Origin of the sequence: Flavobacterium psychraquaticum, assembly GCF_034497725.1 — a bacterium.
GTDB lineage: Bacteria > Bacteroidota > Bacteroidia > Flavobacteriales > Flavobacteriaceae > Flavobacterium > Flavobacterium psychraquaticum.
In genome coordinates, this window is record NZ_JAXKVR010000027.1 from 1 (window position 1) to 218,502 (window position 218,502).

The following is a 218,502-nucleotide window of genomic DNA, read 5'->3' on the forward strand; positions in this document are numbered from 1 at the left end:
CCAAAACTCTTGTCTGACAATGGTTCATGTTACATTGCAAGCGAATTAAAATCATATTTAAAAGACAATTATCAAATGCAACAAGTGCATGGCAGACCCAATCATCCGCAAACACAAGGAAAAATTGAACGCTATCACAGAACCATGAAAAATGTTGTGAAACTTGATAATTACTTCGCTCCAGAAGAATTAGAAGCTGCTTTAGAAAAATTTGTATATGGGTATAACAATGAACGCTATCATGAATCATTAAACAACTTAACTCCTGCAGATGTCTATTTTGGGAGAGGTGAATTGATTTTAAAAGAAAGAGAAAAACTAAAGAAAATTACAATTTTAAACCGAAGAAATGAGTACCAAAAATCAAAATTAACAACAAATCAAAAAAATCTTTTATCTTTGAATTATTAACTAAATACTCTCTTAGCAAAAGTCCAATTTAGTTTGAAGACGTACACTACTGAAAATAGGATGGGTAGCGATTTGGATGTTCCAGGTTCAGAATTAGATGATCAGCAAGAAAGTGTGGGAAGTGAAGATGAAGAAAATAATTACTATAGTCTTGGCGGTGATAACCACAATGATTTAGAAGAAGATAAAGGATAAAATTTAAAAAGAGCAAGAATTGATTAGTTTTTGCTCATTCTTTTGAGAGTTAATTTCAAATTAATGCGAAAACTTAAATACTACATTAATTGTTAAATACTTTTTCCTCAACTTTTAATTTTGTAATTTTACTTTTTATCATAAAAAATAATGAATAATCTTATTTCATTCCGTAAAAATAACACCGATGGTCTTTCTATATCTTTGGTTTATTTACACGATGATTCTTTTTTAAAATGCTCGAAAGAGTTCGTATATTAATCCCTGTCGAGCCCAAGACAGGGAAATCTTCTGATTCCTTACACATAAAAATTTAATAATCAAGAGCTAATTGATGTCTTCTTGTCTTATCTACTATTTTCAAAAGAGAAAGTTAGTTGTAGGATTTGGGCATTTTTATAAAAAGCATCTTAGCATTGGTACAACATAATGAAAAATGACTCAAGAAATCATATTAACAACAGGAATATACGACTTAATTAAAGATCTTATTAGAAGAAAAAAACTAACACTCCAAGAAGAAGAACGGCTAATAGTGCAACTTAAAAATGCAAAACAAGTTGTTCGTAAAAGTTTACCATTAGATGTCGTGACTGTTGATGTTAAAGTAACGGTTAAAAACTTAATAGAGAAAAAAGACGAAGTTTATACTTTCGTAGCACCAGCAAAAGCAAAACGCAGAAACAATACGGAATCAATTATTGGTTCAATGGGATTAGCATTAGTTGGATGCAAAACTGGAGATATTGTAAAATGGCATTTTGGCGAAGAAGAAAAAGAATTCGAAATTACAAATGTAGAACGATTTGCTTAATTTTTTGAAAAAAGCCAGGGATCAAGAGAAAGATTTCTGGCTTTTTTTTTAGGATTGTTATAAAACACTTTTTAAATAATATTAAAAAATTTAATTATTCAATTTTTTTTACGCTTACAAAAAAGTGGTTGTCATAAATTTTAATTTTTTTATTCTTTAAATTTTTAATCTTTATTTTTTGATTTTCAGTTGTCGGATTGATACGTATTTTTTCATCATTAATTTGAATAGCAATAGGCATATCAAAATTATCATTCACATTTGCCCAATAATAATATAAATTATCACCTTTGATTTTGTAGACTAATTGAGGAACCTGATTAGTATACAAGTATTGTCTAAAAATAGGGGAAAGATTCAAACCTGAGGCCTTGTTGAAATAATCAATTACAGTGTCAGAAGTGATAATTTTTTTCTTAAAAGTTTCTGAGTAATCATAAAGTATTTTCCACCATTTTTCATCGTCATTAACAACGTGTCTTAATGTATTTAATAGCAAAGCTCCTTTGTAATACATATCGCCAGATCCCTCATTATTTACACCATATTGACCAATAATTGGCTTATCATTTTTTACATTTTTCCCCTGACCATTGATATATTTCATTGCTGCATCATATCCTTTAATACATTCCACAAAAACAGATTCTGAATAAGTTGTAAAACCTTCGTGAATCCACATATCGGCAATGTCAGTACTAGTAATACTGTTACCAAACCATTCGTGAGCTGTTTCGTGGATGGTAATATAATCAAAAAACATACCTACACCAGTTCCAGATAAATCATAACCCATGTAACCTTTTTTATATTTATTTCCATAAGCAACAGCACTCTGGTGTTCCATACCTAAGTAAGGAGTTTCAATTAATTTATAACCATCTTCCCAAAATGGATAGCGTCCAAATTTAGATTGATAACATTCCATCATTGGCTTTACTTCCATAAAATGTTCTCGTGCTTTTGCTTCATTTTCTTTTAAAACATAATAATCAAGATCTAAATTTGGCATTTTGTCTTGAATATGAGCATAATCAGCAATGTTAACCGTAATAGAATACGTATTGATAGGATTTTTCACTTCCCAATCCCAACGTGTGTAGCCATTTTTTAAATCTTTTGAACCCATAAAACGCCCATTAGAAACATTCATAACACCATTTGGAACAGCTACTTTTATTGTAGCGCCATAATCTGGTTCGTCACTCTGAGAGTCTTTTACAGGATACCACAAACTTGCGCCAGTTCCTTGAACAGCAACTGCAATAAAATCCTTACCAGCTTTATCTTTAGAAAATACAAACCCACCATCCCATGGTGCATTTCTTGCAACTTTTGGATTACCTGAATAATAGAATTTGATTTTATGATTTGATTTTTGAACTAATTTTTCTGGAAAATCTACAAAAATAGCATCATTGTCACGTCTATAATTTAAATTTTTAGAATTGTACACGATTGAATCCACTTTCATATTTTCAAATAGATCCAATTGAATAGTTTTTGTAGCTGTTAGAATATCAAAAGAAATTTCGTTGAAACCTTTAATACTCTTCTGTTCCGGATTGATTGTAATATTAAGATCATATCTTTTTACATCAAAAGAGGTACGCTCCTTGCTTAATCCGCCTTGTAAAGAATCTCTTCGAGTAAATTCTTGTGCAATTGTTTCTTGAAGACCAATTGTAATAAGAATTAATAAAAGTAGTTTTTTCATAAATGTATTATGTTTTGTTTTTTGAGTCAATTTTAAAAAAGTAAATATACATAATTTAAAAATCGGCACTAGTAGAAACTGTTATAATTTCCTTAGTACTGGGATGCGAAAATATTAATTGCTCAGCGTGAAGATGTAGTCGATTTGCTTTTGTACCATATAAATCATCACCAACGATTGGAGTTTTTAAACCCATTTCGTGTGAAGCATGGACTCGCAACTGATGCGTTCTACCCGAAATAGGATAAAAATAGACGCGCGTTTGGTTGTTTTTCACTTCTATAACTTCCCAATTAGTTTGGGCTTGTTTTCCGTGTTCGTAACAAACCAATTGTCTAGGTCTATCGTCTAAATCTACTCGAAGTGGTAAATCTATAAATCCTTCCTTTTCTTTTAAAACACCATCTAAAAGCGCCACATAACGTTTTTTTATAGTCCGTTTGATGAATTGACTTTGTAATTTCACATAAGTCTCTTCATCTTTTGCAATTAAAAGTAATCCGGAAGTCGACATATCTAAGCGATGCACAATTAACGGACCAGTTGCTTCCGGATACATATCTTTTATACGTTGATAAACCGAATCTTGAATCCTTTTACCAGGAACCGACAGAAATTCCGAAGGTTTGTTTATTACTAAAAGGACATCATCTTCGTAAACGATTGTAATTTCTTTTCCTTCCGCCGGATTGGCTTCAAACGGATTAGCTTCCATATCCAAACCTTGCAACATATGCGTCATTAAAATGGGTTCACATTTACTTTTACAAGCCGGATAAAATTGTTTATGTTTTCTGATTTCTGAATTTGGCGCTTTTCCCCACCAAAATTCTGCCATTGCAATCGGTTTCAACTTATTTTCAAAGGCATAATGCAATAATTTTGGGGCAGCACATTCTCCAGCACCAGCAGGCGGATTGTTATTAAATATTTCACCAATGCTTTTTCGTTCGCCAAACTGGTTTAAAAACGAATAAGCATCAAATAATCTTTGTTGTAGAGCGCTCGATTTTTGTTTGCGCAGTTCTTTTAAAGCTGTAATTTCAGCAATGAGTTTATGTAATTCATTTCTAGCATTTTCTTTCTGAAAATTCCAGTATTTGGTCATCTGTTTTAACAAAATACTTTCTTGCTTACTAGCTTCACTTAATTCTTTTTGTACCGATTTATATGATTCAAAATCCAAAGTTTGTTCGGCAATTATTCGTTTTTCATCGCGATTAGCTTTTTCCGATTTGATTCTTTCTTTTTGATTTTGAATATCTTTCTCCGCTTGAAGATTTATAGTTTTAACGTTTTCAATAGCTTTTAGATAATTTTCAGATTGTTCTAAACGCTCAATTTCTCGATTGATTACATTTACGGTTTCTTCTTCGATTTTATAAAAACCATCTTTTTGCAACATATCAAAAATGGTAGGTACAAAATAATCGTGGCGATTTCTATTAGCTAATTTTCCTGAAAAAGCCCATAAATAGCCTAATTCGCCATTTGAATTTTGACAAACCAAAACACCAAACATTTTTCCAATAACCAAACCTTCTTGATTTTCGCGCAACCCAAAATTATGTTCAAAATTGGTTTGTGTTTCTAAATACGATTGCAATTCATGGGAAGCAAGAATACTCAATTCGTGCGGTTCATAATAAAAAGGAAACGTGAATTTTTCGGGTAATGAAATTCCTGAAATATCACTTTTGAAAGGTTGGAAAATGTTTTTTGACATGATGCAAAGATAATAGAATTGAAATAATTTCTATATTTGATAAAAAAAGTTTCACGATGCATATTGAATCCCACAGAAAAAGCATCATTCATAGGATTTTGGATGTGCAGAACGAGCAAATATTAGATAAAATTGATCAACTTCTAAATGAAGAGGGTTACATCTATGATGTTTCAGGAAAATTATTGTCAGTTGAGGCTTATAAAAAAGAGGTAGAAGATATTCTTAAAGCATCAGAAGAGGATGAAGTATATAACTCAGATGTGATTAGAAATAAAATTTTCAAAAAATGAAATCAGTAGTTTGGTTTAAAAACTCATTGGATTCACTTCAATCAATTTATAATTATATTTACGAAAATAGTCCTCAAAATGCTAAAAAAAGTTGTCGTTACTTTATTGGATTTAGGTGATGGATTAGCGATTTTTCCTGAAAGGAACTCAAAAGAACCTTTATTTAATGATGATACGATTTGATATTTTCCTAAATGGAATTTTAAAGTAGTTTATAGGATAGAAAAAGATAGAATTTTAATTATCAACATTTATTCAACTCAAATGAATTGGTAATTACTTAAGACTCTTTTTTAAGCAAAAAAAATCCCGAAACAAGTTCGGGATAATTTATTTGTAATTGTGTTCTTAAACTTGAAGAACGCCCATATTAAATTTTCTTTCGATAGGAGCGTGGTTCGCTGCTTCAATTCCCATAGAAATCCAAGTTCTGGTTTCTAACGGATCAATAATAGCGTCTGTCCAAATTCTCGAAGCCGCGTAATAAGGCGAAACTTGTTCGTCATAACGTGCTTTAATTTTATCAAACAATTCTTTTTCTTTTTCTTCATCAATTACTTCTCCTTTAGCTTTTAAAGAAGAAGCTTCAATTTGTGCTAATACTTTTGCAGCTTGCGTTCCGCCCATAACAGCAAGTTCGGCACTTGGCCAAGCAAAAATTAATCTTGGATCATAGGCTTTTCCACACATTGCATAATTTCCTGCTCCATAAGAATTCCCTATAATTACTGTGAATTTTGGTACGACCGAATTGGCCATTGCATTTACCATTTTAGCTCCATCTTTGATGATGCCGCCGTGTTCTGATTTGCTTCCTACCATAAAACCTGTAACATCTTGTACAAATACTAATGGGATTTTCTTTTGGTTGCAATTCGCAATAAAACGAGTGGCTTTATCAGCAGAATCGGAATAAATGGCACCGCCAAACTGCATTTCGCCTTTAGCGTTTTTTACAATTTTACGTTGGTTGGCAATAACTCCGACTGCCCAACCGTCAATTCTAGCGTAAGCGGTGATTAATGTTTTTCCGTAATCGCCTTTATATTCATCAAATTCAGAATTATCAACTAAACGTTTGATAATTTCATACATATCATATTGTTCAGATCTAGATTTTGGCATAATCCCATATATATCTTTTGGATCTAAAGCAGGTTTTTCTGATTTTACACGATTGTATCCCGCTTTATCAAAATCACCAATTTTCCCAACGATACTTTTAATACGATTCAAAGCATCTTTGTCGTCTTTTGCTTTATAATCGGTTACACCTGAAATTTCACAATGTGTTGTAGCACCTCCAAGTGTTTCATTATCAATAGTTTCACCAATTGCAGCTTTCACTAAATAACTTCCTGCTAAGAAAATACTTCCAGTTTTATCTACAATCATAGCTTCGTCGCTCATAATTGGTAAATAGGCACCACCAGCAACGCAACTTCCCATAACGGCAGCAATTTGGGTAATTCCCATGCTGCTCATCATTGCGTTATTTCTAAAAATTCGACCAAAATGTTCTTTATCAGGAAAAATTTCATCTTGTAACGGCAAATAAACTCCAGCAGAATCTACTAAATAGATAATTGGTAATCTATTTTCCATAGCAATTTCTTGGGCTCTAAGGTTCTTTTTTCCGGTAATAGGAAACCAAGCTCCGGCTTTCACAGTAGCGTCATTTGCCACAACGATGCATTGTTTTCCAGAAACATAACCGATTTTAACTACTACACCACCAGACGGACAACCGCCGTGTTCAGCATACATTCCTTCGCCTGCAAATGCAGCGATTTCAATACTTTTTGATTTTTCATCTAGTAAATAATCGATACGTTCTCTGGCAGTCATTTTGCCTTCGCCGTGTAATTTATCGATTCTTTTTTGACCGCCACCTAATTTTACTTGCGTGAAACGTCTTTTTAAATTTGATAATAATAATTTATTGTGGTCTTCGTTTTTGTTGAAATTTAAATCCATTCTATGACAATTGTGTTATTGGTTGGCTAAAATACAAAATCCATCTGAAAAATAAATTTTTTAGATGGATTTACTATAGTTTTAACGTATGTTAATTATGATTCTGGTGTATTCGAAATATGATTAAGACTATCTCTTGTATTTTTCTGCACGGTAATGGCACCAAAAATAGATAATAAGAAAGAGAAAGCATAAAAACCTTTTTCACTTGGTAATATAGCTGCGTTTACAAGTCCAATAGTTAGTAATGTAATTGAAAGTAATGTCGCAAACCAACAAATGCCGTAATATAAATCTGTAACTGGAATATTTTCTAAACGGTCTCTAACACTTTTTTGTAAAGAGATTACGCCGAAAAGTCCAAACATTAAGACTGTAAAATAATATCCTTTTTCATTTAGTAACATTTCTGCTCTAAATAATCCGACTAAATAGCCGATAACGCCTGCTCCTAATGCAATCCAAGAGGCTCCAACGAATGCTGTTGATGGTTTTTGATACATATAATTCGATATTTATTAACTACAATAATAGGTTATTTTTTTGAATCGTTCACTAATCTTTTTAAAATTGCCCATTGTCTTAATGCATCTCGTGCATCAATGGCCGGATAACCAAGCATCGTTTTCCCTGCAGGAACATCTGCGGCAACTCCTGAACCCGCACCAATAATAGCTCCATCACCAATTGTAGTGTGGTCTTTTATCGAAGCACTTCCGCCAATAATTACTCCATTTCCAAGCGTAACTGAACCCGCAAGTCCGCTGTTTCCTGCCATAATACAGAACATTCCAAGCTTACTATTGTGCCCGATTTGCACTAAATTATCAATTTTACAACCATCGCCTAGGACTGTTGAGCTAAATTTACCGCGATCTACACTTGAATTGGCTCCAATTTCTACATTGTTTCCAATGATTACATTTCCAATTTGTGGAATTTTCACCAAACCTCTTTGAGGATCTGGTCGAAAACCAAAACCATCAGCTCCAATAGTTGCATTGGGATGAATGATGCAATCGTTTCCAATATGGCAACGTTCTCTAACTACAGCTCCTGGCCAAAGTGTTGTATTTTTTCCAATTGTACACTCATCTAAAACGGTTACATTTGGATATAAAGTCGAATTTTCTCCTATAACTACATTTGGACCAACATAACAGTTAGCACCGATTTTTACACCTTCACTAATTTGAGCAGTTTCATCAATAGTTGCGGTAGGATGAATATTCACTTTAAAAATAGGAGCAGGCGGTGTAAACAAATCTAAAACCTGACACATAGCTAAATCAGCATTTTTCACTTTGATGAACGCTCTGTTTTCTCCTGGTTCTATTGAAATATCTTCGTTTACAACTGCGACACAAGCTTTTGATGCGGCCCAAAGTTTTTCATATTTTTTATTTCCGATGAAAGAAATCTCTGTTCCGTTTGCAACTTCTAATTGTTCGGGAGCAGTTATTTTTGTTGTGATAGCACCAACGATAGTTCCTTTAAGAACTGCATTGATTTCTTCAATTGTAATTTGTTTCATTGGTTGGTTAATTGGTTTAGTTTTGCCGAATATATAATTATTTTTAATTCTTTTAGAAAATAAGATAAAAAAATCCGGATTTCTCAATTGAAATCCGGATTTTGAGCTTACTATTAAACCAAATTTGAAATTTAATCTATTAATCTTCTTTTTGTCCCATCATCATTAGAAAGCCTTTTAGAAATTTATCGATTTCGCCATTCATAACTGCATCAACATCGCTGGTTTCAACTCCGGTTCTAACGTCTTTTACTAATTTATAAGGTTGCATTACGTAATTACGAATTTGCGATCCCCATTCAATTTTCATTTTTCCAGCTTCGATGTCGCTTCTTTGAGCTTGTTGTTTTTTAAGCTCAATTTCATACAATTGTGATTTCAACATTTGCATTGCTCGCTGGCGGTTGTCGTGTTGTGAACGCGTTTCAGAACATTGAATCTGAATTCCGGTGGGTTTGTGAACTAATTGTACTTTAGTTTCCACTTTATTCACATTTTGACCTCCAGCACCACTAGAACGAGCGGTTGTGATTTCAATATCGGCCGGATTAATTTCAATTTCAATCGTATCATCTACTAAAGGATACACATAAACCGAAGCAAATGAAGTATGACGTTTGGCATTACTGTCAAAGGGAGAAATACGAACCAAACGATGGACACCATTTTCACCTTTTAAATAGCCGAATGCAAAATCACCTTCAAATTCTAAGGTTACGGTTTTTATTCCTGCAACTTCGCCTTCTTGAAAGTTTAATTCTTTGATTTTATAGCCTTGTTTTTCGCCCCACATTAAATACATACGCATTAACATAGAAGCCCAATCACAACTTTCGGTACCACCAGCACCGGCTGTAATTTGCAAGACTGCACTCATATTGTCGCCTTCATCAGAAAGCATATTTCTGAATTCTAAATCTTCAATATGATTGATGGTGTTTTGGTAATGAGCCTCAACTTCTTCCGCTGAAATGTCGCCTTCTTTGTAGAAATCCATCATAATCTGAAGTTCTTCGGCTTGTTCCATACCTTTATTATATTCGTCTACCCATTTCTTTTTTGAACGTAGGTTTCGGACGATGATTTCGGCTTCGCGTGCGTTGTTCCAGAAATCGGGAGCAAAGGTTTTTTCTTCTTCGTTAGCTATCTCAATCGTTTTGGCATCAACGTCAAAGATACCTCCTTAACGCACCAAGGCGATCAATAATATCTCTGACTTGTTCTGTATGTATCATAAATATTGTAGTTTTGTTTTAAATTCTGAGGCCCTAGCCCCGATAGTAGTGGAAATCCTTTGTGTTTTTTCTTTAAAAACGCAAAGATTGCAACGAATAGCGGGAGAAAGCTTCAAATAATTTGACCAAAATTAAGCTATCTAATCGATATATGGAAATAAATTTAGTGAGTGATACGGTGACAAAACCTGCTGTGGAAATGTTGCAATTTATGTTTAACGCGAAAGTGGGGGATGATGTGTATAAGCAAGATCCAACGGTGATTGAGTTAGAGGAAACTTTAGCGAATATTTTTGGGATGGAAGCGGCTTTGTTTTTTCCGAGTGGGACGATGGCAAATCAGACGGCAATTAAATTACATACACAACCTGGCGAGCAAATAATTTGCGATAAGTATTCTCATATATATCATTATGAAGGCGGTGGTGCTTCTTTTAATAGTGGCGTTTCGTGCTGTTTAGTAGATGGAAAAAGAGGAATGATTACAGCAGATTTAGTGCGAAATGCAATAAATGATCCTGAATTTTATCACGCTCCTTTGACTTCTTTAGTGAGTATTGAAAATACAACCAACAAAGGTGGTGGTGCTTGTTATGACATTCAGACTTTACAAGAAATTAAGCAAGTTTGTGTCGAAAATAATTTAAAATATCATTTAGATGGTGCCCGATTATGGAATGCTTTAGTGGCAAAAAAACAACATCCGAAGCAGTTTGGTGAATTGTTTGATACGATTTCGGTTTGTTTGTCGAAGGGTTTAGGTGCGCCAATTGGTTCGGTTTTGCTAGGTTCGGCTGCCGATATGAAACGAGCTTTACGAATTAGAAAGATTTTTGGAGGAAATATGCGTCAGTCGGGATATTTGGCTGCAGCAGGATTATTTGCATTGCAACACAACATCAGTAGATTAGAATCGGACCACAGAAGAGCGAAGGAATTAGGCGATTTATTGAGAAAAATGACTTGGGTGGCGAATGTGGAACCTGTGGAAACCAATATTTTGATTTTTGGCTTGCAAGCTAATGTAGATGAAAAGGTTTTTGTGGAGCGAATTAAGCAAAAAGGAATTGCAATTAGCTCGATGGGACACGGAAAATTAAGAATCGTGACCCATTTAGATTACAAAGAAGTGATGCACGAATATGTGCTTGAAGTATTTCAGAAGTTTGAAATTTAACTTCCAAAGTAAAATAAAAAACTCCAAATTCCGAAAAATACAATTGGAATTTGGAGTTTTTTTATTGGAATTTATTTAAACATATCCATTCCCGGGATGTTTGGCATTCCGTCTTTTGCAACGGCTGCTAATTCGGCTTCGTTAACGTCAGTTGCTTTTTCAATCGCTTTATTTAATACGTTAACTAAATAATCTTCAAGCATTTCCTTATCTTGAAGTAATTCATCACTTAAAGTGATATTTTTGATTTTTCGGTTGGCCGTAATTGTTACAGTTAGAAGTCCATCCGTACTTTTTTCATCAATTAAAACGTGGTCTAAGCGTTTTTTAGTTTCTTCTACTTTTTGTTGGGTTTCTTTTAATTTTCCCATCAGACCCATCATATCTCCAAACATAATATTAATTTTTTTATTACAGCAAAAATAGTAAATTAGCGGTTAATAATTATTGTAAAACTTCATGAAAAAAATCACGTACTTTTTGTTAGGTTGTGTTATTTTTGCTCCAGTTTATAGTCAAAATAAAACAAAAAAAATGTCTAGTAAAATACAACCACCAGTTGCTAAAATTATTCCTAAAAATTTAGAAAAGCATGGTGAGAAAAGAATTGATAATTATTACTGGTTAAACGACAGAGAAAACCCAGAAGTTATTGATTATCTGAACAAAGAAAACGAATACTACCAAAAATCTACAGCACATACCAAACAATTTCAAGAAGACTTGTTCTTGGAAATGAAAGCTAGAATCAAGGAAGATGATAGTTCAGTTCCTTATTTATATAACGGTTATTACTATATTACGCGCTTTGAAACAGGAAAAGATTATCCAATTCATTCGCGTAAAAAAGGAAGTTTAGATGCTAAAGAAGAAATTATGTTTGATTGCAATGAAATGGCAAAAGGACAATCTTACTTCAGTTTATCGGGAATAAATATTTCGGAAGATAACAAATGGGCTGCTTTTGGCTTGGATTTAGTTTCAAGACGTCAATATGTTATTCAGATTAAAAACCTTGAAACAGGGGAAATTCTTCCGGTGAAATTAGAAAATACTACAGGAGGTTCAACTTGGGCAAGTGATAACAAAACTTTGTTTTACACGCGAAAAGACGAAAAAACATTGCGTTCTGATAAAATTTATAAACATTTATTAGGAACAGAAGCTTCGGCAGATCAAATGATTTTCAACGAAAAAGATGATACTTTTAACACATTCGTCTATAAAGAAAAATCAAAAAAATATTTGGTAATTGGTTCTTCGAGCACCTTAACTTCGGAATATCAGATTTTAGAAGCGAATAATCCGAATGGAGCATTTAGAATATTTCAAAAAAGAACTAGAGGTTTAGAATATGGAATTGCACATTATGGTGATAGTTTTTATATTGTAACTAATAAAGACAAAGCAACTAACTTTAAGTTGATGAAAACGCCAGAAACGGCAACTTCGGCTGAAAATTGGAAAGATTTACTTGGACATAGAAAAGACGTTTTATTAGAAGGAATTGAAATTTTCAAGGATTATTTAGTGGTTGAAGAGCGTTCTAATGGTTTAAATCGAATCAGAATTATGCCTTGGAGTGGAAAGGGCGAATATTATTTACCATTTACAAGTGAAACTTATACGGCTTACACTACAACAAATGTTGATTTTGACACTGAAATCTTGCGTTATGGTTATCAATCAATGGCAACACCAGCTTCTGTAATTGATTTCAATATGAAAACTCAGGAGAAAAAAGTCTTGAAGGAATTAGAAGTTTTAGGTGGAAAATTCGATAAGAACAATTATATCGAAGAAAGAGTTTGGGCTACAGCCAAAGACGGAACCAAAGTGCCAATTTCTATGGTGTATAGAAAAGGGATGAAAAAAGATGGTAAAAATCCATTACTATTATATGCTTATGGTTCGTATGGTGCAACAATGGATCCTTATTTTTCATCAACTCGTTTGAGTCTGTTAGATAGAGGTTTTATTTATGCGATTGCACATATTAGAGGAGGAGAAGATTTAGGAAGAGAATGGTATGAAGACGGAAAGCTTTTAAAGAAAATGAATACGTTCACTGATTTTATCGATTGTTCCAAATTTGTGATTGCTGAAAAATATACATCAGCAGAGCATTTATATGCTGAAGGCGGTTCTGCCGGAGGTTTATTAATGGGCGCAATTGTAAATATTGCACCTGAATTATATAATGGTGTAATTGCACAAGTTCCATTTGTGGATGTTGTAACCACGATGTTAGATGATACTATTCCATTAACGACAGGAGAATATGACGAATGGGGAAATCCAAACGAAAAAGAATCGTATGATTATATGATGTCTTATTCACCTTACGATCAAGTAAAAGCACAAGCTTATCCTAATATGTATGTGTCAACAGGACTTCACGATTCTCAAGTTCAGTACTATGAACCTGCAAAATGGATAGCAAAATTGAGAGTTTTAAAAACGAATGATAAGCAATTATTCTTAGACACTAATATGGAAGCTGGACACGGAGGTGCTTCTGGAAGGTTTGAAGCTTTGAAGGAATTAGCAAAGGAATTTACCTTTTTATTAGATTTAGAGAAAATTAAGAAATAGTTTCACTTTTTTTAGTTAAATTTGCAAGGTTTTAAAAGTTAGAAAATCTACTTTAAGACACAAAAAAATCAAGTATAAAATACTTAAATGCTAGTAATGCATAGTATTTTGGAAACATTAAAAAAACAAGATCTTCCTATGAAAGAAGAAATAAAAGCCTATAATAGTGTATTAGAATTGATTGGAAATACACCATTGATCAAATTGAATAAAATTTCAGCTGGTTTAAAAGGTAATTTCTACGCAAAAGTTGAAGCCTTTAATCCAGGCCACTCTACAAAAGACCGTATCGCTTTATATATTATTGAAGAAGCAGAAAAAAGAGGTATTTTAAAACCAGGCGATACGATTATCGAAACTACTTCGGGTAATACGGGATTTAGCTTAGCAATGGTTAGTATTATAAAAGGATATGAATGTATTTTAGCAGTAAGTTCAAAATCATCATTAGACAAAATAGATATGTTGCGTTCAATGGGTGCAAAAGTATATGTTTGTCCAGCAAACGTTTCTGCTGATGATGATCGTTCTTATTATAATGTAGCAAAAAGATTACACGAAGAAACTAAAGGTTCGGTTTATATTAATCAATATTTCAATGAATTGAATGTTGACGCCCATTATAAATCGACAGGTCCTGAAATTTGGGAACAAACAAACGGATTAATTACACATTTAGTAGCTTGTAGTGGAACAGGAGGAACAATTTCTGGAACGGCACGTTTCTTAAAAGAAAAAAATCCAGCTGTTAAAGTATTAGGAGTTGATGCTTTTGGTTCGGTGTTGAAGAAATTCCACGAAACAAAAGAATTTGATAATGATGAAATTTATCCTTACCGTATTGAAGGTTTAGGGAAAAATTTAATTCCATCGGCTACTGATTTTGATATTATTGATAAATTTATCAAAGTGTCAGATGAGCAAAGTGCTCATACTACTAGAGAATTAGCTAAAGTTGAAGGATTATTCGTAGGATATACTTCTGGAGCTGCTTTTCAGGCGGTGAAACAATATGCTGAAGAAGGAGAATTTGATGAAAACAGTAATGTTATTATTATTTTTCCAGACCACGGTTCGCGTTATATGAGTAAAGTATTTAGCGATGAATGGATGAGCGAACAAGGTTTTTTTGACTCAGTAAATAGGGAAGAAGCTTTGAAAATCGAAATTATTAAATAAATAATATACAAATTAATCAATCCTGAGTCAATCGCTCAGGATTTTTTATTGGTACGAACTTCCAAACCCAAATCTATGTTTAAAATAGTTAACATTACTTCCAGTAATTAAAAGAAATGAGCACTTTTGAAATCATAAAACAAACGGCGATTATGCAAATTAAAAGTTTTCTAGTAGTAAAGAATAACAAACGTTCTTGGCATATTCCGTTTTTAGCTGCGCTTTGTGTTGGAATTCCACTTTTTATTGGTTTGTATTTTAATCAGTTGCCTTTGGGATTGTCTGCAAGTATTGGAGGTTTGGTAATTTTATATTATCAACCAGCAATTTCCTTTGGAAGCAGAATGTTGACTTTATTAGTTTGTTCTTTTGGATTTTCTTTGTCCTTAGCCATTGGATTGGGGTTTAGTTTCAATCCCTATATTTCTGCTGTAGTTCTTGGTTTTTTTGCGATGGGAATTAATTGGGTGACCACTTTTTTCAAAACAAAACCACCAGGTAATTTTTTCTTTATAATGATAGCTTCAATGGCAAGTTGTCAACCCTTTCATTTAGAATTAATTCCTGAAAAAATAGGATTTATTTTTCTAGGAACGATGTTAGCTTGTTTTTTGGCATTGTGTCACGGATTATTAACTTTAAAAAAGCAACAAAGCGCAGAAGTTTTAGCTATTCATATCAAAAAAGGTCAATTTGTTTCATTAATTGATTCCGTAGTTATTGGAGTTTTTATTTCGATTTCTTTAATTATTGGTCATTTTTTTGAAATGCAAAACCCTTATTGGATTCCTATTTCTTGTTTGGCAATTTTGCAAGGTATTTCAAGAAATCACGTTTGGGAACGAATGGTCCATCGAATTGTTGGTACGTTTATAGGTATTGGACTTTGCTGGATAATCTTGCAAATTAGCGATACACCTTTAACTATTTGTTTCAGTATTTTTGTATTGCTCTATATTGCAGAAACACTTATTATTAAAAATTATGCTTTAGCTGTGATTTTTATAACACCGATGACTATTTTATTAGCAGAAGTAGGAACTTCGTTTACTTCGAATACGGAAATTATTGTGCCAGCTCGATTTTTAGATATTACCATCGGAAGTGTTTTAGGAGCTATTGGCGGATGGATTATTTATAATCAACGATTTAAAAATAGTGCAGTTAAGCAATTACGAAAAACTAGAATTGTAATTCGTAAAAAATTGTAGTTTGATGGAATAAAAAATCCTCACAAGAAAACTTGGAGGACTTAGTTTTTGAAATAAAGAGCATATTACTCTCCACTTTCTTGCATAGTATGATAAACGTTCATTACGTCATCGTCTTCTTCAATTTTTTCTAATAATTTTTCAACATCAGCTACTTGTTCTGGTGTTAATTCTTTCGTTATTTGCGGAATTCTCTCAAAACCAGAAGATAAAATTTCTAATCCTCTTGATTCCAATTCTTTTTGAATTGTACCGAAACTTTCAAATGGACCATACATTAATATTCCATCATCGTCAGCGAAAATTTCTTCTACACCAAAGTCAATCAATTCTAATTCTAATTCTTCTACATCTTGCCCTTCAGCAGGAATTCTAAAATTACACGTATGATCAAACATAAATTCAACAGAACCTTGTGTTCCAAATGTTCCATTACATTTATTGAAGTAACTTCTAATATTCGCAACAGTTCTGTTGTTGTTGTCTGTTGCTGTTTCCACTAAAATTGCAATTCCGTGCGGTGCATAACCTTCAAATAGTACTTCTTTATAATTAGCAGTATCTTTATCAATTGCTTTTTTAATTGCACGTTCTACATTTTCTTTTGGCATATTTGCTGCCTTAGAATTTTGTATTACTGCTCTTAAACGGGAGTTAGCCTCTGGATTTGGACCACCTTCCTTAACGGCCATAACAATATCTTTTCCAATACGAGTAAACGTTTTTGCCATTGCAGCCCAACGTTTCATTTTTCGTCCTTTTCTAAACTCAAATGCTCTTCCCATTTCTAATTTTATATTTAAAGTTCAAAAAAACAAAAATAAGTTTAAAACTTAGTCTTATTTTTCGAATTGTAATTGAACTTGTTCTTATTATTATTTCTTGTAAAACGGTGTTTTTACTACTTTAGCTTTAACGTCTTTATTTCTAATTCTGATGTAAATTTCAGAATCTGGAGTTGCTAATTCTAATGGAACATATCCCATTCCAATAGCAATTCCTAAAGATGGCGATTGTGTTCCTGAAGTTACAATTCCAACTACGTTTCCGGCTGCATCTGCAATTTCATAATCGTGACGAGGAATTCCTCTCTCTACCATTTCAAAACCTACTAATTTACGTGTAACGCCTGCTTCTTTTTGTTTTTTAAGGTTTTCAGAATTAGTAAATTCTTTCTCAAATTTTGTAATCCAACCTAAACCTGCTTCTAACGGCGACGTTGTATCTGTAATATCATTTCCGTATAAACTGAATCCCATTTCTAGACGTAATGTATCACGAGCTGCTAATCCAATTGGTTTTATGCCAAAAGATGCACCAGCTTCAAAAACTTTATTCCAAATTTCTTCGGCATCTTCGTTTTTGAAGTAAATTTCAAATCCACCAGAACCAGTATAACCCGTAGCCGAAACAATAACGTCATTTTTACCAGCAAATTCTCCAATTTGGAATGTGTAGTAAGGCATATTCGTCAAATCGATAGTGGTCAGAGATTGCATAGCTTCTGCAGCCTTTGGACCTTGAATTGCTAATAAAGAATAGTCTTCAGAAGCATTGATCATCTCCACGCCTAAATCATTATGTTTTGAAATCCAATTCCAATCTTTTTCAATGTTTGAAGCATTAACGACCAACATATAATTGTTGTCAGCGATTTTATAAATGATTAAATCATCTACAATTCCACCTTCATTGTTAGGTAAACAAGAATATTGTGCTTTTCCATCGACTAATTTTGAAGCATCGTTAGAAGCTACTTTTTGGATTAAGGCCAAAGCATTTTCGCCTTTTAAGAAAAATTCTCCCATATGAGAAACATCAAAAACACCAACACCAGTTCTAACAACTTCGTGTTCGATATTTACTCCTTCATATTGTACTGGCATATTGTATCCAGCAAATGGAACCAGTTTTGCTCCTAAACTTTCGTGAATGTGCGTTAACGCTGTATTTTTCATATCAAATGATTGTATTATTTAAAGATGCTAATTTATTGAAAATTCTTAAAATTAGCCCTAGATTTTATCTAAATTTTAAAGTATATTAAATTTGTAATAATATTACTGATAAACCTTGCATTATTCTAATTGTTTGCGGAATTTTGAAGCTTAAATAAGTTGAAATGGAAACTACACATTATATAAGTTCAGAATTATTATCGATTGAAGCAATTAGCGAAGTTATTTACCAAGGAAAAAAATTGGCATTATCAGAAGAAGCTATTGTAAATATTGAAAAATGTAGAAAATATTTAGATGATAAAATGAAATCGAACAGCGGTCCTATTTATGGAATAAATACTGGATTTGGTTCGTTGTGTAATGTGAAAATTTCGAATGAAAACTTATCTAAACTTCAAGAAAATTTAGTAAAATCACATGCTTGTGGAACAGGAGAAGAAGTACCTCATGAAATTGTAAAAATCATGTTATTGCTTAAAATCCAATCTTTAAGTTACGGACATTCTGGTGTTCAATTACTTACTGTGCAGCGTTTGATTGATTTCTATAATAATGATATTTTACCGGTAATATATACTCAAGGATCTTTAGGAGCATCGGGAGATTTAGCTCCCTTAGCACATTTATCATTACCATTATTAGGAGAAGGCGAAGTGTATTATGACGGATTTAGACAACCTACCTCTAAGATTTTAGAAAAAATGGGTTGGACACCAATTATAATGCAATCCAAAGAAGGATTAGCGTTGTTAAATGGAACTCAGTTTATGAGTGCTTATGGTGTTTACTGTTTGATTAAAGCTGATAAATTATCTTATTTTGCAGATGTAATTGGAGCGATTTCGTTAGAAGGTTTCGACGGAAGATTAGAACCCTTTACCGATTTGATTCACTTAGTTCGCCCACATAAAGGACAAATTCAAACGGCAGAACGTTTTAGAGATATTTTAGAAGATAGTGAAATCATAGCACAAGCAAAAGCACACGTTCAAGATCCTTATTCGTTTAGATGTATTCCACAAGTGCACGGTGCGTCGAAAGATGCGATTGAATATGCGAAGAAAGTATTCAAAACAGAGATTAATTCGGTAACAGATAACCCCAATATTTTTGTAGGTGAAGATTTAATAATATCAGGCGGAAATTTCCACGGACAACCTTTAGCTTTAGCTTTAGATTTCTTAGGAATTGCTTTATCGGAATTGGGAAGTATTTCGGAAAGAAGAACGTATCAATTAATTTCAGGATTAAGAGGTTTACCAGCTTTCTTAGTAAATGATCCAGGATTAAATTCGGGTTTTATGATTCCACAATATACGGCGGCAAGTATTGCTAGTCAGAACAAACAATTGGCAACTCCAGCAAGTGTTGACAGTATAGTTTCTTCGAACGGGCAAGAAGATCATGTGAGTATGGGTGCTAACGCAGCTACGAAAACCTTACGAATTGTTGAAAATATTGAACGTATTTTAGCAATTGAATTATTAAATGGCTCGCAAGCTTTAGAATTTAGAAGACCTTTAAAATCAAGTGATTTCATTGAAAGTTTTGTAAAATCATATAGAGAAGACGTTTCTTTTGTAACAGAAGACAGAATTTTTCATTACGACATTGAAAAATCTATTGGTTTCTTAAACAGTTTTCAGATGGATTTAGAGAATTAATAATAGTAATAAATAAAGAAATAGGCGAGTAAATTATACTCGCCTATTTCTTTGTTCAAATAAGTTTCTATTCTTCAATCAAAATATAAAGTAAGAAAAATTCTGCTATTTTATATTTTTGATACCATTCAGCCACATTAATATTTCCTTTAGAAACCTCGCAATAGCCTAAATTCCCTTTGCTCGAATCAATATTAGGTGGTGTAATTAATCCGATTTGTGTTTCATTTCCAATTGTAAAATTAACTTTATCGTTTTCAGATCCACAAACATCACGAAGTAAAAAGGAACCATCTTTATATTTTTTATTTACATCGAAAATTTGTTTGTTGCTAAAATTTGAGAAGAAAAATGCTATTTTTTGGTTGTTTAAAAGTTGTTGCGAAAGGATTGAAAATTTAAAATCTTTTCCGATTGTTGGAAGTCCCTCTAATTTTGTATCAATTACTACTTTTTCAATTTCAATTTTTCCTTTTTTGTATTTTCGGATTATAATTTTAAAATTTTTTCCAATTAATTTTTGAGCGTTTGTAAAACTTATATCTAATTTATCGATTCCTTGAAAACTCTCTAAAGCCCATTTGTTAGAACCTAATTCAGCAGAATCAAATTTAGAAATCATTTCAACTTTATGATCTTGAGCATGTGCTGTTAAAGTGAAAAATGTAAGTATATAAAAAAATAAATTTCATATTTTTAAAAGATAAATTTGATAAATATTTAAAAGTATTAAAAAACTCATTATTTCATGTTCTTTAACACATAAGTAATTAATAAAATTAAGGCTAAAGCTTCTGCCAACATGCCAATAATCAAAGCGATATTACCACCTGGAAAATGCATTATTTTAAATAAAGCACCTGAAATAGTTATAACCATTCCGACAAGAAATAAAACTAAAGGAATTCTTAACTGCTTTTTCATAAAATGTTAATTTTGAACACGGAACTATTTCCACTTAAAGTTTTTCTCAATTGCCTTAATCATTTCACCTGCAATATCTTTATTTGTTGCGCCTTCAATTCCTTCTAATCCTGGCGAAGAGTTCACTTCTAACAATAATGGACCTTTTGATGAACGAATAATATCAACTCCAGCCACTTTTAAATTCATCGCTTTTGCGGCTTTTATTGCAATTCTCTTTTCTTCGGCAGTAACTTTAACTACGGAAGCAGTACCACCCAAATGAATATTTGCTCGGAATTCGCCTGGTAAGGCTTCGCGTTGCATAGCCGCAACAACTTTTCCGTCGACAACGAACAAACGTAAATCTTTACCATTCGCTTCTTTGATGAATTCTTGTACTAAAATGTTTGCATTCAAACTTTTGAAAGCATTAATTACCGATTCGGCTGCTTTTTTAGTTTCTGCCAAAACGACACCTTTACCTTGTGTTCCTTCTAATAATTTCACAATTAGAGGCGAACCACCTACCATTTTAATTAAATCATCGGTATCTAAGGGCGAATTTGCAAATCCGGTTGTTGGAATATCAACACCATGATTTAATAATAATTGTAAAGAGTATAATTTATCTCTCGATTGTGTAATTGCTGAAGAATTATTCAATGCAAAAACCTTTAAGGCTTCAAATTGACGCGTTAAAGCACAACCATAGTAAGTCATACTTGGACGAATTCTTGGAATAACCGCATCAAAATCATTTAAAATTTTTCCGCCACGGTAATGAATTTCGGGTTTGGTAGCGTCTAATTTCATATAACAGTATTTTAGATTTAAGAAGTGCATTTCATGACCTCTTAATTCTCCTGCTTCTATGATTCTTTTATTACTATATAACTCAGGATTACTGGCTAGAACTCCAATTTTTAATCCTTTTTTTACCTCGTTTGGATGATAATAGTATTCTTTAAGTTTTTCATTTGTAGGCTGACCAAGCAAATAACTCTTTTCGGGATCTACCAAAACTCTACCAGACATCGCTTCACGACCAAGTAACATTCGGAATCCCATTGAATCTCTATTAGTTAGAGTAACCTCTATGTCCCAAGTTTTTCCACCAATTTCTAATTTTACTTTAATTACATAGCGTTGTTCTCTAAATCCACTTGAACTTTTTACTACGCGCTTATCCACAAGAGGCGCTTCACAATGAATCACTGCTTTTGCATTATTCTGAATAGGATTGATGTCAAATTTGACCCAATTTTCAGCATTTTTTTCAAAAGTAATAATATTAATTGCATGTAATGCCGAAGTTTTAGCTCCAGAATCTACTCTTGCTTTAATTGTTGGAATCCCCAAAGTAGGGAAGGAACACCATTCTTCACTACCTACAATAACTTTATCTAACATTTTTGACTTTATAAATTCTTATCGAAATTACTATTTTTTTTAATAAGAAGGCTATTTTTTTGAATAAAATAAAAAACGATTTACAGCACCGTATAACTATTATTATAAGAGTTTTATTCGAACTATTTTAACGTAAATTCTAAGAAATTTATTTAAGTAACCAATTTTTAAAGTCATAGAAATTTTGTGGTGCTACACCGTGACCAATTGGATATTCATTATAAGTGACATCCAATCCTAAAGCTTCCAATGCTGGTTTTGCTTTTCTTGCCCAGTCTACAGGAATTACCTGATCTACAGTTCCGTGTGAAATAAAGAATTTCAAGTGAGCAATGGATTTTTTGTCAATATTTTCAGGAATAATATCTAAATTCAAATAACCACTTAAAGCTACAACTTTAGCAATTTTTTCAGGATAGGTTAGGGCAGTAGCATAACTTAAAATTGCACCTTGACTAAAGCCAATTAAATTAATATTGTCCTTGTCGATTGGATATTTAGCGGTAATTTCATCAATAAAACTTGCAATTAACTGTACGGATTCTTTAGCTTCATCATTGTCTGAAAACTTATTCTCGTCGGCATCAAAATGAATGGCATACCAAGCGTGACCGTAAGGTTGTAAATCAAAAGGAGCACGAACAGAAATTACATAATATTCTTTAGGCAATTCTGGTGCAAAAGAAAATAAATCTTCTTCATTACTACCATAACCGTGTAATAATACGATTAACGGATTTTTTTCCAACTTATCTGCTGGTTCTTGAATTAGATACTGTAAGTTCATTATTATATATTTTTAAAAAATTTCTGAAAAAATGGACCTAAAAAAGGTACGATTTTAGTTTCACCATTTAAACAACTGATGAAACCATAAAACCATAAAACGAAAATAAAAACCCAAAAAGAAGCAGTAACCATCCAATTGTCAAAATATCCAATAGGATATCCCAATATAAAGAAGGTTAAAAAGATTCCTAAGGCTTGTCTAATATGGAAACTTGCAAAATTAGTCCGGTTTTCTTCCTGATTCATAAAAATTGCAATTACAGAACCAATTATGGTTATATAACTTATTATTGCAACGTTTTTCCCTTTTTCTATATCGTTCATTTTTTTCTTTTTTACTGCTATTAATTGTTAAGTACCAATTGTCCATTGTTATAAATTCCAATGACTTTTCCTTTCATATTTTGTCCAAGAAAGGCCGAATTTTTAGATTTTGATTGGATTGATTTTTTTGTGAAAGTCCAATCTTCGTCTGTGTTGAATAGCGATATATCAGCTTTATTACCAACAGCAATTGCATTTGATTTTAAGTTGAATACCAGTTTAGTAGCCGTTAATTTCTCAACTACAACTTCAAGTGGTAAAACGGTTAGTAATGCTCCAAAAGCACTTTCTAAGCCAATGGTTCCGTCTTTTGCTAAATCAAATTCCAACTTTTTATGTTCGATGTCAAGCGGATTATGGTCGGAAGTGATGCAATCAATTGTTCCGTCTAAAACCGCTTCGATTAATGCTTTTCGAGTAGCTTCTTCACGTAAAGGAGGTGAAACTTTGTAACGCGTATCAAATCCTGTTAAAACTTCGTCGTTTAAAACAAGATTATGAACGGTAACGCTACAACTTACCTCTAAACCTTTGGCTTTAGCTTCTTTAATTAATTGAATACTTCCTTGTGTGGAAATGGTTGGAATGTGTAATTTTCCACCCGTATATTCTAATAAAAATAGATTTCTCGCTACGTGTAATTCTTCCGCCAAAGCTGGAATTCCTTTTAAGCCTAATCTAGTACTAATAATTCCTTCGTTTGCAATTCCGGAACCTTTTAAAGTACTATCTTGACAAAAAGCAATTACTAATCCGTCAAAATCTTGCACATATTGTAAGGCTATTTTTTGCAGATTTGCATTTTGTAACGCTTTTTTGTAATCACCAAAAGCAATTGCTCCAGCGTTTTTCATATCGAATAATTCAGCCAAATCAATGCCTTCACTTCCACGAGTTAAAGCACCAATAGGATACAAATTTGTCGCTTGATTTCTAGCTTTATCCATTACAAATCGGATTTGCGATTGATTGTCTAGCACTGGATTTGAATTGGGTTGCAAAGCTACAGCTGTAAAACCACTTTTTGAAGCCACTTTTAGACCATTTTCTATGGTTTCGCGTTCTTCATAACCTGGTTCGCCGAAAGAAACCGAAGGATCCATCCAACCTTGTGAAAGATGAAGATTTGGAACTTCAACCAATTCAAAATCAGTCGTATTTATAATTTCTTTTTCTATTGCTGTAATCGTGCCGTTTTCAATTTTTAAATCCATTGTTTGCAAGTGAAATGGACTTGATGGATCGATTATTTTAGCTTGTTTTAAAATAACATTTGTCATTTTATAAATTTTTGGATTAGTAGTTCAATGAGTAAAAATAGTAGTGTTGCTAGAATAAAACCTTTCCAAATTTCATTACTTGTGCGTTCGGAAGCAATATCATTTAAAACGGTTGTTATGTTATTTACTTTGGTGAATTTTTCAAATGTAGCCGAAGTTTCTTGCTGTAAATCACTCTCAGTTCTTGGATAATTAAAACTAATTTTTTTCAAAAGCTCACTTCCTTTTGTTACCTCAAAATTTCCGGCTTGTTCGGGATAGTCGCCAAATGATAATTTACATTTCGTATTCAAAATTTGTTGCATTGGTATGAAACTATAGCCTTCTTTTCCTACAGAAATCACTTCTTCTTTGGCTAAAATAGTTTCTAAGATAAGGTTTTCATTTTCTCCGATTGTGAAAGCGTTAATTCCTGTTTTACCTTGGTTTTGTCCCATTTTATAAAAAGTAGGTACAATTAATGGTGCGTTTTGAAAATTACTGTTCTGTTTGTTAATTGGCGCCGAAAAAGCGTAAAAAGATCCTAATCTGTTGGTTGTTGAGCCTAAAAACAAAGAATTATCTTCAAACTGCAACACAGCAATTAATCCAGATAAACCGAAGCTTTCTTTCGTTTTTGGATACTGGAAATTTGTGACTTTTTTCTCAAAAACAGTTTGATAAACAGGATGACTAAAGTTGATTTTTGTGATTTGCTTTTCAGTGTTTACTAAATTTGAATATTGAAGTCCGCCAAAATTCTTAGCAAATGTATTTAGAGTTATAGTTGAATTTTTAGCACTTGGAATTAAAATTACATTACCGCCTTTTTCGTAAAACGATTTTAAAGTAGTTCCCAAAGCAATTGGCAAATCTTCCAATTCATTCAAAATAATAGCTTCCTGATTTTCGATTTGATTATAATCTAAAGTGCTTACCTCCGAACTTGTAAAATTGAATTCATCCGAAGTGAAAATACGACTTAAGAAATTGTTTTTTTCCAAAGTTCCAATGGCTAAAACATTGCCTTTTTTAGGTTTTGAAATGCTCATATAAAAGTCATTGTCATAACTTAAACTGTTGTCTTCAATGCTAATTTTACCGTGAAAATCTTGTTTTGGAATGGTAATAGTGATTTCAGCTTCATTTTTCTCAAATTTGGCTATCGTCTTTGCAATTGCTTTTTCTTCATTAAACACGGATAATGGAATTTCATTTTTTAGATCTCCAAATGCTTTTAAAGTGATTTTTAATTCATAAAACTGATCTAAAACCTGCGAAATGATTACTTTGTCAATACTAACGTTATTTTTATTTACGGCTTTAGGCTGAATGAAATAAACCACATTATTATCGGATAAATTTTCCGCTTTTTTACTGTTAGATTGAATGGCATCTGTAATGATGACGTAATCTTTTTTAGTGTTTTTCTTTTTGGTTTCTACTTGATTAATCAAATAATCCAATTGAAAAGGCATCGCCGAATAATTTAGATTTTGAATTTCTTTTTGAATGGATTTAATATCGGTGTCCCAAAAAACTTCGGAATTCGACAATAACGAAAACTGTTGGTTTTCAGGTAATTCTTCTAATAATTCTTGGATAATTCTTTTCAGTAATTCGCCTTTTGCACCTTTGGCTTGCATTGAAAACGAATTGTCTAATAAAATGATTAGTTCATTTCCTTTGTTTGTCGTGTCTTTTGCTTTGAAAAAAGGTTGGGCAAAGGCTAAAATCAAACAAGCCAACAATAATAATCGGGTTGCTAACAAAAGCCATTTTTTGATTTTAGAACTTTTTCGGGTTTGCGTTTGAAGTTCTTTCAGCAGTTTTACATTGGTAAAATACTCTTTTTTAAATCGGCGTAATTGAAATAAATGCACCAAAATTGGTATCACCAACAGAAAAAGAAAGTAGAGTATTTCCGGATGTTTAAACTGCATTTAATTTTAGAATTTGTCAAAAATACGAAATACAAATGATAATTCAGAATTTAGAATTTACAAATTGTCACTTCCTTTTGAATAGTATTATATTTTGCAAAACTGACCAATGAAAATGGCTCACCGCTGACTATTTCTTCTTTCTCTTTTCGTCTCTTTTACGTTCGATATTTCTATTTCTAGATTCGGTTTTTCTAGGTTTACGTTTTCCAGGACCACCAAGATTGACCTTTGCGTTTTTTTCTTTTTTCTTATGAAAAGCTTCTCCACCTTCTTTTTTAGGGGTTTTCAACAAGAATTTCATTTTCTTTTTTTCCTTTTCGAAATCCAAATAGCGTTCTTCTATTTTTACTTCTTCAGGTAAAGGAACTTCTTTGATTTCGGTATTCATCAAAAGTTCCACTTCAATTTTAATTTCTTCTTCACTTGGCGAAACTAAACTGATTGCAATACCTGTTTTGTCAGCACGACCGGTTCTACCGATTCTGTGCATGTATTTTTCAGGTTCTGTAGTAAATTGTAAGTTGATAACGTGCGTAATATCAGAAATATCTAATCCACGCGCCATGATATCAGTAGTTACCAAACCTCGTAATTCTCCTCTTTGGAAAGAAGCCATCGTATTTAAACGATAATTTTGTGATTTATTTGAGTGAATAACGCCAAATTCTCCCGGAAATGCTTCTTCAAGCGTATCAGAAACCAATTCTACTATACGTTTGTTGTTCACGAAAATCAGCACACGTTCCATAGTTTCGGTCGTAGCGATAATGTGTTTTAAAGCATTTAATTTGGTAAGGAAATTCGGAACTTTATAGATTAATTGTTCAATTTGCTCTAATGGTGTTCCACTTGCAGCTAAGGAAACTTCTTCTGGGAATTCAAAATATTCATCTAACATGGCATCTACTTCTTCGGTCATTGTTGCCGAGAATAAGATGTTCTGTTTTTTGCCTCGCATCATCGATAAAATAGAGGTCAATTGAGTTCTAAATCCTAAGTTTAATATTTCATCAAACTCATCAATTACTAATTTCTGTAAGCAATCAAATCGTAAAACACCATCTAAACCTAAATCCATTACACGACCAGGAGTTCCGACTAAAATATCGACACCCATTGCTAAATTTTTACGTTGCGTGTTGATGTTCACACCACCATAAATTCCAAGCGTTTTCACACTCATATATTTGGTTAGTTTCTCCACTTCTGCAGCAACTTGAACTACTAATTCACGCGTTGGAACTAAAATAACAACTCTTGGCGATTCGTTATCTTGGAATTTCCATTGTTTTAAAAGAGGTAGTAAATAAGCTAAGGTTTTACCGGTTCCGGTTTGTGCAATTCCCATCATATCTCTACCGGAAAGGATTACGGAATGCGATTTTTCTTGAATAGGAGTAGGATGAACAAATCCTAATTCGTCTAATGCTTTTTGTAATGATTTTGGTAAATCGAATTCGAGAAAGGTTTTCATTGAAATTTTATTTTGCGCAAATGTACGTATTAATTATTTAGGGATGTGATGTAAGTAGCGAGTTTCGAATGATTTTAGATCTTTTTGACTTCAATTTAGCAAAGGTTTTTTATTATTAATTTTCGAAAACTTATTGAATTAACCTTATAAAACTGAATTCTTGTACTTATATTTGACAATGGAATTAGCAGAAAAAATTTCAAAAGCATTAGGTTTGCTGTTTATCAATCTAAATGAACTTGGAGGAAATGTTTGCTTTGTAAACAATAATGATGAATTACGCCCTGAATTTAAAGAAATTTTCACGACAAAAGATTTATTAAATTATGAATATGCTCTTTTATATTCAGAGAATTACAGAGCAGATTTAATTGATGAAGTGCTACCAAAAGATCCAGTAACTTTTTGGAAGTTAGTGGCATTAGGTAGTATTTTGAAAGCTACTAGGTAAGAGAAATTTCGCAGTTTTTATAATTTTTTTTTAAAACGATCTAAAATTACACTAAATTTGACTTTCTTGAGTTAATAGGACATATGAATTTTAAAATTGTATTGTTGTCGGTTTTTCTTAGCTGTTTTTTCGCTTCGTCCGCAACGGCTCAAGTGAAAGAACCGCAGAAGGATAGCACCGCTATTTATAAGGAGATTCAAACTTACGCTAAAACTAGTAAATTCAAGAAATTTGTTTATAAATTGATCTTTCGGTCTTCGGCTTTAGAAACAAAAAAAAAAGCAGCTGAGAAACCAGAAAAATCGGTTATCACAAAAAAAACAAATGGGAAAATAGTGCGAAATATCATTATTGAAACTCTTGATCCTATTGGGTATTCTGTGAATGATATAAAAAGAGTACCTAGAAATAGATTTGAACGATTTGGGAATAGTATGCACAACAAAACCAAAGCGTTTGTGATTAAAAAATTATTATTGGTTGAAGAAAATGGTATTTGCGATTCTATATTACTGAAAGAATCTGAACGTTTGATAAGAAGTCAACGATTTGTTAGAGAAGTTTCTGTAACGCCTATTTATTTAGATTCAAAAAACGATTCAATTGATATAAAAATTAGAGTTTTAGATTCTTGGAGTTTAGTTCCAGATGGTACTATTTCCAATACTAAGAGTAGAATAAAAATTATTGAACGTAATATTTTTGGTTTCGGACATCAGTTGAGTGGTGAAGTGGGCAACAAATTTTCACCAAGTGAGCATGATTATAATTTCAAATATTCAGTTCCTAATATCATTAACACTTATATCCGTTTCGATTTAGAATATGAAAAAGAATTTAATGACGATAGCAAGCGTAAAGTGAGTTTAAACCGTCCCTTTTATTCAGTTTTCACCAAAGATGCTGGAGGAATTAGTTTTGAAAATACTGTTTATAGTGAAGCAATTCCTATTCTAGACTCTTTAGTAAATTCTGTAACCAAATATGAAATTCAAGATTATTGGTATGGACATGCTTTCAAAATTACCAATCCGAGTTGGGGAGAAACAAAATATATTAATTTGGTTGCAGCGGTTTCTTTTAATCGAAAAGCGTATTTGACATCGCCAGGTGCAATTTTAGATCCGACTAATTTTTTTGCTTCCGAGAAAAATTCAATTGGTTATATTGGTCTTTCTCGACAAAAATATTACCAAGATAATTATATTTTTAATTTCAACATTACTGAGGACGTCCCTTACGGTGAAAAAATTTCTTTAGTTTTTGGTCATCAACAAAAAAATAGTGGCTCACGATTTTATTCTGGGATCACCCTTGCGCAAGGGAAAAGATATTCCTTTGGTTATTTAAGAGCCTTTACAGAATGGGGAAGTTTTTATAACCACGGCATAACAGAACAAACGGCATTTAAAGTAGGAGCGAGTTATTATAGTCCGTTAAGACATATGGGCACTTGGCGTGTTAGACATTTTATCAAGCCAACTTATATATGGGGGAATAACAGAGATGAATCCTTTAAAGATCAATTGCGATTGAATGACTATTATGGAATTGAGGGTTTTGATAGTCAAGCTTACGGTACTCAAAAATGGGTTGTATCGTTACAAACGCAATCCTATATGCCCGGAAATTGGAATGGATTTCGTTTCAGTCCTTATATAAACATTACTGCAGGTTCTTTAGCCGCTAGAAATGCATTTTTTGATAGTAAAGTATATTCAAAATTTACGTTGGGTATTCAGATTAACAACGACTATTTAGTTTTTAGTAGTTTCCAAATTTCATTTTCATATTATCCAACAATTCCTTTTGAAGGAGATAATATCTTTAAAACTAATAATTTTTCTAATGACGATTTTATCATAGAAGATTATATGTTAGGTAAACCACAGTATATTCGGTACGAATAAAATAAAATTAAAAACACACTTTTCAGAATTAACTCAATAGCGTGTTTGGAAGTATGAAAAGCACATTTAATTAGATTGTCATTGAAAATAACTTTGTTTCTGGCGCTTTTCTGATTAATCTTAAATCAAAGGCCATACAAATATTTCTTACGAATGGCTTTCCTTTTTCGGTTACTGTGATGCCATCCGATATAAACGATAGTAAACCATCGACTTCCATTTCTTTTAAGCTTTTATGAATTTCATTTAGTTCTGTAAATTTCATAGCTTCATCTTTCCAAGAAGTAGTAAATTTACACATTAAGTTAAGAATATGTTTTCTGATTACTAAATCTTCCGAATTTAATAAATGGCCTTTAAAAACAGGTAATTCTTTAGCTTCCAATCTTGCATAATAATCTTCAATAGATTTTTCATTTTGAGCAAAGCTATACCAACTATCACTAATGGATGAAACGCCTAAACCAATCATTAATTTTGTCTTTGAAGCAGTATATCCCATAAAATTCCGATGTAAATTTCCTTCTTTAAAAGATTCAAACATGCTATCATTTTCTAGGGCAAAATGATCCATTCCTATTTCTAAATAACCGTTTTGAGCTAATCGTTTTTTACCCTCTTCATACAATTTTCTCTTTTCATCGTCTTTTGGTAGATCTTCATCCTTAAAACCACGTTGTCCATTTCCTTTAATCCACGGCACGTGCGCATAACTATAAAAAGCCAATCGATCTGGTTGTAATGATTTTGTTTTATCAATAGTATCTTGAACATCTTGTAAAGTTTGAAATGGTAATCCAAAAATTAAATCGTGTCCAATAGAAGTGAAACCAATTTCTTTTGCCCAGAAAGTAACTTTTGCCACATTATGAAAAGGCTGAATTCTATGTATTGCAAGTTGTACTTTATCTGAATAATCTTGCACGCCAAAACTGACTCTTCTAAATCCTAAATCATACAAAGTTTGTAAATGATCGCGCGTAGTATTGTTAGGATGTCCTTCAAAACTAAATTCATAACCTATTGCTCTGTCTGCCGATTTAAAAATTCCGTCGATAAGAAATTTTAAATTTTCTGGTGAGAAAAAAGTTGGTGTGCCGCCACCTAAATGAATTTCTTTAATGTTGGGTTTCGTCGGTAATAAATCGCAATATATTTTCCATTCATTTAAAACCGCAAGAATGTATGGATCTTCAACTTCGTGCCGTTTTGTAATTCGTTTATTGCAACCGCAAAAGGTGCACAAGCTCTCACAAAAAGGCAAATGAATATATAAACTAATACCTTCTGAAGTATTAGATTCTTCAAAGGATTGCAATAGGGTGCGCTTCCAATCTTCTACATGAAATAAATCTTCTTCCCAATAGGGAACGGTAGGATAGCTCGTATATCGAGGTCCTGGAACATTATATTTTTGAACAAGTGAGAGTTGCATAAGGAATACTTTTTTTCGAATAACAAATGTAGTGTAAGGTATAAAAATAAAAAATGATAATTATCATATCAAACTTATGTAACATTTATTACAAAAAACAGCTAATGAAATTTATATCTTTGACTTGTAAAACAGTAAAATATGAATGCAAAATTTAATGAAATTATACAATCGAACCAACTGGTTTTGATTGACTTTTTTGCCGATTGGTGTGGTCCTTGCAAAATGATGTCCCCGGTTTTACAAGAAGTAAAAGGAATTCTCAGGGATGATGTTAAAATTATTAAAATTAATGTGGACCAACATCAAGATTTGGCTAGCGAATTTATGGTTAGAGGTGTTCCTACATTAATTTTATTTAAATCAGGCAAAATGTTATGGCGTCAATCGGGTGTTTTAAGTGTTAAAGATTTGGTTTCGATTGTTCAAAACCATCTAAATTAATATTTTTTCGTATATTTATAATTCTTAAAATAATAGAAGATGAAAAAAATGATAGGTTTAATGGTTATATTTTTAAGTTTAAACTCTTGTATTAAAAAACCAGTCGAAGGAGTTAGAGTTGTTGATGTTACTACTTATGAAACACAATTGAAACAGCCAAACATTCAACTAATTGATGTAAGAACTCCGGCGGAATATGCAGAAGGTCATATTGCAAATTCTAAAAATATTAATATAACTGGTGAAGATTTTGATGAACAAGTTGCTTTATTAAACAAATCTAAACCTGTAATGCTGTATTGCAAATCAGGAATGAGAAGTGCCAAAGCATCTTTACGTTTAAAAGAACTTGGTTTTGAAAATATCACTGATTTAGAAGGCGGATTCAACAATTGGAGCGAATCTGGTAAACCAATTCAAGAATAACTATAATATGATTTCTTGGCACGATTTTGAAAAAGTAGAAATGCGCGTTGGAACAATTATAGCTGTTGCTAATTTTCCAAAAGCGCATAAACCAGCTTACCAATTGACCATCGATTTTGGACCAGAAGTGGGAATAAAAAAGACTTCAGCTCAGATTACAAAACAATATAAGAAGGAAGAGTTGCTTCAGAAACAAATTGTAGCGGTAGTAAATTTTCCCAAAAAGCAAATTGCGGATTTTATAAGCGAATGCTTAATTTTGGGTAGCCTTGGTGATGAAAATAATATTGTATTACTATCTTCAGATAAACCCGTTTCAAATGGTTTACGAGTTGGATAGAAAATCCCAAATTCATTAAGAATTTGGGATTTTTTTTATCTTAATTTCTTTTATTAAATATCTTCAAATTCGATATTTGTAAAGCTTTCAGTTGACTTTATTTCTTCAATATCTGATGGATATGTTTCTCTCTTGAAATCTTTTTGATGTCTTTCAGAAATTACTTCTTCGCCTTTTTGATCTAGAACAAAATCAGTCATTTCGTCTAAAATTTCTTTAAAAGCAGCAAAATCTTCTTTGTATAAATAGATTTTATGCTTTTTAAAATGGAATGAACCATCCTCCTCTGTGAATTTTTTACTTTCAGTAATTGTGATATAGTAATCATCCGCTTTAGTTGATCTAATATCAAAGAAATACGTTCTTCTTCCCGCTCGCAATACTTTAGAAAAAATCTCTTCTTTTTCTAACATTTCATTTTCTCTCATAATCCCTACTATCAAATTAATTAGTTATAGCATTTCAAAAATCTAAAAAATAAATGGATTAAACAAAAGTTTAGCTAGTTTCTTTTTCAGAAAGTTGTTTGAGGTATAATTCTTTATAATAGCCATTTTGTTCTAACAGTTGACTGTGAGTACCTTGTTCAATGATTTCCCCTTCTTCAAGAATTAAAATATGGTCTGCGTTTTTAGCTGAAGATACTCTGTGACTTACAATAATTGTTGTTTTATCTTTGCAATAAGCTAATAAATTGTTCAAAATTGTTTCTTCGGTTTCGGTATCAACAGCACTTAAACAATCATCTAAAAGTAAGATTGGTGCATTTTTGATTAAGGCTCTTGCAATAGAAACGCGTTGTTTTTGTCCTCCAGAAAGTGTAATGCCTCGTTCACCTAAAACGGTTTCATATTTCTCTTTAAAAGTTATAATATTTTCGTGAACTACTGCTTTTTTAGCCGCTGCAATTACTTGTTCATCTGTTGCATTTTCATTTCCAAATTTAATATTATTCTTAATACTGTCGGAAAACAAAAAAGAATCTTGAGGCACAACGCTAATTTGATTTCTTAAATCATATAAATTCAAAGAAGTAATATCTTTGTTATCGATTGTAATTTCTCCATCAGTTGTATCGTATAATCTACTAATTAAAGTTAAAATTGTTGATTTTCCAGAACCGGTTTTTCCAAATATTGCAAGTGTTTTTCCTTTCTTAATTTCGAATGAAATATTATTCAGCGCTTTAATTTGTGTGTCTTCATATATGAATGAAACATTTTTAAAAGCAATATTACCTTCAATAATAGAATTTCCAACTGCAGTATTTTTGATTTTTGGCTCTTCTTTCAAGAATTCATTAATACGTTCTTGCGAGGCTTCGGCCTCTTGTACTAACGAAGAAACCCATCCTAAAGAAGCAACTGGCCAAGTTAACATATTGATATATAGGATAAATTGTGCAATCACACCAATACTGCTAATTTCAGGATCATTATTCATGTACATTGAACCACCAACAAAAACCACTACCAAATTACTCAAGCCTATTAATAAAATCATTAATGGACCAAATAGCGAGTTCATTTTTGCCAAATCCATAGCTTTTTTCTTACTTTCGCTCGTTAAATCAAGGAATTCTTTTTCTTTTTTGTCCTCAATTGCGTAGGCTTTAATTACACGAATTCCTGAGAAAATTTCTTGCGTAATTGAAAACAAATTCGATAAGTTTTTTTGAAAAGCACTACTTCTTTTATGAATCTCTGAACTAATTTTAAAAATACTATACGATAATAATGGTAATGGTAGTAAAGAATATAGCGTTAATTTTGGTGAAATGTTATACATATATATCACTACAATCGTAAATCGCATAAAAGTATTTAAAGAATACATAACGGCAGGACCAACATACATTCTAACTTTTCCCACATCTTCACTAATCCTATTCATTAAATCTCCAGTACGGTTTCGTTTATAAAAATCTTGTGAAAGATTTTGATAATGATTAAAGATTTCATTTTTCAAATCAAACTCCACGTAACGAGACATCACTATTAATGTTTGACGCATTAAAAAAGTAAAAAATCCAGCTATTATTGTGGTAGCTAGAATGTAAAATATATTTTTTAATAGCGTAGCTTTAAGAAGTGAAATATCTTTTGAAGATGATTTTACGAATTCCTCTATAACCTTTATTGAATTTCCAATTAGTTCCGGAGTGAACAAAGAAAAAACTTGTGCGATTATAGTTATAAATAAGCCTAACAGGAAGCGATATTTATATTTGATAAAGTATTTGTTTAAATATTGTAATTCTTTCATAGTATTTATAAATGTTGTGTTTTTTTCGTATTTATTTCGTCAATTTTTTCATTTATTGACAATAAGGTATTACGAATTATTACTACATTTCTTTGCTAAATTATTAAAAAAAATATAATTCAATGAATCATTTTAAAATTATTCGTAATATTGTCGTTAAATATTGAATAATTTTTTTAAATTAATACCTAGTAACATGACAGCAGATTTATTAAAAGCGAATGAGCTTCATAAAGTAGACCCGGTTTTCGGACAAGTTTCTTTTGATGGTCATGAACAAGTTGTATTTTGTCACGACAAAGATACAGGATTAAAAGCAATTATAGGAGTTCATAACACAGTTTTAGGACCAGCCTTAGGTGGAACAAGAATGTGGAATTATACAAATGAGTGGGAAGCGCTTAACGATGTGTTGCGTTTATCTCGCGGAATGACTTTTAAAAATTCACTTTCAGGATTAAATTTAGGTGGTGGTAAAGCAGTAATTATCGGCGATGCTAAGACTTTAAAAACACCTGAATTAATGACTAGATTTGGTCAATTTGTCGATTCATTATCAGGAAAATATATTACTGCGGAAGATGTGGGAATGGAAACTAAAGATATGGATATCGTAAATAAGGTAACTAAATATGTTGCTGGAATTTCTGTTGAAAACGGAGGTTCTGGAAATCCATCGCCTATTACTGCTTATGGTGTTTTTATGGGAATGAAAGCAGCAGCCAAATATAAATTTGGTACAGATAATTTAGAAGGCAAAAAAGTTTTAGTGCAAGGAATTGGTCACGTGGGAGAAGTTTTAGTAGAGCATTTAACAAAAAGTGGTGCTATTGTTACTATTACAGACATCAACGAAGAAAGAGTACACCAAATAGGCGCAAAATACGGAGCTAAAATTTTCACAGGAGACGATTTATATGCTGCTGATGTTGATATTTACGCACCTTGTGCTTTAGGAGCAACTATTAATGATGAAACAATTAACAAATTCAAAGCGAAAGTAATTGCTGGAGCAGCGAATAACCAATTAGCAAATGAAGCTGTTCACGGTAAATTATTAAAAGAAAAAGGTATTTTGTATGCGCCTGATTTTTTAATCAATGCTGGTGGAGTAATCAATGTTTATTCAGAAATTGTACACTGGTCAAAAGAACAAGTAATTGAAAAAACGGAAAATATATACAATACAGCTTTAGATATTTTCAATTTGGCAGATGCTAATAATATTACAACCCATCAAGCGGCCTTTACAATGGCACAAAAACGTATTGATGACACAAAAAACGCTTTAAACAAGTAATTTGTTTTAAATAATATTGTATTTTTGCAGAGCGAAAGGAGATATTCTTTCGCTCTCTTAATTTTATAAAGTTCTTAATTAGTATGTTAAACAGAAGACATATCCGTGTAAAAGTGATGCAAAGTATTTATGCAATGCACCAACATCAATCTGATAATTTAGAAAAACAAGAAAAATTCCTTTTTCAAAGTATCGAAAACACCCAAGATTTGTATTTATTATTGCTTTCGGCATTAATTGAAATCAAAAATATCGAAGAAGAATACATTGCATTGGCTTCAAAAAAACATTTAGCAACTAAAGAAGAAAGCGATCCAAATCTAAAGTTCATCCAAAATAAAGTATTAGTTTTATTGTCGGAATCTAATGCATTAGCGACTGCTCTTGATGAAAATTTGATTACGAATTGGAAACGAAATAATGATATTATTTTGATGTTGCTAGAAGCAATCAAAGCAAGCGACATTTATAAAAACTACATGGAGAAACCTCTTGGCAGTTTTGAGGATGAGAAATATTTTATTGCTGATTTATTCACAGAAATAATTGCGCCAAGCGACAAATTGTATGAATATTTAGAAGATTATAAATTGACATGGGTTGATGATTTGCCAGGAATTAATACATTGATTTTAAAGCAAATTAAACAACTTAAATCAGCAGATGACACATTGCTTTTGCCGAAAGTATATAAGGACTCTGATGATAAAGATTTTGTTAAAAGCTTGTTTAGAAAAACGGTTTTAAATGAAGTAGAGCTTTCTAAAGAATATATCGACAAAACGCCAAACTGGGATGTAGAACGTATTGCAGAAATTGATACGATTATTTTAAAAATGGCAATTTGTGAATTACTGAAATTTCCATCCATTCCAGCAAAAGTAACAATTAACGAATATTTAGAAATTGCTAAGGAATATTCTACACCAAAAAGTAGTATTTTTATCAACGGAATTTTAGATAATTTAGTTAAAGAATTTGAAAAAAATGATCGATTAGTAAAATCGGGTAGAGGATTATTATAAAAATTTATATTATGATTAAGAAAACAATCGGGTTTTTAACCCTTTCATTAATTTTTGCAATTACTTCTTTTAAGCAAGAAAGTGTAGCAGGAAAAATTACGGATGCTGATATGAAAACAGTTGAAGCAGAAAAAGCTTTAGTTGGTGATTTGCCAAAAGTTAAATTAGACAAAGAAATTCATGATTTCGGTACAATTGCTGAAGGCGACGTTGTAGAAACAGAGTTTATTGTGACTAATATTGGCGCAAGTGATTTGTTAATTGTAGATGCAAAAGGAAGTTGTGGCTGTACTGTGCCAGAACCACCAAAAGATCCTATAAAACCGGGTGAATCTGCGCCAATAAAAGTATCGTTCGATTCGAAAGGAAAACCAGGAAACCAAGAAAAAACAGTAACATTAACTACCAATACAGAAAATGGTCGTGAAATGTTCAAAATTAAAGCAACCGTAACACCGAAGGCTAAATAGTTCAGCCACAAATAAATAATTATTATGACTCCAGAATTAGGAATTCAATTAGTATTGATGATTGCTGTGTTTTATTTTTTATTAATAAGACCAAATCAGCAAAGAGCCAAAAAAGAAAAAGCATTTGAAGCTTCTATAAAAGTAGGAGATAAAATTATCACAAAATCAGGAATTCATGGAAAAATTGCTGAAATGAGTGAAGAAACGATTGTTATTGAAACTATGGCAGGAAAAATTAAAATGGAAAAATCTGCAATTTCGTCTGATATGACGGCTAAATTAAAAGCATAATTTCAATTTAGAACTATATTAAAAAGGCCGAATTTCATTGAAATTCGGCCTTTTTGTGCTATACAAATAACGATTTAGTTTTTTGGTAAAGCAGTAAGTTCTGCAATCTTTACAATAACTTCCGTTGCTTTTACCATACTTTCTACCGGTACGTATTCATATTTTCCGTGAAAATTATGCCCACCAGCGAAAATATTTGGACAAGGCAACCCCATATATGATAATTGACAACCATCAGTTCCACCACGAATTGGTTTAATTAGTGGTTTTATACCCAATTCTATCATTGCTTTTTCGGCAATTTCAATAATATGGAAAACAGGTTTCACCTTTTCTTTCATATTATAATATTGATCTTTCACTTCAGCAATCGCAATATCGCCGCCAAATTGAGCTTGCCATTTCTTATTGAACTTTTTAGTTAATTTGTGAATGAATTCTTTTCTTTTCTTGAATTTCATTTCATTGTGATCACGAATTATTAGTTCAACAACCGTTTCTTCTATAGTTCCTGTGATTCCAACAACATGAAAGAAGCCTTCATATCCTTTAGTTTTTTCTGGAATTTCGTCTTTTGGTAATTTTGAAATGAATTTACTTGCTAAAAGCATTGAATTAATCATTTTGCCTTTTGCATATCCTGGATGAACGCTTTTGCCGCTAAAAGTTATTTTTGCACCAGCTGCATTAAAATTTTCGTACTCTAATTCACCGATTTGACTTCCGTCCATAGTGTAAGCCCATTCGCAGCCAAATTTTTCGACATCAAATTTGTGTGCGCCACGTCCAATTTCTTCATCAGGCGTGAACCCAACTCTAATTTTTCCGTGTTTAATCTCTGGGTTTTTAATTAGATGCTCCATTGCTGACATAATTTCGGTAATACCCGCTTTGTCATCCGCTCCTAAAAGAGTAGTTCCGTCAGTCGTAATTAAGGTTTGGCCTTTATATTGAAGCAAATCTTTAAAATATCCTGGAGATAAAACGATGTTTTGATCCTTGTTAAGAATAATATCACCACCATCATAGTTCTTTATGATTTGTGGTTTTACATTCGCTCCTGTGAAGTCTGGTGTGGTGTCATAATGCGATACAAATCCAATAACTGGGACTTCATGTGTAACGTTACTTTCTAACGTAGCCATTACGTAACCATTTTCATCAATGGTAACATCAAACATTCCCATTTCTTTTAATTCTTTCACTAAAAGATTAGCTAGAACTAATTGTTTTTTTGTACTTGGAGTAGTGTCAGAACTTGCGTCAGATTCTGTATCTATAATAACGTAGCTAATAAAGCGATCTATAATATGTTGCATATATATTTTAATTTTAAACAAATATAAGAAATCGAATACGCATTAAAAAAAAATAGCTGTTATAATATGGAAGGATTTTGTTAAATAAAAAAAGCACTTCGATTGAAGTGCTTTAGTGGGGAGAGCAGGATTCGAACCTGCGAAGATGTAATCAGCGGATTTACAGTCCGCCCTCGTTGGCCGCTTGAGTATCTCCCCAAGCCATCTTGCTTATCTTCTAAGCGGTGCAAATATAGGATTGTTTTTTATTTATACAAAGTTATTTTTAACTATTTTTCGTACTTTTTTATAATGCTCTGTAAATGAAAAGTATAAAAAAATCTTCCGAAGAAGATTTTTTGAATTTGTATGTTAATAGTTTTATTTAACAGCTAAAAGTTCTTTTATTTTCGCTTTTAATTCATCACCTCTTAAGTCTTTTGCAACTATATTTCCATCAGCATCTAAAATAAACGTAGCTGGAATCGATTCAACACCATATAATTTAGCAATAGGCTCATCCCAAAATTTAAGATTTGATACGTGTGTCCAAGTTAAACCATCCTTTGCAATTGCATCCTTCCATTTAGTTGCATCTTTATCTAGGGAAACACCTATGATATTTAATCCTTTTTCGTGAAATTCGTTGTAGATAGCCACAACATTAGGGTTTTCCATTCGACATGGTCCACACCATGAAGCCCAGAAATCAATGATAGTAACTTTTCCTAACGATTCTTTTAAAGAAATTATTTTTCCTTCTGGAGAAGGCGCTGAAAATTCTTGAGCTGCATTGTTTGCAGTTGTTCCAATACTTGCGTCGATTCCTTTTTTAACGTTTTTAGCACTTTTTGTATTCAATAAGCTTTTGTCTAATTTTTCGTAATATGCTTTAATTTCTTCAACAGGTAAGTATTCTCTCATTAGAAAATTTTCTAAAAGCAGTACAGATAAATAAGCGTTGCTGTTTTCCTTAATGAATTTAACAGAAGACACATTCATTTCATCTTGAAAACCTTTAAATCTCTCCATCATTTTGTTAATGGCTGCGGTGTCATTAGCAGCTCTTGCTACTTGATATTGTTTGTCGTTATCTTTTTGATATTTAATTATCTTTTTCGCTATTACTTTTGATTCTTCATTAAAAGTTTGAAATTTATCATTGTTAAAAGTTCCACCAATTTTTGAGTTTTGAATAGAGTCTTTTACCATTACGACATTAATTTTGCCTTTTTCTAATATAACTGGTAAACTGGTTTTTTCGTTTTCGATACGAATAAATCCTAAATCAACTTCTTCACTAATTCCTTTTAATTCAAATTTTCCGTTTTCGATTACTGCGGTATCTTTAGCTACCATTCCAGTTGAGTCTTGAACTTCAACAAAAACTTTTGTACCGTTTTCAACACCTTCTGCTTGGCCACTTATTAAAAATTCGTTGTCTTTTAAATTATTACAAGCAAAAGCGACAAACGCAGTTGCTATAATTAATGCTGTTTTTTTCATATTATATTTAATTTGTGCAAATGTATTTAAAATAACTCATTTTAAAAACATAAATAAATGTTAGAATTGTAAGTAAAAAGGATTGTTTAATGTTTTGTATATCAAAAATATAGTTGTAATTTTGCACACCTTTTGGTCGAGAAGAGTTTCCTTTAGGTATCAATCATTTATGTAAAACACTGCTGTTGTTTTCTATCACATCAAGAAACTCAAGAAACACAGTATACAAATTTTTAATCAGCATGTCTGAAATTAACAAAACACAAGAAGAGTTTTTAGCAAATTTTAACTGGCATAACTTCCAAGAAGGAATTGACCCAGTTGATGAAAAAAACTTACAAGAATTTGAAGAATTAGTAACTAAAACATTTATTTCTACTAGCGACGAAGAAGTTGTAGAAGGTGTTGTTGTAAGAATTACTGATAGAGACGTTATCGTTGATATCAATGCTAAATCTGAGGGTGTTATTTCTTTAAACGAATTCCGCTACAATCCTAGCTTAAAAGTTGGTGATAAAGTAGAAGTATTAATTGACGTTCGTGAGGATAAAACAGGTCAATTAGTATTATCGCACAGAAAAGCAAGAACTATCAAAGCATGGGATAGAGTTATTTCTGCAAACGAAACAGGAGAAATCGTTAACGGTTTCGTAAAATGTAGAACTAAAGGTGGTATGATTGTAGATGTTTTCGGAATTGAAGCATTCTTACCAGGTTCACAAATTGATGTAAAACCTATCCGCGATTACGATCAATATGTAAACAAAACTATGGAATTTAAAGTTGTGAAAATCAACCACGAATTCAAAAATGTAGTAGTATCTCATAAAGCGCTTATTGAAGCAGATATTGAAGTACAGAAAAAAGAAATCATTGGTCAATTAGAAAAAGGACAAGTATTAGAAGGTGTTGTTAAAAACATTACTTCTTATGGTGTGTTTATTGATTTAGGTGGTGTAGATGGATTAATCCATATTACAGACTTATCTTGGTCAAGAATCAATCACCCAAGCGAAGTTCTTGAATTAGATCAAAAATTAAACGTTGTTATCCTTGATTTCGATGATGAGAAAACAAGAATCCAATTAGGTTTAAAACAATTAAATGCTCATCCTTGGGATGCTTTAGGAACCGAATTAAAAGTTGGTGATAAAGTGAAAGGAAAAGTTGTTGTTTTAGCTGATTACGGTGCTTTCATCGAAGTTGCTGAAGGTGTAGAAGGTTTAATCCACGTTTCTGAAATGTCTTGGTCTACTCACTTAAGAAGTGCTCAAGATTTTATGAAAATTGGTGATGTAGTTGAAGCAGTTGTTTTAACTTTAGACAGAGAAGAAAGAAAAATGTCTTTAGGTATCAAACAAATGACACAAGATCCTTGGACTGATATTACTTCTAAATATCCAGTAGGTTCTAAACACACTGGAATCGTTAGAAACTTTACTAACTTCGGAATTTTCGTAGAGTTAGAAGAAGGTATCGACGGTTTAGTATATATCTCTGATTTATCTTGGACTAAGAAAATCAAACATCCATCTGAATTTGTGAACGTAGGTGAAAACTTAGACGTTGTAGTATTAGAATTAGATGTTGACGGACGTAAATTATCTTTAGGTCATAAACAAACTACTGCTAATCCTTGGGATAAATATGAAGACGGATTCGCTGTTGGAACTATCCACAACGGAACTATCTCGGAAATCGTTGACAAAGGTGCTACTGTAGAATTTGGTGAAGACATCGTTGCTTTCATCCCTACACGTCACTTAGAAAAAGAAGACGGGAAAAAATTGAAAAAAGGTGATGCTGCTGACTTCAAAGTTATTGAATTCAACAAAGAATTCAAAAGAGTAGTAGCTTCTCATACAGCTATCTTCAGAGAAGAAGAAGAGAAAAACGTTAAAACTGCCGTAGATACTTCATCTGCATCAACTGCAGCTCAAACATCTACTTTAGGTGATAACAACGATATTCTTGCTGAATTAAAAGCTAAAATGGAAAAAGGAGGTAACTAATCTCTGTTTTTTTAATATTTTAAAAGCCCTAATTTTGTTAGGGCTTTTTTTATTGCTTAATTTTGAAGTTGCCTTTTTCTCTATCGTTATATAAATCAAAATTAGTAATTTTAAACTTTCACTAGAAGAGATAAAAAAAGTAAAAAATAGTATGGAAAATAATAAAGTTGCGCATTGGGAAAATGTTTTTGCTACAAAAGCAGTAAATGACGTAAGTTGGTTTCAAGAAAAACCAGAATCATCCATTCAGTTGATTCAATCGTGTAAGGTTGCTAAAGACGCCAAAATCATTGATGTTGGAGGTGGAGATAGTTATTTGATTGATAATTTAATTGCTTTAGGGTATACGAACTTAACACTGTTGGATATTTCAGAAAATGCAATTGAAAAAGCAAAAAATCGATTGGCGGAACATTCCGATAAAGTAACATTTGTTGTTTCAAATAGTTTGGATTTTTGTAATAAAGACGCTTTTTCTATTTGGCATGATCGCGCTTCTTTTCATTTTTTAACAGATGAAAATGAAGTTCAAAAATACAAATCTAATGTTTTAGAATCTTTGAAAGCTAATGGAAATTTAATTTTAGCTACTTTTTCAGAAGAAGGACCAGAAAAATGCAGTGGTTTAGAGATTACACAATATTCATTAGAGAAACTTGAAGCTATATTTGGAGAAGAATTTGAATTAGAAAATTGCTTCACAGAGGAACACACTACACCATTTGATACGGTACAAGATTTTATATTTTGCAATTATAAAAAAATATAATCAAAAAAAAGCTCTCAGTTTTTGAGAGCTTTTTTTTATTGTTTCACAATCTTAATTGTTTTTTGTTGGGAATCGTTTTCTAGTACTACTAAATATAGACCACTTTCTAAATTAGATAAATCTAAAGTATTTGAATTAGCATTTTCCAATGATCTTACTTCTATTAATTGACCTAAAATGCTATATAAACTGACTTTTGTTAAAGATATATTATCTAAATGTAACAAATCTTTAACTGGATTAGGATAATAGGTAAAAGAATTAAAACCATAAGCATCAGCACTTAAAGTGGTAGTGATATTAAATTGATACGGTGTTTGATAATTTGTATTTGTTGGGTTGGTACTTGTTAATTTTAAATAATAATCTCCAGGACTTAATATTCTAGTAAAACTTAATGTGTTGCCACTATTGTTTTGCGAAGCGCCAACTGCAGTTCCGTCAGAGTTTAAAATAGTTCCATTCATTGATGATGTCACAATACTAGTAACAGAAACTGCGGCATTTATGTTTTCTGCGACAGAAAATTTAAAAAAATCATTATCAATTGCAATTGGATTTTGAATAGTTGTGTAACCTATATAATTTTTATTTGTAGTTATTCCATAAGCTAATTCTTTCACATTTGGCTCGTCTAAACCTTGCATCATTTGGTAAGGATAGCCTGGTAATTCAGTATGGTTTTCAATTAAATCAAATCCCGAATTAAAGAAATAAAGTTTCGCAGGATATGTCAAACTTGGATAATAATGATTGAAATTAGAGGATGGTTCTACAACTACTCCATCTGTTGTACCACCGGTAATTCTGCCTATTACGCACGAAAAATCTATCAACTGATCAATTGGCCTTTGGTTTAAACCTAAAATTGTTTCGCCAAGGATTTCATTGCAATTGATATCTACATTATAAAAGTCGGGTGTTGAATTATTATCATTCATATTGGTATCGTTTTGAATTTCTACACCACCAAATAAAAACCGACTTCCTTCACCACTATAATAATAAGTAGTTTTTAAGTCTCTAATTGCTTCAGAACGAACATTTGTTCCTGTTAAAAATGCCAAGGAATTATCACTAGCATTACTTCCTCCATGTGGAGTTCCTAATGTTAGAATTTTAGCAACATGATGTTTGTTGTCTACTTGCCAGTTAGATTCATTTTGAACATATTCTCTTGCCGCTAAACCGCCCATACTGTGACCCACAAGGATGACTTTGTCTTTTCCGGTAATGGTTAGAATCCGTTCAACTGTTTTTTTAAGAGCTGCACCTTGTTTAGCAACTGCAGATTGATTGCTTAATACATTAGTTCCAACGGCTCCATTCGGATTCACGTTGAAATTCACATAATAATAATCACCATTTATCACTAATGATTCAAAAGCTGCAATATCAGCTCCAGGTGTGGGATAAAATTTTTTGTTAGTAGTTATGTTGTTTCCGTCCGCATTTAGACAAAAATCAAAGCGTCCACCAAAAGTAAATCCGTATTGAGAATCGTAATAATCAGATGAAGTATTCCATGTTTCTGAACTAGAATTTAAGCCGTGAATAAAAATAATGGGGTAGGGTAGTTTACTTTCAAAAACAAGCTTACTTTCAGTGCTCATTGTAACACTTTTTAAAGGAAATATGCTGTCATTACGATATTCAAAATTTTCATATTCAATTGGTCTAGTTTTATATTCAAATTTTTCATTTTGAGCGAAACCAAATGAACCAATTAAGAAAAAACCTAATAAAGAAATAAGTGTAATTTTATTCATACTTGTAAATTTTTATTAAAGATATGCTGCAATATATAAATAAAATGTTAAAATACTATGAATGCATATGAAATTTTAAAATTTGTATATTTCATAAAAAAAGCTTTATGTTTTGAACATAAAGCTTTTATATAGTTTTGTCGTAAGTATTATTTGTCAATTGAACCTAGAACACGTTTCATAAAGTCATTTAAAGCTGATTTTTTGTCTTTCCCTTCTTTAACCATTTTATGGACTTCAAGGGCGCCATACATATTTGAAATTAATTCGGCAATTACATCTAATTCTTCATCTTTTAAAGAAGAAACTTCGCAAAGGTTTTCTAAAACTTCAATTGTTTCAACCAAATAATCTTGATCGTTATCTTCAATAAATTGAGTTAACTGTTTTATTACGGGTAATTTCATTTTTATGGGTTATAAGTTAATGCGTTTAAACGGTTAAAAGGTAGTGAACTAAAAGTGCAGACTTTTAAACTCATAACCTTGTGAACTTTCAACCGTTTTTTTAAATTACTTCATTCACTAATTCAGCTAAAACATCCGCTTTATTAGTTTGTGTTTGATTAACTAATTTTCCATTTTTGAAAGTAGCAAAAGTAGGTAAATTATCTACGTTAGCTAGTTTTCTTGATTCTGGAAATTTTTCAGCATCAACTACTAAGAAAGGAATTGCTTCATTTTGAGAAGCCATCATTTTGAATTTTGGTTTCATAATGCGACAATTTCCACACCAAGATGCTGAAAATTGAACTACAACAGTTTCATTGTTCGCAACTACTTCTGATAAATTATCTTGTTCTATTTCTGAAAACATATTTTTTTTAAATTTTCAATTTCAACAGCAATGTAAAATTACAATTTCACATTTTTACATTGCCATTTTCATTGTGATTGCTATTGATTAGTGAGAAGCTAAGTATGAAGCAGTACTATTTCTATCAGCACTCATTGCTTCTTTTCCTTCTTCCCAGTTTGCAGGACAAACTTCACCTTTAGTTTGAACGTGTGTGTAAGCGTCAACTAATCGTAGATATTCGTTAACATTTCTACCTAATGGCATATCATTTACACTTTCGTGGAAAATTTTTCCGTCTTCGTCAATTAAATAAGTAGCTCTGAACGTTACGTTTGAACCTTCTAATATTTCGTCGTTTAAAGCTTCATTATAAACCCATTCTGCATCTAAAATATCTAAAGCTGCTGATAAGTTTCTCGTTGTATCTGCAATTAAAGGATAAGTTACACCTTCAATTCCACCGTTATCTTTTGCTGTGTTTAACCAAGCGAAGTGAACTTCGTTAGTGTCACAAGAAGCACCAATGACCATTGTATTTCTTTTTTCAAATTCTTGTAAAGCTGCTTGAAAAGCGTGTAATTCTGTTGGACAAACAAAAGTAAAATCTTTTGGATACCAAAACAACAATACTTTTTTCTTGTTTTCAATTGCTTCTTCTAAAACATTGATTCTTAAGTTATCTCCCATAAAAGAGATTGCGTCAACTGTAATGTTTGGGAATTTTTTTCCTACTAATGCCATGATTTTTTATTTAAAAGTTACTATTAATTTTCTTTTACAAATTTACGAAATATATTAAGCAATACTCCATTTGTTCAATGGTTAATTTTTATAAGAAAATAGATTATATCTATAATGATCTTATTCCTTCATAATTTATACTAATCCTTGCTTACAATTGAGTAAAAGAAAATTTGAAGTTTATTTTTGTACTTAATTCACGATTTTGATACTTTTATTTTAGATCAAATCGATCTAACTCCATTATTTTTGACCAAGTTTTGATAAAATCTTTGACAAACTTTTCTTTATTGTCATCTTGTGCATAAACTTCCGCATAAGATCTTAGCACTGAATTTGATCCAAAAACCAAATCTACTCTAGTTGCTGTCCATTTAGTGGCTCCTGTTTTTCGATCTACAATATTGTAAAGATTTTCACCAACGGATTTCCAACTGTAATTCATATCTGTAAGATTTACAAAGAAATCATTAGTTAAAACGCCTTCATTACTTGTGAAAACCCCGTGCTTAGTTCCGCCAAAGTTGGTTCCAAGTACGCGCATTCCACCTAATAAAACAGTCATTTCTGCAGCGGTTAATCCTAATAATTGAGCTTTATCGAGCATTAATTCTTCTGGTTGCACAACATATTCTTTTTTAACAAAATTTCGAAAGGCATCATTTGTAGGTTCTAAAACTTCAAACGATTCCACATCTGTCATTTCTGCAGTTGCATCACCTCTTCCGGCTTTGAAAGGAACTTTTACATCATAACCTGCTTCTTGAGCTGCTTTTTCTACTGCGGCACTTCCACCGAGGACAATTAAATCGGCTAAGCTTACTTTTTTAGCTAATCCTTCTTGAATTTCACTAAGTTTATTCAATACTTTTTTTAATCTTTCTGGTTCGTTTCCAACCCACTCTTTTTGGGGCGCTAAAGCGATTCGTGCTCCATTTGCGCCACCTCTAAAGTCTGAACCTCTAAATGTTCTGGCACTGTCCCAAGCCGTATTGATTAATTCTATTCTTGTTAAACCGCTTGATAGTAATTTTGATTTTAGTTCTTCAATTTCAAGTTCTGATAAAGTATAAGCAACTGTAGGAATTGGATCTTGCCAAATCAAAACTTCTTGAGGAGCATCCGCACCTAAATATCGGTTTTTTGGACCTAAATCTCTGTGGGTTAATTTGAACCACGCTCTTGCAAAAACATCTTCAAAATAAGCAGAATCTTTGTGGAAACGTTCTGATATTTCTCTATAAATTGGATCCATTTTCATCGCCATATCGGCATCAGTCATAATTGGATTATTTCTTTTCGTTGGGTCGAAAGCATCAAAAGGTTTGTCTTCCTCTTCAATATTTATTGGTTCCCATTGCCAAGCTCCAGCTGGACTTTTTTTCAATTCCCAATCATATTTAAATAACAAATGAAAATATTCGTTATCCCATAGCGTTGGATTTGTGGTCCAAGATCCTTCTAAACCACTAGTAACGGTATTTTCGGCATTTCCACTTGGGTTCAGCCATCCAAAACCTTGATCTTCTAATTCGCCTCCTTCGGGTTCTTTTCCTAATTTTGAGGCATCTCCGTTTCCGTGTGCTTTTCCGACCGTATGACCTCCAGCAGTAAGTGCAACTGTTTCTTCATCGTTCATTGCCATTCTTTTGAAGGTAATGCGAACGTCGTGTGCCGTTTTTAAAGGATCTGGTTTTCCATCAACGCCTTCTGGGTTTACATAAATTAGTCCCATCATCACAGCAGCCAATGGATTTTCTAAATCTCTTTCTCCTGAATATCTGCTGCCTTCGCTACCACTTACGGCTAACCATTCTTTTTCAGCTCCCCAATACACATCTTTTTCGGGATGCCAAATGTCTTCACGACCACCAGCAAATCCAAAGGTTTTGAATCCCATTGATTCATAGGCCATATTTCCAGCTAATACGATTAAATCGGCCCAAGAAATTTTATTTCCGTATTTCTTTTTTAGTGGCCATAATAATCTTCTGGCTTTGTCCAAATTTCCATTATCAGGCCAACTGTTTAAAGGTGCAAATCGTTGACTTCCTGTTCCACTTCCGCCACGACCATCAGATATACGATATGTTCCAGCAGAATGCCAAGCCAAACGAATCATTAAACCACCATAATGTCCCCAATCGGCTGGCCACCAATCTTGACTTTCAGTCATTAGATTTTTTAAATCGCTTTTTAAAGCTTCCAAATCTAATTTTTTAAATTCTTCCGCATAATTAAAATTTTCACCTAATGGGTTTGTTTTTAAATCGTGTTGGTGTAAAATATCTAAATCAAGAGCTTTTGGCCACCAATCTTTATTAGATAAATTTGCTTTAAAATTATTATCCTTTTGATGAAAAGGACATTTACTAATGTCTCCTAAATTTTCCATAATTTCAATTAATTATTTAAGTTTTGTTTATTTTTAATGATAAATATCACATATTTGAATTTGAACTTTGACAAATTTATAAATAAAAAAAACCACTACTTGATTAAAGTAATGGTTAGTTTTTATATTGTGATAGTTTATATCTATGGTTTCTTATTTTTCGATAATTGAAACCAATTGTTTTATTTTAATATTAAAGGCAGCAAATAATAATGTCATCACTGGACTTAAATAATTAAAAACAGCATAAGGTAAGTAATCAAAAGTTGAAACGCCTAATGCTCCCGATTGATAAGCACCACAAGTATTCCAAGGAATTAAAACGGAAGTGACGGTTCCAGAATCTTCTAAAGTTCTGCTTAAGTTTTCTGGCGCTAAGCCTTTATCTTTATAAGCTTTTGCAAACATTTTCCCAGGAACCACAATTGCTAAATATTGGTCGGAAGCGGTAATGTTTAAAGCTAAACAACTTCCAACAGTTGAAGCAAATAATCCGAATGTAGTATGTGCTAATTTCAATAAAAAGGCACTAATTCTTGCTAAAGCACCAATGGCTTCCATAATTCCACCGAAAACCATCGCACATAAAATTAGCCAGATGGTTCCTAGCATTTTTTCCATTCCACCTGCTTGAAATAAATCAGTTAAAGTGTCATTTGCTGTTGGAATTATAGTTTTAGTAGTAATTGCGTTCATAACGCCTTTATAACCATTTGCAAAAGACATTTCGGTTCCGCCTGAAAGCATTAAAACTATGTTTGGTTGAAATATTAACGCAAAAATGCCACCTAACAATGTTCCGATTAACAAAGCGATTAACGGCTCGGTTTTCTTTACAATTAGCCCAATTACAATAACGGGAACTAAAAATAACCAAGGTGAAATGTTAAAGGATTTTTGAATATCTGCTAATAAAACATCGGTATTAGCAATTCCTGAAGTTTCCACTGTTAATCCTAAAACTATAAATACAATTAGTGTAATAATATAAGTAGGAATTGTTGTCAATGTCATGTACCTAATGTGCGTAAACAAATCTGTTCCCGCCATAGCAGGAGCAAGGTTTGTTGTATCAGACATTGGCGAAAGTTTGTCTCCAAAATAAGCTCCTGAAATTACTGCTCCAGCCACCATTCCTAAATCAAAACCTAAAGCACCACCAATTCCGATTAAAGCAATACCAACTGTGGCAGAAGTTGTCCATGAACTTCCGGTTGCAATGGAAATTACTGAACAAATAATTAAAGTTGCTGGTAAGAATATAGTTGGATTTAATATTTGTAAACCATAATAAATCATTGAAGGAATTACACCGCTAATTAACCAAGTACCTGCCAGCGAACCAACCATTAGCAAGATTAAAATGGCTCCAGAAGTAGATTTTATGTTTTCAGCCACTTCATCTAGCATTGTTTTGAAAGAAACTTTGTTGAAAAAACCCATAACTGCCGCAACAGCCGCACCTATTAATAATACAAACTGATTACTGCCGCTTAATGCTTCATCTCCGTAGATATAAACATTATAAGCTAACATTGTAATTAATGCTATAACGGGAACTAAGGCTTCGAATATATTGAGTTCTTTGTTTCTTATTATTTTTGTATCCATTTATTTTTATTTGAGACTGCAATATAGAAAAATGCTTTTTATTACGAAAACATATACCAAAAAAGAAATCCGCTGTCTTGTACAGCGGATTTCTTTTTTATTTATTATTTTTCAAATGAATGTCAAAATAATCAGCGATTTTAGCATACATATGAATTCGGTCTTTTCCACCCACATTGTGTTCGTGATTTGGATATAAGAAATAATCTACTTGTTTACCTGCTTTGATGCACGCTTCCACAAAATTCATACTGTGTTGTTGCACCACTACTGGATCTTGTGCTCCGTGAATAATTAATAAACGTCCTTTTAAATCGTTTGCTTTATTTAATAAAGATGTTTTGTCATACCCTTCCTGATTTTCCTGTGGCATATCCATATAACGTTCACCGTACATAATTTCGTAATATTTCCAGTCCATTACAGGTCCGCCAGCAACACCAACTTTAAACGTTTCATTGTGTTTTGTCATTAGGCTTGTCGTCATAAATCCACCATAACTCCATCCAAAAACGCCAATTTTATCAGCATCTACAAAATCTTTTGATTTTAGGAATTCAATTCCTTTCATTTGGTCTTCCATTTCGTTTACGCCCAAATTTCTATGGGTCACTTCGCAGAATTTTTTTCCACGAGCGTCACTTCCTCTGTTGTCTAATGTGAAAACTACATAACCTTGTTGTGCCATATATAAATCGAAATAACCCGCACCGCCTAACCAACGATTGGTCACTAATTGTGCGTGAGAACCTCCATAAACATAAAGCATAACCGGATATTTTTTGGTAGCATCAAAGTTTGTAGGATAAATAATTCTTCCGTTTAATGGCGTTGTTCCGTCTGGCGAAGTTAAAGTTACGAATTCAATTTTTGGCAAATCAATTTTTCCGGTAAAAGGGTTTTCAGCTTTTACTAATGGAATATTAGCCATTTTATTTTTAAAGTTTAGGATCGAAATTTCATTTGGTGTATTCAAATTACTGAATTGATCTAAAATCATCGTTCCATCTGAAGAAAGTGAAGCATTATGCATTCCTGGAACAGTTGTTAATTGAATCGTTTTGCCCGATTTTAAATCAACTTGAAACAATTGACGATCCAAACCATTATTAGTAGTTCCGATGTAATTTATTTTGGAGTTTTTTGCGTCAAAACCTAACATATTAGAAACAATGACATCTTTAAAACCTAAGTTTTTCAATAGTTTTCCATCCGTATTGTATAAATACATTTGATTGTATCCGTTAAAATCGGTTTGGTAAATAAATTGTTTTGGATTGTTAGGCACAAATGTCAACGCGTGTTGTGGTTCCACCCAAGTTGTAGCTTTTTCTTCAAATAATGTCTTTACGAATTTACCCGTTTTAGCTTCATATTTATTGAATTTCAGATGATTTTGTTCTCTGTTCAAAATTCCAATATAAATATGATTTCCAGTTGGATCCCAAGAAACCATTGTTAAAAATTGTTCAACAGGCTCTCCAGTTTGAATAGTTGTTTTATTTCCTGAAGCCACATCATAAACTACCAAAGTCACGTTTTCACTAGTCATTCCAGCCATTGGATATTTGATGTCTTTGTTAGTTGCTTCGCGGTCGTTCCAATTGGTAAGTGGATAATTTCCAACCATTGATTCGTCTTTTCTATAGTAAGCTAATTGCGTTCCTGCTTCATTCCACCACATGCCGCGGTCAATTCCAAATTCTTGGCGATGCGTATTGCTTGAACCATTTATAATTGCTTTATTTTCGTCTGAAGTAACTTCAATAATTTTTCCATCGGACGAAGAAATTCTGATGTTATTCCCTTCTAACCAAGCAATGTTGTTGTTTGATGCAAACTTTGCTTCTGCACCTTCATTTGAATAACTTATTGCCGAAGTAATTTGCTTTGAAACCACATCATAAACTACTTTATAGTTGTTTTTCTTCCCAGCAACGTCTGTTTCAAAAGTATTTGTAGTTTTCCACTCAATTGCAAATGGAAACATTCGCAAAGTAAATTCATCCGAAGTTATTTTTGATTTCAAAGCCGCTTCAAATTCTGATTTTGATGCTAAAGTGGTTTCTGTCCAATTGTTTTGAGCACTTTTTTCAATTAACTGCGAATAATCAGTGCTTAAATAAGTAATTGCTTTGGAATCGGCACGCCATTGTTGCGCAACTAGCGATGTAGGTGCATATTTTCTGGGACCAAAAACCGTTTCATCTATTGTCAAATTTTGTGCTACCGCAAAACTTCCGACCAATAAAAAGCTTAAAATGTATTTTTTCATTACAACTATAAATTTATTCTGTATTAGTTTTCAAATATACGGAATTGTTACAAAAAAATCCGATTCAGTAACGAATCGGATTATTATAAAGATATATTTTAGGTTGAATTATAAAATTCCTAATTCAACCATACATTGTTTCATCATTTGATACGTTCTTTCGATGTCGTTATCTAAACCAATAGAAATACGAACTAAACCATCGGTTAATCCCATTTCTTTTTGTTCGTCTAACGGAATTTCAGAAGAAGTTGACGTTCCTGGAGCTGAAAATAACGTTTTGTAAAATCCTAAACTTACCGCTAAATAACCTAAATTTCTATTTTGCATTAATTCCATCAACGCATTGGCTTTATCCAAAGTCCCCACATCAATTGTCATCATTCCTCCAAAACCATATTCTGGATTAATCATCGTTTTATAGATTTCGTGACTTGGATGACTTTTTAATCCTGGATAAACTGTTTTAATCCCGTCTTTTTCAAAACGCTCTGCTAAATAAGCCGCATTATGACTGTGTTGTTTGATACGTAAATGTAAAGTTCTCAAGTTTTTCATCACAGATGCCGAACGTAAACTGTCCATTGTTGGACCTAGAAGCATACTTGCTCCCGAATTTACATTCTTCAAGTCATTAATAAACTCTTGTGAAGCACAAGTTACACCACCAACAGTATCACTACTTCCGTTGATGTATTTTGTTAACGAATGAATTACAATATCAGCTCCTAATTTAATTGGAGAAACCGATAAAGGTGAAAAAGTATTGTCAACAACTAATTTCAGGTTGTGTTTTTTAGCGATTTTTGCCAAAGATGCAATATCAGCCACTTCTAATAAAGGATTACTTACGGTTTCGCAATATAAAACTTTTGTATTTTTAGTAATCGCAGCTTCTACAACGTCTAATTTTGTGATATCTACAAATGAAGTTGAAATTCCCATTCTCGGAACAAAGTTCTTTAAGAAGGCATAAGTTCCGCCATAAATGGTTCTACTTGAAACAATATGATCGCCATTTCCACACAATTGTAATAGCGTAGGAGTAATTGCTCCCATTCCAGAAGCAGAAACATTTGCAGATTCTGTTCCTTCCATTGCAGCTAAAGCTCGATCCAAGTACAAATTAGTTGGCGAAGAATGACGAGAATAGAGGTAACAACCCTCTGCATTTCCTTCAAAAGTGTCGAACATTGTCTTCGCTGAAAGAAAAGTATAAGTAGAACTATCTGATATTGAAGGGTTAACACCTCCGAATTCGCCAAAATATTGTAAATCTTGAATATTGTCTGCTGGATTGAATTTTTCCATAACTTTTAAATTTAGTTGGTTAATAGATTTCAAATGTGCGAAATAGTAATTTATTTTTCAACAGATTAGCTAAAAATTAGTTTTTTTAATTAGTAAACTATATTTTTGTAGATAATAAAACTAATAAACTATATTTTTGATTGTTTTTACACTAATTCAAATCATTTAAACTATTCCTTTTATGGATGCTATTGACAAAAAATTACTAGGATTACTTCAAAACGACACAAAAAAAACAACAAAAGAGCTGTCGATGGTTTTAAATCTTTCGGTAACTGCTGTTTATGAGCGTATTAAAAAACTAGAACGCGAAGGTGTAATTAAAAAATATGTTGCACTTTTAGATCGAAACAAAGTCGAAAAAGCGTTTGTGGTGTTTTGTCACATTAAGTTAATTCAACATACGAAAGATTTAATTCACACTTTTGAAAGTGAAGTGGTGAAACTGGAAGAAGTTTCAGAATGCTTTCACGTAAGTGGTGATTACGATTATATACTGAAGGTAAATGTGAAGGATATGGAGGAATTCCGCGAATTTATGGTTACAAAACTAACAGGTTTACAACATATTGGAAGTACGCACAGTTCATTTATGATTGGTGAAGTTAAAAATAGTACCGCTTTTACGTTGTAATCAATGTTACAATAATTTACCAAGAAACTAACAATAAATTAATACAAAAAGGCTTACTTTTGTACTCGAATTTAAGTCAAACAACAAACTTTATATAAAATTATGAGTCAATTTGATGTAACCATTATAGGTTCTGGTCCTGGAGGATATGTTGCCGCAATTCGTTGTGCACAATTAGGATTAAAAACAGCAATTATTGAAAAATATTCAACTTTAGGAGGAACTTGTTTAAATGTTGGATGTATTCCATCAAAAGCAATGTTAGCTTCTTCGCATCATTATGCTGAAATAAAACATTTTGCAGAGCACGGAATTGAAGTTTCGGGAGAAGTAAAAGTGAATCTTCAGAAAATGGTGGATAGAAAACAAGCTGTAGTTGATCAAACTTCGGGTGGTGTTAAATTTTTAATGGATAAAAATAACATTACTGTTTTTGAAGGATTAGGTTCTTTTGAAAGTGCAACTACAGTAAAAGTAACAAAAGCAGATGGTTCTTCAGAAATTATCGAATCTAAAAATATAATTATTGCTACAGGTTCTAAACCTTCAAACTTACCTTTTATTACTTTAGATAAAGAAAGAATTATTACTTCTACGGAAGCTTTAAAATTACCAGAAGTTCCGAAACATTTAGTAATTATTGGTGGTGGTGTTATTGGAATTGAATTAGGTCAAGTTTATTTACGATTAGGAGCACAAGTTTCGGTTGTAGAATATATGGATCGAATTATTCCTGGAATGGATGCTTCATTGTCGAAAGAATTGACAAAAGTGTTGAAAAAACAAGGGATGAAATTCTATACTTCTCACAAGGTACAATCTGTGGAAAGAAGCGGAAACGAGGTAACAGTAAAAGCTGAAAACGCTAAAGGAGAAATTATTTCTTTAGAAGGTGATTATGCTTTAGTTTCTGTAGGTCGTCGTCCTTATACAGCTGGCTTAAATGCTGATAAAGCAGGAGTTAAAATTACCGAAAGAGGAATGGTTGATGTAAACGATCATTTACAAACAAATATTCCAAATATTTATGCTATTGGTGATGTTGTTCGTGGTGCCATGTTAGCCCACAAAGCAGAAGAAGAAGGAACTATGGTTGCTGAAATTTTAGCCGGACAAAAACCACATATCGATTATAATTTAATCCCAGGAGTAGTTTACACTTGGCCAGAAGTTGCTGCTGTCGGAAAAACAGAAGAGCAATTAAAAGCAGATGGTGTTGCTTACAAAGCAGGAAGTTTTCCTTTCAAAGCGTTAGGAAGAGCAAGAGCTGGTGGCGATTTAGACGGATTTGTAAAAATCTTAGCTGATGCAAAAACTGATGAAGTTTTAGGAGTTCATATGATTGGTGCTCGTTGTGCCGATTTAATTGCTGAAGCTGTTACAGCAATGGAATTTAGAGCAAGTGCAGAAGATATTTCAAGAATGTCTCACGCACATCCTACGTTTGCCGAAGCAATTAAAGAAGCGGCTTTAGCGGCGACCGATAACAGAGCTTTACACGTATAGTAGTAAAAGTTTTAAAATATAAAATCCCAAATTCCAGTATTTATTGGAATTTGGGATTTTTTTACTTGAAATTATCTTTTGCTATTCCACTCTTTTTCAAAATGGTCAATATACTGATTGAATTGAGAGTCCTTTTCAGTGTAACTTCTAGTAATTTTTGCCCATTTGTCAAATTTCGCTTTATTTTTTATTGTGAAATAACCTTGCGTCATATTTATTGCCATTTCGGCTTTTTCTGAATTGTTTCCAGGCATCTTTATTCCCTTTTCATATGTTTTTTCTGCCATATCTAGATTTTTTTGTTGCAAGTATGCAAACCCAAGCTCTTTGAAAAAGTAGTAATTACTCGCGTCATTTTTTATAGCTTTTTCCAAAATTGGAATTGATTTTTCAAACTGACCTAAATGATTATAAGCGTAAGAAATTTCAAATTCTAATCCTTTATAATGAGGTTCTTTTTGATAAGCCTTAGTTAAATAAACCAATGCTTTTTCACATGCACCAACATGATTGTAGTGATAGCCTAACTGTTTCAAATTTTCGACTGAATCTTCAGAAAATTTATAAACTGTTAACCAATCAGGTTCTTTTTTTAAGTTCAGTTCCTTTAATTTATTATCGTCTAAAACTGACATTTTTACAATATTTGGATTGTCTAATCTAGTTTTCATCATTAGAGATTCTGTACTTGGATTTCCAATATATTTTTTATTTTTATCAATAGAAAAAGTTCCACCTGAATCAAATGTAATTCCTGCGTATCTATCGATATAAATAAACCCATAATTATAAGTTGAATCAGTTGCTTTTTTAGGCAAAACGACCCATTTATTTACAGCGTCATAAAAATTAGTTTCAAATTTTAGCTCATTATTCTCTTGTGCGTTTAGATTTATAAAAGATAAAAAACATAAGGAAATTATAAAAAAGTGTTTCATAAATAATATATTAGGATTTCAAATATATAAAAAATCTTGTGTTTTCTAAATATTTGCTACTTTTTAATAAACTTCTTATATCCAAAAAACCCAAAAACACCAATTAAAAATAAAGGCCAAAGCAATACTATAGTTGCAATTATGCTTTCAAACATAAACCAACCTGTTTTTAAACTGTCTAAAATTTGTAAACCAATATTTGGACGATACGAATTGATACTTTTTTCATTAGCAATCATTTTTTGTTTGATGCTTTCGTCTTGATAAATGTTTAAAGTGATTGTGCTAAAATTCACCTGATCATTTAAAGATAGATTTTGAATTTTAGAAGCATCGTTTTGTTCTTTTTTAAGATCCAAATTTTCTTCAGCGTCTACAATTTGATTTAATTTTTTTCCATTCGAATCAATTGCCTTTTCCAAACGTTTTTCGGAAGAATTACTTCTTTTCTGAGCCATTTCGTTCGATAACATTTGCAAGGAAACATCATCAGCCTTGATAATTCGATAATCTAAAAAATCAATTTGTTTGGCAATCGTCTTAATTACAGTATCTAGTTTAGTATTCGGAACTCTAATTGTAATGTTATTCTCGACTTTGTATTTTGTAGTAACTAAAGTACTATCCTGACTTACTTTAGTTTTATCTTCTTCATAAATAGTACTTTGCAAGTTGGTATAAGTCACAAATCCACCAAATTTTGAAGTCGCATCTTCAATTGCATAAGTCGACATAGCAACATTTTTGACTTTAAATTTTACATCGGCTGTTCGGATGAATTTTCTAGTGCTGTTTTTATCGACCACAGCAGCGGAAGATGAAATAGCAGAATCCATTACTGTGCTTTCTGTATTTTCGTAAGCTGATTCGTCACGATTTGACGCCTGTTTACAAGATAAGACTAAGCCAAATGCAAGCAAAGTCATTACGATTTTGGTTTTTGTTTTCATAAAGTTCATTTTTAATGTATTGATGGATAATTGTTTGTTTGTGTAGTTTTAAAATCAATAGCAAATGAATTTTATGGATTAATAGTATTTTACTTATAATAAAAATCGTGCCAAGATTTAACGAACGGTCTGTTTTCAAAACTATTTATTTGTTGTACTTTTGAAAGTAAAATTTTTAAGAATTGAGAACAACTATTTCAAAAGATATAACCCATTTTCCGAATTTTAAAAAACAACTTCTCCATTGGGCCAACCAATTTCGAGAAGTTGTTTTTTTAGATTCTAACAACTACAGCCAAAAGTATTCGAGTTATGATTTAGTTTTGGCGGTGGATGCTTTTACTTCGATTAAAACCGATTCAGAAAATGCTTTTCAAGATTTATATCAATACCAAAGCCAAACGAAAGATTGGTTATTTGGTTATTTGTCCTACGATTTAAAAAACGATACCGAAGCTTTACAATCGCATAATTTCGACGGCTTAGATTTTCCAGATTTGTTTTTCTTTCAACCAAAAAAACTCTTTTTAGTCAAAGACAATCAGGTTGAAATTCAGTATTTACGAATGTGTGACGATGAAATAGATTCTGATTTTAACGAAATTACAATTTCCCAATCTGAAGAACTTACAACATACAACCTTGAACATTTTTCTATTCAACAACGCATTTCGAAAGAAAATTACCTTTCTAAAGTCGGTAAAATGCTAGAACATATTCATCGTGGCGACATTTACGAAGCTAATTTCTGTATGGAATTCTTCGCGAATGATGCTAAAATAGAACCTTTAGCAATTTATCAAAAATTAAACGAAATTTCGGAACCTCCATTTGCGGTTTATTTCAAAAATAATGCGCAATATTTACTTTCAGCTTCTCCAGAACGCTACTTGCGAAAAGAAGGCACAAAAGTAATTTCGCAACCTATAAAAGGAACGGCAAAAAGAAGTGTTGATGCAAGTGAAGACGAACAATCTAAAATAGATTTGGTACATAATGAAAAAGAACGTTCGGAAAATATAATGATTGTGGATTTGGTTCGAAACGATTTATCGCAAACCGCTACAAAAGGAAGCGTTCAAGTCGAAGAATTGTGTCAACCTTATACTTTTAAACAAGTCCATCAAATGATTTCTACAGTTGTTTCTGAAGTGGAACTTACGACTTCACCCATCGAAATTTTAAGAACTACTTTCCCAATGGGAAGTATGACGGGAGCTCCAAAGATTTCGGCAATGCAAATTATCGAAGAATTAGAAGAAACCAAACGCAGCTTATATAGTGGTGCTGTGGGATATTTCACGCCAACGAATGATTTTGATTTCAATGTGGTAATTCGAAGCATTTTGTATAATGCAACTAATAACTATTTATCATTTTCGGTCGGAAGTGCTATTACTTCTTTGTCAGATCCACAAATGGAATATGAGGAATGCTTGTTGAAAGCAAAAGCGATGTTTGAGGTGCTTCAATCCAAATAAATCAGTATTTTTGACGATGCTTATTAAATTTAAAAAACATATTCAGACTAACTTCCCATCTTTAAAAGATCAAAAACTTCTTTTAGCCATAAGCGGTGGCATTGATAGTATGGTTTTGTTGCATTTATTTCACGAATTGGATTTTGATATTTCGATTGCTCATTGCAATTTTATGCTTCGCGATGAAGCAAGTAATAAAGATGAAGATTTTGTTAGAGCGGCTTGTGAATCCTTACATATTCCAACTTACATCCAAAGATTTGATACCAATCAATTGGCTTTGGATCATAAACTTTCGATTCAATTAGCGGCTCGAAAGTTGAGGTACGAATGGTTTTCTGAACTTTTAACTACTGAAAATTTAGATTTTGTTTTGACGGCACATCATTTGGATGATGAAATTGAAACGTTTTTAATCAATTTAACTAGAGGAACCGGATTAGAAGGATTAACAGGAATTCCGGAAATAAATGGGAATATAATTCGACCTTTATTGCCTTTTACTAGAGAAGAAATTGAGAACTACGCCAAAGAAAATAATATCAAATGGCGAGAAGATGCAAGTAATGCTTCGAATAAATATATGCGAAATAAATTGCGTCACGATGTAATTCCAATTTTAAAAGAATTGAATCCTAGTTTTTTGGACACTTTTAAAAAGACACTTGACCATTTAAAAGACGCACAATCGATTGTTAATGATGGAGAATATATTATTTTTAAAGAAGTGGTCACTGAAAAAGAAGATGGAACCGTTTTTTTTGATTTGAAAAAGTTACTTCAAATACCCAATTATGGAGCGTATTTGTATCAATGGCTAAAAGAGTTTGGATTCACGGCTTGGGACGATATTTATGCGCTAGTGAATGCCCAATCAGGAAAACAAATTTTTTCGGAAAATTATTTGATTTTAAAACACCGCGATTTTTTAATTCTTTCCACCAAGAATCAGGAAGAAGAGGAAACTACGTTCAATATAAAAAAAGGTGTTAAAGAAGTTAAATATCCCTTAAAATTGGCACTTTACGTCGTTGAAAAGATTTCAAATAATTCAAATACTGCTATATTTGTCGATGAAGAAAAAATAATTTATCCCTTAACAATTAGAAAGTGGCAAGTAGGCGACTTTTTTTATCCTTCAGGAATGGAAGGTAAGAAGAAATTGAGTAAATATTTTAAAGATGAAAAGTTTTCGTTGTTAGACAAAGAAAATCAGTGGTTATTGTGTTCCGAAAATCAAATTATTTGGGTAATTGGAAAGAGAGCTGACAACCGCTTTATTGCAGATGAACACACACAACTAATTGTAAAAATTGAAATTAAATAATGAAAAAATTACTTTTAAGTTTAATACTGCTTGTTTCCTTTTTTGGAAATGCACAAATATTTGATCCTGTAAAATGGAAAACTAAAATAGTTCAAAAATCAGATACTGAATATGAGCTGATTATGGATGCAATCATTGATAACGAATGGCACATGTATTCTCAATATACGCCAGATGGTGGTGCTTTACCGACAGTTTTTGATTATAAAAATGCTAAAGGGAATTATACTTTAGTAGGTAAAACAGTTGAAAGTCCTTACAAAAAAGTATTCAACGATATTTTTGAAGTGGATGAATATTACTTTGCAAAAACGGCTCAATTTAAGCAAGTTGTTAAAGTAACAAATGACAAATTAAAAGAAATTAAAGTATATATTGAATATCAAGCTTGTAAAGAACAATGTATTCAGCAAGATCAAACATTCACTTTTGTAATTCCTGAAAAGAAAGTAGGTATTGTTGCTTCTACTGAAACTAATTTAACGGAAGATATTGCAGTTTTAACCACCAACACTGATACTACTTCAATAGAAAAAGCTGCTGTTTCTGTAGCCAATGAAAAAGTTGAAAAAAGCGACATAGCTCCAAAAAATGATAAACCAGTTAATATTTGGGTTTTATTTTTAGGAACTTTATTGGCAGGTTTGTTGGTGACTTTTACACCTTGTGTATTCCCGATGATCCCTATGACCGTGAGTTTTTTCCTAAAACAAAGTGCAAAAGGTGATAAAAAGAAAGGAAGAATTAATGCATTAATGTATGGTTTTTTCATCGTATTTATTTACGTTTTGATTTCTTTACCGTTTCATATTTTCCAAAGTTTAAGTCCGGATATTTTCTATGAAATTTCGACAAACCCGTACTTAAATATCTTTTTCTTTATTGTATTTGTAGTTTTCGCGATATCGTTTTTAGGAGCTTTTGAAATTACAATTCCATCTTCTTTAGCAAATAAAGTAGACAGTGCTTCAAATAAAGGCGGATTCGTAGGAATCTTCTTTATGGCCTTAACGCTAATTATCGTTTCATTCTCTTGTACAGGTCCGGCTTTAGGAGCAGTTATTGGAGGTGTTTTATCAACGGATGGAGGAGCAACATTATTAACGATTGCAATGCTTGGTTTCGGATTAGGTTTAGCGTTCCCATTTATGATGTTCGCATTGTTCCCAAGTATGATGGGGAATTTACCAAAATCGGGTGGATGGTTAAATACTGTTAAAGTTGTATTTGGATTTATCGAATTAGCCTTGGCGTTCAAATTCTTATCGATGGCAGATTTAGTTATGGATTGGCATATTTTAGAAAGAGAAACTTTCATTGCTATTTGGATCACATTATTTGCAGGTTTGGCTTTGTATTTATTCGGAAAAATTACATTACCACACGATAGTCCATTAACTCATCTTTCAGTAGGAAGATTGTTATTAGCCTTGTTATCATTAGCTTTTACTATTTATTTAATTCCTGGACTTTGGGGAGCACCTTTGAATTTAATTAGTGGTTTTCCACCGCCAATGAGTTATAGTGAAAGTCCGTATGGAGTGGGTTATAAAAATACACAATTAACAACAAACTCATCAGCTTCTGAATTACCAGAACATGCGAGTTATGGTCCACACAATATTGTTTCGTTCCATAATTACGATGAAGGTTTAGCTTACGCGAAAAAAGTAAACAAACCCGTTATGATTGATTTCACAGGAAAAACATGTGTGAATTGTAGAAGAATGGAAGAGAAAGTTTGGTCACTTCCACAGGTTTTACCAATTTTAAAAGGAGATATAGTTTTAATTTCTTTATATGTAGATGATAGAACGCCTTTACCTAAAGATGAAATCTATGAAACTGCAAATGGAAAAACGATTGATACTTATGGTAAAAAATGGAGTGATTTCTCTATTACAAAATACAAAGCAAATATTCAGCCTTATTATATTCTAATGGATCACGATGAAGAAAATCTGAATGAACCAGTAGGTTATACTCCAGATGTTGAAGATTATAAAGCTTGGTTAGAAGACGGTATTGCTAAATTTAAAAAGTAATAGTTCTTTTTTTAGAAGCTAAAAAAAGTCCTAATCAATTAAGATTAGGACTTTTTTTTAATCGGTTTCTTCCAATTTAAATATCTCTTCAACTGGTTGTTCAAAAAAGCGAGCTAATTTCAATGCTAATACAGTTGACGGAACATATTTTCCTTTTTCCATTGCGTTGATTGTTTGTCTACTTACTTCTATTTGTTTGGCCAATTCTTCTTGCGAAATATTTTTAATAGCTCGTAATACTTTTAAATTATTCGTCATCTTGATTCGATTTATTTAGTTTGTAAATCATATAATGAAAACGAATGATGAAAAATAGCAATAGCGTGAACGTATTATACATTAGTATCGCTAAATAACTAACACCATAAGTAAAAATGGTGAATAGAATAATTAATAGATAATTTAGATATATTGCCCAAACCATGCTCTCATATCTTATTTTAGAAATCATTTCATCTTCCACTTTTAACTTTGAAAAACCAACTAGAGTTCCACCAATTATAAGGCCTAAAACTAACAATTCATCTACTATATTATTTTTAATTATTTGGAAAAAATGCTTATTGCCAAAAAACTCATCTAAATAAATTGCTGGCACGTGCAAATTTAGATATTGTTCGGTATCAATTTTAAATAACAAAATTAGGATCGATAAAACTAAGCAGGGAACAAATAAAATCCAACCTATAATTTTAAACTTGTTTGGAAATAAGAAATGTGTTTTCATAAGAAATGTGTTTAAATTCATCTCAAATGTAAAGTTTATTTTACATATAGACAAATAAAATTTACATATAGTAAAATTAGCTATACTTTATTCCACTACTTTCTCAATATAATCAGAATTTAACAGATATAAAGCGCCCATGTACTGCAAGTCGAATGAAACTAAATCGCCAATATTATATTTGTTTTTAGAGTTGCTAATATCAATCACCGTCATATCGGAACTTGAGTCAATTATAGTAATGGATTCATCAGTCGCACTCAAATATTGTGGTTGCATGTCTAATAATCCAAAATCTAAAATCGCACGAAGTGAAGTTGCACTTAAATCTACATTTTCATCAATTTCATAAGTGTTTCCTGCCACATTTTCCCCTAATTCTCCAATTGGATTATTTGGTTTTTCTGTAATTTCAATGATTTCTGCATAAAGTTTAAAAACATCATTGTGCATATTTTCAAACGTTTCACCCGTAAATAGATTTTTGGCGAAAAATAAAGCTTCTCCAATTCTAAAATGATTCACCGCCATTGGACGTGCATTTTTCAATAAAAGTGGCACTGCAACTGATGTTCCGCCCGAAACCCACGGAATTATCACATTAAATTTAGCCTCAATTAGTTGTTTATATAAACTGAGTTGAATCAATTTATCTTGCGTTGGCATAACACCGCTCAAGCAGTTTAAATTCGTTCCAATTCCCCTAATTTCAACATTTGGTAAACTGAAGACTTGTTCGTAGAAACTAAGTAATTCTTCCCCTAAAACGCCTTCACGTAAATCGCCCATTTCGATCATAATGATAATTCCGTGGGTTTTATTTTGACGTTTGGCTTCTTCCGATAAAAGTTGGATCGTATAAATTTCGGTATTGAAACTTATATCTGCATATTTTACGATTTTTTCTATATTTCGCTTGGAAGGAGGTTTGATATAAACTGTTTGAATTTTTGGATTCAGCTTCTTAATTTTCTTCAAATTACTAATTCTCGAATCGTGAATCTCAGTAACGCCAAGCTTAATTAATTCTTCCAAATAAATAACATTCCCACATAATAATTTAGAAACAACGCCCCAAGTAATGTTTCTTTCTTTAAATAATTGGTCTAAATAGTTATAATTTTCTTGAAGTTTGTTGCGATACAGTTTTAAAAATGCCATTGTTTATGATTTCGTTAAACGCATTTCTAAATATTTATTGGTAAACCCTAAATTTTCATAGAGTTTTTTAGCCGGATTATCAGGTTCTACGTGAAGTGCAATGTCGCCTTCCACCGAATCTATTGCTTTTTGCATTAATTTTTTTCCAAAACCTTTTCCTCGAACCGAATTATCTACTGCGATATAAACCAAAATATTTTCTGGAATATAACCGTTCATTCCGGTTTGATTTAAAATAGTGATACCAACAATTTTTTCGTCGTCTTTACCAATGATAATTTGACCACCTTTTTCTGGATTCATCACATAATCGATGCATTTTTGAATAGCATCTTTATGGTCGCCATATTGTTCTAAATGGGTAAATAAAAAGTCGACGATTGTCTCAGTTGAACAATCTGTTGGAATGCCCGTTTTGGCATTAATTTGTGTAAAAGTCATTACTTATTTTTTTATCCGTATTCTTTCAACGAATGTTTACAATTTACCTAATTGGATTTTCCGAAAAGGCTTTCAGCATCAAAACTGAAAGATAAATTGAGTTTTTAGAAAGGTTTTACCCTTAAAAGTCTCGAATAAGACTTATTGAATTATTATGACTGCAAAGGTACAAAAAAAAAATTAAACAGCTTAATTTGTTAATTTTTAGCTTTTTAAGTTCAGTTTGAATCTTTTCATTAAGATTATTAGGAAAATTAAAAATCTTTTGCGAATATTTGTAGTATACAAGCCATTTTAAAAATTATAAGCCATGTTAGTAAAAGTATTTGGAAGCGCCGTCTTTGGCGTTGAAGCAACCACGATCACTGTAGAAGTAAATATCGACAAAGGAATTGGCTACCACTTGGTAGGTTTACCCGATTCTGCAATTAAAGAAAGCAGTTATCGAATTGCTGCAGCTCTTAAAAATAATAACTACAATTTTCCTGGTAAAAAAATTACGATAAATATGGCTCCGGCCGATTTGCGTAAGGAAGGTTCTGCGTATGATTTAACGATTGCCATCGGAATTTTAGCAGCTTCGTCCCAAATAAAATCGGAAGAAATACACAAGTATGTAATTATGGGCGAACTTTCGCTTGACGGTGGAATGCAACCGATAAAAGGAGCATTGTCAATTGCAATTAAGGCGAAAGAAGAAGGATTTAAAGGATTAATTTTGCCTTTTCAAAATGTAAAAGAAGCCGCAATTGTAGAAGGACTTGATGTTTATGGCGTTGAAAATGTTTTGCAAGTAATTAATTTTTTCGAAGGCAAAGAAGATTTAATTCCTACAACAATTGATACCGATGAAGAATTTAATAAAACTTTAGATTTTCCAGAACACGATTTTTCTGATGTCAAAGGGCAAGAAGGAATTAAACGTTGTATGGAAATTGCTGCAGCTGGCGGTCACAATATTATTTTAATTGGTCCGCCTGGATCTGGTAAAACAATGTTAGCCAAAAGACTACCTAGTATTTTACCTCCAATGACAATGCGGGAAGCTTTAGAAACCACTAAAATTCATTCCGTTGCTGGAAAAACGAAAGATGTAGGATTGATGGCTCAACGTCCTTTTCGAAGTCCACATCATACAGCTTCTAGCGTAAGTTTAGTAGGAGGAGGGAGTTATCCGCAACCGGGCGAAATTTCCTTAGCTCACAATGGCGTTTTATTTTTAGACGAACTACCCGAATTTAAGCGAGAGGTTTTAGAAGTAATGCGTCAACCTTTAGAAGATAGAGAAGTCACAATTTCTAGAGCAAAATTTACAATTACTTACCCTTCTTCTTTTATGTTGGTCGCAAGTATGAACCCCAGCCCAAGTGGCTATTTCAATGATCCTACTTCACGTTCAAGTTCTTCACCTATGGAAATGCAACGTTATTTAGGTAAAATATCCGGTCCTTTATTAGACAGAATTGATATTCACATAGAAGTTACGCCAGTTCCGTTTGAAAAGTTAACGGAAACGCGAAAAGCGGAATGTAGTAATGAAATTCGAAAACGCGTAACGAAAGCTAGAAAAATTCAATCGGTACGTTTTGAATCTTATGATTCTATTCATTATAATGCCCAATTGAGTAGTAAGTTAATTCGGGAGTTTTGTGTTCTTGATGATGTTTCATTGCAATTATTAAAAACCGCTATGGAACGTTTAAATTTATCAGCAAGAGCTTACGATAGAATATTAAAAGTTGCTAGAACTATTGCTGATTTAGAAGATGTTGAAGCCTTGCAATCACATCATATTGCGGAAGCTATTCAATATAGAAGTTTGGATAGGGAAGGATGGTTGGGATAATATTTTGTAATAAATTTCTAAACTTGTTTCAGAATCTGAATAGAATCAACATCATTCTTATTCGGATTTTGAAACAAGTTCATATTATAAAAAAAAATATTTACATTAGTAGGTTTGATTTTTTAAAAAGTTAGCCTCTTTTGAATCCAAATGTATCCACTTTTTATTACTATTTAATTTAAACGATCCAATGTGTTCTTTATTCCAACTCGATGGTTCGATCAGAGAAAGGAAATTGGCGCCATCTTTTCCTAAATATAAATGATAAACTTCTCCAATAACAGGTTCAAATGAAAATTTTGCATTGTATACAATCTCGTTCCATTCATATTCTTGCATTAATTCCTCATATTGAAGTTTAAGCTCGTGAAATTTACTTTCAAATTCTTTATTCACATTTCTGACTCCAATGTTTTTCCAAGAAATAACATTGTCCATTTTTATAGCTGGTGCTCCAACGCTTGTAGGGTAAGCTAAAACATTGGCATTGTAGCCATTTTCTTCAGAAAAAACCACATTATCAGGAATTTTATCAATCATCTTTTAGAAATTTTATTATTTGTTATAGCTCTTTGTAGTTTACATTTAAAACGGTCAATACCATCAACTCGTTTTGCTAAATGTTTGGTTTTGCAATTTTCAACTCGTTTTCTCCAAAGTTTATAACTACTAAATTCGAGTTCTTTTTTCATTAAAGCTTTAACATCTGCTTCCCTCAAACCAAATTGAAATTTAATAGCGTCAAAAGGAGTTCGATCTTCCCAAGCCATTTCTATTATTCGATCTATTTCAATTTCTGTAAATTCTATCTTAGAAGAAACAACCATTTGTTTAAGTTTTATTTGTAAAAGTTAAACAAAATTACAACAAATATTTAAATTGAACAAAACAAATTAAATTATTGGTGCTTTTTCCAATACTTTTTGCCATAACTACAAAAAATTTCACTTGCTGATTTGATGTTTTTTGTAGCTATAATACAAACATTATCATCGTCATCTAAAGTTATTTTTGCATTGTTTTTATGAATCGAATTTTTAAATGCTTCGGCGTCATTTGCATATTTTGCAAAGCAATCTGCATTTAAGGAATCCATAATAGTACCATCAATCATCTTAATAAAATACTGATTTAATTTATTTGCAGCACGAATTTCAGCTTCAATTTCATCTAGAATTTCACCTTGAAAGATTGCAATTACTTCGTTTTTATAAATGTCAATAGCGGTGAAAAGTCCTTTCCCAGCATTTGTTAGCGTGGAAGTTTCACAATACAAATAATCTGCTTCCGGTGCTTCTATTTTTAAACAAAAATTTTCCAAGATATTCTATTTTAGTTAATAAAAAAGAGTTACCAAACAGTAACTCTTTTAATTAATTATAAATTAGATTATAATTCTTCAGCGAAAGTATCTCCTAGTTGGATATCGCCAGTTTCAAAACCTTTTTTGAACCATTTTTTTCTTTGTGCCGATGTTCCGTGCGTAAAGGAGTCAGGAACAACATGTCCTTGCATTTTACTTTGAATGGCATCGTCACCAACTGCTTGTGCAGCATCGATAGCTTCTTCAATATCACCAACTTCTAGATATTTTTTATTATAATGTGCCCAAAGTCCGCCATAAAAATCAGCTTGTAATTCTAAGCAAACTGAAAGTCTATTGGCTTCTTTTTCGCTTTTTCCTTGTTGTAGTTTTCTCATTTTTGCAGAAGTTCCTACTAAGGTCTGTACGTGATGACCCACTTCATGCGCAATTACATAGGCGATAGCGAAATCACCACCTTTAGCGCCAAATTTTGTACGTAATTCTTCAAAGAAAGTCAAATCCATGTAGACTTTTTGATCACCAGGACAATAGAATGGTCCTGATGCCGAACTTGCTCCTCCGCACGCGGTTTCAACTGACCCAGAAAACAAAACCATTTTAGGTTGTTGATATGTTCCAAGGTTATTATCGTTAAAAATCTTGGTCCAAATATCTTCTGTATCAGCAAAAACTGTAGAAACAAATTCACCCATTTCTTTTTCTTCTGCTGTTAATTCGCGTTGTTCGGTAGGAGCAGATTGTCCTTGTTGGACTTGATTTTGAATTGTATCAAGTAAAGGAGCACTATCAGGCATAAACATTTTAAGCAGAAAAAATACTACCGCGATAGCTCCACCACCTGCAACAATTTTTCCACCACCTGACATTCCTCTTCTGTCCTCCACGTTGTCACTTTGACGTCTTCCTTTCCATTTCATAAGCTGTATATTTTTGTATTTATTTTTATATTATTCTAATCCTATTTCGTCAATGACTGACTTTTCTTTAAAGCCTATCGCTTGTTCGTAAATAGCATATACCATTGAGAAATAGTAAGGAAAGGTGAATAAAATTCCAACACAAAGTGCTATAATTCCTACCATTATGCCGAAAAAGGCAATAATTAATGAAATGATAATGATAAAAGGGTTTTTGATAAATAATTTAATACTTTTAACTAATGATTCCATAAAATTTTGTTCACCATATATAATTAATGGAATACAAAAAAGGGTAAAGAGAGGAATTGTAATTTGAATAATCATTGCAATAAATTGATGATTACTAAGTATTAAAAATGTTGCAATTGAATTTAGAAAAAGTGCGATTATAAGTTGATTTAATATTAAATCTTTCAAAAACGCACTTTTATAATAATCGAAAAAGGATCCTATACCAAATTCTTGATTTGTTTTAGCAAGATGGTTTACATTAATAAATCCGGCAACAAGTGGTGCTAATAAAGAGGCAAAAATTATCCCAAAAGCGGCATTTATAATTTGCATTGTGGGATTTAAAGTATCAGTTTGTAATTCTGAAATCGTTTTTGTGAAATCACCAAATCCATATAAAATGCCGAAGTAGCCAACATATACAACAGATAAAACAATTGTTGCAATTATAATGGCAACTCCCGATAACAAGAATGTTTTTTTATAGGTTTCAAAACTAACTTCGATAATTTTTCCTAAATCTAATGGATATCCTTTTTTAACTTTTTGGTCTATAATTTCTTTCATATGTAATAACTAAATTGTTGTAAATTTTTTTTATTTTGTATTAGAATCCGAAACGAACTCCAAGATATAAATCGGCTTGTTTTCCATCGGTTGCAAGAGCAGAAATTACACTGTTTGATCCAATGAAAAATCCAGCTAATCTAAATCCAATTCCACTTGTAAATCCTGAAATTTCATTGGCGGCTAATGGAGCATAAGCCTCAAACCATCCAGAAGTAAATCTTGGGATTAGTGTATAGGAGTTTTGTGTCGTTGTAAAATCACTTTCACTATCATCTGAAATTTTTTGATAAACGCTTCCTGTTACAAACCATTTTTTAGTTAACCTCACATCGGCATAAGCATTTATAACAGTTGGTAATTTTACTTTAAAATCACCTGTCGTTGACGTACTTTGAAAATAATTAGCGTTTGCTGGATCATTAATAATTGCTTCGATATCAGAAATACTAGAAACATTTTCAAATTGATTTAGATCTAGACTTTCTAATCCATCAACGTTTAAGTTATAGTTTTTGTTTAAATTATTATCTGATTTAAAAGTCATTGAACCAATATTTTTTACAGACAAACCAGCATTGATTCTATAACTATTTTCGTCATTAACGTCTTTCCACCTGTAATTAACACCTAAATCAGCAGCAAAACCGTTGATTCCTTGTGAAAAAAATTCGTTGTAGTTACTTTGATCGTTATAGTCATTTGCCAAAACACCAGCATAAGCAATATTTATTGTAGCGGAAGCATTAATTAATGAAATATCACCCAAATTATTTACAATTGTTCCATTTAGATTAGTAGCCGAAAAGTTTGCATATGCGCCTGGAAATAATAATCTTAGATTAGCACCCACATTAATTTTATGTAGTGGTAAATCAATTAGATTTCGAGCTACGTTAAAACTTAATTCGCCCCATGTAGTTGCGTTAATTCTTTGATTTTCTCCAGAGGTGATAGTAGTTAAACTTACTAAATTACTCAAATTTCCATTCTGAAGGGCATCACCTAATTTTGCATCAATATTAACCGCGTTTGCCTTTACATTTGCTAAGGAATTTATTCCAAATCCCCATTTTTCTGTTTTAAAGGCGAATGACGGGCCATATATCTGCGCGTCTACACGTAAATTGATAGTTCCATCACCTTCAAAAATTTTATCTTCCAAATTATCTCCATTGATTAAATCGTTTACAGACAGTTTATCATTCGAAACAGCCATTGATAAATTAAAGAGATTGACTTCGAATTTGGTGCGCATATTTAATATTTCTGCCGGATTGTTTGCAGCATTTAATATTCCTCCTCTTTTTGATGTAGAAATTCCGCTAAAATGTTCTTGGGAATATAATGTTGTAGTTATTAAACTAATTGCAAAAATAATCTTAATAATCTTCATCTATTGTTAAATATATTTATTAATAATGTGTTGTAGTTCGGTTATTTTAAATGGTTTTGATAAGTAATCATTCATGCCACTTTGTAAACATTTTTCTTTTTCACTAATCATAATTCCGGCTGTCAACGCAATTATTGGTATTTTTTTTAAATGATCTCTTTTTCTAATTTCAAGCGTTGTTTCATAACCATTTTTTACGGGCATTTGAATATCCAAAAGAATTAAATTAAAAGTGTTTTTTTCTAATATTTCTAAAGCGATTTCTCCGTTTTCCGCTTCAAAAATAGTACTATTAGGTAAAATAATTTGGATCATTTTTTTACAAAGTAGCATGTTTATTTTATTGTCTTCAACTATTAAAACATTTAAAAAGTTATTAAATTTAAAAGCATCGTTTGATATTTTTTGAATCGGAATATTTGTGATAGGATCTTTAATTCTCGGAGCTTCCGAAATTTTAAATGTAATTGTAAAAGTAAAATTACTTCCTTCTCCTAAGATACTATTTACTTCAATTTTGCTTCTACTTTTTTCTAATATTTTGTTTGAAATTGATAATCCCAATCCCGTACCTCCAAATCTTTTATTAGTAGAAATATCTTCTTGTACAAAAGATTGAAATATTTTAGCTAAATTTTCTTCTCTTATTCCAATTCCAGTATCTATTACTGAGAAACGAAGGGTGCTAAATTTATCTTTTATCGTATTAATTTGTTCAATCTGCAGAAGTACTTCGCCAAAATTCGTAAATTTTATTGCATTTCCAAGTAAATTAATTAAAACTTGTTTTAATCGGACCGCATCGGCATAAATAAATTTTGGAACAATCGGATCTACTATAAATTTTAGGTCTATTTTTTTATGCAGCGAATGACTTTTAAATAAATCGATAATTTGATTGGCTAAAGATCTAATATCTACAACTTCGGTATTCATCTCAAATTTACCTGATTCAATTTTTGAAAAATCTAAAATATCATTTATAATATCAAGTAATAAATTAGCAGATTCATTGATATTACTCATATAAATCTGTTGATTTATATCTAATTCTGTTTTTAATAATAGATCTGAAAAACCTATTATTCCATTTAATGGCGTACGAATTTCGTGACTCATATTGGTTAAAAAATCAGATTTTGACTTATTTGCTAATTCGGCTAATTCTTTCTCTTTAACAGCAATGTCTCTCTCTTTTTGAGCAGTAATATCTCTAGCGTTTCCTCTAAGTTTTATTACTTCTCCTTCTTGATTTAGAATGGGTTCACCAAAACCTACTATCCATTTTGTTTTATTTTTTGGTAGTGTGATGATGTGTTCAATTTCATAAGGTACTTTATTTTGAATGGCTTCGTTTGTTAAAGTATTTATGGCAGTGATACCTTCAATTGTTAATCGTTCAAGAAATTTCTTGTAAACATCTTTTGTTTTTCTATCAATTTCAAAAATATTGTACATTTCCTCCGACCAAAGCAATTCATTTGTTTGTACGTCAAAATGCCAACTACCAATTTTAGCCATCTTTTGAGATTCATTAAGGAGTTTTTCACTTAATGTTAGTTTCTCTTGCGTTATTTTAATTTCTGTTACATCTCTAGCAATTGCAAAAACTATTTTTGTTTTAGTATTAATTGTGGCTATCCACTGCAACCACATGATTCCGCCATCTTTTTTCAAATAGCGGTTACCAAAATTTAGGGTATTTAGCCCATTTTTTAAATTAGTTAGCTCCTGAATTGTTTTAGATACATCGTTTGGGTGCACAAAGTTAATTAGTTGCTTTGTTATTAAATCTTGCTCAGAATAGCCAAGTGTTTTGGTAAAAGCATCATTTATTTTTAAGAAATATCCATCTAGGTTGGCAATACAAACTAAATCAGAAGTTTCATTAAAAAAATATTCAAAATTGTCGTGTAAAATATCTCTACTTTTATAGTATGTCAATTCCTCTTCAAGTAATTTGATTTTATTTTCTTCTTCGCTATGTGATTTTAAAAGGCTGTCCATTAAATATCGTTTGTTGCTTAAAAATAGGGAAAATATTTATAAAAATCTAATATTTTGCTTAATTCAGGGAATTCCAAATTATTTCTTTCGGTGGAATTGCTATAAAAGTTAAAATTTCTTTTGAGACAGGGTGTGTTATTACTAATTTACGAGCGTGGAGATGAATTCCTCCATCGGGATTACTTCTGTCAAAACCATATTTTAAGTCCCCTTTAATTGGACATCCAATTGCTTGTAATTGTGCTCTAATTTGATGGTGCCTTCCGGTATGCAAATCAATTTCTAAAACGTAATAATTATCTAATTTCTTGATAACTTCATAAGTAAGTGTTGCAGATTTGCTTTCTGGTACTTCTTTTATGTGTGCTTTTGACGTATTGTTTTTTGTATTACGTTTTAAAAAATGGTGTAAAGTATCTCTTTCTTTGGGAGGGCAATTTTTAACAACCGCCCAATACGTTTTTTGAGTTGCTCTGTTTTTAAATGATTCATTCAATCGGGTAAGTGCTTTAGATGTTTTTGCAAAAACTATAATGCCAGATGTTGGTCGATCTAATCGATGAACAACACCTAAAAAAACATCACCTGGTTTACTATATTTATCCTTAATATACTCTTTTACGATTTCAGAAAGTGGTTTGTCACCTGTTTTGTCACCTTGCACAATATCACCTACACGTTTGTTAATCACAATAATATGATTATCTTCATGTAAAATTTGAAGATTATCTTTCTTAGAAACTAATTTTTCTGTCAAAATTTATTTTATTCTTAATTAATTTCAGATTTTATTAATATTGTTCATTTGAATTGGGGAAATCTTTGGATTTGACATCCGTTACATATTGACCAATTGCAGTTGTCATTTGTTCATATAAATCAAGATAACGACGTAAAAAACGAGGATTAAATTCGTTATTCATGCCTAACATATCGTGAATTACCAAAACTTGACCGTCAACACCACCACCAGCGCCAATTCCAATAACTGGTATTGAAATACTTTTCGCTACTTTTTCAGCTAAATGAGCAGGAATTTTTTCTAAAACTAATGCAAAACAACCAATTCGCTCAAGCATTTTTGCATCTTCAAGTAATTTATCTGCTTCTTCCTCTTCTTTTGCTCTTACGGTATAAGTTCCAAATTTATAAATAGATTGAGGCGTTAATCCCAAATGTCCCATAACAGGAATTCCGGCGTTTAAGATTTTTTTTATGGAGTCCTTAATTTCACTTCCACCTTCTAATTTCACAGCATGACCGCCGCTTTCTTTCATAATTCTAATTGACGAACGCAGCGCTTCTTTAGGATCAGATTGATAACTTCCAAAAGGTAAATCAACTACAACTAAGGCTCTTTCGCAAGCTCTTACAACACTAGATGCGTGATAAATCATTTGGTCTAATGTTATTGGCAATGTAGTTTCATGACCAGCCATTACATTACTTGCAGAATCTCCAACTAAAATAACATCAACACCAGCGCTATCTACAATTTTTGCCATAGTGAAATCATAGGCGGTTAACATAGAGATCTTCTCTCCATTTCCTTTCATTTCAATAAGCGTTTTTGTTGTAATTCTCTTATAATCTTTTTTTGCTACAGACATAATTTATTCTCTTTATACTACAAATGTAATAAATGTTTATTTGTTTTATTAAATTCAAAAAAATAAATAACTAATATTAAAATTATGTTAATTATTTAATTTAATTTTAGCTCAGATTTTTAATCGACTCAAAATGATAACCATCTTGCTTTTCGTTGCTTTATTAGGCTATTTAGCTGTGATTTTTGAAGCGCCTATTCGAATTAACAAAACCATTACTGCGATTTTAACTGGTGCTTTATGCTGGGTTGTCTTAGCTGTATTTAATGAAGGGAAGCCACATGAAGTTTCGGAAAAACTAATCGGTTATTTCGGTGAAATTGCGGGTTTACTTATTTTCCTTTTAGGTGCAATGACAATTGTGGAACTAATTGATTTACACAAAGGATTCACAGTAATTACGCATAGAATTAGAACAAAATCTGTTTTAAAATTACTGTGGATTGTAGGAATTGTCACCTTTATTTTATCAGCTTTACTAGACAATTTAGCTACAGCAATAATTATGATTACCCTTCTAAAAAAATTAATGCCAAAAGGCGAGATAAGAATGATTTTAGCTGGTGTAGTTATTATTGCTGCTAATGCTGGAGGTGCTTTTAGCCCAATTGGTGATGTAACAACAACCTTATTATGGATAGGAGGACAGGTAAGTGCTTTTGGAATTGTAAAAGTACTGCTTTTACCATCTATTATGGTTTTAGTAGTTCCATTAATTTTAGCTAGTTTTAAAATGAAAGGATTTGCTGTTTTAAGAGCTCAAATTTCAATGGCAGAAGCAAAGCGAGAAGAGAAAATGCGCGGTAGTTTGAGCGTCTTTTTAGCAGGAGTTTTCGGCTTGGTTATGGTCCCAGTAATTAAAACAGTAACAGGATTGCCGCCTTTTATAGGGGTTTTAATATCTTTAGCTTTTGTTTCTTTAGTCTCCATTAATTACCACAGAAAAAAACCGCAAGAAGAAAAAGATCGATTTTCAGTTGCATCGGCGTTAACGAAAGTAGATGTAAGTTCGATTTTATACTTTATGGGAATTTTATTGATGGTTTTTGCATTGGAAGAAGCGAAAGTTTTATCGCAAATGGCTCAGTTTTTAGAACACAACTTAGAAAATAATAATGCAATGGTAATTTCCATTGGTTTCCTATCTTCAATAATTGATAATGGAAGTTTAGTAGCCGCTACTCAAGGAATGTTTTCATTAGCAGATTATCCGATGGATAATTCACTTTGGGAATTTATAGCTTTGTGTGCAGGAACGGGTGGAAGTATGTTAATTATTGGTTCTGCTGCCGGTGTTGCCATTATGGAAAAAGAAAAGATAACTTTTATGTGGTATCTTAAAAAAATTGCTCCTTTAGCTTTGGCGGGATATGTAGCGGGAATTGTTACTTATCTAATTCAGTCCTATTTACTTCATTAAGATAAGAGAGTTTAAGAATTGGGTTATTAAATTATGAGTAATTACGAAGTATAATTAATACATTGATAAAATAACCCATAAAGAGGTTGCCGAAATACAAATCCAAAGTATAATTCCTAACAATAAAGGTTTAATTCCTACTGAAGACATTACTTTCATCGACAAACCAGTTCCAATTAAAAACAAAGTAATAGTTAAGCCTATTTTAGCAATTGTAGTTATATAAGAACTGAATTGATTTACCATCGGAATGTAGGAATTTGCTAACATCGCCAAGACAAATAATCCAATGAAATAGGGGATTTTAACTTTACTTTCTTTGCTTTTAAACAAGACAATAGACAATAACGAAATTGGAATAATCCATAAAGCTCTAGCTAATTTTACGGTTGTAGCTACTTCTAGTGCTTCAGGTCCAAATTTTGCTGCCGCACCTACTACCGAACTTGTATCGTGAATAGCAATGGCACACCACAATCCAAATTGGGAAGCATCTAAATTGACTAAATGTCCCACAAACGGAAAGACAAATAAAGCAATCGAATTCAGAATAAAAATTGTTCCTAATGCTACGGAAATTTGTTTTTCTTCCGCTTTAATGGCAGGAGCAATGGCTGCAATAGCACTTCCACCACAGATTGCAGTTCCTCCCGAAATTAAAAAGGATGTTTTCTTCTCGATTTTTAAAAGTTTGGATACGAAATAACCCAAAACAAAAGTCAGTATAATTGAAAAAATCGTAAAAACAAAACCTTCTTTTCCAGCTTTTAAAGCACTATTAGCATTCATTCCAAAACCCAATCCAACAACAGAAAATTTCAATAAAAGTTGGACTATTTTATTATTGGAAGATAAAAATGGATGTCCTACAAATTGTGCAATTAGCAAACCTAAAAGAAGTGCAATTGGTGGCGATATAAATGGGAAAAAGCAAAGGGCTAAAACGGCAACAAAAATTATTTTTTGTGGAGTAATGTTTGAATTGAAAACGGGTTTAGTTAAAAAACTACTGTTAGTATTTTCGGTTGATTTCATAAGTAAATCATTTAATTTTACAGTACAAAGGTCTTGCGAAAAAAAACTAAAAGGAAATCGTTTCTAATGATACGCTATAACGAAAAGTTATACTGCTTGGCATAATTTAAAAATTCAGAAGCCAAGCTATCATTTTGTCCTTGGGTTTGAATAAAGTAAAAATCTCTTTGAATAACTAGGTTTTCAATCTCTATTATTTTTAATTCATTGTTTTTCAATTCTCTAAAAATAGAATGTAAAGATAAAAAAGCACAACTTTCTGAGTTTAAAAGGTATAACTTTATACTTTCTGAACTGGCTAATTGCATTTCAAGATTTAAATCAGCTAATTTTATTCCAAAAGGTTTTAAAGCGTGAAGAATTACTTCTAAAGTTCCAGATCCAGCTTCTCGTAATAATATTGGCAAATGCGTTAATTCTTTTGGATGAATTGAATTACAAGTAAGTAAACTAGAATTTTGCTTGCAAACTAGAACAAGTTCGTCCTTTAAAAATTTATCATATTTCAAGGTTCTCTTTTTAGCTTGTCCTTCAATTATGCCAAGATCAATATTTTTTTCTAATAAAGCATTTTCAATTCGTTCCGAATTATTAACGGACAATGAAATTTCAATATTCTTGTGTTTTTGTTTAAAACCTGCTAAAATTAAAGGGAGAATATTTTGTGCGATCGTTGTACTTGCTCCAATTCTGAGTTTTCCGCTACTTTCATTAATTAATAAATTCATATCAAATTCTAATTTACGATAGAATTCAATGATTTTTTCGGTATGTTTTAAAAGTGTTTTTCCAGCATTGGTAAGCGAAATTGTGTTACCGTGTCGTTCAAAAAGCTTGACTTTAAAATGATGTTCTAATTCTTGAATGTGCTTCGTAACAGCAGGTTGCGAAATAAATAACTCTTCTGAAGCTTTAGAAAAGTTTAATTTTTTCGCAACCGTGTTAAAAACGTGAAGTCTAAAGTCGAACATACTTTTTATGTTAACAATCAGCCAATCCAACAGCAACGGCTAAACCACCTTCTGAAGTTTCTTTGTATTTGGTATTCATATCTTTTGCTGTTTCCCACATCGTACTAACCACTTTGTCTAAGGGAACTTTAGCGTTTAAAGCGTCTGTTTCTAAAGCTAATTCGGCAGCATTAATTGCTTTGATTGCACCCATCGTATTTCTTTCAATACAAGGTATTTGTACTAATCCACCAATCGGATCACAAGTTAAACCCAAATGATGTTCCATTGCAATTTCGGCAGCAATAGTAACTTGAGCTGGACTTCCACCCATAAGTTCACATAAAGCCGCTGCAGCCATTGCACTCGAAACACCAATTTCTGCCTGACATCCGCCCATAGCAGCCGAAATAGTAGCTCCTTTTTTAAAGATTGAACCAATTTCACCAGCAACCAACAAGAACTGTTTGATTTCCTTTTCGCCAGCTTCGTGATTCTCAATTACTAAATAATACATCAAAACAGCCGGAATTACTCCAGCACTTCCGTTAGTTGGTGCCGTTACTACCCGACCTAAAGCAGCATTTACTTCATTTACAGCCAAAGCAAAACAGCTAACCCATTTAAGAATTTGTCTGAATTTAACCACGGTTTGTCTGATGTTTTGTAACCAAGAATAAGGATTATCATAAGGTAAAACACCAATTAAGTTTTTATGCATGTCATAAGCTCTTCTTCGGACATTTAAACCGCCTGGCAAAATCCCTTCCGAATGACAACCGATATACATACATTCTAACATAGTATCCCAAATACGCATCAATTCATTGTGAATTTCTTCTTCACTACGTAATGTTTTTTCGTTCTCGAATACTATTTCTGATATACTTTTATTTTCAGATTTACAATAGGCTAAAAGTTCGTCTGCTTTTTCAACTGGAAAAGGAAAAGTTTGAGTAATTTGATCTGTTTTATCTTCTTCTCCTTCTTTTACTACAAATCCACCACCAATAGAATAATAGGTTTCCGGATAGGTTTCGGTGTCAGTTGTAGCTGTAAAGATTAAGCCATTTGCGTGGAAAGGAAGAAAATTGCGATTGAAAACAATATCAGTCTCATAACAAAACGGAATAATCATTTCACCACCTAAGTAAATTTCTTTTTTATTTTTTATTGCAGTAATAATAACATCGATACTTTCTATTGGAATATATTCTGGATCAGCGCCACTTAACCCTAACATCAAAGCTAAATCTGTAGCGTGACCTTTTCCTGTCAAAGATAAAGAGCCATATAAATCAACTTTAATTCCAATTACATTGTCAAAGAGATTCCTTTTTCGCAATTCATTCAAAAATTTTTCTGCTGCACGCCATGGACCAAGCGTATGAGAACTTGATGGACCAACACCAATTTTTAACATATCGAAAACTGAAATAAATCCTTCCATAAAAATGCTTTTTTTAGTACAGCAAATATAGGCTATAAAATTAAAATTTAATACAATGTAGATAAATTGAAATTTAAGATTTAACGTTACTCACTTTTTAGTAATAAATAACATATAATTAAGATTTCATTCGCTTCTTTTTTAGTTCTTTTGCAAAAAAAAGTAGATGCCTTTTAACAAACATTTTTTAGCAGCTATTACGGCTTTCACAATATGGGGTTTTTTTAGTTTAGCTTTAAAACCTTTAGCAAATTATCCGTCCTTAGATATTCTTTTTTTTAGAGTTTTTATTGCGACGTTATTCCTTCTGTTAATCAATTTATTCTTTAGAAAGAAAATTGTAATTGCGGCTAAAAACACCTTTATGCATTTTTCGAAGAAGAAGAAAAGAACTGCAATTCTAATGACAACTTTAGGTGGATTTTTGTTAATTTTAAATTGGTATTTGTTCATTTATGCTATCAATCACGTGAGTTTACAAGCGGCTTCTTTTGCTTATATTATTTGTCCAATTCTCACAACTGTTTTGGCTTTTATACTTTTGAAAGAAAAAATAGACATTTGGCAATGGGTTGCAATTGGTTTGTGTGTAGTTAGTTGCTTGATTTTATCCTACGGCAATTTTTATGAACTGCTTTATAGTGTTGTAATTGCACTCAGTTTTGGTTCGTATTTAGTTTCACAGCGCATCAACACAGACTTCGATAAGTTTTTAATTCTCACAATTCAAATGGTAATAGCATCATTAGTGCTGTTACCTTTTTATCCGTATTATGGAGGGGAAGTTCCTGATAGCATAATTTTTTATATATTACTGATTCTGATTGTAGTTCTATTTACAATAATTCCGTTATTTTTAAATTTATATGCCTTAAAAGGTTTAAATTCTTCAGCTGTAGCAATATTGATGTATATCAATCCTTTAATTCACTTTTTGTTAGCAATTTTTTATTTTAAAGAGGCAATTTCTGTTTCGCAAATAGCTTCTTATCTGCTGATAGCCATTTCTATAGTAGTTTTTAACAAGAACATTATAATCAATAATAGACGAAATATCCCAAGAACGCTGTCATAAGCGCCATATTGTCAGGTTTTTTACTACTGACAAAAGTGTATTGCTGTCAATTTACCTGATTTTTACTAATGGCACAATCATTGAATTATGAGTAACGAGTTTAAAATGAAAAATTAAAATTTAACTAGTATAGAGATGAGTAAAATTATTGGAATCGACTTAGGAACAACCAACTCTTGTGTGGCTGTAATGGAAGGTGGAGAACCTGTTGTAATTGCAAACGCAGAAGGAAAAAGAACTACACCATCTGTTATTGCATTTGTAGAAGGTGGTGAAATTAAAGTTGGAGATCCGGCTAAAAGACAAGCGGTAACTAACCCTACAAAAACAGTTGCTTCAATTAAGCGTTTTATGGGGAATAAGTACACTGAAAGTGCTAAAGAAGCATCTACAGTAGCTTACAAAGTAGTAAAAGGAGATAACGACACACCTCGTGTAGACATTGATGGTCGTTTATACACTCCGCAAGAATTGTCAGCAATGACACTTCAAAAAATGAAAAAAACAGCTGAAGACTATTTAGGTCATTCAGTTTCTGAAGCAGTTATTACTGTTCCAGCATACTTTAACGATGCACAACGTCAAGCTACTAAAGAAGCAGGTGAAATTGCTGGTTTAAAAGTAATGCGTATCATCAATGAGCCTACAGCAGCAGCTTTAGCTTATGGATTAGACAAAAAAGGTACGGATCAAAAAATTGCAGTTTACGATTTAGGTGGAGGTACATTTGATATTTCGATCCTTGAATTAGGAGACGGAGTTTTTGAAGTATTATCTACAAACGGAGATACTCACTTAGGTGGAGATGATTTTGACCAAGTTATTATTGACTGGTTAGCAAATGACTTTAATGCAGCAGAAGGACTTGACTTACGTAAAGACCCAATGGCATTGCAACGTTTGAAAGAAGCAGCTGAAAAAGCTAAAATTGAATTATCTTCTTCAGCACAAACAGAAATTAACTTACCATATGTAACGGCTACAGCTTCTGGACCTAAACACTTAGTTCAGACATTAACTAGAGCTAAATTTGAGCAATTAGCTGAAAGTTTAGTAAAACGTTCGATGGAGCCAGTTATCAAATCTTTAAAAGATGCAGGTTTAACTGTTTCTGATATTGACGAAGTAATCTTAGTAGGAGGTTCAACTCGTATTCCTGTTATTCAAGAACAAGTTGAAAAATTCTTTGGTAAAAAACCATCAAAAGGAGTTAATGCTGATGAAGTTGTTGCAATTGGAGCAGCTATTCAAGGTGGAGTTTTAACGGGTGAAGTAAAAGACGTATTATTATTAGACGTTACACCTTTATCATTAGGTATTGAAACAATGGGTGGTGTTATGACAACTCTTATTGAATCAAATACAACTATTCCAACAAGAAAATCGCAAATATTTTCTACTGCAGCGGATAATCAACCAACAGTTGAATTACACGTATTGCAAGGAGCTAGAGCAATGGCGGCTGACAACAAAACGATTGGTCGTTTTAACTTAGACGGTATTCCACCAGCACCAAGAGGAGTTCCTCAAATTGAAGTAACTTTCGATATTGACGCGAATGGTATCATCAAAGTATCTGCTACAGATAAAGGAACTGGAAAATCGCACGATATTCGTATCGAAGCTTCTTCAGGTTTAACAGCAGAAGAAATTGAAAAAATGATTAAAGATGCTGAAATGAATGCAGAAGCAGACAAAACAGCTAAAGAAAGAGCAGAAAAATTAAACGAAGCTGATTCTATGATTTTCCAAACAGAAAGTCAATTAAAAGAAATTGGTGATAAATTAACTGCTGATAACAAAACTGCAATTGAATATGCTTTAACTGAACTTAGAATGGGTCATGCATCGCAAGATTTAGACGCTATCCAAAAAGGTTTAGATAATGTAAATGCAGCTTGGAAAACAGCTACAGAAGAAATGTACAAATCGCAAGAAGGAGCTTCTCAAGCTGAGCCACAAGCAAACGCTTCAGGAGACCAAACGCAAGATGTAGACTTCGAAGAAGTAAAGTAATTTACAAAGCGTAATATATTAAAACCGAATCATTACTGATTCGGTTTTTTTAGTTTATAAAAGTGCTGGTATTTATTTTTTCGTATATTTAGAAACTAAATAACTACCTACTATTATGAAAAAACTTATTTTCTTCTTTGTTTTATTGGCTTCTGTACTATCTTTTTCTCAAAAAGGGAAAGCAAAAGGAAAAACATCGCCAACTTCTAAAAATATCGTTTTAACTAAAGTTGACAATATTTCCGCCGAAATTATTACAGAAAAATCAGGAAAAAGAGTAGTGCTATTTGTGAAAAATGAAGCTCAAATAGATACTTTAGAAGTTAAAAAATTAGATAAGGCCGATTTTAAACCAACTAATTTTACTCTTAAAAGTTACACTACGCAAGGCAAGAAATTTTATTACGTAAATTGGAAAGAAGAAGTAAAAGTAGATACCAAATTAAAAAAAGAAAATGGAGTAGTAACAGAAGACCAGCTTTGGGATACGGAAACTAAAAAGCTTTTATTGGGAAACACACATAAATCTTCTCGGGTAAAAGAAACTATTTTTTTAGATGCAAATAAAACAGCTTCGCACGATGTAGAAAAAAATAGGAATGAAGGTTTTGAATTTGCACTAAACCCAGACGGAAGTTTTAATTTGAAAACAAAATCACAAACGAGTTCTTACGCTTATAACACTACTTCAGAAAGATACGAAGCTAAAAGCGCTTCAAAAGCATCGGCACCGGCTAAAAAGAAAAAATAATATAATTGTAATAAAAAAAAGGGAATCATTTGATTCCCTTTTTTTTTGGTTTATTTTGGCTTCATTGCATTTTCAATTCGTGCCACTAAATCATTCAAATGAAACTTTGTCAATCGATCTGCAGCAACTGATGCGCCTAATTTCAACTGTGTTTTCAACTCGTTTAATTGTCCGCGCGCAATCGACGGAATATCGGTTTCGGTCAAATTGATTCTTTTACCATTGAATGAAGCAAAATTACTTTTATCAGTAGCCATAGCTTCTACAAGTTTTGTAACAAACGATTTCTGTAAATTTCTACGATAAATGTCTATTGTAGCATTACTTTTAATTTCAGAGAAAATACCTTTTCTCAAATCACCCATTAACTCATCTACTGAATAATTGGCTTTGTTTTGAGAAGATGTCTCTAATAAACGTACTAATCGATCACCCGATAATAAACTCGATAAAGTTGCATCTTGAATTGATTTTATAGCTTCTACACCATTTTCTGGTCTAATTTTAGATAAAATAGTTTGGTCTAATAACCATTTTGGTGTTTTAAACAATTGTTCATTTAAGAAAGTAATTGCTTCGTTTTGAATAGCAGATGGCACCACTTCATATTTGTTGCCCTCCATATCGTATGTTTTTGGAGATTCGTAAATTCCACCAACATTTTTAGTAACGTGTCCCATATAACGTCTAAACTGACCCGTTAGTGAATTATATAAACCATTCAATTCATCATAGTCTTCCCCAGGTTCCTTACTCCATTCCAGTAAGTTTGGTAGAATTCTTTTTAGATTTTTAATTCCGTATTCTGAAGCTTTCATCGCATTATCACCTAAATCTTCTGTCTGAAATCGTGGATCATAAGGATTAGTTTCGGTACCAAATCTCAAACGTGGATTTTTATAAGCTTCTTTAGTCATATCATTTAAGATACTTTTCTCATCAACTTCATTATTGGCATCTTGGAAATAAGAGTAACCCCATTTAATTGCCCATTTATCATAATCGCCAATTCTTGGAAACAAATCGGTTACGCCATCTTCTGGTTGTGCAACGTAATTAAATCGTGCATAATCCATAATAGACGAAGTATGTCCGTTTGATTTTTGAAAATCCTTATCCCTTAATTTTTCAACAGGAGTTGCAAAACTTGCTCCCATATTATGTCTTAAACCCAATGTATGTCCTACTTCGTGCGAAGAAACAAATCGAATCAATTCTCCCATTAGTTTATCTTCGAATTTTTTATTTCTAGCAGCAGGATCAACAGCTGCAGTTTGAATTAAGTACCAATCACGCAATAAACTCATAATATTGTGATACCAACCAATATGACTTTCTAAAATTTCCCCTGTTCTAGGATCGTGAACATTTGGTCCGTATGCATTTTGAATATCTGCTGCAAAATAGCGTAGAACAGAAAATCTAGCATCTTCTAAACTCATTTCATCATTGTTTTCAGGCCAGTATTCACCACGAATTGCATTTTTCCATCCGGCAAATTCAAAAGCTTCTTGCCAGTCATCAATTCCTTGCTTAATGTAACTTTTCCATTTTTCTGGAGTTGCTGGATCAATATAATAAACAATCGGTTTTTTAGGTTCTATTAGTTCACCATTTTTAAGTTTCAATGCATCTTCTTCGTTTTTAGGTTCTAAACGCCATCTAACAGCGAAAATTTCTTCGTCGGCTTTATGAGAATCTTCTTCAAAAACATCATATTTATTGGCAAAATAACCTACTCGCTTATCAAAAGCTCTTTTCTTCATAGGTTTTTGAGGTAGTAGTAGTAAAGAAGTATTGAATTCAAAAGTTACAACTCCAGCCTCAAGGCCAGCAGGTATATCTGTTCCGATTCTTGGGGTTGGCGTAGTTGATATTTGTCTTGGACTAATTGTAAAAGTCTTGACAGTTCTAATCTCTGTGTTGATTGGAAATGATTTAATACTTTGAATAAAAGAACGATCTTTTTGAAAGGCTTGAATTTTCAACATTTGTTTATTAATTGGACTCAAAGAAAAAGTCTGAACATCGGCATCAAAAGCCGTATTCATATCAATTACATAACCTACATTTTCTTTTCCATCACTATTTTTTTTGTAGGCCAGAATATCGTAATTCCCAATAATTGGATCAGAACTTGAATTTTTAACCGCTTGCGTAATTGGTTTGTCTTCGTCTGGCGACATAATAATATAGGTAACCGAACGAACAAGAATATTGTGATTTAATCCTTTTTCAAATTTTATGACTTGACGATTTACTTCTTCACCACCAAATATTCCGCCGCCAGCTGGAGTTTTTGAATAGCGAGTAATTGCAATAATTTCCTTTCCAATTAAAGTATCAGCAATTTCAAAAAGATATTTATCGCCCACTTTGTGAACTTCTATTAAGCCCTTTTGTGATATAGCTGATGTATCAATTACTTTTTTATACGGTTTTGGTTCTTTCTTTAATTCTGGTTTTTTAGATTCAGCTACTTCTATCGGTGCTGTGCCTTTTTTATCTTTCTTTTTTCGTTGACCCGAAACATCTGTTGCATAGAGAAATACAAACAGACAACTTAGTAAGGTTAGTTTTTTAATCATTATTTATTTAGTTTTTGAGAATTTCAAAATTATCTGAAATTACTTTATTTTCGGGGTTTATTAAGATATTATTAAGCTTTTTAACAACTGTTTATTTGATTTTAATTTAAAATATCGCGCTTAGTATGCATGCATAGTATTTATTTTTATTATATTTGATACTTAATTCAATTCAAAAATGGAAAAACAATCTTTAACATCGCTTTTAAAAATTACGCACCCAATAATTATTGCACCAATGTTTTTGGTATCGAATACTAAAATGGTAATTGAAGGAATGAAAAGTGGCATTGCAGGTTGTATTCCAGCACTGAATTATAGAACTTTAGAAGAGTTAAGAGCAGCAATTACAGAATTAAAAGAAGCAAAAGTCGCTGGCGGAAGTTTTGGTTTTAATTTAATTGTAAATAAATCTAACGTAAAATACAAAGAACAGTTGCGTATTCTATGTGAAGAAAAAGTAGATTTCATAATAACTTCATTAGGTTCACCCGAAGAAACAATTAGAGAAGCTCATAAAGTTGGAATTAAAGTGTTTTGTGACGTTACTGATTTGTCTTTTGCAAAGAAAGTAGAAAGTTTGAAAGCAGATGCATTAATTGCAGTTAACAATTTAGCAGGCGGACATCGCGGTGAAATTTCTCCAGAAGCATTAATTAAAGAGTTGAATGAAAAAACTTCTTTACCTGTTATTTCAGCTGGTGGAGTAGGAAAAAAATCTGATATAGACAAAATGTTAAGTTATGGAGCCATTGGTGTTTCTGTCGGAAGTCCATTTATTGCTTCAAACGAAGCTGGTGTTTCTCAGGAATATAAACAAGCTTGTGTCGATTTTGGTGCAAAAGATATCGTGATGACCGAACGCATTTCGGGAACTCCTTGTACAGTTATTAATACACCTTACGTACAAAAAGTAGGAACGAAACAATCATGGTTAGAAACTAAATTAAATAAATATAAAAGCTTGAAGAAATGGGTCAAAATGATTCGTTTTTATATCGGAATGAAAGCTACTGAAAAAGCAGCAACGCAAGTTACTTACAAGACGGTTTGGGTAGCTGGTCCAAGTATTGAAGATACAAAGGCCATTTTGCCTCTTGCAGATATTGTGAAGAAGTTAGTGTCGTAATTAATTTATAATTACATTTGTACGAAAGAAATTACTTTGAAAAAAATCACGAATTATTTCATTATCATTATAACCGTTTTTACATTCGGTTTTTTGGCGTGGAATAATTCGGAAGATATAAGTTCAAATACAAAAATTATTGATTTCGCTAAAGAAGTTAATTCTAAAATTGAACAGAATAATTTCCATCTCAACGCTGAGGGAATTCAAAAAGAAGCTTTTTCTTTTAAAACCGGACAAACTAATTCACGTTCAAATGAAATTGTAAGAAAACTTACTTATCCGTTTTTCCATACAGTTTCATTTATTCAAATGGAGTTATTTTATAAAAATAGTTTTGAAGTTTTTTTTAATAAAAAGAACTTTATAGATTTGTTTTTTACAACTTCCATCATCATTTTTCCTTTTCATTATTTTTGGTAATTTTTATTTCACATTCTAGTTAATTCCTTGTATTTAATATATTTAGGAAAGTATTCTTATGGACTAAATTTAAAATAAAATCAAAAATGGATATTACCAATACTATACTTGGAGCCGTACTTTTCTCATTCATTATCGGACCAATTTACATCATCAACAAAAACGTTAAAAAGAAAAAAAGTCAAGCTTTAAAAGCCTTAAATGAATTATCAGCCGATAAAAACGATAAATTCATAGAAGCTGATTTCTGGAATAATGATTTCGGAATCGGATTAAAATCGGAAGAATTATGTTTCATCGGAAAGTACGAAGATTCAGTATTCAAAGACGTAATTCGAATGAAAGAAATTAAAAAATGTACAATTGTTAAAATAGGAAAATCTGGAGTTCCAAAAGAGACCCACGATATTGTAAAATTGTCTTTGCATTTAGAATTTAAAACACAAAAAGATATATACTTAGTTTTTTTTGAAACTAGTTCTACTCACTTTATTATAGGTGAAGAAGTAAGATTAGCTAACAAATGGCAACAACTAATTAGCAGTAAAATTTAAAACTAAAAGAGCCTCAAATTAATTTGAGGCTCTTTTTTATTATGTTTTGAGAATATTATTCAATAGACAATTCAAATACTTTATCCCATAATTTTCCTGTTACAAAATAAGTTTTAGTAGTAGGATTGTAAGCAATTCCATTGAAAGCATCAATTAGTTCGTGTTGTGTTACTTTACTTCTTAAATCTGAACAATTAATAACATTCGCAACAGCACCCGTTTTTGGATCAATTACTGCGATAGCATCTTTTTGATAGATGTTAGCCCAAATTTTTCCATTAATCCATTCCATTTCATTTACTGCTTCAATTTTGGCACTATTGGTAAATACATTAATGAAATCCTCCACTTTTAAGGTTTCCGGATTCATAATATAAATTTTTTCAGAACCATCGCTCATGTATAATTTTTCGCCGTCGTTTGTAATTCCCCAACCTTCGGTTTCAATTGTAAATGTCTTTTCTAATTTTAAAGTGTTGACATCATAAACAAAAACTGTTTTTTCCTTCCAAGTTAATTGGTAGATTTTGTCCTTTAAAACCGTAATCCCTTCACCAAAAAACTTATCTTCTAGTTTTATTTGTTCCGATAGTTTTCCGGTACTGTAATCTGTTTTCCTTAAACTAGATTTTCCATATTGCCCGGTGCTTTCTAATAAAGTACCTTTATAAAATTCGAAACCTTGCGTATAGGCAGTAATATCGTGTGGATAAGTGTTTACAATTTTATAATTTAAAATTTTAGGTTCATTAGTTGCAAATATTGAAAAGCCAGAAGAGATTTCTACATTTTTTCCTTCAAAATAAACCAAAGCTTTAATCGTTTGATTTCCTAATTTTTGATCTTTTAACTCAAAATGTAGCTTAGTATTTCCTTTAACAGTACCAACTTTAAAGTTGTTGATGAAGTAAATTGTTGAGTCAATAGTCTTGTTTTCTATATTTTTTAAAACCAAATCAACGCTTTCTTCGAGCTTTAAAATTGGTTTTATGTTGGTATTATCAACTTCAAATAAATTTTTTAATGCATTTTCATCATCTTTACATGCAGTAGAAATTACACCTAATACTATGAAAGCGAATAGCTTAACTTTTAACATGGTTTAAATATTTTATACCGTAAATATACAATGATTTTTTATACTCACAATTGACTTGCAAAAATATAAAAAGTTTGTATATTTGTACCGGCAAGTCCTACACGACCAGCTCCTGCAGACTCCTCCAGGGTGGGAACACAGCAAAGGTATGTGGTTGTAGCGGTGCGATGTAGGTCGCTTGCCATTTTTTGTTTCTTTTGATCTTTTTCAAAAATAAATATAGAATTGTAATCTCCTTTTAAGGAGATTTTTTATTTTTTACAACAATTCAAAGCCTATGAAACTTACTTGGCAAATTGTACGTTTGCAACTCAAAGAAACTTTTTCGATTAGTTATGGAAATTACACGTTTAGAGAAGCATTAATTGTTTGCCTTACTAAAAACGGAAATTCAGGTTATGGCGAATGCACAGCCATTGACTATTACGGTATTAATTTAAATGATTTTATTCAGAAATTAGAAAAAATTAAAATTCAAATTGAAAACCAATTAATTTTTCATCCAACAGAATTTTATACTTTTTTAGAAACTTTGCAACTGCATTCCTTTTTAAGATCTGCTTTAGATTGTGCTTATTGGGATTTATTCGGAAAATTAGAGAAAAAAAGCTTTCTAGAATTAAATGCGATCGAAATAAATAAGCTTCCTCAATCGTCGATTACAATTAGTGTCGCTCCAATCGAAGAACAACTGAAAAAAATTGCAAATTCCAACTGGAATAAATTCAAAGTAAAATGCAATAATTATGATCAAAATGCAATTGACTTACTTTTGAAATCGGGTAAAGAAATTGCTTTAGATGCAAATGGAAGTTTTTCAGCTGATAATTGTCAACGATTAGAAGAAAATTCTTCAACTGCAAATTTCACTTATATTGAGCAACCAATGAAAATAGGAATTTCAAATTACAAGCAGTTGAATTCCTTTAAATTCGCCAATTGGATGGCCGATGAAGATTGTCAGGAAGCTACAAAACTTTCGGATTTAAAATCACATTATAAAACTATCAACATTAAATTAGTAAAAACAGGTGGATTAACTCCCGCTTTACAACTAATTAAAGATGCTCGAAACAACAATTTGAAAATTATGATTGGTTGTATGACCGAATCAACTGTGGGAATTTCGGCCGGAGCAGTTTTAACTCCTTTAGTTGATTATGTAGATTTAGACGGTGCCAATTTAATCGCGAACGACATCGCATTAGGAAGTACAATTGAAAGAGGAAACGTATTACTATCTGATAAACCGGGTTTGGGAATTTCTTTAAAATAATTTCTTAAACCTTTTAAAAGCTGTATTTTCGCAGTATAATTCACGATATAATGAGTAAAGTAGTATTAATTACAGGCGGTTCATCAGGTATAGGAAAATCTATTGGCGAATTTCTTCATCAAAAAGGATTTATGGTATATGGAACCAGCCGTAATCCTAATAAAATCACCAATTCAATCTTCCCTTTGGTAGCATTAGATGTTCGAAATAAGGAAAGTATTGTAAATTGTATTGCTGAAGTTATTCAAAAATCTGGTCGATTAGATGTTGTAATTAATAATGCTGGTGTTGGAATTACAGGACCAATCGAGGAAATTCCTACAGAAGAAATCAAGAATAATTTCGAAACCAATTTATTTGGACCTATTGAAGTGATGAAAGCCGTATTGCCTCAAATGCGTTCGCAAAAATCGGGTTTAATTATTAATGTTACTTCTATTGCGGGTTATATGGGATTGCCTTACAGAGGCGTCTATTCGGCTTCAAAAGGTGCTTTGGAACTAATTACGGAAGCCTTGCGAATGGAAGTAAAATCTTTCGGAATTCATATCACAAATGTGGCTCCAGGAGATTTTGCAACTAATATTGCCGCAGGACGTTATCACGCTCCAGTTGTGAAAGGTTCGGCTTATGAAATCACTTATGGAAAATCTTTAAAAGAAATGGACAATCACGTGGATAGTGGCAGTAATCCAAACGAAATGGCAACTGCTATTTTCGCGATTATTCAAGATGAAAACCCTAAAATTCATTATAAAGTTGGTGCTTTTATGCAAAAATTTTCCATTGTTTTAAAAAGAATATTGCCTGATAAAATGTATGAAAAAATGCTAATGAATCATTATAAGTTATAGAATTTTAAGGTTAGAATTCAGAAGTTAGAATTGTGAACTTGATTTTTCAATTGTAATAGAACTTGCAATTGATTTTTGAATTTGATTTCTTACTTTTGTAATTCAAAACAATACATAAAAAAAACAGAAAATATGAAATTTTTTATTGACACAGCTAATTTAGAGCAAATTAAAGAAGCACAAGAATTAGGTATTTTAGATGGTGTTACAACAAACCCGTCTTTAATGGCTAAAGAAGGAATAACAGGGAAAGATAATATTTTAAAACATTATGTTGCCATCTGTAATATTGTAGACGGTGATGTTAGTGCCGAAGTAAATGCAATGGATTTTGAAGGAATGATTAAAGAAGGCGAAGAATTAGCTGATTTACATGAACAAATCGTTGTGAAACTACCAATGACTAAAGAAGGTGTAAAAGCATGTAAATATTTTTCAGACAAAGGAATTAAAACGAATGTAACGTTGATTTTCTCTGCTGGTCAAGCTTTGTTAGCGGCAAAAGCAGGAGCAACTTACTGTTCGCCTTTCGTTGGAAGATTAGATGATGTTTCTACAGATGGTTTAAATTTGATTGATGAAATCCGTCAAATTTATGATAATTATGGTTTTGAAACGCAAATTTTAGCAGCTTCAGTTCGTCATACAATGCATATTATTAATTGCGCAAAAATTGGAGCAGATGTAATGACTGGACCTTTGTCATCAATTACAGGTCTATTAAAACATCCGTTAACTGATATTGGAATTGCTCAGTTTATTGCAGATTACGAAAAAGGGAATAAATAATTCTTCATTTACTATAAAATCAAAAAGCGTCTCGAAATCGGGACGCTTTTTAGTTATATATGTTTTTATTATTATTCTAAGTTTTGTTCAAAATGCACATCAAAGAAATTGGCGAAACCGTTTTTAATAGTTCCATCAGCATTTAAAATAATAACACGATGCACTTTTGTGATTACCCATAGCTTACGTATTTCTTCAAAATCAACAGAATGTAGTTCTTTAAAAACATTCAAATTATATTTCTTAAGCGCATTTCGCCACTTCGAATCAGCATCATTGATATTGATGGCTATAAAATCATAATTTGGGTATTTCTTTTTAAATTCCGATGCTTTTTTATGTGCAGAAATTAAATGTGATTCCGCAGGAGTAGTCCAGAAAAATAAAACAGTAGGCTTTTTAATTGCAGTTTGAATATCAAAAGCTTGATTATTTTTGTCAATTAATTCAATTTTCGGAAGCTTATTGCCTACTTTTAAATTCTGTACATAAGAATATATTTCCGTAATTTCCTTTTCTTGCGCCACATTTGTAGATAGTTGCAAATAGCGCTCTACAAACTTTTTATTGTTATACATATTCTGATCTTCTAACAAATACATTAAAGCTACATTGTTCAAAACAATATTTTTAGCTTTTTCGTTTTTAATTAGCGTATCTGTAATGTTTAATTTTGCAATATTATTGTTTAATGAATTTTCATTTAAATCTTTTGCGTTGTTCTGAAGCGCCACATTGTTTAATAGTGAATTCACATATCTAATATAGGGTGAAAAATCAGATAATATAGGATTATCAAAATCAACTTCTTTTCGGTGCTTGTAATAATTTTTAGGCAAATTTGGCCTTATATTTTCACCAGTTCTAAATTGATGCGCATAGGGATAAATTTCTTTCTTAGCAATATGGTGAAGATCTAAACTTGCTTTTGCAATTAAGTCAAAATTTGAATCCCAACCAATTTCAGCTTTTTTCTTCAAATAAAAGGAATTTCTTATAGCAAAACTAGAATCGATGTTTTTGATGAATTTTGTTACATCTCTATCAAAAGTATCAAACATTGAGGCTCTGTCTGCTTCGTTTTGAAGATATAATTCCATCAGAAAATTATTTTTTTCATCTCCACGACCACAAAAAACAATTGAATTATCAAAATCAAATGTATTTAAGCGAATCATCAAACTATCATTTTTATCAAAATACACATATTGATATTCTGGATCATGCTTAAAAGTATATAAACCAGGTGCTAATGAATCGAATTTATGCATAAATCGATTGTTCTCATCTAGAAAGATAGTATCTATAAGATCATTATCTTTCATAAATAAAACGTAATTTTCTTGCGGATTTACAATTTCACCACCAATGTAGGCTACATAGTTATCCGTATCAAAACCTTTTTTACAAGAAGTTAGTGTAGATAATAATGCGATAGATAGGGGTAATAAATATTTAATGTAATTCTTAATCATTCAAAAGATCATTAATTTCTAGACAAATGTATTGGTTTCTATGAAATTAGCTTGTTAACGTTCAGTTAAAATAAACCTATATTAATTCTAAATAATCCTTCCTAAAATCTACTATTTTTACTACTTTTGCATTAGTTTTTAAAAGATACAAAAAATGTTAACAATTTCAAATTTATCAGTTCAATTTGGTAAAAGAATTTTATTTGATGAAGTAAATACAACTTTCACGCAAGGAAACTGCTACGGAATCATTGGAGCAAATGGTGCTGGAAAATCTACCTTTATGAAAATCATTGCTGGCGAAATGGAACCTACTGCGGGTAGAGTTATCCTTGAACCAGGAAAACGTATGTCTGTTTTAAGCCAAAACCACAACTTATTTGACGAGCATACTGTTTTAGAGACAGTTTTGATGGGGAATAAAGTTTTGCATGCTATTAAAACAGAAATGGATGCTTTGTATGCTGATTATACAGATGAAAATGCCAACAAAATTGGAGAGTTACAATTGAAGTTTGACGAAATGAACGGTTGGAATGCAGAAAGCAATGCCGCTACAATGTTATCAAACTTAGAAATTGGATCAGAACATCACTACACTTTAATGAGTGAAATGGATGGAAAATTAAAAGTTCGCGTCTTATTAGCTCAAGCTTTATTTGGTAATCCAGATGTGTTGATTATGGATGAGCCTACAAACGATTTGGATTTTGAAACAATTGGTTGGTTAGAGAATTTCTTAGCAAATTACGAAAATACGGTTTTAGTAGTATCGCATGACCGTCACTTTTTAGACGCAGTTTGTACACATGTTTCCGATATTGATTTTGGGAAAATAACGAATTATTCCGGTAATTATACGTTTTGGTACGAATCTTCGCAATTAGCAGCACGTCAAAAAGCACAACAAAATAAAAAGGCTGAAGAGAAAAAAGCAGAATTAGAAGAATTCATTCGTCGTTTTAGTGCGAACGTTGCTAAATCGAAACAAGCTACTTCTCGTAAGAAAATGATTGAAAAATTGAATTTAGACGAGATTAAACCTTCAAGCAGAAGATATCCAGCTATTATTTTCGACACGGAAAGAGAAGCAGGAGATCAAATCTTAAATGTACAAGACTTAAGTGCTTCAATTGATGGCGAAGTTTTATTTAAGAATGTAAATTTAAATATGGCTAAAGGTGATAAAGTGATAGTTTTCTCTAAAGATTCTAGAGCTACAACTGCTTTTTATGAAATCTTAAATGATAAAATGAAAGCCGATTCTGGAACATATGATTGGGGAATTACAACTACACAATCTTATTTACCTGCTGATAATCATGAATTTTTTGATGCTGTGGATTTGAATTTAGTAGATTGGTTACGCCAATGGGTAAAAACCGAAGAAGAAAGAGATGAAGTTTATGTTCGTGGTTTCTTAGGGAAAATGATTTTCTCTGGCGAAGAAGCTTTGAAAAAATGTAACGTTTTATCAGGAGGAGAAAAAGTTCGTTGTATGTTATCGCGTATGATGATGATTAGAGCTAACGTATTAATGTTAGACGAACCTACGAATCACTTGGACTTAGAATCGATTACAGCGTTTAATAATTCATTGAATAACTTCAAAGGTTCAGTATTGTTCACCACACATGACCACGAATTTGCACAAACTGTAGGAAATAGAATCTTAGAAATAACCCCAAAAGGAGCAATTGACAGATATATGACTTTCGACGAATATTTAGACGATGAGAAAGTTAAAGAATTAAGACAACAAATGTATTCTTAACATATTCCCGTTACTAATTTTAGTAACGGGATTTTTTTTGAATCTAATTGCTTTTAGAAAAAGAAATTCTAAATTTGTACAAATAACACACTATGAGTCAAAAAGTTTTGCTCACTTCAAAAGAAGTACACATTATCTTGCATCGATTAGCTTGTCAACTAATTGAAAATCATCTCGATTTCTCAGATACTATTCTAATTGGACTACAACCAAGAGGTAAGTTTTTAGCCGAAAGAATCAAACAAATTTTAGAATCGGATTACCAAATTAAGAACATTCAGTTGGGCTTTTTAGACATTACGTTCTTTCGTGATGATTTTAGACGTGGCGAAAAGCCGTTGGAAGCCAATAAAACCCAAATCGATTTCTTAGTAGAAAATAAAAAAGTAGTTTTCATAGACGATGTTTTGTTTACGGGAAGAAGCATTAATGCAGCATTAACGGCAATTCAATCATTCGGAAGACCTTCGGAAGTGGAGCTTTTAGCCTTAATTGATAGACGTTTTAGCCGTCATTTACCAATTCAACCTGATTATAGAGGAAGACAAGTCGATGTAATCAACAACGAAAAAGTCTTGGTAAAATGGCAAGAACAAGATGGAGAAGACGCCGTTTATTTAGTTACAAAATAATAATATGATTTTCAGATTTTCAGAAGTTAGATTTTCAGAAGGTCCGAAACAACCGAATATCCAAATACAATGAAAGAATTATCAGTAAATCATTTAATAGGAATAAAAAACATCACTAGAAAGGATATCGAATTAATCTTCGAAACTGCCGATCAGTTCAAGGAAGTAATCAATCGTCCCATCAAAAAAGTACCTTCATTACGTGATGTTACTATTGCAAATATCTTTTTTGAAAACAGTACAAGAACCAAATTATCATTCGAATTAGCTCAAAAACGACTTTCCGCAGATGTGATTAGTTTTTCGGCAACACAATCTTCGGTTAAAAAAGGAGAAACTCTGATTGATACCGTAAACAACATTTTAGCGATGAAAGTAGATATGGTTGTGATGCGTCACAGCAGTCCGGGAGCGGCTCATTTTTTATCTCAAAATGTAAGTGCAAGTATTGTAAATGCAGGAGATGGAGCTCACGAACATCCCACACAAGCTTTGTTAGATAGTTTTACGATTAGAGAAAAATTAGGCGATGTTGGTGGTAAAAAAGTAGTTATTGTTGGAGATATTTTACATTCAAGAGTTGCGCTGTCAAACATCTTTGCGCTTCAAATGCAAGGAGCCGAAGTGAAGGTTTGTGGTCCAAAAACACTACTTCCTAAGTATATCGAATCACTTGGAGTAACTGTAGAATCAAACCTTCGTAAAGCGCTGGAATGGTGTGATGTAGCGAATATGCTTCGTGTACAGAATGAACGGTTGGATGTGAGTTATTTTCCTACAACAAGAGAATATACACAGCAATATGGCGTTACAAAAGAATTATTAGATTCACTTAATAAAGAGATTGTTGTGATGCATCCAGGACCAATTAATCGTGGGGTAGAAATCACGTCCGATGTAGCAGATTCTGGACAATCAGTAATTCTAAATCAGGTAGAAAATGGAGTAGCTGTTCGAATGGCGGTTATTTATTTATTAGCGAGTAAGATTAAGAATTAAATACTATATTAGCCTTATTCATTACTAAAAATAGCTTTTATGAAAGTAGAACAAAAAGGTCATACAACGGTTTTAAAACACACCCTTAATAATGTGGAAGCTTTTGTTGAAAAAATCACGAATCAATACCACGAATTTCAAACTCAAAATTTAATTTTAGATCTTTCGCAAGCAAAGGAAGTTTCGAGTTCTTGTTTACTTCATTTTAAAGATTTTTCAAAAAATCATACAAAAGCAAAAAAATCAGTTATTATTGTGACCGATAAAGTAAATATTGATGAAATTCCAGATTATTTAAACGTTGTACCTTCTGTTTTAGAAGCTTTCGACATGATAGAAATGGACGAAATTGAACGCGATTTAGGGTTTTAAAAATTCCTACTAAAATATTATTTTATTAAAGCTAAAAATACGATGGTGTTTTTAGCTTTTTTTAGTTCTTTTTGCTTCCAAAAAACAAGTTTTTGATTTCCTTAAATTTTACATTTTTATTCAAGAAACCTTCATTTTGATGCTTAAAAATCCCTTTTAAAGCTTAAAAGGCTTTTAAAAGTTGTAAATCTCTAAAAAATTTCGTAAATTAGCAATTCACAGGAATTACAGCAATTTCAAATTGCATTCTAATTAATTCCTTAACTCGATAAAGAGTTAAATTCTGCCATACAATATGCGCTAACTATTTGTGCTTGTTTTTAGCAAGTGCAATCTAATTTTATATACACAAAAATGAGTAAAAAAAGAGTCGGAATTATTGGCGCTGGTCCCAGTGGATTAGCCCAGTTAAGAGCTTTTGAAGCCGCTAAGAAAAAAGGATTTGAAGTACCCGAAGTGGTTTGCTTCGAGAAACAAAGTAATTGGGGAGGCATGTGGAACTATTCTTGGCGAACAGGAGTAGGGAAGTATGGCGAGCCAATTCACGGAAGTATGTACAAATACTTGTGGTCTAACGGCCCAAAAGAGTGTTTGGAATTTTCTGATTATTCTTTTGATGAGCATTTCAAAAAGCCAATTTCCTCTTATCCACCAAGACCTGTTTTGTTTGATTACATTCAAGGACGTATTAAAAAAGGCAATGTAAGAGATTATATTCGCTTTGATACTACCGTAAGATGGGTAAATTTCAACAAGGAAACTCAAAAGTTTGAAGTGGTTTTAGATAACTTAAAAGACGACGTCACTTATACCGAAGAATTTGACTATTTAGTAGTTGCTTCCGGACACTTCTCTACGCCAAATATGCCTTATTTTAAAGGAATTGAGCATTTCCCTGGGCAAGTTTTGCATGCACATGATTTTAGAGGTGCGGATCCTTACAAAGACCAAGATATTTTAATTGTTGGAAGCAGCTATTCTGCCGAAGATATCGGTGTGCAATGTCACAAACACGGAGCAAAATCAGTTACTTTGAGTTATCGAAGTAATGCAATTGGCGTAAACTGGCCCGAAGGAATTTCCGAAGTGCCTTTATTGATGCGTTTTGAAGACGATATTGCCTATTTTAAAGATGGTACTTCTAAACGATATGATGCCGTAATTCTTTGTACGGGATATCAACATAAATTCCCGTTCCTTCCAGACGAATTGCGAATGAAAACCAAGAATAATTTGTATCCGGATCAGGTGTATAAAGGAATTTTCTTCAACGAATTGCCTAATATGATGTATCTCGGAATGCAAGATCAATATTATACATTTAATATGTTCGATACGCAAGCTTGGTTGGCTAGAGATTACATGATGGGAACTTATAGGTTACCCAATAAAGAAGAACGCCGTGCTGACATGAATAAATGGTTGGTAGCCAATCAAAAACTAGAAAACAGCTTTGATCATGTTGATTTTCAAACGGAATATATCAAAGATTTGTTGAGCTTGTCTGATTATCCCGATTTTAATGTAGATAAAGTTGCAGTCATGTTTAAAGAATGGCTGAAAGATAAAGACGAAGACATATTGACTTATCGCGATAAAACCTTCCAAAGTGTTGTTACCGGAACTACAGCTGAAACCCATCATACCGAATGGATGGACGAATTAGATGATAGCAAAGAACGCTATTTATACCTGGATGAATCTAGCGAAGAAATGGAAGCTGTGTTAGAGAATAATATTTAATAATAAATACTTTTTTAAAGAGTACTTGTTTGTTTTTGAAACCCCACTTATCCCAGTTGATTTGTGGGGTTTTTTAGGGTTTAGTTTTAAATTTTAATTGTTGAAAACACAAAATTAGAATAAAATTAACCTTTTTAAAGGGTAAGAAATACTATCTTAGCAATTGGAATAAATTTCTGTAAATTGTAATTGCTTGCTGCTTAGTTGTGCTTTAATTTTTGATGCAAACGAAACAGTTCAAAACCTGAAACATTTTAAATTTGAAACTACAAATACTCGGCTGCTATGCCGCAACACCACGAACCATAACCAATCCCACTTCCCAAGTGTTAGAGATTAAAAATCATTTATTTCTGATCGATTGTGGCGAAGGAACGCAAGTGCAATTGCGAAAGCATAAAATCAAATTTTCGCGTATTAATCACATCTTTATTTCGCATTTACACGGGGATCATTTTTATGGTTTAATCGGGTTAATCTCTACGTTTATGTTGTTGAATAGAGAAAACGATTTGCACGTTTATGGTCCGAAAGGAATTAAAGAAATTATTTTATTGCAACTAAGAGCTTCCGGATCTTTTACGGGTTATAATCTATATTTTCACGAATTAGAATCCAAAGAAAGTGAAGTGATTTACGAAGACGACAAGGTAACTGTGAGCACCATTCCATTGAATCATCGGGTATATACGAATGGTTTTTTGTTTCAAGAGAAAGTTGGGAATCGGCATTTAAACATTGAAGCAGTTGCCAAATATAAAATTGAAAAATGTTATTTCGATAAAATTAAACAAGGTGGAAATGTTACTTTAGATTCGGGTGAAGTTATTGAAAAAGAGTTGCTTTCTTTTCCTCCAGATGCCACTAAAAGTTATGCCTTTTGCAGTGATACGATGTACGACGAATCAATTGTGCCACTAATTAAAGAAGTAGACGTTTTGTATCACGAATCCACATTTTTAGATTCCGAACAACAATATACCGAAAAAACAAAACATTGTACGGCAAAAGAAGCTGCAAAAATTGCCAAATTAGCGAATGTGAAACAACTTATTTTAGGACATTATTCCACAAGATATGGCTCCATCGAACCTTTTAAAACTGAAGCCGAAACTGTTTTTGAAAACGTTTTATTAGCTGATGATGGTCGGGAATTCGAATTTTAAATTAGGAAGCAACACAGATTTTATAAATCAAAGAAATTACTAAAATCACTTTAAAATAAATCTCTAACTTCTAGGACTTATATGTTTTAAAACAACAAGTCAAATTTTAATAAATATGATACAAACGGTTATTTTTGATATGGATGGCGTAATTGTAGACACAGAACCAGTGCACCATTATGCTTATCACGAACATTTTAAAGAATTAAATATTGATGTTACTCCAGAAATGTACGCGTCTTATACTGGTAATTCAACACGTAATATTTTTCAGAAATTAAAAGAACATTTTGATTTACAAGAAGATGTTGAAAATTTAATCTTGCGAAAACGCCACTTGTTTAATGAAGCTTTTGACACCAAAGAAAATTTATTTCTAATTGAAGGTGTGGAAGATTTGATTAAAGATTTACACTTAAATGGCGTCCAATTAATTTTAGCTTCTTCGGCTTCTAAAACTACAATTGAGCGTGTTTTCAATCGTTTTGATTTGCACCAATATTTTACGCATAAAGTTTCAGGTGAAGATTTTCCAAAATCCAAACCACATCCTGCCATTTTTGAACACGCAGCTAGTTTATCTGTTGCACCAAAGGAACGTTGCATTGTGATCGAAGACAGTACAAACGGAATTCAAGCTTCAGTTTCCGCCGGAATTTTCTGTGTGGGCTACAACAGTTTTCATTCAAAAGATCAAGATTTATCCCAAGCAAACACAATTGTGCAACATTTTAATGAATTGAACTTTGAAAAAATACGCGATTTGAATTAATTGCGTTTTTCGTCTTGAAAAGTGTGTTTGGCAACAATTCGTTTTCCATCTTTTTTCACAGCTTCATCTTTTCGCATCGACCAAAAGAAATCACTTGAAAACTTGCGAGCTTCTTCTAAATTTACAATCGGAAAAGGATAATCGCGTCCAATTTCGAAATTATAGAAAAGTTGTTCTATTGGCGTTAATTTCCAAGGTTCGTGGACAAATTCGGATGGGATATTCGCCAATTCTGGGATCCATTTTTTAATAAAAATCCCATCAGCATCGTGTTCGTACGAATTTTTCACCGGATTATAAACGCGTAACGTATTAATTCCAGTAACGCCAGCTTGCATTTGAATTTGCGGATAATGAATTCCAGGTTCAAAATCTAAAAATTGTTGGGCTAAATGTGGACTACAATTCTGCCAAGGCTGAAATAAATGATGCGTATAAAATGAAACGACCAAAGCACGCATTCTAAAATTCAAATATCCTGTTGTGTTCAAGCAGCGCATACAAGCATCTACAAGCGGAACACCAGTTGTTCCGGTAATCCACGCTTTGTGATATTTGGCATCAACACGTTGTTTTAGATCGCGATAGCCTTTGTTTACGGCTATAAATTCCATTGTACTTTCCATTTCAAACTTTTGAATAAAATGACCTTGCCAACGCAATCTCGAAGCAAAATTAGAAATGGAACGCTTGAATTTTCCATGCTGATGCACTTCCCAAGCTCGCGTATACACTTGCCGAATGGATAAATTTCCCCAAGCAATATAAGGTGATAATCTACTGCATCCTTTGCGAGCTAATTCGGGTTTTGAAATGTGACTGCTGTAATTTTGAACGCGACCTTCAAAAAAAGAATTCATATAACGCATCGCTGTAGGAACTCCGCCTTTTTGAAAATTAGGGGTGTGAATGGTTTTAATGGAAGGAATATCAAAATGGTTTTCTAATTCCTCAATTTCAATATATTTGACGAAACTTCTTGGCGTAGGAGCAAAAGGCAAACAATCTTTATCCATATAATCATACCAATCTTCTTTCCAATTTTTACGATTTTTGATGCCTCTAATTACGCCATTGGTGATGTATTCGTTCCAAATAATTCCTTTTTCCTTTAAAAATTTTGCAACAGCTAAATCCCGATCAAAAGTTAATTTAATTCCAGTTTCTTGATGCGAATAAACCGATTTCAGTTTGATTAATGAAGTTAGTTTTTCAAAAACTGGTAAAGCTTCACCCTGAACAATTAGAATTTGGGTATGAAAAGGTAATAATTCTTTTTGAAGTGCTTCTAAAGATTGTTTTATGAAATCAAAATGACGCTGACTATAATGATAATCTTTTAGTAAAGAAGGTTCGAAAATATATAACAATAGCGTTTTTCCGGAAGTCGATAAGGCTTCTTGCAAGGCTTCGTGATCGTGCAAACGCAAATCTCTTTTGAACCAAACAATTTTCATCTTCTAAGTTTTTAGGTATTTTGGGGTAACTATAACTTAACCAACCGCTTCTTTATACACTTTTAAACAGCGTTCTCTAGCTTCTTTGTGATCTACAATTGGTTTTGGATAATACTGGGTTTCCAATTCAGGAATCCATTTTTTTATGTATTTTAAGTCTTTATCAAACTTCTTAACTTGTTCGGTTGGATTGAAAATACGAAAATACGGAGCAGCATCCACTCCAGAACCTGCAGCCCATTGCCAGTTTCCAACATTACTCGCCATTTCATAATCCAATAAATGTTGAGCAAAATAGGTTTCGCCCCAACGCCAATCGATAAGTAGATGTTTACACAGGAAACTTGCCACAATCATTCGTACGCGATTGTGCATATGTCCGGTGGCGTTTAATTCTCGCATTCCCGCATCTACAAAGGGATAACCTGTTTTTCCGGCACACCATTTTTTAAACAATTCTTCATTATTTTGCCAAACAATGGCATCGTATTTTGGTCGAAAACTCGATTTATATGTATGTGGGAAATGCCATAAAATTTGCATAAAAAATTCACGCCAAATCAATTCGTTCCAAAACGTTTCATTTTGTTCCGAAATTGCTTTTTTAATCATTTTTCGGATGGAAACCGCTCCAAAACGAAGATATATTCCCAAATACGACGTTTTATTTAAAGCTGGAAAATTTCGAGTTGCTTCGTAATTCTGAATTAAATCTTCAGAAACATCAAAAGGTGTGATGTTAATTTCCGATTTTTCAAATCCGATGGCGTCTAAACTTAAAAAAGGATAGGAGTGAAGTGCTATTTTATCTAGCTTTTCTTCCGAATTATAAGGGACCAAAATAATCTTTTTGAAGTTTTCTTTCCACTTTTTTGAAAACGGCGTAAAAACTACATAAGGCGTTCCATCATCTTTTACGACTTCACTTTTTTCAAAAATTACTTGATCTTTACTGGTTAAAAACGATACCTTTTGGGAAACAAAAAACTGATTCATTTCCTTATCGCGTTTTCGTGCATAAGGTTCGTAATCGTGATTCGTATAAACCGAAGTAATCTTATTTTCCGAAAGCAATTTTTCAAATACTTCTAAAGGTTTTCCGTGAAAAACCGCTAAAGATTTACCTATTTTTTGTAATTCCAACTGAATTTTCTCTAATTGGGAATGAATAAACGCCACTCGGGCATCGTTTTTCGGCAATTGCGACAGAATTTCATCATCAAAAATGAAGATGGGCAACACTTCCTCAGAACTATTTAAAGCGTGAAAAAGTCCAACATTATCTTCCAATCGCAAATCGCGTCTAAACCAAAATATTTTCATATCAATTTCAATATCAAAATTCAATTGCACTATCAAAAATCAAATTCAATTACAATTTAAAAAAAACAAAACATAAAGCCTTTTAACCTTATAAACCCTAAACTTATAAACCTCTAATTCACCAATAAAGTCGACATTCCGCCATCAACATTGAAAGTTTGTCCTGAAATCCAAGAGCTTTTATCGCTCAAAAGAAAACTAGCCATTTCAGCAATATCGTCTGCTTTTCCAAAACGTTTCAGCGGATGGCGTTCGGCTGATTTTTCTTGCTTGGTTTCGTTATTTAAGAATTTATCGGCTAATGGCGTATCTGTTAATGATGGTGCAATTACGTTCACTCTAATTTTTGGAGCATATTCGGCAGCTAATGCTTTAGCAAACCCTTCAATCGCACCTTTTGAAGCAGCAACACTAGTGTGGAAAGGCATTCCCATAGAAGCAGCAACCGAACTAAACAAAACAATACTCGATTGATCCGAAGCCGTTAAATTAGGTAAAATCGATTGAATAACTTTCACTAAACTAATAAAATTAATCTGTAAATCGTTTTCAAAAGCTTCAGGCTTCAATCCTCTAAACGGACGTAAATTAATACTTCCCGGACAATATACTAAACCATCAATCACTGCTGGTAACGTGGAAAGATCTAAAGTATCGTTCAAAGCATCAAACGGAATATGAGTAACATTTAAGTCCTCTAAATTCTCATTCGTTCTTGAGGCAACAAAAACATTATTTCCTGATTCTATTTCTTTCGCAATTGCTAATCCGATTCCGTAAGAACCTCCGATTAATAAGATGTTTTTCATATTAATTTCCTCTATATGTAGAATATCCGTTTGCACTCAACGTAATTGGAACGTGGTAATGTTCGTTGTCTTTGATTTCAAAAACCACTTCTACAAATGGATAGAAACTTTCTAATTTTTGGCTTTCAAAATAAGGCTTCACCATAAAAATAAGTTTGTAAACACCAACATTTGAAGTTTTCATTTTTAAAAACTCTTTAATTCTTCCGTTACTATCTGTTTTACTTTCGTCGATTGCAATCCATTTTTTACCGTCTAATTTTTCCAATTGTACTAATACGTTGGAAGCACCTTGACCTTTAGAAATGTCCAAAATGTGTGTACTCAATTGAAATTTTTCTTGTGTATAACCCAATGTACTAACGAGTAGAAACAATAATACTGCTAACTTTTTCATAATTTTTATCCTTTAAATTCTCCGTATAATTCAATTAATTTTTTTTTTCTGTATTCAAATATTTCATTCAACTTTGGTTTTACTAAAAATGGATGAACTAACTGACCTAAAATCCCCATAGGAACTTTATAATCTACAATATCTTCCATTTCAACGCCGCCAGGAATCTCTTTGATAAAATGTTTGTGATGCCAAAGAGCATAAGGACCAAATCGCTGCTCATCTACAAAATACGATTTATCTACAACGTGAGTGATCTCAGTTACCCATTTCGTTTTTATTCCTAAAATAGGCGTTACTATATATTGGATAATTTGTCCGGCATACATCGGTCTATCGGCACCTGATAAAATATTGAATCCCATATATTCGGGTGTAATTAACTTAAGATTTTTTGGATCAGAAAGTAATGCCCAAGCTTGCTCTAATGTAATGGGTAACTTCTGTTTGGTATGCATTGTGTAAATCTTCATTCTAATATTTTTTTGTAAATTTACAACTTTGTTTAAACTTATTGCATATAAATTAAACAAAATTACTTCATTTAAGTTTAAATTAACATTTGGTTTCAGAAGTATTTGTAATTTTGAAACTCTAATAAAAATTTAAAACTATGAAAAAAATTATCGTGGTGTTAGCTGTGTTTTTAGCTAATTTCGTTGTGGAAGCACAAGTAAAAACGCCTCAATCAAGTCCAATGACTAAAATTGAGCAAGTGGTTGGATTAACAGATGTTAAGATTGAGTATTCAAGACCAAGTGCAAAAGGAAGAACAGTGTATGGAGATTTAGTTCCTTTTGGAAAAAACTGGAGAACTGGAGCAAACGGAAATACTACAATTTCTTTTAGCGAAGATGTGAAAATTGGTGGAAAGCAACTTAAAAAAGGGAAATATGCTTTATTCACTACTCCGAAAGCGGATAGCTGGGATATAATTTTTTATACAGATTCAAACAATTGGGGTTTACCAGAAACTTGGGACGAAAGTAAAGTAGCGTTAAAAACTTCTGTAAAACCAGAAACTTTAAACAAACCTGTAGAATCTTTCAGTATTTTTTTAAACAATTTATCTAATGACACGGGTGTTTTAGAAATTTCTTGGGAAAGAACAATGGTTTCAATTCCTTTTGAAGTTCCTACACAACAAGCGGCAATGGCTAGTATTGAAAAAGCATTAGCAGGACCAGCAGCAGCAGATTATTTTGCAGCAGCTCAATATTTCTACCAAACTAATGGTGATATGGCAAAAGCATTAGCTTGGGTTAACAAAGCAGTTGAGGCTACTCCAAAAGATAAAGACGCACCCTTCTGGTACTTGAGATTAAAATCTTTAATTCAAGCTAAAAATGGAGATAAAAAAGGAGCTATTGCAACAGCAAAAGAATCTTTAGCACTTGCTACTAAAGCTGGTAATGGAGATTATGAAAAAATGAACAAAGACAGCATTGCTGAGTGGTCTAAATAATCTTTAGAAAATATTTTAAATTAAAAGTCTCGATAAGTATCGAGACTTTTTTTATGGTGTATATTTGCTTAAAACATTTTCAATGCTTTGCCTTATTAGTAAATATAAAGAATTACGATTCAATTTAATTAAATAACTTTTTGTAGATAAGCAAAGCAATATAATCAACTCCTAAAAAACAATTTGAAAAGTACGTTTCTTTATTACTAATAGTAATACATAGCTTCAAAGAATGTCTAAATCATTCTTACGTTATACTAATAACTAAAAAGTCCCGAAATATATCGGGACTTTTTTATGAATTTGATTTGTTGAAAAACTTTTGTAATACTAAAGATAAAGTAATGGTTAAAAGTGCACCAATAAAGTTGAGCCACAAATAGCTTACAATATCTAAGTAAAAGATGTAGAATATCGTTAATTGACTGATGCAAGCACCAATAAACACGGCTTTTCCTTTGATGTAATTGATATAAAAACCAATTAAGAAAATACCTAAAACTGTTCCATAAAATACAGAACCAATGATGTTTACGAGCTGAATTAAATTTTCAAACAACGAACTCACACAAGCGAATCCGATGGCTATAATTCCCCAGAATAAAGTGAAATATTGTGTAGCATAAACATAATGTTTGTCGCTTTTTTCGCCGACATTTCGTTTATAAATATCAATTGCAGTTGTGGCAGCTAAGGAGTTTAATCCGGAAGCACTTGATGACATCGCAGCACTGAAAATTACGGCTAAAAGTAAACCTAAAATCCCTTTTGGTAAGTAATGCATAATAAAATACAAAAACACATAGTCTTTATCATTGGTTTCGGTATTTTTATCCGCTTGAGCTATAACTTCTTTAGCTTCTTCTCTTAAATCTTTTTCTTTCAATGAAAGTGCCACCATTTGTTTTTTCAAAATGGGATTATCATATTCATTGTGTTTTAACTGCTCAATATAAATTTGATTGACAATTTTTTTATCGGTATTAATCTGTTCTAATTTATATTCTAACTTTTCGTAATTCTCTTTTTGTTCGGATGCTTTTACTTTTTCAACGTTTGTTGGATTAAAATGTAATGGAGCATTATTAAATTGGAAGAAAACGAAAACCAATACACCAGTTAAAAGGATGAAAAATTGCATTGGTACTTTTAAAATACCATTCATAATCAATCCCATTTGACTTTCTTTTACCGATTTTCCTGATAAATAACGCCCAACTTGTGACTGATCGGTTCCAAAATAGGATAACATCAAGAAGAAACCTCCCGTAATTCCACTCCAAAATGTGTAACGTGTTTCCGGATTGTAAGAGAAATCTAGAATGTCCATTTTACCATTCGCACCAGCGATATGAAGTACATTTGAAAAATCTACTTCGGGCGGTAAGTTGGATAGTATTATAAAGAAGGTAGAAAACATTCCCAACATAATGATGAACATTTGTTGTTTTTGGGTCATATTTACCGCTTTGGTTCCTCCAGTTACGGTGTAAACAATAACCAAAGTTCCAATGATAATATTCAACATTGTCAAATTCCATCCTAACAACGCTGATAAAATAATGGAAGGAGCATAAATCGTGATTCCTGTTCCTAAACCACGTTGGATTAAGAATAATATAGCGGCTAAAGTTCGGGTTTGAACGTTAAAACGTTGTTCTAAATATTCGTAAGCCGTAAATACTTTTAATTTGTGATATATCGGAATGAACGTGTAAGCAATAACAATCATTGCTAACGGAAGTCCAAAATAAAACTGCACAAATCCCATTCCATCGTGATAAGCTTGTCCAGGTGTAGATAAAAAGGTAATAGCACTTGCTTGAGTTGCCATTACGGAAACTCCAACAGTAAACCACGGCGTTTCGTTGTTATCAAGCAAATAATCTTTAACGTTGGCACTTCCTTTTGTTTTCAACGCACCATAAATTACGATAAAAAATAGGGTAGTGGATAATACAATCCAATCTAAAATCTCCATATTAGTTGTAAATTTCCATTATTAGATAAAAAATCAAAATGTAGATAGCATTCAGTAATAAAACGATGCTATAACTTTTTTTCCATTTGTGTTTTTGTTCGTCCATTTTCTATTTTAATTTCAAGTTTAATTACAAAAAAACTAGGTTATAAATTTTTGTAATTTCTTTAATTTTTCATTTCTGTGTTTCAAATAAAAATTGTTTTTGATTTCAATTATTATTTATCTAATGCAATCATATTGGCTAATAATCTGTAAGCACCACTTACGCCTTCCGGCAATTCTCTAAAGAAACTTAAACCGGTGTAAATGTAATTTCCTTTTCCATATTTTGCGATTAATAATCCTCCTTTTTTAGAAGATTCGCCTTCATCATTCGATGCTAAAATAGGAATAAATTCGGAACTCCATTGGTTTGGATAATATAATCCTTGTTCTTGAACCCAACCTGTAAAATCTTTTTCGGCGATTTTATTCGGCGTGTTTAATACTTTATGAGTTGGTGCTAAGAAAGTTACTTTAGCGTTTTCATCGGTAACTCTGTCTTTAGAAAGTTGTAATTCAAAAGGAGCAAGTTCTTTGGTAACTAGATTGTTAGTCGTGTTGTATTGAATAATTAGATTACCGCCTTCGTTTACATAATTGAATAAAATTTTGTTCTTATATTTCAATTCGTCAATTACGTTGAACGCTCTAATTCCCAAGATTACTGCATCAAATTGTTTTAAATTTTCAGTTGTAATTTCGTTCGGACTTAAATTTGTAATCTGAAAGCCTAAGTTTTCTAAATTCTTATTTACTTCATCTCCAGCTCCCATTAAATATCCAATTTTTTTGCCTTTCGTTGTGATGTCTAATTTCACTAATTTCGATTGTGAAGGCACTAAAATCGTCTGCTTTGGAATGTGTGGATATTGAATTGTGATTAATTTATTGTCAAATATTTGATTTCCAATTGCTACTTTTGCACTTAAAGTCGTAGCAATTTCATGTTTGGTTGGATACAACGTGAAAGTGAATTTTTTCTCTTCATTTTTAGTGGCAATTTCAAAAGAAATTTCCTTTGGATTTATCTTCCAATCCGCCGGAATATTTAGTGATAAAACTCCGTTTACATTTGCTCGGTGAGCTTTTACAGTTACTGAAATTTCTTTTCCTTGTGTTCCATTAAATATGATAACTTCTGGTTCAATTTTAGAGGTTACATCTGGCAAAACGGTAAACGGAACATAGGTTTCCCCATCATCTGGATTGTTGAATTTATAGCTGATGTTTTTTACAAATTCAATAATTTTTCCTTCAATTTCAATGGTAAAAATGACTGGAAAACTAGTTGATATTTCCGGAAGAATTCGGATTGATTTGTCGGGAACTTGATACATTCCTTCGGTTTGTTTTTGCTTCAACCAAAATAAATTGGAGTAATCTACTTTATTTCCGACCACTAAATCCTTGAATTTGAAATTCAACCCTTCGTTATATTTTAAAGGCGTATTTTTAGTTTCATTTTTAAGGTTTAAAGCGTTTACCGAAATCAATTTTGCGTTCGATTGACTTCTATTAATTACTTCAATATTCAGGTTGAATTTACTGTCTTTTGTAGTCGTTTCGGTATCGGCAACGGCTTCCATAAACAAACCACTACAGGCTTCAATTACTTTAATAATTTGTTTTGATTTGATGGCTTTCCAATGCGAATCTTCTAAATTCTGAATTAATTCATACGCTTTGATCAAATTGGGAATGTGTACCGACGGGTTCCCGAAATTAAAGTTTTTTTCGATTTCATATAATATTTTTCCAATCGCTTCACCGCCTTGAACACGATTCCAAGAGGTATCGATTCCTTCAAAAAGATTGGTATTGCTTGGTAAATCTCCTTTTAATAATTCTAAATATTCCGTTTCGCCACCACGACTTCCCAATGTTCCAAAACCTTGACATTTGTGCTGACTTCTACTTAATGCGGCAATTTCGTTGTTACTTTTTCCCTTTAACGGATAATAAACATTGGAATTAATCGCTAATAATTTAGATTTATCGGCTGCATCAAAAGCCTCTTGGCTTCCATAAAACCACCAAGAAGTATTAAAAAATACGCGTTTTGGTTGGTGTTTTACTAAATCAAACGCTTCTAAACTCAGCATTGCCGATGCCGTATGATGTCCGTGCGTAGTTCCTGGCGTATTGTGGCTGAAACGATTTACAATTATATCTGGACGAAAGGTTTCGATTACTTGAACCACATCTTCCATTACTTCATCTTTGTTCCAAATAGCAAAAGTTTCGTTCGGTTCTTTTGAAAATCCAAAGTCATTCGCACGCGTAAAAAACTGTTCGCCGCCATCAATTCTTCGGGCTGCCAAAAGTTCTTGTGTTCTGATGGCTCCGAGTTTTTCTCTTAATTCGGTTCCGATTAAATTTTGTCCGCCATCGCCACGCGTTAACGATAAATAAGCTGTTTGTGCGTGATAATGATTTGAGAAATAGGTAATAAGTTTTGTATTCTCATCATCTGGATGAGCAGCTACATATAACACTTTTCCTAAGAAATTCAGTTTTTGCAATTGCTCAAAAGTTTCCACAGCATTTAATTTTTGTGGTGCTTGAGCAAGAGCTATTGTTGTAATAAAGAAGAGTAATAATGAGGTAACTTTTTTAATCATAACATTGGATTTGTTTCAAAAATAGGGAAATAAAAAAAAGGAAGTTTTGATTGCTTCCTTTTTAACATTAAATTATAAATTGATTTAGTCAAAAAACTCCTTTTCGATGTTGGTTCTATAAATTACGGAAATTCCTTTTTGCATAATTAGGTTGTTGGGATAGGTAATTACCTCACCATCTTCCGATTTTAAAACCATATAAAACGCTTTAATATCATAAATTTCCCCTTCAACAGGATGTTCTTTATCGTGTACTTTTATTTTATCGCCAATTTTAAAGGGGTAGGAAAAGAAAATGATAATTCCGGCCGTAACATTACTTAAAATGGACCACTGTGCAAAAGCCGCGACACCGACAACAGCAAAAATAGAAGAAAGTATAAGAAAAATTTGATCTTTTTTTACACCCCAAATAATTATAATAGAAAGTAGTGCTAAAATTAAGAGCAACAAATGTATGTACTTAACGATTAATTTAGTGCGTTGATCTAGGGAATGATTTAGACTAGCAAATTTGTAAATTAATTTCGTAATACTAATTCGTAAAATAACATAGATTAATAACACAACTAAGGACGCAATTTCCTCTTGTAAATACGGATTGTCTATTAGTTTAAGCATAATTCATTAGTTTTTGAAATAGCATTTCGGTTGGTAATCCTACTACATTTGTATACGACCCTTCAATTTTTGAAATACCGATTAAGCCAATCCAATCTTGAATTCCGTAACTTCCGGCTTTGTCAAGTGAATTATAATTCGTGATGTAATAAAGAATAGCTTCATCCGATAAAGCGTTAAAAGTAACTTTGGTAACACAATGAAAAACTTCTGTTTTTTCAACCGATTTTAAACATACGGAAGTAATTACTTCGTGCGTTTGATTCGCTAATTTTTGTAACATTTGAAAAGCATTTTCCGTATCTTTTGGTTTACCCAAAGCTTCTCCGTTTAACCAAACAATAGTATCGCTAGTGACTAAAATATCGTTATCTTTTAAATCTTTTTCGAAGGCTTCTGCTTTTAATACTGCTAAAAAGTCAGTAATTTCTTCTGCTTTTAAGTGATCGGGATAAATTTCTTCAATTTCTTTCAATTGAATGGTAAAATTCAAATCCATTTCTTTGAAAAACTGCTGTCTTCTGGGTGAACCCGAAGCTAAAATGATGTTTTTATGTTGTAATAGTGTACTAAGCATTTTGTAAATTATAAACGATTACGGCAACAGATAAAATTCCGAAAAATAACACCAGTTTTAAAACCATACTCAAATGATGGAATTCGTCTTTAGCTTTTGCAGTGCTTAATTTTGCACCGAAATAAACTAGAGGTCCAATAATAAATACCAAAGCGTAATAAATGGTATAATCCAATTCGTATAGACTTGTTTTTAAATAATAAGCTAAAAGTAAAACCGCAATTACGGTTAAAATACCTGCGATTGTTTTGGTTTTTTGAATTCCGATAGCAATAGGCAAAGTGTTCATTCCGGTTTGATAATCGCCATCAAGATCTTCCAAATCCTTTACAATTTCACGAATTAAGTTGATGATAAAAGCAAAAATGGCATAATCCATCAAAATACTAAACGCTTCTTTCATTCGAAGTCTGTTGTCTTGATCAATTGCTGGTAAAATATCGAAAAACGCAATAATCACGATACTTACGGAAAGTAAAGCTGCTACAATAATATTGCCAACAACTGGAATTTGTTTTAAATTAGTTGCATAAACATATAATAATGTCGCCACTAAAATAAACATTGAAGCGAATGTTGGTTTGTAGATTACATTCGATAAATAAAATCCAATCGCAACGCCTAAAATGGTTAAACCAATGTACCAATTGTAAGCTACAGTTTCCGAAACAGAAACGCCCACTACACGATTTTGAGGCTTAGAAATGGCATCGGTTTCTTGATCCATAATATTGTTAATTACGTAACCACCAGCAGCAATACTTACAGTTGCAATAATTAATAAGATGTAGTTGAAATCTGTCAACGCCAAGTCAACGGCTGATTGTTTTAAGAATAAATACCGAAATACCAATTGCATAAAAGCAAGAAGTAGTAGGTTTTGGTAGCGTATTAGGTTTAAATATTTCATTCTTTGAAATGTATATTGTATTGATGTAAATTGTATAATGTAATTAAAGTCGATTGTTACTAGCTAATATACTTTATAGGTATATTTCACAATCGGTAGCAGCTAAGTGAAAACTGAGAACCGACAACTGAGAACTAAAAACTTAGTCACTTGCAGAAGCATCAAAATGTTCCATCCATTTGCCTTGTACTTTCATTACTTGTTCGATTACATCGCGAACGGCACCTTTTCCACCATCCACGTGGGAAATATATTTTGAAAGGCCTTTGATTTCCTGAACTGCATTTTGCGGACAAGTTGGTAATCCAACCAATTGCATCACGTGATAATCCGGAATATCATCGCCCATATACAATACATTTTCGGGGTTGATGTTGTAAATATCCGTAAATTCTTTAAAAGTTTCAACTTTGTCTGGAACACCTAAATAAATATCGGTAATGCCTAAATTTCTCAAACGCACGCGAACTCCTTCATTACTTCCGCCCGAAATAATACAAACCGTATACCCATTTTCAAGAGCCGCTTTCATAGCATAACCATCGCGAATGTTCATATTTCGAAGCATTTCACCAGTTGGCGATACGTGAATAGTTCCATCAGTAAGTACACCATCAACATCAAGCACAAAAGTGGTGATGTTGTTCATTAATTCCTTATAACTTTTTGACATTTTGAATCGATTGCGTTAGTAATTCGTATATTTTTTTATAATGGTCATTTTCTAAAAAGGCCAAATGCTTTTCAATCGTTTTAGTATCATTTCGCAAGGCCGGACCCGTTTGTGCTTCGGAAGGCGAAAGTTCCTTTATTTTTTGGGCTGTTTCCTGAATTAAGGGATGCAACACTTCAAAAGGAATATTGTTTTCTTCACAAATTTGATTTCCGATTTGATACAAATGATTTACAAAATTACACACAAAAACTGCCGAAACGTGCAAACTTCTGCGTTGCTCCGAACTAATAGCAAATACTTTTTTACACAGCGTTTTAGCTACTTGTTCTAAGAGTTGGTAATCTTTTTTATTTTCTGCCTCCAAACACATCGGAATAGGAGTGAAGTCAACTTCTTTGTTTTTGGAAAAAGTTTGCAAAGGATAAAATACGCCTTTTCTATTTTTATCGGATAAAATCGTAATATCTGATGAACCCGAAGTATGAACTACCAAGCGATTTTCAAAAGGCAAATGTTCAGAAACTTCAGCTATAGCATTATCTGAAACCGAAATAATATATAAATCAGCTTCGACAATTTTTTGATAATCCGATGTGATTTTATCTTGTGGAAGTAAATGAGTCAAATGACTTGGCGTTCTTGCAAAAGCCTGAACTAATTCAATTTCCTTTGAAGCTGCCAACGCTTTTATTAAGTGTTGGGCCACATTTCCTGAACCAATTATAACAACTTTAATCATTTCGCTAAAATAGTGAATTTTGAATTTATTTATACTAAAAAACTCCCAATTCATTTGAATTAGGAGTTTTTATATTTTAAATTACTGAACACTGAACACTGAACACTGAACACTGAACACTGAACACTATCTCAAACTCGCTCCCAACTGACTTTCAAAATTATTTTGCAATTTGCTCATAATTTTATCAATTTGAGTATCCGTCAATGTTTTTGTATCGTCTTGTAAAATGAAACTTACAGCATAAGATTTTTTACCTTCTGGTAGCTTATTACCTTGATACACATCGAATAAATTGATGTCTTTTAGCAAGCTTTTCTCCGTTTGTTTGGCGATGTTGAAGATTTGTTCAAATTGAACGTTTTCATCTACTAACAAAGCAAAATCACGTTTTACTTCCGGATATTTTGGAATCGCTGTAAATTTAATTTTGTTCGAAATGTATTTTTGAATCTTACCCCAATTGAAATCAGCATAAAATACCTCTTGCTTGATGTCGAAATGTTTGACAATCGATTTTTTTACCGTTCCAAATTCTACGATTACTTCTTTTCCAATTGCTAAAGCTAAACCTTCGGCAAAAACGTCGTTTTCGAAAGGCAAAGTGGTTAGTTTTTTATCTACTCCAACACGACTCAAAACCGCCATCACATAACCTTTAAATAAAAAGAAGTCAGATTTTTCTTGTGCTTTCAACCAGCTTTCGTTGTTTCTATTTCCAGTTACGGTTAACGTTAAGTGTTTGTTTTCTTCATAAGATCCTGCAATACTATGATACGTTTTTCCAAATTCAAAGAACTTTAAATCACTTCTTTTTCTATTGCTATTAAAAGAAACGGCTTCCAAAGCGGAGAACAATAACGATTGACGCATTGCTGATAATTCAGTACTCAACTGATTTAACATCAATACATTATGCTCTTCTTTCAGTTGCTCTGAAAGTTTAATATAATCGGGCGTAGTTAATGAATTCGCCATCATTTCGTTAAAACCTAACGAACACAATTGGTCAGCAATTACATTTTGAACATTGTGTTCTGCTGTTCTAACTGAATTTGAAATTGTAGCGTTTAACTTCGAAGGAATTGCGATATTATTATAGCCATAAACACGAAGAATTTCTTCTACGACATCAATTTCACGGGTAACATCTACTCTATAGCAAGGAATGCTCAAACCTAAACCAGTTTCTGTAATATTATTTACTTTAATATCTAAAGAAGCTAATATTTTCTTGATGGTTTCTGGCTTAATTTCTTCACCAATAATTTTATTTACTTTATCAAAATGAATGAAAACACTAAAGTCTTCTATCTTTTTCGGATAAATATCTATGATGTCTGATGTGATTTCTCCACCTGCCACTTCCTGAATTAACAAAGCCGCACGTTTCAACGCATATTCTGTAATTGTTGGATCAATTCCTCTTTCAAAACGGAATGAAGCATCGGTATTTAAGCCGTGTCTTTTAGCCGATTTTCGAATTGAAACCGGATTAAAATAAGCACTCTCTAAAAATATTTCACGTGTACGTTCAGTAACACCTGATGACTTTCCGCCAAAAACTCCTGCAATACACATTGGACCTACTTCGTCACAAATCAGTAAATCTTCTTCGTGTAAAGTGCGTTCTACATCATCTAAGGTGATGAATTTTGTACCTGCGGGCATTGTTTTCACAATTACTTTATTGCCTCTAATTTGAGAAGCATCAAAAGCGTGCAAAGGTTGTCCTAATTCGTGTAAAACGTAATTAGTAGCATCAACAATATTGTTTTTTGGTGTTAAACCAATCGATTTTAATCTGTTTTGCAACCAACTTGGCGATGGTTTCACCGTTAATCCAGAAATAGTTAGTCCACAATATCTTGGTGCTAATTTGTCGTTTTCTACCTTAACGTCCATTTTTAAGGTACGCTTTTCTACTTTGAATTTACTCACGGAAGGCGTCATCAATTCCAGGTGTGTTCCTTTTTGAGATAATCCCGCTTTTAAGTCTCTCGCTACGCCCATATGCGACATAGCATCAGCACGGTTTGGTGTTAAACCAATTTCGAAAACTTCATCTGTTTCAATATCAAATACTTTAGATGCTTTAGTTCCTGGTAATAAATCTTCCGATAGCATCATAATTCCATCGTGACCTTCGCCAATTCCCAATTCATCTTCAGCACAAATCATTCCGTGACTTTCTTGACCACGAATTTTTCCTTTCTTAATTTCGAAACCAACTCCTTCTTTATCATATAGTTTAGTTCCAATTGTTGCTACAGGCACTTTTTGACCAGCAGCTACATTTGGAGCCCCACAAACAATTTGAACGGGTGGATTTCCATCGCCCAAATCAACAGTTGTGATTTTTAATTTATCGGCATCCGGATGTTTTTCGCACGTTAAAACGTGACCAATAACCACACCTTCTAAACCACCTTTTAAACTTTCAAATCGGTCTACACCTTCAACTTCCAAACCTAAATCAGTTAGGATTTCAGAAATTTCTTCAGATTTTAGATCAGTTTTAATAAATTGTTTTAACCAATTGTATGATATACGCATTTGAATCGAATTTTAAGACTGCAAATATAGTTTAAAGTTTAGGAGATTAAAAGCTAAAATTCACTTTTTCAACAGGGATATAAAACACTTAAAATAGCATTTATTGATTAGTAAACCCTTCACGTTTTTCTAGGTTTTTTTTCGCACGCAATTATCCTATATAAAATCCTTTTGTTATCATTAGTTATTCTAATTATAATTGGATTTTTTAAGTGTAATAAGTAGTAAGGTTGAGTTGCTTTAAAGTCTTTTTTATAAGCACTTTACAGCTACTTTATTAAGCTTCACACAAATTACCAAGATGTTAAAAACTATGCTGAATTGTGAATAAGTTTGGCTTTCATTTCTGAGTTTAAATGCTAAACTTTGTAAAAATAAAAAGCAATACTTTTAGTACGGAATGCAGCAGCAACTTGTAAATAAAGAATTGTAAATTTTATTTTAAGTAAGGTGATTCCTTTTAAATTTTTAACCTAAGAAGCCGTATCAGCCATGGAAACAGAAGTAGAACAATTAAGACAGCAAATAGCACTACAAAACAGTACTATTGCCCTTTTAAAAGAGAATGAAAGCCGCATTAAATGGCTTGATGCCGCTACAGTGAAGCAGCGTTTTAATATCAGTGATACCACACTTTACCGCTATCGTGTTAAAAAGAAAATACCTTTTTCAAAACTAGGTGGTCGCTTTTTATATCCCGAAAGTTTTTTTACCAAGTCGTTAATGGCTAAGATGGAGAATAAGGAGCTTTTGTGAGTTTTTAGTGATTAGTTTTCAGTTTATGGTTTTTGATAGTTTTTAATACTAGTTTTTCTTCGCAAACCTTTTCTCCCCACAATCTTGTCATCCTGTAAGGATCTCGCACAAACAGCTTCCGCTTTCAGTGTTCAGTATTCAGTGTTCAGTTTTTTGATAGTTTTCAATACTTTTTTTCTCCGCAAACCTTTTCTACCTTCTAATTCTCCAATACATTTTCCCCTTTGGGTGTTACGGGCTGCCCCACAATCTTGTCATCCTGTAAGGATCTCACACAAAAAGCTTCCGCTTTCAGTGTTCAGTGTTCAGTTTTTTGATAGTTTTCAATACTTGTTTTTCTCCGCAAACCTTTTCCACCATCTAATTCTCCAATAGATTTCCCCCTTTGGGGGTTAGGGGGCTGTCCTACAACCTTGTCATCCCGCAAGGATTCCACACAAACCTTTTCTACCATCTAATTCTCCAATACAGTTCCCCCTTTGGGGGCTAGGGGGCTTTCCGCAACCTTGTCATCCTGTAAGGATTCCACACAAACCTTTTCCACCATCTAATTCTCCAATACATTTCCCCCTTTGGGGGCTAGGGGGCTTTCCGCAACCTTGTCATCCCGCAAGGATCTCACACAAACCTTTTCTATCTTCTAATTCTCCAATACAGTTCCCCTTTGGGGGCTAGGGGGCTTTCCGCAATGGAGGCTAGGGGGCTTCCGCTTACTTTCCTCGTACTTTCTTCGCAAAAACCGCCTTTTTGCGAAGCTGTTGCGAACAAACTACGAACATGTTACGAAGAAATCACCTATAAAGTGCTACTCAACTAGTCCTTTCCTATCAAAAGCGGTCGAAACCATTCAAAGTCGGTCAAAACCTTTCTTCTTTGGGCTATTGCTTGCAGTTCCAACCCATATCATTCAAAAGCTGTTATTGTGTTTCAAAACACTGTAAATCAATTTACTAGATTTTAAATACTTGTTTTAATCTGGTGGCTGTACTAGTTTTGTATTGTTCAAAGAAGGCATGCATCGGCGAACAAAATAAATAAGTAATAATTTTAAAATTTTAAGAGGTATGGGAACGTACAGTAAAGGAATTCTTGGAGCATTTTCAGGAAAAGTAGGCCCGGTAGTAGGGGCAAATTGGCGCGGTAAAGACGTAATGCGTAGTTTACCTAAAAAAAGCAAACGTAGGGCTAGTGCCATTCAAATGCAACAACGGCAAAAGTTTGGGATGGTATCCGAACTTTTAAACGGTTTACAGCCGGTTATTAAGCGGTATTATGGTTCGGATGGCGGTCTAAAAACCCGAAGAAATCAGCTTATGTCTTATTTATTGAAGGAAGCTTTGCTTTATAACGACCCTGATTTTGAATGGAATTTTACCAAAGTGCTGGTAAGTAGAGGTGATTTGCTAGGTATAAATGCGGGAAGCGTTAGCGCCGTTTCGGGCGGTATTTTAGATTTTGAGTGGACAGACAACAGTGCACAAGGGGAAGCCGAAGCCACCGATAAATTAGTTGTAGTAGTTTATGAGCCTACTAGCAAAACAACGGTTTACAGTTTAAATGCAGGCTCGCGCGATGCGGAAGCAGCTGCTTTGGCCTTGCCCGATTATCTAACGGGTTTAGCCGTGCATGTTTGGGCTTTGTTTGCTGCAGTCGATGACAAACGTTTTGCCACAAGTACCTATTTAGGGACAACTACTGTGATTTAAACTTACTTTTAATTAGTGTTCAAAGTAAGGGACAAAAACGCATTGCCAGTACTGGTAGTGCGTTTTTTTATTACGTGATTTAGAGATTCTAGCATCTCCAATTGGCAACGACCCAAAAAAGAAAAAGCGACAAGTCTGAGTTGCCGCTTTGAATGTTTTCACAACGGAATAATCCTTATTGTGAATTGCTTCAAAATTGTAATACAATATTACAAAATATTTTTTACATATTCGCTTTGTATGATTTTTTTTGCTAAATTTAGTCTTTGTTTTAAATTAAAAAGCTTCAAAGAATGAAAAAAATATTAGGATTAGATTTGGGGACAACTTCAATTGGATGGGCATTTATTGGGGAAAGCGAGAATGAAAATGAATGCTCAAAAATTATTAATGCAGGAGTGCGTATAGTCCCTCTGACTACTGATGAAGAAGCCGATTTTAAAAAAGGAAATACTATATCTGTAAATGCAGACAGAACTTTAAAACGTGGAGCAAGAAGAAGTTTACAACGTTTTAAACAAAGGCGCAATGCATTATTAGAAACTTTTAGAGATATAAAATTTATATCTTCAAATTATGTCTATGCTGAAACAGGTAAGCTAACCACATTTTCATCGTATCAATTAAGAGCTAAAGCTGCTGTAGAAATGGTTTCTAAGGAAGAATTAGTTCAAGTCTTGTTGATGTTAAATAAAAAAAGGGGTTATAAAAGTAGTAGGAAAGCGAAAACAATAGAAGAAGGCAGTGCAATAGACGGAATGAAAATTGCCAAAGAAATTTTTGAAAATAATTTGACTCCGGGACAATGGGTTTATAATAATTTATCAAAAGGAGGTAAATTTATCCCCGACTTTTATCGCTCAGATTTGCAACAAGAATTAGAAAGAATTATAAATTTTCAAAATAAATTTCATTCGGAAGAAATAAATAATGAATTATTACAAGAAATTAAAGGTAAATCAAGAACACAAACTTCAGGACATTTTACCAAAGTACTTAAAATTGAGCTAGCAGAAAACAAAGGAACAAGAGAAGAAGCTAAATTACAGCATTATAAATGGCGAAATGAAGCTTTGACAAGCGAACTCGACTTGAAAGTTTTAGCGTTTATTATTACAGAAATAAATAATCAAATTAACCAATCTAGTGGTTATCTTGGTGCAATTAGCGACAGGAGTAAGGAATTGTATTTCAATCAAGAAACAGTTGGTCAATTTCAATACAAACAACTGACAGTTAACGCACATGCTAAACTAAAAAATCAAGTTTTTTACAGGCAAGATTATTTAGATGAATTTGAAAAAATTTGGGAAACACAAATGAAGTTTCATCCAGAGTTAAACGATAAATTAAAAAGAGAAATTCGAGATATTACTATTTTCTACCAACGTAAATTAAAATCTCAAAAGCATTTAGTGAGTTTTTGTGAATTTGAAAAAGGACACAAAGCTATTCCAAAATCGTCCCCATTATTTCAAGAATTTAGGATATGGCAAAATTTAAACAATATTGTGGTTAAAAATGAGAGCACTAAAGAGCCTTTTTTATTAGGTGAAGACTTAAAAAAGATTTTAGCACAAGAATTGTCATTCAAAGAAAACATGACAGACTCACAACTTTTATCGTTTTGTAATTTAAAGAAAGGAAGTTATACCGTTAATTTCAAAAAAATTGAAGGTAACAGGACTAATGCTGCTATTTATAAGGCTTTTGAAAAGATTTTAGTAGTAGAAGGTTATGATGATTTGGATTTTTCAAAATTGGAAGCTGCAGAAATAAAAAAAATTATTGAAACTGGCTTTTCAGATTTAGGAAATAATGTAGCTATTCTTGACTTTGACCCAGCGATGCAGGGTAATGATTTTGACAAGCAACCATATTATCAGCTATGGCATTTATTATACGCTGCAGAAGAAGATGATTTTTTAAAAAACGCTTTGATGAGTAAATTTGGTTTTAAAGAAAATCACATTCCTTTCTTGTTAAACATTCAGTTACAAGCTGATTATGGTAGTTTGAGCGCTAAAGCCATCAAAAAGGTTTTACCTCATTTAATGGATGGTCATATTTATGATAAAGCGTGTTCATTAGTTGGTTATAATCATTCTTCATCACTAACAACAGAACAAAATAATGAGCGCGTATTGAAAGATACTCTTGAATTACTCAAGAAAAACAGCTTAAGAAATCCTGTGGTTGAAAAAATACTTAATCAAATGATTAATGTAATTAATGCCATTATAAAAGACCCAAGTATGGGGAAACCAGATGAAATTCGTGTAGAGTTGGCTCGTGAGTTGAAAAACAATAACGAGCAACGCAGCGAAATGACAAAAGCGATTAATAAAAATACTATAGAACACGAACAAATTAAAAAATTGTTGCACAATGAGTTTGGCATTAATCGTGTTACTAGAAATGATATAATTCGCTACAAACTCTGGAAAGAAACTGATGGGATTTCTCTCTACACGGGTAAACCAATTGAGCCCTCGAAGTTATTTACAAAAGACTACGATATTGAACACATTATTCCAAAATCACGTTTGTTTGATGATAGCTTTTCAAACAAAACCATTTGTGAGCGCCAATTAAATATTGACAAAAGTAATAAAACAGCCTATTCGTTTTTACAAGAGAAACTAACAGCAGAAGAGTTTGATCAATTTGAAAAGCGTGTGAAAAGTATGTTTGGTAAAATTAGTCGTACCAAACAAAACAAACTTTTAATGGCTGATAATGAAATTCCAGAAGGATTTATAGATCGTCAATTAAGAGAAACCCAATATATTGCTAAAAAAGCTAAAGAAATACTATTAGAGGTTTCTAGAACTGTAACGGCAACCATTGGAAGCGTTACCGATAAATTGCGTGAAGATTGGGAATTAGTCGATGTTATGAAAGAACTTAACTGGGAAAAATATGATAAACTAGGATTAACGCATATTGAAGAAGGTAAAAATGGCGAACGCTTGTATAAAATTAAGGATTGGTCTAAACGAAATGACCACCGTCATCATGCAATGGATGCCTTAACTGTTGCGTTTACAAAACCAGCCTATATTCAATATTTGAACAACTTAAATGCGAGAACAAACACGGATAAAAAAGGCCTATCTATTATTGGAATTGAAAATAAATATTTAAAAAAAGACAAGAATAATAAACTTCGTTTCATTGAACCACTGCCTAATTTTAGAGAAGAAGCTAAAAAACAGTTAGAAAGCATCTTAATTTCTTATAAAGCAAAAAACAAAGTAGTAACAAAAAATAAAAACATTACTAAAAAAGGCGGCGGTACTAATCAGAAAATACAATTAACACCAAGAGGACAATTACATAAAGAAACAATTTACGGTAAATTACAACAATATGTAACTAAGGAAGAAAAGGTAAATGCAAGTTTTACAAAAGAATATATCCAAAAAGTTGCTAAAAAAGAATACCGAGAGGCCTTACTGAAACGATTGGAAGAAAATGACAATGATCCTAAAAAGGCTTTTACAGGAAAAAATGCTTTAAGCAAAACACCTATTTATCTGGAGACAAAAGACAATGCGATACTTCCAGAAAAAGTAAAAACAGTTTGGTTAGCATCGGATTACACCATACGAAAAGACATTACACCTGATTTAAAAATTGATAAAGTAATTGATGTTGAATTAAAAACCATACTTCAAGATCGTTTGTTAGCATTTGGAAACAACCCTAAAAATGCATTTGTAAATCTGGATGAAAATCCAATTTGGCAAAACAAAGAAAAAGGAATAGCAATAAAACGTTTAACTATTAGTGGTGTGAGCAATGCCCAAGCTTTGCATACAAAAAAAGACCATTACGGTAATGAAATATTAGATGAAACCGGAAAACCAATACCCGTTGATTTTGTGAGTACTGGAAATAACCACCATGTAGCTATCTACAAAGACGAAAAAGGGAATTTACAAGAAGAAGTGGTTTCTTTTTACGATGCTGTCGTAAGAAAAAACTTAGGACTTTCAATAATTAACAAAATACACGAAAAAGGCTGGGAATTCTTATTTAGTATGAAGCAAAATGAATATTTCGTATTTCCTTCTGATGATTTTAATCCAAACGAAATAGATTTGTTAGAACCTAAAAATTATCATATGATTAGCCCAAATATGTTTAGAGTTCAGAAAATAGGTTCGAAAGATTATATGTTTAGACATCATTTGGAAACACAATTACTAGATAATAATCAATTAAATAACATTGCTTACAAAAGAATTAGAAGCCCAAAAGAACTATCAAAAACAATTAAAATTCGTGTCAATCATTTAGGGCAAATTGTTCAATTAGGAGAATATTAGTTATGATAAAACGCACCCTTTTCTTTGGTAACCCTGCTTATTTAAGTACTAAAAATGAGCAAATCGTAATTTCTTATCCCAACCAGGAGCAAGAAACCAAAACTGTGGCTATCGAAGATATAGGGGTTATCGTTTTGGAAAACCAACAAATTACCATTACCAATGGCTTATTAGAAAAATTAACTAATAATAATGTTGCATTAATTAACTGCAACCAACAGCACATGCCCATTGGTCTGTTGATGCCTTTGAGTGGGCACACCAAACAAACCGAACGTTTTAAACATCAAATTAATGCGTCTGTTCCCCTAAAAAAAAACCTTTGGCAACAAACCATTGCGTCCAAAATTAGAAACCAAGCCGGACTGCTAAAAGAAAGAGGAATTCCAATGCGAAAGATGGAACTTTGGGCAAAAGAAGTAACATCGGGTGATGCATTGAACCACGAGTCAAGAGCCGCAGTTTATTATTGGGAGAAACTGTTTAAACTTGATAACTTTACTAGAGGTCAGAAAGAGCTACCTCCAAACAACCTATTGAATTACGGTTATGCCATTTTAAGAGCCATTACAGCCAGAGCGCTGGTTAGTTCAGGCTTACTGCCCACACTGGGTATATTTCATCATAATAAATATAACGCCTATTGTTTAGCGGATGATATTATGGAACCCTATCGTCCGTATGTAGATTTAATAGTTTGCCATATCTTAGAAACGGAAGATCATGTAGAAGAATTGACGATAGGCATAAAAAAGGAACTGTTGAGTATTGCAAGTATTGACGTTGTAATTGATGGAAAAAATAGCCCTTTGATGGTAGCAATGAGCCGAACAACCAATTCATTGCAGGAATGTTTTGAAGGGAGTTCCCGGAAAATTTTATACCCAGTTTATGTATGAGGAACATTATACGCGTTTAAACCAATATAGAAGTTTGTGGATATTAGTATTTTTTGATTTGCCAACAGAAACCCGAAAGGAACGTAAAATAGCTTCTGGCTTTAGAAAGAAATTATTAGACGATGGCTTTTCTATGTTCCAATTTTCTATTTATATGCGTTTTTGTGCTAGCAGAGAAAACGCTGAGGTACATTCTAAACGCATTAAAAATAATCTTCCTGAACATGGGAAAATAGGAGTGATGCAAATTACGGATAAGCAATTTGGCATGATGGAACTTTTTTATGGAAAAAAACCGGTTGAAACCGAAAAACCTTCACAACAATTGGAGTTATTCTAAGAAGTAGGATTTTAAAAAGCAGTGAACTAACTACGTTTTAATAAAAAATGTAGCTTCTTTTTAAATTCAAAATAAGCTTATAACTACCAGCATATCAAAAGATTAACTTGCGGTATGTTGGAAATTATAAGCTAAAATACAATTTTGAAAGCAATTCACAACCTGTATCCTCTTTATTAATGTCTTTGATAGTTGGAAATTATAAGCTAAAATACAATTTTGAAAGCAATTCACAACCCTTTGTATGGTACTGCCTTTGCCTTTTTGTTGGAAATTATAAGCTAAAATACAATTTTGAAAGCAATTCACAACTAAAACAGACTTAAAAAAAACTTAAAAAAGTTGGAAATTATAAGCTAAAATACAATTTTGAAAGCAATTCACAACAAAAACATTGGAAGGCTGTAGCTGGAGGTGGTTGGAAATTATAAGCTAAAATACAATTTTGAAAGCAATTCACAACCTTGAAATCTTAAGCGGTTCTTTAGATAAGTTGGAAATTATAAGCTAAAATACAATTTTGAAAGCAATTCACAACGGCATTGGTGTCTGTAGATTCCTCACTAAAGTTGGAAATTATAAGCTAAAATACAATTTTGAAAGCAATTCACAACCTGGGCGTAATTGTATAATTAATTTACTAAGTTGGAAATTATAAGCTAAAATACAATTTTGAAAGCAATTCACAACCATTTGTGTGCTTATTGTGGTTATTCTTAAGTTGGAAATTATAAGCTAAAATACAATTTTGAAAGCAATTCACAACACTGCACTTTGTCCATCGTCATCTTCTGAGGTTGGAAATTATAAGCTAAAATACAATTTTGAAAGCAATTCACAACAAAGGAATTATTGCATCTGAGCCTGAGCCTGTTGGAAATTATAAGCTAAAATACAATTTTGAAAGCAATTCACAACAACTTTCTTCTTCCAGTTTTCTTAAGAACAGTTGGAAATTATAAGCTAAAATACAATTTTGAAAGCAATTCACAACTAGAATTTTGAAATGGTTTCCGTATAGTTCGTTGGAAATTATAAGCTAAAATACAATTTTGAAAGCAATTCACAACCCTACTGCATCAATTCCACCAATGTAACTAGTTGGAAATTATAAGCTAAAATACAATTTTGAAAGCAATTCACAACGTTTCGTTGACCACTTCACAAAGTCTTTTGGTTGGAAATTATAAGCTAAAATACAATTTTGAAAGCAATTCACAACAACAGTCCACTTTTATCTAAAAGTAGCGCAGTTGGAAATTATAAGCTAAAATACAATTTTGAAAGCAATTCACAACAAAGGATTTGACAAAGCACCTAAAAATTCGTTGGAAATTATAAGCTAAAATACAATTTTGAAAGCAATTCACAACTTTCTGTTATTTCTTGTATTTCAGAATAAGTTGGAAATTATAAGCTAAAATACAATTTTGAAAGCAATTCACAACCAGAAGGATATAAAGATTTCTTTATTGATGGTTGGAAATTATAAGCTAAAATACAATTTTGAAAGCAATTCACAACGGGAAAACATTAGATTTGTTAAGTGGAGGGGTTGGAAATTATAAGCTAAAATACAATTTTGAAAGCAATTCACAACGTTAATGAAATATCTAAATATTTGGTAGAAGTTGGAAATTATAAGCTAAAATACAATTTTGAAAGCAATTCACAACAATTGGTTGGAAGTTTTAACAATGCTGAGTGTTGGAAATTATAAGCTAAAATACAATTTTGAAAGCAATTCACAACCCCTACGACGTTTGCACCTTTAGAAATTGGTTGGAAATTATAAGCTAAAATACAATTTTGAAAGCAATTCACAACACAATTGCAAATATATGTAAATAAAATGATGTTGGAAATTATAAGCTAAAATACAATTTTGAAAGCAATTCACAACTGGGAGATGAAACTACCAAAGAGATAGATTGTTGGAAATTATAAGCTAAAATACAATTTTGAAAGCAATTCACAACATGTAATTGGTGATGCAAATCAAATAAAAAGTTGGAAATTATAAGCTAAAATACAATTTTGAAAGCAATTCACAACTATGTTGAAGAACCAAGAGAAAAAAACAGAGTTGGAAATTATAAGCTAAAATACAATTTTGAAAGCAATTCACAACACATACGGAATATATTTTTTCGTAAATGTGTTGGAAATTATAAGCTAAAATACAATTTTGAAAGCAATTCACAACCAATGGACATTTGTTGGTGCACAAGAAAACGTTGGAAATTATAAGCTAAAATACAATTTTGAAAGCAATTCACAACGAGGCCGCATCAGCAACGTAGTTTTGATTCGTTGGAAATTATAAGCTAAAATACAATTTTGAAAGCAATTCACAACACCAGTTGTATTTGAAACTATAACCAAATGTTGGAAATTATAAGCTAAAATACAATTTTGAAAGCAATTCACAACAATACAAGCGAATATTTTTTAAATTCTAATGTTGGAAATTATAAGCTAAAATACAATTTTGAAAGCAATTCACAACCTGCATTTTATTCTCATTTTTTTATACTTGGTTGGAAATTATAAGCTAAAATACAATTTTGAAAGCAATTCACAACAGAATGCAAAACGAGGTTGTAATTGGAGAAGTTGGAAATTATAAGCTAAAATACAATTTTGAAAGCAATTCACAACCACTTTGATAAAAGACATTGAAAAACTCAAGTTGGAAATTATAAGCTAAAATACAATTTTGAAAGCAATTCACAACTGTATTACTGCACCCATTTCTTCCGATTTGGTTGGAAATTATAAGCTAAAATACAATTTTGAAAGCAATTCACAACAATTTAGCAGTTAATGTAATTATGCTATTGTTGGAAATTATAAGCTAAAATACAATTTTGAAAGCAATTCACAACATATTTCTTCTGTAAGCGTCTTTTAATGCTGTTGGAAATTATAAGCTAAAATACAATTTTGAAAGCAATTCACAACATCAAAAATAAACTTGAATTATTCACAAAGTTGGAAATTATAAGCTAAAATACAATTTTGAAAGCAATTCACAACAGTCCAGAACAGTGGGAACAAACTTTTACCGTTGGAAATTATAAGCTAAAATACAATTTTGAAAGCAATTCACAACGCAATGGTGCTTTATATGATGAAGGTGTTTGTTGGAAATTATAAGCTAAAATACAATTTTGAAAGCAATTCACAACTCTGCTGCTAATATATCTTCTCCGTTATTGTTGGAAATTATAAGCTAAAATACAATTTTGAAAGCAATTCACAACAGAGTATATAAAAGGGGTTCCGTATTATGGTTGGAAATTATAAGCTAAAATACAATTTTGAAAGCAATTCACAACGCATTTGAATAAGAAAAAATACAACTGCATGTTGGAAATTATAAGCTAAAATACAATTTTGAAAGCAATTCACAACAAGGTAACGCCACATATACAATTGACCAAAGTTGGAAATTATAAGCTAAAATACAATTTTGAAAGCAATTCACAACAAACTGGTGTTTGTTCAGTTTTGGAAAACAGTTGGAAATTATAAGCTAAAATACAATTTTGAAAGCAATTCACAACTCCACTAAAGATATGTTTTGTTTTGTGGAAGTTGGAAATTATAAGCTAAAATACAATTTTGAAAGCAATTCACAACTAACCGATTCAGAAGGCGACAGATTGCAAAGTTGGAAATTATAAGCTAAAATACAATTTTGAAAGCAATTCACAACTCATCATAATAAAAATATATTCTTCCAATAATGCAAAAGCATTAGTTAAATTTAATAGCTTTACTTGATCTATTGATTGTGTAGCAAACCAAACTTTTTAAAAAATTTAATAAATGCCAGCAAATAATTTCGATATCAAAGGATTAACGAACAAAGAAGTGCTTATTTCACGAACGAAATTTGGCCCCAATACTTTAAATTTTAAAAAAGAAAGTGGTGTTTTAGAAGCTATAAAAAGTGTAGCAAAAGAACCGATGATTATTTTGTTATTGGTGGCTTCTGCCATTTATTTTGCGAGTGGCGAAACAGGAAATGCCGTTTTTCTATTAGCTGCTATTGTTATTGTTTCCGTTATTTCTTTATATCAAGAGGCTAAAAGTAGAAATGCTTTAGAAAAGTTAAAAGATTTTTCACAACCCAATTGTAATGTCATTCGGAATAGCGAAATAATTACCATTAAAACTGAAGATGTAGTAGTTGGTGATAGTTTGATGGTGGAAGAAGGCACTTCAATCATTGCCGATGGGATTATTGTGCATTCCAATGATTTTTCGGTAAACGAATCCATACTTACGGGCGAATCGTTTCCAGTTTTTAAAGATAAAACCAAAGAAGACAATTTTATTTACAATGGAACGACAGTAGCAAGTGGCTTGGCTATCGTGACGGTTAAGCATATTGGAAACCAAACTAAATTAGGTAAAATTGGCGAAAGCTTAGCAAGCATTCAAGAAGAAAAAACGCCTTTAGAGTTACAAATCAACAGCTTTGTAAAGAAATTAGTAGTATTTGGTGTTTTTGTTTTTGTCATTGTTTGGGGAATTAATTATTTCCATTCCTATAATTTATTAGATAGTTTATTGAAGGCTTTGACCTTAGCCATGAGTATTTTACCCGAAGAAATTCCGATGGCTTTTACTGCTTTTATGGCACTTGGAGCTTGGCGTTTGATGCAAATGGGTGTTGTAGTGAAACAAATGAAAACGGTGGAAACCTTAGGTTCGGCTACGGTTATTTGTACCGATAAAACAGGAACCATTACCGAAAACAAGATGAGTTTGGCCCAAGTATTTTCGCTTAAATCACAAAGAATTATCAAACCGTCCGAAGCCAATTCAGATGAACAAAACTTGTTGGAAATCGCGATGTGGGCCAGCGAACCGATTCCGTTTGATCCGATGGAAATTGCGTTGCATCAAGCTTATGACAATTTAAAAATGCAAGACGAAAGACCTAATTTTAAAATGATTCACGAATATCCATTGGATGGAAAACCTCCGATGATGACTCATATTTTTGAAAATGAATCAGGTCGAAGAATTATAGCTTCCAAAGGTGCTCCAGAAGCGATAATGCAAGTTTCTAATTTATCAAATGAGGAAATCCAACAGATTGAAGAAGCTGTAAAAACAATTACTTCAGAAGGTTATCGTGTTTTAGGAGTTGGACAAAGTAATTTTGAATCTACTAATTTTCCAGAAACACAACAAGAATTTCAATTTGAATTTAAAGGAATTGTAGCCTTTTATGATCCGCCAAAAGCCAATATTGAAAGCGTTTTGAATCATTTTTACGATGCTGGAATTTTAGTAAAAATCGTAACGGGTGATAATGCCGAAACTACTACTGCTATTGCGAAACAAATCGGGTTTAAAGGAATTGAACAAAGTATTTCAGGTACCGATTTAATGCAATTATCCGATGCAGAATTGCAAGCTAAAGTGATGCAAATCAATATTTTTACACGGATGTTTCCGGAAGCAAAATTACGAATTATCAATGCATTAAAAGCGAATAATCAGATAGTAGCAATGACGGGTGATGGCGTAAATGACGGTCCAGCCTTGAAAGCCGCTCATATTGGAATTGCGATGGGAAAGAAAGGAACAGAAATTGCCAAACAAGCTGCTTCGCTAATTTTATTGGAAGACGATTTGTCTAAAATGGTAGATGCTGTAGCGATGGGAAGACGTATTTATACCAACCTAAAAAAGGCTATTCAATACATTATTTCGATTCACATCCCGATTATTCTTACAGTTTTTATTCCCTTAGTTTTAGGTTGGATTTATCCGAATATTTTATCACCAGTTCACGTTATTTTCTTAGAACTAATTATGGGCCCAACGTGCTCTATTATTTTTGAAAATGAACCGATTGAAAAAAATACTATGCTTCAAAAACCAAGACCTTATGGCACTTCATTTTTCAATTGGAAGGAATTAATCACGAGTATTATTCAAGGTTTAGCCATCACAGCAGGAACTTTGTTTATTTATCAATACTCGGTTTCACTAGGAATGGACGTAGCACACACGCGTACAATGGTTTTTATTGTTTTAATTGTAGCGAATATCTTCTTAACTTTGGTAAATCGTTCGTTTTACTATTCAATTTTCACTACGATGCGTTATAAAAATAATTTAATTTCATTAATAATTGCAGTCACTGTCGCAATTACTGCATTATTACTTTTTGTACCTGTTTTAAACCGTTTCTTTGAATTTGGAAATCTTACGGGTTCTCAAATAATAATAGCAAGTGGAGTAGGGTTTATTGCTGTAATTTGGTATGAATTTGTGAAATTGAGTGCTAGATTTAAAAATCGTATCTAGTGATTTTTTCAAGAGTGAGTTAACATAATCAATGCTTTAACTAAAATTTGATTAAAATAATCCCTAAAAAAATATTTGTATTTAAATTCTATATCGTAATTTTACAATATAGAATTTACAAGACGATGGGAAGTACAAAAACAACACATTTTACCAACGAGCAAAACGAAATGGCGGTGCTCGCAAAAGCCTTAGGACATCCGGCACGAATTGCCATTATGGAGTATTTACTAAGTGTGGATGCTTGCATTTGTGGGGATATCTTAAACGAATTGCCTTTGGCACAAGCCACCGTTTCCCAACATTTAAAAGAGCTGAAAAATGCAGGCTTGATTCAAGGAACAATTGAAGGAAACGCGATTTGCTATTGTGTAAACGAAACTACTTTAGAAAAATTCAATACCTATTTGCAACAACTAACTTCTAAAATGGGAAGTAGAACGCGTTGCTGTTAATTAATACACCAAATACAATGGAAACCAACGAACAGATTAAAGAAATGGTAAAGCAAAAATACAGTGAAATTGCTTTGCAAGACCAAGAAACGAATGCTGCTTCTTGTTGTGGAAGTGGCGGTTGTAGTACTGAAGTTTACAATATTATGAGCGATGAATATGCGCATTTAGAAGGTTATAATCCAGATGCCGATTTGAAATTGGGTTGCGGTTTGCCTACAGAATTCGCTAAAATTAAACCGGGTGACACCGTAGTTGATTTAGGAAGTGGTGCTGGAAATGACTGTTTTGTTGCCCGACACGAAACAGGTATTTCAGGAAAGGTAATCGGAATTGATTTCACTGACAATATGATTGATAAAGCTAGAACTAATGCAGAGAAATTAGGTTTTAATAATGTAGAATTTCGATTAGGCGATATTGAAAAAATGCCAATTACTTCGGATGTAGCGGATGTAGTGGTTAGTAATTGCGTGATGAATTTGGTTCCAGATAAACCAAAAGCCTTTAACGAAGTATTTCGTATTTTGAAATCAGGTGGACACTTCAGTATTTCGGACATAGTGCTTACGGGTGATTTGCCTGAAAAAATTAAAAATGCTGCCGAAATGTACGCAGGTTGTGTTGCCAGTGCAATTTTAAAAGATGATTATTTACAAATCATAAAAGATGCAGGTTTTAAAAATCTAACGCTTCAAAAAGAAAAAGCAATTGTAATTCCAACCGATATTTTAAAAGAATATTTAAACGAAGAAGAAATTACAGCTTATAACGCCAACAAAACTAATATTTATAGCATCACGGTTTATGGTGAAAAAGAAATTGCTTGTTGTGCTCCAAATTGCTGTTAAATTTTAAGATTGGAATTTCATTTCATAAAAAAGAGGATTTTTATAAATCCTCTTTTTTCATTTTTATTTTAAAGCAACGAGCTAATAAGTCAATGTTCCTGCTAATTCTTTTAAATTAATTTCTGAAATTTTGGTTACATATTGTGCATTCGAATAGCGAACTGATGCTTCAACATAATTTTGTTGGGCGGTTCTAAATTCAACTGTTGTAATGGTTCCAATTTTAAATTTTGCTAATGTAATATCTAGATTTTGCTTCGCTATTTCAATATTTTTTTCTTCCACTTTTACCAATTCTAGGTTGGTTTGATAAGTCGCATATAAAGAAGCCAATTGCGTTTCTAGCGATAATTTTTGCTGTTCTAAAACTAGACCAGCATTCTCCACTTGGTATTTAGCAATTTTTTCATTTTTATTTTGAAGAAAGCCATTAAAAATCGGAACAGTAGCCGTTACGCCATATACAAAACCTTTTCCTGAAGATTCGGTTACAAATCCTAAAGAAGATTCAGAGCGTGTGAAATTATAGCCAGAAGTTAATCGAACTGTTGGATAACGATTTCCTTTTACTTGTTTCAAATTCAAATCAGCCACTTTTTTGGTTAAGATTTGCGATTGGAGTAGGGGATTTTGCTTTTGAGCTGTTGCGGTCAATGTGGCAAAGTCTAAATTATGGTCGAATGCTATTTCTTCATTTACACTAAAATCAGTTTGAAGTTCCCGAATTAATAATTCATTCATTCTAATCTTAGTAATGCGATAGACTTCTTTTTGCTTCAACAATAAACTCAAATCACTATTCAAATCCACTTGAGCATTCAAAACTTCTAATTTGGAAGCTTTTCCAATACTAAAACGATTTTGAGCGGTATTCAAACGTTGATTTGAAATTACAATCGCGGTATCAATCGACGCCAAGACTTGTTGCTGCTGTACCAAATCAAAATATGTCACATAAACATCACTAATCTTATTCAAAATCGCGGTTTGTAATTCGGCCTTTCCTTGTTGTTCTAAAACGTTCAATTGTTCTTTTCGTGCAAACATACTTAAGCCATCAAAAATCGTCCAATCTAAGCCAACGCCATAACTTAAGTTCATATTTTTCGCACCATCTAATTCACGTATTGAACCGTCTGCTTGTGTCTGTTTGGTATCTAAAATACTGTTGCTATTAGTTAAATTAGCATTTACTGAGGGCAACATTCCGGCTCTGGCTAAAGAATTATTGGTGGCATCAATTTTCGAATTGTTTGTGGCAATTTTAATATCGTAATTATTCTCTAAAGCCATTTTTAATGCATCTTCTAAAGTAAGCACTTCTTGAGCCTGCGTTGAAAATCCAATTAATAGGAGTAAGGCTATTTTATATATCTGCTGCATATTATTATTTTTCTAAAGCGTCTAAATTATCAAATTCTGGACGGTGTTTTCGGGCTCTTGACCAAAGCATATAAATTGAAGGAATTACGAATAAGGTTAAAATTAATGAGAATAAAGTTCCTCCTACAATCACAACTCCCATTCCCATCCTACTTGCTGAGGCCGCTCCAAAGGACATTGCAATTGGCAAAGCACCTAGAGCAATAGCTAAACTCGTCATCAAAATAGGACGCAAACGTGCTACCGAAGCTTCGATAATTGCCTCATATTTTGGTATGCCTTGTTCCCTTAACTGATTGGCGAATTCCACAATCAGAATTCCATTTTTAGTTACTAATCCAATTAGCATAATAGTTCCGATTTGACTGAAAATATTCCAAGTTTGTCCAAATAACCAAAGTGAAAATAAAGCTCCAGCTACAGCCAAAGGAACTGTGATGATGATGATAAATGGATCGATAAAACTTTCAAATTGGGCTGCTAAAATCAAGAAAATTAATAATAATGCGAGTCCAAATGCGAAAGAAGTATTCGAACTACTTTCCACGAAATCTCGAGATTCTCCACCTAAATCGGTAGTAAAAGTATCATCTAGTATTTTTGCTTTTATTTCATCCATAGCATTAATTCCGTCAATCATACTTTTTCCCGGTGCTAAACCTGCAGAAACAGTGGCCGACATATAGCGGTTGTTATGAAATAATTGAGGCGGATTACTTTGCTCTTCTACTTCCACAACATTATCCAATTGAATTAAATTTCCGGCCTTATTCTTCACGAAAATTGACGTTAAATCCAAAGGAGCACTTCGGTCTTTCTGATCAAATTGTCCAATTACTTGATATTGTTTTCCATTCAACATAAAATAACCAAAACGTTGACCACTTAACGATAATTGAAGGGTTTGTGCCACATCAATTACAGAAACACCCAAACTTTCTGCCTTTTCACGATTAATCGTTACGTTGATTTCAGGCTTATTAAATTTTAAGTTAACATCAACATTGGAGAAGGTTTCATTTTTAGCAGCTTCTTCCATAAACAATGGAATTTTAGCTCGTAATTTTTCAAAATTTGGTGCTTGAATGATGTATTGAATTGGCAAACCACCACGTCTGTTTACAGAAATAGTAGGCTGTTCTGAAACGTTTACTTTCGCTTCTGGATATTTTTTAGTCCATTTATTTAAATTTTCTACAATTTCTTTTTGCGAACGTTCTCTTTCGGCTGGGGATACTAATGCTAAACGAACTCGACCGGAATTCACTGAAGAAGATAAAAATCCAGGAGAAGTGATAACGATCGCTACTTTTTTCTCTGGAATTGAATCATTGATTAAATTTGACAAATCTTGCATAAAGCGATCCGTATAATCATAAGTAGCTCCTTCGGGCGTAGCAACACTTATAACAGCCAAACTTCGGTCATCATAAGGAGCAGTTTCTTTCGGAAGAATGCTAAAAAAGAAAGCAATTAATCCAAAACAGAACGCAATTATTGGGAAACTTATCCATTTTCTTTTTAAAAACTTCGTCAAATAATCGCCGTATCCTTTGTTTAAACTTACGAAGAAAGGTTCACTATAATTGTAGAATTTTGTTCTTTTTTGTGTACCACTTTTCATCAAATAAGCATTCAACATTGGAGTTAACGTTAAGGATACAAATGCCGAAATTAACACGGCAGCACCAATAACTACTCCAAACTCTCGGAAGAGTCGGCCCACAAATCCTTCTAAAAATATTACAGGTAAAAACACTGCTGCTAACGTAATAGAAATCGAAATAACGGCGAAGAAAATTTCATTCGAACCTTTTATCGCTGCTTCGATTGGCGACATTCCTTCCTCAACTTTCTTGTAAATGTTTTCGGTGACCACAATTCCATCATCCACCACTAATCCCGTGGCTAATACAATGGCTAAAAGGGTTAGTACGTTTATGGAAAATCCAAATAAATACATAATAAAGAACGTAGCAATTAAGGAAACTGGAATATCAATTAGCGGACGAATAGCAATTGACCAATCTCTAAAGAATAAAAAGATAATTATAATTACAAGAATTACGGAAATTAGTAATGTTTCCGCTACTTCAACAACTGATTGCTTAATAAATAACGTATTATCTAGTGCAATATTTAATTCGATATCAGCTGGTAAATCCTTTTTTAATTGTTCTAATTCTTTATAAAACTGATCAGCAATTTCCAAGTAGTTGGTTCCGGGTTGTGGAATAATTGCCACCGCAACCATCGGTTTTCCGTTGGAAGTTAATTTGGTTTCTAAGTTTTCTGGTTCTAAAGCAACATTTGCAACATCGCTTAATTTGACGGTCCGATTGTCATCGGAAATAATTATAATTTCGTTAAACTCTTTTTCTGTGGATAAGTTTCCAACGGTTTTAACGGTTAATTCGGTGTTAGCTCCTGTTAATTTCCCTGACGGAAGTTCCACATTTTGTTTGTCTAATGCATTTTTAACATCAGAAACCGTGACGCCATACGAATTCATTTTAAGTGGATCAATCCATATACGCATGGCATATCTTTTTTGTCCCCAAATTTGAACACTACTTACCCCTGGAATTGTCTGAATGCGCTCTCCGATTACGTTTTCGGCGTAATCACTAAGTTCTAAGACATTTTTGGTATTACTTTGAACGGTCATCGAAATAATTGCATCAGAATCCGCATCAGCCTTTGCCACAACTGGTGGCGCATCGATATCTTGTGGTAAACTTCGAATAGCTTGCGAAACTTTATCTCGCACATCATTAGCGGCTTCTTCTAGGTTTTTTTCTAATTGAAATTCGATAGTAATATTGCTCGACCCTTGATTACTTGAAGAAGTAATGTTTCGAATTCCATCAATAGAGTTAATAGCTTTTTCGAGTGGTTCCGTAATTTGAGATTCAATAATATCCGAGTTAGCACCAGTGTAATTTGTTCTTACATTAATTACAGCAGGATCAATTGATGGAAATTCTCGAACGCCTAAATAGTTGAATCCTAAAATACCAAATAAGACAATTAATAAATTGATTACGATGGTAAAAACGGGCCTTTTTATACTTAAAGTGGATAAACTCATTTGAAGTGATAATTTGTTCCGAAGCTTCGGAGTTGCAATTTTATAGTTTTATTTTCCATCAACCAAAATTGGAAGTTAGAATTTGAATGTTGGAATTTTATTTCGATTCTTTAATCTTAACCTTTATTTCAGCATCATTTTTAATCGCCATTACTCCAGAAACCACTAAAGTATCACCCGCTTTAATACCGCTGGTAACCACAACATCTTTATCTGTTCGGGTTAAAGTTTCGATTTTTACTTCTTTAGCTTTTCCATTGGATGCGATGTAAACTACTTTTCCGTTTTGAATTGGAATTACGGCTTCTGTAGGAACTAAAATTGCATCTTTAATATTTTTCAACGGAAGTTCCACAGTGGCGAAAGTACCCGCAATTAATTTATTTGAAGGATTGTCTGCAATTGCTCTTACTTTCAAAGTTCTTGTTGCAACTTCAATTTCAGGATCGATGGCATATATTTTAGCAGCAAACGATTCCGAGCTGTTAGGCATCATAATTTTTACAGTGGTATTATTTTCTACTTCAGTTGCGTATTTTTCAGGAATAGAAAAACTGATTTTCACTTGGTTTGAACTCACTAATTTCGTAATAAGCGTAGCAGGAGTCACATAAGTTCCAGGTGAAATATTTCTTAATCCGATTTTGCCTGAAAATGGAGCTCTTATAGAAGTTTTAGCAATTTGAGCTTGAATTAACTGCGATTGCGCTTTCAAACTTCTGAATTCAGCACTAGCAATATCGTATTCTTCTTGGCTAATTGCTTCTTTTTGAAGTAATAATTTAGCTCTTCTTTCGTTTTCAGAAGCTAAACTTTGTTTAGTTGTTGCTTGCGATAATTGAGCACGTAATTCAATATCATTTACTTTCAATAAAACTTGTCCTTTACTTACGTTTGTACCTTCTGTGAAATAGATTTGCTCTACAATTCCAGAAGCTTCACTTCTAATTTCTACGTTTTCATTAGCTTCAATAGAACCGGAAAGCGAAATCACATTTAAAAAATCTTTTTCAGAAAGTATAATTGCATCAACCATTGTTGGTGGTTTTTTGTCACCTTTGTTGTTATTTTTTCCGGCTTCTGCTTTGTTTGATGTAATTCGATAACCAATTAATCCAATTAAGATAAGGACAAAGAGGGAAATAAGTATAGTTTTTAATTTCATAATATAAATTGTACTTGAAGAGACAAATCTATGTTTTACCATTTTAAAAAGCCATAAACTTATCATTTATTTAACATTATTTGTAGGTACAAATGTATGCTTTTAATTTATTTATTGCTTTTAAAAATTGCTGATAAACAATAAATTCTGCTGTTAGAAATTTCAATATCAACTAATATAATTCCAAATGGTTTTCTTTTTGCTGATTTCGATGAAGGCAACTCGCAATTTAGCGTGTTCTGGTTTTTCCATTGGAGCGTCGTCTTTCAGTAATTTTATCGCGTGATGACGAGCCATTTGCAAGATATCTTTATCACGGACTAAATCAGCAATTTGAAGATTTAATACGCCACTTTGTTGTTTTCCCATTAAATCCCCAGGACCACGTAATTTTAAATCGACTTCCGAAATCTCAAAGCCGTCATTTGTTCGAACCATTGTCTCCATTCGGATCTTACTGTCATTACTTAATTTGTGACTTGTCATCAAAATACAATAACTCTGTTCGGCACCACGACCCACACGACCTCGTAATTGGTGTAACTGCGACAATCCAAATCGTTCAGCACTTTCAATTATCATTACGGATGCGTTTGGAATATTCACACCAACTTCAATCACAGTTGTTGCCACCATTATATTCGTTTTTCCTGCTGAGAAGCGTTGCATTTCAGCTTCTTTTTCTGCTGGTTTCATTTTTCCGTGTACAATTGAAATCGCATAGTGTGGTAATGGAAAATCTCTAGAAATACCTTCATAACCATCCATCAAATCTTTATAATCCATTTTTTCGGATTCTTGAATTAACGGGTACACGATATAAATTTGACGGCCTTTTGCAATTTCATCTTTTATAAATTTCCAAACTTTCAAACGATTGCTATCAAAACGATGCACGGTTTGAATTGGTTTTCTTCCAGGTGGCAATTCGTCAATCACTGAAATATCCAAATCACCATACAAACTCATCGCTAAAGTTCGAGGAATAGGAGTAGCAGTCATCACTAAAACGTGAGGTGGAATTACATTTTTCTTCCACAATTTACTTCTTTGTTCCACTCCAAATCGATGTTGCTCATCAATAATTGCTAAGCCTAAATTTTGAAATTTCACCTTGTCTTCAAGTAATGCGTGTGTTCCAATTAAAATGTCTAGTGAACCATTTTCTAAAGCTTCGTGTATAATTTTTCGTTCTGAAGTTTTAGTTGAACCCGTGAGTATTTTTATAGTGATATCCATTTCACTAGCTAATTCTGAAATCCCGATAAAATGTTGATTGGCAAGAATTTCGGTCGGAGCCATCAAGCAACTCTGAAAGCCATTATCTTTAGCCAAAAGCATGCACATCAAGGCTACAATTGTTTTTCCTGAACCCACATCACCTTGTAGTAAACGATTCATTTGAGCGTTACTTCCCAAATCATTTCTGATTTCTTTTAGCACTCTTTTTTGAGCATTTGTCAAATCGAAAGGCAAATGATTATTGTAGAAATCTGTAAAATAATTGCCTACTTTTTCAAAAGGCATTCCTTTGATTTTATGCTTTCGAATGAGGTTTTTGGTGATTAATTGCAGTTGGATGAAAAATAATTCTTCAAACTTCAACCGGAATTGGGCTTTGGCTAGTAAATCTTGACTTTTTGGAAAATGAACATTGAATAAGGCTTCACTTTTTGGGATCAATTTTAACTCGTCTAGTAAATAATTGGGAATTGTTTCTTGAAATAAATTTTGGGTTTCCAGAAACAATTGTTGCATCATTTTATTGACCACTTTGTTGGTAATTCCTCTGTTGGATAGCTTTTCCGTACTTGGATAAACCGGTTGCATTGCAGAACGAAGACTTGCTTTATGCTCTTCTAAAAGTTCCATTTCGGGATGAGCCATATTAAAAGTAGCTCCAAATTGACTCACTTTTCCAAAAATCACATAAACCGTATTGATTTTTAAACTTTCGCGTACCCATTTTTGGCCTTGAAACCAAACCAATTCCATTTGACCTGTATCGTCTACAAAAGTTGCTACTAATCGGCCTCTTCCTTTGGCTTGTTCTAATGTTTTGATGTTGACTACTTTACCAACAATTTGTACTTCTGAATTATTATTTTGTAATTCATTTACTTTATAATAACGCGTTCGATCGATATATCGGTTGGGATATAAATTGAGTAAATCGCTATATTTGAAAATCCCTAATTCTTTGCGTAATAAATCGCCACGTTGTGGACCAACGCCTTTGAGGTATTCTATGGGAGTTTCGAGTAAGTTCAAGGTTTGTAAATTGTAAATCGTATAATGTATATTGTCAAGCGAAGATAGTTTATAAAATGTTAATTTAGAAATGTCACCACTTGAAATTGCTTATATTCGTATCATAAATTAGAATGTATGAAAATGTTTCGTTTCCTTTTTATTAGTGTTTTCGGATTAACCGCTTTTGCACAACAAACTAGTAAAGTTGATTTTATAAAATGTGATGCTTTGGTACTTCCAAATGCCTTCGAAAAATCGATTTTGGGAAGTATAAGCTATGAATTTAAAGTAAAAAAAGCGATTGATACTATTAAAATTGATGCAATTAATATGCAATTTTCTGAATTGTTTATTAACGGGAAATTGGTCAACTTTAAAAATTCGGGTAAAACTTTAGATTTGTTTGAAGGCTTTAAGAAAGGAAAAAACATCGTTTCATTTAATTATTCGGCCAAGCCTAAACAGACTTTATATTTTACGGGAGCAGGTGAAAATTTGCAAATTTGGACCCAAGGACAAGGAAAATATACGAGTTATTGGTTGCCAAGTTTTGATGATGTGAATGAAAAAGTGATTTTTAATCTTTCGGTTGAATTCAATAATAATTTTCAAACATTAGCAAACGGCTCTTTAAACCGAATTAGTACAAATACAAAAGAAGGTACAAAACAATGGCATTATCAGATGCAAAAACCGATGTCGTCTTATTTGGTTATGTTGGCAATTGGTAATTTCGAAAAACAATTGGAATTATCAAAATCGGGAACACCTTTAGAGTTTTATATTGATAAAAGTGATGTCGATAAATTTGAACCAACATTTCGCTATTCGAGACAAATTTTTGATTATTTGGAACAAGAAATAGGAGTGAAGTATCCTTGGCATATTTACCGACAAGTTCCTGTTCGTGATTTTTTATATGCTGGAATGGAAAATACGACTTCTACCATTTTCGCACAAGATTTTGTGGTAGATTCCATTGGTTTCAATGATAGAAATTACATCAATGTGAATGCTCACGAATTAGCACATCAATGGTTTGGTGATTTAGTTACGGCAGAATCAAGTAAACATCATTGGTTGCAAGAAGGTTTTGCTACATATTATGCATTATTAGCCGAGCGCCATTTGTTTGGAGATGATTATTTTTATGATGAATTGAACACCTACGCCGAACAATTAAAGCGTGTTGCAAAGACCGACACAATTCCGGTGCTAAATGAAAATGCAGGTTCGTTAACGTTTTACAAAAAAGGAGCTTGGGCTTTGCACGTAATGCGAGAAGATATTGGTCCGGAAAAATTTCAAAAAGCAGTAAAAAAGTATTTGAAGAAATACCAATATAAAAATGTGAATACCGATGATTTCTTGAAAATTGTAAAACAAGTTTCCGGTTATGACGTGGCTAATTTTAAGAAGGTTTGGTTGGAACAGTCAGGATTTGAAACAGCATTAGCACAAAAATATCTGGATAAAAATAAGTTTATTGCGGAATTTCAGCAAGTGAGAAAAACCAAAAAAACAATGGGAGAATTGATAGAAATATTGAATTCATCAGCTTATTTTCCAATAAAGGAATACATTATATACCAAACTCAAAATTTACCTTTTGATGAGCGAAAAGCGTTGTTAGAAGTTGCAATGAATACTAATTCGGTACAAGTGAGACAAGCTGTGGCTGAAACTGTAAAAGTGATTCCTGCAGATTTTAAAATGCAATACGAAACCTTATTAAATGATGCTTCGTATAAAACTAAAGAAATAGCTTTAGGTAATTTATGGCGAAATTTCCCTGAGGAGCGTTTAAATTATTTGGAACTAACTAAAGCAATTGAAGGAAATAATGACAAAAGCTTCAAGTTAACCTGGTTGGCTTTAGCAATGAATACCGAAAATATTTTAGCACAAACTCAATTGGAATGCTATGAAAAATTATTAGATTTTGCTACTATGAACTACGAGAGCTCCGTTAGACAAAATGCTTTGGAGTTATTATTACAACTGAATCCAAATGATGAAAAAGTAATTGCGTTATTATTTCAAACCACAACACATCATAAATGGCAGTTTACCAAGTTTGGAAGAGAAGCTATCAGAAAATTGCTTAAAAATGCAGAATATAGAAGAATAGTTACTCAATTGGCAAACAAAACGACAGGAGATTTAAAAGAGTTGTATTTGAGGTTTTTGAATGAGTAGGGAAATTTTAAATTATTATTATGATTAGTGAACGGAAAAAGTCTTTATCAATTCCATTATTTTTATTTTGCTTTTCCAACTCTTAATCTGTTTCTCACGATTAATGGCGTCATTTTTATTATCAAAATTTTCGTAATATTTGAGTTCCCAATCATTAGTTGAGCCCGTAAAACCTTTACTTTTTTGATTGTGACGAATAATACGCTCTTTTAGATCTGAAGTATATCCAATATAGAATTTGTCCTTTGTTAGACTGTGAAGAATGTAAACGAAATAGTGCATATAAATTTAAATTAGGCGTATAAAAAAATCCTACATAAAGTAGGATTTTAAATTTTGGTGGGCGATGAGGGGTTCGAACCCCCGACCCCCTCGGTGTAAACGAGGTGCTCTGAACCAGCTGAGCTAATCGCCCCAATATTTTATTTGTTTTGGTTATTGAGGTTTGTTTCCCCAACCCTCCCGATAGAATCGAGATGCTCTGAACCAGCTGAGCTAATCGCCCTAATAAATTGCTTTACTTCCGTATTGCGAGTGCAAATATAGGATGATTTTTTGTTTCTGCAAGTGTTTTTAAATAAAATATTATTTTTTTTCTACCTTTTCTAAAAGAACTTTATTACTGTAATTGACCATTGTAATAGTAATTTCTTCATTACTAGCAGTTTTACCTTCAATAATGTAAATTTTACCTTTGCGATAATCTTTATTACTCTTATCAAAATCTACATCGCCATAACGTAAACTATTGCGTACATCGTCCATATTGACTATTTTTTGATCTATTGAACGCTGAGCCAAGGAATCAATTTCCAAAGATTTACTTCTTAAATCTTTTAAAACTCTGCAATTTGGAAAATAACAGAATTCTACACCTTTGTCGGTCGCTTTTGATTTTAAAAACCAGATGACAAATACGCCTCCTAAAAACAAGCCAAACATATAATAAGCCAAACGAAACTGAAATTTCATAAAATTATAATTTGTGCAAATTTACTATAAATTTAATGGATTGCACTTAGATTTTAAAATGATTATTTATACAATTAATACGGCTACAATTATATTTAATTTATTTCCAAATTGTAAAGAAGCTGTTTAGTAAAAAGTTCTAAAAAACAATTAAATTAATATCTCGGTAATCCAAATTAAACCAATCGGCAATTGATTTATTGGTTAATAAGCCGTGGTAGCTGTAAATTCCATTTTTTAGTCCTTTATCGCAACGAATAGCACTTTCAATTCCGCCGTCGTCTGCAATTTGCAATAGGAAAGGGGAAATTATATTACTAATCGACATTGAAGCGGTTTTTGAATAACGCGAAGGAATATTTGGAACGCAATAATGAATTACGTTGTTTTTAATGAAGGTTGGATTTTCGTGTGTAGTTACTTCAGAACTTTCAAAACAACCGCCCGTATCGATGCTAACATCGACAATTACAGCTCCTTTTTTCATATGTTCCACCATTGTTTCGGTCACAATAATGGGAGCACGATTCTTTCCTTTCATAGCACCAATTGCAACATCACAACGACGTAAAGCTTTTAAAAGTGACTTTTCTTGAATGGTCGACGTAAAAATGCGTTGGTTTAAAGTATTTTGTAAACGACGTAATTTCGTAATGGAATTATCAAAAACTTCTACAGTTGCTCCTAATCCTAAAGCGGTTCTTGCGGCATATTCTGCAACTGTTCCGGCTCCGATGATCACAACTTTTGTAGGCGGAACTCCCGTTATATTTCCAAATAACAATCCTTTTCCAACATTATCACCAATCATCAATTCAGAAGCGATTAAAATGGAAGCCGTTCCCGCAATTTCAGATAAAGATTTTACTGCTGGATAAGTGCCGTCTTCGTCTTTTATGAATTCAAAAGCTAAAGCCGTAATTTTCTTTTTAGCTAAGGCTTCAAAATATTCTTTTTTCTGTGTTTTTAATTGAATGGCCGAAATTACGATGGTTTTGGGATTCATCATTTCAATTTCTTCCAAAGTAGGAGGTTCCACTTTTAAAATCATTGGGCAACCTAATACTTTTTTGGTATCGTTTGTAATTTCGGCACCATTATCACTATATTCTTTGTCTGAATAACTAGAACTTAGTCCGGCTCCGGCTTCCAACATTACGCGATGTCCGTGCGAAGTTAAAGCCGAAACAGCATCAGGTGTTAAGCAAATGCGACGTTCTTGATAACAGGTTTCTTTTGGAATTCCTATAAACAATTCGCTTTTATGTCGTGCTACTTCAAGCTTTTCTTCTTGTGGAAGTAATTGAGAGGCAGAAAATGGACTATATATAGACATTGTGTGTTTTTTGAGCAACTAAATTACTACTATTTTTGGGATGAAAAAACAGAACAAAGAAAAAAGAGAATAGAAGGTGTAAAATTCTATTCTCTTTGTGTTTTTATTAATTTTTTAAAGTCAATTCTCGCTTTCCATCGGGTAAAACTTTGATTGAAATTACTCCGTGGTCAATTGGAATTAGATTTGGCGTTTTTTCGGGCCATTCTATAAAACACCAATTATCGGAATAAAAATATTCGTCTAATCCCATATCGTATCCTTCTTCTTCCGAATTTAATCGGTATAAATCGAAATGATAAACAACTTGATCATCTAAAGTTCGATATTCGTTGACCAACGAAAAAGTGGGACTACTCGAATTATCTTTTACACCTAATTGCTTCACCAATTCTTTAATTAAAGTGGTTTTTCCAGCACCCATTTCAGCGTGGAATGTAATTATTTTTTTTAAAGAAGGCGTTGCGATGATTTGTTTAGCAACCTTTGTTATTTCGTCTAATGAAAAAACTATTGTCATATAACACTCTAATTTACTGAATACTTTTATCTCGGTTCAAAAACTAAAAACGGAATTACCATTTCTTCCAAGGAAATTCCTCCGTGTTGGTAGGTATTTCGGTAATAACTCACATAATGATTGTAGTTATTTACATAGGCCAAAAATAAATCGTTTTTCGCAAAAATAAAAGAACTACTCATATTTAAAGTAGGTAATCCGATTTTCTTCGGATCTTTTACGGCGTAAACATCTTTGTCTTCATACGTTAAACTTCTACCTGTTTTATAGCGAAGATTCAAACTTGTATTTTTATCGCCAATAACTTTTGAAGGATTTTTACAATTAATAGTTCCGTGATCTGTCGTAATAATCAATCTAAAACCCATTTGTTGTGCTTGTTGAATCATATCCAATAAAGGCGAATTCTTAAACCAACTCGCTGTTAATGAGCGATATGCTTTGTCGTTTGATGCTAATTCTTTTACTACATCCATTTCGGTTTTTGCGTGCGAAAGCATGTCTACGAAATTGTAAACTATCGTTGTTAAATCATTATTTTTCAAGGATTTAAAATTATCAGCTAATTTTTTTCCCGAATTAAAATTGGTAATTTTATAATATTCTTGTTTGATGTTTAAACCCAAACGTTTTAATTGTTCGGTAAGGAATTCGCCTTCGTATAAGTTCTTTCCACCTTCTTCGGGATCATTTTTCCAATATTGCGGAAATTTCTTTTCCATATCTGCGGGTAAAAGTCCTGAAAATATAGCGTTTCTTGCATATTGAGTTGCCGTTGGTAAAATCGAGAAATAACTAACTTCTTTTTCTAATTTATAGTGATTGTTCACAATGCCTTCGAACGCTTTCCATTGATCATAACGTAAATTATCAATTACAATAAAAAGAATTGGTTTGTCTTTTTTACGGATTTCAGGAGCTACTAATTCGCCAAAAATTTCGTGTGAAAGAATCGGTTTATCTGCTTTTGGTTGAAACCAATCTTCATAATTACGTTCGATAAACTTCCCAAATTGCATATTGGCTTCGGCTTTTTGACTTTCCAAAATCTCCACCATACTTTGGTCTTCAATATTTTCTAGTTTTAGTTCCCAGAAGACCAGTTTTTTATACAATTCCACCCATTCTTCATAAGTGCGAACCATAGACATATCCATTGCAATTTTTCTAAATTCCTTCTGATAATCTAAAGTTGTTTTTTCAGATACTAAACGCGAATGGTCTAAGTTTTTCTTCAAACTCAATAAAATCTGATTTGGATTTACAGGTTTAATCAAATAATCGGCAATTTTAGAACCAATTGCTTCTTCCATTATATATTCTTCTTCACTTTTCGTAATCATAATTACAGGAACGGAAGATTTCTTTTCTTTTATTTCGGCTAAAGTTTCTAAACCACTCAAACCGGGCATATTTTCGTCTAAAAGTACAATATCGAAGTTTTCAGTATCAAACAAATCGATGGCGTCTTGTCCGTTATTGCAAGTAGTTACGTGGTAATTTTTCTTTTCTAAAAAAAGAATATGTGGTTTTAATAAGTCAATTTCATCATCAACCCAAAGTATTTTTATTTGGCTCATTTTTTACATTATTTGTGTGCAAGTTAGTATTTATTAAACGGCGTATGTATTAAAATTAGTATAAAATTTTTCAACATTCCCACAAAAAAATCCTGAAAGTATCAGGATTAAATTATTTTTTTAATAACACGTAATTTGTGCGTATGTCGGTTGGTGTCCGCGTTGTAAATTCCTAAGTGATCTAAACGGTCAATTCGAACTTGTCCTGAAGCGTGAATGATGTAATTATCTTCCATCATAATGCCTACGTGAACGATATTTCCTTCGTCATTATCAAAAAAGGCCAAATCTCCTGGTTCACTTTCTTCAATAAAACTTAAAGCTTCACCTTGAGTAGCTTGTTGCGATGCATCTCGAAGTAGGTGATGGCCGTTTAATTTGTAGACCATTTGGGTAAACCCAGAACAATCAATACCAAAAGGCGATTTTCCTCCCCATAAATAAGGAGCGTTCAAATACATAAAGGCTGTTTTAACTAAATCTGATTTTGGCTTAGCACCACAAACCTTCATTCCATCAAAACTAAATTTTCTGGTATTTATTTCTTCATTTTCTAAGAAAGATAGGGAAGAGCCAAGTGGAATTGGAAGTAAATGATTGTTTGGTGTAGAAATATATTCAATTAAATCAGCATTTAAAACAATTGGGGAATCTGCTAAAAACAAATACTGTTCTTCGGAAATTGACTGAAACTGTTTGTTGTCAATCCATCCGATATAGCCATCAAATGCTAATTCTATTTGCGACCATTTTGCAGTAGCTTCAATAATTTTGAAATGTTCCCCAAATAACAATTGGGAAACTTGCTCGCTTTTATCGCTAGCTTCTGCTCTTAAAGGTATAATGGCTAAATTACAAATTCCAAACATAAAGGGATACATAAAAAATGATGAATAATGAATTCCTTACAAATGTAATTAAAATTCAAAATTCATCATTAGTAAAAATTATAAATTACGCTCTTTCAATCACAATTGCTGAAGCACCACCACCACCATTACAAATAGCAGCCGCACCAATTTTAGCATTGTTTTGATTTAAAACATTAATTAATGTTACGATAATTCGTGCACCAGAACATCCAAGTGGATGACCTAATGAAACAGCACCTCCGTTTACGTTGATTTTAGAATCATCTATTTCTAAAATTTTAGCATTTGCTAAACCAACTACTGCGAAAGCTTCGTTAAATTCAAAGAAATCTACATCACCAACTGATAAACCAGCTTTTGCTAATGCTTTTGGTAATGCTTTTGCAGGTGATGTCGTAAACCATTTTGGTTCTTGAGCTGCATCTGCGTATGATTTAATGTAAGCTAAAGGAGTTAATCCTAAAGATTTTGCTTTTTCTTCACTCATTAACACTAATGCAGCAGCACCGTCATTAATTGTTGAAGCATTTGCTGCAGTGACAGTTCCGTCTTTTGTAAAAACAGCTGCTAATGAAGGGATTTTATCTAATTTTACATTAGTATATTCTTCATCTTTAGAAACTATAATAGCGTCGCCTCTTCTTTGTGGTACTTCCACAGGTACGATTTCTGCATCAAATTTTCCAGCATCCCAAGCGTCTGATGAACGTTTGTAAGATTGAATTGCAAAATTATCTTGATCTTCTCTTGAAAAATTATATTCTGTTGCACATAAATCCGCGCAAACACCCATTGCATTATTGTCGTAAGCATCCGTTAGTCCGTCTTTTTGCATTCCGTCTACTAAAGATGTTGGACCAAATTTCACACCATTTCTTAAATGAACGTAATGTGGAATCAAACTCATATTTTCCATACCACCAGCAACTACGATTTCAGCATCACCAGCCATAATAGCTTGTGCACCTTGCATCACTGCTTTCATTCCACTAGCACAAACTTTATTGATAGTTGTACAAGAAACATTTTCAGATAAACCAGCGTATAAAGCAGCTTGTCTAGCCGGAGCCTGACCGTTTCCAGCCTGTACTACGTTCCCCATTAATACTTCATCAACTAATTTCGGATCTAGATTAATTTTATTTAAAGCGCCTTTGATGGCAGCAGCTCCTAATTTTGTAGCAGGTACGCTTGATAAAGCACCCATAAAACTTCCAATTGGCGTTCTTACAGCAGAAACTATAACTACTCTCTTATTCATAATACTAATATTTTAATTTGAGTTGCGAATTTACTAATTTTATTCTAATTTTGATTAGGGTTTTTATGTAATTCTTATAAATTTGTGTTCACAATTAAAATTTTAAATTCTAGTTATTGATGATTATTTTAGAAGAAGTGTTATAATGTTTCAAATTAATTTGAAAATTAATATTTGGTATCGTATTGAAAATAAGCCTCTTTAAAGATATTTGAAAAAAATAAACAAAATAAGTGTACTATTACTTGCATAATAAGGAATGTAATGTTACATTTGCAACCGCAAAAACGTTAGGTTTTTGATGAGATAAAAAGGAGAGGTGCCGGAGTGGTAACGGAGCAGATTGCTAATCTGTCGACGGGTGACTGTCGCCAGGGTTCGAGTCCCTGTCTCTCCGCTTTTTTATTTTCGGGGTGTAGCGTAGCCCGGTCATCGCGCCTGGTTTGGGACCAGGAGGTCGCAGGTTCGAATCCTGCCACCCCGACGAAAATAAATAATGGTTGCGTAGCTCAGCTGGATAGAGCAACTCACTTCTAATGAGTAGGTCCCAGGTTCGAATCCTGGCGCGATCACACAGAAACCACTGCAAATGCAGTGGTTTTTTTGGTTTTAATAGGTTTTGAAATTTATTTTGTAAATACTAAATTTAGACTTAAAACTTGTGGAAAAAAAAATAGGATACTAAAAATTACTAGTAGAACTGTATAATATCTACGATAACTTATCTTTAATAACATTCATATCAGTTTGAAGTCTTCTGATAATTTCTTCTAAAGCAGCAACATCATAAGTTTGAGGTTTAAAATTTTCACGCTCAACGCTGCCAACATATTCCCAAATTTCTGCTATTTCTGAAAATTTAACATTAAATGAATTATAGAATGTATTATCAGAATTAAAGGCAAAACTATCAGTACCATTTTTATTCAAGCGTTTATAAACCATTTCTCTATTAGTGGTGATTACAACATATGTTTTACCGTCAATTACATCGTCAATTTTTTCAATATATTTACCAATGATATAAGATTTACTATTATGTGGTGGCATAGAATCTCCATCGATAGGAAAGGTTCTATACTTTTCGTTTTTATTTAACCAAGGCAAATGAATATGATCTAATTCAGAAATAAAAGTGAAATCGGCATAACCACCAGCTGCATAACCTGCTTTTGCTTTATGTGTAACAATCTCAATTAAATTCTCACCTTCTTTGTTAATAACAATAGGCAATACAATTCGATTATCCTCTAATTTTAATAAATTATCAATCGCGACTTTACTCAAATCAACAGTTAAAAGTAAGTCTATACTAATGTGATAAAATCTAGAAATTACTAATAAGGATTCTGCTGGTGGTACATTTTTTCCATATTCATATTTTTTATATTGGTCCACACCAAACTTCATTCCATGCGCAGCTTCCAATTGAGTCAAATTGAGTTTGTTTCGAAGCCATTTTAAATTGTCAGAAATATAAAGCATATGTTAAAGTGATTTAGAGTCACTACAAATGTACAGAATTAAGGGATTCAATAGCCTACTTTTGTAAAATAATTTTAATTACCCATAATCGCTATGTCACGTGCAATTGTTCATATGGATTTAGATACCTTTTTTGTCTCCTGTGTTAGATTGGAAAATCCCCAATTAAATGGAATTCCACTTATTGTAGGTGGAGGCGAAAGAGGTGTGGTTGCTTCTTGTTCCTATGAAGCACGTTATTTTGGGGTGCGTTCTGCAATGCCTATCAGAATGGCAATGCAACTTTGTCCGCAAGCAAAAGTGGTAAAAGGCGATATGGAATTTTTCTCAAAAAAATCCAATGAAGTCACCCAAATTGTAGAAGAGAATTCTCCAGTAGTTGAAAAAGCAAGTATCGACGAATTCTATTTAGATATTACAGGAATGGATAAATTCTACGGTTGTTATAAATGGACCAATGAACTTTCGCACACCATTACTAAAGAAACAGGTTTGCCTATAAGTTTTGCTTTATCGGTTAACAAAACGGTTTCTAAAATTGCTACAGGTGAAGGTAAACCCAATGGAAATCTGCAAATTGTAGAAAACAATGTAAAACACTTTTTAAATCCATTATCTATTCGAAAAATCCCGATGATTGGCGAAGTAACCTTTAATTTATTATCAAGAATTGGCATTCGAAATATTGAAAAATTAGCAGAAACTCCGGCAGAAGTTTTGCAAAGTATGATAGGCAAAAATGGTGTGGAACTGTGGAAGAAAGCAAATGGAATAGACAATACGCCAGTAATGCCTTATAAAGATAGAAAATCGCTTTCTACCGAACATACTTATCTTCAAGATACAATCGCCGTAAAAGAAATAGCGACTATGATCTTAACAATGGTTGAAAAATTAGCTTATCAAGCTAGATCAGAACAATGGCTAGTGTCAACAATAGCTATTAAAATTAGGTATTCCAATTTTGATACGGAAAATACGCAAAGAAAAACGGCATACACTTCCTGCGACCACGTATTGGGAAAATTAGCTTTAGAATTATTCAATAAACTATACACCAGAAGAATGCGTATTCGATTGATAGGCGTTTCATTTACAGGACTTGTAAGAGGAACGTACCAAATGAATATGTTTGAAGATACAGAAGAAATGATGGCATTATACCAAGCAATGGATTCCATCAAAAACAGATATGGATTTGAAGCAGTAACAAGAGGAGGGAACTGTTTTAAATCAAAAGTAGAAGAACAATTACGAGTTAGAAAAAGTCAATAATAAAGTACTACTAAACAAAATGCATTTAAACTGTCACTCTTATCATTCGTTGCGTTACGGCACCATTCCATTAAACGAATTGGTGGAACAAGCATATGCTTTACAACTTAAAGAGATGGCTTTAACGGATATCAATACCATAACTGGAATTTACGATTTCATGAAAAATTGCGAAAAAGCAAGTATTAAACCTTTAGTGGGGATTGACTTTAGAAATGACAACAAACAATTGTACATTGGTTTAGCTAAAAACGAAAAGGGTTTAGCCGAGATGAATCGGTTTTTAACAGCACATAATCTCGAAAAAATAATACTTCCGACTGAAGCACCGGTTTTTAATGATGTTTTTATAATTTATCCACTTGAAAATTATCCAGAATTCCTGAAGTCTAATGAGTTTATTGGTATACATTTCGACCAATTACCACAATTATACAATCCTTTATTGAAAGAAAGAATTTATAAAATGGTAGTGTTACAATCGGTTACTTATCGGACAAAAAAAGAATTTAATCTGCATAAAATAATAAGAGCAATCGATTTAAATTGTTTAGGTTCAAAGTTGAAAGAATCCGATTATTGTAAAACTTCAGAAGTAATGATTTCGAATGAAGAACTTTTGAAAAAATTCGAAAATTACCCAGAAATCATTAAAAACACGCATTATATTACAGAAAATTGCAATTTCACTTTTGATTTTACTGTTTCTCGAAACAAAAAAAACTATACTTCCAGTAAAGAAGAAGATATTAAATTACTGGCAAGATTAGCTTATGAAGGAATGATTTTTAGATATGGAAAGGATAATAAACAAGCTATCGCTAGAATTGAAAAAGAACTAAAAGTAATTAGTGAATTAAATTTTAGCGGTTATTTTTTAATAACTTGGGACATCGTAAATTATAGTTTAGAACAAGGTTTTTTACACATTGGAAGAGGTAGCGGAGCAAACAGTATTATCGCTTATTGTCTAAAAATAACAGACATTTGTCCGCTAGAATTAGATTTATATTTTGAAAGATTTTTGAATATAAATCGGAAATCACCGCCTGATTTTGATATAGATTGGTCTTGGCGAGAAAGAGATATCATATTAACTTATATTTTCAATAAATACGGAAGAGATCATGTGGCATTTTGTGGGACTAATGTAGAATTTAAATACCGTTCCATTTATCGGGAAATTGGAAAAGTGTTTGGATTACCAAAAGAAGAATTAGATGAATTGGCTAAAAATAAGCCCGCTAACATTCACAAGAATAAATTAGTTGTCATGATACAAGAATATGGCAAAATGTTAGAAAAATATCCCAACCAAAGAAGTATGCATTCTTGTGGAATTATAATTTCAGAAGAACCAATTACCAACTTTACAGCGTTAGAATTACCACCAAAAGGTTTTCCAATTGTCCAATTTGATATGCATATTGCAGAAAATATTGGCTTTGATAAATTCGATATTTTAAGCCAAAGAGGTATTGGTCATATTGATGATACGGTGAAATTAATCAAAAAAAATCAAAATATTGACGTAAATATTAAAGACACTTCCATTTCAAAAAACGAAAATAAATGCAATGAATTATTAAGTCAAGGCCAAACTATTGGTTGTTTTTATATTGAAAGTCCGGCAATGCGAGGTTTATTACGACGATTAAAATGTGATAATTATAAAGTCCTTGTGGCGGCCTCTTCAATAATTCGGCCTGGTGTAGCACAATCAGGTATGATGAAAGAATATATTTTCAGACACAACCATCCTGACAAATTCGAATATTTTCATGATGTATTTAAAGAACATTTAGGCGAAACCTATGGAATTATGGTCTATCAAGAAGATGTAATTAAAATTGCTTTGCATTATGGCGGACTTCCGGCTGCCGATGGCGATATTTTACGCAGAGCAATGAGTGGCAAATCGAGATCCTTAGCATCTTTGCAAAAAGTAAAAGACAATTTCTTCGATTCGTGCAAACAAAAAGGACATCCAGAACAGTTAAGTCAAGAGATTTATCGGCAAATAGAATCTTTTGCGGGTTATTCTTTTTGTAAATCACATTCAGCATCTTACGCCGTTGAAAGTTATCAAAGTTTGTATTTGAAAACATATTATCCTATCGAATTTATGACGGCAGTTATCAATAATTTTGGCGGTTTTTATAGAACTGAAGTATATGTACATGAAGCGAAAATGTCTGGTGCAAAAATTGATAATCCCTGTGTGAATAGAAGTGAAAACCAAACTACTGTTGCCGGAAGAACTATTTTTTTAGGCTTTCAACATTTAAAAAGTGTAGAAACAAAAGTTGCAAATGAAATCGTAAAAGAGAGAAATAGCAACGGAGACTATTTAAGTTTAGAAAATTTTATAAATAGGATTGCTATCGGAATTGAAACCTTACAAGTATTGATATTTATTGGTGCATTTCGATTTACAGGTAAAGAAAAAAACGAATTACTAATAAAAGCACGATTATTGCTGATTAATTATAAACCTCTAAATAACAACTTGCTTTTAATTGAAGAACCGGCAAGAGAATATCAATTGCCACATTTACAACGGGCTCCTTTTGAAGATGCTTTTGATGAAATTGAATTCCTAGATTTTCCAGTTTCTGTGACGCCTTTCGATTTATTGAAAACAAAATACCGAGGAGATGTTATGGCAAAAGATCTAACGAAATACCATAAAAGAGAAGTGAAAATGCTGGCTTATTTAATTGCCCGAAAACATGTGCCCACAAAAAAAGGAGATATGTTTTTTGGGACTTGGATTGATGCCAATGGCGAATTTTTTGATACGGCTCACTTTGCAGATTCTTTGGTAACTTATCCTTTTAAAGGTGGTGGTTGCTATTTATTATTAGGTAAAGTTGAAGTTGATTATCATTTTCCTACAATTACTATTACTAAAATGAGTAAAATGCCTTTTATTCCAGATCCACGTTATGCAGCAACGGATGAAAAAAAATATGATACGCAAAATCAAATAAAAGAAGATGTTAGTATGACACAAAGAGCACCTTATCCACAGGAAAGTGAATACAATTTGCCACGTCAAAAGATGATAAATTAAACCGTCTAATTAATTGTAGAATAACCGAAAATATGAAAAATATAGAATACGCCATAGTAGATATAGAAACCACGGGAGGTAATGCTAGAGCAAGCAGAATTACCGAAATCGCAATCTTTATTCATAACGGAATAGAAGTAATAGAACGATGGGAAACCTTGGTAAATCCGCAAAAAGAAATTCCACTTCCTATTTTTGCATTGACTGGAATAAATAATGAAATGGTTCGCGATGCGCCTATATTTGATGACATTGCTCCTAAAGTTTTCGAGATGCTTTCCAATCGAATTTTTGTGGCACATAATGTAAATTTTGATTATAGTTTTGTGCATCACGAGTTAGAACAGTCGGGTTTCAAATGGACAGCTTCAAAATTATGTACGGTTCGTGCGGCCCGAAAAATTAGACCGGGTTTTCAATCATATAGCCTCGGTAAATTATGTAAATCATTAGATATCCCTTTAGAAAATCAGCATAGAGCAGGAGGAGACACAGAAGCAACCGCTATTTTATTTTCCCGACTTTTGGCATGGGATACAGAAGATGAAATTGCTCAAATGATTAAAAAAAATGCGAAAGATCAAAGGCTTCCCCCAAATTTACCCGCGTCAGATTTCGCACAATTACCAGAAAAACCAGGAGTTTACTATTTTTATAACCAAGAAAAAAAAGTGATCTATGTGGGCAAAGCCGTAAATATTAAAAAAAGAGTAGCATCGCATTTTACAGGTAATAAAATCAATGCACAAAGACAACATTTTTTAAGAGATATTTACGCAATATCATTTGAAGTTTGCGGGAATGAACTAATGGCTTTACTTATGGAATGTAATGAAATCAAGAAGCTTTGGCCAATTTATAACAGAGCTTTGAAAAAATTTGAACCTAAATTCGGATTGTATGAATATGAAGCAATCAATGGCTACCGATATTTAACGGTAACCAAAATAAATAAATTTCAAACACCTATCGAAGTGTTTAATTCTTTAAATGAAGGATTTTCTGAAGTTCAAAATCTAACCAAACAATTTGATATTGATTTTAGATTTTGTAAAATCACTAGTCCAAATAATGGAGAACTTTTCAACCACATAAACGAACTGCCATTGCCCGATAGAACAGAACACAATTTTAAAATCGATGAAGCTTTAAATCATTGGCTTACTAAAAGACCCACTTTTGCTATTATCGACAAAGGCAGAACTTTTGAAGAATACAGTTGCGTATGGGTTGAAAAAGGTCATTTTTATGGAATGGGCTATATCGAAAAATCAGAAACTATTTTTGAATTAAGTGATTTAAAAAATTTCCTTACACCTTACAAAAGTAATAATTATACATCGCAATTGATTAGTAATTATGCTTTAAAATATCCAAAAAAAGTTAGCCAAATCAGTTAGCCTTTGAAAAATTTAGCATTAGATAGTAAATAAATACCCATTGAAAATGACGTTTTAAGATGAAATTTGAAATTAAATAAAAGTTGAAATGAACTAGTAATAAGTAACAAAATAGTTGAATAATTGCTGAATTGATTACTAATTATAGTTTTATCAATCTAAAATTTACCTTTTTTTTATAGTAAAAATAACGATAATGATAAATTTAAAATGATTTTCAACGCTGTTTTATTTCAATATAATTTATTAAATTTACATTGAAAAAAAATGTTATAATTGATTGATTTTTTATTCGTCTATTAATTTGATCGGATAATTCTAGTACTTCGTTCGGAATTTAACACAAAATACGTTGCTAAAAGGGAAACTATAAATAAAAGTACTATGAGTCCTTATAAATCAAACATCTACGTAATTACCGTTGAAAACTTGGAGTCAGATTTCAAAAAAAATCCTCTTGATATATCTCTTAACGAAAAAATCGAAACTACATTAGCTATTATCTCTTTGGCGCAAGCTGCACCTGCTACTCCTAATTGTTCAAAAGTACTCAATGATTTAAAAGTGAGAGTTTTACTTTTACAGTCGGAATTTTTCAGTAAAATATAATCTAAAAATTTGTTGTCTACATCAATTAATCGTTTTCAGTTTTAAATAATTTATTTTGTAGTACTTTTATCAAGTAGCATTAAAAAAAAGAATTTAAATTTCTTAATTTTTTTCAATCCTAAAATCCACTAAAACTTTCACATTAAGTGAATAATTGAGCTTCTATTTATTTACAGCTGAAATCTTCTTTTTCTTTCGATTATAACGGGTATTCGAGAAATTTTTTCTTATTCAATACACTTCAAATAATCCATAAAATAGGTCGATGGACTTGAGGTGGTTCCTAAGGTTTCCGATACTAAACTAGATTTCAAAACGTAATCTTTGGTTTCTGAGCCAAATTGAATACGCATTAGCGAAACTGAACTTTCCTTAAATTGTTCGTAATTAGTTTTAGTAAAATAAAAGTAACCCGATAAAATTCTTAAATTATTTTTCTCGGCACTATCATAGTTTAAGTCACTGCAAGTTTCTTCAAATGCATTAATCAGCGTGATGAATTTGCCATTATCAAGTTGTACAACGATTTTTGAATTTTTACTCAAACAACTGGTAGGAATAAAATCTTTACTTTTTTGCAATTGTTGAATGTTTAAATAAGGAATACCGTCTTCGTTTACAAGCGAAAAGAATAAAAATTCACTCGTGTTTCCAAAATTTTTTTCGTGCATTAATTTTTGTGGTATCACTTTTAATGAAGTCGTATCAGTTTTTTCGTCAATTTCATAGTCGCAACTAGTATTTTGAGCAAATGAAAATACAGGAATTAAAAAGCAAAGGGTAATTATATTTTTCATAGGAACTATATTTTTGTGCAAAGTAAAACTATTTTTTCGTTTTTTAAATTTGTGGTGAAAAAGGCAAACAATGTGCCACCATCTCGGATTTTATATTTTTTCTTAATTTCTTCAGGTTTCAAAGGGAAATTTCGAGTAGAAACATTCATTTTCTGATTTTCAATATAATTTTTTAACTCATTTTTTTGAAAAGCGATTTCTTGTATAATTTCAAATCGTCTGCCTTGAAAATCTTTTATTTCGTCCGACGTATAAAGGTGCGAATGTTGATGTAATTTATTTACCTCGAATAGCTCTGAAATAGCTTCGAAACCACCTGATTTCATAAGTGAAGCATTTGGCTCGTATAAATATTTCTTAGGCAAACTAAAAGTAGCTCGATACTCTTTAGTCAATTCAATTTTAGTACAAAATGGTATCTCTTTTTCGATGTTAACTGCGTAAATCAATGGACTTTCAAAAAAATCTTTTTGAATCAACCATAAAACTTCTTTCACTTCGTTGTCTACAGCAACGATATGGATTTCAGCTACATTTTTAAGTTCAACTAATCCAGCCTGAATGTCTAAAATTGGAGCTGTTTTGATTAAGATCTTACTAGTAAATTCATAATAAAATTCCTGTAAATAGACTACATTAGGCAAACAATCAGCTAATAAAAATACTTTTCCTTTAGCATCGCTTCGTCTAGATGGATCGATATAAATGCAATCAAATTGTTGGTTTAGATTTTTTATAATGTCGGAGCTATCGCCTGCCAAGCAAGTAATAGTATCAATTTGTAATTGCTTGAAATTATGTTGAACAATTTTAGATAAATTGGTGTTAATTTCGCAATGAATTACGTTTTTAAAGCTTTTTGCAAAGTAATATGCGTCAATTCCAAACCCGCCAGTGCAATCGATTAAATTAATGCCTGAAACCAAAGAAGCTTTGTATTTTGCTGCAATTTCAGAGGAAGTTTGTTCAATTGAAATTTTTTCGGCATATATAATATTAGCTGTCAAAAACCAAGTGGGTAGTTTGTCTTTCGCCTTTTTTTTAGATGCAATTTGATGGAGAATATCTGTATAATTAACTTCTGGAAACGGATTTTTCTTTAAAGCTAACTTTGTAGTATCGGAAGTAAGGTTTTCATCAATAAACTCCTGAATATCAATATGAAGTAACTTATTAATTTCCAAAGCTATAAATTTTTTGTAAGTGCTTTAATAATTTTATTTTCCGGAAAAAATTCTTTTCCAATTACTTTCAGAGACGTATATAAAGGAACTGCGATGATCATTCCTACAATCCCAAATAATATTCCTGACACTAAAATCACCAAGAAAATTTCTAATGGATGTGAATTGGTGCTTTTTGAAAAAATTAGTGGTCCACTAAAATTATTATCGATTAATTGAACGCCAAACATTCCGATTAAAACATAAATTGTAGTTGGAAGCGTTTCGGAACTAAAATCAGCTCCCGAACCAATACTTCCAATCATAATTAAAACTCCCGCTAAAACTGTCGCAATTAGTGGACCTATGTAAGGAACAATATTTAGAACTGCACACAAAAGTGCTATTATAAAAGCATTTTCTACGCCAAAAATTAAAAACACTACGCAATATAACACTAGGATAATGAAGAGTTGCATTAACAATCCCAGAAAATATTTAGAAAGCATTTCATTAATTTTTACTAGCGAATTTATTATTTTTTCTTTTTTATCTTCGGGTAACAATTTTTTCACACCTGTAGAGAAGGAGTTACGTTCTTTCAATAAGAAAAAAGTTATAAAGAGAACTGATGCCAGCCCCATTCCAATATTTCCAACAGTATTAAATATGCCGTTGATGAAATTTGGAATAAAATGAAAATTTGAAAATGAAGTTAAATTCGAATTTTCAAATAATTCACTGCTGCTCAAATTATGTGATGCTAAATAATTTTCGATTGAATTTAATAATTGGTTATAATTATTTTCTAATGCTTTAATATCTAATAGTGAGAGATTTTGTCCTTGCGAAATTATTAAAGGAACAAAAAGCATAATAAATCCAGCAATGAATAAAGTAACTAAAAATAAAGTTACAATTACAGCTACCGTATTATTAAATTTTAATTTTCTTCGTAAGAGATGAACTAAGGGATACAGCAATAGTGTAAAAACTGCAGAAAGTACAAGATAAATTATTACGGCAGAAATTTGATGTAAAAAATACAAAAGTATAAGAACTCCAACTAAAATAGCTACAGTTTGCAAAAGGCCTTTAGATAATTCTTTAGAAGTCATTTTTTTAAGTTTTTGCTAAAATAAAAAAAAACTCGCCAATTTAGCGAGTTTTAATATCTAAATTAATTTATTTAGATTATCTAAATGATTTTCTAGGACCAGTTGTACTAAATATAGCAGCCATTCTAGAAACTTGTCCGCTAGAGAACATATACATTCCTCTATCATCTGTGTAATCCATATAGTTCATAAACATTTCAAGAGGCTGACCAGAACAAGTACTTCTGTGACCAACGGCAGGAACGCCTGAATTTGCTGCGTTGTGAGTAGGCGTATCTGAAACTAAATCAGATCCACAGTTAGCATCTCCCCAAATGTGTCTTAAATTCATCCAGTGACCAATTTCGTGTGTTGCTGTTCTACCTTTGTTGAAAGGAGCAGCAGCAGTTCCGTTTGTACCTGTATATTTTGAATCTACAACAACACCGTCAGTCGCCGAAGCGCCACCTGGAAATTGAGCATAACCTAAAATTCCACCACCAATAGTACAAACCCAATAATTTAATTTGGTTGTAGGTGAAGAAGCGGCAATTCCACCAGATGCAGTTTTTTTCATTCCATCACTCGTTCCCCAAGTTGTTTTTGTTGTTGATTTTCTTACAATATTATCCAATACGAATCTCACATTAATTGATCCTCTTACATTGTTGTAAGGATTGCTTGAGTTATAATCTGCGTTTGTTCCCTGAAAATCGGCATTCAATACATCTATTTGGGACTGCAATTGTGCTTGAGAAATATTTTCTGCTGTAGTTCTGTATAAAACATTAAATACAACAGGAATTTCTAAGACACCATTTACAATTCTGTTAGTTAAAATTGCTTCTTGGGTAATAGCTTCAATTTCAGCCATTTTTTGGGCCAATAATGGGTTTTCACGAAGTTGTCTTTCGTGCACATCTTGAGATGCACAACCTCTGTGAAGAACTGCTGCTACTGGTTTTTCTGTGTCAGAATTTGTAGTTTCATCATTACTACAAGAAAATAAAAGCATTAAAGAAAATGCTGATAAAATGATTTTTTTCATAATTAGTTAAATTATAGTGTTGGTTAATAACTCGACAATATTATGATAAAAAATATGAATAAAAAAAATATTAATTCAAAAAAATACGAAATATTTAATTTTTAAAGCTAAATACCAGTAAATCCTCAGTAATTATATTTTACTTTTTAGTTGTTAAAAACATAATTTAAAATATTAGCACCCATTTTTAGTGCTTTTTCTCTGATAGGTAACATATCGTTGTGAACCTCAGGATCTTCCCATCCGTCGCCCAAATCTGTTTCATAGGTATAAAGTAAAACAATTCTGCCTTCAATGAAAATTCCAAAAGCTTGTGGTCTCTGATTATCATGTTCGTGAATTTTTGGCAATCCAGCAGGAAAAGGAAAAGGTTCTTGAAAAATAATATGACTTGTAGGGATTTCAGTCAATGGGTTATCTGGAAATAATTTTTTAATTTCTTTTCTAACATATTGATCCATTCCATAATTGTCGTCAATATGTAAAAAACCACCTGAAGATAAATAATTTCTAAGGTTGACGACATCATTTGCACTAAAAACTACATTTCCGTGTCCAGTCATATGTACAAAAGGGTAATTTACAATCTCAGAACTTCCCACTTCAACCGTAGTTATTTTTGTGTTTAAAGTTGTGTTGATATTTTGATTACAGAATTTTACTAAATTAGGTAATGAAGTTGGATTTGCATACCAATCGCCACCGCCACCATATTTACCAAGGGCAATTTCTTGGGCAAAGCCCAATTTTATAAAAAGTAAAATCCCGATGAAAAATAATTTATTCATTCAATAATGCGATTGTATGGCAAGCCACTAAGGCAGCAGTTTCAGTTCGTAATCTTGTGTTTCCCAAAGTTACAGGAATAAATTGATTAGCAATCGCTAAATTGATTTCTTTTGTTGAAAAATCGCCTTCTGGACCAATTAAAATTGTAATTTTTTCATTTTTTGAAACTTCTTTCTGCAATGATTTCCGATCCGTTTCTTCGCAATGTGCAATGAATTTTTGTCCCTCTAATTGTTTTTTTACGAATTCAGATAAGGTGATAGGCTCATTAATTTTCGGCAAATAAAAATGCAATGATTGTTTCATTGCAGCTTGAATAATTTTTTCCGCACGATCAATTTTAAAGACTTTTCGTTCCGAATGATCACAGATAATAGGTGTAATTTCTTGAATTCCTATTTCCGTAGCTTTTTCTAAAAACCATTCGATTCGTTCATTCATTTTTGTTGGAGCAACTGCAATATGCGTATAAAATGAATTGGGTTGATGAAATATTTCTTTCGTAATTTTTACTTCACATTTCTTCTCAGAAGATAAGATTACTACTGATTCAAACAAATAACCTAAACCGTTTGTAATAAATATATTATCCCCTTCTTTTTTACGTAAAACTTTAACAATGTGTTTGCTTTCTTCTTTGTCAAAAATGAAAGTAGTTTCGCCTTGCTTTATTTCGGAATTATAGAATAATTGCATAATTTAAAATTCAATTCTTGCTTTAGAAACAACAGCAGCTTCACTGAAATTTCCTTCTAAAAAGTTATAATAGCCAACAATCCCAATCATTGCAGCGTTATCTGTTGTGTATTCAAATTTTGGAATGTAAGTTTTCCAACCATATTTACTTTCAGCTTCTTTTAATGTGGTTCGAATACCTGAATTTGCCGAAACACCTCCGCCAATTGCAATTTTATTTATACCCGTTTCCGCAACTGCTAATTTTAATTTATCCATTAATATTTGGATAATGGTGTGCTGAATTGATGCACAAATATCCGCTTTATTTTCTTCAATAAAATTTGGATTTAAAGCAACATTTTTTTGAATAAAGTATAAGATTTGGGTTTTTAAACCACTAAAACTAAAATCCAATCCGGGCATTTTTGGTTTGGTAAATGGAAAAGCTTTCGGATTACCTTGTTGTGCAAATTTATCAACTAATGGACCACCAGGATAAGGAAGACCTAGTATTTTTGCACTTTTATCAAATGCTTCGCCAACAGCATCGTCTGTAGTTTGCCCAATGATTTCCATTTCAAAAAAGCTTGAAACTTTTACAATTTGGGTATGACCACCAGAAATTGTTAATGCGATGAATGGGAATGTCGGTTTTTCATAGCCTTCTTCGGCAATAAAATGAGCTAATATGTGTGCTTTCATATGGTTTATTGCAATTAAAGGAATGTTTAACGCCATACTCATTGATTTTGCAAAAGAACCACCCACTAATAACGAACCCATCAACCCGGGACCTTGCGTAAAAGCGATACAATCTAAATCTTCTTTTTTAATCCCCGCTTTTTTAAGAGCAACATCTACAACCGGAACAATATTTTGTTGATGCGCTCGTGAAGCTAACTCAGGAACTACTCCGCCATATTCCTCATGAATCGCTTGACGTGCTACAATATTTGATAAAACGATGTCATTGCAAAGTACCGAAGCAGACGTATCATCGCACGAACTTTCTATTGCTAAAGTATATATTTTTTTTTCAGTCATAATTAGGCATAAAATTTGCTCAAAAGATATTGCTAATATCGTACAAAAATCCTTATTTTTGTTCGGTTGCACGCATTTTATTAATCTTGTGCAAATTTAAAACAAAAGATCATATCAAAAAATTTAAAAAAATACTATTTCGTTCCATAATTGGATTATTATTGTTACTACTCTTTTTAGGGCTTCTTTTATCGTTACCTTCTGTTCAAAGTTATTTAGGAAAATATGTTACAGAGCAGCTAAATAAAGCATTTGGAACTAATATCACTATTGATAAAATTGCAATAACTCCATTTGGAAGCGTCAAACTTGGTGATGTTTTGGTATTAGATCATCATCATGATACGTTACTATATGTTAAAAAATTAAATACTTCTATTCTAAGTTTTTCAAAAATTTATAATTCAGGACATCCTTATTTGAAAGACGTAATTATGCACGGTTTAGATGTTAGAATCGTCAATTATAAAGGAGAAAAGCATACTAATTTAGATCTTTTTATTGAAGCTTTTGATGACGGTTCGCCCTCTTCAGGTAAGTTTAGAATGAAAGCAAACAAAATGACTATTAATAATAGTCGTTTTCAATACATAGATTATAACTTGAATACGCCAAAAATGTTAGATTTTACGAATTTGAATGGCGTGATTGAAGATTTTTTTATAAAAGGTGCTACTGTCACAACATTCATTGACGCAATTTCATTTCACGATCACAGAGGTTTAGATGTAAAACATATGACTACAGATTTCACTTATACCAAGCGAAATATTCTGTTAGACAAATTGGAAATGTTGACTCTAAATTCTGAAATGAAAGGAAAAGTAGAACTAAAATATGAGAGAAAAGATTTTTCAGATTTCAATAATAAAGTAGTTTTTGATGTTCAGTTTGACAAAGCTTCACTTGCTTCAAACGATCTAAACTTCTTTTACAATGAATTTGGCAAAAACAATCATTTTTATATCGATACGCATTTGGTGGGAACACTAAATAATTTTACGACGCATAATTTGAAATTGGTTGATAAATATCAATCGGAAATTATAGGAACAATTAATTTTAAAAATCTTTTTGGTAAAGGCAATCAAAAGTTTTATATGAAAGGAAACTTAGATCGCGTAAGTTCCAATTATGAAAATTTAAAAGGGATTTTGCCCAATATTCTAGGTAAAAGTCTGCCTTCGGTTTTGGATAAATTTGGAGATGTAATATTATCAGGAGACGTTGAATTAACTCAGAAATACATTATTGCGAAAGTTAATTTGTTATCTGTTTTAGGATTAGTAGATGGAGATTTAGCCATTCAAAACATAGACAATATTGACAATGCGTTTTATAAAGGAAATATTAAACTTAATGATTTTGATTTAGGAACTTTGCTTTCGGAAAAAGAATTAGGTAAAACCACTTTAGATTTAGATGTTGATGGTAAAGGTTTTACCCAAAAGCTATTAAATACTTTTATTGTTGGTTCAATTGATAAATTTTATTATAACGGTTATACTTATCAAAACATTACAGTAGATGGAAGTATGAAAATGCCATACTACAAAGGGTATTTCAATAGTAATGATCCGAATTTAAGGATGGATTTCGATGGCGTTATTGATTTAAGTAAACGAGCAAATAACTACGATTTCAAAGCCCAAATTGATTATGCGGATTTGTATATCTTGAATTTCTATAAAAAAGATTCGCTCTCGATTTTTAAAGGTAACATCAATTTTAAAGCAAACGGAAATTCTATCGATAATTTAGTTGGAAAATTAGAAATTAAAGATGTTTCCTACCAAAATACGAAGGATTATTATTTCTTTGACGATTTTGAAATCAATTCTACTTTTGACCTCAATAATGTAAGAACAGTTACTATAAATTCTCCAGATATTATAAGCGGTGAAATTGTTGGAAAATACAAAGTAAAAGAAGTTCAGAAAATAGTAGAAAATGCTCTAGGAAGTTTATACGCCAATTATTCTCCCAATAAATTAGCACCAGATCAATTTTTAAATTTCGATTTTACAATTTATGATAAAATTGTAGAAGTCTTTATTCCTGACGTTTCTATTTCTGAAAACACCCGATTGAAAGGTAAAATTAATGCCGATGAAGGAAAATTTGAGTTAGATTTCTCTTCACCCATTATTGATGCTTTTGATAATCATATTGAAAATGTGAAAGTAGACATTGACAACAAAAACCCGCTTTATAATGCTTACATTTCAGTAGATACTATTCATACAAAAAATTATAAAATTGCCGATTTTAATTTAATTAATGTAACGGTTAACGACACTTTATTCGTTCGTTCAGAGTTTAAAGGTGGTTCAAAAAGTCAAGATAGTTATGATTTAAACTTGTATCATACCATCGACCAAGAAAAACAATCTGTAATTGGATTTAAGAAATCCGAAGTTGCTTTTAAAGATTATACTTGGTTCATTAATGAAAATGAAACTAACGATAATAAAATCGTTTTTGATAAATTATTGAAAAACTTCGATTTCCAAAAAATTAGCCTATCGCACAACAATCAAAAAATGGATTTTTATGGAAAAATGCGAGATTCTACCTTTAAAGATTTGCATTTAACGTTTGAAGATATTGACTTAGATAAAGTAACGCCTAGTTTAGATAGTTTGTCCTTTGGTGGAAACCTTAACGGAACGCTCCAATATAAGCAAGATAGAGATATTTACGATCCTACTGCTGATATTAAAATCGATAAGCTAGAAGTTAATAAAATTTTATTAGGAGATTTGAATTTTAGCGTAAAAGGAAATGAAAAATTTAACCAGTTCAGCATCAAATCAGCAATTGAGCAAGAAGGTAAGGAACACTTCTTTTTAAATGGTGATGTAAATTTTGTAGGAGAACAGTCAAGTTTAGAATTGGAAGCGGGATTTGAAAAATTCAATATTGCACCTTTCGGACCATTAATTGGGAATGTACTTTCAAACGTTCGAGGAAATGCCACAGGAAGAGCCACGGTTAGAGGTTCCTTGTCAAACCCTGAAGTAGACGGACGACTCTATTTAAACGATGCAGGAATGCGAGTTCCGTATTTAAACGTAGATTATGCCTTCGAAAAAAATTCGATAGTAGATTTGACAGAACATCAATTTAGTTTTAGAAAAATTGAAGTAACTGATACAAAATATAGTACCAAAGGAATTTTAGATGGAAGCATTAGGCACGAAAAATTCAGTAATTGGCAGTTAAATTTACGTCTAGATTCCAATAATATTTTGGCTTTAGATACTGAAGATACTGAAGATGCTTATTATTACGGAACAGCTTTTATGAATGGTGGCGCAAGTATCACAGGATCAATAAATGCACTTAATATAAAAGTTGCAGGAGAATCTGAAAAAGGAACATTCATAAAAATTCCGGTGAACAATAGTGAGAGTATTGGCGATAATTCTTTCATAAAGTTTATGACTCAAGACGAGTATAAAAAGATTAAGGAAGGAAACGTTGTCGAAACTAACAAATATCAAGGAATTGAATTAGAATTAGATTTTAATATTGATCAAGATGCAAATATTGAAATTATTTTAGATCGTTCTTCGGGCCATGCAATGAAAGGTTCAGGATATGGTTCCATTTTAATCGAAATTAATACATTGGGAAAATTCTTGATGACTGGCGATTTCCAAATTGTAGAAGGAGATTACAACTTTAAGTATGGAGGTCTAATCGACAAAAAGTTTAAAGTTGAAAAAGGTGGAACTATTCGTTGGGAAGGCGACCCTATGGGCGCTATTTTAGACTTAGTAGCGACGTATAAGACCACCGCAAATCCAGGAGTTTTGTTAGAAAGCGCTTCTTTTAACAAGAAAGTAGATACAAATGTGTCCATCTTATTAAATGGTAATCTAAGAAACCCAGAACCCGATTTCAATATTGATTTTCCAAATGTGAGTTCGGTATTAAAAAGTGAGATTGATTATAAATTACAAGATAAAGATGCACGACAAGCACAAGCATTTGCATTGTTAGCAACAGGTTCCTTTGTTACTTCAGAAACAGCAGGAAATGCAGCTTACGGGCCTTTATTTGAACGGGCAAATTCCATTATTAATGGATTGTTTGCCGATGAAGATAGTAAGTTGCAATTGGGTGTAGATTATTCGCAAGGAGATCGTTTGAATGAAATTGCAGATCGTGTGGGTGTAACTTTAAGTACCCAAATCAATAATAGAATTTCAATAAATGGAAAAGTAGGAGTGCCGGTTGGTGGAGTTACCGAATCTGTAATTGTTGGAAATGTGGAAATTCTAATTCAACTGAATGAAGACGGAAGTTTAAATGCACACGTATTTAATCGTGAAAACGACATTAATTATATTGGTGAAGGAATTGGCTATACGCAAGGTTTGGGATTGACGTATAATGTAGAATTTGATACTTTTAAAGAAATGCTTCTTAAGATTTTCAATAAAAAGAAATTAAATGAATCGTCAAATTCTACTACAGATCTTCCAGATTCAGATTTACCACCAGAATTTTTAAATTACATTAACGAAAGAAAACAAAAGAAATCGGAAATCATCAGAAAAGAACCAGATAATGTTCCTGAAGAAGATTAATTTTTAGTTTTTAAACAGAATTCAAAAGTTATTGTCGAAAAAGATACAAATTATTGCTAAGCCTAAATAGTTAGCAAAAATCATCTTGTTTTCATTTTTCATTTCATAACTTTACATAAACAAAGAATATTTTATATGACTTCAAAGATTAAAAAAATAGGCGTTTTAACTTCTGGTGGCGACGCTCCCGGAATGAACGCTGCTATTCGTTCTGTTGTTAGAACTTGCGCTTATCATAAAATAGAATGCGTGGGAATTTATAGAGGTTACCAAGGTTTGATTGAAGGTGATTTTAAAGAAATGGGACCTCGTTCTGTAAATAATATAATTAATAAAGGCGGCACAATTTTAAAATCGGCACGCTCTGCTGATTTCCGCACGAGTGAAGGTCGTAAAAAAGCACATGAATACCTTGTAGCGGCAGCAATAGATGCACTTATTGTAATTGGCGGAGATGGAAGTTTTTCGGGTGCGGAAGTTTTTAGTTCTGAATTTAAATTTCCAGTGATGGGAATTCCTGGAACTATTGATAATGATATTTTTGGAACCAGCCATACTTTAGGCTTTGATACGGCTTTAAACACTGTGATTGATTGTATTGATAAAATTAGAGATACGGCGAGTTCGCACAATCGTTTATTTCTTGTCGAAGTAATGGGAAGAGACGCCGGTCATATCGCATTAAACGCAGGAATTGGAGCAGGAGCGGAAGAAATTTTAATTCCTGAAGAAGATTTAGGTTTAGAACGTTTGTTAGAATCGCTTGAAAAAAGTAAAGCTTCTGGCAAATCTTCAAGCATTGTTGTAATTGCTGAAGGGGATAAAATCGGTAAAACCGTATTTGAATTGAAAGATTATATCGAAGAAAATTTACCTGAATATGATATAAGAGTATCAGTTTTAGGTCATATGCAACGTGGTGGTTCGCCTTCTTGTTTCGATCGTGTTTTAGCGAGTAGACTTGGAGTGAAAGCTGTAGAGTCACTATTGGAAGGAAACTCTAACTTTATGGTGGGAATTTTGAATGATAAAGTTGCCTTAACACCTTTGCAACAAGCAATAAAAGGGCATACTCAAATTGACAAAGAATTATTACGCGTTTCAGATATTATGTCTACTTAAAAGTAATAATTCTTTAAAAAGGATATAGAGAAAATAAATATAAACGGCAGAAGCGGGTGCTATCTGCCAAAAAGTAAAAAAAATGTCAAAAGTAAAATTAGGAATTAACGGTTTCGGAAGAATCGGAAGATTAGTATTAAGAGAAACATTAAACAGAGACAATGTAGAAGTTGTAGCAATTAATGATTTATTAGCGGTAGATCATTTGGCTTATATGCTAAAATATGATTCAGTTCACGGTCGTTTTGCTGGAAAAGTAGAAGTAAAAGACGGAAAATTATACGTAAACGATCGCTATATAAGAGTAACGGCAGAAAGAGATCCAAAATTAATTAATTGGGATGATACCGAAATTGATACAGATATTGTGGCAGAATGTACTGGAATTTTCACCACTTTAGAATCAGCTCAAGCTCATATTGATGGTGGTGCTAAAAAAGTTGTAATTTCCTCTCCTTCGGCAGATGCTCCAATGTTTGTAATGGGAGTAAATCACACAACCGCAAAAGCTTCGGATAAAATTGTTTCAAACGCTTCTTGTACTACAAATTGCTTAGCACCTTTAGCTAAAGTGATTCACGATAATTTTGAAATTGTCGAAGGTTTAATGACTACAATTCACGCCGTTACTGCAACCCAACTAACGGTTGACGGACCTTCTAAAAAAGATTTCCGTGGTGGTCGTTCGGCTTTACTAAATATGATTCCTTCCTCAACAGGAGCTGCAAAAGCAGTTGGAAAAGTAATTCCAGCATTAAACGGAAAACTTACTGGAATGTCAATGCGTGTTCCTACAGCAGATGTTTCTTGTGTAGATTTAACTGTAAAAGTAGCTAAGGAAACAACTTATAGTGAAATTATGGCAGTGTTGAAAAAAGCTTCCGAAAATGAATTGCAAGGCATTTTAGGTTACACCGAAGACGACGTAGTTTCACAAGATTTCATATCAGATTCACGAACTTCAATTGTCGATGTAAAAGCCGGAATTGGTTTGAATTCTACGTTCTTCAAAATTATCGCTTGGTATGATAATGAATATGGTTATTCTTGTAAATTAATCGATTTATCAGTGCATATCGCTGGTTTAAAATAATATTGTTTAATTAAAATCCCGTTACATTCGTGTGCGGGATTTTTTGCTCTATAACAAACAAAAACTAAATGAAATTACTTGTCGATAGTGGTTCTACAAAAGCCGATTGGATTGCAATAGATGCGAATGGAAAGGTACTTTTTACTACGCAAACATTAGGGTTAAATCCAGAAGTGTTAGATACAACAGAAATAATCAAGCGTTTAGACGCGAAATTTGATATTCTACATAATAAAGACAAAGCAACGAACTTATTTTTTTACGGAGCTGGTTGTGGCACAGATCGAATGAAAAATTATCTTACTGAAGTTTTTCAAAACTATTTCACAAACGCGAAAGTTGTGGTGCACGAAGATACTTATGCAGCCGTTTATGCGACCACACCAAAAAATGAAAAAGCAATTATATGCATTTTAGGAACAGGTTCAAATTGCAGTTATTTTGATGGTAAAGTATTGCATCAAAAAGTACAATCTTTAGGTTATATTGCTATGGATGATTGTTCGGGAAATCGTTTTGGTCGTCATTTAATTAGAGGTTATTATTTTAAAGAAATGCCTGAAGATTTAGCTGCTAAATTTGAAAAAGAATTCGATTTAGATGCCGATGTGATTAAGCAAAATTTATACAAAGAACCCAATCCAAACGCTTATTTAGCTAAATTTGCTAAGTTTTTAATTCAGCACAAAGACCATCCGTTTTGCAAGAAATATATTGATGAAGAAATGGAAGCTTTTGTGACTTATTATATCGAACAGTTTGAAAATTGCAAAGAAGTTCCAGTTCATTTCATTGGTTCAATTGCTTTCTATTTAAAAGATGAATTAACGGAAGTTTTGTCGAAAAGAGGCATTCATATTGGAAACGTTTTACGAAGACCAATTGATGGTTTAATTGCCTATCACATTTTAAATTAATAATTATTTTATCTTAATTACGAATACCAATTTATGGAAGTAGCAATTATAGCACACGACGGAAAAAAAGCAGATATGGTTCAGTTTTTAAATAAAAATAAAGCCATTTTGCTAAAAGAAAATATTAAAATTGTTGCCACCGGAACAACTGGCGGTAGAGCAGAAGCAGCCGGATTTAAAGTAAAGAAAATGTTGTCTGGTCCGCAAGGTGGCGATGCCCAAATTGCTGCTCGAGTTGCGATAGGAAAAACGAAAATGGTTATCTTTTTTAAAGATCCAAATTCGAGTCACGCACACGAAGTTGACATCAATATGTTAATTAGAATTTGCGATGTTCATAATGTGCCGTTAGCTACGAATGAAGCTACTGCACAATTACTTTTGTTGGGATTAGAAGATTAATTTCGATAGATTAGTTCAATTTTAATATAAGAATTTCTTATCGTCATTTTAATCCAAAAAGCAAATATTTGCGTAAATTTGAGAAAACACTAAGCTATGAAAATTGTAATATCACCCGCTAAATCTTTAAACTACGAAAGTAAGTTACCAGTTGCAAATTATTCAGAGTCCGTATTTATGAAGAGATCGGAAACGATTCAGAAGACTTTGAAAAAGAAACAACCGAAGGAATTAATGGAGTTAATGCATATTTCCGAAAAATTAGCCGATTTGAATTGGAAACGCAACCAAGATTGGACGCTTCCGTTTACAAAGGAGAATGCTAGACCAGCAGTTTATGCATTTGATGGCGATGTATATTCAGGTTTAGATGCCTATTCTTTGTCGGCTGAAAAAGTAGCTGTTTTACAAGATAAATTGAGAATTCTTTCGGGTTTGTATGGGATTTTAAAACCATTGGATCTAATGCAACCTTATCGTTTGGAAATGGGAACAAAAATGGAAATTGGGAAGGATAAAAACTTGTACGAATTTTGGAAAAAAACGATCACAGATTCCTTTAACAAAGAAATGAAAGATGATGAATTGTTCGTCAATTTAGCTAGTAATGAATACTTCAGTGCAGTGGATACTAAAACGTTAAAAGTGCCCGTTATTACGCCAGAATTTAAAGATTACAAAGATGGAAAACTAAAAATAATTAGTTTCTATGCTAAAAAAGCAAGAGGTTTAATGGTGCGTTATATTATTGACAAAAATGCAGAAACTATAGAAGATTTAAAAGGATTCAATTATGATGGTTACGCTTTTGATGCAAATTTGAGTAAAGGAAATTCGTTAGTTTTTACGCGATAGATTTCGAATAATAATATAATTTAATATGGAGCAAAATTGATGTGAAAATAAGTACGAGCAAACCTGAATACATTATAGTTTTCAATATTGCTACACTTGCTCTGTCACCATTAAAAGAGAAGGTTTGAAAATTAAAAGAATTTAAAGAAGGAATAAAATAGGTTAGTAGATAAAACGTTAAAACAAGTAGAGTATTTGGGATGAAATGTTGTTGCTTGTTATGTTTTGCGATCCGGTAAATGTAAGAAATCATCCAAATCGGAAAAATAATTACATTTATAATTGTCCAAAGTAGTATTAATATTTCCTGATTAGTCCTAAACATAAATTCAGTAAAATAATTCACTAAAACAATGAAAAAAGTGATTGCAAAAATTATTAGATAGTTTTTTTTAAGCATTTTAAATTTTTTATACCCTAGATTTTTATTTTAAATTTAGTTGACCTTCAAATACTATTTTCGCGTCACTTACCACTTCAAGCTCGTTATCGCTAATAATTTTAAGTTGCATTGATCCGCCACGTTTGGAAGCTTGAAAAGCAATCATTTCTTTTTTATTTAAAATCGTGCTCCAATATTTGGCTAAAACGGAATGCGATGACCCTGTGACTGGATCTTCATCAATTCCAATCCACGAACAAAAGCAACGCGAGTAGAAATCGTATTTCGAATCGTCTGACTTTGCAGTAATGATAACGGCTTTATAACTTTTTGAAGTATTTGCTAAGTTCACGAAATTTGGTTGGATACTTAATAATATTTCTTTATCAGCTACTTCAATAACAACCATATCCATTTTTTCTGCATATTTTGTTGCAATAGGATTGGTAATTCCCAAAGCTATGTACAAATCTTCATTCGGAAGATAATCCACAGTTTCATACAAAGGAAAATTCATCTTAATATTTTCACCAGCACTTTTCGCACTAATTTTTAAATTGTGAAATGTTGTAAAGTTAACTGTTGAATTTCCCATTTGGTGTAAAATAACTTTGGCAGAAGCTAATGTGGCGTGTCCGCAGAAATCGATAGGAACTGTTGGCGTAAAATAACGAATTGAATAGTCATTTTCGTTATTTTCTGACTTCCTTATAAATGCCGTTTCTGATAAGTTGAGTTCGCCCGCAATGGATTGCATCGTTTCAACCGAAATATCATTTTCTACAATACAAACTCCCGCTGGATTTCCTTTAAAAGCTTCCGTTGTAAAAGCGTCAATTATATATGTTTTCATTAGTTGAATTTGAATTTTATAACTTATCTATTTCTATTCATTACACTTTTAATCGCTCTAAAAACATAATATAAACGTGCTTCTTTAAGACCTGAGCCAAATGAAATTCTTTTCTTTCCTTCCAGCACTATAGCACGACCTTGACTTCCCGGATAACGCAAATTAGGCTGACTTTCTTTTATTGTGAAAACGTCGCTCCATAAAAAATGTTTTGTTTTACCGATACTTCCAATTCCTGTGAATATTTTTCCTCCCTTATTGTTCAACGTTATTTCGACTTTTCCCCAAATAGCCATTAGTGTTAATGACTAAAATAGAAGCGAACCTAATATAAACGGAATTCCAAAAAGAGATATTAATAAATTAAATTCACCATTTTTAATTTGTGAGCCATAAATTCCGCCTAATGAACCTCCCGACCAAACTAGCATAAAAGGAACTAGAAAAAATGCTATTGGTGAGCGTGTTGATGCACCAATAATAGTTTCATTGAATTCGGTTTTAAACCAAGTTCCATCTGGATTGTTGCTTATACTAAAGCTTTTATCGTTAGGATCTTCAATGTTCTCTGATATTTTAAATATATTTTTACATTTAATACATTGAGCGATATCAGATTGAATGTTAATGTTTTCTGTCTGAATTTCTGAACTACATTGTGGACAATTCATTGTTTTATATCTATTTTGTTGGATTCCAATTTATCTGCTGTAATAATTCGGTTTGTAAACGAATTAATAGTCAATCTAATTTTTTTTTTGTGATTGGAAATATAAATATTTTTTCCGATTTTAATGAATTCTGAAGGAAAAGTTTCTTTAATAATTGCCAAAATTAATTCTTCAATTGCATCATTCGAAAGTGATAAATTCAATTTCTTATTAATTCTTCCGTAAACCAAATCGGTATAACAAATTTTGTTTAAAATTACTTCTTTAAAATTATTCATATTTAGCTTCTGCTTGTATTTTGGAACTTAAATATTATTATTTTTTGATACATCTTCCTCTAGGTTTATCGCCTTGGTGCAATACAATTTCGGAATGAAGAAATTCTGCTGCAGCTGCTGAATCTTTTACTTTTATTTCGCTTCGTGCCAACATTTCAGCTTCGAAATCCGCTAATACGCTCGCTCTTAATCCTGCTGTTTTCCAATTTGATTGCGTTTGACAACCTTTTGAAATGGCTCTTGCTAAAGCCAAAGCGTCTAACAAAGCTTGATTAGCACCTTGACCTTTAAATGGACTCATTGGATGTGACGCATCGCCAATTAATGTCACATTTTTAGCATTTTTAAAATCTTCTGGCTTTAAAACTTCTCGATCATAAACCGGATATCCAGAAATTTGAGCTTCCAACGTAGCTTCTAAAATTTGTGGAATAGGAGCGTGCCATTGCGTTCTTCGACAAGCTTCTTCTTTTAATGCTTTCGGACCTTTGGCACTTAAATCTTTAGCCTCTTCTTCAGCCATTGGAAAGCTCAATTGCCACATAACCGATTCCGAATCGTAAGGCATTATGTAAATGCGTTCTTTACCATTTGCGGTCTGAAAAACTGTAGCAGAATCTAGTAAATCAGTTGTAATATTCTCGAGTTTATTCAAAGGACAAATTCCCAAAATCACGATGCAATCCAAATAACGCAAAGGCGAAAATTCGGCACCAAATAGCAATTTTCGGACGGTACTTCGAATTCCGTCTGCTCCAACTACAAGATCGGCTTTGGCTTTTGTGATTTTTCCATCGACCTGAAAACTTAGCCTGATGCTTTTATCTTCAGATACTTCAAAATCTACTAATTGATGATTCCACTGAATGGAATTGTGTAAGCCAAGTTCATCGAGCAATGCCAAACGTAAAGCTTGTCGTGCAATATGAATATTAGTGCGTTTAGGATTCGTTTTTATTTCGGACGGCAACCATTTTCTGATTCCCCATTCGCCAATCACTTCACCATCAGTTTTATGCACTAAATGTCTGGTGGAAATTACGCCTTTATCTAACGAAAAAATTCCTAAGCCTTCAATAGCTTTACTCGCTTGTTGTAAAGTAAGTCCGTAACCTTGCGATCGCTCGTCAAAACTACTATCGCGTTCATATATTGTGAAGGGAATTCCACGATGCAAACAAGCAACAGCTAAAGCAACACCGCCAATTCCGCCACCAATAATTGCAAGGTGCGGAAAATTCTCATTATCGATTATAGGTTTTATAGCAGAAGAAACCAATCCCGAACCCGAACAATTTAAACAAGAAGATAAATGTCCAGAAGGTCGAATTGGTGCGATTCCTTCGGATTTTGATGCTTCATATTCAGCTAATTTCCTTTGGTAATTTTGTCGTACTTTCTTTTGAAGGCGTTGTTTTTTTTTGCCCGTTCCTTTACATTCGGGACAAATTATCCAGCTAAATTCGTCGTTCTTTACGTTATTCACCTCTTATCTATTTATACTAATCGCTAAAATTAATGGTGCATCAAAAGTAAAGTTTTGATTTTACTTATTGAGTATAAACCTATTCAAAAGAAGTAAATTCTGGTATTAAATATATTTTGTTATTCGCTCAACTCGGCTTGCCAATAATAAAATGTTTTAGTTTCGCCCGTATCTAATTTAAAATCGTGAGAAATTTTAATAATTCCTGAGATTTTAAAATCAACTTTTTTCTTAAGTAGTGGACCATCATAAGCTAAAGAGTGATATTCACCATTTTCACCACAAATGTCCAAATCTTTTGGATAGGAATGTATGAAATCTTCATCAATAATTTTCCCGATATAATTACGATCTAGTTTAGAAGCATCGGTCACTATAATTTTAGTTTTAATTCCCGAAAGCAGAAATTCGTCCATTATTTCGCTTGAAGTTTTATCCCAAAGTGGTTCGATGACTTCAATTCCTAGCGGATTTAATTTACTTTCGCGATACGCTTTTACATCGGACAGAAATATATCGCCAAAAATAAAACTGCTAACATTTTCCTTTTTAAAATGAGTTACAACTTCAGCCATTTTTTCATCATAATTCTTTAAATCTTTCGAAAACGTGAAAGTAACTAATGGAATTCCAATACTTTCAGCTTGTTTCTGTAAGATTTCCAAAGGAATGGAATGCATCGAAGACTTTTGAGTTTCTTCATTTATGGTGGTGAGAAGTGCAATTACTTCGTACTTGTTTTCCTCTAAAATTTTATGAAGTGCTAAAGCCGAATCTTTTCCGCCACTCCAATTGAATACTGCTTTTTTTCGAGTCATTTAACTTTATATAAAACCATATTGGTAACATTCTGAAAGAACAAATTTACTTTAAATTAATTGTTTGCGTTTAAAAAATAATTTTCTAAACAAAAATTGTTTTTTAACAACAGCTATTCGTAATCAATATTTATTAAACAGCTTCTAAACGTGATAGTTGTGTAACTATTTGAAGTAATTGTATAAGACTAAAAGTGATGATATCGAGTAACTTTGAAAACATCTATTTAATATAAATGCCGAAACAATGGAAAATTATAAAGTAAACATACGATCAATCCAAAACATAACACCTGACGTTTTACGCATTGTTACCAATAAACCTGACGGATTCGATTTCACATCTGGAAAAGCCACTGAAATAGCAATCAATAAACCAGGTTGGGAATCACAAAAACGCCCTTTTACAATGACGAGTTTACCAAAAGACGATAAATTAGAATTTGTAATTAAAACATATCCGAGTCACGGAGGCGTTACAAATGAATTGTTGGAACTAAAACAAAATGACGAGTTACTTCTTGGCGATGTTTTTGGCACAATTGACTATAAAGGAGAAGGAGTTTTTATAGCTGGTGGAGCAGGAGTGACGCCATTTATTTCGATACTTCGACAATTAGAAGCAAATAAGGAAATTGGTCATAACAAATTAATATTCGCTAATAAAACTAAAGCAGATATTATTCTCGAACAAGAATTTAATAGCTTATTGGGAGACTCATTTATCAATATCTTATCTGATGAACAGCAAGAAGGTTATGCTTTCGGAAGAATTACAGAAGAATTCTTAAAAGAAAATATCCATAATATAAAACAGCATTTTTATTTGTGTGGACCACCACCGATGATAACTGCAATAGAAACTATGTTAATGGATCTAGGCATTGATGAAAATTTAATTATTAAAGAACAATATTAAAACCAAAAGCTATGGAAACTGAAAAGAAATTAAACGAATTAATTATAAATATCACCAACTGCATTCATAAAAATTATCCAGAATTAGTGGAATATATCGATGAAATGCCCATAACACTTCCAGATCAGAAACATCCGAAATTAAATGTTAGGTCTTTAACTTCTTACTACAATTCTTTAGTAAATATAGTGGAAGAATATGAGGAAAATCATAAGGAGAATGTGATGTGCGAACGTTTTGAAAAACTTTCTACTGATGAATTCACAGAATTTGACAAAAATAATTCACATCAAGAGATTTACATAAAATTGAATGATTTTAAAATATCTTACAATGATTTAGGCGAAGGAACAGTTCCACTTATATTTTTGCACGGTTTCCCATTTGATAAAACGATGTGGAGCAATCAATTAGAAGTTTTAAAAGCAAATAATCGAGTAATTGCTGTTGATATTCGTGGTTTTGGTAAGTCCGAAGATGAAATTACGCCTTTAAGTATGGAACTTTTTACGGAAGATTTAATCCTTTTTATGGAAGAATTAAATATTGAACGAGCGGTTCTTTGCGGACTTTCAATGGGAGGTTTTATAGCTTTAGATGCTGTTAAAAGATTTCCAGAATATTTTGATGCTTTGATTTTATGTGATACACAATGCATCGCTGATACTTCGGAAGTTAAAGAAAAAAGACGGGCAACTATTCAAGAAATTAAGAACGATGGCTCAAAAGCATTCAAAGAAAAATTTGTGAAAAGTGTATTTCACACCGAAACACTAACAAACAAACCTGGTTTGGTCGACGAATTAAGAAGTGTTGTAAATGCCAATTCAGATCGCGTAATTACCGCTGGATTACAAGCTTTAGCAGATCGTTCGGAGACTTGTTCGGTTTTAGAAAATATTACTGTTCCCACCTTAATTATTTGTGGAAGAGAAGACGAAGTAACGCCTTTAGCTCAATCGGAAGCAATGCATAAAAGTATTCCAAATTCAGAATTGCGAATTATTGATAATGCCGGACACGTTTCAAATCTTGAAAGTCCGGTAGAATTTAATAGTTATATAAATGAATTTCTGACAACTTTAAGTGATTCACAAACGGTTGTTCCAAATTCTGAACCCTTAAGCCCAAAAGTTTAATAAAAATATATTATTTTTAAATAAAATATCCAGCTGTAAAATAATTTATAGCTGGATATTTTTTAGTCCTTTTTTAGTTGTGACGAGAAAGCAAAGTCAATTCCGGCACATTCTTTATTCTGTTTTTTATGCACTAGAGTGTCGCTTTTTATATAAAATACTTGATTATTAAAAATTTCATACTCCATCTCTGGATCAGCTTCGCAATCGACTATGTTTTTCTTTCGAGCCATTTTTTTTCAATCTCTTCTTTCGTCTTGCATAAAGTTCCAAATTCAGTTAAATAAAAACAGTCTCTCGCAGGAATACTATTTAGAATTAATGTGTCATCTTTAACTTCCCAAGTTCCTTCGCTAATTGACCTATAAGTACAAGCACCGCTAAAATATTCGAAGGTATAATTTTGTTTAATGTTTAATTTAGATTGATAAGGATATCCTTGAATGGTGTCGTGCCAAATTTTTATAAATTTGGAAGTATCAATTTTCATTGGTTTTACTTTTTCATTACAACTTGCTACTCCTAGGCTAAGAATAAGAAGAAATATACAGTTATAGTTCATATTTATTTTTTTAATCAACTAAAGTACATAAAAAATGCTGTTTCTACTTCTTTTTACCATCACCAGTCATCGCGTGCAATAAACCTTCCTTTATATTTATCCACAGATAATTAAATACCGATTTGTTTTTAACTCGTTCAATGTCTGATTTTGAACCTTTTCTAAAATCATTTGAAACATCCTCACTGTCTTTTGAAACAAAAATATTTACGATACTTGAAAGCAATTTATTTTTCTTTTTCGTTTTTTCTTTTAAGATAATCACGTCAAAAGCATCATATTTAATTTGTAAATCAATATGCGAGGTGTCGTCAGTTCCATTTATGGTGAAATACGTTTGTTTAATTGCTCCTTCTAATTGAATATTCAAATTAGGTTCCATAAACTGATTCATACTTTCGGCATTCAATCCGCCCATTTTTGCTTTAAAAACAAAGGAATCTTGCAAGTTGTTTACATCAAAATTCCAATCCACATCAATTGGCGTGTTGTCCATAAAAATGGCTTTCACTTTGATTGCTGTAAGACTATCTTTTGCTTTATAAGTATTGCTTAAATTTTTGATTTCCGCATTTAATTTTGAAAATAAAATTTTTCCTCCCGACGTTTCTTCTTTTGTTTTTTCGGTATAAGTTATGGAAGTGTTATTTAAGAAGACATTATCTAGAGTTAAGTCAAAGCCTAAATCTCTTAACATTTTGCTATACAAAGGTTTAACACTCATGTCATCGGTTACCAATTTATTTCTATAAATCTTAAAATTAGGCTGATGAAAATCGACACGTTTGCTTTTGAAATAGAAAATTGAATCGTGTTTGAATCCAAAATTTTGATTTTTTATCGTAATGGAATCTATAGCTAAATCATAATGATCACGTTCTACTTTAATCATTTGGGTTAACGCGTGTTTTGAATATTTCGTTTTTAGCTTGACTCCAGAAAATTTAGATTGTGTTGAATTCACATCCAAACCTTCTAAAATTAAGTTTTCATATTCACCTAAACTATAAAAAGTAGCTTTTGAAGTTACTCTAAAATCAGAATAACTTACCGGATTCATTTTTTGTGAGGGATTGATTTTAATAACATCAATTTTCAAGTTTAAATTGTCCGATTTTAAAATTAAACTGTCATTTGAACCGTCATACATTGTAACAAATGCTTCTTTCAATTCGATAGATTCAATTTCTACGATTTGCTTCAACTTTTCAAATATATTGTTTGAAGAATCGTCTTTAGGAGTTTCATTTTTATAATAAGTTATTTTTGCTTGATTAAAAATGATGTCATCAACCGAAATTTTATCTTTTAACAGGTAATTGAAATAACTAAAACCTGCTACAGAAAATTTTTCCAAAACTACTGTAGCTGTTAACTTTTTAGTCTTTTCTTCGTAAACTGAAATCGTAGGTTTACTCACTTCCACATTACCGCTTAAAGCGTTCACAGCAATCGCTTCATATTGAATTTTGAAATGTTCAGGAGCTTCGCTTATTTGCTTTTTAAGTTTATTTTCTATAAAATAATTGAGACCCAACAGTCCTAAAAATAGAACCACTGCAATACCAATTATTATAAGGACTATTTTTTTTGTTTTTTTGTTCATATTTTAAAGATATTTTTCGAATTATAAAATTTCAAAAAAATAATTATTTTACTTCAACAATTCTACTGGAACTACTTTTAAGCCACTTAATAATTTTCGAAATTTATCGATATCCTTTTCATCCATATCTTTTTTAGGAATAATTATCGCCGATAAATTATTTTGATACATTAAAAACCAATTTGGCTTTTCTACGATTTTAAATAACTTTTCCCACTCAATTTCCATATAATAAGATTCGCCATTTATTTTTATCATTTCATTTGCAAGTTCTATTTCTAAAGTTTCACGCAATTGATTGCTAGAATAATAGTTTCTCCAAATAGTGATAAATATAATTGCTGGTTGAGCAATTGCAATTAAAGATAAGGTGATATATTGATAAATTATGGGTTTTGGAAGATTAAAAACATCAAAATTGTAAAATAGAATCCAAAGCAAAAGGAGTAGAGCAACTAAAACTAAAAGTCGCAACATCGTTCTTTCGTAAGCTAAACTGTAAAGTAACTTTACATATTCTTTAAATCTAATTTTAGTTTTTATAATCATTTAATTGGTGATTTAGTTATAAATGATGCACAAATAATTTATGCTTAATTCAAATATAGTCAAATTTACACCTGTAAATTCAGTATCTTAAAATCTTATAAAACTAATCAAAAATCTTACAAAACTGAGGTAATTTTAAGGTACAAATAATTATTTTAATTCAATTTTGTCTAAAATCAGTTTAAAAGACTCATTTTTCTTATTTCCGATTAGAAAAACAATTTCTTCAAAGGAATCACTTTTAAAATTCGGTAAATTTAATTTTTGACCTCTGAATGAAGGATATAAATCGGCTAACTCAATTTCAATATTTTCCCATTCTCCCGATGTTTCGAAAGTTGTTATATAGGAATAATACGAATCATATTTGTCTTTAATTCGAAACTGATATTGTTTCCCATCACCTTTTAATCGTATAACAATTTTACTTTCCTTATTTGTTTTAATCTTATCAAATTGGTAACGCACCGACGAAAAGCCGCCATTATTTTCTAAGGAGATTGTGCCTTGAAACACACCATTCCCATCCGAATCTATTAAAACTTTTCCTTGTGAAATGCCACCCATAACGCCATCGCTAATAATTTGCCAATCATTGTTTGCGGATGCTTTATTGAAATCGTATATAATAGTTGTGTTCATAATTGTCAATAGTATTAGTATAAATAATGGCATAGTATTTTTATTTATCTCTCGAAAGTAAGACATTAATTAATTGTATATAAAGCTTTTACTGAATGATTATTAGCTGTTTAAATTAATTACATTTTAGAAATTTTAATTAATCTAAAGTTCCAATCATATCTTCCGGTCTTACCCATATATCAAACTCTTCGTTAGTTACTAGATTTAATTCTAAAGCTGCTTTACGCAATGTTATGTTTTCCGAATAAGCTTTTTTAACTATTTTGGCCGCATTTTCATATCCAATATGAGTGTTTAGAGCAGTTACCAACATCAAGGAATTTTCTAAATGTTCTTTTATTATTGGTAAATTTGGCTCAATCCCGATAACGCAATTTGTATTAAATGAAGCACAAGCATCGCCTAACAAACGAGCTGATTGTAATACATTTGCGATAATAACGGGTTTAAATGCATTCAATTCAAACTGACCATTCGAACCACCGATTGAAACGGCCACATCATTGCCAATTATTTGTGCACAAACCATTGTCAAGGCTTCTGCTTGTGTTGGATTTACTTTTCCTGGCATAATAGACGAACCGGGTTCGTTAGCTGGAATAATGATTTCACCAATTCCGCATCGCGGACCTGAACTTAACATCCGAATATCATTTCCTATTTTCATTAATGACACGGCACAACGTTTCATTGCTCCTGACAATTCCACCATTGCATCGTGAGCAGCAAGTGATTCAAATTTATTTGGTGCTGTTATGAATGGAAAACCTGTAATTTCTGCAATTTTTTGTGCTACCAAAACATCGTAACCTTTTGGTGTGTTCAATCCGGTACCAACTGCTGTTCCTCCTAGAGCTAGTTCGCGAACTACTTCAAGTGAGTTTTTAATTGCACGAATACTGTTTGTTAATTGTTGGGCATAACCCGAAAACTCTTGACCTAAAGTCAATGGCGTCGCATCCATAAAATGAGTTCGACCCGTTTTTACAATAGTTTTAAAATCTTGTGCTTTACTTTTTAGTGAATATCTTAATGCTTCAATTTTAGGAATTGTATTTTCCACCATCATTTTATAGGCAGAGATGTGCATAGCTGTTGGAAAAGTATCATTGGAAGACTGCGATTTATTGACATCGTCATTCGGATGAACAAATAGCTTTCCGTCGCCTAATTTATTGCCTTGAATTACGTGAATTCTGTTTGAAATCACCTCATTTACATTCATATTTGTATGCGTTCCAGAGCCAGTTTGCCAAATTACTAAGGGAAATTCGTTGTCTAATTTACCTCCAAGAATTTCATCACACACAGCAATTATTAAATCCTTTTTCTTACTGTCTAAAACGCCTAATTCATTATTTGCTAGTGCTGCTGCTTTCTTTACATAGGCAAATGCATAAATTATTTCCAACGGCATTGACGCTTCTGGTCCAATACTGAAATTTGTTCGTGAACGCTCTGTTTGGGCTCCCCAATAAGCATTAGCAGGAACTTTAATTTCACCCATCGTATCTTTTACTATTCTATATTCCATACTAATTTATTTTTACCAAAATGGTTCGTTAGAAATCAATTAACTATAGTTTTTTGAATTTAGCTTAAAAAGTACAGTTTCTCAAATATACGAAAAATTAAAATTTTATAATTATAAAAAAATCCCAAACTCAAGTGACTCTCAAAGTTGGGATTAATTAACAAATTAAAAAAAAATCGTTTAGTGCATTGCTTCACTCATATCGACTTTGTTTTTATTGCTCTTAATTAGTAGAATTATTGGTACACAAATCAAGAATAATATACCTAAATATAAGAAGATGTCCATATAGGATAAAACCGTGCTTTGTTTCATTATACTCATATTTAATACTTGATGAGCTTTTGATAAGGATTCATTTGTACTAAATCCTTTTGCCATAAATCCTTGTTGCAATTGATGAATTCTATCTTGAACTTGTGTTTTTGTAATATCAATATTTGGTAGTAAATTTACTCTGTGTTCTTGCGTAAAACGCGCAATAAATGTCGTTATAATTGCAATTCCAAAAGAACCTCCTAATTGACGCATCATTCCTATAAAAGCAGCTCCTTCTCCAATACTTTTTCCCTTTAAAGTAGAAAGCGATAAAGTAGTAATAGGTACAAAAAGTAAACCTAATCCCAAACCTCTAATAATTAAAGGCCAAAACAGAAACTCAGAACCGGTGTCAGGCGTCATAATACCGTACATCCAGAAGGTAAAGAAGAAGAACATTAAAAATCCAATGGCTACTAGATATTTATGAGGCACACCTTTTTGCAATAATTGTCCAATAATTGGCATCATAAAAGCAGTCATCAAAGAACTTGGAATTAATAACAATCCCGCATCAGTTGCGGTCCAACCTAAAATAGACTGTGTATAAATCGGAATTATAAAAGTGGAGCCATATAAACCAAATCCCAAGATAAAACTCATAAGAATTCCAACTCGTAAATTCAGATCCTTTAAAACACTAAGATTCACTATCGGATATTTGTAAACTAATTGCCTCCAAATGAAGAAAAATAAACTGAAGAAACTTATAATGCTTAACGAAACAATAGCTCTATCATTAAACCAGTCATCTTGTTGACCGTGTTCTAAAACATATTGAAGTGATCCAATAAATCCAGCTAAAGTTATAATTCCGAACCAATCGACTTGATTAGCACTCAGTTTTTCACCATATTTTGGACTTTTCACATAGCGTAAGGTCAAAAGTGTCGCTATAATTCCGATTGGAATATTAATGTAAAAAATATAAGGCCACGAATAAGCATCGACTAAATATCCACCTAATGGCGGACCTAGAGTAGGACCAACAATAACGCCCATTCCGTATATAGCTTGTGCCATTCCTCTTTTGGCAACCGGATAACTTTCAGTTATAATAGTTTGCGAAGTTACTAACAAAGCGCCACCGCCTAATCCTTGTATGAATCTAAAGATAATAAGTTCCCAAATTCCTGAGGCATTTCCACATAAAAAAGATGCAGTTGTAAAAATAATGATGGAAGCGGCAAAATAATTTCTTCTACCAAATTGTTGCGATAACCAACTCGTCATTGGAATTACAATTACATTGGCAATTGCATAAGCTGTAATTACCCAAGCAACATCTGTTAATGTGGCTCCTAGACTTCCACGCATATCATTTAGTGCTACATTTACAATCGTGGTATCAACGATTTCTAAAAGTGCACATAAGACAGCAGTAATGGTTATAATTACTCTATTAAAGCCATATTCAACTAAACTATCGTCTTGTATGTTTGTTGTATTACTACTCATAACTAATCAAGGTGAACATCAACTTCTACATTCATTCCTGATCGAAGCAATTTAATTTTTTCCTTATCATTAGTAGTAGTTAGTGCGATTTTAACAGGCAAACGCTGAACCGTTTTAACAAAGTTCCCTGTTGCATTATCAGGCGGTAATAATGAAAATCGCGATCCAGTTGCAGGCGAAAAAGATGTAATTGTTCCTTCAAATTTTTCACTAGGGAAAGCATCCGCTTTAATTTCCACTTTTTGACCTAATTTCATTTTATTCAATTGTGTTTCCTTAAAATTAGCAACCACCCAAACATCTTCCGTATTGATAATATAAAAAAGAGACTGTCCCGGTTGTACTAATTGTCCTGGCTGCAAATCTACAGCAGAAACTTGTCCGTTAGTGGCAGCAGTAACAACGGTATATTTTAAATTTAAAGTTGCAGCATCCAAAGCTGCTTTTGCTCTAGCTATATTTGCAGAAGCAACAGTTGTTTGTTTTTGAGAAACATTGGTTCTTGTAACTGCTGCACTTTTTTGAAAATCACTTGCTTTTTTCTGTTGTTGCATCATTTGCAATTGATTTTCAGCTTCTTGCTTAGTTGCTGAAGCTTGTTCGTATTGCTGTTTTGTAATTGATTTGTTTTTATATAAATTTTCAAAACGTTCAAAATCATTGGTAGCTCTCCACAATTTGATTTTTGCCGATTCGATGCTTGTTGAAGCCGATTTTGTATTTGCATCGCTAACAGAAATTCCAACTTGTGCGGTTCCAACATCGGCTTTTGAAACTTCAAAACTACTTTCTGCAGATAATAAAGCTGCCTTTGCTTCTTCAACTTTAACGATATAATCGCTATTATCAATTACAAATAAAGTATCTCCTTTTTTAACAAACTGATTATCAGTAATCATTACCTTTTGAATAAAACCAGTTACTCTAGGAATAATTGGCGTCATATTTTGCTCTACTTGCGCATCATCAGTAGTTTCGTGCGAAAGCGAATGAATATATTTATATCCGCCATATACAACACCTAAAGTTACCAGTGCGATTAAGACGAAGGTGAATTTTTTATTGGTTTGTTTTTTTTCCATTTTGATTATATTTTCTATTTGATTGATTGCGTTAGGTTTCCTTTTTGAAATTGTAATTCGTAATATTTTTGTAGAATATCTGAGGTTGAAATGGTATAATTTATTTTAGCTTGCAATTGATCAACATTCGCCTCTAACAAATCATTTGTGTTCGATAAACCATTGTCATATTTATCTTTTACAATTCTAAAATTTTCGGTAGCTTGTTCTTGCGCTCTTTGATATACTTCTTTTTGTTTGATGGCTAACAAATAATTTTCGCTTGCTTCGTAAACTTCTTCTTTTATTTTATCAGTCAAAATAGCAATTTGGCTTTCCGTTTCCAAAGCTTTACTTTTTGCTTTTTCAACATTTTTCTTGTTTTTAAAAATGGAAGTAAAATCGTAAGAAACGCCTGCGCCAAAATTCATTGCATTAGTTACTGTTAACGCGTTTTTTAAATCGAAAGCAATATAACCACCTACTAAATTTAACGAAGGATAATAATTTCCTTTTGCGACTTCAATAGTGTTTTTTGCTGCTTCTTCTTGAAAATTTAATGCCTCTAAATCTTTTCTTTGAATGGAAGAATTTTCAATTGATTCAAATGAAACAAATTTTTCGTCTGAAATGATGATCTTTGTTCCTGCATCCAACTGTAAGAAACTTGCTAATTGAAAATTTAGCACGGTATTATTTTTCTTTGCCGTAGCTAATGATAATTCAATATCTGATTCTTGTAATTTTGCCTTTAATAAATCATTATGAGCTAACAAACCGTTATCTTCTAAAGCTTGAAAATCGAAAACTCTTTGTTTTGCACTTTTCAAATAGTCTTCAGTTAATTTAATCATTTGTTGCGTCTTGTATAAACCAAAATATAATTGTGTCACGTATAAAGCAATTTGTTCTTTCGTATTTTCGGCATTTTTAATTTCAGCTTGGTTTAAATTTTTTGAAGCTTTGATGCTATTTTGAATCTTAAAACCATTAAAAACTGGAATGGTAGCATTTGCCTGACCAATTGCTAATTGACTGATATCAATTCTATTTCCAGAATCCGGAATTAAATTTCCTTTTACATTCGCTTTCGTTAATTTGAAGAATTGTCCAGAAAGTGTAACATTTGGCAATTGATTGTTTTTTACCGTTTTCAATTCCCAATCCGAAGTTTTTACTTTGGTATCAGCTAAAATAGCTTGATTACTTTTCGTAATTCCTAATTGTATGGCTTCCTGCAAAGACAATAGTTTGGTTTCTTGTGCATAGATAAATCCAAAAGAAAAGAGAAATAAGAGTATAAATTTGTAATTATTCATTATTTATTTGTTTAACATTCCTAATATTACGTTGCTAATTTCTTCAGTGAAATCGTTTAAAATATATTTTTCAAAAGCCGCATCGTCTGGTAAATTCAATATGTCTTGATAAAACTTTTTGTTAGTGTAAATTTGAAAAAATGATCCAAGAACAATAGGTGGAATTAAAACTGGATTACATTTTTCTTTAAAAACTTTGTTTTGTTGTCCTTCAGAAATTACATTTTCAAGAAGCTGGAGATTATTCCTTTTTATTTGAGTAAAAGCAGGAAAATCGCTTGTTCTATTTTGATTTACTATTTCGTAATGTAAAATTTGATAAATCTCCTTGTTTTCATATACTCTGCTAATGTAAAAGGAAATAAATTTTTTTATTTTTTGTTGCGCAGAAATAGTTTCCGACTGTAGATTTTCCAACATTAAACCAAAAGCAGAAATTCGATATAAAATAATCGCTTCGAGTAATTTTTCTTTCGAACCAAAATAGTAGGAAACCATTGCAACATTAATATCAGCAGCCTTTGCAATTTCACGAATAGAAGTACCGTCAAACCCATTTTCCGCAAAGAGTTTTTCGGTTATTGTTATTATTTCAATCTGTTTTGTATTTAATTCAGTCATCTTTCTGCTTTAAATTTATTCTACAAAATTAAACATTTGTTTAAATTAAACGTTTGTTTAATTTTTGATTTAACTTTTATTTAACATAACGCTAAAAAACAAAAAATCCCAAAAACCGCTTGATAGGAATTTGGGATTTTTACAAGAATTTAAATTTATTTATTTTACTTCGTCAGTAGGAGTGATGTTGTCATTTGGAAAAATCGATTTCGTTTCTTCCACTTTATCATTTCCTTTTAAATAGGTTGGTAAATTTAAACCCGCCATATTAAACAAATCGTTTAAAGGTGGAACAGTTTTCATCATTCCTGAAACAAAGTTAGCTGTTGAACCGTTTCCGTCTGCATTATTTCCTGAATCCCAAACGGTAATTTTATCAATTTTGATGTTTTTAACTGCTTCAACCTGAGTTTTAACCAATTCTGGTAACTTTTCAATTAACAACAATTGGAATGCTTTTGTAGGGTCTCCACCAGCTGCGCTAACCACTTCACGGTAACCTTCAGCTTGTTTGGTTAATATTTCATATAAACCTTTTGCTTCAGCTTCCATTTTTGCAAAAATGGCATCAGCTTCTCCTTTTGCTAATTCTCTTGTTTTTTCAGCTTCAGCTTGTGCATCAATAATTGCTTTTTGTTTTGCAATTTCTGCTGGAATTACGACGTTTGCATTTTGAGTTGAACGTTCTCTTTCAGCACGAGCTTGTTCCGCTTTTTGTTCCGCAACATAAGATTCTTCTAATGCTTTTGCACTTTGTACTTTCTCTGATGCTAAAGCCAAACGCAAGGCTTCTGCTTCACGCTCACGACGAGTAGCTTCTGATTGTGCAATAGCAATTTTGGCCTCATTTTCCCCTTGAATAGCAATTGCATTTGCTTCCGAAGTTTTTACACGCGTATCTCTTAAAGCTTCCGCCTTACCAATACTTTCGTCTTTAAAAGCTGCTGCAATACTAACTTCTCTATCTTTATTTGTAATCGCAATTTTTACGTCACGATCTCTATGAGTTTCTGCAATTTGAACGTCTTTTTCACGATCAGCCATTGCTTTACCCGTTTCTCCTATTTTTTCTTGTTCGGCAACCGAAATTTTAGCTTCGTTAATCGCTTTTGCAGCGGCTTCTTTTCCTAAAGCTTCAATATAACCTGATTCATCTTTGATATCGGTAACGTTGACGTTGATTAACTTTAATCCAATTTTCTTCAATTCTGAATCTACGTTTTTCGAAATATTTTCAAGGAATTTATCTCTATCGGAGTTAATTTCTTCAATTGTCATCGTAGCAACAACCAAACGCAATTGTCCAAAAAGTATATCTTTAGCCAGTTCTTGAATTTGTTCTGGCGAAAGTCCTAATAAACGTTCTGCAGCTGTATTCATAGAATCGCTTTCCGTAGAAATAGCAATTGTAAAACGACAAGGCACATCGACACGAATATTCTGACGAGAAAGTGCATTCATCAAGTTAGCCTCGATAGAAATTGGCTTTAAATCCAAAAACTGATAGTCTTGTATTACGGGCCAAATAAAAGCACCACCACCGTGAACACATTTTGCAGAAGTTCCGCCAGTACGACCATAAATTACTAATATTTTATCTGAAGGACATCTTTTGTAACGCGAAATTAACGTCACAAAAGTAACAAATAGCACAAATGCGGCTACAACAATAATAATTAATTCAAACATAGTTTTATAATAAGAGGATTAAATTTTTTCTACAATTAAGATGTTATTTTCAACAGCAATTACTTTAACAACACTTCCCGAAGGTAACTTTTCTAAGTTTAATGTCATTGCATCTAATTCGTGGAAACTACCATTTACGCTGATTTGCACTTTTCCTTTTCCTGATTTATTTGCAGGAATTGTCAAATAGACATCGGCCGTTTTGTTGATGGTACTTTCAATTTTAAAGCTGTTATCTTCTGATAATTTTAGAATTTGCTTAATCAAAAAGAAAAAGATTGCTACAAAAGCTAAACCTACGCCAATTGAAATAACAATTAAAATAGTTTTGTTCTCGAATTTTTGATAGAAAGAAATTCCTGTCCAACTAAATCCAAGTAAGAAGTTGATCAAGTTCCGAAGTGTAAAAATTTCAAAAGGCATCTCGCCGCCATCTCCGCCATCTGAATCAATATCTGTTTCTCCACCACTAAGACCAATAAAGGTTGTAATAGTTTGTAAGGCAAAGAAAATACTTACTGGTATTGCAATGTACCAAAAAGCCTGGAGCAAAGGTTCGTAGTTTTCTAAAAAGTTCATAGTTAATGGTTAGTTTTCATACAATTATACGATTACTTTTACAAAAAGTTACAAAATGGCTTATTATTTTTGAAAATTGTTAGAATTGATTGCCGAAGAACTAGATTAACAATTAAAGCAAAAAAAAACGCTGGTTAATACCAACGTTTCTTATTTTTCTTAGAAGCTTCTGATTTTCTTGATTTTGAATCGGGATTAATCTTATTTTTATCCTTATTTCTTAAATCGGGTTTTGCATCCGGATTTACTTCTTCATCTTTCCAAGTATATTCGTGATCTGTAACAACTTTAACTTTCATTCGAATTAATTTCTCGATATCTTGCCAGTATTCTTTTTCGTCTTTTCCACAGAAAGAAATCGCTAATCCTGAATTTCCAGCACGACCAGTACGACCAATTCTATGAACATAAGTTTCAGAAATATTAGGAATATCAAAGTTAATCACAAACGGAAGTTGTTCAATATCAATTCCTCTAGCCGCGATATCAGTTGCAACTAAAATATCAATTTCTTGGTTTTTAAATTGCTCTAATACACGTTGTCTTGCATTTTGAGATTTATCGCCGTGAATTGCTTCGGCTTTAATATGTGCTTTCTTTAATACTTTTACAATATTATCAGCGCCGTGTTTAGTTCTTGTAAACACCAAAGCATTACTCAAACTTTCTTGAATAATTAATTGCTTCAACAATAAACGTTTGTCGTCTTTGTTTACGAAATATACTTTTTGCGCTACTTTTTCAGCCGTACTAGAAATTGGTGTTACTGAAATATATTTTGGTTTTGTTAATATTGTATCAGCCAATTCTCTAATTGCTAAAGGCATAGTTGCAGAAAACAATAAAGTTTGTCTATTAGCAGGTGTAAGTTTAATGATTTTCTTTACATCATTAATGAAACCCATATCTAACATTTGATCTGCCTCATCTAATACTAAATGATGCAAATGATCTAGATCAATAAAACCCTGTTTATGTAAATCTAAAAGTCTACCTGGAGTTGCGATTAAAACATCAACACCGTTTTTTAATTCGTTTACTTGTGACATTTGGTTTACACCACCAAAAATAACTAATGATTTAACATTGGTATATTTTCCGTAAGTCTTGAAACTTTCGTCAATTTGAATTGCTAATTCACGAGTAGGCGTAACCACAAGTGTGCGAATGTGTTTCGCTTTTTTTGCTGAACCCACAATGCGGTGGATTAAATTTAAGATTGGAATAGCGAATGCTCCGGTTTTTCCTGTTCCGGTTTGTGCACACGCTACTAAATCTTGTCCCAATAAAATTTCGGGAATTGCTTGCTCTTGAATTGGTGTTGGATTTGAATAACCTTCTTCTTCTAAAGCTTGCTGAATGGTAGGATATAATTTTAAATCGTTAAATGTCATATAATATAATTAGTCTTATTGAAGATTGTCAATTAGTGTACAAAGATACCATTATTTTTTTTATGCTTTTAAACTGATTTGGCTTTCATAAAATCAGTAATCATTGCGGCAATTAATTTACCTGTTAAATGGTTATTTTTTGAATCGTCCAAATCGGGCGCGCCTTCACAGATATGCAGATAAGATGCATTTTGATGTTTTCCGAAATAGTATAAATAATGCCGTGCTTTATCAACGCTAAATCCACTTAAAGTCATCGCGCTTGAAGGAATGTTTGGAATGGCATCTAAGTCTAGTTCTACACCAAAGGGTTCATTTTTTATGAAGTCTAGCGCATTTCCTAATTCAACTTCGAATATTTTTTCTCGTTTTACTTCAATTTCTTCATACGTTACAAACTTCACTCTTGAGTTTAAATCTTTTAAGGTATTAAAAACACTTTTTGAAACGAAGTTTTCATGCAGTCCAAAAACAAAATATTTTTTTAAAAAACCGTCTTCATAGGCGTAACTAAATCCATTTCCTGAATGTCTTCCTTCCATAGTTCTGAAATCAGTGTGTGCATCAAAATTTATTGCATTTACTGGTTTCCCTTTAGCAAGAGCCAAACCTTTAATATTTCCGTAAGCATTATTATGCCCTCCACCAATTATAATTGGAATTTTTCCCGCTTTTACAATTTGATGAACAATATGTGAAACTTCAATGTCAATTTTCTCAACCAAATCGAAAAGTTCTTTTCGTTGTTCTTTATTTTTTGGGTCTAAATCCTTTGCTGCATTCATCTCTTCCGAACAATCCAAATGGCCTAACACTAGTAAATTGCTTCCTTTACAGAATTTATTATGCTGAATATTAACTAAATTTTTTAAAGCACTGTCATAAGCCGAAGCAGCTCCTGGTCGCCCTAAATTTGCACGAATGCCAATATCTTCAGGAATACCAAAAAGCACAAATTTCGCTTCACACGAAGTGATAAATTCAATACTATCAGTGTCTTTTGGTACCGTTAAAATTTTTTCACCAAACTTAATTTCACCACTTCTGTGATTGGTGATTTTCGCTAGTTCGTTTTGGCTAAGTAATGTAATTTTTTCCATAGAAATGTGGTAATAGGCATTTCAAATGTACTATTTTAAAATAAAATCCGTTATATAAAATATAAATACTTTTTAAATCGTATTTTTGACTTACAAATTAACCTACAAATTAAAAAAATTAAACATGGAAAACAATTCAAGCGAATCAAAAAATTCAGGTCTCAAGGCTGCAATCGTAGTTTTAGCATTATTACTATTAGGAAGTGTAGGCTACATTTATAAATTAACTACTGATAATAAAGAAACAATTTCGGGACTTACTTCGGAAAAAGGAGCTTTAGCAGATGAATTAAAAGCTAAAATTGCAGAATATGATATTATGATTTCTGACAACACTGCTTTAAAGGAAGAACTACAAGCAGAACAATTAAAAATGGTAGAACTTTTAGAAGAAGTTGAAAAGTCTAAAGGCGATGCTGCTTCTATGGCTAAATATAAAGGATCTTATTTAAAATTAAAAGGTGAAATGGACAATTTGGTAGCTGAAAACAAATTGTTAAAAGCGCAAAATGTAACATTAACGTCTAGTTTAGATAGTACAAATGTAGTTTTAGACGATGCTAAAAGATTTAATGACACTTTATTAACACAAAACGAAAGTTTAACAAAAACAGTTGAAAAAGGTTCTAAATTGGCTGTATTAAATCTAAAAGTTTTAGCGGTAAAAGAAAAAAGTTCAGGAAAACAAGTAGAAACAGACAAAGCAAATAGAGCAGATAAATTAAAAGTAAGTTTCTTAATTGCTGAAAACCAAATTGCTAAAGATGGCAGTAGAGAATACTACATACAAATAATTGATTCTAAAGGTAATATTATTGGAGAAAAGAAAACGATTCCTGCTGGAACAGAAAGCTTAACATATAGTTTTATTTCGACTGTTAAATATGAAAATAAATCTGTTCAAGTAAATGAGGAACTTGCTGGCAAAGAATTCGCTGCAGGAACTTATTTTGTAAATGTATTTGATAAGAATTTTGAGTTAGTTTCTAAAACAAGTTTCAATTTGAGATAATTACGTCTAAATTGATTATTAAATTAAAATCCCGATTAGCAACAACTAATCGGGATTTTTTTAAGCTCCAATCGTAGTAAAAATACCTGTTTTATCCTCTTAGATAAATTTACCGCCAATCATTACTTTATCAATTAAATTGGTTCCGAATGCATAAGGTAACTGATAATAGCTCGTGATTGGTTGCGTTAGTAAAATATTTGCTTTTTTTCCTATTGTAATACTTCCATGTGTTGCTGAAATTCCCATCGCATAAGCACCATTTATAGTTGCAGCATTAATTGCTTCCTCTGGTGTCATTTTCATTTTAATGCAAGCTGTTGCTACAACAAAATTCATATTACCAGATGGCGTTGTACCCGGATTGTAGTCTGACGCTAGCGCTAAAGGTAATCCTGCGTTCAGCATTTTTCGTGCTGGAGTATAGGGAATGCTAATAAAATAGGAGCAACTTGGCAAAGCAACTGGCATTGTAAAACTATCTTTTAAGATTGCAATATCTTCATCAGTTACAATTTCTAAATGATCAACTGATAAAGCACCGTGTGCTACGCAAGCTTTTATACCATCAATCGTTGTAAATTGATTGACGTGAATTTTCGAAATTAAGCCATATTTCTTTCCTGCTTCCATAATTTTAACAGTTTCATCTACTGAAAAATAGCCCGTTTCTAGAAATACATCAATATAATCTGCTAGATTTTCTGCCGCGATTTTAGGAAGCATTTCGTTGATAATTAAATCAATATAACCAGAATGATTTTCTTTATAGATAGCAGGAAAAGCATGTGCTCCTAAAAAAGTAGCTTTTATTGCAATTGGATAATTTTCTTTCAAACGTTTAATTACGCGAAGCATTTTTAATTCGCCATCAACAGTTAAACCATAACCCGATTTAATTTCAGCTGCTCCGGTTCCTTGTTGCATTATTTCTTCCAAACGTAATTTTGATTGTTCGTAAAGTTCGTCTTCTGATGTATCGCTTAATTTTTTTGCCGAATTTAATATTCCACCGCCACGATTAAATATTTCCTCATAACTTAAGCCGTTAATTCTATCTACGAACTCTTGAATTCGATTTCCAGCATAAACAATATGTGTGTGACTATCAACCCAAGTTGGTAAAATAACACGGCCAGAGGCATCGATAATTCTTGCATCAATAGTTTTTGGACAATTTTCCATAGGACCAAAATCAACGATCAAATCGCCTTCTATCAATAAGAAAGCATTTTCTATTTTTGGTAAAATAGCCATAGCAGAACCCGCCACTTTATCAATATTTTGGGGTCTAACTTGTAAAAGTTCTTTTATGTTGGTAAATATCGTTTGCATTTGAAAATATTTTTCAGTAAAAATACTGCTCCTTTTTAAAAACTCCTATCTTTATATAAAATTTGTATGGTTTGAGAAAAATTAAATATAAAAAAGGAAGAAAAGTACTACCAAGTACTTTAGAATATACAGGAATTCATAAAGAAACGGTTACTGAATTACAATTATTTCAATACGATTCAGATACTGTTAAGGAAAATAAACATTTAAAATTAAATGATATTGATGGCGTGAGTAATCCATCAAAAACTACGTGGATCAATGTGCACGGCTTAAATAAGCCGGAAGTTATTGATATAATTTGTAAAAAATTTAATGCCGATAGTTTTATAATTGGAGATATTTTAAACACCACAAAACGTACTAAATTAGAAGAATATCAAGATATTTTATTTTTCAATGTAAAATCACTTTTGCCTTTAAAAGATTCGGATATAATTGGTTACGAGCAGATTAGTTTCATATTAAAAGACAATGTGCTATTGTCGTTTCAAGAAAAAAGAAGTGATTATTTTACGCACATACGTGAACGTATAAGGAGTGATTCGGGAGTTATCCGCACAAAGAAAGCAGATTATTTATTGTATTTGTTATTGGATGCAATTATTGAAAATTTTTATATTACGATCGAAAATGAAGAAGAAAATGTAGATGAAGTTATTATTTTATCAAAAACCAGCACAAAACCTGAGGTTTTAGAAATGATTGAAAAGCATCGTGATAATTTTAATTTTTTAAAACGTTCTATTATTCCACTTCGAGATTCTTTATACTCCATTAAAAGTATGAAAGAAGATCACGTTTTTAATGATATTGAACCTCATAATTATTCTTATTTCGCTCGTTTACATCAGAAATGTTTGGAATTGTTAGAACAAATTGAGTCTGATTTAATTACTTTAGAAAGTACTTCAAGTTATTTTTTCTCAGCTCAAAATCACAAAATGAATCAGGTTATGAAGACATTAACTATAGTGTCCATGTTTTTCTTGCCTTTAACTTTTATAGTGGGGGTTTATGGAATGAATTTTAAATACTTCCCGGAACTAGAGTGGGAGTACGGCTATTACATCATTTGGGGAATTATGATTGCAATTGTTATACTTATGTTTGTTTATTTCAAAATGAAGAAATGGTTTTAAAGTATATAAAATAATTGGGGTTTATATTGGTATAAATAAATATTACACTTACCTTTGAAGAAATTCATAAATTCCGGAAAAAATTATGTTTGAATTTCAACAGTACCTAGGGTTTTTACTTTTTTTAACCGTTTTAACAATCGGTTTTTGGTTAATGATTTTCTTAGTAGGATTTGTTCAATATTGGTTGGGCGGTGCTATTATGGAATTAATTAAAGAGAAAAGAGCAAAAAAACAAGCTGAACAAGAAAATTAAATTTTTTAGTTCTTAAAGATAAAGTCCCGATTATTCGGGACTTTTTTATTTTATATATATTATAACTTAAGAACCTTCTAAATTTTTATTCGCAAATTTTATAATGAAAATTAAATTAATTACTGAAAGAATCCCAAATATTAGTCCAAAAATTTTACTATTCGAAATTTTGTAAAATTCAAAAATTTGTTTCAGACTGAAAGTAATCAATAACAACAGATTATTGATTAAAAGAATTAAGCGAATTTTTTTCATTTGAACTAATTTTACAATTGTAATCACGAAAATAAATAAAAATCCTCTTTAAAACAATAAAGTCCTGAATTAACAGGACTTTCTTTATTGCTTTTTATTATTAACCCATAAAATCACCTTCTCCACCACCATCATCTTTTCTTTGTGGTCTTTCTCTCTCATTTTTCTTTTTGTTAAAACGGTAAGTAAATGACATCATTATTTGACGTGATCTCCATTGCATTTCACTATGTGAACTCACAACATTTAAAATTTCAGTATCCATAATTCTTTTTCTTGAATTGAATACGTCGCTTACATTTAATGCAATTGTACCTTTATCTTTTAGTATGTCTTTGCTAAATGCTAAGTTCATTGAAGCTACACCTAAAGTTTTTCCTTGCGCTGTAGATTGCGGTGCGCTGTATGAACCATTAGTTTGCCAATCAATTTTATAGGGTAAAGTAACTTTAGAACTAATTCTTGCAAACCAAGTGAATGCAACATTATCGAAGTTTTGAACAATTGTATTTCCTAAATAATTCACGTAGCTATAATCTCCTTGTGTTTCATTTCTGAATGCATTAAAATTCCCATTTAATCGCCACCATTTGTAAGGCGTATAATTTAAGTTAAATTCAAATCCAGCTCTCAATTCTTTTGCTAAATTAATTGGTGTACTTAAAATTACAGGAACACCACCTACAAATAAACCAGATTCTTTCCTAATGAATTGAAATGAATCATCTGTAATGTTAAGGTAAGCCGAAGTGTTGAATGTTAATTTACTCCATCTTTTTAAATAACCTAAATCAATTGCATTTGTTAATGAAGGATCTAAATCTGGATTTCCTTGAAAAATATTAATATTACTCGATAAAGATGATACTGGATTTAAGAAACGGCCTCTAGGACGATTGATTCTTTTGCTATAACTTAAGCTAGTTGAACTAGTTTCTGAAAATTCATAATTTATAGTAGCAGAAGGAAAGAGGTTGTTGTATTTTTTTGTGTTGTAATCGTCTAAAGAAATTGAATTTACCTCAATTTTACTATCTTCAAAGCGTATTCCTAAAAAATATGAAAATTTATTATATTTTGAACCGTATTGCGTATAGAAAGCGTTTACATCTTCTACATATTCTAATTTGTTTGAAAAATCTGAAATAGGTGTTACACTAAAATCCGTTAAGTTTGAAGAAAAACTTCCTCTATAACCAGCCTCAAATCTTCCATTTTCTCCAATTGGTAAAACATAATCTGTTTGAAATAAATTTCGTTGTTGATTATTTTTATTAATTGTTCCTTGCTCAGATAAAGAAGCAGGATCACCTAAAATTTGATCAAAAATTGTAGCTATTTCATTTTCTCTGTTTTGAGAAATTGCAACATCAACTGTTAACTTATGATCATCTTTTTTGAATTTCTTTGTGAAATTAGTAGAATATTCTAAACTAAAATCATCACTGATTTGATCGTTGAAACGATTTCTTGTAAACGTTGGATTGTTTAAAGCATCAAAATTATAAAAATATACATCGTCTGGATTTTTTCCATCACTTTCTCTAAATGTCAAGGCATTAGTCCAAGATAAAGAATTAGTTAAATTTAAATCAATTCCAAAATTTGCATTATAGCCTTCGCTTTGTCTCGCATTTTTTCTTCGTTCGTTAATATATCTACTAGTTGTTCCGTCTGCATTAAAATATTCAGAATCGACTATTGTATTTCCTGGATTATTTCTTTTGTTATATCCAAAATTTGAAAACAGGTTGTAATCGTCACTTTTCTTATTCAAATTAACACTAGCTCCGTAAGTTTCAGGATCTCCCGCATTTACCATAACAGAACCATTTACACCATTTGCTTTTCCTTTTCTTAGTACAATATTAATAATACCGCCACCACCTTCAGCATCGTAACGAGCAGACGGATTTGTAATTACTTCAACTTTTTCGACTGATTCAGCGGGTAATAATTTTAAAGCATCTGCAATATTAATTCCTGCTAAACCCGAAGGTTTTCCATCAATAAGGATTTTTACACTCTCATTTCCACGTAAAGCTACGTTTCCTTCAGCATCAACCGTAACTGACGGTACATTATCTAGCACGTCACTTATAGTTCCACCTTTAACGATCATATCTTTTCCAACGTTGTATACGCGTTTGTCTAATTTAATTTCTACCGTAGATTTTTCAGCAATTACTACAACATCATTGAGCATTGCAGCATCAGCCTCCATATAAATTTGACCTAAATTAGTATCTTCGATAAATTCTTTTTTTGTGATAGCGACATTTTTGAAAGAAATAAATTCGGCTCTTGCATTGTAAGTTCCGGCTGTTATTTCAAATTTAAAAACACCTTTTTCATCAGTAATTCCTCCTGAAAGTTGTTTTGTTTTACTGTTTTCAAAAATAACTGTTGCGTATTCTAAAGGCTGATTACTTCCTTTTTCAATAACTTTACCAGAAATGGTGATTTTTTTTGCATCTGGTCTCTGGGCAAATAATACAGAACTTATAAATAAGGTAAGTACTACTAAAAAATTTCTTGTGTTCATAAATTAGTTTTCTTCTTAGACCGCAAAAATAACCTTTGGTTTAACCTTAGTTTGCTAAATGTTTGTTAAAACTCCGATAGTAATTCGTTAATCTTTTCTTTAGGTCGGGCTATAATTGCTTGCGCTCCAAAAACTACTATTGGCCGTTCAATTAATTTCGGATGAATTAACATAGCTTCAATGATAGCTTCATCTGACATTTGTTTCCCTTTATATTCTGCAACCCAAATTGCTTCTTTGGTTCGAACCAATTGAATAGGTTTTATGGCTAGTTTTTTCAATACACTGGTTAACTCTTCTTTTGAAAAGGGTTCTTCTAAATATTTTCTGACGGTAATAGATTGATCTAAATTTTCTAATTCGCACAAACCTTCTCTTGATTTGGTGCATCTTGGATTATGGTAAATGGTTATCATTTTGTAAATTTGCTGATTAATCTACAAAAGTAATACTTTAAAATATGTTTATAGCGCAAGGATTTACAAGAGCCAATTCATTTGGAAAATATTTACTAGGTTCTTTATTGGTTTTTGTAGCTTCGGCAATTGGCCAAATACCTTTAGCAATAGCAGTGGCAATTAAAAGTTTTATGGGTGGCGATTTAACCGCGACGGAAAGTGATATTTATACAATGTTTGATTCTAATTTGTTCTTAGTTTTGATGTTAACGTCTTTTGTGTTTGCCCTAGGAGGCTTATATTTCATCATAAGAGGACTACATCATCAAACTTTTCTTTCTATAGTTACGTCGAGAAAAAAAATTGATTGGAAACGCGTATTTATAGCCTTTGGAATTTGGTCTGTATTTTCGTCTAGTATGATTTTATTTTCCTATTTTTATGATAGTAGCGAAATTCAGTTGCAATTTAATCTAATTCCTTTTTTGATTTTAGCCTTAATAACATTTTTATTTATTCCAATTCAAACTAGTACGGAAGAATTAGTTTTTAGAGGTTATTTGATGCAAGGTTTCTTCAATTTGGCTAAAAATAAATGGTTTCCTTTACTAATGACTTCTGTTATTTTCGGAACTATGCATATTTTTAACCCAGAAATTCAAAAAATGGGTTATTTATTATTGGTTTATTATATAGGAACTGGATTATTTTTAGGAATTATTACCTTGATGGATGAAGGAACCGAATTAGCTTTAGGATTTCACGCGGCAAACAATATGGCAGCTGCATTATTAATAACATCAGATTTTACAGTGTTTCAGACGCATTCCATTTTTAAAGATATGTCCGAACCAAGTCTGGGTTTTGAAGTGTTTTTTCCCGTTTTTGTAATTTTTCCAGCATTAATTTTTGTATTTGCAAAAGTCTTTAAATGGACAAATTGGAAAGAAAAATTAATCGGAAATTATCAAGATTTAGACTATTTGGAAGATCAGTTTATTGAAAATCAAATTGAAGCCCAAGAAAAAGTTTAATACTTTTATAAACCAAAAATCTTATGACTCCAAATTATACCAACATTCACAATCGCTTTAAAATCAATGGTGTTTACCTGAACAGAGAAGGATTATTTCAATTAGGATTTAACGGAATCAAAGAAGGTGATGATTATGAAAAAGATATGGGACTTTTTATTCTAGATTGGATTGATGAAAATGAAACCATACAATTAATGACGTCTGGCACAACAGGAATTCCTAAATTAATCACTTTGCAAAAACAGGCAATGGTTAATTCGGCAATAGCTACAGCCGATTTTTTTAATTTAAGACCGGGGGATAAAGCATTACATTGCTTACCAACAAAATATATTGCCGGTAAAATGATGTTAATTCGCGCAATCATTATTGGATTGGAATTAGATATTGTGGCACCAAGCTCACACATTGAAATTGTACCTTCAAAAAAATATGATTTTACGGCGATAGTTCCAATGCAAGCACAGGCGAGTTTTTCGGTCTTAAATCAATTTAAAAAGATAATTATAGGAGGTGCAAAAATAGATTTGGCTTTAGTTGAAAAATTATCAGCATGTTCAGCAGATATATACGAAACTTATGGTATGACCGAAACGATAACTCATATTGCTGCAAAAAAAATAGGAGTAGACCGTTTTAAAGTTTTGCCACATATTAAAATTTCAAAAGATGAAAGAGGCTGTTTAATTATTCAAGCGCCAAATATAACGGACGAAATTATTGTTACTAATGATTTAGTTGAAATATATAACGACATTGAATTTCAATGGTTTGGTCGTTATGATAATGTGATTAATAGTGGCGGTATTAAATACATTCCAGAACAAATAGAATCTAAGTTGGCTGTTAAATTAAAGCATCGTTTTTTTATTGCGGGAATGCCTGATAGTGTTTTAGGACAAAAAATTGTATTATTTATTGAAGCGAAAAAATTTCCAGTAGAAGCAGCCTTCTTTGATATTTTAGAAAAATTTGAACGCCCGAAAGAAACTTACTTTTTGCCGAAATTTATCGAGAAGAATAATAAAATTAGACGATTTGAAATGGTAAAAAACCAACTTCTTTCTTTTTAAATAGCTTTTTTTAACGCATCGAAAGTTTTAAATTAAACAAACTATTTTAAAAAATATGTATCAGATTCTTGAAAAATTTATAAAAGATAAAACTGAAATTGATACCGAAATGTTCGTTTGCAATTAATGCGAGAAGATATTCCAGTTTCAAAACGTTTGCGAATGGCTCTTAAAGTCAACACAGACAAAGAATACATGGCCGGACTAAAATATATTGTTGGAAAAAATATGGGAATTACAACTCATTATGATAGTGATATGGGATTAGGTTTTGGATTGAATATTAATTATTAAAAAAAAAACTTACTTTTATTATAAATGTAAGTTCAAACTATAAGTGCAACAGAATAAATTAAAAACACTTGGAATTATCCTAAAAACAAGAAAGTAACTTTTTATCTGAGATAAAAACAGCAGTTGAGATAAGGATGAATATTGCTTATAAAGCTGAGATATATTTTTCAAATCATAAATTATTATCTGATTTGGGGAAATGCTACTAAAAAAGTATTTCCCCATTTTTTTTAGTAGTAGTCGTAAGATTTATTTTCTTGTAAATTCACTAAAAAAGATTTTTTAAAGGTAAACGCTGTGAACAAAACTGAAGTTTTAACTGAAGAGTAACAGTTTGAATGTTTGTTTTATGACAACAAAGCAAAATTGATTTGCTGAAATAAAAATAATTTTTAATAGATTCCTTCCTTGTAAATTTTAAACTTCTAAAAAACGGCAAATACCAAAAGCATTTTGTAGTTGTATTCTTTTGTCCTAAATTTACCAAAGCACTTTAAAATTCTAATTTTTTTATGAATTTAAACGACTTTTTAAAAACTCATGTTCCTTTTTCTGATGCCGAATTGCAGGATATTCTAGCGCATTTTTCGAAAGAAGAAGTGCCTAAAAACCAGCTTTTGCTAAAGCAAGGGGGAATTTGCAGGAATTTATATTTTATAGATAAAGGCATGGGACGCAGTTACTATTTAAAAGAAGATGGGAAAGAAGTGACGCAATGGTTTTTTGGTCAAGGCGTATTCATGGCGAGTGCCGATAGTTTTTTTAATCAAACGCCTAGCTATTACTATTTAGAAATTTTAGAAGATGCTACGTTATACAGTATTTCCAGTGAAAAAATGGATTTATTATTAGCTAAATATCACAAAATGGAAAAATTCGCAAGACTATTAGCTATTAATATATTGACCAAATTTGTACTCAAATTAAATGCCATACAGTTTCAAACCGCTAGAGAACGCTATGATTATATGATTTCAGAATTTCCTGATATTTCGCATCGTGTTTCGCTTGGCCATATTGCTTCCTGTTTAGGAATGACGCAAGAAACCCTTAGTCGCATCCGGAAAAACGATTTATAAAACATCTTTTTTTAATTATTTGATTTAAATCAAAAGAAAGCGACTGTATTTTTAAGATATTTGTACTGTATTTTAAATTAGTTGTTATGCTACAAAATAAATTAAGAAGAAGGATGTTATTTTTTGCTTTGACTTGGTGCATTCCGTTCCTGTCCATGGCACAAGAATTAGATCCTGTGCTAAAAGTACTAGTTGCTAAAGGTTTGCAAAAAAATCATAGTGTAAATGCATTTGAATTAGACGCGAAATTGGCTAAAGTAGACCAAAATTTAGCCAAATCAGTTTTCTTGCCAAAAGTGACCCTTAGTGGAAGTTATACCCGATTAAATGACGACATCACATTTGATTCCGATACCCAAAATTTATTAATTGGTACCCAAAAATTACTTATTAAAGAAGCTATTGGCCTTCCTTTTAATGCAGCTTTTCCTGCAAATATTCCACTTACCGCTGTGCCAAATTTACAAAATCAAGACATTTTGAAATCTGCTGTAGATTTAGATTGGGTGCTATTTAGTGGTTTTGAAGCTTCTCACGCCCTAAAAGCAAGCAAACACAAAGAAGCTTCGTTAAATTATTTAGGAAATGCTGAAAAAGATAAAATTGCCTTAAAAATTATTGAAACCTATGATAAATTAGCGTTGGTAAATGCTTCTGAACGGGTTTTAAAGACTTCTAAAAATTACTTAATCGAGCAAGAATATTACGTTAGAAAAGCAATTGAAAATGGTTTGGCAACGCCAATTAATCGAAAAAAAATTGAATTAGCGCAACAACAATTGGCTTCTAAAGAATTGGAATTTAAACACAATAAAATTTTATTGGTCGAAGTATTGCACCAACTTACAGGCGAAAATAAAAGTGATTTAGCACTTCTGAATCCGCAATTAAGCTCTTTTTTAAGTAATACTATATCAAATAGCGACAAACGCAATGAAATTAAAGCATTAGAAGAAGCAGAACAAGCAACAATTTCAAAAGCTAAAATGGAGAAAAGTAATTTTATTCCGAAAGTTGCGATTAAAGGACATTATGAATTTATTGAAGATGATTTGTCATTGCTAGATCCAAAATGGTACGTTGCCGCAGGAATCAAATGGAATGTTTTCGATGGCATGCAATCGCGATTGAAAAGTCAGAAATCTCAAATTGAAAGTCAAAAATACAGACAACAAATCGAAGAAGCGGAGGAAATGATAGCCTTAAGTTCTATTAAAGCCGAATTAAATTATGAAGCAGCACTTCAAAACAGCTTAATCGTTCAGAAAGAAATTGAATTGGCCAGCGCCACTTATGAAATGGTTGACAAGCAATACAAAAACAATTTAGCATCCATTAATGACGTGCTTGATGCTTTAAACGATTTAGAAAAAGCCAAATTTAAACTAGAAGAATCGTATTTCAACCAACGAAGAGCTTCAACGGATTTGCTTCATGCTAAAGGTTTACTAACTTCTTTATACAATTAATACTCAATAAAATGAAAACATTTAAAACGATATTTATAAGCGGAATTGCACTCCTAACTTTAAACTCTTGCGGAAACGATAAAGAAATTACTTCTTACAGAGGAAAGGTTAAATTTGAAACCCTTTCGATCACGAGTAAAATTGCAGGTAGAATTGGAAAAGTTTATGTAGAAGAAGGTCAAGATGTTAAAAAAGGCGATACGCTTGCTTTTATTGATATTCCCGAAGTTACTGCAAAAATGATGCAAGCAGATGGCGCGATAAAATCGGCTAAAGGACAATTAGATATGGCGGCTATTGGTGCTACTAGAGATCAATTGAATCAAATTAATGGTCAAATCAATTCGGGTAAAGCCCAATTGGAATTTGCAAAAGAATCGTTTCAACGCATGCAAGCTATGTATAAAGATTCCTTAATTAGTCAGCAACAATTTGATGAGGTTAAAATGAAAATGAATATGGCTAAAGCCCAAATTGACGCCCTCGAAGCCAAACGCAGTGAAGCGATAAATGGTGCAACTAAAGAACAATTAGAACAAGCAAAAGGACAATTAGACCGGGCTATGGGTGCTAAAGATGAAGTGCTTTCGGCGTCCAACGAAAAGTACATTATTGCTCCAGCGGATATGGCTATTGAAACCATTAGTTTAAAAGAAGGCGAATTGCTAACACCTGGTTATGCGTTGTTTAACGGCTATAAAAAAAGTAGTGTCTATTTTCGATTTACGATACCAGAATCTAAAGTCTATAATTTTAAAGTAGGAAAACCTTTAACGCTAATAAATCCGTATACCAAAGAAGAAATTAAGGCCAAAATTGTAGCGATAAAACAACTAGCACAATATGCCGATATTACAAGTACGGCGCCTTTATACGAGCTTTCTGAAGCTATTTATGAGTTAAAAGTAGTTCCTGTTGGTAAATCAGATCAATTGTTTTATGCGAATGCAACGATTTTAATTAAAGAATAACGGCATGAAGAAATTTAAAAGATTACTCAAAATTGAATTCAAGCGCATTTTTTCGAATAATGTGTTGCTTGCCATTTTTTTTGGAGCGCCTATTTTATATGGATTTCTCTTTGGTTATGTGTATCAGCAAGCTAAAGTAATTGATTTGCCTGTTGTGATTATCGATCAAGACCACAGTCCGATGACGGATAAAATTATCGATGCTTTTGAAGATAATCAAGGCCTTTTAGTAAAAGATGTGCGTTTCACACCAGGAACTATTATGCAGGAAATGGCGATGGAACAATATGCGGCGGTAATCACTTTTCCTACTAATTTTGAAGCGGATATTCTACAAAAAAGACATCCAGAAGTGCGAGTAGATTTGAACATGGCTAATATTTTGAATGCCAATACGGCTAGTAATAACATTCAGCAAGTGTTGATGACCTTAAACGCTGGAATCGAAATTGAAGGATTGAAGAAACAAGGAATGCATCCCGATCAGGCTAAAAATGCCTATGAAAGTTTTAAAATTAACTTCAATAAACTCTATAATTCTACAGGAAATTATGTGACTTTTATGCTTCCAGGTTTGCTAGCTGGAATTATGCAGCAAGTTATATTTTTAGCCATGGCTTTGGTTTTTGCAAGAGATTTTGAAGACGGTTATTTTTCAGAATTAGTCCAAGAAAGTAAGTGGTCCTTTTATCACATCGGACTCAAATCAACACCTTTTTTATTGATGATTCCGGTGATGTGGCTTTTAGTTAGTGCGTTCATTCCTTATTTTAATATTGAAGCGTCAATTTATAATTTCCCGATGTTACTTTTAGTTGTATTATTAACTTTAGCTTCGATGGCTATTGGAATGTTGTTTTCGATTGCTATTCCGAGTCAATTAAAAGCCACGGAACTTTTGATGGTAATTTCAACGCCTGCTTTCGTTTTGAGTGGTTTTACTTGGCCAACTATGGCAATTCCGCATGCGATAACAACTATTGCCCAATTCATTCCCTTGACCCAATTTTTAAGTGGTTTTAGAAAAATTGCTTTTTATGGTGGTGATGTAGCGTCTATTCGACCGGAAATCAATATGTTGTTATTAATTATTGTAGTAGCTTCTTCAGCAATGATGCTTTTATTACAATTTAAGATTGTAACTGCAAGAAAGAAATTAAATATTGGCTTGGAGGAAACTGAAGTATAATTTACTACGTTATTTATCCGAAATTAAGCTCTAATTTCTATAAAAACATTAAAGTTGATATAGAAATTAGCGCATTAATTGAAACGAATTTGGCTATTTATTATAACGCAATAACCTCAATGCATTCAATACTACAAGAAGTGTAGAACCTTCATGAAACACTACTGCTGGCCCGATTGCGATGGATCCCATAATAGTCAAAGGAACTAAAACAGCCACCATTCCCAAACTGATGATTAGGTTTTGTTTGATGATGCTTTTTGCTTTCCTACTCAAACCGATTGCAAACGGTAAGTTGTCTAATTTATCTGCCATTAAAGCAATATCTGCAGTTTCTAAAGCTACATCAGAACCAGCGGCTCCCATTGCAATTCCTACGGTGCTTTTTGCCATTGCTGGCGCGTCATTTACTCCATCTCCAACCATCGCAACGCCACCTTCTTGTGCTATTAATTGTTCAATTGCTTTTACTTTATCTTCTGGAAGCAAACTTCCCATTGGATCTGTAATTCCTAAATCTTTGGCAATAGCATCGGCTACTTTTTGATGGTCGCCTGTTAGCATAATCATCCGCTTGATTCCCATTTTTTTCAAAGCGGCAAGCGTTGCAACAGCTTCTGGTCGTGCGATATCCATTGCTGCAATAATTCCTAAATACTTATCTTCTTGATGTACAATCATGGCTGTGTGACCGCCAGATTCTAGTACCATCATTTTAATATCAATTTCGTCAGGAACTGGTTTTCCGGTCATTTCTTCAAAAAGTCTTCGGTTGCCAATATGTACCAAACTTCCGTTATAAGTGGCTTGAATTCCCCTGGCAGTTAAAGCTTTTAAATTTTCAGCTTTTGGAATTTCAATAGTGCCTAATTCTTTTCTGCCGCCTGCAACGATAGATGCTGCTAAAGGATGATCGCTTAAAGCCTCTACCGAAACGGCTACTGTTAGTAAATGTTCTCTAGTAGTTGTTCCAAATGGAGTGGCATCGGTTAGCGTAGGTTTTCCTTGTGTTAAAGTACCTGTTTTATCAAAAGCAATGGCAGTAATTCCGCCTAAATCTTCTAAAGGTCGTCCGCCTTTTATTAAAACTCCTTGACGTGCGGCTCGTGCAATTCCAGCCAAGACAGCACTTGGTGTTGAAATAGCTAAGGCACAAGGTGAAGCTGCAATTAATACCGACATGGCTCTGTAAAAACTCTGTTGGAAGGTTTCATCTCTTACGACAAAAGCAAATAATAAAAGAATTACTACAATTAAAACCGAAGGCACATAATATTTTTCAAACTTATCTGTCAGGTGCTGTGTGGGTGATTTTTGAGTTTCGGCTTCCTTTACTAAATAAATTAAGCGCGCTAATGTACTGTCTTTTGCTTCTTTTAATACTTTAATTTCTAAAGCGCCATTACCATTTATTGTACCAGCAAATACACGATGTTCGGGTGCTAATTTTTTAATATCTAATTCGTTCTTCCAGTTTGGGTGTGGAAGTTTTGTAACGGGCATGCTTTCCCCAGTTATGGATGCTTGATTGACCGGACTTGTTCCGTTAATAACCACACCATCAGCGGCTATGTTTGAATTGGGTCTGACTGCAATAATATCGCCTATTTTTAATACATCAATAGCCACTTCTTTTAGCTCGTCATTTATTTTTAGTAGGGCAACAGGAGGCGCTAAATCGGAGAGTGCAGCAATAGATTTTCTTGCGCGTTTCATGGCATAATGTTCCAAAGCATGGCCTAAACTAAAGAGGAAAAGTAACAAAGCACTTTCTTCCCATTTGCCTAAAATAGCCGCACCAATCGCTGCAAACAACATTAAGAAATCAATTTCAAACCTTCCGTGCATCAAGTCTTTAGCCGAACTGATGAAAGTGAAAAAACCTCCAAAAAAAGCACCGATGATGAATAGGGTAAGTGGTGTTATTTCAGGAACGGATGTAAAGGAGAAAATTAATCCGGCTAACCAAAATAGGCCACTAATTATCGCGAAATAAAGTTCGGCATTTCCTCCTAAAAAAGGTATATTTATGTGCGCATGTGCATGTCCGTTAGGTGCATTATCTGCATGATTATCTGAATGGGAATGCATTTTTTCAAAGTTCGTATTTAAACCTAACTTTTTTAAACTCTCGCCAATTTCAGATTCATTTGTTAGCGCGTCATCCCATTCTAGTTGCATCATTCCTGAGGCCGAAATCGAGACATACTGAATTCCTTTTTTTTTGCTTAAAATTTGTTCAATTCTTCTAGTATCACGAGTTTTTTGATTTCTTCCTAATTCTATTTGACGTTTGATTATCATTGATTTATGAAACTTTAAGTTAGGGGAGTAGTTGCTAGTTTACGCTATTATAAGCAGTGTTTCTATTGACAAATATAGTACAATAAATTAACCTAAAAGTTTCAATAGTGTTGTTTTATTTCTAAGGTTTTTTAGCGCTTCAGATGTATAAAATTAAATGCCGATATTCCCTATGTTATAAGTATCAAAACAGCTGTAATGAGTTTCTTAATTAATGCCTTTTATAAATTTGAGTGGTTTCAAAGAACTGTTTTGAAAACGAATAAAATACAATCCAGTAGGTAATTCTGAAATATTAATTGTTTTATTTCTAAGGGATTCTTTTTTAACTAAAGCGCCTAATGAATTGTAAATCAGCACATCTTCAATTGTGTTTTCTTTTGTATCAAGCGTAATATAATTTGCCGCTGGATTTGGATAGATTGTGATTTTTTGATTTTCTAAAACATCATTTGATAAACTAGATGTTACGCCTGACCATGCACTTAAATCGGTAACCGTTTGCCAAGCAACTTGTTGCATAATTAAAGCTTGTGCTGTGGTTGGTAAATTGGTATAAGGAGTTCCCCATTGGTCAGAAATGCTTGAAGTTAATCCAACAGGTGATTGTCTATAAATTGTAGCATACATAACACATGCGACAAAATAATTACCTGCATTTGTTAAATGAATATCATCTGAAAACAAACTGAATACATTAGACATTCCTGGAAGATTTCCTGCATTAATTTGATTGGTTAAGTTGTAAAATGCTTGTCCCGCTGGAACCATCCAAATTTCGTTATCAGTAGGATTTTGGTCGCGAACATGGCTAACAATTCCTGACCAAAGCGGAAAATCAAGTAAAAGCCGCGGTTGCCATAAAGTATTGCTGTTTTCAGAATCATCATAGGCACAACCCGTTGGGAACTCAGTTTGCGGAATTCCAGAATTTTTACAATGCCAGGTTTCGTATATATAAAAGCGTATTGGTTCGCCATTGTTATTGTTTTTTGCATAATTATAAAAATTATTAGCAGCAAGAAACGAATTACTCCAAGTGAGATGGTTTTGTAAAGGAACCGCTTCGGTGATAACTAAGGTATTGAAATTACCACCTGGAAATGCCGATTGATATGACATTCCGGATGCTGTGGCATGATGTTCCCAATTATAGGACATCGTCGCTCCATTAATTAACTGTTTGTTATAATGAGTTGTTAATCCAGCATCTACAGCTAAAGCTTGAACCATAGCTGGTAAGTCTTCGTTTACAAGACTATGGCCTATGTAAAAAGGATTCCGTACTTGCGCAAAAACAGTAAAACATCCGAATAAAGCCATTGCAATGAGTGAGTATTTCTTCATTGTTTTCTAAATTAAAATTCTACTTATTTGAATTTGAACCGCTTATGATTTAGATTTTCCCAATCAAAAGTGATTTTCAAGAATAAATGTATTAATTATTTTTAACATTTTATCCTATCTTAAGGTATAAATTTTAAATTAAATGTTGGTTCAACTAAAATTGCTTGGCGTATTTGTTTTTAATAGGGTGTTTTTTAATTGCCTTATTTCCAATAGTTTTGAAAAAATAATAGCATTGCAGCTGCTAGAAGCACTTTTCAAAAATGAAACTCACGTGTAAAACCGGAAATATTCTTTAAAAACGAAGTCAGTATTCAAACTACAAAAATGGCGATAACAACTTTACAATTTTTTCCCACAAATGGATGTGTTTTTTTCTATTAAGCCAAGCGATTTCATCAATTTTTTCCGATCCTTTTAATTTGAAACGTAATAATCTTGCGTAGTATCAAAAAATTCAGCTTGTTTTGCATCTAATTTTTCCATCATCAAACGAACAAATGGATACATTGCTGTTTCTTGTACCAATCCTGTTGGATCACTTGAGTTAGGAAAACGATCAATATTTCCGCCATCTGGACTTTTTTTACTGGCTGAAACTTCTAATTTTTCTAAACCTAATGAATTTGCAACACCCATATGGCCACTTGTATGTTGCAAATACACGGGATTGTTAGGTAAAACTTTATCAATATCTTTTTTTGTTGGATGCCGTTTTTCGGTTAATTGGCCATCATCATAACCCCAACCAAAAATCCATTCACCATCGGGAATATTGTTTTTTTCCTTGTAATCCTTCAAATTTTGAAGAATATCGTCGATATTTTTGATTTTTCCGACCGGTTCTGGATTCAAATCTACTTGACCCATTGTGTTGGAAACCATTCCAAAATGACTGTGTGGATCAATAAAGCTAGGTACTAATGTCTTACCTTTTAAGTCTATTTTTGTCGAATTTTTAAACTGCGATTCTGCTTCGGTTTTACTTCCGACAAATACAATTTTACCATTTTGTGTTACAACGGTTTCTACATATTTTGGAGTATCTTCTTCCATAGTAAGAATATCACCATTATAGAATAGTTCAGAACTTTCATTTGAAATATTTTTACTATTCTCTTTACAACTGAAGAAAGACAGAAGTACAAAAGCATATATAATTTTTCTCATTTTTTTGTTTTTCTATAATTTAATGATTTTAACAATATAAAAATATACCAATGTGCTTTTTATAACCAATTTAAGATAAATTCAACCAGTGAAAACTGACAAATCATTTTACTTTCTTACTAATATAGAAGTAGCTAAAAAGAAATTATTATCCTAAGTATAAGATAGGATAATAATTTCTTTTTTAAAACCTTAATTTTTAACTTACTATAAAATCATTATATTTGAATTCTTATTAAAAAAATTGAAATGAAAAAATTACTTATTACCACATTATTAGTTTCGTTAGTAGCAGTTTCTTGTAAAAAAGAGGAAGCAGAACCTGAAATAACAACAGAAACCACTACTGAATCAAACATTATAATTCCAGTAGGACCTGCTGAAACTGCTCCTTCCGTGCAAGAAGTGCAAACAACAGAATCAAATATGATGATGCAAAATTCAAATGCAACTGCTATAAATCCAGCGCATGGGCAACCTGGGCATCGTTGTGAAATTCCAGTTGGAGCGCCACTAAACTCTGCACCCAAAGCTGCTAATGTTTCAAATCCAACGCCAACGCCAACGCCAACGCCAACAAATATTCCAGTTAATGCACCTCAAATAGGTACTACTAATTCTACTGGTTCAGTAAATGCAACTGCTAACCAAGTTACTCCTCCTGGAATGAATCCACCTCATGGTCAAGCAGGACATACTTGTTCCGTAGCTGTTGGGGCGCCTTTACCTAAAACAAATTAAATTTTATAAAACTAAAAAGTCCTAACTTTTATGTTAGGACTTTTTAGTTTTATACTGATTTTATGGTGATTGTAGACTTATTTCATTTAACACCTAATTAATCATTTTAATGTTCAATGTTTTGTTTTCTAACAATTCAAATTTACAATCTTTAAATTTTGGTGGACCGAATTTTGGTTTGAAGTTGTTTGAGAAGGCATAAGCTTCCTTAGGAATTCCCATAAAATTGCGGTTGCATTCGTTATCGGAATTTTCATCGTGATACATTGTAATAGCATATTCACCTTTAGGTAAATCATTAATATTGATGAATGCTGTGTTTTTATCAACTTTTATTTTATATTTTTTGATTGCAAAACCATCTTTGAGAAAGTTTTTATCTTGATTAAAAACACCAATTATTATTTCTCCTTGCATTTTTTCAATGTTCGAAATTTTAAGTGTGAGTTGCGGATTTTCAACAGAAAATAAACCCGAAATAAATGTGATGTAAAGGAAGATGCTGTTCATAATATTTTTTTTAATTAAAATAGTGATTCATTTGTGCCATATCTTTATCATTATATGCTTGATATGGTTCTGATTTTTTTAATAAAAACCATTTGATAGGCGTTTTAAAAACTGAAGTTATGAATTTTCGAAAAGAAGAAACTTTATCGGCTTCCATCTTGAAATAATCGTTTATGGAATCTTTCCTGAAATTTACAATTTTTTCTAAAGCATCTCCATCTGCATAATAACCACAATGGAAATTTTTATCAGCAAAAGCGTGTTTTGGAAAATTTAATTTCCCTAAGCCGAAAATTGTAAAAGAGCGTTGTAAAAACTCTTCATAACTGGCTCGACATTTTTCGCCGCCGCCCAAATTGAATATTCGTTTGGATAGTTCACTTTGCTTTTCAATTCCATTTACAAAAGCTCTAGCAGTATCTCTTGGTGTTGCAATTTCTAAAGATGTATCTAAAGGTTGGTGAAACATCAGTTTTGATATTTTATGATTTCCCATTATAGCTGCTAATCTGAAAATTGTGTAATCTAACTTACTTTTCTGAATATAATCTTCCGCAGCTATTTTTGTCGTTGCATAATAATCGCCTTCACTTGGTAGTAAAGCGTCTCCCACTTTTATAAATGGATTTAAAATGCGATCGCCATAAACAGAAATACTTGAACTATACATTAGAAATGCATTTGGTGAATATTTTTCTAATTGATTTACCAAGTTTTGAGTTCCAATTAAATTTACTTTCTTAGCTAATTCCGGAAAATCATCTGCAACGGGCGGAATTATCGCTGCTAAATGAATAACGTAATCAATGTCTTTGATGGTTTCTAAATCTTTTGCAACTGAAATATCACCAAAAATCAAATTCACTTGATCTTTATAAGGTTGTAATTTTAAACTTGATTGTTTCGTCTCTTTGTCGAATATAGTTACATTATAAATGTTTTTATCAATAAGTTGCAATAAAGCTTCAAAACCAACAGTTCCTGATGCTCCAGTAAGTAAAATGTTTTTCTTTGTCATAATTTTATAGTAGGTATAGAAAAGTAAGCAAAACAAATGCCGAATGTCACTTTTTTCTTAAATTTAACTTAGATTTATCAGTTTTGAATTTTTATATTTATTAGAAAAATTAATAAGTATTATTCTGGCAGCGTACATTCCTTTAATGTCAAATAGTTGATGATTGCCGAAATAATTCCCGCGATTATGCCGATAATTAGAAGTGCAGTTAGCAAAGAAATATTTACTGTTCCCATATTTTTTGCCATAAAACGGATAGCGACGTAATTACTCCAAAAGTGAAGAATCCGTGTTTAATTGTAAGCCAAAAGACTTTAGGGAAAAATGGAACTTTCTTTTCTTTAATAGTAAAATAAGCTACCACCGTTAGCAAAACCGATAGAGAAATTGCTAGAGAAACCGCTGTACCTAAAACGGTCGGAATATTATTCGTTATAGCATCAACAGAAATTGGAATGACAGCTAAATCTTTTAAGAAAAAATATTGAATTCCCCCGTTAATGATTGCGTTAAGAATTCCAGTAGTTAAAGCTCCTTTTAGTAACTTTTGTTTGTTGTTTAATTGCATATACTTTTATTTATAATAAAAAAACATCTGATTTATGAGTATAAATCAGATGTTTATGGTTATAAATATACTATTTTTTAAGTTTAAATTAAAGAGCATTCTAAAATTGTTTATTTCATATAAACTGCTTCAAAAACCGCTAGTGGAGCTCTTCTTCCTACGTTTAATGATAAAACATCGTTAACGATCGTATAGTTATCGGCTAATTCAAATACTTCTAAAAAGTCAGCTTCATTTACCGCTACATCAGGACACGCCATCATTGTTATTGCCATATTTTTAAAGCGAATTCTATTTCCTTCTTCAATAGTATATTCACCGCTAAATGAATTACAACCTGCAAAACCAGTTACTTTATTTCCTTCTGTTCGCAATGTAAAAAAGATTTCGCGTTCTTGATTTTTCGCCATTGTAATCGTTTTACCTTCCAATGTAATCAGTTTAAAATATTTTTCAGTGATTGAATTATCTTTCGTTTCAGTTGTAGTATTTTTGGTTGAATTACAACTCGTAATTACCATTGCAATTAATGCAAAAAATGCTGTTTTAGTCTTCATATTTTTTTATGATGCAAATTTAGCCTTACTTCTTAATATTTGAGTCTGGTTAAACAACTTTATAAATAAATTAACATTCATAATTTAGCTACTTTACTAATAATTTATGGCCAAAAAGTAAGTTTTTAATTTTTCTAACAAATGAATTCAATTATGTGTTTTTAGTAGTTTTTTAAGCTATCAATCCGATTTTAAACTTTCAATATTTTTACAGATTTATTTTTCATTTAGCCTGATTTTCATTCAATTCTACGGAAATTTACGTTATTTAAACTTCAGTAGGAACTATAATTTAAATGAAGTGATTTATTAGCATAAAAAAACTTTTTTAGGATGCCAATTTTGTACCGTTAAATAATTTATCTTTGATTATTAAAACTACCCTTTTTCTAAATTAGTTTGATGTCAAAAACGCAAATAAATACTGATTCAACTAAAATAAATACTGCCATCGATGTGAAGGCATTTGAGGAAATATATCAAAAATATGCTTCCAGAATGCTTACTTATGCTTTACAGATTTTAAAAGAAAAAGAAGTATGTGAAGACATTATCCAAAATATATTTATTGACTTTTGGTCCAAAAGAGAAACAAATACGATCGAAAATTTAGAAGGTTATTTGTTTAGAGCTGTAAAATTTCAAATTTTTAAATATTTTAGAGACACTAAATTTTCAGACGAAGACTTAACACGTTTGAATTTGGTTGAAGTATCGGTTTCTGCGTCAAAAGTTCTGGAATACCAAGATTTAGAATTGGCTATCTGTACGTCTTCAAACTAAATTGGACTTTTGCTAAGAGAGTATTTAGTTAATAATTCAAAGATAAAAGATTTTTTTGATTTGTTGTTAATTTTGATTTTTGGTACTCATTTCTTCGGTTTAAAATTGTAATTTTCTTTAGTTTTTCTCTTTCTTTTAAAATCAATTCACCTCTCCCAAAATAGACATCTGCAGGAGTTAAGTTGTTTAATGATTCATGATAGCGTTCATTGTTATACCCATATACAAATTTTTCTAAAGCAGCTTCTAATTCTTCTGGAGCGAAGTAATTATCAAGTTTCACAACATTTTTCATGGTTCTGTGATAGCGTTCAATTTTTCCTTGTGTTTGCGGATGATTGGGTCTGCCATGCACTTGTTGCATTTGATAATTGTCTTTTAAATATGATTTTAATTCGCTTGCAATGTAACATGAACCATTGTCAGACAAGAGTTTTGG

Annotated in this window: 189 protein-coding genes, 5 tRNA genes, 1 other RNA gene, 1 pseudogene and 1 CRISPR repeat array; of the genes and pseudogenes, 81 read left to right on the forward strand and 115 right to left on the reverse strand. The window is 32.2% G+C overall.

The genetic code is table 11. From position 1 onward, the window contains the following. The 3 genes from T1L09_RS13810 to T1L09_RS06045 all read left to right on the forward strand — a co-directional run. The coding region (locus tag T1L09_RS13810) for an integrase core domain-containing protein (protein WP_422718468.1) at positions 1-411 on the forward strand (411 nt) is incomplete at its 5' end. Positions 412-444: 33 nt separating this feature from the next. Further along, positions 445-606: a hypothetical protein gene (locus tag T1L09_RS06040; protein ID WP_322550058.1), complete on the forward strand. Its 162-nt coding sequence runs from the start codon at positions 445-447 to the stop codon at positions 604-606. A gap of 436 nt (positions 607-1,042) precedes the next feature. After that, on the forward strand, positions 1,043-1,420 hold the full coding sequence (locus T1L09_RS06045; protein WP_322550059.1) for a GreA/GreB family elongation factor: 378 nt from the start codon (positions 1,043-1,045) through the stop codon (positions 1,418-1,420). Between the two features lie 94 nt (positions 1,421-1,514). Here the strand turns inward: T1L09_RS06045 and T1L09_RS06050 are convergent, their stop codons facing one another. Both T1L09_RS06050 and T1L09_RS06055 read right to left on the reverse strand, forming a co-directional pair. Then, positions 1,515-3,137: a M1 family metallopeptidase gene (locus tag T1L09_RS06050; RefSeq protein WP_322550060.1), complete on the reverse strand. Its 1,623-nt coding sequence runs from the start codon at positions 3,135-3,137 to the stop codon at positions 1,515-1,517. Positions 3,138-3,192: 55 nt separating this feature from the next. Next, positions 3,193-4,863 (reverse strand): RluA family pseudouridine synthase, encoded by a 1,671-nt coding sequence (locus tag T1L09_RS06055; RefSeq protein WP_322550061.1) that lies wholly within the window; start codon positions 4,861-4,863, stop codon positions 3,193-3,195. Between the two features lie 56 nt (positions 4,864-4,919). Between T1L09_RS06055 and T1L09_RS06060 the strand changes: the two genes are divergently transcribed. Then, on the forward strand, positions 4,920-5,156 hold the full coding sequence (locus T1L09_RS06060; protein WP_322550062.1) for a hypothetical protein: 237 nt from the start codon (positions 4,920-4,922) through the stop codon (positions 5,154-5,156). Between the two features lie 348 nt (positions 5,157-5,504). Here the strand turns inward: T1L09_RS06060 and T1L09_RS06065 are convergent, their stop codons facing one another. From T1L09_RS06065 to prfB, 4 genes are all read right to left on the reverse strand, one after another. Beyond that, a complete protein-coding gene (locus T1L09_RS06065; RefSeq protein ID WP_322550063.1) occupies positions 5,505-7,133 on the reverse strand; it encodes an acyl-CoA carboxylase subunit beta in 1,629 nt (542 codons plus the stop codon). A 95-nt stretch (positions 7,134-7,228) separates the two neighbouring features. Continuing rightward, positions 7,229-7,636: an inner membrane protein YiaA gene (yiaA, locus tag T1L09_RS06070; protein ID WP_322550064.1), complete on the reverse strand. Its 408-nt coding sequence runs from the start codon at positions 7,634-7,636 to the stop codon at positions 7,229-7,231. 32 nt (positions 7,637-7,668) lie between these two features. Next, the gene (lpxD, locus tag T1L09_RS06075; RefSeq protein WP_322550065.1) at positions 7,669-8,667 is read right to left on the reverse strand and encodes a UDP-3-O-(3-hydroxymyristoyl)glucosamine N-acyltransferase; all 999 of its coding nucleotides are present in this window, start codon (positions 8,665-8,667) and stop codon (positions 7,669-7,671) included. 139 nt (positions 8,668-8,806) lie between these two features. Further along, positions 8,807-9,902 (reverse strand): peptide chain release factor 2 gene (prfB, locus tag T1L09_RS06080; protein ID WP_322550066.1). Its coding sequence is split into 2 segments (ribosomal slippage): positions 8,807-9,838 and positions 9,840-9,902, totalling 1,095 coding nucleotides; the frame shifts between segments, so codons are not numbered across the junction. 151 nt (positions 9,903-10,053) lie between these two features. On the opposite strand from prfB, the gene T1L09_RS06085 reads away from it, so the two are divergent. Further along, positions 10,054-11,079, forward strand: a complete 1,026-nt coding sequence (locus T1L09_RS06085; RefSeq protein WP_322550067.1) for a threonine aldolase family protein — start codon at positions 10,054-10,056, stop codon at positions 11,077-11,079. 71 nt (positions 11,080-11,150) lie between these two features. Here T1L09_RS06085 and T1L09_RS06090 read toward each other — a convergent pair whose 3' ends face one another. Continuing rightward, positions 11,151-11,474, reverse strand: a complete 324-nt coding sequence (locus T1L09_RS06090) for a YbaB/EbfC family nucleoid-associated protein (protein WP_322550068.1) — start codon at positions 11,472-11,474, stop codon at positions 11,151-11,153. A 139-nt stretch (positions 11,475-11,613) separates the two neighbouring features. Here T1L09_RS06090 and T1L09_RS06095 point away from each other — a divergent pair, with 139 nt between their 5' ends. From T1L09_RS06095 to T1L09_RS06105, 3 genes are all read left to right on the forward strand, one after another. Further along, positions 11,614-13,674 carry a S9 family peptidase gene (locus T1L09_RS06095; RefSeq protein WP_322550069.1) on the forward strand — a complete coding sequence of 687 codons (2,061 nt, stop codon included), beginning with the start codon at positions 11,614-11,616 and terminating at the stop codon, positions 13,672-13,674. 138 nt (positions 13,675-13,812) lie between these two features. After that, positions 13,813-14,853, forward strand: coding sequence for a cysteate synthase (gene capA, locus T1L09_RS06100; protein WP_322550070.1), 1,041 nt, complete (start codon positions 13,813-13,815; stop codon positions 14,851-14,853). Positions 14,854-14,969: 116 nt separating this feature from the next. After that, positions 14,970-16,064, forward strand: coding sequence for an FUSC family protein (locus T1L09_RS06105; protein WP_322550071.1), 1,095 nt, complete (start codon positions 14,970-14,972; stop codon positions 16,062-16,064). 65 nt (positions 16,065-16,129) lie between these two features. Here the strand turns inward: T1L09_RS06105 and T1L09_RS06110 are convergent, their stop codons facing one another. Both T1L09_RS06110 and gcvT read right to left on the reverse strand, forming a co-directional pair. Further along, positions 16,130-16,849 (reverse strand): YebC/PmpR family DNA-binding transcriptional regulator, encoded by a 720-nt coding sequence (locus tag T1L09_RS06110; RefSeq protein ID WP_322550072.1) that lies wholly within the window; start codon positions 16,847-16,849, stop codon positions 16,130-16,132. A 90-nt stretch (positions 16,850-16,939) separates the two neighbouring features. Further along, complete coding sequence (gene gcvT / locus T1L09_RS06115) at positions 16,940-18,022, reverse strand: glycine cleavage system aminomethyltransferase GcvT (RefSeq protein WP_322550073.1); 1,083 nt, start codon at positions 18,020-18,022, stop codon at positions 16,940-16,942. 164 nt (positions 18,023-18,186) lie between these two features. On the opposite strand from gcvT, the gene hutH reads away from it, so the two are divergent. After that, positions 18,187-19,689, forward strand: a complete 1,503-nt coding sequence (hutH, locus tag T1L09_RS06120; RefSeq protein ID WP_322550074.1) for a histidine ammonia-lyase — start codon at positions 18,187-18,189, stop codon at positions 19,687-19,689. Positions 19,690-19,756: 67 nt separating this feature from the next. On the opposite strand, the gene T1L09_RS06125 is transcribed toward hutH, so the two are convergent. From T1L09_RS06125 to T1L09_RS06160, 8 genes are all read right to left on the reverse strand, one after another. After that, positions 19,757-20,311 carry a hypothetical protein gene (locus T1L09_RS06125; RefSeq protein WP_322550075.1) on the reverse strand — a complete coding sequence of 185 codons (555 nt, stop codon included), beginning with the start codon at positions 20,309-20,311 and terminating at the stop codon, positions 19,757-19,759. 119 nt (positions 20,312-20,430) lie between these two features. Then, a complete protein-coding gene (locus T1L09_RS06130) occupies positions 20,431-20,613 on the reverse strand; it encodes a GldL-related protein (protein WP_322550076.1) in 183 nt (60 codons plus the stop codon). A 24-nt stretch (positions 20,614-20,637) separates the two neighbouring features. Then, positions 20,638-22,005, reverse strand: coding sequence for a 30S ribosomal protein S6--L-glutamate ligase (gene rimK / locus T1L09_RS06135; protein WP_322550077.1), 1,368 nt, complete (start codon positions 22,003-22,005; stop codon positions 20,638-20,640). Positions 22,006-22,153: 148 nt separating this feature from the next. After that, on the reverse strand, positions 22,154-22,792 hold the full coding sequence (locus T1L09_RS06140) for an alpha/beta hydrolase (protein ID WP_322550078.1): 639 nt from the start codon (positions 22,790-22,792) through the stop codon (positions 22,154-22,156). A gap of 2 nt (positions 22,793-22,794) precedes the next feature. Further along, the gene (locus T1L09_RS06145) at positions 22,795-23,118 is read right to left on the reverse strand and encodes a hypothetical protein (protein WP_322550079.1); all 324 of its coding nucleotides are present in this window, start codon (positions 23,116-23,118) and stop codon (positions 22,795-22,797) included. A 20-nt stretch (positions 23,119-23,138) separates the two neighbouring features. After that, positions 23,139-24,398, reverse strand: coding sequence for a dihydroorotase (locus tag T1L09_RS06150; protein ID WP_322550080.1), 1,260 nt, complete (start codon positions 24,396-24,398; stop codon positions 23,139-23,141). Next, a complete protein-coding gene (locus T1L09_RS06155; protein WP_322550081.1) occupies positions 24,395-26,320 on the reverse strand; it encodes a vWA domain-containing protein in 1,926 nt (641 codons plus the stop codon). Before T1L09_RS06155 ends, T1L09_RS06150 begins: the two co-directional genes overlap by 4 nt. Before the next feature lie 130 nt (positions 26,321-26,450). Beyond that, positions 26,451-27,797 (reverse strand): DEAD/DEAH box helicase, encoded by a 1,347-nt coding sequence (locus tag T1L09_RS06160; RefSeq protein WP_322550082.1) that lies wholly within the window; start codon positions 27,795-27,797, stop codon positions 26,451-26,453. 178 nt (positions 27,798-27,975) lie between these two features. Between T1L09_RS06160 and T1L09_RS06165 the strand changes: the two genes are divergently transcribed. After that, the gene (locus T1L09_RS06165; RefSeq protein WP_322550083.1) at positions 27,976-28,248 is read left to right on the forward strand and encodes a hypothetical protein; all 273 of its coding nucleotides are present in this window, start codon (positions 27,976-27,978) and stop codon (positions 28,246-28,248) included. An 83-nt stretch (positions 28,249-28,331) separates the two neighbouring features. Beyond that, complete coding sequence (locus T1L09_RS06170) at positions 28,332-30,158, forward strand: BamA/TamA family outer membrane protein (protein ID WP_322550084.1); 1,827 nt, start codon at positions 28,332-28,334, stop codon at positions 30,156-30,158. A 70-nt stretch (positions 30,159-30,228) separates the two neighbouring features. On the opposite strand, the gene hemN is transcribed toward T1L09_RS06170, so the two are convergent. Then, positions 30,229-31,593: an oxygen-independent coproporphyrinogen III oxidase gene (gene hemN / locus T1L09_RS06175; protein WP_322550085.1), complete on the reverse strand. Its 1,365-nt coding sequence runs from the start codon at positions 31,591-31,593 to the stop codon at positions 30,229-30,231. Between the two features lie 141 nt (positions 31,594-31,734). Between hemN and trxA the strand changes: the two genes are divergently transcribed. The 3 genes from trxA to T1L09_RS06190 are packed head-to-tail and all read left to right on the forward strand — an operon-like array spanning position 31,735 to position 32,803. Beyond that, complete coding sequence (gene trxA, locus T1L09_RS06180; RefSeq protein ID WP_322550086.1) at positions 31,735-32,037, forward strand: thioredoxin; 303 nt, start codon at positions 31,735-31,737, stop codon at positions 32,035-32,037. A 39-nt stretch (positions 32,038-32,076) separates the two neighbouring features. Further along, entirely contained in the window at positions 32,077-32,463 is a 387-nt protein-coding gene (locus T1L09_RS06185; protein ID WP_322550087.1) for a rhodanese-like domain-containing protein, read from the forward strand. A 7-nt stretch (positions 32,464-32,470) separates the two neighbouring features. Further along, positions 32,471-32,803 carry a tRNA-binding protein gene (locus T1L09_RS06190; RefSeq protein ID WP_322550088.1) on the forward strand — a complete coding sequence of 111 codons (333 nt, stop codon included), beginning with the start codon at positions 32,471-32,473 and terminating at the stop codon, positions 32,801-32,803. 53 nt (positions 32,804-32,856) lie between these two features. Here the strand turns inward: T1L09_RS06190 and T1L09_RS06195 are convergent, their stop codons facing one another. Further along, positions 32,857-33,231: a PUR family DNA/RNA-binding protein gene (locus tag T1L09_RS06195; protein ID WP_322550089.1), complete on the reverse strand. Its 375-nt coding sequence runs from the start codon at positions 33,229-33,231 to the stop codon at positions 32,857-32,859. Between the two features lie 70 nt (positions 33,232-33,301). Next, positions 33,302-35,068 carry an ABC transporter ATP-binding protein gene (locus T1L09_RS06200; RefSeq protein WP_322550090.1) on the reverse strand — a complete coding sequence of 589 codons (1,767 nt, stop codon included), beginning with the start codon at positions 35,066-35,068 and terminating at the stop codon, positions 33,302-33,304. Between the two features lie 196 nt (positions 35,069-35,264). Here T1L09_RS06200 and T1L09_RS06205 point away from each other — a divergent pair, with 196 nt between their 5' ends. From T1L09_RS06205 to yajC, 4 genes are all read left to right on the forward strand, one after another. Beyond that, positions 35,265-36,368, forward strand: a complete 1,104-nt coding sequence (locus T1L09_RS06205; RefSeq protein ID WP_322550091.1) for a Glu/Leu/Phe/Val dehydrogenase dimerization domain-containing protein — start codon at positions 35,265-35,267, stop codon at positions 36,366-36,368. Between the two features lie 83 nt (positions 36,369-36,451). Next, positions 36,452-37,393 carry a transcription antitermination factor NusB gene (gene nusB, locus T1L09_RS06210; RefSeq protein ID WP_322550092.1) on the forward strand — a complete coding sequence of 314 codons (942 nt, stop codon included), beginning with the start codon at positions 36,452-36,454 and terminating at the stop codon, positions 37,391-37,393. 11 nt (positions 37,394-37,404) lie between these two features. After that, positions 37,405-37,863 (forward strand): DUF1573 domain-containing protein, encoded by a 459-nt coding sequence (locus T1L09_RS06215; RefSeq protein ID WP_322550093.1) that lies wholly within the window; start codon positions 37,405-37,407, stop codon positions 37,861-37,863. Positions 37,864-37,887: 24 nt separating this feature from the next. Beyond that, positions 37,888-38,154: a preprotein translocase subunit YajC gene (yajC, locus tag T1L09_RS06220; RefSeq protein WP_322550094.1), complete on the forward strand. Its 267-nt coding sequence runs from the start codon at positions 37,888-37,890 to the stop codon at positions 38,152-38,154. 74 nt (positions 38,155-38,228) lie between these two features. On the opposite strand, the gene pepT is transcribed toward yajC, so the two are convergent. From pepT to T1L09_RS06235, 3 genes are all read right to left on the reverse strand, one after another. Further along, the gene (gene pepT, locus T1L09_RS06225) at positions 38,229-39,473 is read right to left on the reverse strand and encodes a peptidase T (protein WP_322550095.1); all 1,245 of its coding nucleotides are present in this window, start codon (positions 39,471-39,473) and stop codon (positions 38,229-38,231) included. A gap of 116 nt (positions 39,474-39,589) precedes the next feature. Then, a tRNA-Tyr gene (locus T1L09_RS06230) sits at positions 39,590-39,671 on the reverse strand. A 162-nt stretch (positions 39,672-39,833) separates the two neighbouring features. Then, the gene (locus T1L09_RS06235; RefSeq protein ID WP_322550096.1) at positions 39,834-40,958 is read right to left on the reverse strand and encodes a TlpA disulfide reductase family protein; all 1,125 of its coding nucleotides are present in this window, start codon (positions 40,956-40,958) and stop codon (positions 39,834-39,836) included. Positions 40,959-41,200: 242 nt separating this feature from the next. Here T1L09_RS06235 and rpsA point away from each other — a divergent pair, with 242 nt between their 5' ends. After that, positions 41,201-42,970 (forward strand): 30S ribosomal protein S1, encoded by a 1,770-nt coding sequence (rpsA, locus tag T1L09_RS06240; RefSeq protein ID WP_322550097.1) that lies wholly within the window; start codon positions 41,201-41,203, stop codon positions 42,968-42,970. A 151-nt stretch (positions 42,971-43,121) separates the two neighbouring features. Beyond that, positions 43,122-43,739 carry a class I SAM-dependent methyltransferase gene (locus T1L09_RS06245; protein ID WP_322550098.1) on the forward strand — a complete coding sequence of 206 codons (618 nt, stop codon included), beginning with the start codon at positions 43,122-43,124 and terminating at the stop codon, positions 43,737-43,739. 35 nt (positions 43,740-43,774) lie between these two features. Here the strand turns inward: T1L09_RS06245 and T1L09_RS06250 are convergent, their stop codons facing one another. The 8 genes from T1L09_RS06250 to T1L09_RS06285 form a co-directional block, all read right to left on the reverse strand. Continuing rightward, entirely contained in the window at positions 43,775-45,508 is a 1,734-nt protein-coding gene (locus T1L09_RS06250; protein WP_322550099.1) for an alpha/beta fold hydrolase, read from the reverse strand. 149 nt (positions 45,509-45,657) lie between these two features. Further along, positions 45,658-45,915 carry a DUF6952 family protein gene (locus tag T1L09_RS06255; RefSeq protein WP_322550100.1) on the reverse strand — a complete coding sequence of 86 codons (258 nt, stop codon included), beginning with the start codon at positions 45,913-45,915 and terminating at the stop codon, positions 45,658-45,660. A 100-nt stretch (positions 45,916-46,015) separates the two neighbouring features. After that, positions 46,016-46,324, reverse strand: a complete 309-nt coding sequence (locus T1L09_RS06260) for a thioredoxin family protein (RefSeq protein WP_322550101.1) — start codon at positions 46,322-46,324, stop codon at positions 46,016-46,018. An 87-nt stretch (positions 46,325-46,411) separates the two neighbouring features. Further along, positions 46,412-47,047 (reverse strand): peroxiredoxin, encoded by a 636-nt coding sequence (locus T1L09_RS06265; protein ID WP_322550102.1) that lies wholly within the window; start codon positions 47,045-47,047, stop codon positions 46,412-46,414. 214 nt (positions 47,048-47,261) lie between these two features. Continuing rightward, positions 47,262-49,442 (reverse strand): catalase/peroxidase HPI, encoded by a 2,181-nt coding sequence (katG, locus tag T1L09_RS06270; RefSeq protein WP_322550103.1) that lies wholly within the window; start codon positions 49,440-49,442, stop codon positions 47,262-47,264. A 153-nt stretch (positions 49,443-49,595) separates the two neighbouring features. Continuing rightward, a complete protein-coding gene (nhaC, locus tag T1L09_RS06275; RefSeq protein WP_322550104.1) occupies positions 49,596-51,053 on the reverse strand; it encodes a Na+/H+ antiporter NhaC in 1,458 nt (485 codons plus the stop codon). Between the two features lie 97 nt (positions 51,054-51,150). Beyond that, entirely contained in the window at positions 51,151-53,328 is a 2,178-nt protein-coding gene (locus T1L09_RS06280; protein ID WP_322550105.1) for a S9 family peptidase, read from the reverse strand. Positions 53,329-53,436: 108 nt separating this feature from the next. Continuing rightward, entirely contained in the window at positions 53,437-54,639 is a 1,203-nt protein-coding gene (locus T1L09_RS06285) for an aminotransferase class I/II-fold pyridoxal phosphate-dependent enzyme (RefSeq protein WP_322550106.1), read from the reverse strand. A 181-nt stretch (positions 54,640-54,820) separates the two neighbouring features. On the opposite strand from T1L09_RS06285, the gene T1L09_RS06290 reads away from it, so the two are divergent. After that, positions 54,821-55,273, forward strand: a complete 453-nt coding sequence (locus tag T1L09_RS06290) for an Lrp/AsnC family transcriptional regulator (protein WP_322550107.1) — start codon at positions 54,821-54,823, stop codon at positions 55,271-55,273. A 102-nt stretch (positions 55,274-55,375) separates the two neighbouring features. Continuing rightward, on the forward strand, positions 55,376-56,779 hold the full coding sequence (gene lpdA, locus T1L09_RS06295) for a dihydrolipoyl dehydrogenase (protein WP_322550108.1): 1,404 nt from the start codon (positions 55,376-55,378) through the stop codon (positions 56,777-56,779). 71 nt (positions 56,780-56,850) lie between these two features. On the opposite strand, the gene T1L09_RS06300 is transcribed toward lpdA, so the two are convergent. Both T1L09_RS06300 and T1L09_RS06305 read right to left on the reverse strand, forming a co-directional pair. Further along, positions 56,851-57,717: a tetratricopeptide repeat protein gene (locus T1L09_RS06300; protein WP_322550109.1), complete on the reverse strand. Its 867-nt coding sequence runs from the start codon at positions 57,715-57,717 to the stop codon at positions 56,851-56,853. Between the two features lie 56 nt (positions 57,718-57,773). Continuing rightward, a complete protein-coding gene (locus T1L09_RS06305; RefSeq protein WP_322550110.1) occupies positions 57,774-58,667 on the reverse strand; it encodes a DUF4349 domain-containing protein in 894 nt (297 codons plus the stop codon). Between the two features lie 182 nt (positions 58,668-58,849). On the opposite strand from T1L09_RS06305, the gene T1L09_RS06310 reads away from it, so the two are divergent. From T1L09_RS06310 to T1L09_RS06320, 3 genes are read left to right on the forward strand one after another with little or no spacing between them, the layout of a single operon-like run. Next, positions 58,850-60,148: an anthranilate synthase component I family protein gene (locus T1L09_RS06310; RefSeq protein ID WP_322550111.1), complete on the forward strand. Its 1,299-nt coding sequence runs from the start codon at positions 58,850-58,852 to the stop codon at positions 60,146-60,148. Positions 60,149-60,164: 16 nt separating this feature from the next. Continuing rightward, a complete protein-coding gene (gene tilS / locus T1L09_RS06315) occupies positions 60,165-61,475 on the forward strand; it encodes a tRNA lysidine(34) synthetase TilS (RefSeq protein WP_322550112.1) in 1,311 nt (436 codons plus the stop codon). After that, positions 61,475-63,520: a protein-disulfide reductase DsbD family protein gene (locus T1L09_RS06320; protein WP_322550113.1), complete on the forward strand. Its 2,046-nt coding sequence runs from the start codon at positions 61,475-61,477 to the stop codon at positions 63,518-63,520. The genes tilS and T1L09_RS06320 overlap by 1 nt, the downstream gene beginning before the upstream one ends. A gap of 57 nt (positions 63,521-63,577) precedes the next feature. Here T1L09_RS06320 and T1L09_RS06325 read toward each other — a convergent pair whose 3' ends face one another. From T1L09_RS06325 to T1L09_RS06340, 4 genes are all read right to left on the reverse strand, one after another. Continuing rightward, complete coding sequence (locus T1L09_RS06325) at positions 63,578-63,778, reverse strand: helix-turn-helix transcriptional regulator (protein ID WP_322550114.1); 201 nt, start codon at positions 63,776-63,778, stop codon at positions 63,578-63,580. Further along, a complete protein-coding gene (locus T1L09_RS06330) occupies positions 63,768-64,247 on the reverse strand; it encodes a hypothetical protein (protein ID WP_322550115.1) in 480 nt (159 codons plus the stop codon). Before T1L09_RS06330 ends, T1L09_RS06325 begins: the two co-directional genes overlap by 11 nt. 87 nt (positions 64,248-64,334) lie before the next feature. Then, positions 64,335-65,408 (reverse strand): alanine/ornithine racemase family PLP-dependent enzyme, encoded by a 1,074-nt coding sequence (locus T1L09_RS06335; protein ID WP_322550116.1) that lies wholly within the window; start codon positions 65,406-65,408, stop codon positions 64,335-64,337. A 3-nt stretch (positions 65,409-65,411) separates the two neighbouring features. Next, the gene (locus T1L09_RS06340; RefSeq protein WP_322550117.1) at positions 65,412-65,849 is read right to left on the reverse strand and encodes a GNAT family N-acetyltransferase; all 438 of its coding nucleotides are present in this window, start codon (positions 65,847-65,849) and stop codon (positions 65,412-65,414) included. 310 nt (positions 65,850-66,159) lie between these two features. Here T1L09_RS06340 and T1L09_RS06345 point away from each other — a divergent pair, with 310 nt between their 5' ends. Then, a complete protein-coding gene (locus T1L09_RS06345) occupies positions 66,160-67,695 on the forward strand; it encodes a YifB family Mg chelatase-like AAA ATPase (RefSeq protein WP_322550118.1) in 1,536 nt (511 codons plus the stop codon). 105 nt (positions 67,696-67,800) lie between these two features. Here T1L09_RS06345 and T1L09_RS06350 read toward each other — a convergent pair whose 3' ends face one another. From T1L09_RS06350 to panB, 9 genes are all read right to left on the reverse strand, one after another. Then, positions 67,801-68,235 carry a DUF2452 domain-containing protein gene (locus T1L09_RS06350; protein ID WP_322550119.1) on the reverse strand — a complete coding sequence of 145 codons (435 nt, stop codon included), beginning with the start codon at positions 68,233-68,235 and terminating at the stop codon, positions 67,801-67,803. Next, positions 68,232-68,522, reverse strand: a complete 291-nt coding sequence (locus tag T1L09_RS06355; RefSeq protein WP_322550120.1) for a TIGR03643 family protein — start codon at positions 68,520-68,522, stop codon at positions 68,232-68,234. Before T1L09_RS06355 ends, T1L09_RS06350 begins: the two co-directional genes overlap by 4 nt. 71 nt (positions 68,523-68,593) lie before the next feature. Continuing rightward, a complete protein-coding gene (locus T1L09_RS06360; protein ID WP_322550121.1) occupies positions 68,594-69,016 on the reverse strand; it encodes an SET domain-containing protein-lysine N-methyltransferase in 423 nt (140 codons plus the stop codon). A 68-nt stretch (positions 69,017-69,084) separates the two neighbouring features. Continuing rightward, entirely contained in the window at positions 69,085-69,939 is an 855-nt protein-coding gene (ypfJ, locus tag T1L09_RS06365; RefSeq protein ID WP_322550122.1) for a KPN_02809 family neutral zinc metallopeptidase, read from the reverse strand. A 30-nt stretch (positions 69,940-69,969) separates the two neighbouring features. Then, positions 69,970-70,740, reverse strand: coding sequence for a hypothetical protein (locus tag T1L09_RS06370; RefSeq protein ID WP_322550123.1), 771 nt, complete (start codon positions 70,738-70,740; stop codon positions 69,970-69,972). A 40-nt stretch (positions 70,741-70,780) separates the two neighbouring features. After that, positions 70,781-72,136 (reverse strand): hypothetical protein, encoded by a 1,356-nt coding sequence (locus T1L09_RS06375; protein WP_322550124.1) that lies wholly within the window; start codon positions 72,134-72,136, stop codon positions 70,781-70,783. A 6-nt stretch (positions 72,137-72,142) separates the two neighbouring features. Next, positions 72,143-74,143 (reverse strand): PAS domain-containing hybrid sensor histidine kinase/response regulator, encoded by a 2,001-nt coding sequence (locus T1L09_RS06380; protein ID WP_322550125.1) that lies wholly within the window; start codon positions 74,141-74,143, stop codon positions 72,143-72,145. Between the two features lie 58 nt (positions 74,144-74,201). Beyond that, positions 74,202-74,900, reverse strand: a complete 699-nt coding sequence (locus T1L09_RS06385) for an RluA family pseudouridine synthase (protein WP_322550126.1) — start codon at positions 74,898-74,900, stop codon at positions 74,202-74,204. 34 nt (positions 74,901-74,934) lie between these two features. Then, positions 74,935-75,753 carry a 3-methyl-2-oxobutanoate hydroxymethyltransferase gene (gene panB / locus T1L09_RS06390; RefSeq protein ID WP_322550127.1) on the reverse strand — a complete coding sequence of 273 codons (819 nt, stop codon included), beginning with the start codon at positions 75,751-75,753 and terminating at the stop codon, positions 74,935-74,937. Positions 75,754-75,886: 133 nt separating this feature from the next. Between panB and nhaD the strand changes: the two genes are divergently transcribed. Beyond that, on the forward strand, positions 75,887-77,173 hold the full coding sequence (gene nhaD, locus T1L09_RS06395) for a sodium:proton antiporter NhaD (protein WP_322550128.1): 1,287 nt from the start codon (positions 75,887-75,889) through the stop codon (positions 77,171-77,173). A 54-nt stretch (positions 77,174-77,227) separates the two neighbouring features. Here nhaD and T1L09_RS06400 read toward each other — a convergent pair whose 3' ends face one another. The 3 genes from T1L09_RS06400 to T1L09_RS06410 form a co-directional block, all read right to left on the reverse strand. Then, a complete protein-coding gene (locus T1L09_RS06400) occupies positions 77,228-78,208 on the reverse strand; it encodes a YeiH family protein (protein ID WP_322550129.1) in 981 nt (326 codons plus the stop codon). 74 nt (positions 78,209-78,282) lie between these two features. Beyond that, positions 78,283-79,179 carry a LysR substrate-binding domain-containing protein gene (locus T1L09_RS06405; RefSeq protein ID WP_322550130.1) on the reverse strand — a complete coding sequence of 299 codons (897 nt, stop codon included), beginning with the start codon at positions 79,177-79,179 and terminating at the stop codon, positions 78,283-78,285. Positions 79,180-79,189: 10 nt separating this feature from the next. Then, entirely contained in the window at positions 79,190-80,608 is a 1,419-nt protein-coding gene (locus T1L09_RS06410) for an L-serine ammonia-lyase (protein WP_322550131.1), read from the reverse strand. 166 nt (positions 80,609-80,774) lie between these two features. On the opposite strand from T1L09_RS06410, the gene T1L09_RS06415 reads away from it, so the two are divergent. The 3 genes from T1L09_RS06415 (at position 80,775) to T1L09_RS06425 (ending at position 84,450) form a co-directional block, all read left to right on the forward strand. Then, on the forward strand, positions 80,775-81,683 hold the full coding sequence (locus T1L09_RS06415; protein WP_322550132.1) for an EamA family transporter: 909 nt from the start codon (positions 80,775-80,777) through the stop codon (positions 81,681-81,683). Positions 81,684-81,818: 135 nt separating this feature from the next. Further along, entirely contained in the window at positions 81,819-83,699 is a 1,881-nt protein-coding gene (gene dnaK, locus T1L09_RS06420; RefSeq protein ID WP_322550133.1) for a molecular chaperone DnaK, read from the forward strand. 115 nt (positions 83,700-83,814) lie between these two features. Continuing rightward, positions 83,815-84,450, forward strand: a complete 636-nt coding sequence (locus T1L09_RS06425) for a hypothetical protein (RefSeq protein WP_322550134.1) — start codon at positions 83,815-83,817, stop codon at positions 84,448-84,450. A 50-nt stretch (positions 84,451-84,500) separates the two neighbouring features. On the opposite strand, the gene T1L09_RS06430 is transcribed toward T1L09_RS06425, so the two are convergent. Further along, positions 84,501-87,038, reverse strand: coding sequence for a zinc-dependent metalloprotease (locus T1L09_RS06430; protein WP_322550135.1), 2,538 nt, complete (start codon positions 87,036-87,038; stop codon positions 84,501-84,503). Positions 87,039-87,216: 178 nt separating this feature from the next. Here T1L09_RS06430 and T1L09_RS06435 point away from each other — a divergent pair, with 178 nt between their 5' ends. The 3 genes from T1L09_RS06435 (at position 87,217) to T1L09_RS06445 (ending at position 89,144) form a co-directional block, all read left to right on the forward strand. Next, entirely contained in the window at positions 87,217-88,167 is a 951-nt protein-coding gene (locus T1L09_RS06435; protein ID WP_322550136.1) for an NAD(P)H-dependent flavin oxidoreductase, read from the forward strand. Between the two features lie 36 nt (positions 88,168-88,203). Further along, positions 88,204-88,590: a hypothetical protein gene (locus tag T1L09_RS06440; RefSeq protein ID WP_322550137.1), complete on the forward strand. Its 387-nt coding sequence runs from the start codon at positions 88,204-88,206 to the stop codon at positions 88,588-88,590. 86 nt (positions 88,591-88,676) lie between these two features. After that, positions 88,677-89,144, forward strand: a complete 468-nt coding sequence (locus T1L09_RS06445; protein WP_322550138.1) for a hypothetical protein — start codon at positions 88,677-88,679, stop codon at positions 89,142-89,144. 55 nt (positions 89,145-89,199) lie between these two features. Here T1L09_RS06445 and T1L09_RS06450 read toward each other — a convergent pair whose 3' ends face one another. Beyond that, positions 89,200-90,243, reverse strand: a complete 1,044-nt coding sequence (locus T1L09_RS06450; protein WP_322550139.1) for a glutaminyl-peptide cyclotransferase — start codon at positions 90,241-90,243, stop codon at positions 89,200-89,202. Positions 90,244-90,331: 88 nt separating this feature from the next. On the opposite strand from T1L09_RS06450, the gene ffs reads away from it, so the two are divergent. The 4 genes from ffs to fsa all read left to right on the forward strand — a co-directional run bounded on the left by ffs (position 90,332) and on the right by fsa (position 93,162). Then, positions 90,332-90,429: signal recognition particle sRNA small type (gene ffs, locus T1L09_RS06455), an RNA gene on the forward strand. Positions 90,430-90,520: 91 nt separating this feature from the next. Further along, positions 90,521-91,519, forward strand: coding sequence for an enolase C-terminal domain-like protein (locus T1L09_RS06460; protein WP_322550140.1), 999 nt, complete (start codon positions 90,521-90,523; stop codon positions 91,517-91,519). A gap of 50 nt (positions 91,520-91,569) precedes the next feature. Beyond that, positions 91,570-92,373, forward strand: a complete 804-nt coding sequence (locus T1L09_RS06465; protein WP_322550141.1) for an SDR family oxidoreductase — start codon at positions 91,570-91,572, stop codon at positions 92,371-92,373. Positions 92,374-92,505: 132 nt separating this feature from the next. Beyond that, positions 92,506-93,162, forward strand: a complete 657-nt coding sequence (gene fsa, locus T1L09_RS06470) for a fructose-6-phosphate aldolase (RefSeq protein WP_322550142.1) — start codon at positions 92,506-92,508, stop codon at positions 93,160-93,162. A gap of 71 nt (positions 93,163-93,233) precedes the next feature. Here the strand turns inward: fsa and T1L09_RS06475 are convergent, their stop codons facing one another. Next, positions 93,234-94,637, reverse strand: a complete 1,404-nt coding sequence (locus tag T1L09_RS06475; RefSeq protein ID WP_322550143.1) for a TlpA family protein disulfide reductase — start codon at positions 94,635-94,637, stop codon at positions 93,234-93,236. A gap of 154 nt (positions 94,638-94,791) precedes the next feature. Here T1L09_RS06475 and T1L09_RS06480 point away from each other — a divergent pair, with 154 nt between their 5' ends. From T1L09_RS06480 to T1L09_RS06510, 7 genes are all read left to right on the forward strand, one after another. Next, positions 94,792-96,411, forward strand: coding sequence for an ABC-F family ATP-binding cassette domain-containing protein (locus T1L09_RS06480; protein WP_322550144.1), 1,620 nt, complete (start codon positions 94,792-94,794; stop codon positions 96,409-96,411). Positions 96,412-96,503: 92 nt separating this feature from the next. Further along, a complete protein-coding gene (gene pyrR / locus T1L09_RS06485; protein WP_322550145.1) occupies positions 96,504-97,043 on the forward strand; it encodes a bifunctional pyr operon transcriptional regulator/uracil phosphoribosyltransferase PyrR in 540 nt (179 codons plus the stop codon). Between the two features lie 69 nt (positions 97,044-97,112). Further along, positions 97,113-98,042 (forward strand): aspartate carbamoyltransferase catalytic subunit, encoded by a 930-nt coding sequence (locus T1L09_RS06490; protein ID WP_322550146.1) that lies wholly within the window; start codon positions 97,113-97,115, stop codon positions 98,040-98,042. Positions 98,043-98,081: 39 nt separating this feature from the next. Next, entirely contained in the window at positions 98,082-98,414 is a 333-nt protein-coding gene (locus T1L09_RS06495; protein WP_322550147.1) for an STAS domain-containing protein, read from the forward strand. Positions 98,415-98,768: 354 nt separating this feature from the next. Continuing rightward, positions 98,769-100,157, forward strand: a complete 1,389-nt coding sequence (locus T1L09_RS06500) for an NAD(P)/FAD-dependent oxidoreductase (RefSeq protein WP_322550148.1) — start codon at positions 98,769-98,771, stop codon at positions 100,155-100,157. A gap of 260 nt (positions 100,158-100,417) precedes the next feature. Then, a complete protein-coding gene (locus T1L09_RS06505) occupies positions 100,418-101,323 on the forward strand; it encodes a ribonuclease Z (protein WP_322550149.1) in 906 nt (301 codons plus the stop codon). 115 nt (positions 101,324-101,438) lie between these two features. After that, on the forward strand, positions 101,439-102,095 hold the full coding sequence (locus T1L09_RS06510; RefSeq protein WP_322550150.1) for an HAD family hydrolase: 657 nt from the start codon (positions 101,439-101,441) through the stop codon (positions 102,093-102,095). On the opposite strand, the gene T1L09_RS06515 is transcribed toward T1L09_RS06510, so the two are convergent. From T1L09_RS06515 to T1L09_RS06535, 5 genes are all read right to left on the reverse strand, one after another. Beyond that, positions 102,092-103,552 carry a cryptochrome/deoxyribodipyrimidine photo-lyase family protein gene (locus T1L09_RS06515; protein WP_322550151.1) on the reverse strand — a complete coding sequence of 487 codons (1,461 nt, stop codon included), beginning with the start codon at positions 103,550-103,552 and terminating at the stop codon, positions 102,092-102,094. The genes T1L09_RS06510 and T1L09_RS06515 overlap by 4 nt on opposite strands. A gap of 36 nt (positions 103,553-103,588) precedes the next feature. After that, positions 103,589-104,875, reverse strand: coding sequence for a cryptochrome/photolyase family protein (locus T1L09_RS06520; RefSeq protein ID WP_322550152.1), 1,287 nt, complete (start codon positions 104,873-104,875; stop codon positions 103,589-103,591). Between the two features lie 113 nt (positions 104,876-104,988). Then, a complete protein-coding gene (locus tag T1L09_RS06525) occupies positions 104,989-105,684 on the reverse strand; it encodes an SDR family NAD(P)-dependent oxidoreductase (RefSeq protein ID WP_322550153.1) in 696 nt (231 codons plus the stop codon). A 1-nt stretch (position 105,685) separates the two neighbouring features. Next, complete coding sequence (uraH, locus tag T1L09_RS06530) at positions 105,686-106,081, reverse strand: hydroxyisourate hydrolase (RefSeq protein ID WP_322550154.1); 396 nt, start codon at positions 106,079-106,081, stop codon at positions 105,686-105,688. A gap of 5 nt (positions 106,082-106,086) precedes the next feature. Beyond that, complete coding sequence (locus T1L09_RS06535) at positions 106,087-106,554, reverse strand: SRPBCC family protein (protein WP_322550155.1); 468 nt, start codon at positions 106,552-106,554, stop codon at positions 106,087-106,089. A 140-nt stretch (positions 106,555-106,694) separates the two neighbouring features. Here T1L09_RS06535 and T1L09_RS06540 point away from each other — a divergent pair, with 140 nt between their 5' ends. Further along, positions 106,695-107,546: a DUF2911 domain-containing protein gene (locus tag T1L09_RS06540; protein ID WP_322550156.1), complete on the forward strand. Its 852-nt coding sequence runs from the start codon at positions 106,695-106,697 to the stop codon at positions 107,544-107,546. Between the two features lie 295 nt (positions 107,547-107,841). On the opposite strand, the gene T1L09_RS06545 is transcribed toward T1L09_RS06540, so the two are convergent. From T1L09_RS06545 to pheT, 8 genes are all read right to left on the reverse strand, one after another. Further along, on the reverse strand, positions 107,842-109,527 hold the full coding sequence (locus T1L09_RS06545; RefSeq protein ID WP_322550157.1) for a sodium:solute symporter family protein: 1,686 nt from the start codon (positions 109,525-109,527) through the stop codon (positions 107,842-107,844). Positions 109,528-109,745: 218 nt separating this feature from the next. Then, entirely contained in the window at positions 109,746-112,193 is a 2,448-nt protein-coding gene (locus T1L09_RS06550; RefSeq protein WP_322550158.1) for a PIG-L family deacetylase, read from the reverse strand. An 84-nt stretch (positions 112,194-112,277) separates the two neighbouring features. Next, complete coding sequence (locus tag T1L09_RS06555; RefSeq protein ID WP_322550159.1) at positions 112,278-112,814, reverse strand: mechanosensitive ion channel domain-containing protein; 537 nt, start codon at positions 112,812-112,814, stop codon at positions 112,278-112,280. Further along, complete coding sequence (locus tag T1L09_RS06560; RefSeq protein ID WP_322550160.1) at positions 112,807-113,391, reverse strand: Maf-like protein; 585 nt, start codon at positions 113,389-113,391, stop codon at positions 112,807-112,809. The genes T1L09_RS06555 and T1L09_RS06560 overlap by 8 nt, the downstream gene beginning before the upstream one ends. Then, positions 113,384-114,301, reverse strand: a complete 918-nt coding sequence (locus tag T1L09_RS06565; RefSeq protein ID WP_322550161.1) for a geranylgeranylglycerol-phosphate geranylgeranyltransferase — start codon at positions 114,299-114,301, stop codon at positions 113,384-113,386. The genes T1L09_RS06560 and T1L09_RS06565 overlap by 8 nt, the downstream gene beginning before the upstream one ends. Positions 114,302-114,443: 142 nt before the next feature. Continuing rightward, positions 114,444-114,974, reverse strand: a complete 531-nt coding sequence (locus tag T1L09_RS06570; RefSeq protein ID WP_322550162.1) for a KdsC family phosphatase — start codon at positions 114,972-114,974, stop codon at positions 114,444-114,446. Beyond that, positions 114,958-115,716, reverse strand: coding sequence for a Rossmann-like and DUF2520 domain-containing protein (locus tag T1L09_RS06575; RefSeq protein ID WP_322550244.1), 759 nt, complete (start codon positions 115,714-115,716; stop codon positions 114,958-114,960). The genes T1L09_RS06570 and T1L09_RS06575 overlap by 17 nt, the downstream gene beginning before the upstream one ends. Positions 115,717-115,842: 126 nt before the next feature. Continuing rightward, complete coding sequence (pheT, locus tag T1L09_RS06580) at positions 115,843-118,272, reverse strand: phenylalanine--tRNA ligase subunit beta (RefSeq protein ID WP_322550163.1); 2,430 nt, start codon at positions 118,270-118,272, stop codon at positions 115,843-115,845. A 492-nt stretch (positions 118,273-118,764) separates the two neighbouring features. Here pheT and T1L09_RS06585 point away from each other — a divergent pair, with 492 nt between their 5' ends. The 8 genes from T1L09_RS06585 (at position 118,765) to T1L09_RS06625 (ending at position 133,949) form a co-directional block, all read left to right on the forward strand. Continuing rightward, entirely contained in the window at positions 118,765-119,028 is a 264-nt protein-coding gene (locus T1L09_RS06585; RefSeq protein WP_322550164.1) for a helix-turn-helix domain-containing protein, read from the forward strand. A gap of 1,064 nt (positions 119,029-120,092) precedes the next feature. Next, positions 120,093-120,734 (forward strand): DUF6266 family protein, encoded by a 642-nt coding sequence (locus T1L09_RS06590; protein WP_322550165.1) that lies wholly within the window; start codon positions 120,093-120,095, stop codon positions 120,732-120,734. 293 nt (positions 120,735-121,027) lie between these two features. Then, on the forward strand, positions 121,028-125,068 hold the full coding sequence (gene cas9 / locus T1L09_RS06595) for a type II CRISPR RNA-guided endonuclease Cas9 (protein ID WP_322550166.1): 4,041 nt from the start codon (positions 121,028-121,030) through the stop codon (positions 125,066-125,068). A 2-nt stretch (positions 125,069-125,070) separates the two neighbouring features. After that, the gene (cas1, locus tag T1L09_RS06600) at positions 125,071-125,967 is read left to right on the forward strand and encodes a type II CRISPR-associated endonuclease Cas1 (protein WP_322550167.1); all 897 of its coding nucleotides are present in this window, start codon (positions 125,071-125,073) and stop codon (positions 125,965-125,967) included. After that, a complete protein-coding gene (gene cas2 / locus T1L09_RS06605) occupies positions 125,960-126,307 on the forward strand; it encodes a CRISPR-associated endonuclease Cas2 (RefSeq protein WP_322550168.1) in 348 nt (115 codons plus the stop codon). The genes cas1 and cas2 overlap by 8 nt, the downstream gene beginning before the upstream one ends. A gap of 116 nt (positions 126,308-126,423) precedes the next feature. Beyond that, a CRISPR array of direct repeats spans positions 126,424-130,028; the repeat unit is 46 nt; unit sequence GTTGGAAATTATAAGCTAAAATACAATTTTGAAAGCAATTCACAAC. Positions 130,029-130,141: 113 nt separating this feature from the next. Continuing rightward, positions 130,142-132,643, forward strand: coding sequence for a cation-translocating P-type ATPase (locus T1L09_RS06615; RefSeq protein WP_322550170.1), 2,502 nt, complete (start codon positions 130,142-130,144; stop codon positions 132,641-132,643). A 125-nt stretch (positions 132,644-132,768) separates the two neighbouring features. Next, positions 132,769-133,098 carry an ArsR/SmtB family transcription factor gene (locus T1L09_RS06620; protein ID WP_322550245.1) on the forward strand — a complete coding sequence of 110 codons (330 nt, stop codon included), beginning with the start codon at positions 132,769-132,771 and terminating at the stop codon, positions 133,096-133,098. Positions 133,099-133,115: 17 nt separating this feature from the next. After that, positions 133,116-133,949, forward strand: a complete 834-nt coding sequence (locus T1L09_RS06625) for an arsenite methyltransferase (protein ID WP_322550171.1) — start codon at positions 133,116-133,118, stop codon at positions 133,947-133,949. A gap of 81 nt (positions 133,950-134,030) precedes the next feature. Here T1L09_RS06625 and T1L09_RS06630 read toward each other — a convergent pair whose 3' ends face one another. From T1L09_RS06630 to recG, 4 genes are all read right to left on the reverse strand, one after another. Then, a complete protein-coding gene (locus tag T1L09_RS06630) occupies positions 134,031-135,332 on the reverse strand; it encodes a TolC family protein (protein ID WP_322550172.1) in 1,302 nt (433 codons plus the stop codon). A 4-nt stretch (positions 135,333-135,336) separates the two neighbouring features. After that, positions 135,337-138,423, reverse strand: coding sequence for an efflux RND transporter permease subunit (locus tag T1L09_RS06635; RefSeq protein ID WP_322550173.1), 3,087 nt, complete (start codon positions 138,421-138,423; stop codon positions 135,337-135,339). Positions 138,424-138,520: 97 nt separating this feature from the next. Further along, on the reverse strand, positions 138,521-139,588 hold the full coding sequence (locus tag T1L09_RS06640; RefSeq protein ID WP_322550174.1) for an efflux RND transporter periplasmic adaptor subunit: 1,068 nt from the start codon (positions 139,586-139,588) through the stop codon (positions 138,521-138,523). 168 nt (positions 139,589-139,756) lie between these two features. Next, entirely contained in the window at positions 139,757-141,859 is a 2,103-nt protein-coding gene (gene recG, locus T1L09_RS06645) for an ATP-dependent DNA helicase RecG (RefSeq protein ID WP_322550175.1), read from the reverse strand. Positions 141,860-141,976: 117 nt separating this feature from the next. Between recG and T1L09_RS06650 the strand changes: the two genes are divergently transcribed. Continuing rightward, a complete protein-coding gene (locus T1L09_RS06650) occupies positions 141,977-144,040 on the forward strand; it encodes a M1 family metallopeptidase (RefSeq protein ID WP_322550176.1) in 2,064 nt (687 codons plus the stop codon). Between the two features lie 24 nt (positions 144,041-144,064). Here the strand turns inward: T1L09_RS06650 and T1L09_RS06655 are convergent, their stop codons facing one another. The 8 genes from T1L09_RS06655 to T1L09_RS06690 form a co-directional block, all read right to left on the reverse strand. Beyond that, positions 144,065-144,322, reverse strand: a complete 258-nt coding sequence (locus T1L09_RS06655; RefSeq protein ID WP_322550177.1) for a GIY-YIG nuclease family protein — start codon at positions 144,320-144,322, stop codon at positions 144,065-144,067. Positions 144,323-144,377: 55 nt separating this feature from the next. Further along, a tRNA-Val gene (locus T1L09_RS06660) sits at positions 144,378-144,455 on the reverse strand. Between the two features lie 170 nt (positions 144,456-144,625). Beyond that, positions 144,626-145,012: a DUF4258 domain-containing protein gene (locus tag T1L09_RS06665; protein WP_322550178.1), complete on the reverse strand. Its 387-nt coding sequence runs from the start codon at positions 145,010-145,012 to the stop codon at positions 144,626-144,628. A gap of 139 nt (positions 145,013-145,151) precedes the next feature. Further along, on the reverse strand, positions 145,152-146,348 hold the full coding sequence (locus tag T1L09_RS06670) for an alanine dehydrogenase (protein ID WP_322550179.1): 1,197 nt from the start codon (positions 146,346-146,348) through the stop codon (positions 145,152-145,154). Between the two features lie 106 nt (positions 146,349-146,454). Next, positions 146,455-146,868 carry a tRNA (adenosine(37)-N6)-threonylcarbamoyltransferase complex ATPase subunit type 1 TsaE gene (tsaE, locus tag T1L09_RS06675; protein ID WP_322550180.1) on the reverse strand — a complete coding sequence of 138 codons (414 nt, stop codon included), beginning with the start codon at positions 146,866-146,868 and terminating at the stop codon, positions 146,455-146,457. Positions 146,869-146,894: 26 nt separating this feature from the next. After that, the gene (porX, locus tag T1L09_RS06680; RefSeq protein WP_322550181.1) at positions 146,895-148,448 is read right to left on the reverse strand and encodes a T9SS response regulator signal transducer PorX; all 1,554 of its coding nucleotides are present in this window, start codon (positions 148,446-148,448) and stop codon (positions 146,895-146,897) included. 107 nt (positions 148,449-148,555) lie between these two features. Beyond that, a complete protein-coding gene (locus T1L09_RS06685) occupies positions 148,556-149,317 on the reverse strand; it encodes a C40 family peptidase (RefSeq protein WP_322550182.1) in 762 nt (253 codons plus the stop codon). Positions 149,318-149,402: 85 nt separating this feature from the next. After that, on the reverse strand, positions 149,403-150,581 hold the full coding sequence (locus tag T1L09_RS06690; protein WP_322550183.1) for an acetyl-CoA C-acyltransferase: 1,179 nt from the start codon (positions 150,579-150,581) through the stop codon (positions 149,403-149,405). Between the two features lie 313 nt (positions 150,582-150,894). Between T1L09_RS06690 and T1L09_RS06695 the strand changes: the two genes are divergently transcribed. The 3 genes from T1L09_RS06695 (at position 150,895) to T1L09_RS06705 (ending at position 151,153) form a co-directional block, all read left to right on the forward strand. Next, positions 150,895-150,978: transfer RNA gene (locus tag T1L09_RS06695), tRNA-Ser, on the forward strand. 12 nt (positions 150,979-150,990) lie between these two features. Beyond that, a tRNA-Pro gene (locus tag T1L09_RS06700) sits at positions 150,991-151,065 on the forward strand. A gap of 14 nt (positions 151,066-151,079) precedes the next feature. After that, positions 151,080-151,153: transfer RNA gene (locus T1L09_RS06705), tRNA-Arg, on the forward strand. A 139-nt stretch (positions 151,154-151,292) separates the two neighbouring features. On the opposite strand, the gene T1L09_RS06710 is transcribed toward T1L09_RS06705, so the two are convergent. Further along, a complete protein-coding gene (locus T1L09_RS06710) occupies positions 151,293-152,066 on the reverse strand; it encodes an XRE family transcriptional regulator (protein WP_322550184.1) in 774 nt (257 codons plus the stop codon). Between the two features lie 93 nt (positions 152,067-152,159). Between T1L09_RS06710 and dinB the strand changes: the two genes are divergently transcribed. From dinB to T1L09_RS06730, 4 genes are all read left to right on the forward strand, one after another. Further along, positions 152,160-153,341 (forward strand): DNA polymerase IV, encoded by a 1,182-nt coding sequence (gene dinB, locus T1L09_RS06715; protein WP_322550185.1) that lies wholly within the window; start codon positions 152,160-152,162, stop codon positions 153,339-153,341. Between the two features lie 19 nt (positions 153,342-153,360). Continuing rightward, a complete protein-coding gene (locus T1L09_RS06720) occupies positions 153,361-156,417 on the forward strand; it encodes a DNA polymerase III subunit alpha (protein WP_322550186.1) in 3,057 nt (1,018 codons plus the stop codon). 32 nt (positions 156,418-156,449) lie between these two features. Beyond that, on the forward strand, positions 156,450-157,817 hold the full coding sequence (locus tag T1L09_RS06725; RefSeq protein WP_322550187.1) for an exonuclease domain-containing protein: 1,368 nt from the start codon (positions 156,450-156,452) through the stop codon (positions 157,815-157,817). A 384-nt stretch (positions 157,818-158,201) separates the two neighbouring features. Further along, positions 158,202-158,426 carry a hypothetical protein gene (locus tag T1L09_RS06730; RefSeq protein WP_322550188.1) on the forward strand — a complete coding sequence of 75 codons (225 nt, stop codon included), beginning with the start codon at positions 158,202-158,204 and terminating at the stop codon, positions 158,424-158,426. 227 nt (positions 158,427-158,653) lie between these two features. Here T1L09_RS06730 and T1L09_RS06735 read toward each other — a convergent pair whose 3' ends face one another. From T1L09_RS06735 to tsaD, 7 genes are all read right to left on the reverse strand, one after another. Next, positions 158,654-159,223, reverse strand: a complete 570-nt coding sequence (locus T1L09_RS06735) for a hypothetical protein (protein ID WP_322550189.1) — start codon at positions 159,221-159,223, stop codon at positions 158,654-158,656. Between the two features lie 5 nt (positions 159,224-159,228). Continuing rightward, complete coding sequence (locus T1L09_RS06740) at positions 159,229-160,407, reverse strand: class I SAM-dependent methyltransferase (RefSeq protein ID WP_322550190.1); 1,179 nt, start codon at positions 160,405-160,407, stop codon at positions 159,229-159,231. A 2-nt stretch (positions 160,408-160,409) separates the two neighbouring features. Continuing rightward, entirely contained in the window at positions 160,410-161,504 is a 1,095-nt protein-coding gene (locus T1L09_RS06745; RefSeq protein WP_322550191.1) for an AI-2E family transporter, read from the reverse strand. 76 nt (positions 161,505-161,580) lie between these two features. Next, positions 161,581-162,531 (reverse strand): zinc metalloprotease, encoded by a 951-nt coding sequence (locus tag T1L09_RS06750; protein WP_322550192.1) that lies wholly within the window; start codon positions 162,529-162,531, stop codon positions 161,581-161,583. A 146-nt stretch (positions 162,532-162,677) separates the two neighbouring features. After that, positions 162,678-163,319 (reverse strand): DUF4159 domain-containing protein, encoded by a 642-nt coding sequence (locus tag T1L09_RS06755; protein ID WP_322550193.1) that lies wholly within the window; start codon positions 163,317-163,319, stop codon positions 162,678-162,680. After that, positions 163,312-164,016: a 16S rRNA (uracil(1498)-N(3))-methyltransferase gene (locus tag T1L09_RS06760; protein ID WP_322550194.1), complete on the reverse strand. Its 705-nt coding sequence runs from the start codon at positions 164,014-164,016 to the stop codon at positions 163,312-163,314. The genes T1L09_RS06755 and T1L09_RS06760 overlap by 8 nt, the downstream gene beginning before the upstream one ends. A gap of 3 nt (positions 164,017-164,019) precedes the next feature. Beyond that, positions 164,020-165,042 carry a tRNA (adenosine(37)-N6)-threonylcarbamoyltransferase complex transferase subunit TsaD gene (tsaD, locus tag T1L09_RS06765; protein WP_322550195.1) on the reverse strand — a complete coding sequence of 341 codons (1,023 nt, stop codon included), beginning with the start codon at positions 165,040-165,042 and terminating at the stop codon, positions 164,020-164,022. Positions 165,043-165,203: 161 nt separating this feature from the next. On the opposite strand from tsaD, the gene T1L09_RS06770 reads away from it, so the two are divergent. The 6 genes from T1L09_RS06770 (at position 165,204) to yaaA (ending at position 174,029) form a co-directional block, all read left to right on the forward strand. Beyond that, positions 165,204-169,640 carry a translocation/assembly module TamB domain-containing protein gene (locus T1L09_RS06770; protein WP_322550196.1) on the forward strand — a complete coding sequence of 1,479 codons (4,437 nt, stop codon included), beginning with the start codon at positions 165,204-165,206 and terminating at the stop codon, positions 169,638-169,640. 135 nt (positions 169,641-169,775) lie between these two features. Continuing rightward, positions 169,776-170,762, forward strand: a complete 987-nt coding sequence (gene pfkA, locus T1L09_RS06775; protein WP_322550197.1) for a 6-phosphofructokinase — start codon at positions 169,776-169,778, stop codon at positions 170,760-170,762. An 82-nt stretch (positions 170,763-170,844) separates the two neighbouring features. After that, positions 170,845-171,855: a type I glyceraldehyde-3-phosphate dehydrogenase gene (gene gap, locus T1L09_RS06780; protein WP_322550198.1), complete on the forward strand. Its 1,011-nt coding sequence runs from the start codon at positions 170,845-170,847 to the stop codon at positions 171,853-171,855. Between the two features lie 68 nt (positions 171,856-171,923). After that, a complete protein-coding gene (locus T1L09_RS06785; RefSeq protein ID WP_322550199.1) occupies positions 171,924-172,772 on the forward strand; it encodes an N-acetylglucosamine kinase in 849 nt (282 codons plus the stop codon). 33 nt (positions 172,773-172,805) lie between these two features. Continuing rightward, positions 172,806-173,174, forward strand: a complete 369-nt coding sequence (locus T1L09_RS06790; protein WP_322550200.1) for a methylglyoxal synthase — start codon at positions 172,806-172,808, stop codon at positions 173,172-173,174. A gap of 96 nt (positions 173,175-173,270) precedes the next feature. Beyond that, positions 173,271-174,029 (forward strand): peroxide stress protein YaaA, encoded by a 759-nt coding sequence (yaaA, locus tag T1L09_RS06795; protein ID WP_322550201.1) that lies wholly within the window; start codon positions 173,271-173,273, stop codon positions 174,027-174,029. 425 nt (positions 174,030-174,454) lie between these two features. On the opposite strand, the gene T1L09_RS06800 is transcribed toward yaaA, so the two are convergent. The 6 genes from T1L09_RS06800 to T1L09_RS06825 all read right to left on the reverse strand — a co-directional run bounded on the left by T1L09_RS06800 (position 174,455) and on the right by T1L09_RS06825 (position 178,517). Further along, the gene (locus T1L09_RS06800; RefSeq protein WP_322550202.1) at positions 174,455-175,264 is read right to left on the reverse strand and encodes a PhzF family phenazine biosynthesis protein; all 810 of its coding nucleotides are present in this window, start codon (positions 175,262-175,264) and stop codon (positions 174,455-174,457) included. A 23-nt stretch (positions 175,265-175,287) separates the two neighbouring features. Next, positions 175,288-175,560 carry a hypothetical protein gene (locus tag T1L09_RS06805; RefSeq protein WP_322550203.1) on the reverse strand — a complete coding sequence of 91 codons (273 nt, stop codon included), beginning with the start codon at positions 175,558-175,560 and terminating at the stop codon, positions 175,288-175,290. Between the two features lie 12 nt (positions 175,561-175,572). Then, positions 175,573-175,935, reverse strand: a complete 363-nt coding sequence (locus tag T1L09_RS06810) for a hypothetical protein (RefSeq protein ID WP_322550204.1) — start codon at positions 175,933-175,935, stop codon at positions 175,573-175,575. Further along, on the reverse strand, positions 175,932-176,213 hold the full coding sequence (locus T1L09_RS06815) for a DUF3781 domain-containing protein (protein ID WP_322550205.1): 282 nt from the start codon (positions 176,211-176,213) through the stop codon (positions 175,932-175,934). The genes T1L09_RS06810 and T1L09_RS06815 overlap by 4 nt, the downstream gene beginning before the upstream one ends. A 37-nt stretch (positions 176,214-176,250) precedes the next feature. Beyond that, the gene (locus T1L09_RS06820; RefSeq protein ID WP_322550206.1) at positions 176,251-177,699 is read right to left on the reverse strand and encodes an FAD-dependent oxidoreductase; all 1,449 of its coding nucleotides are present in this window, start codon (positions 177,697-177,699) and stop codon (positions 176,251-176,253) included. Positions 177,700-177,818: 119 nt separating this feature from the next. Then, a complete protein-coding gene (locus T1L09_RS06825) occupies positions 177,819-178,517 on the reverse strand; it encodes a Dph6-related ATP pyrophosphatase (RefSeq protein ID WP_322550207.1) in 699 nt (232 codons plus the stop codon). Between the two features lie 247 nt (positions 178,518-178,764). Here T1L09_RS06825 and T1L09_RS06830 point away from each other — a divergent pair, with 247 nt between their 5' ends. Then, positions 178,765-179,436, forward strand: coding sequence for a ferredoxin reductase domain-containing protein (locus T1L09_RS06830; protein ID WP_322550208.1), 672 nt, complete (start codon positions 178,765-178,767; stop codon positions 179,434-179,436). Positions 179,437-179,447: 11 nt separating this feature from the next. After that, positions 179,448-180,575 (forward strand): alpha/beta fold hydrolase, encoded by a 1,128-nt coding sequence (locus T1L09_RS06835; protein WP_322550209.1) that lies wholly within the window; start codon positions 179,448-179,450, stop codon positions 180,573-180,575. 211 nt (positions 180,576-180,786) lie between these two features. On the opposite strand, the gene T1L09_RS06840 is transcribed toward T1L09_RS06835, so the two are convergent. The 13 genes from T1L09_RS06840 to T1L09_RS06900 form a co-directional block, all read right to left on the reverse strand. Further along, positions 180,787-181,137: a hypothetical protein gene (locus T1L09_RS06840; protein ID WP_322550210.1), complete on the reverse strand. Its 351-nt coding sequence runs from the start codon at positions 181,135-181,137 to the stop codon at positions 180,787-180,789. Positions 181,138-181,180: 43 nt separating this feature from the next. Beyond that, on the reverse strand, positions 181,181-182,743 hold the full coding sequence (locus T1L09_RS06845; RefSeq protein ID WP_322550211.1) for a hypothetical protein: 1,563 nt from the start codon (positions 182,741-182,743) through the stop codon (positions 181,181-181,183). A 48-nt stretch (positions 182,744-182,791) separates the two neighbouring features. Continuing rightward, positions 182,792-183,292: a YcxB family protein gene (locus T1L09_RS06850; protein ID WP_322550212.1), complete on the reverse strand. Its 501-nt coding sequence runs from the start codon at positions 183,290-183,292 to the stop codon at positions 182,792-182,794. Positions 183,293-183,442: 150 nt separating this feature from the next. Beyond that, positions 183,443-183,934, reverse strand: coding sequence for a CIA30 family protein (locus T1L09_RS06855; protein WP_322550213.1), 492 nt, complete (start codon positions 183,932-183,934; stop codon positions 183,443-183,445). Between the two features lie 139 nt (positions 183,935-184,073). Then, the gene (gene fumC / locus T1L09_RS06860; RefSeq protein ID WP_322550214.1) at positions 184,074-185,471 is read right to left on the reverse strand and encodes a class II fumarate hydratase; all 1,398 of its coding nucleotides are present in this window, start codon (positions 185,469-185,471) and stop codon (positions 184,074-184,076) included. A 180-nt stretch (positions 185,472-185,651) separates the two neighbouring features. Continuing rightward, on the reverse strand, positions 185,652-187,247 hold the full coding sequence (locus T1L09_RS06865) for an MDR family MFS transporter (RefSeq protein WP_322550215.1): 1,596 nt from the start codon (positions 187,245-187,247) through the stop codon (positions 185,652-185,654). A gap of 2 nt (positions 187,248-187,249) precedes the next feature. Further along, positions 187,250-188,329: an HlyD family secretion protein gene (locus T1L09_RS06870; protein ID WP_322550216.1), complete on the reverse strand. Its 1,080-nt coding sequence runs from the start codon at positions 188,327-188,329 to the stop codon at positions 187,250-187,252. 14 nt (positions 188,330-188,343) lie between these two features. Next, on the reverse strand, positions 188,344-189,627 hold the full coding sequence (locus tag T1L09_RS06875) for a TolC family protein (RefSeq protein ID WP_322550217.1): 1,284 nt from the start codon (positions 189,625-189,627) through the stop codon (positions 188,344-188,346). A gap of 3 nt (positions 189,628-189,630) precedes the next feature. After that, positions 189,631-190,248 (reverse strand): TetR/AcrR family transcriptional regulator, encoded by a 618-nt coding sequence (locus T1L09_RS06880; RefSeq protein ID WP_322550218.1) that lies wholly within the window; start codon positions 190,246-190,248, stop codon positions 189,631-189,633. Between the two features lie 159 nt (positions 190,249-190,407). Next, the gene (locus T1L09_RS06885; protein WP_322550219.1) at positions 190,408-191,937 is read right to left on the reverse strand and encodes a flotillin family protein; all 1,530 of its coding nucleotides are present in this window, start codon (positions 191,935-191,937) and stop codon (positions 190,408-190,410) included. Positions 191,938-191,955: 18 nt separating this feature from the next. After that, complete coding sequence (locus T1L09_RS06890; protein ID WP_322550220.1) at positions 191,956-192,516, reverse strand: NfeD family protein; 561 nt, start codon at positions 192,514-192,516, stop codon at positions 191,956-191,958. A 134-nt stretch (positions 192,517-192,650) separates the two neighbouring features. Next, complete coding sequence (locus tag T1L09_RS06895; protein ID WP_322550221.1) at positions 192,651-193,910, reverse strand: DEAD/DEAH box helicase; 1,260 nt, start codon at positions 193,908-193,910, stop codon at positions 192,651-192,653. A gap of 68 nt (positions 193,911-193,978) precedes the next feature. Next, positions 193,979-195,010, reverse strand: a complete 1,032-nt coding sequence (locus T1L09_RS06900) for a formimidoylglutamase (protein WP_322550222.1) — start codon at positions 195,008-195,010, stop codon at positions 193,979-193,981. 124 nt (positions 195,011-195,134) lie between these two features. Here T1L09_RS06900 and T1L09_RS06905 point away from each other — a divergent pair, with 124 nt between their 5' ends. Then, positions 195,135-196,022, forward strand: coding sequence for a hypothetical protein (locus T1L09_RS06905; RefSeq protein ID WP_322550223.1), 888 nt, complete (start codon positions 195,135-195,137; stop codon positions 196,020-196,022). Between the two features lie 99 nt (positions 196,023-196,121). Here the strand turns inward: T1L09_RS06905 and hutI are convergent, their stop codons facing one another. Next, positions 196,122-197,357 (reverse strand): imidazolonepropionase, encoded by a 1,236-nt coding sequence (gene hutI, locus T1L09_RS06910; protein WP_322550224.1) that lies wholly within the window; start codon positions 197,355-197,357, stop codon positions 196,122-196,124. Positions 197,358-197,428: 71 nt separating this feature from the next. On the opposite strand from hutI, the gene corA reads away from it, so the two are divergent. Together corA and T1L09_RS06920 are read left to right on the forward strand one after the other, a co-directional pair. Continuing rightward, the gene (gene corA / locus T1L09_RS06915) at positions 197,429-198,499 is read left to right on the forward strand and encodes a magnesium/cobalt transporter CorA (protein WP_322550225.1); all 1,071 of its coding nucleotides are present in this window, start codon (positions 197,429-197,431) and stop codon (positions 198,497-198,499) included. Positions 198,500-198,584: 85 nt separating this feature from the next. After that, entirely contained in the window at positions 198,585-198,755 is a 171-nt protein-coding gene (locus T1L09_RS06920) for a hypothetical protein (RefSeq protein ID WP_322550226.1), read from the forward strand. A gap of 355 nt (positions 198,756-199,110) precedes the next feature. Here the strand turns inward: T1L09_RS06920 and T1L09_RS06925 are convergent, their stop codons facing one another. Together T1L09_RS06925 and arsC are read right to left on the reverse strand one after the other, a co-directional pair. Beyond that, positions 199,111-201,555 carry a TonB-dependent receptor gene (locus T1L09_RS06925; protein WP_322550227.1) on the reverse strand — a complete coding sequence of 815 codons (2,445 nt, stop codon included), beginning with the start codon at positions 201,553-201,555 and terminating at the stop codon, positions 199,111-199,113. A 65-nt stretch (positions 201,556-201,620) separates the two neighbouring features. Further along, entirely contained in the window at positions 201,621-201,971 is a 351-nt protein-coding gene (arsC, locus tag T1L09_RS06930; protein WP_322550228.1) for an arsenate reductase (glutaredoxin), read from the reverse strand. A gap of 44 nt (positions 201,972-202,015) precedes the next feature. Here arsC and T1L09_RS06935 point away from each other — a divergent pair, with 44 nt between their 5' ends. The 7 genes and pseudogenes from T1L09_RS06935 (at position 202,016) to T1L09_RS06965 (ending at position 209,065) form a co-directional block, all read left to right on the forward strand. Continuing rightward, entirely contained in the window at positions 202,016-202,987 is a 972-nt protein-coding gene (locus tag T1L09_RS06935; RefSeq protein WP_322550229.1) for a CPBP family intramembrane glutamic endopeptidase, read from the forward strand. Between the two features lie 23 nt (positions 202,988-203,010). Further along, positions 203,011-204,063 (forward strand): AMP-binding protein, encoded by a 1,053-nt coding sequence (locus T1L09_RS06940; RefSeq protein WP_322550230.1) that lies wholly within the window; start codon positions 203,011-203,013, stop codon positions 204,061-204,063. A gap of 108 nt (positions 204,064-204,171) precedes the next feature. After that, positions 204,172-204,357 (forward strand): annotated as a pseudogene (locus T1L09_RS06945) (hypothetical protein); the annotation flags it as partial. A 512-nt stretch (positions 204,358-204,869) separates the two neighbouring features. Then, on the forward strand, positions 204,870-205,436 hold the full coding sequence (locus T1L09_RS06950; RefSeq protein WP_322550231.1) for a Crp/Fnr family transcriptional regulator: 567 nt from the start codon (positions 204,870-204,872) through the stop codon (positions 205,434-205,436). An 86-nt stretch (positions 205,437-205,522) separates the two neighbouring features. Continuing rightward, positions 205,523-206,905, forward strand: coding sequence for a TolC family protein (locus T1L09_RS06955; RefSeq protein ID WP_322550232.1), 1,383 nt, complete (start codon positions 205,523-205,525; stop codon positions 206,903-206,905). An 11-nt stretch (positions 206,906-206,916) separates the two neighbouring features. Further along, positions 206,917-207,876: an HlyD family secretion protein gene (locus T1L09_RS06960; RefSeq protein ID WP_322550233.1), complete on the forward strand. Its 960-nt coding sequence runs from the start codon at positions 206,917-206,919 to the stop codon at positions 207,874-207,876. A gap of 4 nt (positions 207,877-207,880) precedes the next feature. Continuing rightward, complete coding sequence (locus T1L09_RS06965) at positions 207,881-209,065, forward strand: ABC transporter permease (protein WP_322550234.1); 1,185 nt, start codon at positions 207,881-207,883, stop codon at positions 209,063-209,065. Positions 209,066-209,158: 93 nt separating this feature from the next. On the opposite strand, the gene T1L09_RS06970 is transcribed toward T1L09_RS06965, so the two are convergent. The 3 genes from T1L09_RS06970 to T1L09_RS06980 form a co-directional block, all read right to left on the reverse strand. Next, entirely contained in the window at positions 209,159-211,369 is a 2,211-nt protein-coding gene (locus tag T1L09_RS06970) for a heavy metal translocating P-type ATPase (RefSeq protein WP_322550235.1), read from the reverse strand. Between the two features lie 207 nt (positions 211,370-211,576). Further along, the gene (locus T1L09_RS06975) at positions 211,577-212,716 is read right to left on the reverse strand and encodes a T9SS type A sorting domain-containing protein (protein WP_322550236.1); all 1,140 of its coding nucleotides are present in this window, start codon (positions 212,714-212,716) and stop codon (positions 211,577-211,579) included. 417 nt (positions 212,717-213,133) lie between these two features. Continuing rightward, positions 213,134-213,886: an amidohydrolase family protein gene (locus tag T1L09_RS06980; RefSeq protein WP_322550237.1), complete on the reverse strand. Its 753-nt coding sequence runs from the start codon at positions 213,884-213,886 to the stop codon at positions 213,134-213,136. A 249-nt stretch (positions 213,887-214,135) separates the two neighbouring features. Here T1L09_RS06980 and T1L09_RS06985 point away from each other — a divergent pair, with 249 nt between their 5' ends. Then, entirely contained in the window at positions 214,136-214,627 is a 492-nt protein-coding gene (locus tag T1L09_RS06985; protein ID WP_322550238.1) for a hypothetical protein, read from the forward strand. 93 nt (positions 214,628-214,720) lie between these two features. On the opposite strand, the gene T1L09_RS06990 is transcribed toward T1L09_RS06985, so the two are convergent. The 4 genes from T1L09_RS06990 to T1L09_RS07005 form a co-directional block, all read right to left on the reverse strand. After that, positions 214,721-215,137: a DUF2141 domain-containing protein gene (locus T1L09_RS06990; RefSeq protein WP_322550239.1), complete on the reverse strand. Its 417-nt coding sequence runs from the start codon at positions 215,135-215,137 to the stop codon at positions 214,721-214,723. 10 nt (positions 215,138-215,147) lie between these two features. Then, positions 215,148-216,155, reverse strand: a complete 1,008-nt coding sequence (locus T1L09_RS06995; protein WP_322550240.1) for an NAD-dependent epimerase/dehydratase family protein — start codon at positions 216,153-216,155, stop codon at positions 215,148-215,150. Between the two features lie 223 nt (positions 216,156-216,378). Continuing rightward, positions 216,379-216,723 carry a hypothetical protein gene (locus T1L09_RS07000; protein WP_322550241.1) on the reverse strand — a complete coding sequence of 115 codons (345 nt, stop codon included), beginning with the start codon at positions 216,721-216,723 and terminating at the stop codon, positions 216,379-216,381. Between the two features lie 110 nt (positions 216,724-216,833). Further along, positions 216,834-217,280 carry an META domain-containing protein gene (locus tag T1L09_RS07005; RefSeq protein WP_322550242.1) on the reverse strand — a complete coding sequence of 149 codons (447 nt, stop codon included), beginning with the start codon at positions 217,278-217,280 and terminating at the stop codon, positions 216,834-216,836. Positions 217,281-217,682: 402 nt separating this feature from the next. Here T1L09_RS07005 and T1L09_RS07010 point away from each other — a divergent pair, with 402 nt between their 5' ends. After that, positions 217,683-218,063, forward strand: a complete 381-nt coding sequence (locus tag T1L09_RS07010; RefSeq protein ID WP_322550243.1) for a sigma factor — start codon at positions 217,683-217,685, stop codon at positions 218,061-218,063. A gap of 28 nt (positions 218,064-218,091) precedes the next feature. On the opposite strand, the gene T1L09_RS13815 is transcribed toward T1L09_RS07010, so the two are convergent. Further along, a partial coding sequence (locus T1L09_RS13815; protein ID WP_422718468.1) for an integrase core domain-containing protein occupies positions 218,092-218,502 on the reverse strand: 411 nt, incomplete at its 5' end.

What these genes read in the sequence shown, in the direction of transcription:
- T1L09_RS06045 (WP_322550059.1), top strand. Translation starts at nt 1,043, where the DNA reads ATGACTCAAGAAATCATATTAACAACAGGAATATACGACTTAATTAAA.
- T1L09_RS06050 (WP_322550060.1), bottom strand. Translation starts at nt 3,137, where the DNA reads ATGAAAAAACTACTTTTATTAATTCTTATTACAATTGGTCTTCAAGAA.
- T1L09_RS06055 (WP_322550061.1), bottom strand. Translation starts at nt 4,863, where the DNA reads ATGTCAAAAAACATTTTCCAACCTTTCAAAAGTGATATTTCAGGAATT.
- T1L09_RS06060 (WP_322550062.1), top strand. Translation starts at nt 4,920, where the DNA reads ATGCATATTGAATCCCACAGAAAAAGCATCATTCATAGGATTTTGGAT.
- T1L09_RS06065 (WP_322550063.1), bottom strand. Translation starts at nt 7,133, where the DNA reads ATGGATTTAAATTTCAACAAAAACGAAGACCACAATAAATTATTATTA.
- yiaA (WP_322550064.1), bottom strand. Translation starts at nt 7,636, where the DNA reads ATGTATCAAAAACCATCAACAGCATTCGTTGGAGCCTCTTGGATTGCA.
- lpxD (WP_322550065.1), bottom strand. Translation starts at nt 8,667, where the DNA reads ATGAAACAAATTACAATTGAAGAAATCAATGCAGTTCTTAAAGGAACT.
- T1L09_RS06085 (WP_322550067.1), top strand. Translation starts at nt 10,054, where the DNA reads ATGGAAATAAATTTAGTGAGTGATACGGTGACAAAACCTGCTGTGGAA.
- T1L09_RS06090 (WP_322550068.1), bottom strand. Translation starts at nt 11,474, where the DNA reads ATGTTTGGAGATATGATGGGTCTGATGGGAAAATTAAAAGAAACCCAA.
- T1L09_RS06095 (WP_322550069.1), top strand. Translation starts at nt 11,614, where the DNA reads ATGTCTAGTAAAATACAACCACCAGTTGCTAAAATTATTCCTAAAAAT.
- capA (WP_322550070.1), top strand. Translation starts at nt 13,813, where the DNA reads ATGAAAGAAGAAATAAAAGCCTATAATAGTGTATTAGAATTGATTGGA.
- T1L09_RS06105 (WP_322550071.1), top strand. Translation starts at nt 14,970, where the DNA reads ATGAGCACTTTTGAAATCATAAAACAAACGGCGATTATGCAAATTAAA.
- T1L09_RS06110 (WP_322550072.1), bottom strand. Translation starts at nt 16,849, where the DNA reads ATGGGAAGAGCATTTGAGTTTAGAAAAGGACGAAAAATGAAACGTTGG.
- gcvT (WP_322550073.1), bottom strand. Translation starts at nt 18,022, where the DNA reads ATGAAAAATACAGCGTTAACGCACATTCACGAAAGTTTAGGAGCAAAA.
- hutH (WP_322550074.1), top strand. Translation starts at nt 18,187, where the DNA reads ATGGAAACTACACATTATATAAGTTCAGAATTATTATCGATTGAAGCA.
- T1L09_RS06125 (WP_322550075.1), bottom strand. Translation starts at nt 20,311, where the DNA reads ATGATTTCTAAATTTGATTCTGCTGAATTAGGTTCTAACAAATGGGCT.
- T1L09_RS06130 (WP_322550076.1), bottom strand. Translation starts at nt 20,613, where the DNA reads ATGAAAAAGCAGTTAAGAATTCCTTTAGTTTTATTTCTTGTCGGAATG.
- rimK (WP_322550077.1), bottom strand. Translation starts at nt 22,005, where the DNA reads ATGTTAGATAAAGTTATTGTAGGTAGTGAAGAATGGTGTTCCTTCCCT.
- T1L09_RS06140 (WP_322550078.1), bottom strand. Translation starts at nt 22,792, where the DNA reads ATGAACTTACAGTATCTAATTCAAGAACCAGCAGATAAGTTGGAAAAA.
- T1L09_RS06145 (WP_322550079.1), bottom strand. Translation starts at nt 23,118, where the DNA reads ATGAACGATATAGAAAAAGGGAAAAACGTTGCAATAATAAGTTATATA.
- T1L09_RS06150 (WP_322550080.1), bottom strand. Translation starts at nt 24,398, where the DNA reads ATGACAAATGTTATTTTAAAACAAGCTAAAATAATCGATCCATCAAGT.
- T1L09_RS06155 (WP_322550081.1), bottom strand. Translation starts at nt 26,320, where the DNA reads ATGCAGTTTAAACATCCGGAAATACTCTACTTTCTTTTTCTGTTGGTG.
- T1L09_RS06160 (WP_322550082.1), bottom strand. Translation starts at nt 27,797, where the DNA reads ATGAAAACCTTTCTCGAATTCGATTTACCAAAATCATTACAAAAAGCA.
- T1L09_RS06165 (WP_322550083.1), top strand. Translation starts at nt 27,976, where the DNA reads ATGGAATTAGCAGAAAAAATTTCAAAAGCATTAGGTTTGCTGTTTATC.
- T1L09_RS06170 (WP_322550084.1), top strand. Translation starts at nt 28,332, where the DNA reads ATGAATTTTAAAATTGTATTGTTGTCGGTTTTTCTTAGCTGTTTTTTC.
- hemN (WP_322550085.1), bottom strand. Translation starts at nt 31,593, where the DNA reads ATGCAACTCTCACTTGTTCAAAAATATAATGTTCCAGGACCTCGATAT.
- trxA (WP_322550086.1), top strand. Translation starts at nt 31,735, where the DNA reads ATGAATGCAAAATTTAATGAAATTATACAATCGAACCAACTGGTTTTG.
- T1L09_RS06185 (WP_322550087.1), top strand. Translation starts at nt 32,077, where the DNA reads ATGAAAAAAATGATAGGTTTAATGGTTATATTTTTAAGTTTAAACTCT.
- T1L09_RS06190 (WP_322550088.1), top strand. Translation starts at nt 32,471, where the DNA reads ATGATTTCTTGGCACGATTTTGAAAAAGTAGAAATGCGCGTTGGAACA.
- T1L09_RS06195 (WP_322550089.1), bottom strand. Translation starts at nt 33,231, where the DNA reads ATGAGAGAAAATGAAATGTTAGAAAAAGAAGAGATTTTTTCTAAAGTA.
- T1L09_RS06200 (WP_322550090.1), bottom strand. Translation starts at nt 35,068, where the DNA reads ATGAAAGAATTACAATATTTAAACAAATACTTTATCAAATATAAATAT.
- T1L09_RS06205 (WP_322550091.1), top strand. Translation starts at nt 35,265, where the DNA reads ATGACAGCAGATTTATTAAAAGCGAATGAGCTTCATAAAGTAGACCCG.
- nusB (WP_322550092.1), top strand. Translation starts at nt 36,452, where the DNA reads ATGTTAAACAGAAGACATATCCGTGTAAAAGTGATGCAAAGTATTTAT.
- T1L09_RS06215 (WP_322550093.1), top strand. Translation starts at nt 37,405, where the DNA reads ATGATTAAGAAAACAATCGGGTTTTTAACCCTTTCATTAATTTTTGCA.
- yajC (WP_322550094.1), top strand. Translation starts at nt 37,888, where the DNA reads ATGACTCCAGAATTAGGAATTCAATTAGTATTGATGATTGCTGTGTTT.
- pepT (WP_322550095.1), bottom strand. Translation starts at nt 39,473, where the DNA reads ATGCAACATATTATAGATCGCTTTATTAGCTACGTTATTATAGATACA.
- T1L09_RS06235 (WP_322550096.1), bottom strand. Translation starts at nt 40,958, where the DNA reads ATGAAAAAAACAGCATTAATTATAGCAACTGCGTTTGTCGCTTTTGCT.
- rpsA (WP_322550097.1), top strand. Translation starts at nt 41,201, where the DNA reads ATGTCTGAAATTAACAAAACACAAGAAGAGTTTTTAGCAAATTTTAAC.
- T1L09_RS06245 (WP_322550098.1), top strand. Translation starts at nt 43,122, where the DNA reads ATGGAAAATAATAAAGTTGCGCATTGGGAAAATGTTTTTGCTACAAAA.
- T1L09_RS06250 (WP_322550099.1), bottom strand. Translation starts at nt 45,508, where the DNA reads ATGAATAAAATTACACTTATTTCTTTATTAGGTTTTTTCTTAATTGGT.
- T1L09_RS06255 (WP_322550100.1), bottom strand. Translation starts at nt 45,915, where the DNA reads ATGAAATTACCCGTAATAAAACAGTTAACTCAATTTATTGAAGATAAC.
- T1L09_RS06260 (WP_322550101.1), bottom strand. Translation starts at nt 46,324, where the DNA reads ATGTTTTCAGAAATAGAACAAGATAATTTATCAGAAGTAGTTGCGAAC.
- T1L09_RS06265 (WP_322550102.1), bottom strand. Translation starts at nt 47,047, where the DNA reads ATGGCATTAGTAGGAAAAAAATTCCCAAACATTACAGTTGACGCAATC.
- katG (WP_322550103.1), bottom strand. Translation starts at nt 49,442, where the DNA reads ATGGAAAATTTAGGAGACATTAGTAAATGTCCTTTTCATCAAAAGGAT.
- nhaC (WP_322550104.1), bottom strand. Translation starts at nt 51,053, where the DNA reads ATGGATACAAAAATAATAAGAAACAAAGAACTCAATATATTCGAAGCC.
- T1L09_RS06280 (WP_322550105.1), bottom strand. Translation starts at nt 53,328, where the DNA reads ATGAAAAAATACATTTTAAGCTTTTTATTGGTCGGAAGTTTTGCGGTA.
- T1L09_RS06285 (WP_322550106.1), bottom strand. Translation starts at nt 54,639, where the DNA reads ATGGAAAAATTCAATCCAGCAGACAATATTCAAGATTTACAATATTTT.
- T1L09_RS06290 (WP_322550107.1), top strand. Translation starts at nt 54,821, where the DNA reads ATGGATGCTATTGACAAAAAATTACTAGGATTACTTCAAAACGACACA.
- lpdA (WP_322550108.1), top strand. Translation starts at nt 55,376, where the DNA reads ATGAGTCAATTTGATGTAACCATTATAGGTTCTGGTCCTGGAGGATAT.
- T1L09_RS06300 (WP_322550109.1), bottom strand. Translation starts at nt 57,717, where the DNA reads ATGAAACACTTTTTTATAATTTCCTTATGTTTTTTATCTTTTATAAAT.
- T1L09_RS06305 (WP_322550110.1), bottom strand. Translation starts at nt 58,667, where the DNA reads ATGAAAACAAAAACCAAAATCGTAATGACTTTGCTTGCATTTGGCTTA.
- tilS (WP_322550112.1), top strand. Translation starts at nt 60,165, where the DNA reads ATGCTTATTAAATTTAAAAAACATATTCAGACTAACTTCCCATCTTTA.
- T1L09_RS06320 (WP_322550113.1), top strand. Translation starts at nt 61,475, where the DNA reads ATGAAAAAATTACTTTTAAGTTTAATACTGCTTGTTTCCTTTTTTGGA.
- T1L09_RS06325 (WP_322550114.1), bottom strand. Translation starts at nt 63,778, where the DNA reads ATGACGAATAATTTAAAAGTATTACGAGCTATTAAAAATATTTCGCAA.
- T1L09_RS06330 (WP_322550115.1), bottom strand. Translation starts at nt 64,247, where the DNA reads ATGAAAACACATTTCTTATTTCCAAACAAGTTTAAAATTATAGGTTGG.
- T1L09_RS06335 (WP_322550116.1), bottom strand. Translation starts at nt 65,408, where the DNA reads ATGGCATTTTTAAAACTGTATCGCAACAAACTTCAAGAAAATTATAAC.
- T1L09_RS06340 (WP_322550117.1), bottom strand. Translation starts at nt 65,849, where the DNA reads ATGACTTTTACACAAATTAATGCCAAAACGGGCATTCCAACAGATTGT.
- T1L09_RS06345 (WP_322550118.1), top strand. Translation starts at nt 66,160, where the DNA reads ATGTTAGTAAAAGTATTTGGAAGCGCCGTCTTTGGCGTTGAAGCAACC.
- T1L09_RS06350 (WP_322550119.1), bottom strand. Translation starts at nt 68,235, where the DNA reads ATGATTGATAAAATTCCTGATAATGTGGTTTTTTCTGAAGAAAATGGC.
- T1L09_RS06355 (WP_322550120.1), bottom strand. Translation starts at nt 68,522, where the DNA reads ATGGTTGTTTCTTCTAAGATAGAATTTACAGAAATTGAAATAGATCGA.
- ypfJ (WP_322550122.1), bottom strand. Translation starts at nt 69,939, where the DNA reads ATGAAATGGAAAGGAAGACGTCAAAGTGACAACGTGGAGGACAGAAGA.
- T1L09_RS06370 (WP_322550123.1), bottom strand. Translation starts at nt 70,740, where the DNA reads ATGAAAGAAATTATAGACCAAAAAGTTAAAAAAGGATATCCATTAGAT.
- T1L09_RS06375 (WP_322550124.1), bottom strand. Translation starts at nt 72,136, where the DNA reads ATGAAGATTATTAAGATTATTTTTGCAATTAGTTTAATAACTACAACA.
- T1L09_RS06380 (WP_322550125.1), bottom strand. Translation starts at nt 74,143, where the DNA reads ATGGACAGCCTTTTAAAATCACATAGCGAAGAAGAAAATAAAATCAAA.
- panB (WP_322550127.1), bottom strand. Translation starts at nt 75,753, where the DNA reads ATGTCTGTAGCAAAAAAAGATTATAAGAGAATTACAACAAAAACGCTT.
- nhaD (WP_322550128.1), top strand. Translation starts at nt 75,887, where the DNA reads ATGATAACCATCTTGCTTTTCGTTGCTTTATTAGGCTATTTAGCTGTG.
- T1L09_RS06400 (WP_322550129.1), bottom strand. Translation starts at nt 78,208, where the DNA reads ATGAAATCAACCGAAAATACTAACAGTAGTTTTTTAACTAAACCCGTT.
- T1L09_RS06405 (WP_322550130.1), bottom strand. Translation starts at nt 79,179, where the DNA reads ATGTTCGACTTTAGACTTCACGTTTTTAACACGGTTGCGAAAAAATTA.
- T1L09_RS06410 (WP_322550131.1), bottom strand. Translation starts at nt 80,608, where the DNA reads ATGGAAGGATTTATTTCAGTTTTCGATATGTTAAAAATTGGTGTTGGT.
- T1L09_RS06415 (WP_322550132.1), top strand. Translation starts at nt 80,775, where the DNA reads ATGCCTTTTAACAAACATTTTTTAGCAGCTATTACGGCTTTCACAATA.
- dnaK (WP_322550133.1), top strand. Translation starts at nt 81,819, where the DNA reads ATGAGTAAAATTATTGGAATCGACTTAGGAACAACCAACTCTTGTGTG.
- T1L09_RS06425 (WP_322550134.1), top strand. Translation starts at nt 83,815, where the DNA reads ATGAAAAAACTTATTTTCTTCTTTGTTTTATTGGCTTCTGTACTATCT.
- T1L09_RS06430 (WP_322550135.1), bottom strand. Translation starts at nt 87,038, where the DNA reads ATGATTAAAAAACTAACCTTACTAAGTTGTCTGTTTGTATTTCTCTAT.
- T1L09_RS06435 (WP_322550136.1), top strand. Translation starts at nt 87,217, where the DNA reads ATGGAAAAACAATCTTTAACATCGCTTTTAAAAATTACGCACCCAATA.
- T1L09_RS06445 (WP_322550138.1), top strand. Translation starts at nt 88,677, where the DNA reads ATGGATATTACCAATACTATACTTGGAGCCGTACTTTTCTCATTCATT.
- T1L09_RS06450 (WP_322550139.1), bottom strand. Translation starts at nt 90,243, where the DNA reads ATGTTAAAAGTTAAGCTATTCGCTTTCATAGTATTAGGTGTAATTTCT.
- T1L09_RS06460 (WP_322550140.1), top strand. Translation starts at nt 90,521, where the DNA reads ATGAAACTTACTTGGCAAATTGTACGTTTGCAACTCAAAGAAACTTTT.
- T1L09_RS06465 (WP_322550141.1), top strand. Translation starts at nt 91,570, where the DNA reads ATGAGTAAAGTAGTATTAATTACAGGCGGTTCATCAGGTATAGGAAAA.
- fsa (WP_322550142.1), top strand. Translation starts at nt 92,506, where the DNA reads ATGAAATTTTTTATTGACACAGCTAATTTAGAGCAAATTAAAGAAGCA.
- T1L09_RS06475 (WP_322550143.1), bottom strand. Translation starts at nt 94,637, where the DNA reads ATGATTAAGAATTACATTAAATATTTATTACCCCTATCTATCGCATTA.
- T1L09_RS06480 (WP_322550144.1), top strand. Translation starts at nt 94,792, where the DNA reads ATGTTAACAATTTCAAATTTATCAGTTCAATTTGGTAAAAGAATTTTA.
- pyrR (WP_322550145.1), top strand. Translation starts at nt 96,504, where the DNA reads ATGAGTCAAAAAGTTTTGCTCACTTCAAAAGAAGTACACATTATCTTG.
- T1L09_RS06490 (WP_322550146.1), top strand. Translation starts at nt 97,113, where the DNA reads ATGAAAGAATTATCAGTAAATCATTTAATAGGAATAAAAAACATCACT.
- T1L09_RS06495 (WP_322550147.1), top strand. Translation starts at nt 98,082, where the DNA reads ATGAAAGTAGAACAAAAAGGTCATACAACGGTTTTAAAACACACCCTT.
- T1L09_RS06500 (WP_322550148.1), top strand. Translation starts at nt 98,769, where the DNA reads ATGAGTAAAAAAAGAGTCGGAATTATTGGCGCTGGTCCCAGTGGATTA.
- T1L09_RS06510 (WP_322550150.1), top strand. Translation starts at nt 101,439, where the DNA reads ATGATACAAACGGTTATTTTTGATATGGATGGCGTAATTGTAGACACA.
- T1L09_RS06515 (WP_322550151.1), bottom strand. Translation starts at nt 103,552, where the DNA reads ATGAAAATTGTTTGGTTCAAAAGAGATTTGCGTTTGCACGATCACGAA.
- T1L09_RS06520 (WP_322550152.1), bottom strand. Translation starts at nt 104,875, where the DNA reads ATGAAAATATTTTGGTTTAGACGCGATTTGCGATTGGAAGATAATGTT.
- T1L09_RS06525 (WP_322550153.1), bottom strand. Translation starts at nt 105,684, where the DNA reads ATGAAAAACATCTTATTAATCGGAGGTTCTTACGGAATCGGATTAGCA.
- uraH (WP_322550154.1), bottom strand. Translation starts at nt 106,081, where the DNA reads ATGAAAAAGTTAGCAGTATTATTGTTTCTACTCGTTAGTACATTGGGT.
- T1L09_RS06535 (WP_322550155.1), bottom strand. Translation starts at nt 106,554, where the DNA reads ATGAAGATTTACACAATGCATACCAAACAGAAGTTACCCATTACATTA.
- T1L09_RS06540 (WP_322550156.1), top strand. Translation starts at nt 106,695, where the DNA reads ATGAAAAAAATTATCGTGGTGTTAGCTGTGTTTTTAGCTAATTTCGTT.
- T1L09_RS06545 (WP_322550157.1), bottom strand. Translation starts at nt 109,527, where the DNA reads ATGGAGATTTTAGATTGGATTGTATTATCCACTACCCTATTTTTTATC.
- T1L09_RS06550 (WP_322550158.1), bottom strand. Translation starts at nt 112,193, where the DNA reads ATGATTAAAAAAGTTACCTCATTATTACTCTTCTTTATTACAACAATA.
- T1L09_RS06555 (WP_322550159.1), bottom strand. Translation starts at nt 112,814, where the DNA reads ATGCTTAAACTAATAGACAATCCGTATTTACAAGAGGAAATTGCGTCC.
- T1L09_RS06560 (WP_322550160.1), bottom strand. Translation starts at nt 113,391, where the DNA reads ATGCTTAGTACACTATTACAACATAAAAACATCATTTTAGCTTCGGGT.
- T1L09_RS06565 (WP_322550161.1), bottom strand. Translation starts at nt 114,301, where the DNA reads ATGAAATATTTAAACCTAATACGCTACCAAAACCTACTACTTCTTGCT.
- T1L09_RS06570 (WP_322550162.1), bottom strand. Translation starts at nt 114,974, where the DNA reads ATGTCAAAAAGTTATAAGGAATTAATGAACAACATCACCACTTTTGTG.
- T1L09_RS06575 (WP_322550244.1), bottom strand. Translation starts at nt 115,716, where the DNA reads ATGATTAAAGTTGTTATAATTGGTTCAGGAAATGTGGCCCAACACTTA.
- pheT (WP_322550163.1), bottom strand. Translation starts at nt 118,272, where the DNA reads ATGCGTATATCATACAATTGGTTAAAACAATTTATTAAAACTGATCTA.
- T1L09_RS06585 (WP_322550164.1), top strand. Translation starts at nt 118,765, where the DNA reads ATGGAAACAGAAGTAGAACAATTAAGACAGCAAATAGCACTACAAAAC.
- T1L09_RS06590 (WP_322550165.1), top strand. Translation starts at nt 120,093, where the DNA reads ATGGGAACGTACAGTAAAGGAATTCTTGGAGCATTTTCAGGAAAAGTA.
- cas9 (WP_322550166.1), top strand. Translation starts at nt 121,028, where the DNA reads ATGAAAAAAATATTAGGATTAGATTTGGGGACAACTTCAATTGGATGG.
- cas1 (WP_322550167.1), top strand. Translation starts at nt 125,071, where the DNA reads ATGATAAAACGCACCCTTTTCTTTGGTAACCCTGCTTATTTAAGTACT.
- cas2 (WP_322550168.1), top strand. Translation starts at nt 125,960, where the DNA reads ATGTATGAGGAACATTATACGCGTTTAAACCAATATAGAAGTTTGTGG.
- T1L09_RS06615 (WP_322550170.1), top strand. Translation starts at nt 130,142, where the DNA reads ATGCCAGCAAATAATTTCGATATCAAAGGATTAACGAACAAAGAAGTG.
- T1L09_RS06620 (WP_322550245.1), top strand. Translation starts at nt 132,769, where the DNA reads ATGGGAAGTACAAAAACAACACATTTTACCAACGAGCAAAACGAAATG.
- T1L09_RS06625 (WP_322550171.1), top strand. Translation starts at nt 133,116, where the DNA reads ATGGAAACCAACGAACAGATTAAAGAAATGGTAAAGCAAAAATACAGT.
- T1L09_RS06630 (WP_322550172.1), bottom strand. Translation starts at nt 135,332, where the DNA reads ATGCAGCAGATATATAAAATAGCCTTACTCCTATTAATTGGATTTTCA.
- T1L09_RS06635 (WP_322550173.1), bottom strand. Translation starts at nt 138,423, where the DNA reads ATGAGTTTATCCACTTTAAGTATAAAAAGGCCCGTTTTTACCATCGTA.
- T1L09_RS06640 (WP_322550174.1), bottom strand. Translation starts at nt 139,588, where the DNA reads ATGAAATTAAAAACTATACTTATTTCCCTCTTTGTCCTTATCTTAATT.
- T1L09_RS06650 (WP_322550176.1), top strand. Translation starts at nt 141,977, where the DNA reads ATGAAAATGTTTCGTTTCCTTTTTATTAGTGTTTTCGGATTAACCGCT.
- T1L09_RS06655 (WP_322550177.1), bottom strand. Translation starts at nt 144,322, where the DNA reads ATGCACTATTTCGTTTACATTCTTCACAGTCTAACAAAGGACAAATTC.
- T1L09_RS06665 (WP_322550178.1), bottom strand. Translation starts at nt 145,012, where the DNA reads ATGAAATTTCAGTTTCGTTTGGCTTATTATATGTTTGGCTTGTTTTTA.
- T1L09_RS06670 (WP_322550179.1), bottom strand. Translation starts at nt 146,348, where the DNA reads ATGTCTATATATAGTCCATTTTCTGCCTCTCAATTACTTCCACAAGAA.
- tsaE (WP_322550180.1), bottom strand. Translation starts at nt 146,868, where the DNA reads ATGACAATAGTTTTTTCATTAGACGAAATAACAAAGGTTGCTAAACAA.
- porX (WP_322550181.1), bottom strand. Translation starts at nt 148,448, where the DNA reads ATGAGCCAAATAAAAATACTTTGGGTTGATGATGAAATTGACTTATTA.
- T1L09_RS06685 (WP_322550182.1), bottom strand. Translation starts at nt 149,317, where the DNA reads ATGTTTGGAATTTGTAATTTAGCCATTATACCTTTAAGAGCAGAAGCT.
- T1L09_RS06690 (WP_322550183.1), bottom strand. Translation starts at nt 150,581, where the DNA reads ATGAATAAGAGAGTAGTTATAGTTTCTGCTGTAAGAACGCCAATTGGA.
- T1L09_RS06710 (WP_322550184.1), bottom strand. Translation starts at nt 152,066, where the DNA reads ATGCTTTATATTTCTGACAATTTAAAATGGCTTCGAAACAAACTCAAT.
- dinB (WP_322550185.1), top strand. Translation starts at nt 152,160, where the DNA reads ATGTCACGTGCAATTGTTCATATGGATTTAGATACCTTTTTTGTCTCC.
- T1L09_RS06720 (WP_322550186.1), top strand. Translation starts at nt 153,361, where the DNA reads ATGCATTTAAACTGTCACTCTTATCATTCGTTGCGTTACGGCACCATT.
- T1L09_RS06725 (WP_322550187.1), top strand. Translation starts at nt 156,450, where the DNA reads ATGAAAAATATAGAATACGCCATAGTAGATATAGAAACCACGGGAGGT.
- T1L09_RS06730 (WP_322550188.1), top strand. Translation starts at nt 158,202, where the DNA reads ATGAGTCCTTATAAATCAAACATCTACGTAATTACCGTTGAAAACTTG.
- T1L09_RS06735 (WP_322550189.1), bottom strand. Translation starts at nt 159,223, where the DNA reads ATGAAAAATATAATTACCCTTTGCTTTTTAATTCCTGTATTTTCATTT.
- T1L09_RS06745 (WP_322550191.1), bottom strand. Translation starts at nt 161,504, where the DNA reads ATGACTTCTAAAGAATTATCTAAAGGCCTTTTGCAAACTGTAGCTATT.
- T1L09_RS06750 (WP_322550192.1), bottom strand. Translation starts at nt 162,531, where the DNA reads ATGAAAAAAATCATTTTATCAGCATTTTCTTTAATGCTTTTATTTTCT.
- T1L09_RS06755 (WP_322550193.1), bottom strand. Translation starts at nt 163,319, where the DNA reads ATGAATAAATTATTTTTCATCGGGATTTTACTTTTTATAAAATTGGGC.
- T1L09_RS06760 (WP_322550194.1), bottom strand. Translation starts at nt 164,016, where the DNA reads ATGCAATTATTCTATAATTCCGAAATAAAGCAAGGCGAAACTACTTTC.
- tsaD (WP_322550195.1), bottom strand. Translation starts at nt 165,042, where the DNA reads ATGACTGAAAAAAAAATATATACTTTAGCAATAGAAAGTTCGTGCGAT.
- pfkA (WP_322550197.1), top strand. Translation starts at nt 169,776, where the DNA reads ATGACTTCAAAGATTAAAAAAATAGGCGTTTTAACTTCTGGTGGCGAC.
- gap (WP_322550198.1), top strand. Translation starts at nt 170,845, where the DNA reads ATGTCAAAAGTAAAATTAGGAATTAACGGTTTCGGAAGAATCGGAAGA.
- T1L09_RS06785 (WP_322550199.1), top strand. Translation starts at nt 171,924, where the DNA reads ATGAAATTACTTGTCGATAGTGGTTCTACAAAAGCCGATTGGATTGCA.
- T1L09_RS06790 (WP_322550200.1), top strand. Translation starts at nt 172,806, where the DNA reads ATGGAAGTAGCAATTATAGCACACGACGGAAAAAAAGCAGATATGGTT.
- yaaA (WP_322550201.1), top strand. Translation starts at nt 173,271, where the DNA reads ATGAAAATTGTAATATCACCCGCTAAATCTTTAAACTACGAAAGTAAG.
- T1L09_RS06800 (WP_322550202.1), bottom strand. Translation starts at nt 175,264, where the DNA reads ATGAAAACATATATAATTGACGCTTTTACAACGGAAGCTTTTAAAGGA.
- T1L09_RS06805 (WP_322550203.1), bottom strand. Translation starts at nt 175,560, where the DNA reads ATGGCTATTTGGGGAAAAGTCGAAATAACGTTGAACAATAAGGGAGGA.
- T1L09_RS06810 (WP_322550204.1), bottom strand. Translation starts at nt 175,935, where the DNA reads ATGAATTGTCCACAATGTAGTTCAGAAATTCAGACAGAAAACATTAAC.
- T1L09_RS06815 (WP_322550205.1), bottom strand. Translation starts at nt 176,213, where the DNA reads ATGAATAATTTTAAAGAAGTAATTTTAAACAAAATTTGTTATACCGAT.
- T1L09_RS06825 (WP_322550207.1), bottom strand. Translation starts at nt 178,517, where the DNA reads ATGACTCGAAAAAAAGCAGTATTCAATTGGAGTGGCGGAAAAGATTCG.
- T1L09_RS06830 (WP_322550208.1), top strand. Translation starts at nt 178,765, where the DNA reads ATGGAAAATTATAAAGTAAACATACGATCAATCCAAAACATAACACCT.
- T1L09_RS06835 (WP_322550209.1), top strand. Translation starts at nt 179,448, where the DNA reads ATGGAAACTGAAAAGAAATTAAACGAATTAATTATAAATATCACCAAC.
- T1L09_RS06840 (WP_322550210.1), bottom strand. Translation starts at nt 181,137, where the DNA reads ATGAACTATAACTGTATATTTCTTCTTATTCTTAGCCTAGGAGTAGCA.
- T1L09_RS06845 (WP_322550211.1), bottom strand. Translation starts at nt 182,743, where the DNA reads ATGAACAAAAAAACAAAAAAAATAGTCCTTATAATAATTGGTATTGCA.
- T1L09_RS06850 (WP_322550212.1), bottom strand. Translation starts at nt 183,292, where the DNA reads ATGATTATAAAAACTAAAATTAGATTTAAAGAATATGTAAAGTTACTT.
- T1L09_RS06855 (WP_322550213.1), bottom strand. Translation starts at nt 183,934, where the DNA reads ATGAACACAACTATTATATACGATTTCAATAAAGCATCCGCAAACAAT.
- fumC (WP_322550214.1), bottom strand. Translation starts at nt 185,471, where the DNA reads ATGGAATATAGAATAGTAAAAGATACGATGGGTGAAATTAAAGTTCCT.
- T1L09_RS06865 (WP_322550215.1), bottom strand. Translation starts at nt 187,247, where the DNA reads ATGAGTAGTAATACAACAAACATACAAGACGATAGTTTAGTTGAATAT.
- T1L09_RS06870 (WP_322550216.1), bottom strand. Translation starts at nt 188,329, where the DNA reads ATGGAAAAAAAACAAACCAATAAAAAATTCACCTTCGTCTTAATCGCA.
- T1L09_RS06875 (WP_322550217.1), bottom strand. Translation starts at nt 189,627, where the DNA reads ATGAATAATTACAAATTTATACTCTTATTTCTCTTTTCTTTTGGATTT.
- T1L09_RS06880 (WP_322550218.1), bottom strand. Translation starts at nt 190,248, where the DNA reads ATGACTGAATTAAATACAAAACAGATTGAAATAATAACAATAACCGAA.
- T1L09_RS06885 (WP_322550219.1), bottom strand. Translation starts at nt 191,937, where the DNA reads ATGTTTGAATTAATTATTATTGTTGTAGCCGCATTTGTGCTATTTGTT.
- T1L09_RS06890 (WP_322550220.1), bottom strand. Translation starts at nt 192,516, where the DNA reads ATGAACTTTTTAGAAAACTACGAACCTTTGCTCCAGGCTTTTTGGTAC.
- T1L09_RS06895 (WP_322550221.1), bottom strand. Translation starts at nt 193,910, where the DNA reads ATGACATTTAACGATTTAAAATTATATCCTACCATTCAGCAAGCTTTA.
- T1L09_RS06900 (WP_322550222.1), bottom strand. Translation starts at nt 195,010, where the DNA reads ATGGAAAAAATTACATTACTTAGCCAAAACGAACTAGCGAAAATCACC.
- T1L09_RS06905 (WP_322550223.1), top strand. Translation starts at nt 195,135, where the DNA reads ATGGAAAACAATTCAAGCGAATCAAAAAATTCAGGTCTCAAGGCTGCA.
- hutI (WP_322550224.1), bottom strand. Translation starts at nt 197,357, where the DNA reads ATGCAAACGATATTTACCAACATAAAAGAACTTTTACAAGTTAGACCC.
- T1L09_RS06920 (WP_322550226.1), top strand. Translation starts at nt 198,585, where the DNA reads ATGTTTGAATTTCAACAGTACCTAGGGTTTTTACTTTTTTTAACCGTT.
- T1L09_RS06925 (WP_322550227.1), bottom strand. Translation starts at nt 201,555, where the DNA reads ATGAACACAAGAAATTTTTTAGTAGTACTTACCTTATTTATAAGTTCT.
- arsC (WP_322550228.1), bottom strand. Translation starts at nt 201,971, where the DNA reads ATGATAACCATTTACCATAATCCAAGATGCACCAAATCAAGAGAAGGT.
- T1L09_RS06935 (WP_322550229.1), top strand. Translation starts at nt 202,016, where the DNA reads ATGTTTATAGCGCAAGGATTTACAAGAGCCAATTCATTTGGAAAATAT.
- T1L09_RS06940 (WP_322550230.1), top strand. Translation starts at nt 203,011, where the DNA reads ATGACTCCAAATTATACCAACATTCACAATCGCTTTAAAATCAATGGT.
- T1L09_RS06950 (WP_322550231.1), top strand. Translation starts at nt 204,870, where the DNA reads ATGAATTTAAACGACTTTTTAAAAACTCATGTTCCTTTTTCTGATGCC.
- T1L09_RS06955 (WP_322550232.1), top strand. Translation starts at nt 205,523, where the DNA reads ATGCTACAAAATAAATTAAGAAGAAGGATGTTATTTTTTGCTTTGACT.
- T1L09_RS06960 (WP_322550233.1), top strand. Translation starts at nt 206,917, where the DNA reads ATGAAAACATTTAAAACGATATTTATAAGCGGAATTGCACTCCTAACT.
- T1L09_RS06965 (WP_322550234.1), top strand. Translation starts at nt 207,881, where the DNA reads ATGAAGAAATTTAAAAGATTACTCAAAATTGAATTCAAGCGCATTTTT.
- T1L09_RS06970 (WP_322550235.1), bottom strand. Translation starts at nt 211,369, where the DNA reads ATGATAATCAAACGTCAAATAGAATTAGGAAGAAATCAAAAAACTCGT.
- T1L09_RS06975 (WP_322550236.1), bottom strand. Translation starts at nt 212,716, where the DNA reads ATGAAGAAATACTCACTCATTGCAATGGCTTTATTCGGATGTTTTACT.
- T1L09_RS06980 (WP_322550237.1), bottom strand. Translation starts at nt 213,886, where the DNA reads ATGAGAAAAATTATATATGCTTTTGTACTTCTGTCTTTCTTCAGTTGT.
- T1L09_RS06985 (WP_322550238.1), top strand. Translation starts at nt 214,136, where the DNA reads ATGAAAAAATTACTTATTACCACATTATTAGTTTCGTTAGTAGCAGTT.
- T1L09_RS06990 (WP_322550239.1), bottom strand. Translation starts at nt 215,137, where the DNA reads ATGAACAGCATCTTCCTTTACATCACATTTATTTCGGGTTTATTTTCT.
- T1L09_RS06995 (WP_322550240.1), bottom strand. Translation starts at nt 216,155, where the DNA reads ATGACAAAGAAAAACATTTTACTTACTGGAGCATCAGGAACTGTTGGT.
- T1L09_RS07000 (WP_322550241.1), bottom strand. Translation starts at nt 216,723, where the DNA reads ATGCAATTAAACAACAAACAAAAGTTACTAAAAGGAGCTTTAACTACT.
- T1L09_RS07005 (WP_322550242.1), bottom strand. Translation starts at nt 217,280, where the DNA reads ATGAAGACTAAAACAGCATTTTTTGCATTAATTGCAATGGTAATTACG.
- T1L09_RS07010 (WP_322550243.1), top strand. Translation starts at nt 217,683, where the DNA reads ATGTCAAAAACGCAAATAAATACTGATTCAACTAAAATAAATACTGCC.